Here is a 230,686-nt window from a genome sequence, read left to right as displayed (position 1 = left end):
TCAGCGCAAGCCGGACAACGCTCTGGTGCGGGCGTCGAATATCCGCAATAGTGACATGTCAAACGAAATCCACCTGTTTGTCCCTGCCGATGTAAGGTCAGATGAATACTACAACGCGGACACTCTACACCTTCGCCACAATGCCGACAAAGCAAGAAAGACGCATAACCACGTCGATTCAGAAAAAGAATCGTCTGTTCACGCCGTGCAAGTGTCTCCGTTAGAGCTTCCTGTAAGGCCCGGCTGAGAATACTCGTATGTCCATTGCGCAATTCTTCCCGCATATCGATGATTTGAGCAGTTGGTAATGGCCTTCCATTCGCTCGTTGGGGAAGACTGAGCATTCGTGCTTTGCCGGTTTCCGCCAAATTCATAGCATACAGAGAAGGTGTGGCACTTCCTAACAGGACGATAGCCTGACACAAACGAGCGCGCTCCAGTGCAACTTGGCGTGTATCATAGCGTGGAGATTCTTCTTGCTTATAAGTAGGTTCATGCTCCTCGTCAATAACAACCAAACGCAAGTTGGCGACCGGAGCAAAGATGGCCGATCTCGCTCCAACAGCAATGCATGCCTCGCCGCGGCGCAACCTCATCCACTCGTCTCGGCGTTCGCCATCGGATAAACCAGAATGCAAAAGTGCTACCTTGGAACCAAATCGGCTTACAAATTTTTCTACCATCTGCGGTGTCAAGGCAATTTCTGGAACGAGCACAATCGCACCACCGCCAGCTTTCACAATCTGTTCGATGAATCGCAAATAAACTTCCGTTTTGCCACTCCCAGTGACTCCGTGCAATACAAAAGTTTTTGATTCCTTGACAGCAAGCGCTTGACTCAGTTGAGCGAGCGTCCGTTGCTGAGCGGATGTCAGTTCTGGCAAAGACTTGGTGGACGTTTCTGAACTCAGTGCCAATTCTTCATAGAAAGCTTGCAAACGAGGTTTCTCACGCCATTGCATTTGTGCCAAACCTCGCTCAAGCAGTTGCTGAACACTCGAATGACTAGGGGTGATGGCCCATTTGGCAAGCGCAATTTCTTCATCCACCATTAAATCCGCAAGAATTTTCTTCAGCCAGTGCGCATTTGCCCGTGCACTGGAGAGTGCTTGTTGCAGTTCTGACAGACTAGCGCTGCGCACCAGGACAGGGTATGCTTTGGCACCACTATCCTTACCTTTCTGACGGGGCATTCCTCGCAACAAAGAGGGCAGCATCGTCTCAATCGACTGCAGACGAGTCGCTGCGTAACGGTATGAAATAAATTCTGCCAGCGCCAGCAGGTCTGGTGTCAAAAGCGGCAGACTATCCAGCATCTCAAGCAATGGCTTCAACTCGACAGTCGATACGCCAGGGGGCCTGACATCGACAGGCGTCAAAGACTGAACATATCCCACCAGTTTGCGATTGGCAAAAGGCACTAAAACTCGACTGCCAAGCAGACGATGGATTTCCCAGTCATCTGGCACCGCGTAGGAAAAAGTCTTGTCCACTACGCGCGCCGCTACATTGACTACCACATTGGCTATCCAGCGGCGCACAGTTTAGCCCTCCTTGCGAGCATGCCAAAGCGCTGCTACTCTGTCGAGAATAATCTGGGCGATCTCGTTTTTGCTCGCTTTAGGCAAAGTTTCTACCTGTCCGTGCGCGTGATATAAGGTGACTTCATTTGTATCGCTTTGAAATCCAACACCGGGCAGCAAAATATTATTGTGAACAAGCATGTCCAATCGCTTTTGCTCCAATTTGCGCCGCGCTTCCTCAGGATTCCCTTCTGTTTCTGCTGCAAATCCGATCAAAATTTGATTCGTTTTTTGCTGACCCATAGTGGCAAGCACATCCGGATTGGGAATAAATTTAATTTCTGGAATCCCGTTTTGCTTCTTCCATTTGTTCGACAATCGTTCAGCAGGTCGAAAATCACTTGGCGCGGCTGCCGCAATCAACACATCGGCGTCTGAAAAACGGTGGGAAACCGCCTCCAGCAAATCGTTTGTACTCTCTATCCGTATCAGTTCAGTACCTTCTACCGGTGGTAGTGATACCGGTCCAGACACCAATGTCACCTCTGCACCACGTTCTACAGCCGCGCGCGCCAGCGCATAACCCATTTTGCCAGACGAAGGATTGGTTATGACGCGCACCGGATCGATAGCTTCAACAGTCGGACCAGCAGTAACCAGGATACGGCATCCCTGCAAATCTTTTTCTCGAGAAAGTACAGCGCGAATCACGCTGACAATATCTTCAGGTTCGGGAAGTCGTCCACGCCCCGTATATCCACAGGCTAGCGGTCCTTCTGCAGGATCAACCACCAACACACCACGCGACCGAAGAATTTCCAAATTATGAATAACCGCTGGATGATTCATCATGTGTACATTCATGGCCGGCACTACCATCAATGGACAGGTTACGGCAAGTGCTGTCGTAGTCACCATATCATCTGCCAGTCCGTGAGCTAATTTCGCTATGACATTCGCCGTAGCGGGAGCAATCACGTACAATTTGGCGTGATCGGCCAGATGAATATGTGCGATGCTGTCCGGACTCGGCTCATCAAACGTACTGACAATCACCGGACGTTTGGTCAAAGCTTGAAAAGTCAAGGGCGTGACAAATTCAAGCGCATGTTCAGTCATCAGAACTTGAACCGCATACTTTTCCTTGACCAAAAGACTCGCCAGCGAAGCCGCTTTAAAAGCAGCTATGCCACCTGAAACGCCTAATAAAATATGCTTATCTTCCATAAAATTCATTTCACCTCCAATGCACTATACGCACGAGAAAGAGGGCAGGCCAACCCACTAGCGGGTTGCGCTGCCCCCATGGCAGAGTCAAAGCTCCTTTTTGGCGCTCGTCGCAACTCAGGAAGTCTGTGCCCGCTCATAGCGAATGACACCGTCAGCAATTTCCCAAAGGGCGCGGCTTACATTCATGGTAGTGGATGATCCCGGCACATTCATATTGGCATCCTGTAACTTGCGTGCACGCTTGGCTGTAGCTACAACCAGCGCGTATTTGCTATCCACTTTGGTTAACAATTTGTCAATAGAAGGGTAAAGCATTTACCATTCCACCTCCGAATTACCATTCGTTCAACAGGTAGAGATTGCGTTTCACACGGCAATGTTCCGCTTCCATAATGGAAAGAATGCGAGATACAGCGCGATCCACCTGATCATTCACAATGACGTAATTATACTCGCGCATCATCTGCAATTCTTCTCTGGCCGCACCAAAGCGCAGACGAAATGAATCATCTGTTTCCGTGCCCCGTCCAAGAATACGCAACTGCAGCTCGGCTGCAGACGGCGGAATCAAAAATAAAAACACGCCATCCGGAAAGCGTCGTTTGACCTGCAGCGCACCCTGAATGTCGATCTCCAAGAATACATCATACCCCGCAGCTAACTGTTCTGCAACAAATGTCTTTGGAGTACCGTAATAATTCTCATAAACCTTAGCCCATTCCAACAACTCGTCAGCCTCAATCATGGCTTTGAACTGTTCGACTGAACGAAAAAAATAATTCACACCCTCCCGTTCTCCCTCGCGCGGAGCGCGAGTGGTCACGGAGACAGACAGTTTCATCTCTCGTTCTCTTTGCAATAACGCCTTGCAGACCGTCCCTTTGCCTGCTCCAGAAGGGCCGCTTAACACAAACAACAAACCGGGCCTTTGCACCTGACTGCTCATTCTTCATCCTCAATCATATGTTCTTTGCTCGCCATGCGATGGGCAACTGTTTCCGGTTGCACAGCCGACAGAATTACGTGTCCGCTATCGACAATAATAACAGCGCGCGTTCTTCGGCCGTACGTTGCGTCAATCAGCATACCGCGATCGCGCGCTTCCTGAATAATGCGTTTAATAGGCGCGGATTCGGGAGCAACAATGGCGATGATTCGGTTGGCTGAAACGATATTGCCAAATCCGATATTGATGAGTTTAATACTCATCACGGCTCCCCCTTGCGTACTTACGCCAAATTCCAAGCCTGCCACCAAACGAAAATCATGGAATCTGACGCAACGCTCAGTCTCATACCGACAAATCAAAAGTGCTTCCATTCTACCCTAGGGAGAATCATTGGACAAGAAGCTCAGAGAATCTCAACAAAAAAATCTGGCTAACGCTATATCAGCGTTGCCAGATAACCGGTACTGAACCTGCCTCGCATCATGCAGCAAAACGATGAGAATCATTCTTGTCTTTGGGGCGCAACGCATTTCTGCCTGCCCTGCGAATCGATAAAGCAAACGTGGGAATGGCCGCAAGGACCAAAACAATGGCCCACTGTGTCGGTGAAAGCGCAACGGTATCAAAAGCTCTGGCAATGGAAGGAACATAAAGCGTAATGAGAAACAAGAGCACCGAAGAAACAACCGCCAGAATAAGCCATATATTCCCAAAAAAGTTTCGTTTCAAGATACCGCCTTCCAGTGAACGACAATCAAAGACGAGTATGAGCTGGGCCATGGTAAGAGTTGCGTAGGCCATGGTTTGAGCCAAATGCAAATTGTGTTCGCGCTGCAGCGTATACATGAACACAGCCAGCGTGACAATTCCTATTAAAATGCCACGGCTGAGAATCTTGGTACCCATACCACGTGCGAAAATGCCTTCATGGACATTGCGCGGGCGGCGTTTCATAATGTCTTTTTCCGCCGGATCGACCCCTAAGGCAATCGCAGGTAACCCGTCAGTCACAAGATTGACCCAAAGAATTTGAATAGGTTGCAACGGCAACGGCAATCCAATCAACATGGCTAAAAACATAGTCACGATTTCTCCAACGTTAGATGCTAGCAAATAGCGAATAAATTTTTTGATATTGTCGTATATGCCGCGTCCTTCCTCTACGGCTGCTACAATGGTGGCAAAGTTGTCGTCTGCCAGGACGAGCGAAGAAGCTTCTTTAGCCACATCGGTTCCACTTTGCCCCATGGAAATCCCAATATCCGCCTGTTTGATGGCAGGGGCGTCGTTCACACCATCACCCGTCATGGCAACTATTTCTCCGTTCGCCTGCAAAGCGCGAACTATACGTAACTTATGTTCTGGGGAAACTCGGGCATAGACAAACGTCTGTTTAGCAAGTCGCAATAAGTCTTCATCGCTCAACTTGTCTAACTCTGCACCCGTTAAAACTTTACCGCCTTCCGGTAAAATCGTCAGTTTTTTGGCAATCGCTGTAGCCGTTTGTTGATGATCGCCTGTGATCATGACAGTGCGAATACCTGCCTCTCGGCATTTTAAAATGGCTTCGTAGGCTTCTTCACGTGGTGGATCCATCATCCCGCACAATCCTACAAAGACCAAATCACTTTCCCAATCGCCAGCCATTGCAGCTTCTTGGGAAGGGAACATTTTGTAAGCAAAAGCGAGATTGCGCAACGCTTCGCTGGCAAAACGATCATTCATCTCGACAATAGATTTTTGCAAACCAGCTGAAAGACCGACCTCTCGCCCACCTGAAAACATGCGTGTGGATTTTTTCAACAACACGTCAGGTGCACCTTTGACAAAAGCCATGTATTCATTGCCATGCTGAACAAGTACGGACATCATTTTGCGTTCTGAATCAAATGGCCGTTCGCCAAGCCTTGTATAGACACTGTCTGGTTCAGTAAAACCAGCTTTAGCTGCCATAACTAGCAATGCGCCTTCTGTTGGATCTCCTTGAACTTGCCATTGACTGCCATTCTCTGAGTTCTTTTGCACCATCAACGCATTATTGCATACTGCACCAATTTCAATCAGACTTTTCAGAGCAGCCCGTTTATCCGGATGAACTTTTTGCCCAGCAAGTAAAAATTCACCGGCTGGTTCGTAACCCGTTCCACTGATATCGTAGGTCACACCATCAGCATAAACGTGCAAAGCAGTCATTCTGTTTTGCGTCAATGTACCCGTTTTATCTGAACAAATTACTGTAGCACATCCAAGCGTCTCCACAGATGGTAATTTGCGAACAATCGCATTCCGTTTAATCATTCTCTGTACGCCAAGTGCCAAAGCAATCGTGACAATGGCTGGCAATCCTTCTGGAATAGCAGCCACCGCCAGAGAAACACCAGCCAGAAACATCTGTACCCAAGGATGCCCGTGCAATACGCCAGTCAAAACCACAACCACTGTCAAACCAAGAGCCAACCAAACGAGCACCTTTCCCAGCTCTTCAAGACGTTTCTGCAATGGAGTCAAAGTATCTTCGGATTGTTGCATGAGATGAGCTATTTTTCCCATTTCTGTCTGCATGCCTGTGGCCGTCACAAGAATTTCCGCTTTACCACGTGTCACCATGGTTCCCATATACACCATGTTGCGTCTGTCACCGAGAGGAGCATCTCCTTGTACGGTCAGGTCGGGTTGCTTGTTGACAGGCAACGACTCTCCTGTCAATGCGGATTCTTCTACCGCGAAATGAGTGGCTGTTACAATGCGTGCGTCAGCTGGAACGCGATCGCCATCGGCAAGTAGCACCATATCGCCAGGAACCAAATCACGCGCTGGCAGCGAGAGAACTTGACCTGCACGGCGTACCCGAGCAACAGGTGCAGTAAGTTCCTTGAGCGCTGCAAGGGATTTTTCCGCTCTCACTTCCTGTACAAAACCTAGTACTCCGTTGAGAATGATAATGGCAATGATGGTGATGGCATCGGTATACTCGCCAAGCAATCCTGAGATGAGCGTGGCAGCTAATAGCACTAAAATCATGAAATCGCGAAACTGATTCAAAAATACGGTTAACAGGGAGACTTTATTACCTTCTGCCAACTGGTTGGCACCAAATTGTTGACGGCGCATGGCAGCTTCTGTTTCCGAAAGTCCATCTTGAGAGGACTGTAATTCTGCCATACAGTCAACAACGCTGAGTGAATGCCACTCCTTTTCCACCGGATCCACCCCTTTACTTGCATGTCCCTGCATGTCTATGCTTGTACTGTTTGGCTTATACCGAGAAAGCGAGGAACCGTCATGGATGGATTAACTCTGGCAACACTTGTCAGAGAATGGAAAGAAGAGTGGGTTGGTTGTCGCGTGGATAAAATCCAGCAGCCTACGGCAAGCGAGATTCTATTGTCGCTTCGTCATCGGCAAGGCAGTCGCTGGCTGCTTCTCTCTGCGCATAAAGCCTACGCGCGTGTACACTTTTTAACTGGACAGAAGCCGGTAGCTCCCCCTGAGCCACCTCGCTTTTGCATGCAGTTGCGCCGTCATATAGAGGGTGGTCGCCTGCTTGATGTCAGACAGTTGGAGCTCGATCGCGTTGTACAGTTCTTTTTTTCTGCTCGCAGCGAATTAGGGGACTTGAACTATTCTGTATTGACACTTGAGATTATGGGAAAACACAGTAATCTTATCCTAACGACCGCCCATCCCGACGGACAGCCCGATGAAATTATAGACGCCATCTACTTTGTGGATAGTTCCAAAAGCAGGGTTCGCCAAATATTGCCAGGTATTCCATACGAATTTCCTCCTACACAAAAGAAAATACATCCGTTAGAGATGACAGCAAAAGATTTACCCCTTCTCGACAAGCAAGATTGGCTGGGCAAAGCCAATCAATTGTCATTGATCAAACAGATCGCTGGTTTAGGTCCAACGAGCGCCCGTGAATCTCTTTATCGTTGCAGCGATGTGGCAGAGGAAGCCCAACTGGCGTTGGAAATCCGACGATTAGCCACCTTCTCCTTGCGACACCCAGAACCACACATAGGACTCGATGAAGAAGAAAAAGCAACAGCCTACGCTCCTTTCCCGTTACACAGTTATCCAAAATCCATCGCTGTGTCGAATATGAGCGAGGCTGTAGCACAAGTATTCCATCGTCTAGTGTCAATTCATCAAGAAACCGGTGAATACAAAGCATTAAGTGATGCCATTCGCAAAGCGCAAGATCGCTTGCGTGGAAAGCTTGCTAAAATTTCCGCTTTGCAAGAAGATAGCCACGAACATGATCGATTGCGAATGTTTGGCGAATTGTTGCTCGCCTACGGTTATTCGCTTCCTCGCGGAGCCAAAGAAGCCGTACTGCCAAGTTTTGAAGATGAAGAGAAAATGATTCATATTCCTCTCGATCCGGCTAAAACAGCGATGGAAAACGCTCAGACTTATTTTCGCCAAAGCAGTAAACGTAAGCGCAGTATTGAAATTCTAGAACAAGAAAAGAGATCGGCAGAAGCAGATTTGCTCTATCTGGACAGTGTTTTGGCCCAACTGCGAGACGCTTCTTTGCAGGAATTACCAGAGATTCGTAAAGAATTAGAAAACGAAGGATTCCTCAAAAAAATTGAAATACGCGGCAAAAAACCTGCCAAGCAGAGCCAACGCCCCTCACAGCCCGATCACTATTTGTCCAATGACGGATGGAGCATCTGGGTTGGCCGCAACAATCAACAAAACGATCGTTTAAGTATCAAGAGTGCTCGACCGCACGATCTTTGGCTCCACGTCCAAGACGGCGCCGGCAGCCATGTGTTGATTCGCCGCGAAGGCAACCAAGAAATCCCGCAAAAGACGCTTGAAGAAGCCGCTCTGTTGGCTGCGTATTTTTCCAAAAGCAGAGATTCATCGAACGTGGCAGTTGTCTATACAGAGGCTCGACATGTATGGAAACCCAACGGGGCAAGACCCGGTCATGTCCTTTATGATCATCAACAAACTTTGTTTGTCACGCCGAGGCAAGTCGACATGGAAGCGTTATTAAAGAGAAAAAATCAAGTATAGAGGGAGTGGTTTGTCCCGTGTTGAGACATAACATCAGAAGATTCATCCAGAGTCGGTTGCGGCCAACCGTCAAATAGGAGACGAAAATCCATCCATTGAGCCGTTGCCATTTTTTCTTCTTTCAAGATTGTGGGCGAACACGGCCAAATCGCTGACAATGTGCAAAGCACATCTCCTCGCTGAATATGTTCAGCGAGTTTTTTAGCTAGCTCAACACCGAGCTCACCAGTTCCATGCTCAAGCATGTTTTCTTCCCACCAGTCTGCCCATAATCGAACATCGGAAAGGGTAGCTGTCAAAAAAAACGATTTGACCAAATTGAAGTAAACGGTTAAGAAATCAGCGAGATCGCGATGATTTCCTAGAGAAAAAAATATTTCTTGAATAGCTTTGTGCGTTAGATAATGTGGAGCATCAATTCCCCGTTCGCTAAACACCACATGCGAGATACTCTGGATGACCCGCCATGTGCGCAGCGCAAAAAGACGGCCACGTTTTCCGCTGCCCGCTGCTTGACGGGATAACTCATAAAGATAATGAACTACAGGTTCTACATAAAACGCTTGACTTTCCGGTAAGAGGTGACCCAGCGCCAATTGTTTGTAAGTTCGCACAACACGCTCTGCAATGGTCCAAGACTCCGCGTTAACCGAGTCGCAACCGTGTTGATACATGGCTTCTAGAGAAGCTAGCAAGAGTCCTGTTTCTCGCTCTTTGACGGCAACACCAATGATTTCACTCCACTGATCCAGATAACTTTGATGCACATTGATAATGGCCTCCTCTTCGGTGGCAAGCGGTAATTGCTGAGCAGCCTCGAGCATGCGCTGCAGACAATACGTTCCTGTGACGGAATCGCTGACGGAAGCGGCCCGTTTGGCAATGTCACAAATTTGTTCAATGTTATCAAGAGCCGAACGCCAACGTTGACGCTGCACTGCCCGGCGATAATCGCGTAAAATGAGAGCAACAATTCTTTCAGGCTTTAACAGTTGGACAACCGCATACATATATAAAAGCATAGAAAGAAAGCAAATCAACACCAGCACTAAATCCGCACTCATTTCTTTCTGCAACTGAGGAGAGAGCGGATCGCGCAAAGGTTCATGGATTTGCGCCATTAGAAAAAAACTGTGCATGATGGTAACTAAATAAATCAGAAATAGCGAGCCATTATAAGGCATACGCACGTAAAAATCGAGAACTCGGTGAGTGTAGTTGGATGCCGTCAATTGAATAGCCACCAGGATGATGGAAATGCACAAAGCCAAAATGGTAGACAACGACGAGACTATCGTATTTAAATAATTGCGCGCAGTATCCGTGTCCCCTTGAAACAGCGTGGGCGGATGAAGAAAAACCAAGGAAATGATGATGATAGAAACGAAAACATGAAACAAAAACGAAGACGAAATCGCAGATAAACGCTGCCGATGCGGCCGCTCAATCGAATGATTGCGCAAAATAGGCATCTTCGTCCTCGCTTTCCAAGTTGTCATAGTCAATTCTTCCCTTATTTTTTCAAGATAAAACACAAAAGTCACAGAAATAATGCCTTTTCATCCTGCCCTAACTGATTTATGATAAAACAGGTCATGTCCGAATCTTGAGAGGAGACGACAGTGCATGTCGACAGAGCCAGTCAGTAAACGACTTGCAGCAGGTGCCAGTATGCCTGCACCTTCAGACAACGTTCTTACCAATACGCAAAACGCCGTTCATGAAGCGCTACAGCGCCTCGGTTATGACGATACGGTATATGAACTGTTGAAGGAACCCGTTCGCGTCTTGACCGTTCGCATTCCAGTGCGTATGGACAATGGAGAGACGCAAGTTTTCACCGGTTATCGCGCCCAACACAATGATTCGATTGGGCCAACCAAGGGTGGCATTCGCTTCCACCCAAACGTCACACTTGACGAGGTGAAGGCGCTTTCAATATGGATGAGTATCAAGTGTGGCATTTTTAATCTGCCCTACGGTGGTGCAAAAGGCGGAATTATTTGCGATCCGAGAGAAATGTCCATCGTGGAACAAGAACGTTTGGCAAGGGGCTATGTCCGTGCAGTCAGCCAAATTGTTGGCCCTGCTAAAGATATACCTGCTCCAGACGTATATACGAATCCACAAATTATGGCTTGGATGTATGACGAATATAGCCGTATTCGCGAGTTGGACTCACCTAATTTCATTACCGGTAAACCTCTCGTACTAGGCGGTTCACAAGGAAGAGAAAAAGCCACCGCCCTTGGTGTTGTCATAGCCATGCGTGAAGCTGCCGCCAAGTTGGGTAAAAATATGCAAGACCTTTCTGTTAATATCCAAGGTTTTGGAAATGTAGGAAGTAATGTAGCACTCATTTTGCATGAAATGGGTGTCCGAGTCACTGGAATTAGTGACGCAGGCGGTGGACTCTATAACGAAAAAGGATTGAACATAGCGGAATTGATTGACCAAAAAGATTCGTTTGGCATGGTCACGCCCGCTTACCAAAACGTACTTAGCAACGAAGATTTTTTACTTCAACCTTGTGATGTTTTAATTCCTGCTGCACTTGAAAACCAAATTCACTCAGGTAATGCAGACCAAATCAAAGCTTCGATTATTGTCGAAGCGGCTAACGGACCGACTACTCCGAAAGCTGACGAAATTCTCATGCACAAAGGTGTTTTACTGATTCCAGACGTACTTGCCAATGCGGGTGGTGTGACAGTTTCCTATTTTGAATGGGTACAGAATAACCAAGGATGGTATTGGACAGAAGAAGAGGTTAATCAGCGAATGGAAGATTTGATGGTCAAATCTGTACACAATATCCTCCAGACAGCTGAACGATACCGTGTATCCACTCGTCTAGCAGCGTATATGGTTGGTATGCGTCCCTATGCAGAAGCCATGCGCTGGCGTGGTTGGATGTAATCCGGCTTAATCCGGCTGGTTTTTTGAAACTCAAATTGACTGCTATTTGTTAATATAAAAGTCTGCTGCCGAAACGACGTTCGGACAGCAGGCTTTTGTCATGCTCCTCTACATAGATTTAAACATAGTGTTCAGGAGCTTTACGCCAATGTTCTAATCTGTCTTTATCTTGGCTGGATAAAATCCCTAATTCTACCGCTGCAGAAATCAATTGAGAATAATGAACCAACGCCACATAAGGAATGCGGGTTTCCTGTGACTTTTCCGTGATTTGCTCAAAATCATAAGAAAAGATACTGACAATACCTATCGTCTCCATTTGTTCAACCTGCAAAGCTTTAGCAGCCGAAAAAGCGGATCGGCCAGTAGATAACGTGTCTTCAATCACCACCGCTTTTAAGCCTGGTTGTACACGTCCCTCGACTTGCCGCCCCATCCCATGCTCTTTCGCACTCGAGCGAACATAAGCCATGGGCAGGCGCAAATTGGCTGATAAACGAGCTGCGTGAGGAATTCCCGCAGTCGCTGTACCTGCAATTACATCAACCGCAGGAAAAAACGTGCGAATCATTTTTTCCATAGCCAAAATAACGCTATCCCAAAAAAGGGGATACGCTAGAATTTTTCGGTTGTCACAATAGATAGGAGATTTCCACCCGGATGACCAAGTAAACGGTTGATCGGGACGTAACTGTACAGCTTCAATCTGCAGGAGACCGCGCGCCAATTCATTTGCTTCTTCAGTCGATAACATCATCTGAGATTCTCTCACCGCAAACTCTCCTTTGTTTCATTCTCTTTCGATTTTCAATGAAATGTTGAAACGGTCAGCAAAGATTCCCAAACTTCCTGTAAGGCGCGCGCCGGATGCGGAGCACTCCGAATCGCGCGGCCTATTACCAAATATGAGGCACCTGCTTGGTAAGCAGCGACAGGCGTCATCACACGTACTTGATCTTCCATCTGATTGTGATTCAACCGGATTCCTGGAATTACTGTCAGAAAATCTTTCGGTAAATGTTCATAGATTTTCGTCAGTTCATGCGCAGAAGCTACAACCCCATCCAATCCACAATCATAGCAAGTTTTGGCTAAATGCAAGGTCCAATCGGACACAGTTTGTCTGACCCCAAGCCATTCCACATCTTCTGTTGCGAGACTGGTTAGAGCAGTGACTCCAATGAGTTTGATTTTTGTTTGAGCGGGCAAAGCCTCACGGGCCGCTTCCATCATGCGGCGCCCGCCTGATGCGTGTATATTGATGATGGAAACTGGCAAATGAGCCAGAGCACGAATTGCACCTGCAACCGTATTGGGAATATCATGAAGTTTCACATCGAGAAAGATTTGCTTGCCAAGCTTCCCCATTTGCTCTATCCATTGAGGTCCTTCTGCCATCAATAGTTCAAGACCAACCTTATAATGAGTGACACCCGGTCCCATGCTTTCCACAAAAGATGCCGCTGCCGATCCGTTGGGAAAATCAAGCGCTACGTATACTTTATCGCGCACTCTTTCATACTTTGTATCCTGCAGAATTTCAGCTTCCTGATACAAATACAGAAACCTCCCCTATTTAACGATGTAACTTGTATGCCTCTATTGGATTGGATTGAAAGCGCAATGTCTCCAAAACTTCTAGCAAAGCGCGTACCGTATCTAATGAGGTTAAACAGGGGACACCGTGTTCAACAGCCGTTCTCCGGATGCGAAAACCGTCTCTCTCTGGTTTTAGGCCTCGAGTCAAAGTGTTGAAAACCAATTGTATTTTGCCCTCTTGAATATCATTGGCCAAGTTGGGGGTTCCTTGAGCGAGCTTGTTGACTACGCGTACAGACAAGCCGTTTTCTTTCAGATACCGAGCCGTTCCTTCGGTAGCTGCCAAATGAAAGCCAAGCAGAGAAAATCGTTTCAGCAAAGGATAGGCTTCTTCTTTGTCTTTATCAGCAATCGTAGCCAAAATCGTTCCATGGTCAGGTATTTGCATACCTGTGGCCAGCATTCCTTTATAAAGCGCCTTAGCATACGTTGCCTCGCGTCCCATGACTTCACCCGTCGATTTCATTTCTGGACCAAGACTGATATCTACACCACGCAGTTTGGCAAACGAGAAGACAGGAACTTTTACCGATACCTGATGGGGCTCAGGAAGTAAACCCGATTCATATCCAAGTTGGGTCAAGGGTGCACCCAGTACTGCGTGCATAGCAAGCTCGACCATAGGAACACCCGTAACTTTGGACAAAAACGGCACTGTACGAGAACTGCGTGGATTGACTTCAATGACATACACCTGTCCATTTTGAATGACAAACTGGATATTAACCAATCCCTTGACATGCAATCCGCGGGCTAAGCGTGTTGTATAGTCTACCAACAGCGCCTTAACTTCAGTCGTTAAATGCTGAGGCGGAAAAACAGCCGTGGAATCTCCTGAATGCACGCCAGCTCGCTCAATGTGTTCCATAATGCCGGGAATTACTACCGTATCGCCGTCCGATATAGCATCGACTTCCACTTCCACACCTTGTAGATAGCGGTCAATGAGAACAGGATGGCGCGGCGATACATCGACCGCTTCACGCATGTATAGATGTAAATCCGCATCACTGTCAATGATTTGCATAGCCCGCCCGCCCAAAACATAGGACGGACGCACGACTACAGGATATCCAAGCGTCTTGGCCGCCTCCACAGCCTCTTCCAACGAAGTGACGGTTCGTCCCTCCGGACGATCAATTCCTAATTCATTCAAGAGCGCGTCAAAACGCTCGCGATCTTCAGCGGTGTCGATATCTGCCAGGGCTGTTCCTACAATCCGCACACCCGCTCGCGCCAACCCATCCGCCAAATTGATGGCCGTCTGTCCACCAAATTGAACGATAACTCCCTCAGGCTGCTCTCGTTCAATCACATGCAAAACATCTTCCAAATGAAGCGGTTCGAAATAAAGACGATCGGATGTATTAAAATCTGTGGAAACCGTTTCAGGATTGTTGTTGACAATGACCGCCTCGTAACCTGCTTTTCGAATCGCCCAAACAGCATGAACCGAACAGTAGTCAAACTCAATGCCCTGGCCAATTCGAATAGGTCCTGAGCCGAGCACCAAGAGTTTTTTCTTGCCGCTCTCGACAACTTCATCTTCTTGATCATAACTGCTGTAATAATAAGGCGTACTAGCAGCAAATTCACCAGCGCATGTATCCACCATCTTATAGACAGGCAACAATCCTATGGATTTACGATAAGCAAAGAGTTCTTCCTGAGCCACACCAGTGCACCTGGAAATAGCTGAGTCTGGAAATCCCATTCGTTTGGCATCCGCAAGCAATTCTGCCGACGTAGCGTCTAATTGCGCTAAATCAAGCGGCCCATGTTCTTGAAGACGCCTTTCCATCTTGACCAAATGCTCTACGCGTTCCAAAAACCAACGGTCGATATTAGACCGTTGATGAATGTTCTCTAGCGACATGCCGCGCCGATACGCCTCGGCAATCACAAACAAACGTTCATCATCAGGTACTCTGAGCCGCGTTTCTAGTTCGCTCTCTGTCCACATACTGGCCTGCGGATGTTGAAGAGAATCAAGACCCACTTCTAAAGAGCGAACTGCCTTCATCAAAGACTCTTCAAAAGTTCGGCCAATTGCCATCACTTCGCCAGTCGCTTTCATTTGCGTACCCAGTTTGCGATTTGCACTGTGAAATTTGTCAAACGGCCAACGAGGAATTTTTGTGACTACATAATCAAGCGCTGGTTCAAAAGAAGCGTATGTCTCACCCGTCACAGGATTGAGAATTTCGTCCAAATGATAACCGACTGCAATTTTAGCAGCTACCTTGGCAATGGGATAGCCAGTTGCTTTAGAAGCCAATGCGCTCGATCGCGATACGCGTGGATTGACTTCAATTACGTAATATTGTGAACTGAGCGGATCGAGGGCAAATTGTACATTGCATCCACCTTCAATACCGAGAGCACGAATAATTTTCAAACTGGCACTGCGCAACATCTGATAATCTTCATCTGACAGTGTTTGGCTTGGGGCAGCTACTATAGAATCGCCCGTATGCACTCCGACCGGATCAAAGTTTTCCATATTACAAACGACAATCGCCGTATCATTTGCATCCCGCATTACTTCATATTCAATTTCTTTCATACCTGCAATACTTTGCTCGACAAGAACTTGCGAGATGGGCGACATGGTCAGGCCGAGTTCGACAATTTCCCTATATTCCTGCCAGTTGGAAGCAATGCCGCCCCCTGTGCCGCCAAGTGTATAAGCTGGACGAATAATGATGGGAAAACCTATCTGTTCAGCAAAAACTGCCGCTTCTTCATAAGAGTGCACGATTGCACTCTCGGGAACTGGTTGCTCGAGTCTGCGCATGAGGGATCGAAATTTCTCACGATCTTCCGCTTCCTGGATAGCCGTAAGTTGGGTCCCCAGAAGCATGACCCCTTCTTCTTCAAGAATGCCGGATTCTGCTAGACGTACTGCCATATTGAGACCTGTTTGGCCTCCAAGCGTTGGTAGCAATCCATCTGGCTTTTCCTTACGAATGATTTGCGAGACAAATTCAAGGGTAATCGGTTCCACATAAACTTTATCAGCCATATCCGGATCCGTCATAATGGTAGCTGGATTGGAGTTGACAAGGACTACTTCGTAACCTTCTTCACGCAAAGCCTGGCAAGCTTGAGTACCAGCATAGTCAAATTCAGCTGCCTGGCCAATTACAATAGGACCACTGCCAATGACAAGAATTTTTTTCAAGTCTGCGCGTTTAGGCATGCGCTGTCCACCTTCCTTCTCCAACCTCGTCCATCATGCGCATAAATTCATCAAACAGTTCATCCGAATCATCCGGACCCGGGCGCGCTTCAGGATGGTATTGCACACAGAAGACAGGACGATGACGATGCATCATTCCTTCTACCGTGCGATCATTTACGTTCAAATGTGTCAAAATTAAATCCGTTCCACGCAGAGAATCTTCAGAAACCATATAACCATGGTTTTGAGAAGTGATATAAACCTTTCCTGTGCGCAAATCTTTTACTGGATGATTCGCGCCACGATGACCAAAACGCATTTTTTCAGTACGTGCTCCAGAAGCTAAGCCAATTAACTGATGCCCTAAACAAATACCAAAGACAGGAACTCCATATTGAATCAATTCTTTGACAGTTGCAATGGCGTAAGGAGCGTCTAACGGATCGCCCGGGCCATTGGAAAGCATGACACCTTCTGGCTTCCAGGCAAGAATTTCCTTTGTGCTCGCTGTCGCTGGAACAACAATCACATCACAGCGTCGCGCCAACAGACTGCGAACTACTCCTGATTTCATACCATAGTCGATTGCGACCACTCGCCTGCCTTCACCTGGGCAGCGATACGTCTGTGGTGTTGTGACTCGCAAGATTTGGTCGGTCATCAAGGGTTGAGCCAGTTTGTCAAGCAGAACATTGACGGGTGTATTCTCAGTCGTCAGTACTGCTTTCATCGTACCGTCGCTGCGAATGGCTTTAGTTAACTGGCGCGTGTCGATCTCGCTAATGCCTAAGATACCGTGTTGACGCAGATAGTCATCCAGATTGCCCAGACTTTTGAAATGGCTTGGCTCTGCAGCCAATCTACGTACGACGAAACCATGAACGTACGGCTGACGAGACTCGATATTATCTACATTAACACCGTAATTACCAATGAGTGGATAAGTCATGGTCACAATCTGACCGCAATAGGAAGGATCCGTAAGCACTTCCTGATAACCGGTCATGCCAGTGTTAAATACCACTTCGCCGACCCTTTCACCAGTCGCACCAAAGTGTTGACCTGTGAATTCCAAACCGTTTTCAAGTACGAGACGGGCAGAACGATTGGACATCAGCACTGTACCTCCTTTTGCCTTGCATCAAAGACCATCTTGCCGTCAACCATAGTCATTACTGGCCATCCGCGTACCATCCAGCCTGTAAACGGCGTATTTCGTCCTTTAGAGTAGAAACGATTGGGCTCAATTCGACGCTCTGTCTGTAAATCCACTGCTGTCAAATCAGCAAGTGCGCCGGGACGCAAACCAGATGCGGGCAAGTTGAACGCTTGAGCGGGAACGAGTGACATACGCTTGACCAGTTCAGACAGTGACATCAAGCCACGACTAACCAGATGCGTATAAAGCAGAGGGAAAACAATCTCAATCCCCACCATGCCAAAGGGAGCTGAAAGCCATCCAACTGCTTTTTCCTCTTCGGTATGCGGCGCATGATCGGTGGCTATCATGTCAATTGTGCCGTCAAGAAAAGCCCGTAAACAAGCTTTACGGTCATCTTCCGAACGTAAAGGTGGATTCACTTTGTAAAACGTGTTCTCTTCGTCAATGGATTCCTCAGAGAGGAGCAGGTGATGCGGCGTAACTTCTGCAGTCACTCGAAGTCCACGTGACTTGGCCCAGGCAAGCAAACTGACGGCAGACTCTAAAGAGACATGGCACAGATGTAAACGCGCTCCAGTTTCTTCAGCCAACAACAAGTCACGGGCAATCATGGCGCTTTCTGATGAGCCAGGTTGTTCTGGTACGGAGAATTTTTTGGCGGCCGCCGGATGCAAAACGCCCTTACCGGCAATGGTTTCATCCTCTGCATGAATCGCCACCGTCAGCCCTGAGGCCGCAGCGGCAAACAGTGCCTGGCGCATCAACCCTCCATGCTGAACACCTTTACCATCATCCGAAAGTCCAGCAACCCCTGCTGATTGAAGAGCTGCAAAATCGGTCAATTGCTCTCCCTTTTGCTCACGAGTAATACAACCCATGGGCCAAACTCGACATGCTCCTGCTTCTGCTGATTTTTGCAGCACATATTCCACACGCTCAGGTGTATCTATTGGTGGATTGGTATTCGGCATGCACAGAACGCTACCAAATCCTCCAGCCACAGCAGCTTTAGCTCCACTAGCAATCGTCTCTTTATGTTCAAATCCTGGTTCACGAAAGTGGACATGGGGATCGACAAACGCAGGCAAAAGCGTCAAACCAGCCACGTCTATCGTCTGTTCCGCTTCAGGTAAATCTTTTCCAATCGAAAGAATTCGTCCATGTTCGCTTTCTATTAAAATGTCTGCTTGTTCCTGTGAATTATCTAATAAATCAAGCAGGCAGCCACCTTGCAATTTAATTTTCAGCGCAATACACCTCCAAGTATTTCATCGAGAAGCGCCATGCGAATGAAAAGTCCGTTTTGTACCTGACGAAAATAGGCAGCTCTCTCGTCTGTGTCCACGTCTGGATCTATTTCATTTACACGTGGCAAAGGGTGAAGTATTCTGGAACGAGAAGGCAAGCGTTCCAGTGTTTGAGCAGAAATTCTATAGTCTTCCGTTGCATAGGATAAATGTATTTCCGCCGGCAACCTTTCCCGTTGGATGCGCGTTTGATAAATGACATCGACTTCGCCAATGACATCATCCAACCGTTCTTTCGTTTCTACGGATAGTCCACGTCCCTTGATTTCCTCTAAAAGTGGATCATCGAGCGCCAATTCCGGAGGAGAAACAAGCGTAACCTGAATTCCCTGAAAAAAGCTGAGCACTCGTAACAAGGAGTGAACCGTTCGGCCAAAACGCAAATCACCTACCATACATACGGAGAGTCCATCGACCTCACCAAATTCTTTCCAAAGTGTGTATATATCGAGCAAACTTTGCGTAGGATGTTCGCCGCTTCCCGCGCCCGCATTGATAATCGGCACTGGACTGTATGGAAGGGCCAAGGCCATTTCTTTTTCATCTTGGTGACGGATGACAATGGCGTCTGCATACGCCCCGACAACTCGAAAAACATCAGCCAAACTCTCGCCTTTTTTGGCAGAAGAATTTTCTCGGGCATTTTCTGCTCCCACAATATTTCCACCCAGACGAGTAACCGCTGCCTCAAATGAAAGTCGCGTACGTGTACTCGGTTCATAAAAAAGTGTTGCAACGAGCGTACCCTGTAGCCTAGCACGTAAGATATGGCGAGGGGTTGTCCGAAAAGTTTCTGCCATCTGAATCAGACGTTCTATCAGCGGGCGATTCAAATCGTCCGTGCTCACCGCATGATACATACTCTCTCCCTCTTTCCCAAAACCATCCTAACGAACTGTCGTTTCTCCAAAATCCAGGTAAACTTTTACGGTTTAGCCAACCATATACCGTCTTCGCCGTCGACTTCTTGAAGTTTTACAGATATTCGTTCATCTAACGAGGTTGGTAAATTCTTCCCAACAAAATCAGGCCGAATCGGCAACTCGCGATGACCGCGATCGACCAGAACAGCAAGTTGTACTTGTTGCGCCCGCCCTTTTGTCATTAAAGCATCAAGTGCTGCGCGCACAGTGCGGCCTGTAAACAACACATCATCCACCAGTACAACTTTTTTATCTTGAATTACAGTCTCTGGCGTACTGTGAAGCGTTGCTTGCTGAAATGATAAATGCTCTAAATCGTCACGGAAAGGGCGGACATCCAGAGCAAAGGCATGCGGTCGCTGTTCTTTTTCAATTTCAGCTAACTTATCGGCCAAACGATCGGCCAGCACCCAGCCGCGCGTCAAAATGCCCGCCAAGACCAGTTGACTCAACGTACGATTGCGTTCAAGGATTTCATGAGCAATACGAGTTAAAGAACGATTGACCTGTAGACCGTCCATTAGTTGAATTTGTTGGGCCAAAATTGTCTCTCCTTTCCATAATAAAAGGCTACCCTCCCTGAGGAGGGTAGCCCGGAAATTTTCCACACAGCCGACATTCAAAACTGTGCAGTCCATAAGCTCTCTTGACGAACCCTTCCCAACCTCACAGGATTGGCTTAAAGGCTATAAACATTTCTGCCATCGTATCAATCTATACGTGATTCGTCAAGTATTGGGTTTTACCAAACTCTGCTTCACTTTACAAGTCCGTCTGACTGAAAAAACTGAAAATAAAAGATCTTAGTCTTTATTCAGATTTTTTAACAAACTCAACTTCGATGTTTAATTTAATTGTGTCGCCAATTAATACGCCGCCAGTCTCCAAAGCAGCGTTGTAAGTAAGACCAAAATCTGAACGATTCAGAGAACCGCTACCGACCACACCAATAACTTCATTTCCCCATGGATTTTTAGCTGGGCCGGAAATTTCAACATCCAATGTCAGCGGCTTTGTAACACCAACAATCGTAATTTCACCTTGCAGTTCATGTTTCTCGCCACCCTTATGTTGCAGGTTATGAGCGCGAAATACTATTTCTGGATATTCGTTTACTTTAAAAAAGTCGGCAGAACGCAAATGTTCGTCTCTTTGCGAATTTCTCGTATCAATGCTGTTAGGGTTAATGGTGACAACTATATCTGCGGTTGACAAATCTTCCCCCTCAGTATGGACTGTTGCGTCAAAATCGTTAAATACACCACGTACATTGGATACCATCATATGACGAACACTGAATCCCACATAACTATGTGCTTTATCTAATTCCCAAACTGTTTTTGCCAATCTTCTCTACCTCCTGATCGGAACTTTAATTGAATGGATTTGCATATCTGCATATACACTATAATATTTATAGTAACAAAAAACAAGTTAGAATATAATTTTTTTGCAATTTCTGACCAGAAATGATGAGACAAACCGTTTGCAAGTTTTATTTCTGTCTGTTATGTCTGCAAACCAAGACGTAATTCCATCAATAAACGTTCCATATCCGACGGCAATGGGGATTCAAAACGCATATGTTCACCGCTAGCAGGATGTACAAAGCCTAACTCCTTGGCATGCAGCGCCTGTCCATCAATAGGCAGCGTATGACGCGGACCATAAAGTGGATCTCCCGCTAAGGGATGCCCAATATAAGCCATGTGCACACGAATTTGATGCGTACGCCCGGTTTCCAGACGACAATCCAAGAACGTATACTGTTCGAACCGTTCTTTCACAAAGAAATGCGTAATGGCTGGTTTACCCCCAGCCACTACTGCCAGTCTCTGACGCTGTTTTGGGTCACGACCAATCGGAGCATCAATCGTTCCCTCTTGGTGTGGCAAGACACCGTGCGCAATTGCAGCGTAACTGCGCAACATGGAGTGTGCCTGTAGCTGCAAGGAAAGTTTATGATAAGCCAAATCCGATTTAGCTAAAACCAAAAGACCTGAGGTGTCTTTGTCGATCCGATGAACAACACCTGGCCGCGCTGTACCACCCAGGGCAGAGAGACGAACCCCGAGATAAAGCAAGCCATTGACCAAGGTACCGCTCGGATGCCCGGCTGCTGGGTGGACTACCAATCCACGTTGCTTATTCACAACAACCAGATGTTCATCTTCATAAACTATTTGAATGGATACAGGGTCTGGTTGCAATTCGACTGGTTCCGGCTCTGGCAATTTGATCTGATAGATATGGCCTGTTTCTACAGGATCGCTCGCTTTTACACGACTTTTGCGAGTAGTTTCGATGATGCAGTCATGTTTGATCCACTCCTGAATTTGTGAACGAGAAATATCCATTTCTTCATCTTGCAAAACCTGTACCAGCCACTTGTCCAGACGCAAACCTTCACTCTCTGACTCAACCTGAAAATACAAAACACGATCTTCCATTACTTATCATCCTCGTGGTTAGACAGATTCTCCTTTTTCCCTTGCCAAAAAGTCCGTATAATGAGAAGAATCACACCTGCGTCAATGCAGACATCAGCCAAATTAAAAATAGGAAAATGGATGAACTGCAAATAAACATAGTCGGTTACCTTACCAATAAAAATCCTATCCGACATATTGCCAAGCGCCCCGCCAAGTACGAGGCCCAGCGCAATTCTTATGGAAGGGGAAGGCTTGTACCTAATATCAACATAAATTACGGCTGCAATGACGACAAACGCAACAAGAATAAAAAGCCAAGTGTGATGAGGGAGAATGCTAAAAGCTCCGCCTGGGTTTTGTATATAATCGAGATCGACCCAGGGAGGTAGAACGGGTACCAATTGACCAGGAGTCATATGGGAGCGAACCATCCATTTAATGAGCTGATCGAGGGCAAAAACTAACAAGGCAATTCCGTACAGCATCTGCATCATCCTCTCTGCCGCGCATGTACGGCATCAGCAAGATAGACGCCTCCTTTGGCGAATGTCAAGACCCTTTTTTATGATTTTTGCATAGTTTGAATTATCATGTCGCAGGAGGTCAGTCCACGTGATTTTATCAGAGAAGCGAGCATTTGCTCAAATCATTCAATCCCCCATCCCCAACAGAAAAGAAAAACCTCGCACGGAAGGCCTGACCATGGTCATCGACAAAGGAATGGGCACGCGGGAATTTACCGACTTGATGGAAGTCGCCTCCGCTCATTTAGATATTCTTAAATTTGGCTTTGGTTCCTCCACGCTTTATCCAGAGTCAGTTCTTCGTCAAAAATTGGATATTGCTAAACTCTACAGTGTCTTCACATGTCCAGGCGGCACTCTTGCCGAAATTGCCTATCATCAGAACGCCTTCAAAGAATATCTCCATTACTGTGTAAAACTCGGTTTCACGGCTATGGAAATTTCCGATGGCACGCTTGATATTCCTAGTGAGGACAGGTTGCGCATGATTGAGCAAGCCAAGTCCCAATTGTCGCTCGTTTTGAGCGAGGTAGGAAAAAAACTTACACACGGTGTCGATCCGATTGCACTCGCCAAACAAGTCAAATTAGATCTTTTGGCTGGAGCAGATTATGTGGTTGTTGAAGGACGTGAAAGTGGCGAAAATGCTGGAATGTATGATGGCAGTGGCCATTTGGACGAACTTGTTTTCCAAGAGTTTTTAGCTTGTTTAGATACTTCTGAGCAACAGCGACTGATGTTTGAAGCACCTAAAAAATCACAACAGATCGATTTTATTGAACGGTTTGGAACTCAAGTCAATCTAGGTAACATTGCCCCAGCGGAAACCATTGCTCTGGAATGTCTGCGCCGCGGTCTGCGCAGCGATACATTCGCTTTTGTCAGCTTGCCGAGTGAAGTCAGCGGCTAAGTGTATCACGCCATTCTTCATTAGTTATACCATCTGTCAGCTCTGGACCGATACCTTCCAGCCAGGTCTCGTAGCCAATTGATTCTGGATCGTTGGCGCTTGGCCTGGCATTCATCTGTCCAACTGCTTGCCAACTATCTTCTCCGTCGAATCCCGTTGTGTCTTTATCATCACCTATCAAGCTACCAAAACTATGCGGAAAAACTTCTTCTTCAATTGGACGCGTCCGCCGATGATCGAGATGGTCAATTCGTTCCTGACATTGTATACATGTCAGTGCAAGCGGATACGCTTCTAAACGTTCTTCTGGAATCTCTTGCTGACAAATTGCACATTGGCCATATTCACCATTTTCTATCGCATGTAATGCCCTCTCTATTTGCAACGCATATTCAGAATTGGCTGCCCGCATACCAAGCGCCATTTCTCTATCCAATAGTTCTGTTGCTGCATCAGCTGGATGATTGTCGATCATCGATAATTCAGAAGTTTCATCCCGCTGACTGTCATTCAGACGATTTTGATTTGGATATTCCGCTCGTCCTTCCAGACTTTCTTTCAGAGCTAACAAACGTTGTCTTGCCTTTTCACGATCCATACTGCCTTCCTCCTCCAGAACAGAGTTTACAGCCAAAAGACACCTTACTCCCGCCTTCCATGCTGCCTACAGCGTGTAGTGTGGGATTCTGACGAAGAAGTATACGTAGCCCATAACAGCTTTTTCATGAGCGCCCAGGTTTTTAAATGGATGACCTATAAAAAAGGCTGTCCCTCAGTCATCAACGATGACTTTTGGGACAGCTTTTTTATAGATTGGTTTGATTTCCAGTTCTTCCCGAAAACACAATATAAACGGATACTCTTTAAGACGTAGCTTCGCGAATTTCTAAATCCACCTTCGTCGCGTCTTTGTCAAAATCGCGCCACTCATTGGATTCCAGTAATTCCAACTGAGCTTGAATCAAAGAACGAAATCGAGCTCGAAAAATAGCAGCATGACGTTGAATCTCTTCTACTTCCATGGCCATCTTGCGCGACTTCTGGAGAGCTTCGCTAATGATTCGATCAGCGTTTTTCTCCGACTCTTTAATAATCAACTGCGCCTCTTTTTTAGCGTTGTTTTTTACTTCCTCAGCTGTTTCCTGGGCGATGATAATGGACTTGCTCAAACTTTCCTCAATATTCGTAAAATGCTGCAGACGCTCATTCAATTGCTCTATTTTTTCTTCCAATTCCTTGTTAGTGCGAATCAATCCTTCATAATCTTGTATGATTCGTTCAAGAAAATCGTCTACTTCATCTTCATCATACCCACGAAAAGAACGACTAAACTCTTTATTGTGAATATCTAATGGCGACAACGGCATGATAACACCCCCGAAAACTGCATCTAATCATCAAAACACTGGAAAATTTAGCGAAACAAACATGACAGGTTATCGATTGAGTCCGCTTGTCTGTTTCGACACCAACCCACAATCTCCTTCCAAAAACGACAAATTCAACGATTTAACTTTTTAAGCCTTGTCACGCAATGTAGCAACGGACAGCCAAAGACGATTACTTTTGCTCTTCCCCGTCACCTCTCCTATTTGAATTCTGCCAAAACCTCGCACAGAAACGCGATCGCCCGCTTCCAACAGTTCTTCAGGCTTGTAGGCTACCAAACTATTGACGAATATTTGCTGACTCAAAATGGCTTCTTTTGTCTTGTTTCGTGACCAATGACACACCTCGGACACTACTGCATCGAGACGACAGGAATTGACGCTAATGGATTTCCACTCGTAACTATCGCGCTCGATAAGTGGAGTTTGATACAAAAGCATTACGTCTACATTTTGCGGTCCAACCTTGTGAAGATGTTGATAGGCATACTCTGCCATGGAGGATGTCAACACAGCCGCATATCCAGTATGATCTTTCAACGAAACTACGTCACCTAATACTTTGCGCTCTATACCAAGACCAAGCAAAGAACCCAGCACAGAACGGTGTGTCAAACGTTCCTGCGGAGATATGGGACGGATGGTCAACCAGCGCAAAGAAAAATCCTCTTCCGTAGGATACCAATTTTCCGGCATGATACACGCTCGCTGCCGTTCAGCATCAGGAAAACCTCCTGAAAATTCCACCCATGCAGCTTGGCGATTGACGACACTTTGCAAAAGAAATTGCTCGCGAGGACTGAGGAAATCTGTTAACCACATCATACGCCTGTTCAATGAGCGAGATACCCACTCTTCAGCTTGACGGACAAAAGGGCGTTCACTGGGTCTAGCCCACTCTGTATCCACTTTCCCTTCTGTCATTTAAACAAGTCCTCCTAGCATATTTGACAATGCGGAAAAAATGAGTGACTGAATGACAAAATAGACAATAACAGCTACAATACTCGACCAATCCAGCAGAATACCTCCTACCTGTATAGGTCGCAATAATCTTTGAAAAGGGGCGTAATACGGCTGACTTAATTGCCGCAAAATATTAACGAGTGGATTGGTTTGAAGTTCTGGAAACCAACTGGCTACAGCGCTCGCAATCAGGACGATGAAATAAGCGGAAAATAAAAAATGAACCATTTGAACCAGCAAAGTCACCTGGATTCGCCACCCTCTGGAGTGTCTTCTAGAGAAACCAATTGTCGTCCTATTCTTAAATGTGTAGCTCCTTCTGCAATTGCCAACTCGTAATCATTCGACATGCCCATGGAAAGATATTGTAAATTTCCCCAAGACAATCTTTCTCTTTCCTCCCCTAGAAGATTGGCTAAGCCACGGAAAGTGCGGCGAATTTCAATAGAATCCCTCGTCAACGGGGCCATCGTCATGAGACCCACAACGCGAAGAAATTTATAGTTTTGTAACTTTTGCAGCAAAAGGTGCAAGTTTTCTGGATGCACCCCATGTTTCTGAGGCTCTCCCGATACATTGACTTGCACAAACGCCTCCATATGCTTTCCGAGAGAAGTAAGTATTTGCTCAAATTGTTCTGCATGTTCTGCATCTTCAAGTGCATGTACAACTGAAAACGCTGATGCAATCGATTTGATTTTATTCGATTGAAGAGGACCTATAAAATGCCATCTTACTCTGGCCGCAAAAGGATGGACAAGTTTTTCACGAGCAACTTGCCAACGATTTTCCGCCATATCCTGGATGCCCAACGTTAGCAAGTGTTCAGCGAGAACTGGTGAAGCTGTTTTGGTGACCGCAATTAATCGAATATCTTCTGGATTTCTCCCAGCTGATTCAGCCGTTTTAGCAATGCGTTCACGTATGGCTGTCAAACGATTGTTCAACTCTAGGTGCTGACTTTGAGAGAAATGTAAGCGCTCATGATCGTTTTGCACCAACCGACTGCCACTCCTCAATATCCAGAATATAATTCTCAATGACAGAATAACCACTATTAGGATTATTGAGCTGATTGGATTGCAATAGCAGCCAACATTCGCCCCGTTTGTCCACGTTCTGCCCGATACGAAAAAAGAACATCTGTCCGACATGCTGTACAAACACCTGTATCTTGGATTCTCTCTGCTCGTACACCATATTTCAATAGGCTATAGCGAATGGCATGTTGCAAAGAAAGCATATAGTGACCTGGACGCTGGCTGGGAGAAAAAATTGTATCTGGAAAGGTCGGCGAGAACGCGTTACGTACACGCTCATCCACCTCATAACAGCAACGTCGTATGGAAGGTCCTAGAACAGCGTACACTTGCTGAGCTTGCGTGGCAAAATGTTGTTGCATGACTGCCAGTGTACATTGAACAATTTGTTCTGCAGTGCCTTTCCATCCTGAGTGAACCGCTGCAATCACACGAGAAATCGGATCAAACAGAAGCACAGGAACGCAGTCAGCTACTAATATGGCAAGTGCCAAATCTTTTTCAGCGGTAACTAATGCATCCGCCCCCGTTACTGCTGTATCCTGGCCAAAAGCGCCACTCCCTGCATCTTTTGCCCCCACCACCTCAACACGATGGCCATGTACTTGCTCGGCAAATACAAACTTTTCAAGAGGAATGCCAAACCTTTGCGCTACCAAACGACGATTCTCCACAACGTGATTGGGAGAGTCAGACACATGTAAACCCATATTGAGACTCTCAAAAGGCGGATGGGATACCCCACCTAAGCGAAAAGTAAAGGCAGCTTTCACGATTGCAGGAAAGATATCGGGAAAAATCCAGAACTGATGATTTCGTTGATACCAGTGACGATACATGTCTTGTCCTCCTGACAATATCATAACAAAAAACCGGCGCCTTGACTTCTCAGTCAATAGCCACCGGTTGAACGACGTACTGAATCGTGCGGAAGATAATAAGCTGTCTCATGTGCGGGACGTAAATCCACTAAAATAACGTCAGAGCCGATTTTAACAATTTGATTCCAGGGAATCACATAATCCTGGCCACCACCGACCATTCCAAAAAAGCGGCCAGCTACGGGAATAATGATGCTGTGAATTAATCCACTTTCCGGATCAATATCCAAATCGCCAATCGTCCCAAGACGTTTTCCGTCTCCTACATTGACGACATCTTTCGACTGCAAATCGGAAATACGCATTCCCGGTCGCCGCCTTCCCCTCTCTTCAAACCTTGCTTATTCATATATATGAAGGGGACTGTCAATATTACGACTGGACATGCTTATTCATTCGATGTATTGCGTTTTTTTCCAAACGAGAAACTTGAGCCTGAGAAATCCCTATTTCATCCGCCACTTCCATTTGTGTTTTTCCCTCGTAAAATCGCATGGCGAGAATTTTTTGCTCGCGTTCGGAAAGCTTATTTAACGCTTCACGCACCGCAATTTCCTCTACCCAGGAAGAATCTTTGTTTTTTTCATCATGAATCTGATCCATGACGTATATCGGATCGCCACCATCATGATAAATCGGTTCAAACATAGATACCGGGTCTTGAATAGCGTCTAATGCAAAGACTACGTCTTCTTTCGCCACCTCCATTTTTTCCGCAATTTCCTGAATGGTAGGTTCACGCAAATTCGCGTTCGTGAGAGCATCACGTACTTGCAGAGCCTTATACGCTATGTCTCTGAGCGATCGCGATACACGAATAGGATTATTGTCCCGCAAATAACGCCGAATTTCGCCAACAATCATGGGTACAGCGTAAGTTGAAAAACGCACATTTTGACTGAGATCAAAATTGTCTATCGCTTTCATGAGTCCGATACAACCTACTTGAAACAAATCATCCACATATTCGCCACGGTTGTTGAAGCGTTGAATCACTGAGAGCACCAAACGCAAGTTGCCATTAACCAGTATTTCTCTTGCTGCCAGTTCGCCGTTCTGCAAACGCGTGAACAATTCCCGCATCTCTGCATTACTGAGAACGGGCAACTGTGAAGTGTTGACTCCGCAGATTTCCACTTTGTTGCGCTTCAACCCAGTCTCCCCCTAAGATGCAATCCAAGCTACGTCTGGTTCGGGTTCGTTGATGCTGCCAACGTGATTTCAGTATTTCCCGGACCTGCAAATGTATGCACTGAAGGGTTGGACTGGCAGAACTGTAAGTCTAATTTTCCTTACATCATGCGGTTAAATTCTTTTTGCAATCGTTTTAAAATTCTTTTTTCCAACCGAGAAATATACGACTGCGAAATGCCCAGCAAGTCAGCGACATCTTTTTGAGTCATTTCTTTACCGGTTTTTAAACCAAATCGAAGTTCCATGATTTTCTTTTCGCGTTCATTCAATTTTTCCAAAGCGTCATAAAGTAACTCACGATCAACCTCGTCTTCCAGATTGCGAGTAATGGTATCACTCTCTGTTCCCAGCACATCGGAAAGCAATAATTCATTGCCATCCCAATCCACATTGAGCGGTTCGTCAAAAGAAACTTCTGAACGTAATTTGTTGTTACGACGCAAAAACATTAATATTTCATTTTCGATACAACGAGAAGCGTAAGTTGCGAGTTTGATTTTTTTGAGCGGATCAAACGTATTCACAGCTTTGATGAGACCAATGGTTCCAATCGATACTAAATCTTCAATATTCACGCCTGTATTTTCAAATTTGCGCGCAATGTAAACAACCAGTCGCAAATTTCTTTCAATCAGTAAAGAACGGGCTGCACTGTCACCTGATGGCAAGCGCAAAAGCAAAACTTCTTCTTCTTCGCGTGTGAGCGGCGGTGGTAAAGCTTCACTGCCTCCTACATAGTAAACTTCATCCGCTGTGCCGAGCAGACGGATTTTGATGCGCGTCCACAAAAGACGCAGGCGAATGCGCAAGCGCAGCAGTTCCGAACGTTTTAGAAACCATCTCTTCAATGCGTTCATCTCCTGATAAAATTTGCGGATTCAAAATCGCTTGAAACGTTCCTTCACGGCTGAGTTCTGCAACCGAGAGCGCCAACCACGGAATCTGCGGAACAGATAATTTCTCCCCGTTACAAACGACATACAATGCGTCCGGACGCAGACAAAGTGCAAGATTAGATTGACCACCAGCCACACGATAGGGAACTAACGCAAACGCGAGAGTACCCGCTTCATGGTCGCCAAGCGCTGCTAGCGCGTTGACAGGGTCTTGTCCGGCTTGTAAGGCTGCTGAAAGAGGGGAAGGCAATACAGATTGCAAGAGTTTGTAATCCATAAAACAAACAGGTTGACGAGTAACTGGATCGGACAAGTGATTTCCTGTGTCAAGCAAAGCTTGAAAGGAAAAATCTTGTCCCTGAACAGTAACTTGCATACTCAGCACATGCATGCTTGCCAATTTCCAAGTACGAATTCGTTGAATCGTATGTTGCACAAGTCCAATAGACACTGGCACCGCTACGAGCAAGGCAAGAATGGTTCCACTAGTGCCAAATGCTATTCCACGGTTGGTGATGACGGTACCCGATGCCAGCGAGACACCCGGAACTGCAAAATGCAACGCAAGCGCAGCACCAGCCATCAAAAAAGTGACAAAATACAGTCCCAAACAACTACGAGCTAAGTCAAACCAGTTACGCCTGCCAATTCCAATCCAAACCATCAGCAGTGAAGCTAAAACTTTACCCAACAACGATGTTGTAAACGATAGAGAAGGAATAAACAGGAACAGTGAATAAAATGCGCCAAACAACGCGCCAAGGAGCAGCCGTTTCCAACGCACCGGTCGTCGGATGACAAATAACGTCATCCATAAAAGGACGCCATCCATCACAAAGTTCAATAGCCAAACTATGTCTAGATAAATGACAGGAATGGCCACATCCGTCACCTCGACTTGTGATGTGACCCAGTATACTTTAGGTCTATTAAAAAAAATGTCGGAACATGATTGAAGAAAGAGAGAAAGTTTTGTCGAATGGATGAGGATATTTAGAATTGAAAAAGACCGCCGTTTGGCGGTCATGAGAAGTTGGATAAGAAAACTTACTTAAAGGTAAACAAAATGAGAGTGGACATTGAGGACCCATTAACGGTCCCGACCTATTTTACCTTCACGACGGCGAATAAAAGCTGGTACATCCCAACCGTTGCTCGATGGAGGAATATTGCTGCTAGTAGCAGCAATGTCGGAAAGCGCACTCGAGGGACGGGGAGAATTCTCACGCAGTTGATGAGAGGTTTGAGCACTAGCGTGATTTTCAAAACCTGTGGCAATCACCGTAACAATAATTTCGTCATCTAATTCCGGATCAATAGCCGCTCCAAAAATCATATTGACATCAGGATCAGCTGTTGTAGAAACAATATCTGCCGCTTCATTAACTTCCCAGAGACTGAGATTCGTACCACCAGCTACGTGCATGAGTACTCCTCGAGCACCATCAATTGAGGTTTCTAAAAGCGGACTGGAAATTGCTTTTTTGGCAGCCTCTGTTGCCCGATTTTCCCCAGAAGCAATTCCTATTCCCATCAAAGCAGAACCACGCTCCGTCATAATGGCTTTGACATCGGCAAAGTCGACATTGATGAGCGCAGGAGTAGCAATCAAATCAGAAATACCGGATACACCTTGACGCAACACGTTATCTGCTTCTCGGAAAGCTTCCAAAACCGGCGTATTGCGATCTACGATTTCCAAAAGACGATCGTTCGGAATGACAATAAGCGTATCTACTTTTTCTTTTAACTGCGAAACACCTTGCTCTGCCTGCATCATACGTTTTTTTTGCTCAAAGCGGAAAGGCTTTGTTACCACGCCAACGGTAAGAGCGCCCAGTTCTTTAGCAATCTCGGCAATAACAGGCGCAGCGCCAGTTCCGGTACCGCCTCCCATACCTGCGGTAACAAACACCATATCCGCCCCACGTAAAGCGTTAGCCAAATGCTCTCTGCTTTCTTCTGCAGCTTTCTTTCCAATTTCCGGATTAGCACCCGCACCGAGGCCGCGCGTCAATTTTTCTCCAATCTGCAATCGCGTTTCTGCCTTAGCAAGCTTTAGCGCCTGAGCATCCGTGTTGACGACAATAAATTCTACACCTTTCACACCTGACTCAATCATTCGATTTACAGCATTGCAACCGCCACCGCCAACACCAATGACTTTAATATTGGCAAGCGCATCCGTCTCAAAATCAAATTCCAGCATGCCTGCTCCTCCTCGCTTCGGAGGCCATCTCCTCAGGAGACCAGACCCCTCGCTTCGCGTTGTAGAAAGTCATCTACTTTCTACGCCATAGTTTTGATAATCTTGGTATTTTAAAAAGCATTGAATTGAATGAATAGCTTATTAAATAAAATCGCGCCACCAATCTTTAATACGCGCCATTAAACCACCGCCTGTCCGAACCGGACGGGAAGCAGTGCCCGCTTCCGCAGGTTGTGAACGAAAATGCGAACGCATAGCATAAGAAAGAATACCTACCCCGTTGATAAACGACGGATCGCGCACACCAAGATACTCAGGCACAGCTACACGAACAGGAGCATTCAACTCTTCTGACGCTAATTTTCCCGCACCTGGCATGGCCATAACTCCACCATGGAAAACATACCCGCCTGGCAATTCATGGCTGTATCCTAATTTTTCAACTTCCTTGCGAACCAATGCAAAAATTTCCTGCATACGCGGCTCTATAATGGTTGCCAAATCGTACTGTGTAAACTGCACTTCCTGATTGCTACCCATGCGTGGAACGCGAAATTGTTCATGATCGGAAGCCTCTGCAACCAATGCGCAAGCATGCTGCAATTTGACCTGCTCGGCGGCTGTAGTCTGTGTGCGCAACCCAATGGCAATGTCATGTGTGACATAATCGCCACCCATTGGAATAATGCTGGTTCCTGCCAAAATACCATTATCAAAAATAGACACTGTTGTTGCCCCAGCTCCTACATCTACCAGTGCTACACCGAGCTTTCGCTCATCAGATGTCAGAGCTACATGACTGGCCGCCAAAGGCAGTAGAACAAGATTTGCTACCTCGATACCGGCGCGTTCCACACAGCGAACGACATTATGGATAGCCGTACGGCTGCCTGTAATCAGATAGGCGTCTACCTCCAAACGTACACCAAGCATACCACGCGGATCGACAATTCCTCGCAAACCATCGACAATATATTCTTTAGCTACAACATCGATAATTTCCCGTTCTGGCGGCAATGCAATAACACGCGCCTGTTGCAATACCCGTTCAATATCCTCTTCACCAATTTCTCGATCTACAGAGGACACAGCAACAACGCCATGACTGGATTGCAACTGAATATGATTACCAGAAACTCCAACATACGCCGCTGCAATATGGATGCCAACCATGCGCTCCGCATGTTCGACCGCTTCGCGAATGGACTCAACTGTCAAATCTATATCAACAATGGAACCGTGGCGAATCCCTTCGCCTTCTGCGGAACCGACTCCTATTACATTCAAGCTGTTTCCATTCGACTCTCCTATAATCGCGCGAACTTTTGAAGTGCCAATATCTAAACTAACAATATAATCTCCTTTGGCCAAACGTGGCACCTCCTGAGAGCCGTAGACTGCATCTCATTTCTCATTCAACATATTTTCCGACAATCCTCTATCATTGAAAAACTTTTTCAATGGTTTCTTCAGCAATATTAGGTAATTTACCTAATCATACCATCTTTAAGTTGTACGTTCATGATGTCGTATTGAACCGCCGCCGACGTTTGGCGCGAATTTGCGTAACCACCAAACGGCGAATGACAGCGATATTTTGAAAAAGTCGAACACCAAAAGCTACAACTGCGGCCAGATATAAATCTACGCCCAGTTGCACACCAATGAAAGCAAGCAATGCTGCCACAAAGATATTGGTAAAAAATCCGGTGAGAAAAACAACATCGTCAAACGTTTTCTCTAAGTTCGCACGAATACCTCCGAATACGGTGTCGAGAGCAGCAAGAATGGCAATGGACAAATAACTGGAATACTCTACAGGAATTGTCCAATTGGACACCAGTCCAACCGCGGCTCCAATCAACAAACCTAAAATCGGCAACCAAATCATGAGCCTGTAACCTCCTTCGCCCAAGTTCCTGGGAGCGGTCCGGTATAAGCTGGTACTGTCAAAGCGTTTTTTCCTGTATACGCCTTGACAATAAACGCCTCACCCATCGCCTCCATATATGCCTGCAAATTGTATACAGACAAAGTGGCTTTCATATCGTCCACATTACCAATCGCAGTAATGACATATGGCATAGCAACAGGATGCGTGTTGATTTGCAGACCCCCCAGACCATCAAGTCCAATGACCAAACGAATGGAGGAGGTAGTCACCAGTCTCTGTCCATTAATAGAAATTGCACTAGCACCATTGGAGAAAAGATAGTTGACAATCAACTGAATCCACTGATCGGATTCTTTATAGAAGTCTCCTGCAAACTGTGGATCAAAGGGCAAGTTTGGATCGTTTTCAATCGTAATCGTAATACCTGGACCCGAAAAAGGGGCCGTCCCTGCTTCTTCCGCCAATGTATGGGCGTCTGCCGCCAACGCCGCTTTCATTTCTTGCTTGCTGCCTTCTGCTGCCCTGTATTCAGCAATTTGCGCAGCTTCTTTAGAAATCTCCTCTTCCAAAATCCGATGCTCTTGCGCCTGTTCGGTGAGTTGAGTCTGGACGCTCACATAATTATTCGAAGATGATTTGGACGATCCCGATAGATTTGAAGTAATCTGAACCGTCAGGGCAAATCCCAACAAAGCTGCGACGCCAGTGCTTGTCCAAGTCATGGTAGAAATCTTCACAATTGAAACTCCCTCATGTACCGTTATTGGAAAGGCTGGGAATAGCTTCATTTAGACTATAGGTAGGACTTCCAGGTAAAGAACCTGTGTACGCTGACATGACAATCTTCTGTTTGATTTGCGGAACGGTCACGTTTAACCCTTGCATACGCAGCACATCCAGAATACCGCCTTGAATATCAAGTGCTGATTTAAGCGTCTCCGGATCGCCAATCGCCTCAATCGTGAAAGGCGCTCCTAAGCGATGATTGTTCACACGTACAACAGGCCCGCTGCAAAAAACACCGCTCGTAGCCACCACACGATAACCGTTAATAGAAACGGCTTCCGCACCAGCTGTAAATAACTCATTGATAACACTGCGCACATTCCAATCATGAGTCAAAATTTGCTCGACATCTGAACCATTTGAAGCTCCATCGGAGAGCGTGACACTGATGCCGGGCCCCTCCACTGCTGTAATGCCAGCTAAAATGCGTTCGTCGGTCAGGCGCTGTTGAAAGGCTGTCATGGCTTTGTCCGATCCCGATGAAACCCGTTCAAACTGATTCAATTCGTCATTCAGCTGTGTCAATTCCTGTTCTGCGGCTTGGTTGCTTGCTTTCAGATTCTTGAGTTCCGTCAGCGTGTGTGTATCTACCGTTCCTCGCAAATAACCTAACCCGAGCGCCGCTGTGGCGGACGTTTGGCGATATTGCACACCAATCATCAAACCGAGCACCGTGGAAACGGCTGTCAGAGAAAGAGCTAATTTTGCACGAGTATGCATACTTTCATCCTTTCGGATCGCTCTTTAAGGCTGGTGAAGAGAAAACGGAGTGTATTGATAGGGCGGTGGACCCGTCAAATTCACAATTCCCGGAGCAAATCCTTTACTTGAAAAATAGGCAACAGCCTCGCGAATCTTTGGCAATATCGAAGTGAATTGAGAGATATCCGTCATTGCCACATAACCATTGTCAAAATACACTTGTAATGTGCCGTCAGAAGAAACATGGAGTTCTGAAATGTCCACCAATTGATTTACAGATACACCGGACAGTTGCCGACAAAGCTCTGAAACTTGAGGCGAAATGTATTGCCCGATTTGAGGCAAACGATTCTCTTCCGTTACAAGTGGAAAAGCAGTAGCCTCAGAGGAATTTGTGGATTGGTAAACCACACCATCATTAAGTAAATTATAGAAATGGCCATTTGCCATGTAAACAGCCACCACATGTTTTTCAGTAAGATTGAGTGTTGCTGTACCTGTCCACCAGTCCATATGCAGATTGACATTTTGAACTAAATCCAATTTCCTGATAATGTTCTTTTTTACGCTGGACGCACTTACATTCCACAGCGAAATTCCCTTGGTTAAATCGGAAGCAGCAATGACTTCATGGGTTGGAATCCCACGATTTCCCACAACAACAATCTTACGTAAACGCGTGATGGGGGACTCTAGCACCACAATCAGACCTAAAAAGACAAAGAAAGCAAAAACAATTTTTCGATTGCGAGACTTGCGACGCAACCGCAGCGTTTGATCGGACAATCGAGTATGCGGACGCCCCAAAAGCTTGTCCCTCCATTGGAAAGGCGGCCACAGGCCGCCTGTTGCCTAACAATTGAGCTCAAAACGCTCAATGGACGCTCCCAGTTGCGCCAATTGTTGATGCAAAGATTCATAACCGCGATCGATATGACGAAGACCCCGAATCTCTGTTTCACCTTCCGCTGCCAAAGCAGCTACCACAAGCGCAGCACCACCGCGCAAATCACTTGCTTCCACAGTAGCTCCACTTAATCGGGATACGCCACGAATGACTGCCGTACGCATATCGACACGGATATCCGCGCCCATTCTCAATAGTTCATCCACATGTTTAAATCGAGCTTCAAAAACATTTTCCCGCAAAATACTAGTTCCCTTGGCCAATGTGAGCATACTCATGAATGGCGCCTGTAAATCCGTAGGAAAACCAGGATAGGGTTCAGTGCGCATATCGACAGGACGGATAGCGTCTGCACGCTTGCAGGTTATTATATCATGCTCGGAATACACACGTAACCCAGACTCCTGTAATTTTCCTAAAACAGCCAACAGGTGATTAGCATCCGCATTTCGCAATACAACCTCTCCACCCGTAATGGCGGCAGCCATAAGCAGTGTGCCTGTTACGATTCGATCGGGAATCACCGTATGTTCTCCATCATGCAGATGATGAACGCCAGAAATAACGATCCGATGTTCACCAGCTCCGCGGATTTTCGCTCCACAGGCATTCAAAAAACGAGCGAGATCGACAATTTCTGGTTCTCTGGCAGCATTTTCAATAATGGTTTCTCCATCTGCGAGTGCTGCAGCCATCATAAGATTTTCTGTTGCCCCTACACTAGGAAAATCGAGAGACAATAGATTACCGTATAGGCGATGGGATGTGCAGCGAATAAAACCATGTTGTTCTTCTACTTTGGCTCCAAGCTGGCGAATTCCCCGCAAATGATAATCGATGGGGCGCTGGCCAATGACACATCCCCCGGGCTTGGAAAGTCGAACATCACCAAATCTGGCCAGCAACGGACCCATTAAAAAAATAGAGGAGCGCATGCGTTGCATTAAGTCTTCAGGAACGTCGGTTGAAGAGACATTTGTTGCATCGATTTCCACCGTCCCCGGCTCTATCCATTCAGCGCGCGCACCTAAACGTTGTAAAATTTCCAGCATGACCTGTACATCCTGCAAATTTGGCACATCATGCAGTCTAGTCACACCACGAACCATCAGCGAAGCTGCTAATATGGGCAAGGCGGCGTTTTTGGCGCCGTAAATGCGCGTCTCACCCTGTAATACTCTGCCACCTTGAATACGATACACGTCCATGGCTGTCACCTCCCTGAGGTGTGTTCTCCCATAATGCGCACCTCAGTTTCCAACTGAATTCCATATCTTTTAGCCACAGTCTCTTTTGCATGGTCAATCAGCCAGAGGACATCTACAGCTCGAGCACTGCCGAGATTGACAATAAAGTTGGCGTGTTTCTCAGAAATTTGAGCATCATGGTGGCGTAATCCTTTTAAACCAGCTGCTTCTAAAAGACGTGCCGAGTAGTCACCCTCCGGGTTGCGAAAAACGGACCCACAGTTAGGCTGGGATAATGGCTGGGTGGCAGCGCGCTTTTGCGACCATTTTTTAATGCGTTGGGATATTTCTTCCTTGTCTCCCCTGTTTAACGCAAAACCAGCACGTACTACAATGCCCGGACAGTCTTTCAGAATACTGTATCGGTAGGAAAAACGAAGCGCGTCCTTGTTGTATCGACGCAATTCACCATTTTCGTCAAGCACGTCGGCAAATTCTAAAATATTGGCTACTTCGCTACCATGAGCTCCAGCGTTCATCATGACCGCGCCGCCTACCGTTCCTGGTATTCCAGTGGCAAATTCCAGGCCAGCCAAACCGTGCTTAACAGCAATACCTGCAGCAGAAACAATAGAACGTCCAGCAAGTGCAGTCAGTCGTTCTTCATGTACGGAGATATCACTGAATTTATCGTGCATTTTGATGACCAAACCGCGAATGCCACCATCAAGAACGAGCAAATTTGACCCCCGACCAATCACTGTCACTGGCAATTCAAGACGCCGGGCAGTTCTGACCAGTTCTTGCAGTTCCATCAAGCTTTCTGGTTCCGCAAAAAAATCGGCAGGCCCGCCAATTCTCCATGTCGTATGGCGAATGAGTGGTTCATCCGCACGAATTTGTGAAATCCCAACTTTCTTCAACTCGGCGAGCAACCCTTCTCTGTTCATGACAACCTCCACCTGCTAACGACTATTGCTCATGCAAAAGTTCGTATCGCATCCTATGCAGTCCCTATGAAAGGGTGAAAAAAAACTGCCCAGATATCGGGCAGCCTTGAATGATCCGATTCGCGCCCAATTCATTGCAGAGTATACTCTGCAAAACGGGCATCTGTAAATGAACGAAGAATCGCTAACTGAATCTAGTTATGATTGTGAGTAGGCGGTTTCCTGAACAACCTGCACCAGTTTTTCTACTGCATCTGGAATTGCACAGGAAAGCAACGCCTCATGCGCTCGTTGCCAAGGTTCAGATTTTAGATAAGATTGAATGGCAAGCCACAGCTTGGCAGATGTCAATTCTTTTTCCAACAGAATTGTCCCTCCACCGCGATCTGTCAAAAAACGTGCGTTAACCTCTTGATGATTGGCAGTGACATAGGGAGATGGTATAAACACTGCCGGAATACCGAGAGAAGCAATTTCAGCCACCGTTCCCGCACCAGCGCGAGTGACAACCACATCCATTTGCGGTAATAGGGCCGGCATATCATCGACAAAAGGAACGAGCAACAAGTTATCTGGCTGATTTTCCATTTTCACAAAGTTGTGCTCACCCGTTACCACAATCATTTGCAAATTAGGCTTGCCAGCCAAAAATTCACGCGCCATCTCAAGGACTACACGATTGACCGTTTCAGCACCGCGACTACCGCAAAAAACGAGAATGTGTTTATAGCCAGGTCTTAGTTGGTAGCGCTTGCGGGCTGCTTCTTTGGCTGCTTCATCCGCCTGGCGAATTTCACTGGCTCGTGGATGGCCAGTCCAAACTACCCGTCTGGCTCGAGGAAATTTTTTTATGGTTTCTTCCATGGCCACAGCCACAACATCTGCCCGCCTGGCGCAAAGCAAATTTGTCAATCCCGGAAATGCATTACCTTCCCAAACAACACTTGGCTTACGCAATCGATGAGCGGCAAAAATCACTGGCAGAGTGACATATCCACCAGTGCCCAATACTACATCCGGTTTAAATCGACGTATCACTTGCAGAGATTCTCTATACCCACGCCATGTGATCCAGGCAGTTTGAAGTGCCGCAGCTGAAATTTCTCGTTTGAGACCCGCTGCCTGTATGACAGTAAAGGGTAGCCCCGCATGAGCAACGATGTTTTTCTCCAGCCCTTTTTCGGTACCTATATACAGCACCTCATCCAGTTCACCGCGTCGCTCCAGCTCACGAGCAATAGAAATCGCCGGATAGATATGTCCACCTGTCCCTCCACCTGTCAACAGCAAGCGCAAATCTGACACGCCCCCCACCTTGAAATTCATCGATACTCGTTATACTTATTCATTTGGCATCATTCATCTTAATTTTTGCAGGATAAACAGCTTGTCTGGAAATATTTAATAATATGCCTATTCCGGTCAACATCAGTGTCAATGACGAGCCTCCATAAGAAAGCAGAGGAAGCGTTATGCCTGTTGCCGGAATACTGCCTGTAACTACACCGATGTTAATCAATACTTGTACAGCAACCATACTGGTAATTCCAGTTGCAAGCAAGGTGCCAAATATGTCTGTCGCATATAAAGCGATACGAAATCCTCGCCAAACTAATACACCAAACAAAAACAGCACCGTAAGCGCTCCAAGAAAACCTAACTCTTCACCCAGGATAGAAAAAATAAAATCTGTTTGCGGTTCTGGCAGATAAAGAAATTTTTGATGACTATTCCCGAGTCCAAGTCCCAATAATCCTCCCGAACCAATAGCATAGAGCGACTGAATAATTTGATATCCTTCTTTCAAAGGATATTTCCATGGATCCAAGAAAGCCGTCACCCTGTCCAATCGATACGGAGCGGCAGCCACCAAACCAGCAAACGCTGCTAACCCTGCTCCACCTAGCATGCCTAGATGACGCATACGAGCACCAGCCACAAAAAGCATGAGAATCGCTGTTCCCATAATAACAACCGATTGACCGAGATCAGGCTCTAGCATAATTAATCCTACAGCCATGAGCGCGATTAGCAATGGAGGTAATAATCCACGACGAAACGATGACATCCGATCGCCATAATCCGTCAGCAAATGGGCAAGAAAGAGTATCAAGGCTAGTTTAGCAAACTCAGAAGGCTGAATACCGAACGAACCAATACCCAGCCACGCCCGAGAACCTCCACGTACCGCACCAATCCCGGGGATAAGCACAGCACCAAGAAACACAAAAGAAAGAACGGCAATTTTGGGCGCAAGGGAACGAAGTCGATGATAGTCAAAATCAGATAGCCAAAACATAGCTGCAATTCCTAAAAGCGCCCAGAGAAGCTGTCTCTTGGCATAGAAGAATGGATCGTGAAACTTTGCTGCTGACACGACAGATGAGGCACTATGTACCATCATAATCCCGAGACTCAAAAGAAGCAGCGTGACCAGAACGATGGTACGGTCCAGACTGTCTGATGTACGTTCTACCGAGTGAACTTGAGCTTGCAACACAGGCCATTTCCCCTCACTCCCGACGGGTACAAACACAATGACTCACTTTGTACCTGTCCTTCTGTGAAAGCCGTGCCAGTCAATGAAATACTGGCTGCACAGCTGTCCAAACATGACCCTATAATTTATGCACAAGCTCTTTGAACATGCTTCCCCGTTCTTCGAAAGACGAGAACATATCCCAGGAAGCCGCGGCTGGTGACAACAATACGACTTCACCCGGCTTGGCATGCGTTGCCGCCGTTTCTAATGCCTGCTCCAAATTTTCTACCAAATTGCAGTCTATTTGATGCTCGTGCAAAAAATCGTAAAGTCGTTGTCCGCATTCCCCATAAATGACAGCCATGCGAACTGTGCCTTGCAAAAATGGCTGCAGTGGAGAAAAGTCATCCATTCGCTCTAATCCGCCAGCTATCCAGACTACCGACTTGCCCATACTCTGGAAAGCCATCAAAGACGCTTTAGCGGCTTGCGGATTGGTCGATTTTGAATCGTTATAATAATGGACACCGGAAACATCCCGTACCCATTCCAAGCGATGTTCAACACCTCGAAAACTTCGCAACACGCTAGCCATGACCGTTGGAGTGACACCAAATTGTGCTGCAGCGGCAATGGCTGCCAAGGCATTCTCGCGATTGTGAAGGCCAGGCAGCAAAATATCATCTTCCGGTATAACCTGCGTGACTTGCCCTTCTTTGCGAATACAAATGACACCATGATCGAGATAAACTCCATCCTGTGCAAGCGGTAGTCGCGAAAAGGGGAAAATCTTTGCGGCCAGACGCACTGCTCCCGCACGTAATTCTGGTTGGTCAAAATTTAGAATCGCCACATCGTTTGCGTCCAGATTGCTAAACAATTTCCACTTTGCTGCCGCGTAAGCTTCCCGTGTCCCATGATAATCGAGATGTGCACTGTACAAATTCAGAAAAACTGCCACATGGGGATGAAAGCGTTCCGTTCCAAGCAATTGAAAAGACGAAACTTCAAGTACCAGCGGCTGTTGAGGACATACCGTATCTACTACACTCGCCACAGGAATGCCAATATTTCCTGCAACCACTGGCTGCAAACCTGCTTGCGAGAGCATTTCTCCAATCAGACTCGTGGTTGTTGTTTTTCCGTTGGATCCGGTCACGGCTACTATAGGCGACTGTATATACCATGAAGCGACTTCAATATCGGTGTAAATAGGGATTGACCGCCGTTCAGCTTCCGCTACAATTGGCACATGGTAAGGTATGCCTGGATTTTTCACAATAAAATCATAGTCGTTATCCAACAACGACAGAGGATGGTCGCCACAAACGACGCGACATCCCCTGTCTTCTAATTCTTGCACGATTGAACCACATTCTTCGCGTGACTTTTTTTCATTTAAAGTTACGTCGTAACCGTTATTGAGCAAAAGTCCAGCGACTGCTGCCCCGCTACGTGCCATGCCAAGGACCAGAACCTTGGGTTGGCTGCGCTTGTTTTGGGAGGTCTCCATGATCTGATTCAGCCACCTTTTAAGAATAAACCCGTTACCAGTTTACTTGCTTAAAGACAGTTTATTCCCGCTCTTCATCCAAACAAACCTTATGCGCTTTGAAATGCCAACTCTCCTGTCTGCTTTTTCATATCTCGCATTTAAGACAGATGTGCATAAAGAGCAAGTGTTCCAAAAGCTGTAAGAAAAGTAGCCAACCAAAAAGAGAGCACAACTTCCCACTCTGACCAGCCACTTAACTCAAAATGATGGTGCAATGGACTCATCCGAAAAATTCGTCGTCCGAATAGCTTAAAAGAAGCAACCTGCAAAATGACAGACAACGTTTCCGCAACAAACACTAACCCAAACAGTACAAGTCCCAGTTCTGTATGTGTCAACACACCTACCATCGCCAATGCGCCGCCAATAGCTAAACTGCCTGTATCGCCCATGAACACTTTCGCCGGATGGCGGTTATGAACCAGAAAACCGGCAAGTGCGCCTACCATTGCAGCGCAGAAAATAGCTATATTGTATTCTGTGTGCCACATGGCAAAGACTGCATAAGCCATAAAAACAATCGCCGCACATCCTGCCAAAAGACCATCTAAACCATCCGTCAGATTGACTGCATTGGATGTACCCACTAAAACAAAAAACAAAAAGAGAACATAGAAGACTCCCAGACTAATAGCAATGGAAGTAAACGGAATAGAAACCTGAAAATCATCAAATGAATGTCCGCGCACATACCACATGGCTGCAAATATCACCAAGGTAGCCAGCGTCTGCCAGAAGAGTTTCTGCTTGGCGCGCAAACCGAGATTTCGTTTTTTCACTACTTTAATAAAATCGTCAGCAAAACCTATGAGTCCAAAAGTCACTGTTGCAAAAAGAAGAATCAGCGTATCGATATTAGTCACAGCAAAACGCAATGTGGTCAAGAGAACGGCAACAATAATCAAAATGCCACCCATGGTAGGGGTTCCTGATTTTTTTTGATGATGTTTAGGACCTTCATCGCGAATGCTCTGGCCGAACTTCAGGCGATGCAAAAGCGGGATACAAATGGGTCCGAGCAAAGCTGCTATGGCAAATGCCGCGAGTGCTGTCAAGAGAAGCGCCTGATAGTCCATGCCGAGTTCACTCCCTCGTTTCTAATAGGCGTTGGATAGCCTCTCGCGCAACTTCGCGATCGTCAAAATGGATTTTTTTACGGCCGAGAATTTGGTAGTCTTCATGTCCTTTACCAGCAATTAAGATGACATCGCCCGCTTCTGCCATAGCCACCGCGCGTTCAATTGCCGTCCGTCGATCGACCACGCGTTCATAAGACTGACGCTCTTCTTTTGTAATCCCCCGCTCCATATCATCAAGAATGCTTTCTGGGTCTTCCGTTCGCGGATTGTCGCTGGTCAAGATGGTATAATCGCCTTTTTGTACCGCGATGCCAGCCATCAAAGGGCGTTTTGTACGATCGCGATCACCCCCACAACCCACAACGGTAATGATTCTTTTCTGGGCGAACTCTTGAATGGTAGAAAGTGCATTTTCTAAAGAGTCTGGGGTATGAGCGTAATCTACTAAAACGGTAAACGGCTGCCCAGCTACTACAGGTTCTAACCGGCCAGGAACTCCCGCAACGGAAGAAAGCGCTTGGGCTGCTTCTTCTAGTGACACGCCTTCCACACAAGCAACAGTAAGCGCGGCGAGTGCGTTGTAAACATTAAAACGTCCCGTGATGGAAAGAACGACTTCGGAATGGCCAAAGATGGATGATTCGACACGAAAGCGTGCCCCTTCCGGCAATATACGCAGATGAGTGGCGCGAATGTCGGCATTTTTCTCAATACCGTATGTAATGACTTCTTGCACTGTATCTCGAGCGTATATCTCACTGGAGGCATCGTCAGCGTTTAATATAGCGTAAGCAGATTGCAAACGGGATGAAGAGAAAGTGTTTCCTAAGCGTGAGAACAATTTGCCTTTGGCTGCCCGATAAGCCTCCATCGTCTGATGATAATCAAGATGATCTTGCGTGAGATTGGTAAATACAGCCATGTGATAGGGAATCCCAGCCACGCGCCCTTCTTCAAGAGCGTGCGAAGAAACTTCCATAATGGCATAGCGACAATCTGCCGCGGCCATATCAAAGAGAATTTTTTGCAAACTGACGGCATCCGGGGTAGTGTTGCTGGTCTCCAGTTGCTGATGGCCAATGCGAATACCAATGGTTCCAATAACGCCAACTTTCCAACCAACAGTTTCCAAAATACGAGCAATCAGTTGCGTAGTGGTTGTTTTCCCGTTGGTTCCTGTTACCCCAATCACAGAAATTCGCTCTCCGGGATGATTGTATACCAAGGTCGCCAAAATCGCGCTATACCGTCTTGTATCCGGAACAACAATTTGTGGAACGGATAATTCACCTTGAACTTCCTCAACCAAAACGGCTGCCGCACCACGTTGTATCGCTTGTTCAATAAATTGGTGACCATCTACAGTAAAGCCGCGAATAGCAACAAACAAATCACCCGGTTGTACGCTTCGGGAATCTGCCATGACTCCTAGAATGTCTGGATTCCCTTCGCCAATGATTTGCACATTCACAAGCGGCTGTATCAATTCCAGCAATTTCATGCTAGAGCCTCCTCCAAAGTGCCTCAGTAAAAGCAAACACTTCTCTCATTTTATCCTGTTTTGTCAATGGCGCCAGCAGGAGGTGTATCTCCCAGTATCAGACGCACTGTCGAACCTTCAGCCACCGAAGTACCGCCAGCTGGAGCTTGCGCTACAATATATTGACCTTGACCATTGACTTGTGTACGAATTTGCGCCGTACTCTGCAAAGCTAAATCCCGCGCCTGCTTCATGGTTAATCCCACAAAGTTGGGCAACGTGACTGTGAGCGGATCGCCCCAACGTATCTTTTTGGCCAGACCTTGGTTACTCTTAGGAACACCAAGTTCAGCTAAACTATCCGCTAAAATTCTGCCTACAATAGGGGCCGCAATGACACCACCAAAAACAGGTTGATTTTTCGGACGAGGGTAATCAATCGCAATATAGGCTACAAGCACCGGGTTATTGGCTGGGGCCATTCCAATAAAGGAGACAATATAGTGTCCTGATTCGTAACGTCCATTTTTGGCCACCTGCGCTGTGCCTGTTTTACCCGCTACCCGATAACCTTGAATATAGGCACCTCCGCCCGATCCGTTGGCTACGACACTTTCCAGAGCACTGCGGACCTCAGCCGCGACTGACGGTGAGATGACTTGACGCACAACAGTAGGTTCAGTCGATTCAATGACCTGTCCTGTGACAGGATTGATAATACTCTGTACAACATAAGGTTTCATCAGTTTACCGCCATTGGCTACGGCTGAAAGAGCCATCACCTGCTGAATGGGGGTCACAGATACGCCTTGACCAAAGGCGGTGGTAGCTAACTCCAACGGCCCAACCTTTTTCAGATTAAAAAGAATGCCTGTACCTTCTCCCGGCAAATCAATGCCTGTTTTTTGACCAAAACCAAATTTCTTAATATAGGAGAACAATGTGTTTTTTCCAAGTTTTTCTCCCAATGCAATAAAGCCAGGATTACAAGAATTTTCCACAACATTCAAATAGCTTTGCGAACCATGCCCTCCCGCTTTCCAACATCGAATGCGATGGCCTGCTACTTCATAGTAGCCAGGATCGTAAAAACGATCATTTAAATTGACTTTGTTTTCCTGCAAGGCAGCGGAGAGGGTTACAACCTTAAACGTACTGCCTGGTTCAAACGTCTGCCATATAGCCAAGTTGTGATTGTATGTGGAAGGAGGATAGTTACGCCAATCTGCTGGATTAAATGTGGGATAATTGGCCATAGCCAAGATAGCTCCCGTTTTAGGGTTGGCAACAATAGCCGTAACGTGATCAGGATTATATTCTGCAACTGCCCGCTCTATCTCCCGTTGAACGTACTCCTGTATCGACTTGTTTATGGTTAATTCAACATCGTCTCCATTTACGGGAGGCAAAAAGTCATCTCCCTCTCCTGGCATGCGCTCTCCTTTATTGTTTGCGTAGTAAAGGATGGCTCCCGGCTTTCCAGCCAGCACGCTGTCATACTCTTTTTCCACACCCGTCAGCCCTTGTCCGTCTCCGCCGGTAATCCCAAGCACAGAAGCAGCCAAATCTCCATAAGGATAGACTCTGCGGCCCTCTTCCGTTAAATATATGCCAGCCAAATGTAAAGAACGGATTTTTTCTGCTACTTGTTCACTCAGACGACGCCCGCCGGGGTTTAAATAGGTAGACAATTGCCGACGCTGTAATTTTTTCAGTATGACATTCTCAGGCATCTGTAAGATAGGTGCTAACGCTTTGGCCGTCGCCACCTTATCCTTGATTTGTGATGGAATAGCAAGAATAGAAAGCGCCGTTGCAGTATAGGCAAGTGGCTGACCGCTGCTATCGAGAATACTCCCCCGCACGCCCTGCACAGGAATATTACGACTCCAAAGCTGCTTGGCTTTCCCGCTCAACCACGGCGACTGTACAGTTTGAATATAAAAAACCCGACCTATCAGCCCGGCTATAGCTGCTAACAGACACATCAACAAAATAACCAGTCTGCGCCGGATAAGGCGTGGTGTCACTCGCATTTGGCTTCCATCCCCCCAGCCTGTCTTATCGCAATGATTCTATGCGGACAGGTTGGGGAATATCTCTCACAAACATAAAACCCAGAAAATTCGTCAGGCTTTAAAAATTTTCCAGGTTTTTTACACTGTTAAAATGAGGAGGAAAGTTTAAATTGAGCCAATATTAGCCTTGAGAAGAATTCGCAGAAATTTGAATTGGATTAGCATGTACCATATGCAACTTATTGAGGGCAGTGCTGAGGATACGCGATGGCCGTTCCAAACTGTCCACTTCAGCATTGAGCGAGGCGTTTTCGGCTGCCATTTGACTGATTTCCGTTTGCAGTTGCACATTGCTGTATGTCTGGCTGTATGCGGCTGCCCCTCGATTAGCAAGAAACCACATAGCGCCTACGGCAACGGCTGCACAAAGCGCCATATTGGCCATGTTGCCAATCGCCTCCCGCCAAGGCGCACGAGTTTTAGAAATTGGTTTTGCTTCGCTCTGTCTTGAACGTGAGTGTTCAACTGGTACTGCCATCTGTCGAACTGCTGACATTCTGTAACCTCCTCAACACTCTCAATTTTGCTGATCTCGCTCTTGGATTTCTCAGTAGCTCTTCATCCGACGGAACAAGCGCCTTACGCGTTACCACTTCGGCTTGCGCTTGTCGTCCGCATTGACAAATAGGGAAATCAGGAGGACAGATACACCCCTGCGACATTTTTTGGAAAAATTGTTTGACCATTCGATCTTCTAGAGAATGAAAGGTAATAACCGCTAAACGTCCATCTACTTTCAATAATTGAAACGCCGCCTCTAATCCTTCCTGCAGAGCCTGCAACTCATCGTTGAGAGCAATACGGATGGCTTGAAATGTTCGCTTGGCTGGATGTCCTCCTGTTCTTCTTGCTGCAGCAGGAATCGCTTCACGAACAAGTTCGGCAAGCTGAAGGGTGCTTTGCAATTGGTTAGCTGCTAATGCTTCCACCATTTTTTTAGCAATCCGCCTTGCATAACGCTCTTCCCCGTACTCAAACAGAATTTGAGCAATTTGGCGCTCATCGAGGCGTTGCAGAAACTGCAGAGCTGTTTCTTTCTGGGAGCGATCCATACGCATGTCAAGCGGCGCATCATTTCGATAACTAAATCCTCTCTCCGCATCATCAAATTGTGGCGAAGAAACACCGAGATCGAACAAAATTCCGTCGACCGGATAGAAATTCAGACGCTCGGCAACAGTGTGCAATTGGCGAAAATTACTGTGAATAAGTTGCAATCTGTGTAAATCATTGGCCAATCTTATTTTCGCAGCATTCAATGCGCTCTCATCTTGGTCTAGTCCAAGCACTTGACCATCCGGCTGGGTAAGTTGCAGAAGCCGCTCCGTGTGACCACCGCCGCCCACCGTACAGTCAATATAGCGACCGCCTGCACGAGGATGGAGTGCTCCCACTGTTTCTTCCAGTAGAACGGTTTCGTGAACAAACATGCGCGTACCCTCTTTTCCTGTCTACAAACGAAAAAGGAAAGCAGCTTCTCTTCTTTAGAAGTCGAGATCTACAAGCTTCTCCGCAAGTTCTGCGAATTCTCCTGAAGCATTTGTAGAGTAGTCTGCCCAGCGTTTCTGACTCCAAATCTCCAACCGATTAGAAACTCCAAGCACTACGCAATCTTTTTCCAAATTCGCATGTTCCCGAAGCACGGAAGGCACAAGCACACGTCCCTGCTTGTCCAATTCACATTCACTAGCTCCTGAAAAAAACAGGCGGACAAAAGAACGTGCATCCGCTCTAGTCATGGGAAGCGATTTTAATTTGGACTCCAAGACATTCCATTCGGACATGGGATAGACAAAAATGCATCCATCCAATCCTCGAGTCATGACGAATTGCTCTCCAAGTGGGTCGCGAAATTTACCAGGAATGGTGAGACGGCCTTTGTCATCCAAAGCATGCTGAAATTCACCCATGAACATTCAGCATCACACCCCGCCATCTCGCCCCACTTTTACCCACTTTCCACCACTATAATAGTGCTTTTCTGTTTTCTTTTCCAATCTCCTGCTGACTGAACAAAAAATCAAAAAAAAATATGGCCCAATGGCCATAGAAAATTATTTGCTCAAAAATTAAATTTGCTTTGCAACATAGACTCTGTCCAGGATTATATCTCAATATGATATAAAGGCGACTCATCCTCATACTGCCCCCAGGCAGGAAGTTGCTTTAACAATTCTTTCCCGTACATGGACCAAAGATTCATTAGAGATAAGCGACGTTCCTGCAACTGTCCATCAGGATATAACCAATTCCTGGCCAAACGCCGATGACGTATTTCAATTTCGCCCTGCAATTCGATGAGCCGAGATATTTTCAATTCCAAACGATGCAATTCCGCTTCCTGACGCACAGCCGACCTTTGCAATAGCGTAGGCAACTGCGGACCTAACAGAGGCAACTGTTCCTCTAGACGCAACAATTGCTGACTCCACTCCACCTGCATTTTCGCTATCTGTTCACGCGCCAGAAGTAATCCATTGGATAAGAGATAGTTCCTCTCTAGCTGGTCGATCTCGTTGCGCTCTTGCCAAGTGATTCCCCACGCTTCCAACAAGGATGCAACGGACTGCGGAACCATTTGCATTCGCTGACGCAACAACAGGGGAGGCAATTTCTTCCCAAAAGCATGAAATACGCCGCGCGCCAACGGGTAGTAAGCTATTTCCGAAGGTCCGCCAAGATAGACAAGAGTGGGAAGCAATTCATCTTGAATGAGCGGTCTCAATAATACGTTAGAACTGAAGGCGTTGGGATTGTGGGTGACTAAAACGCGCAAATCATCGAGAGAAAATTCGCGGTTCAAGCCACGCGATCGGAATAAATCGCGATCGACACGTTCTAATACGTAGCGTTTGCCATCTTCGACCCAAAATACATTGCTGTTGCTTTTGTCCTCCATCACCTCAGGTGTAAAACCACGACTGCGAATCTCGTCATAGCAACGATTCAGTTCATGACGTATTTCTTCACTGGCTTCCAGCGCTTTCGAGAAGGCGTTCGCTACCAGAGCACGCAATCTTGGAAGACAAGGATCAAGCAAGACTAAGCCACGCTCACCTAGCAAGTGGGCCATAATTCGCGCAAACCAATGAGACAAACTGTCTCCAGGATGCCAAAACGAGCGAATCTCTTCAATCATCCGCCATTTATACTCAGCCTTCGGCAAAAGTTGCTGCAAACTGTCTAAAGCACTTTCCACTGCAGATACTTCAAGAGGCGTATGATAAACCATGCTGTGCAAATCCGGACGCATAGCCAGTGAAACGCGCTTTGTTCGTCCTTCCTCGGTAAGAATATAAGCATGATTGACTTCATCCCAATCGTGATCTTCCGAAGCCACCCAAAACACGGGGACGACAGGCTGTTGCAAGTCCTGCGATAATTGTTCGGCTACGCCAATGGCTGTCAAAGCCTTGGCCAACGCATAGATTGGTCCTGTAAAAAGTCCGGCTTGCTGACCAGTGACGACGGCTACTGTACGAACGTCAGCTAATCGACGGGCATTATCCACACTAGCCTCAGGAGCGCCCAGTTGGCGCAAATGTTCTACCAATGCAGACGCCAACTCCTGTCTGTGCGCTGCAGAAAATTGCTCGGTTAATTGTTTCGATCGTTGTTGATAGGTTTGTAAATCTCGTGGATTCTGACCATCGTATAAATCAGCAACTTCATGAAAAGATTGTAAAAAGGTATCCGTCAAGCGGTTACCTGTTGCACTGCGATGAAGCTGACACTCCAAGACAAACCGCTCCTTTTCATAGACAACGCGGACAACGCGCAAGCAGAACTTGACCCTTACTCCACTCCAAACATCTAAGGAAACTAAGATAAACCAACTCAAACGTATTCATCATACCGATTTTATGCACTGAAGTAAAATAAGCAAGATGCATAAAGAAATCCCCGCGCCACTTTAAATGGGGCAACGCGGGGAAATAATTCGTGCATTTCATAAGCAACTTCCCTAACTCATGGATTATACCGGATAAACCGCGTGTTTCTTGATGGGTCGATCCCGATGTTTGGAACGATAGACTGCCAGGCGGGACACCAACTCGTCACGCAAATGATTGGGCTCAACAATATCATCCACAATCATCTCCGAGGCCAATTTGAAAATATCAATATCAGAACGGTACTCTTCCCTCTTTTGTTCGACAAAAGCAGCACGTTCTGTTTCTGGAAGTTCGGCAATTTTATTGCTGTAGACTGCATTGACTGCTGCTTCAGGTCCCATAACTGCTATTTGCGCAGTAGGTAACGCGAGACAAACATCCGGCTCAAAAGCGGGTCCTGCCATGGCGTACAAACCAGCACCATAAGCCTTGCGTACGACAACGCTTAGCTTAGGAACCGTCGCTTCTGACATAGCAGCAATCAACTTTGCGCCGTGACGAATAATCCCAGCCCGTTCCACCTTCGTACCAATCATAAATCCAGGTACGTCTGCCAGGAAAATGAGCGGAATTGAAAAGGCGTCACAAAGTGAAATGAAGCGAGCCGCTTTGTCAGCAGAATCGACAAAAAGAACCCCGCCTTTCACCCGCGGTTGGTTGGCAACAATACCAACAGGATGTCCATCCAAACGTGCCAATCCGGTAATGATTTCTTGTGCAAACAGAGCTTTGATTTCAAGCCAGCTATCTTTATCAATTACTCTGCGAATTAAATCATGCATATTGAAGGGAGCATTTTGGTTTTGAGGCAGAATGTCAGCCAGCGTTTTTTCAAACGCTTCCGCTTCTTGTCCCTCCATAACAGGCAGTGCTTTGGACATATGTGATGGCATATAACTTAGATATTGACGGGCAAAAGCCAATGCTTCCTGTTCTGTTTTGACCAATACATCACCGCAGCCACTGACACTGCAATGCATCCGTGCTCCGCCCATCTCTTCCAGAGTCACTTTTTCACCAATGACCATTTCCGCCATGCGTGGTGAGCCAAGATACATACTGGCGTTGCCTTCCACCATCACCACTATGTCACAAAATGCAGGAATATAGGCCCCGCCAGCGGCTGATGGCCCAAAGAGCAAACAAATTTGCGGAATCTGGCCAGAAAGTCGCACTTGATTGTGGAAAATGCGTCCAGCTCCGCGCCGCCCTGGAAACATCTCAACCTGATCGGTAATCCGTGCACCAGCAGAATCCACAAGATAGATGAGGGGGATTTGCATGGTTTCCGCTGTCTCCTGGATACGCAAGATTTTCTCAACCGTACGCGAGCCCCAGCTTCCTGCTTTCACAGTGCTATCATTGGCCATAAACGCAACTGGTCGACCATCAATTTTTCCAACGCCAGTAATGACTCCATCCGCTGGCAAATCTTCAGACAAAGCATTGGCAAACAAACCATCTTCCAATAAAAAATCGCCATCCAACAACAAGCGCAATCTTTCGCGCACAAACAACTTGCCTGTGGATGCGTTTTTCTCATGATATTTGCGCTCGCCACCGCTCATAATCCGTTCTTTTTCCTGCTGCAAACGATTATCCTCCATATGAAGTGCACCTCTTTACTGTCCTGTATATTGGGGTGGACGTTTTTCTGCAAAAGCAGCTAAACCCTCCAGCCTATCCTGACTGCCAAGCACTCGCTCGTAAGCTTGCCACTCAAGATGCAACCCCTCTGCAAGCGATTTATCTATACCTTCCTCTATCGCCCATTTTGCTGATTGTACGGCAATCGGGCCATTTTTAGCGATTTCTTTCGCCAATTGGAGTGTTTGAGTCCAAAGTTCATTAACCTTGACCACTTGGTTGACCAATCCTAAACGATACGCCTCTTGCGCGTCTATTCGACGAGCTGTAAAAATCAGCTCTTTAGCTTTTGCCAAGCCAATCAGTCGTGGTAAACGTTGTGTGCCACCTGCACCAGGTACAATTGCCAAGCCTGTTTCTGTCAGACCCATTTGCACATGTTCTGCAGCTACTCGCAAATCGGCTGCCAAAGCGATTTCCAATCCACCACCAAAGGCTACACCATTCAGCATAGCGATTGTCGGCATCGGCAGTTGAGCCACAGCCTGTGTGACCCGACCAATCCGTTTCACAGCTGCACGCACCTGTTGAATATCCATTCCCTTGCGTTCCTTTAAATCTGCCCCTGCACAAAATGCTTTTTGTCCCGATCCGGTCAACACAACAACGCGAGCCTGACTGCTTGCTAATTCTTCCAATACTTGCAGGAGAGCATCGCATAAATCTTGAGAAAGCGCATTAGCGGCTTCCTCGCGATGCAGCGTAACTACCACTACATCATCTTCCTGTCGCACTTGAACCCATTCGTTGTTCATTGTGGCTCACTCTCCCCTTCTGCCCATGTCATAGCATGGGCGACTTGACTATCATGACTAAAAAGCGTTTTTTGCAAACGTTGCGAGAGCCAGCGAGCAGCATCGCGAAGTTTATCCAGATGAGTATTGGTTGTAACGCCCATACTTTCAAACAGATAGCGCAAGTCTTCCGTTGACACATTGCCAGACGCTCCTGGCGCATAAGGACATCCACCCATACCACCAATCGAGCCATCAAAAATTCGCACCCCTGCTTGGTAGCCTGCATAGGCATTAGCTACAGCAGTACCCCGTGTATCATGAAAATGCAGGGCAATTCTTTCTAGCGGAATTCCTTGTTTCTCCATTTCAGCAAGTAGAGCCTCAACTTGAGTTGGCACAGCTACGCCAATTGTGTCACCTATCGACAATTCATCAATGCCCATCTCAAAAAGGCGCATACTCACTTCTATCACTTCTGTTATGGCTACCTCCCCTTCGTAAGGACAGCCAAAAGCTGTAGAAACATAACCACGCACAGACTTCTTAGCTGCTTTAGCCGCTGTCACAACCGGTGCTAGCACAGGATAGGTGTCTACACGGGTTTTGTTGATGTTTTTCAAATTATGCGTCTCACTGGCTGACATAAAAACGGCTACAGCATCGACTTGGCAGGCAAGCGCCCGCTCCAGCCCTTTTTCATTCGGAACAAGCGCACTCAGTTCTACTCCAGGTCTGCGTTGAACTTGACGAAAGACTTCCTCTGCATCAGCTAACTGTGGAATCCAGCGAGGTGAAACAAACGAACTCACTTCAATACGGGTAAGACCCGCATCCATTAACTGTTCCACCAAAAACACCTTATCTTCACTGCTTAAAAGGACCGATTCATTTTGTAATCCATCACGCGGGCCAACTTCAAACAGGGTTACGCCAGCCATCAGACATCACTCCAAGACCAAGAGCACATCATCTTCATTGACAAACGTGCCCACCTCAACGCGCAATTCTTTCACAACGCCAGAAAATTCACTGGCAATGGGTACCTCCATCTTCATAGATTCAAGAACAACCACGTCATCACCAGCATTAACCTGATCACCAACAGATACGAGTAATTGAAAAACTGTACCTGCCATATTCGAACGAACCTCTGCCATAAATATCCCCCTTATGAGTTCAAACTCAAACCAGTCAAAAAGCTTGTATCGGTTAGACCTTGCAAAAATCGCTCATCTTTTGCAATAGCTTGCAATTGCGGAAGATTTGACTTAATCCCGGTAATCTGACAAGTATTAAGTGCTTTTTGCAAAAGCTGAATAGCTTCAGCGCGCGTTGAAGCCGTCACCACCAATTTGCCGATGAGAGGATCGTAAAATGGCGTAATGGTATCCCCCGACTGAAAACCAAAATCAAGCCGCACGCCTTCCATCTCTTCTGGCAGATCAAGAACTTGCAATTTTCCTGGCGACGGGAATCCACGCACTGGATCTTCAGCATAAACACGTGCTTCGATACTGTGACCGTGGAAATGGACGTCCTGCTGTTGAAAGGTCAGCGACTCTCCTGAAGCAACCCGCAACTGCCACTCCACTAGGTCCAATCCAGTAATCTGTTCGGTCACAGGATGCTCAACTTGGAGTCGCGTATTCATCTCCAGAAAATAATAATTTCCTGATTCATCAGCCAAAAATTCAAAAGTACCCACACCTTCATAACCAAGAGAAAGAGCCGCTTGAACAGCCTTACTCCCCATTTCCTGCCGTAAAGCAGCACTTAATAAAGGTGACGGAGCTTCTTCTACCACTTTTTGATGACGACGCTGAATGGAACATTCGCGATCACCCAAATGGACCCCATTGCCCTGACTGTCTAGAAGAACTTGAATTTCGACATGGTGTGGTTTTTCAATATATTTCTCTAAAAATAAATCTCCATTGCCAAAGTAGGAAGCAGCGCGAGCCTGGCTGCCCGCAAACGCTTTCTTTAACTCTTCAGCATCGCGAATGATTTGCATACCGATTCCACCACCGCCACTCGAAGCTTTGAGCATGACTGGATACCCTATCCGCTCTGCAGCTTCAATGGCCTCTTCTAAACTCGCAAGCGCATTTTCCGTTCCCGGTACAATTGGCAGACCGGTAGCACTCATTCTTCGGCGCGCCTCGACTTTACTGCCCATTGCAGCTATCGCCGCCTCTGGAGGTCCAACAAAAATGAGACCTTGCTGGCGAACTCGCTTGGCAAAATCCGCATGTTCACTTAATAAACCATACCCCGGATGAATTGCATCGGCACCTGTTTGTTGAGCAGCTTCTAAAATAGCATCGATTTTTAGATAACTCTCTGCTACAGGGGGTGGACCAATTCTTACTCGCTCATCGGCCTCCTTGACAAACAAAGCGCTTTCATCCGCATCAGAATAAACTGCTACAGTTGAAATACCCATACGTTTACAGGTACGGATAATGCGTCGGGCAATTTCACCACGGTTGGCGATTAGCAGTTTCGTAATCACAGACCTTCCTCCTCGCTTCGCGGGCTGCTGATATTCCTCTGCAAAAGACTTAGCTCCTCACTTCAATTTTCTACCCGCAACACCAACACCGAGACTAGGTTAACAGGTCAAGCGCGCTATTGCAAAGGTTCAGTGACAACTGTCCTTGATTCGCATAAACTGGTAAGGTAGGACGCGGTTTGGGAGGATATTCATGAAAAAAGCAGAGAGCCTCTCATGCAAAGAAAGATTTTTGCATGAACAGGTAGCGATTGTCTCTGGAGCATCGGGCGGCATCGGCGGCACCATCGCCGTAACATTGGCTTGCCAGGGAGCTCATGTCATTCTGCAATACTATGCCAACAAAAATGCCGCTGAGCAGGTGGCTTTAAGATGTAGAGAACATGGAGTAGAGGCAATTACTTTTCAGGCTGATTTGAGACAAGAAGATGACGCCAATCGTTTCATTGAAAAAGCCGCCGAACTAGGCAGACCTGCTATTCTAGTCAATAACGCCGGCATATCTATGTCACAGTTGCTGATCGATACTCCTATGGAGTCGTACAGAAATCTTATGGATACCAATTTCACCAGCGCTTTTCTTTGTACTCGCGCCGTTTTACCGTATATGCTTTCGTCAGCATACGGCCGTATCGTAAATATAGCCTCTGTTTTTGGCATCACAGGCGCGGCTATGGAAAGTATATATTCCGCAAGCAAAGGCGCCCTCATTACTTTCAGCAAAGCATTAGCCAGAGAAGTCGCAGGCAGCGGTATAACGGTCAATTGTGTTGCACCAGGCGCCATTGAGACCCGCATGTTGGAAAATCTGGATACAGAAGATCGTTCGCAACTGATAGCCGAGATTCCAATGGGGCGAATTGGGCGAACAGAAGATGTGGCTCATGCCTGCCTCTACCTGGTTCATCCCAAATCGGATTATGTGACAGGGCAAGTCTTGACACCAAGTGGGGGATGGATGATTTAAGCGTATTTCTTTTTCCAGGAGGAGGGTTACCCTTGGCCAAAACAAAACAAAAAGGTAGGTTGTCGCCTGGCGTTTCCCAGAGGTTACGCAAAGAAGCGGCACACTACCATTTGACATCCGAACAGTTCATACGTCTCTGCCTGCGTCTATCAGAACTCATGCGCCAGGGTCTTGGCAATCAAACAGTGGATTTGTCTACTCTCATGCCATTTTTGGACTCGCCATTACTTAGCATGATGATGCGTCCATTGCTCCAGTCTTTTCTTGAGAACGACTCTAGCACCGAAAATGACCCATCTACTCCAGAGAAAAACTCTGAACATCCATGGACACAGCAAAATCCGCAATCTGGCGCCCCCGGTGCAACAAATGGACAGCCTTATAGCCAACGTCCTTTGCCACCTATGTATTCACCAGAAGCTCATCTGTACCCATACCCCTTTCCTGAAATGCCACAGCCCGGCGGATGGCCGCATCCTCAGCCAACCCAACCTTTTCCTCTCCAACAGCCACAACAGCATCCCCACCCACTGGCAGGACAAACAGGACTCTTTTTTCCATAATTCGCATACCATCGCTTGACAATAGAATGACTTATCTATTTTCCACAGGCTCCATTTGAATGCCAAATCGTCGTACATGCAATTGACTGTCCACTTGAATACGCGCATGGCGAAGATTTTTTTCCCATGGATACTGATTAAACGCCTGATCCGTCAAAAATTGCGGCCGAATGTATCGTGAAACAGGGATACAGTCACTACCATCCCGAATGAGAAGCCGTTCCAAAAGATTTTGACATTCCGTATCCAATTGTTTATCCAAAAAACTTTCCAAGTGTCTTTGACCGCTATAGCTTAAATAATTCCGTCCACTTTGGATGTTGATGACATCTGCATCCATGGGCAAGGAAACGCGAATGAAAACCGGATTCCCTAGCTTGATATGATAGCTTGGCGGACGTTCAGTATGCAAAGTGATACCGATATCCTGAAATTTTCCCGATTTATCTGTAAAGTCAAATTTCGCGTTGCGCAACCCACCATGCAGTAACTGATAGAGAATCGCTTGGCGAGCGTCCAGAAAATCTACCACTTTGTCACCGCGAAATACTGCTGCTCCAGCAAAATCTACTGGATTTCCACCGGTACGAGCAATTTCTCCAGCCGCAAAACTCATTTTTTTCTTACCTAAAGGCGGAGTTAATTTTTCTTGACTCTTATTGGTCCCTGAAAATGAATCTTTTTCTCCCCCGTTCGATTCCTGGGAAGAGGAAGCATCGGATTTCTCTGTAATTTTGTTCACCCCGTAGAGCGGGGTGAGTATATCTTCATGTGGAGATTGAATAGCGCTGCTCAAATCATGTAGATATGTGACGGGAAATAACCCTGTACGTCGACCGACACCAGCCACACTATCGCCAATACGTCCTGCCGACTGCTCGAGCATGGGTTTAAAGTTTTGAATGACATCGCGGGCAGTTGACTTGCTAACAACAACAGTTACCGTTTGTCGAAATTCTCGAAATCGTAAAAGGGGCTGCAGATAAGGTAAAATCCCATCTTGAGCCAGCGTTTTGCCAAAAATAATGGTGCCAAGATGAGAAAACGTAGCATTTCTTTCGAGAGAAGTATTGGCAATTAACATCGCTTCATTGACAGAACGAGCTCTTATCGTAATAGGTCCATTGGAGCGGTCGTCTTCTTGACCTGGTCCGCTAGCGCTGCTAGGGTTTTTAGGAACTGCCACGCGAAAAGTGCAGTCCACCATTCCATCTGGAGCTTTATCGAGACCCAATGTAGTGATAAATGCTTGTTGTTCTAGCTCTTGTCTATCATAGCAACCAGACATGCTCAAAGAAGCTGCGCACATCCAAAAAACTGCCAAGCCGCGCTTGATCTTATTTTTCCACACATGGCTCACCATCCTGCTTCTTAGGGTGGCAAGTTTGTGCAATCCATATACAAAAAAACCAAGTAAGAGATTACCCCTTACTTGGCCAGGCTGTCGAGAAAGACCACTGCGAGTGGTCTTTTTCAATTCAAGCAATATCTTTGTAGTTCGATTTACACAGGTTTGTATCAATGGGAAATGTGAATCGCTCTTCATCTAGCTCGTTTTGCTAGGTGAAGAGCGATTTTTTTCATGTTCTGACAGGCAGCGGTCATCAGTGCCTGTTCGAGCACCTTGTCCCTGCCTCGGAACCTCGCGTATCTGTATCCATGAAGTTGTTTCGCATCTGCAAAACTTCGCTCAATGGTTTGCTTTCGGAGTCGGTATAGGCGTTTCCCAGATTTACTTAATCGGTTCTCTCGGACCCTCTCTTTGCTATCCTCCCAAACGTGTCGTACCAAAACTTTTTGCTTGTTGCGGGAGCGTGTACACTGAGTCAGAATGGAACATGCCTTGCAAATTTCTGGGTCGGATTTGTACTCCCTGTAGCCTTCACGAGTTGTCGTTCGGTAAGTAAGTGGGTGTTTCTCTGGACATAGGTACGAATCCGTTTTCTTATCGTATCGGAACTTCCATTTGGGCATTAAACCCTTTGTGGGATGAAATCGGCGGTGACCAATCACTGCGAAGATACCACGTTCAGTTAATTCGTTACATATCGGATTTGTTAGGTAACCAGAGTCGAGCGCCACGGCTTCAACATTGAAACCAAAACGTTCAATTTGTCTTTCAAGTCGCCCTACGTATGGAATTGAATCATGGATATTGCCTGGCGTGATATGCACATCTGTAATCAAGTTGTACTTCGCATCAACGGTTCTGTGGTCGAGATAGTAAAATCCTTCCGGCTTGCCTTCGCGGTACATATATCCACTGTCCGCATCTGTGAGGCTGACCTTTACTTCGCGCTCCTTGGACACCTCCTTCCTGGGGCTTAAGGACTTTTTTTGGTGAGCGCTCCGATCTGCAGCGATGGCAAGGTCAAGTTCAGCAAGATAGCCTTTTACTTTTTCCTCAACGACTTTCCGCTCGAACTTGTGCTTATTTGCATTAGCTTTAATGTGTGTGGAGTCTGTCATCAGGACTCGTCCAGAAATGAGTCGGTGCTTCATACCTTGGAGAACGATTTCGTCAAAGATGTCTTGAAAGATGCCGGTGCCTGCAAAGCGAATACACCGATTCCATGACAGGGTGGTATGGTCCGGAACCCGGTCAGTAAGTTTTAATCCCAGGAACCAACGGTACGCAACGTTCGTCTTCACTTCTTGTTCCAACTGGCGCTCAGAACGGATGCCGTAAAGGTACCCCAGAAAGATCATTTTGAAGAGTACAACCGGATCCACCGCAGGTCGTCCGTTGTCTTCGGAGTAATAAGGACGGACCTTCTCTGGAATGAACGAGAAATCGATGTAACGATCAATCTTCCGAAGAAGATGGTCCTCAGGGACAAGTTCTTCAATAGATACAAACTCGAACTCCAACTGACGACCGTCTTTTGACTGGTACACGTCATCACCACCCAACATTGGTTATGAATATTATAACATAAATACATATATTTAGAATAAAAGAGACATAAAGAATGGCTGTCGAAACTTTCTCGACAGCCTGACCAAGTAAGAGATTACCCCTTACTTGGCCTTTTTTTATTCCGCTTGTTCTAAATCTGGGTTGGCCAGCAATCGTTCCAAATTGCCGTTCTCATCTATTCGATATAGAAAACCATCCGCGGAAAGTGGACTGTCTTCATTTTTGAGTGTCGCCTTTCTAGCACGATCGACAATCTGCACCAACACTCGATAGTCATCGGAGATACTGTCGAATTCCTGACGCAAAGAACGATGTTCCTCGTTTAATCGGCGATGTTCTTTTTCTAATTCCAAGAAACGTTGTTTCCACTCATTGCACTGACGCTCAGCAGATCGCCAACGAGATGCCCATTCAGCAGCAGTATTCTTCTCCTGGCGCAAAAAACGCAATACCTGAGCCCAACTCATCAACGTGGCAGTTGGATGATCGACATCGCCACCCTCCAATTGAGCTTGCACACGTTCTGCCTTTCGATCTTTACGTTCTTCCTTGGCAATTTCAATAATATTTTTTTGTTGTTTGCGTACACACGCATTCCAGCGAAAACCACAGGCTGCAGCCGTTCTGCCAAGCTTCCTGCTGGCTTCGTTAAACCCCGCCAACTGAGTGCTACCTTCTCGGATATGACGCAAAACAATTTCTGCTAGTAACGCATCGTCTTCTGAAGTCCATGCGTCCTGACGCATGGTTCGTATCGTTTGTCGCATTGGAAACCCCCCGCGAATGCCTGCCATCTCTCTGAATTTGAGACGCGGCTACATCTAAGTCATCCTAATCTCTTTATGTCCAGATTCTGAAGACTTTAAACGGAGAGTCGATAGTGAAAAGAAAAGATCTCCAAAAAAATTATGGCTTTTTTTCTTGACCCGTTTTTCTCCAACCATAACGTTTCCAAAGAATCGGATCGCCCGCTTTCACAACACGCCATTGAAATCGGTTCCTGATCCCCAAACGACTTTTGATATAACCGCTTATCTTTCTTTCTGCCACAGGCAGGACAAAACGGACAAAAATGGGCGTAACCCACCTGCTTGTCCGCTTCCAAAACCGATAGGTCTTACGTGCTCTCTTCCATATTCCCACGGTTATTCACCTCAAACGTCGGACAGTTGAATCCTGTACCTCAACGTTTAATGTGCATCAAACTTGCCTGTTTTAATCGATAGAACATATGGAACGTTTCTCTGTCGTAGCAAGCGCGTCTTTGAGCAAATCTTCTATGGAAAGATGAGCTTCGGCACGTTGTATTTCAAAAAGACTGGGACGAGTTTTGGGATTTTTGGGCGCAAAGAGCGTACAGCAATCATCATAAGGAAGAATCGAGGTTTCATACGTTCCAATCTTTCGCGCCTCATCAATGATTTGTACTTTATCCATCATGATCAACGGTCTAAATATAGGCATGTGCAACACTTCATCTTGCGCGTAAAGTGCTTCGAGAGTCTGTGAAGCTACTTGCCCAAGTGAATCGCCACTCACCAACGCTAAACATTGTTCCTCACGACAGACGGCCTCGGCCAACCGCAACATCATGCGTCGTAAAAGTATTGTATGTAACATGGACGGACATTCACGGCGAATGGCAGCCTGTATTTCCGTTACAGACAGAGTATAGAGCGTAGTCTCTGCGCCAAAAGCAGCTAATTTACCAGCAAGCGTCCATACTTTCTGCATGGCACGCTCACTTGTAAACGGTTGACTATGAAAGTGGATGGGCAATATCTCAAGTCCACGTTTTAAAGCATACCAGCCAGCCAGCGGACTATCGATACCGCCGGATAAAAGCAATCCTGCTCGTCCGCTCATCCCTGTTGGCAATCCACCCAGTCCTGGAATTGAATGGTGATATAAAAAGGCTTCGTTTTCCCGCAATTCTACATGAAACTCTATATCTGGATGATGCACATCCACTTGAAGTCGAGAGTTGGCTCTGAGCATTTCGCCGCCAATCTGGCGGGCTAACTCTTGACTTTGCACTGGGAATTGTTTATTAGCTCTTTTAACTTCGACTTTAAAAGTCGTAAAACGATCCCCAGACAATTCCTCAATCGCATACTCCCGACTTGCTTGCAAAATGGTTTGATATTGCAATGGTACGGAGATGGCTCTGGCCATCCCCACAATACCAAACACTTTATGAAGTTCTCTTTCGATCTTCGGCAAATCTTGTCTGGAACAACGCACCACCATTCTTCCAGAAAGTCGACTCACTCGCACATTGGCGAATTCAAATAATTGAGTTTGAATTCTTTGCTGTAAAAGTCGCTCAAATTGACTGCGATTATTGCCTTTGTTGGCAATCTCTCCATAACGGATCAGCAACACAACCTCATTCATCGGGGTCCTCCTGCCATTTTTTTTACCCAAGAAGTATGTTCCATGACAATACGAACGAGATCATCCACAGAAAACTCATCTTCTGGCGAGAAGGAAAAACGAATAGCCCCGGCCATTTCAGCTTTGGTCCACCCCATAGCACGTAATACCTGACTGCCTTTTTGAGTGTCTCGCGAAGAACAAGCACTGCTCGTAGAAACAAACAATCCATCCCGTTCAAAGGCATGCACAAGAGCTTCAGCAGGCAGCCCAGGCATTGACGCCATTAAAATATAGGGCGACTTATGTTTTGGCAGAGCTATTTTCCATCCTGCAACTGCTAATGATTCTGCAAGTTGCTGATGCATCTGCCAAGCACGTTTCATACAGTCTTCCCGTGCCAGGCGTTTAGCACGTTTAGCTGCGGCACCAAGCGAAACAATCCCCGGCACATTTTCTGTACCCGAACGCAACCCCTGCTGTTGACCTCCACCCAACACCATAGGGCGAAGCAAACGCTTCCTCGTTACCCACAATCCACCAATTCCTTTAAAAGCTCCTATTTTATGTCCCGATATGGTGAGCAGATGGGCTTGAAACGATTGAAAATGATTATCTGGCAACTTGCCAAAGGATTGGCTTGCGTCCACATGTAAAGTAATTTTCTCCCTCGACCGAATGGCTTCTGCCATCTCAGCCACTGGCAACATTGCTCCTGTTTCGTTATTGACATGCATAAGAGTAACCAGCCTCGTCTGCGGTGTCAGTGCCGCAAGCAACGAATCGATCTCCACATCTCCGTCGGCATTCGGGGGCACAAATGTAATCTGCCATCCAGCCGCTTCTAATTGGCGCAGCGGCTGGATCACAGAGGGATGTTCTATAGCCGTACTGACAATGTGCCCTCCCTTTTCCTGCCATGATTGAACCGTACCAAAAATAGCAAGATTATTGGATTCTGTCCCATTCCCAGTAAAAATCCAATCCCCGGCTGACCAACCCAGCAACTGGCTAACTTCTTTTTTCGATCCGTTAAGTAACTCTTCAGCCTCTAAGCCATATCGATGCAAACTCGAAGGGTTCCCAAATTTATCTAAAGATGTAATGACCGCATCTAATACATCTTTGGCAACTGGCGTAGTGGCCGCTTTGTCCAAATAGAATGTCGACAAAGATGATAACCTCCGTCAAGGTCCTTAGTTTCGCTTCTAAAATTAAGAAGCCAAGCGCAGAAAGGACATGCATTGAAGCATGCCCTTCTATTGTACCATTCCCTGCGATTCTATCCTTGACGCGCAACCTTTCGACCCAGCCATCAAGATAAGACTGGCAACACCTCTGCACCCCTTAAAAAACCATCCCCCCGCCGTACACGCTCGACCTCGGCGCGGGAAGCCCCTCCCATAAACAGAGCCGTTTCAACCATCCTGCAGGCGTATGCCCACTCGTTATCATACCAGGCTAATACCTTGACCATATTACCCGCCAAAATTTTTGTCATTCCTGCATCAACTATAGATGATCGGCTGTCTCCATTAAAATCAATGGAAACCAGCGGATCTTCTGTATAGCCAAGAATACCTCGCAGCGAACCGAGTGACGATTCCTCAAGCACACGATGCACATCATTCTCTGTCACTGCCGAATCGAGCGTAGCAACGAGATCAACCAAAGAAACATTGGGAACTGGTACGCGCACGGAAATTCCATCCATTCGCCCCTGCAGTTCTGGCAGAATCAAACCTATAGCTTTGGCAGCACCTGTTGTTGTTGGAATTAAGGATTCATGACTTGCGCGAGCACGACGCAAATCTTTATGAGGATTATCTAAATTGTTTTGATCGTTCGTTACAGCGTGAATGGTTGTTAAGAGACCGTGGCGAATGCCAAACGCATCATGCAGAACTTTGGCAAGTGGTCCTAAAGCATTGGTTGTGCAAGAAGCACCCGATACAACGCGATGACGGTCAGGGTGATACATATGCTCATTGACTCCAAGAACCAGTGTCATGTCCGCTCCTGGCGTTCCTTTAGCAGGAGCTGTAATCAATACGCGGCGCGCTCCTTGTTCAATATGTTGTACCGCGCCTGCGTAGTGGCGAAAAGCGCCTGTAGCCTCAATGACTATATCTATCCCTAAATCTCCCCAAGGAAGGTCTTGAATCGATCTCGTTGAAAAAATCTGTGTTTTTTTGCCGGCTACTGTCCATCCATCTTCTTGAACTTGAAGCGGTTGCTTCCATGTTCCGTGTACAGAATCGTATTTTAGCAAATGGGCCAAATCTTCCGAATCAGCCGTGCCGTTGACAGCCACCACATGAAATGCTTCGGTTTCCATTGCGCGACGATACACCATTCGCCCAATTCTGCCGAAACCATTGATAGCAACCCGCAAAGTCATGGTTGAAACGCTCCTTTACGCATCAAATTGAGCCCTCAACCTTATTATATATCATATCTCGCTCCTTTTGTGACATATTAAATAGATGATCCATAAAAATTGTGACACGTTTATGTGTATTTTTTTATGGGTTCAATCGTCATCACACTGAATCGTTCGCCCATATCTCCTGGCCAAAGTAATCGCTTAGCTTCATTTCGCATCTGATAAGCACTGAATTCCGACAAATTTTTTTGCTGCATTTCAATAATTTCTAATAATCCGCCCTCTAGAAGAAATTCTGCCTGTGTCTGCATGCGACTGGCAAAACCCAATCTGCGTACCAAATGATTGACATAATCCCAATGAACATCTGCTGTCCAATCTCCCTGGAAAGATGAATCCTTGCTTATATCTACTAATTGATGCTGACGATAGCCGCGCAACGTACCTTCAGGATAAGCACCAGAAGCCCAATCCCTAGAAGTGATACCGTAGTCAAAAAGAAGACAGCGTCCTTGATGCGCCAAGTGACACATTTGCGCAAGCAATGTACACAATTCCGGGCAAAATTCCCCGTAAGCGCCTACCGGGATAGGGAGCCAACGTTCACAAAGTATAGCGAGCCAACCAGGCGCTTTTCGCCAGTCAATATCGACGGCTGGTTGTTCATTGGACAAATTCACATAAGCCCTGTACCATCCATCTGAACTTTTCTTGACTCTCTCAACTGGTAAAGCATCCAGTACTTCATTAGCCAATACCAATGTTGATCGATTTTTTAATACTTCAAAGGGAGTAGAAAATGAAATATAGACATTTCCCCTGCCTTGCAGAGGACGAAGGCGTTCTTCCTGGTGTTGGCGTAAACGTGGCGAAGGTTCAACGCATTGATAGTAAAGAGGAATGTGCTGCAGGCGCTCTGCCCAGTTGGATATGAGGTAATAAGCTAAATATCCCTCGCCGGGACCAAATTCAACTATTTGAAAATCTTTTAACTTTTCTTCAGTTACCCATTGTTCGCAAAAACGGAAAATCACTTCGGCAAACAACACGGAGTGGCTGGCGGTAAAAAAATCCGCCGCCACTCCACCAATTTTGGCATAATGACGATAATATCCGTTAGACCAGCCCAAAAGTTGATGACGCATCCAGGCCGCATAGGACACTTGACTCATTTACGCACAACCACTTCGTCAATCAATCCGTATGCTTTAGCTTCTTCAGCACTTAAAAAATTGTCCCTATCTGTATCTTTCTCAATAACAGACAGAGGTTGACCAGTCCGTTCGGCCAAAATTTGATTGAGACGCTGTCTTGTTTTAAGAATATGTTCTGCGTGAATTTTGATATCCGAAGCTTGACCACGGGCTCCGCCCAGCGGTTGGTGAATCATCACCTCAGAATTGGGCAGGGCGTATCGTTTGCCTTTTGCACCTGCTGCCAAAAGAACTGCACCCATACTGGCCGCCATCCCCACACACATAGTGGAGACGTCCGGTTTAATATGCTGCATGGTATCAAATATAGCTAGTCCAGCCGTCACAGAACCACCTGGGCTGTTAATGTACATATGAATGTCTTTTTCCGGATCGTCCGCCGCTAAAAAGAGCAGTTGAGCGACAATGGAATTAGCAACATCCGCATCAATGGGGCTCCCGAGCAATATAATACGGTCTTTTAGCAGCCGAGAATAAATATCGTAACTTCGCTCACCCCGACTGGTCTGTTCAATAACGTATGGAATTAGGCTCATGACTCGAACCTCCTTAGGTCCTCACTGAATTTTAGCTTCGACTTTTTTCTTGCTCGGCATTCAGTATGACAGGAAAATTGTTTTTCGTCAAGGTCAGTCAAAGTCAAAAAATCTTTAAACGATGACATGCCTATTAGCTATCCAAATCAATCCAATTTTTCAAAACGCTTTATTGATAGATCGTCCACAAAAAGAGCACATTACAAAAGGACAAAATTCAATTGTGTGGAGGGACGACTATGCAGCAGAATCTATCCATACCCAGCCGTTACTCGCGTATGGTGGCTGGAATCATTACTCTGGCCGCAGCATCTGGTGGACGCAAAAGAGGAATGATGAGTACTGTAGCAGCTTCGATTGGGGCAATGAAGGTTGCGGAAGGCGTGCTGGGCTGGTGCCCTTTGATGCACGTTGCCGATCGCTTGTTTCAAGAGCCGTCTCAGTCAGCCAATGCTCAAGCTACAACCTCCAGCCAAGCACAAAATACCGATAAAGGCAACCAACAACATCAAGAAACAAAACAAAATCGCGATCGCACTCAATATCAAAATGCTTCTCATTCTCGGGAAGACCATCAACATCAAGGAACATATAGTGAAACTTGGCTTTCCTAAACTGAATGAGGATTTTGAGGAACATTGACCTGAAAAATCTCCTCCAACCTGATGACCAAAAGTTGGAGGTTTTTTCACGTTCCACAATAGATTATGATTGCCAACTGATATCAAACAAAAGAGCGGGTTAGTTCGAGAGTCATTCGGTTAGACTCTTCGAATACCCGCTCAGTTTTCCAGGAAGGAAATCGTGGTACTGCCATTGCAAAGACAGCCTTAAAAGGTTGCGCCTTCTTCGCGAAATCGGACACCGTATTTACCACGCTTCGTTTGATAAACTTGAACTTCGCCGGGCCGCTTTGTACCACGAATGCGCTCATCGGCTTCTACCCACATCACTGCGCAATACGCTTCAAACTTTGAATCGTAAAGCCCAGCAAAATAGACCCAGTCCCTCACGGCCTCTCCCTCCTGCAGGTAGTATGACCGCCTTAGCGCTACTTTTCTCTGGCGATTCATGGATATGGTGGATATTCCAAACGGAATTCAGAAGAATCTGATTTCCAATTTTTCTTCTCTCTTCTTTATTCCGCGACTTTTTGTTAGAATAAAGACCACCCAATCTACATGCATACGTCGTTTGCCCAGCAATGGGATGAGTCTGAATCATACAATAAAAAAATGTCACAGCGACTTCTGTTGTAAGGAGTGATTGATATGATTCCTCAAGACGAGTTGCTCCAGCTAAAATCAAAATTGTTGCCAAACGGCGCTGAACCCGTGGTGGATATACTCAGTCAATACTTTCAACAGATAGAACCCACACAAATTATTTTACAAAATGTTCCACTCTTGATTTTAGGACGGCATGGCATGATTGCTTGGATTCCAGACAACGGAAAGCTACAAAAGTCAAGCAATCCCGATGATATTTTGAAACATCTGCAAACTTTTTTGCCAAGCAAACAGACACTCTACTTATTTGTCAATCTTCCGGAATTGCCTGTTCCTGAAGAAGTGACACAGGTTTTAAAAGAAATTTCCGAACGTCACAGAAAACGTCTAATGTTGCAAGAAAAAATTGATGCTGCACTGGATGCTCGTGACAGGCAGGCTTTTTTAAAAGCGGTTCAAGAGTTGCAATGGCTGAATGAACAGGAGAATGTGCCAAGTCACGGTCGTTTACCTGACAAATTTTAATACAGGTCATCAACTCCGTTTGCTGAGTGTTCCTAGAAGCGGGCTTAGGATACGACTTATTTCAGTAAAGAATAGTCAATGTTCAAAACTTTTCTGATTTGCCGAGGTTTCATAAGAAATGGCATGAAATCGCTCAAAGATTTCAAAGTCCTATTTTTTGAGAAACCTCATCTAGCCCGCCATACAAGGAGGCTTTCACTTGGTGCAGGATGACGCTTTGATGTATGAAGAACTTGAATCCACTGAAACTCGATACGTTGGATATATAGGGGAAAAAGACCGTCTTGATTTTGTTATCACTCGCACCGCACATTTTTATGGCAAAAAATTAGTGGCTTGTCTTCAAACGCGGAGAATAGCTATTTTAGACGCAAATGAAGCTGAAGACCCTGAACTATTGGTGGAATTGTTTGATATTGACACCCATGAAGCTTATTCCCTCGCGAATTTTCTTTCCGGACGTCTTTCTGTCTAAAAAAAGATTACCGGACAAGCCATTTTTCTGTTACTCTAAGGATGAGACAAAATTCTATTTGTCGCATCCTTTTTTTCACCAAATTTGAATCACACAATCTCTTTTTGATATTGTTCATTAAATGGAAAGTCATTTGCTAGGTCAAAAGCATAAGAGATCTGAAATCAGGGTAGTATGGGAGGCAGCAAATCCTATGCAAAAAACACGCCGTTTGCGATATCTCATTTTTTCAGCAATGTTTGCAGCCGTGCTGGTTGGTCTTCTGGCACATTCTTATATTGTTCTGAGCGTGCTGGTTGTTTTGGCTATATTGCTCGGCATAGTGGGAGATGTTATTGAAAATAAACCTACCGCGCCTTTTAAGCAATATAACGAATTGCACGATCACCATGTAAAGATAGGCGAATAAATGCGATGAACTCTCCAAAACCTGTAGATATGGTGGAACTTCTCAGCTTAACTGAAGAATTAGCAGATGCGATTTTGGAATCTGATGAAGTGAAAGCATATCAAGAAGCAGAAGCCAAGCTGCGGAACAATTCCAAAGCTCGTAAGTTACTTCAACAGTTTCAAGACTTGACGGAACAAATAGCTGAGTTGCAAGCACGTGGAGTTCCAGCCATTCATATGGCAAATATGCTCAAAACATTGGAATCTGTAAAACAGGAGTTGGATAGCGAACCAGAAGCTGTCTTATTACAAAAATCAGCCGAAAATGTGGAAAATCTTCTGGAGCAAATTGGCAAACAGATGGCTCGTCCACTTACAGAGCCGTATACATTTAAGAAAGATTGACGATTTCAGAAAGCAAATGGTATTCTACAGCAGTTAATTGCCTTAAGGCAGAAAGTAGGATGATAATGGCTGACGAACATCAACATGACCATGAACACGAATTGGATGAAGAAATCATTGTCCTTGAAGACGAGGATGGCGTAGAGCACAATTTTATTCTGGGTGAAGTGCTAACCGTAGACGGTAGAGACTACGCGGTATTGCTCCCTGTTGACGAAGATTTGGAAGAAGGCGTTATCTTCCGTATAGATGGCGAAGATGGCGACCAAATGGTCTTGGCAGATATTGAATCCGATGAAGAATGGCAAAAAGTTGTAGATGCCTACAATGAAGATTTGCTTGACGAAAGCGAAGACGACGCAGAATAACATAAGACTTGCATATTTTGACAAAGGGGCTTTTCAGCCCCTTTGTTTTTTTAATTCAATTCACTACGTTCTTTCAGCGTCTTTTGTTTATCAGGGTGATGGAAAAGAAGAACCGCCAATACCGAAGTGAGGGCAAGAATAAAAAGTAACCAGAAAGCATCGGTAAAGTGTCCGGTCGCATGTACGACAACACCTGTAATCCAAGGCGCTACAAAACCAGATATAGCAAAAAAGGTATCCATGACACCCAAAGCCGTACCTGTGCGTTCAGCAGCTACGTCAACATTAATGGCATAAAAAGTGGAATTAGAACTCATACCAAACCCAACCGCCAAAGAGATAAACAAGATGGCTACCCACAGTGTATGTGTGTAAATAATCGGCAAAATACAAATAGCGGCTAGCAACTGAGAAATCCAAATTGGATGGCTGCGAGCCTTGCGCAAACTACCTGTTTTTTTCAGTACTCGGTCGGACAGATAACCTAATCCATAGAGGAGTATTGCAGCCAATGACCATGGCAAAATAGCAAATAGCCCAATACTCCCCAGCTTTAAGTGATACACTCTGCCTAAATATTGTGGCAACCAGGTCATAAAGAAGAAGAGATAATACCCAAAGACAAAAAAGGCCCAATCATTGGCAAGTAGCGTGGGATTGGTTAATAAAAATTTCCAAATCCCCTTGACGCTTTGCCTCTGTTGTTTACGCATTTCTTTTTCCGATCCGCTTTTCACTTGCTCCCCATCACGGATATGTTCTAATTCCAAACGATTCACTCGTCGACTGTGTTCGGGAAAATCACGGAATAAGAGAAACCAGACTGGTACCCAAATCAGACCGACGATACCAAGAATAATAAAAGTCGTACGCCAGGAAGTATGAATCAGCAGCTGCGTAACAATAGGAGCACCAATGGCCAAAGCTATAGGAACAGCCACAAGCGAATTAGACAACGCTATGGCTCGCTCCCGTTTGGAAAGCCAATCTCCGACTGCCCGATTCATGGCTGGAAAATTTGGACCTTCCGCTAACCCAAGCAACCAACGGGCGAGATACAGGGTCGTCAAAGAGGTCGCCAATCCCGTCCATCCCATGGCAATGGACCAAACAATCGATGAGATGGTCAAGACCCAACGGGCTCCCGCCCTATCAACCCAAATTCCGCCAAAAAATGTCGTGATCATATAACCAATAGAAAAGACTCCAAGAACCCCACCAAGAACCGCTGCATTGATATGAAATTCCTTGATGAAATCAGATGCAGCATACGATGCTGCTGAACGGTCAATATAGTTGACCACTGTGATAAAAAATAAAAGAAATATTATGACCCATCGATAACGAGTCCGACGCAACAACCTCACTCTCCTCTCATCTATTTTGAAAGCGTCATCTTAGATTATAAACAATGTTTTTATTTGAGACTAAAAATTTTGTTCTTTCATCGTCATAGCCTCATGGGATTTTTAACTTGACACTAAAAATCTATAGATTTAAACTTAGTTTAAATTCATATAAAGAGGTGTTTGAATTGAGCGAAAATAGACTAACAACTGCAACTGGTTCCCCCGTGGCTGACAATCAAAATTCGCAAACCGCAGGCTACCAAGGTCCTATCCTCATGCAAGACGTTCATCTTATTGAGAAATTGGCTGCTTTTAACCGTGAAAGAATTCCTGAAAGAGTCGTCCACGCAAAAGGGGCAGGTGCTTTTGGATATTTTGAGGTTACTCATGATGTATCAGAGTTTACCCGAGCAAAATTTCTCTCCACAGTTGGCAAACGCACTCCTGTCTTGATTCGTTTCTCCACTGTGGCTGGAGAGAAAGGTTCTGCTGACACTGAACGGGATCCCCGTGGATTTGCCATTAAATTTTATACAGAAGAAGGTAATTATGATCTCGTTGGTAACAACACACCGGTTTTCTTTATTCGAGATCCACTAAAATTCCCAGACTTTATTCATTCACAAAAGCGCCATCCTGTGACGAATTGCAAGAATCCTGATGCTATATGGGATTTTTGGTCACTGTCACCAGAATCCATCCATCAAGTAACCATTCTCTTCAGCAATCGCGGTACTCCTCGAACCTATAGACACATGCATGGATATGGAAGTCATACTTTTCAATGGGTTAATGAGGCTGGACAGGGTGTTTGGGTTAAATATCATATCCGTACAGAACAAGGTATCGAGAATTGGCGACGCCATGAAGCTGTACAATTAGCGGGAGAAGATCCGGATTATTCTACACGCGATTTGTTCGAATCCATTCAACGCAAAGAATACCCTGAATGGTCTGTATGGGTACAAATCATTCCATTCGACGAAGCCAGAAACTATCGCTTTGATGTTTTTGATGTCACTCAAACCATATCCCAAAAAGATTATCCTTTAATCCCTGTGGGACGGATTGTGTTGAACCGCAATCCAGATAATTACTTTGCTCAAATTGAACAAGCAGCTTTCTCACCAGCCAATGTAGTTCCTGGAATTACTTTTTCTCCAGACAAAATGTTACAAGGGCGGCTCTTTGCTTATGCAGATGCCCATCGTTACCGACTCGGCATCAATCATACGCAATTGCCAGTGAATCGTCCTCTGTCACCTGTAACAAACTACCAGCGCGACGGTGCCATGCGTGTAGACGGTAATGGCGGAGATTCTGTTTACTACGAGCCGAACAGTTTTCACGGTCCCAAACAAGACCCAGCAGCTAGCGAACCAGGCTTGTCCTTACAGGGTTTGAGCGGATCGTACGCTTATCCACAAAACCAGTTTTATACTCAAGCTGGAGATTTGTACCGCCTGTTACCAGAAAGCGAAAAAACCGATTTAATCGACAATATTGCCGCATCGCTGGGTCAAGCACAAAAAAACATTCAACTTCGTCAGATTGGACATTTTTACAAGGCTGACCAAGAGTACGGACAACGTATTGCCGAAGCACTTCATCTAGCAGAAGCAGCCCCAACTCATCTTCAAGATTATACTGGCCAAACTCAACGGCAGGTGTCGTTCCTGTCACACTTAGATTGATAACCAGTCACCAGCCTCCAATCGACTCATAAAATGGGAAGGCTGGTGACCTTTCAATTGAGGATGGATGGATGACAAACAAAAGTCTAGCGAAGTCAAATTTCAGGACGTTCAAACACATACTCCGAAACCTGCGAGCGCTCGATTTCAGACCAATCTATCCGCTCTTGAACACCAACTAACGGATCGACAGATAAAAATCCTGGACGTGAAAACACTACAGGCGGATTGATAATATCTCGCTCAAAATAACGGTCACTCGGTGATGTATCGCCCGGCAGAGTGAATCCCGGCAAAGAGGTCAAGGCAATATTATGCAAGCGCCCGATCCCGGTTTCGAACATCCCCCCGCACCAAAGCTCAAGTCCATTATCTACACAGATATTGTGAATCTCTATAGATTCAGCAAATCCACCCACTCGCCCAGGTTTTAAATTGATCACTTTACAGGCACCCATTTCTGCCGCTTTTTTTACATCACTGGCACTCCGAATACTTTCATCCAAACAAATAGGAGTGTCTAATTTTGCCTGCAGTTGCGCATGGTGAAGTATATCATCCGGTTCTAGCGGCTGCTCTATCATGACAAGCCCCAAGGAATCCAATTGCTTCAGTTGTTCTGCATCCTCTAACCGATAGGCACTATTCGCGTCGGCAAGTAACTGTAATCGCGGGAATGCACTTCGAAGCGCATGGAGAGGAACATAATCCCAACCAGGTTGAATTTTCAATTTGACACGCTGATATCCTTGTTCCACATAGTTCCCTACCTGTTTTAACAGGTGAGACAACGAAGTTTCAATCCCCACACTAATCCCTACTGGAATTTCCTTCTTCACACCACCCAGCAATTGGGATATGGGTTGTTGATACTCTGCTGCAAACGCATCCCATATAGCCATTTCCAAAGCAGCCTTGGCCATCTCGTGATGACGAACAGGGCGAAAGGCAAAGCGGGTAGTCCACAAATCTTCGCGGCTTTGCCACTCCATCCGCCATATCAGCGGTATTAGAAATTTACTGATTATATACAAGGCCGTTTCTGTTGTCTCTTCATTGTAATAAGGAGAGGGCATAGCCACACATTCTGCAAAGCCACTCTTCGGTGTTTCCGTTTGAACTTCCAATAGCAGTACATCTTTTTCTTGTTCCACACCATAAGAGGTTACAAATGGCTGACGCAATTTCATCGCCAAACGCCGCACAATGACTTTCATGACACGCAATGCTTTCTCCACCTTTCCAAGCGCACTTTTTTAGCAAAATAGACACCTGAACACAACTTTAGAGCATCTTTTTTCATTTGATATTTCAGCATCATTGATTGTGAAGGGGGCGAATTGAGATGTCATTATATATAGCCTTAGGCGACTCCATCACTGCCGGAGAATGCGCTTCTTCCTGGTCGCTTGCCTATCCAAGTCTCGTAACATCTATGCTTTCTCAACAACGTTCCATCTGGAATGGCGAAGTCTTAGCTGAGCCCGGATGGACCAGCCAGGACTTATTCTATTATGTAACCAACCATTCCCCTGTTTATCTAGAGCAAGCAAAAGTCGTCAGTCTATGGGTAGGCGGAGATAATTTGGTCGACGCCGCCAGGCAAATCCTTGGCGGTGCCCCACGTTCTGCCATCCATAAGGCATTGGTTGGTTATAGCCAAAGTTTAGCTGCTCTTCTTCAAATGATTCGACAAATCAGTAGAGCCCAGATTATTGTTTGCACGCAATACAATCCATTTCCAAACTCTCCAATTGCTAGTGAAACTATTGAAGCTCTAAATACTGCAACACTCTCTGTAGCCAGTCGAATGCAGACGAGTGTAGCACCATGTCATACCTGGTTTGCTGGTCGACAGGCCGAACTCATCTATGGTTATCGAAATGGAAAAATTCAAGATGTGTTAACTAGCCCTATAGCACCAGTTCATCCTAACAACTTGGGACATCGTGTCATCGCCCAAAATTTAGTGCCTCTTGTAAGAAGTCAGCCGATGGGCTGACCTATTTTGATCTCTATATGGATGAGTTCCTGAGGCGAATTTTCCATCATTCAAAGTAACTCTTTTTCTAATTTTTCACTATAGTATACGGCTGTTTGAGAAGAGAGCAAAGGAGCGGGGCGATGACTAACATGACGCTTTTGCATGAAATACCAACGAACCAATGGATACGGAATATGCAGAAGCGTAAACAAAAATCGTCTGTCATAGTTTGAAATAGGTCGAATTTGCTGATAAATTTTGATAGCCTCTATCATCCGTTGAGCATCCCATGTAGCGCTCCGATGCAAAAGGTGGGCAAGATCTATCATTCGATTCTGCATAGATGTATTATCAAAATCAATCAATTGCAGGCTACCTGTTGTTTGGAAAACTAGATTAGGATAATTATAATCTCCATGAATGAATGCTCCCATCTGTTGTTCTTGCTCGATAGCCGTTAAAATTTCGGGATGTTCAACTTGTTCCACCGCTTTGAGCAAAATGCTTCTTAATCCATCTAATGAAAAATCTATCGATGGTTTGGCCTCCAACTTGCACAAAATCTTCTCTGCGCTTTCTATTTTCTGAAAAATATCATGATATCTTATCTTTTCGGCAGGAATACATGGAGATTGAAATTGCTCTGCAGATTGATGAAATTGAGCCAATGTTTGTATCGCATCACGCCATTCAACAAAGCGCTGAAAATTAGGTTGTCTGCCGGAAATCCAGGGAGTGACAAGATAATATTTTTGATGATTGCGAAAGACCCATTCCCCCCGCCGGCTGGAGAAAAGTCGAGGACTTTTAGCAAAACCGCGATCGCGCAAATGTAGAAGTATATCTACCACATGATAGACATGTTCAGTAGGTCCATCGAGAAGTTTCACGCAAAGTGTTCCGTACGTAGTGGTTTTTACGCGATAAACCCCTTTTCTGACCTTCCGAAATGATTGCACAACAAATGGAAAATCCTGTTCAAACACTTGCCAACGACTCACGGTCATGCCTCCGCTTCCATAAGAATCTTTGCGAGCCACTCCCACTGTATATGCGCACACATGAAAGATTGTGGTTGACCTTTTTATTCAGACTCACCAGTGTTTCCCACGGTTCATATGCTGTGAAACAGCCATTGTAAAGGGGGGCATGGTATTGCGCTCATTACCATCAACCCGTGTGCTGGCTAAACGCCGGGCACCTAACCAACGATCTGGATACCAATCCAAAACATTAGCAATCAGTGTCATACTTCCAGTTCGTAATGAGGAAGAACGATTGAGGAAAAATTTAGAAACCCTCAAACAGTGGAAAGCCGTTAAAGAGATTATTGTGATCGCTAATGGCTGTACGGATAATTCTGAACAAATCGCCAATCATGCTGGCGCCTTGGTTGTTTCCTATCCTGAACCACTTGGACCAGACACTGGGCGTGCTATTGGTGCCAAGCTAGCTTCCTGTGAATATATACTTTTTTTAGATGCCGATATCGTATGGAAAATCGAAGAATTACAGCCATTGGTCCAATCTCTGCGTCAGGGTGCTGACATCGCTCTCAATCGCTATCCATTAAAAAGCAGTCGATATTTCCACCATCCAACCGCTGTAGCGAAAAGAGCTTTAAACATAGCACTTGGCATGAGCCATCTTCAGGCAGCTTCCCTAACGGCAGTTCCTCATGCTGTCCGGAAAAGTGCTATTCAAAAAATCGGTGCAAAATTTTTGGCTGTACCGCCTCTCTTTCAAACCAAAGCTGTACTGGCTGGACTCAAAATTACCGCACCTACTTATATCAATGTTAGAATTCGCAATCGCCGCAGAGCAACCAATAGAGATGGTTATCATATGCAAGATGTTATATTGGGCGATCACGTTGAAGCATTTGCAGAAATTATCCGACAAAAAGGTAAACGTGGAGGTTATGCTGACAGACGCCGACGAGATTTCATCGAAGAGTCAAATTCCCATGATTCGCACCAATGGGTTGCCGTCGTGCCAGCAAGCAATGAGGAAAAAACTCTTCCTGAAGTTATTCGAGAACTATTCAAAACTAAAGTCAGCGACATCTACGTCATCGAAAATGGCTCAGACGATCACACTGCAAGGGTGGCTGAACAAAACGGTGCACACGTTCAGTCTTTTACAATGCCCCTTGGCCATGACGTGGGCCGCGCCATTGGTGCATCTTTAGCCCAATCATCTGAAGGCATTCTTTTTGTAGATAGCGATTTTGCTGTTCCTGCAGAAGAATTGGTTCCTTTTCTCGAAGCAATCGAAGCAGGAGCAGATATTGCATTGAACGATCTTTCCAGCGGAATTTCAACGATCGCGAAAAGAGACGCTGTTACTACCATGAAATCATTTCTTAACTTGGTACTCGGTTGTCCTCATCTGGGTGCCTGTTCCATGACGGCCGTACCCCACGCCATCCGTGGTCGGGTTTTAAATGTGATTTCTGTAGAAGACCTTGCTGTTCCACCGAAAGCTCAGGTTCGTGCTATTTTATCCGATTTGAAAATAGAGCCTGTTCGATTTGTAGATGTGATTCAACGCAATCGATATCGTGCCAAGCTTCATTCCGCTCGCCATGGCTCTTTTCTCAAACATTTAATTATTGGCGATCATATAGAGGCGATATCGCTTCTCATTCATTCGCGCGGTGAAAGAGCAGGTTTTGTGCAACCTCGAAGACTCGATCAAATATAAATTCTATGAGGAGAAGCGAATGAAAACATCTATCTCCCAAAAGAACACTGTCTTTGTCTGCTTGAATCATATTAGTCAAACGTATGGTTTCCAGTTGCTGAGTTATCGCGTATGTCCTTCTTTATATAAAAAAAACGCTGCCTATCAAATTCAGACTCAACAAGGCCCTTTCTTGGTAAAACCTTACGGAGGAAATTCTCAACAACTGGAAGCCAAATTAAAGCGAATTCTAAGTATTCAAAATCTCGGTTATCCGCATATGGCAAAATTGATTCAACAACCAGACGGTAAACTCTACACAAGGTACGCTAACCAAATATTTTATGTCAGCGAGTGGGTAGCCGGAAAACAACTTACTGGCCATCCATTTGACTGTCACTTGTTAGGAGAAGCTTTGGGAAAACTGCACCGATTACCTACTCCTGAAAGAAGGTTATCTTGTAAAAATACACTTCTAAAACTACGTAAATTGCAAGCAAAGTTTATCGATCAAAATTTGCCTTATGTACAATCGACGAGATCAGACATACAAATTTGGTTTCAACAACATGCATCCATTCTCAAAAAGCTTAGCAGCGAAACGTTTTCTATCTTGGATAAACGCAGTTTAAGTAATGAACTTGACTTTTCCCTTTCTCATCCCACATGGATCCATGGGGATGTGACAAAACCGAATACCATTCGCCGTGAAGCAGATATTTGTCTCATCGATTGGGAACAGACGAAAATCGATTGGTCACTGTTAGAATTAGTTAAAGCTTTAGCCAATACGACAAATTTTTCTCCAACCTTACTTATATCCATGTTAAATGGTTACGAACAAGAACATCCGCTCAACATGAGTCAAAAACAAATCATTGCGGCTCTCTTTCGACTTCCTAGGGAAGCTTGGTTTGTAGCCAGCCAGCTTAAGAAGATCCAATCCACTTCTCAAAGCTTCTCTATTCTTAAACAATCTTGGGAATCGCGCTTAAAGGCCATCAAGATTCTAGATGACTGGGCATTATTCTGACTGGCTTCAGAATAGAAGTTCTCTTGAAGCCAACAAGCAAAACCGACCACGGACCGCATGTATCGCTCCAGTTCTAAATCGTTCAATATATCTCTACCCGGTCGACCATTGCAGTCATAGACATATTGGGAACCACTTTTGGTCTGACCTATATCCATACCAAGAACACCTAAGTGAGGCAAATTGGTTTGCAATCTTTGCGCCACATGAGAGGCAAATTGTTGAGCACGATAAACATCGTCCAAAGTCATACCTACAGATTGCAACCAAACTTTTGCTTCTGTTGATGGATAGGTCAACGATACTGCTTTGCCTCCTGCATGATAATTCGTAAAAAGTGAGTGGGCACGACTAGTTCTACCAGTGGAAGCCACAACCTCCCAGTCGCCCTGACGATTGCGTACTAAAGTGATACGCAAGTCAGCTGTACATTGATTTTCTGTCTTTAATAAAGGTACATGTGCTTGAGCCAAATATCGACGTTCTTGCACTGCCAAACGAAGCAAACTCTCTAACTGATACCGATTGACCATAGAATCCATTTGTTGCCCGCAAAACTGTTCTGTAACAATGTGAAAGTCGTCATGTCCTAGATACTGCACAAAAACTGAATTTCTTCCCCCTGAACCATGAACGGGTTTTAGCCATAATTCAGGCATATCCTTTAGAAGACGCAAAACTTTTTTGGGCGTAACATCAAAGATGGTCATAGGTAATTGTTCCGATAATGGAGCACTTTCACTTAAAAAACGAAATATTTTTTCTTTACCCGGCATCTCGGGATTAAAAAGGGGGAAATTTCTTGAACGAATATCCTGTAGTAAATCACGGTATGAAGAACGTGCCAAACGCAAGTCAGAAAGATACATAAAATCATAGAAGACAGGGTGCAATGCTTGCAGCGAATGATCATCGATAGCCAGATTCTCCTGCCCAGATAGCATCCAAAACTTAGAACGGTTCTGCCCATTCATCGAATGATCTGGCTTTAAGAAAAATAATTCTTTTTCTTCCCGACTTGCTTCATCAGAAAGAAATTGATAAGCGAGCGCTCGACGAGGATGCATGTAAGGATTAGGCACTTGACCCGTAATGACAATCAACATATTGGCAACCTCCCCCAATCTCGTCGACCTAAAATATGCCTATCCTTCATAGTCTGTATAGGCCAATTGGCCCGGAACCATTTGAAATTGAACGACGACATAGTTACATGGGTTAAAAATGTTTTCTGGAAGTTGATTTATTTTGAGATACAAGGGGGATTTTCGTTGAAAGTGGCGATTGTAGCTCCAGAAGGATTGCCTATTCCTCCATTACGTGGAGGTTCGGTACAAATCTATATCGATTCGTTGAGTCATGCTTTTCAACAAATAGGATTTCAAGACTATGAAATCATTGCGCCAGGAAAAAAACTCGAAGGAATTAAACTTTCCTTGGATCGCGATGCCTACCGAAAACAGACTCTACGCATTCTGCAACAAGTACAACCCGATTGGATTCAAATTGAAAATCGCCCCCTTCTGATTCCCTTGATTCGCCATAAATTCCCTAACAGCAAAATTCTATTAAATTTACATTCAACAACCTTTTTACAACCGCGCCATAAAAGTCAAGCAGAAATGAAAGATATTCTATGCAATGCCGATCATGTAATCGTTAATAGTCTTTACTTGAAAGAAACTATCGCCAAACGATTCGAATTGAAAGAAAAAAATTGGCAAGCCAACGTCATTTATCCGGGTGTTAACCTTGAAAAATTTTTCCCTCGTATGGAGAATGATGCACTTTTCTCCTCCGTTTCACGCAACCCCCATACTTTACGTTTATTATTTGTAGGACGCATCATTCGTCAAAAAGGTTTACACGTATTGCTTCAAGCTCTGCACATCCTTGGCAGTTATAACTTACCTATTCAATTGACGGTAGCTGGACGAACTCCACCCTGGGAAAAAAAATATGGACGTGAGATAGAAGCACTGGCCGAAAACTTACCTGTCCAAAAGTTAGGTTTTGTCTCCCCATCTCAATTACCTGTTCTCTACCGCGAAACAGATATTTTTGTCTGCCCTTCTCAACAGGATGAGGCATTCGGCATGGTTAATTTGGAAGCAATGTCCAGTGGTCTCCCAGTCATAGCAAGTCGTATCGGTGGCATACCTGAACTCGTTACTGAAGAAACTGGAATACTGATTGACAAACCTCAATATCCAGAGGAATTTGTCAGCGCTATTCAATTACTCTACAACCATCCTCGCTTACGTCAAACTTTATCTCACTCAGCACGTGTTCGAGCCGAGCAATTCTCATGGATTCAGACAGCAACCCATTTTTATTCTTTGTATGTACAATCAGGTATGTGACTTTCTTGATGTAGATAATCGGTAGGTTTCCAACACTCACACTTGGCTTCAACTATCTCACCGTGGTTTGCCTGCAATGTTTTTATTAAACAAAGAGAAAAAGAATTGACGTATTCCATCGCTTCCTCTTTATTTCATAGAATTAGGAACTCTATTTTTTCTGGCTCACCCTGATCTTTCTGATTCACAACCTAAAAATCCCAGGTTTTTTTCTTATTGCAGTCGGCGCATCGCTTCATTTCCTGGAAATTATTATCAATCACGGAGCCATGCCCATCTTGTTTTCTGCATTCCATCATTCCCTTGACAACTATAAAAATATTGGAAATCACCACAATATACTAGCACATCCACACTTAGAAATACTTGCTGATAGATTTTATATCGTTCCATTTTTTATGAGCATTGGTGATATGATAGTGGGAGGCGGACTGATTTTGTTTATCTACGGCAATGCGAGAAAGGTTCATTGAAAAGACATGTCTATGGAAACATTGCTCAAAAAATTTTATTTATCAACCTTGTTTGTTTGTGGTTGCGTACTGACAGTCATGTCATTCATCAAACATCCAACTCACTTAGATCTCAATTTAATTGGGATTATTGCCTGTTCAGCCATTGCTGGAGCGTTCCCAATGATTCTTCCAGGCGGAATCGTCTGGGGGACTTCCGTATGGTTTTATATGCTCGCGCTATATGAGTATGGTTTGTACGTCACATGTAGCGCCATTTTCATAAGCACTTTCGCTATGTTTTTGCGGTTTAATCAATGGAACCTAAAAAAAATTCGTTGGTTTCGTTTTTTTTCCACACTTGGAATGTATTTTATCTCTGTTCTGTCTTCATTTGTTTTTATAGAATGGAAATCAGGAATAGAATCCTATATTCGTATAGTCCTTTCCATCTTTATTTTTGAAATGGTCAATTTACTTTTGTTTATACTCGTCACCCTATGCACACAACAATATAAAGGTAAGAAGACGATCAAACCATTGACCAATAGCCTACCGCTTACCATCATCATGGCTTTTTTTCTTTCTTTAATCATAGACAACAAAACTTTGCCCAAATTAAGTGTTATTTTATTATTAATTCTCTCACTGATTTTGCTCTCGCGGCAATATCAATTTTTTAGCAAAAAAGAACAAAGTCTTGAAAAAAAATACGAACTCATTGCCAATCATACAAGCGACTTCATATTCATTATTGATCGTTCATTTCACATTCTCTATGCTTCGCCTTCTTTTCAGCAGTTATTTTTATTAAATAAGAACGATTCTTTGAACTTTACATCCATCATTCACCCAGAAGATTTTTCTCAACTTGAGGAATATTGTCAAAGCAGACCGAACCATCCTCTACAAAAGCGCATAGAGATGCGACTTCTCCATCAATTCAAAGTGATTTATACGGACACCGCGATTACTCCCATTTGGGAGTCTGACCAAAAAGAACCAACTTCTTTTATGATCGTTTCCAGAGATATTTCGGAGACTATTGCCCAAAGAGAATATATGTTAAAAACAGAAAAGTTGGCCGTTATTGGAGAACTTGCGGCGGGAGTAGCTCATGAAATTCGCAATCCATTGACGGCAATCAAGGGATTTTTACAACTATTCAGACAAGATCTTCAACAAGTTTCAGCACGTACCTATGATCTGATCTGGTCTGAATTGGAACGTATTGAAGACATTACAACAGAGATGTTGCTATTGGCCAAACCTCAAAAAAACACACATAAAGTTTTTCATTTATCTAAACAAGTCCATCAATCCATTACCTTTTTGACTGCTCTGGCGAATTCCAAAAGTATCTTAATTGAACAGCATATAGAAGAAAATCTGTATATTAACGGAGATTCTCATCAAATGAGAAAACTTATTATGAATCTAGTAAAAAATTCTATAGAATCTATTCAAGAAGATCCCGGAAATATTCAGATCCGATTGTTTCGTCATTTGCATTGGGCGATTTTGCGAGTGGTCGACAATGGCATAGGAATGAGCGAAGATACTATGAAAAAAATCATGAATCCCTTTTATACGACCAAAGAAAATGGAACTGGGTTAGGAATGACAATCGTGCAGAGAATCGTTGAAGAACACAATGGCATGATAGAAATTCAAAGCTCAATTGGACATGGAACGACTATAGAAATTAGGATTCCTATTTCGACAGAAAATTTCTAAGTAATCATTTCTCAATAAATGATCTTGTTAGGTTGTCGGTTTGAATTCATAAAACCAACAACCTAATAAGATCTTTAACCAGCAAAGATACCTGTTGAAAAAATGTTACATGAAAAAAGTTTCTGCGTATAAACGACTTCTTGCTGTCCAAACTCCGCGTGGCTCGATAAAAATTATCCCCGTTTCCTCAGTTGGAAGAGCGACATTAGGTGCATTGCCTATACAAGTTTGAGGTTCTACACAGAAAATATCACCGGAAGCCTTATTGTTCCATATCATCCAGAAGCGATATTGACGATCTGTCTCATAGATGAAACGAACACCTAGTCGTTGATCCGTTAAAATCGCACGTTGAGAATCTTCCCTTTCTTTCGCAGAATAGAGATTGTCCATGATAGAATCAAACGGATATATTCCATTTTCATCCATTTGCTTTTCCCACGAGTTTAGTGATAAACGCCGGCCTGTTGGCAACATGCGCTCGTTCAATTCCCAACGCTGTTCTATATCTGCCTGAAATCGATAATCTAGAGGAGCACTTTGCGTATGAAACGGTATTTGCAGCGAAGTATGAAATCCTAACATACAGGGCATAGGTTCATCTCCGTGATTCTCCATCCGTGCTTCTTGATGCAAGCCTAATGAATTCAGTTTATATTTTAAAATCAAAGAAAAGTCATACGGCCAAAACTCATAAAATGGATGCCCAGCTTTAATCTCCTGACACAAAATCACATAATTTTCTCCCATATCTAGAACATCCCACGGCAAATGATACAGTATGCCATGTAAATGATTTTGATATTCAGGCTCATTCATGGGTAACTGATACTGTTTTCCTAATAGTTTGAAACGACCGTGATCATACCGATTAGGGGGAAACAAAACGGGTATCCCAAAACGTAGAGGAGAATGTTTAAATGCATCCATTCTATTTTCGGGTTCTCTAAGAAATCTTAATGATTGGGCAGGTTGACGAAGAGCAACCAAATTTCCTCCCCTTTTTGGTAACAAAATGGCTTCATAACCATCTGCCGTAAGCTGAATAGCCTCTTCACCAGCATAAATCGTTTTTTGAACAGTCATGCGCCACCTCCTCAATAGGATGGGTTAAATTGCATTTGCCTGACCACGTTTTCGCAATTCCATTTCAATTTCTTCCAAACTCTTGCCTTTGGTTTCCTTGACCTTCAGAATCACAAAAATAAGTGCAAGCACTCCCATAGCACCGTATATCAAAAATAAATTACTGATGCCTAAACGAGAAAGAAGCCAGGGAAAAGTCAACGAAACGAGAAGATTGGCCACCCAATTCGTTACAGCTCCAATTCCCATACCTGTCCCGCGAATGCCAAGCGGAAAAATTTCCGATAGTAAGACCCACATGACTGGACCCCAACTGATGGAGAAAAAAAGAATATAGATGGCTAGACAAATCAAGGTAATCCATCCTGTCGCAACAGAATGAGCAAAAACTTTATTCATTAAACCAAGAATGAAAAGCGACAAGGCCATACCTATACTCCCACTGATTAAAAGTGGCTTTCTACCCACGCGATCAATCAGGCGAACTGCTATCAGCGTCATAACGACTTGCACAGAACCAATGCCAACTGTACCCAATATGGCTGCAGCAGAGCCAAGTCCAACCTTAGTAAACGTAGTTGGGGCATAATAAATAACCGTATTTGTGCCTATGACCTGTTGAAAAACAGCCAGTCCGATAGCCGTCCAAATAGCTGGTCTTACCCAAGGTTGTTTCATTTCACGCCAACCACCGTTTTCTATTTTGTTGGCTTGTTGAATCTCATGGATTTCCTGCTCCACATGGCTGGTTTTACGCAGATGTTGCAAAATTTCGCGCGCCTTTGTTTCTTGACCTTGTTTAAGTAAAAAACGCGGGCTTTCTGGCAAAAACAACATACCTAAAAAAAGAATAGCTCCCGGTACAAAAGCTAGTCCAAGCATCCAACGCCAAGCCTCACTGGCAGCAAAAATATAATCGACGATATAAGCCAGTAAAATCCCAACCACGATCATAAATTGGTTTAAACTTGACAATCCTCCTCGAATTTCAGTAGGGGCTGTTTCAGCTAAATACATTGGCACCATGGTGGAAGCAGCACCTACAGCTAGACCGAGCACTATACGAAAGCTTACCAGATCTGTTGTATTCCCGGAAAACGCTGAACCAACAGCTCCTAAGCAGAAAATGAGAGCTGCCGCAAGAACAACTATTTTTCTTCCCACTTTATCGGCAAGAGGACCACTGATGGCCGATCCGATAATGGCTCCAATCAAAATTGCGCTGACTACTAATCCTTCCGTTATGGTAGTTAAATGAAGTGATTTTTTGATAAACAATATAGCGCCAGAAATGACACCTGTATCGTAGCCAAAGAGTAATCCGCCTAGGGCACCAAAAAAATAAATCAGTATATGATTCATCTTTCTCACGATATTTCTCTCCTCTCTTTTTCACTAGTCCACCACTTAACTTATGAATTTTCTATATAGAGGTTTGAGCAATTCGTATATTTCCTTATAAACCGCATATTGACGGTTATATAAATTCATTTCGTCTAACTGAGGATGATAAGTGTGTTTGCGCATAATCAGCAAATCGCATGCTGACTCCACATCCACAAAACACCCCGTTCCAACTCCAGCTAATATAGCCGCGCCAAACGCTGGACCTTCATCAGATTCTACAGTGTGCACGCTTCGTCCATATATATTCGTTTGGATGGAACACCAGAGATCGCTTTTGGCTCCACCGCCAGATAGACGAATTTCTTCAATAGGCAATTGTAAATCTTCAATTAAAGAGAGGCTGTCTCGTAAACTAAAAGATACACCCTCCATAATGGCGCGAACAAAATGAGCTCGTTTATGGCGAACTGTCACTCCAAAAAAAACGGCACGAGCATACGGATCTAAATGTGGTGTGCGTTCTCCCAGTAAATAGGGCAGATATACTAGGCATTCACTGCCCGCTGCAACCTGTGCAGCCTCTTTGGCTAACAGATCATAAATATCCTCTGCCAAAGTTTCCGCCAAGGCCTGCTCAAGGGGTGCAAACTGTTTGGCATACCATTGAAGCGATCCACCTGCTGCCTGGGTTACTCCCATCACGTGCCATGCACCTGGAACTGCATGACAAAATGAATGGAGTCGTCCTTGTTCGTCCTGAACAATATTCTTCGCAAATGCAAATACCACACCCGATGTACCAATCGTGCTCGAGACCACACCTGAACGTACAATTCCGTTACCTACTGCACCCGCAGCTTGATCACCTGCACCAGCTACCACTTTTGTACCAATTTGCAGTCCTGTTTTGGCAGCTGCTGTTGGATTGACCTTACCTGTCAATTCTGGCGATTCTAACACCCTCGGAAGCCATTCCATAGGAATCTCGAGACGTTCGCACATCTCCTGAGACCAATGGCGATTTCTCACATCAAATAAAAGGGTTCCAGAAGCATCTGATACATCACTGGCATACTCTCCGGTCAAACAATAGCGAATATAATCTTTGGGGAGCAAAATCTTGGCTATTTTTTTGAAATGATACGGTTCGTGTTGACGTATCCACTGCAATTTTGTAGCGGTAAAGTTAGGTAAAGCAGGATTAGCGGTAAATCGAAGAATATGCGAACTGCCAATATGTTCATTCATCCAATCACATTCTGGTTGAGTTCTCTGATCGCTCCAGAGTATAGCCGGTCGAATGACTTTCCCATCACTATCGAGTACAACCAAGCTATGCATTTGACCTGTCAAACCAATTCCTTGAATGGAGTCAGAAGAACATCCAGAAATTTCTATAACTTTTCGTATTGCTAAGCATGTCTTTTCCCACCAAACTTCAGGATCTTGTTCAGCGAATAGCGGCCTTTCGTGCAACACTTCATACCTCTCAGTAGAGACGGCCAAAATATGGCCGTCTATGTCCATCAGCAGCACTTTCACTCCGGAAGTTCCAACATCGATACCTAACAAACATGACTTGCTCAAGCTTGTCATAAACTTTACTTCACTTCCAATAAATATTGATTTAATCGCGACAAAAGCAACTCTTGATAACCAGACTCAAATGAGTCGACGGGTTCGTCCAATATTTTCTCTTCCAAAGAAGCCAGTGTGGCACGTCCCTGGATAATGTCCTGACCCATACCGGATTGATAGCTTTGATATCGTTTCGCTATTGCTTCTTCAAATACTTTATCTTTGATTAAACTAGCGGCTACTTTCAGACCTCTTGCAAAACTATCCATACCCGCAATATGCCCATAAAAAAGATCAAGAGGGGTCATGGAAGTTCTCCGGACTTTTGCGTCAAAGTTTAATCCACCTGTTTGGAAACCACCGTTTTTAAGAATTTCATACATAGCTAACGTAGTGCTGTAAAGATTCGTAGGAAACTCATCTGTATCCCAACCAAGCAGCGGATCGCCCTGATTCGCATCTACAGACCCCAGCATGCCGTGGACTCGGCTGTAACGCAGCTCATGTTCAAATGTGTGACCCGCTAATGTTGCATGGTTGGCTTCAATATTAAGCTTAAAACGCAAATCTAATCCGTATGTTTTAAGAAAGGCTAATGTACTGGCTGCATCAAAATCATACTGGTGTTTAGTGGGTTCCTTCGGTTTGGGTTCAATTAAAAATTGTCCTCGATAACCAATTTCATCTGCATAATCGCAAGCCATCTGTAACAATCGAGCGTAGTTGTCCATTTCAAATTTCAAATCCGTATTAAGAAGTGTTTCATAGCCTTCCCTTCCTCCCCAAAATACATAATTTTCAGCACCAAGTTCCTTAGCGATTTCCAAGCTCTTTTTCACTTGTCCTGCCGCATAAGCAAATACTCGTGCATCTGGTGAAGTTGCCGCACCATGGGCAAAACGGGGATGAGAGAAGAGATTCTGCGTATTCCAGAGTAATTTAACACCTGTAGATTGCATGTATTCTTTTATCATGGTAACGATTACATCTAAATTGCGATTGCTTTCACGTAAAGTTGCTCCTTCGGGGGCAATGTCGCGATCGTGAAAACAAAAATACCCTACATGCATTTTTTGAAAGAATTCAAATGCTGCTTCAACTCTTTTTTTAGCCAAATCAAGCCCACTAAATGAATTCCAGGAACGTTGCATGTTGCCTATTCCGAATGGATCATTACCCGCTAGTGTAAAAGTGTGCCAATAAGAAACTGCAAAGCGCAAGTGATCCTTCATTGTTTTCCCGAAAACGATTTCATCGGGATGATAATACTTAAAGGCTAACGGATTTGTCGATATAGCATCTTCAAAAGAAATTTCTTTAACTTCAGGAAAAAATTCCATCTCAAAACCTCCAGCATTAGATATTGTGTGCTGCATATCACTTCAACTCAGAACAGAAAACGGGTTTAGACAACAAAGAATCATTCTCAATTTAGTTTGTTTAAGAAACAAACTAATAGTAGCGCAAGATATATTTTTTTTCAATTGCCTCTTCAAAAGGTTTTTAGTTTTAAAGTATCGTTGGTTTAGCAAAACGATGATCGATGACTAAAGAAGCTGCTCCAAGTGAAAGCGCATTTTGACCGAGTGTAGACCATTCTAATTTCGTGTGAAAAAAAGAATCGACCATGGATTTAGAAAGAACAGGTTGCATCGCTTCCCAAAGCAAGGATTGAAAACGGGTAATTCTCCCTCCCACGATAACACTTTCCGGATTACAAGTATGGATTAAGTTATTCATTCCTGTGGCCAAATACCTACCAACCGAAGAAATCGCTGCTTTAGCCAAAACGTCTCCATTCTCTGCCCGTTGAAAGATTTCTTCCACCGTCGATACCTCTTTACCTGATTTTTGTTGAAAGATTTCTATTAAAGATTTCTCTGAGGCATACATTTCCAAACAGCCCCTGTTCCCGCAAGAACATAGCAATCCATCCACCACTACCACCATATGACCAACTTCTCCTGCTATGCCTCCACTTCCCCGCATCAACTGTCGATTCACAACAATACCGCTACCAAGTCCTGTGGTTACACTTAAATAAACAAAATTTGAATAATTTTGTCCTTTACCTAACCATTGTTCAGCAATGGCTCCCATATTAGACTCATTATCAATAAAAACAGGCAAATCTAAATGTGCTTCAAGCATTTTACGTAAAGGAATATTCATCCAATGCAAATTAGGCGCGTTCCATACCACACCTTTCTTAAAATCCACCAGTCCTGGAACAGCTATTCCCACACCAATCACACCTAACGGGGATGAAGGTGCTGATTGAACTATTTGTTGAACCACATCGACTACTTGATACACCGTTTGCTCAACTTCCATACCCACAGGAGATGCAATCACCAGAGATTTTTCTAATTTGCCAAGTAAATCTATCAATAAAAAACGAACTTCATGAAGATCAATAGCCACGCCTACAGCATAGCCAGCTCTACCATTAAAACCGAGCATACGTGGCCTCCGTCCCACAGCAGAAGGACCTGTACCGAGTTCAATGACAAGTCCTTCGTGGATGAGTTCATCAATCAAACTGGATACAGTTGCTTTATTTAAACCTGTTATTTCAGAAATACGCGCACGTGAAACGGGATGTTGACTACGTATGATATCGGTGACAATTGATTTATTAATTTCTTTCATCAAAGTTTGATCTCCAGTTCTCATAACCCACTACCTATCATTTTAGAATTTGAAAAATCATATCACAGGACCGTTCTAAACCAAAAAAACCGAGATTTTCGAATTGCTCGATCGCGGTTTCCAGAAAATTTTCGCTTAAAAACATACGTAATGATGAGAAATTCAAAGATTGGTTAAGAAAGAAAAAGAGATAGGAATATCTTATTAAATTTTCTTCTCTTTTTCGTCTAATTCGATTAAAACCAACCTTGAAGAGTTCATGGATAAGTTTTAATTTACTTTATGTAAACCAAATCTTTTAGGAGGTGTGGTTATATGAAGTGGAGAAATGGATTACTTGCCCTAATTGGTATTTGGTTTATCATTTCACCGTGGGTCTTCCACTACACCAATCACACATCTGCTCTTTGGTCAAGCATTATTCTAGGCGCAATTCAACTGATTGCATCTGGATGGGCAACATTTATGCAGAATAGTTCCGGTTGGAAAGTTTGGCAAACATGGGTTTCCCTGATTATGGGTATTGGGTTCATCATTCAACCTTTCGTACTATCCATGGATACTAAAGAAACATGGACAAGCGTCATTTTAGGAGCTATAACCATTCTGCTCAATCTTTGGACGATGGCTGGCAAAGATACAGAACTAAAGATAAACTCCAAATCAACTCCAGGTAAACATGCCCATGCGTAAAAAATTTCAATGAACAGGTCGATCTTTTGACTAGATCGACCTGTTCTGATTTGCATCACATTATTCTGGAAGAGAATCCCCTCTTGTTTCTTTTGCTGCTGGTATGATGAGTATACCAATTAAAAATGCAATTGACGTCAATGCTACCGGTATTCCAAGTGTTCCCATTTGGTGAACCAGTGAACCAATGATAAACGTTACAATCGCACCAACAAACCGACCAATCGAAGTAGTAAATGCAAAAGCACTAGCTCTCCTATCTGTAGGATATTGTTCAGGTAGCCATAAACTAAACATTGCAAAATTCCCTCCACCAAATCCAAGAAAGAACAGGATGACCATAAATGGCGCAAGCCCATGTGGTAAATAGAATGCCCACCCAAAAGAGAGAATGATGCTGACAATCATCACTGCAAAATAGACTGCTAAAGCTTTTTTCCGACCTATTTTCTCCGCCAGAGGAACTAGCAAAATACATCCTAGAATTGTTCCAATTGATAAAATAGCTGTTCCATAAGATGACATGTGTACAGGCGCGAGTCCTTTCATTCCAGTTTTTGTTGCTAGTTGGATAATAGCTGTTGGTTCATAAACTGACCCTGCCCAGAGTCCAATGATAGCTACAGTTAGTAGTAGAGAATTAATAAGCGTACGTTTACGATACTCAGGTGTAAAAATTTTAGATAAAGGCTGATGATTCTTCGTCTTTTGAATTACTTTTGTAAATTTTTCCGGTTCTTTTACACTTGCTAGTACCCAAAAAGATACTAGAGCAGGAACAATACCTACAAAAAACATGGCTCTCCAGCCGAATGATGCTCCAATTGTATAGTTCAAAGCGGCAGCCACAAAAAATCCAGCATAGTAACCTGTTTGTAAATATCCTGCCCCCATTTTTCTTCTATCCTCAGGCCAAGATTCTGCAACAAAAGTACCAGCCATTGACCATTCACCACCAATACCAATACCCGCCAAAGTCCGAAAAATAGCCAATTCCCAAATATTATGTGCAAACCCGCTTAAACAGGTAAATACAGCATAGACAAGAATCGTTAACATCAATGACTTGGAACGTCCAAAACGATCTGCTATGGGTCCCCATAAAAACGATAGACCCCAACCAACCAAAAATAGCGCAAACAAGATAGAACCGTACAGAGCAATATTACTAGCAGTAGACTGAATACCAGACATAGGAAGCAATTGTTTCATAGCTGGAGTCAATACGAGTGCATAGATGACTGAATCCATGCCATCCATCAACCACCCACTCCAGGCTGCCCAAAATCCATTTATTTGTTGACGATTTAATTTAGTTTTTATGGATAAAGGAGCACTTGCAACTTGAACTGACGAACCCATCCTTCCTACCTCCCTTATTCTTCAACAAATCGCATCGTATATCAGATAAAAATAAATTTATATAGATTAGAATATTCAGATTTATTTTGCGTTACTTTCTCTTTCATCTCCTCTCTGTTGTAAACTTGTTTTACTAGGAAGAAAAAATGACCCTACATGATTTGGATAGCTTGCAAGATGGTTTCAGTATGTTCGCCAAGAAGCGGTGGCGGATTATCTTTAATTTTATTTTCTGTCTCATTCAAAAACTTAACGGGTGTGGCCACTTGTTTAATTTCTCCTGCCACAGGGTGGTTTACAGTAAAGAGCATGTTTCTCTCTATAACGTAATTATCAGCATATAAATCTGATAATTTGTAAATAGGCCCACATGGAATCCCATGTTGACGAAGAATTTGAATCCACTCAGAAACCGTTTTAGTTTTAAATATTTCCTGCAACAACGGAATAAGAATATCTCTTCTTGTAACACGGTCTGGATTAGTCTTAAATCGTTCATCGTTACCTAACGCACCTATTGCGAGACAAAATTTTTCCCACAATTTATCATTTCCAACCGCTAAATTAAAATAACCGTCGCTTGCTGAAAACGCCTGATAAGGGCATATATTTGGATGCGCATTTCCCATCGGTTTAGGGTCATAACCACTCGCAAAAAAATTACCTGCAGCATAGGTTTGAAAAGCCATCATGGATTCTAGTAGTGAGACATCTATCCACTGCGCTTCAGAAATATAACGTCTTTTTTCTAAAGCTGTTAAAATACCAATAATCGCCCACATGCCTGCACTAATATCTGCCAAAGAAAATCCAGGCTTAACTGGCTCACCATCTGGATATCCTGTCACAGCCATTAAACCGCCCATACCTTGAGCAATCACATCATAACCTGGTTCATCTCTATAACGACCCGTTTGTCCAAAACCAGATATAGATGCAAGTATGATGGTTGGGTTCCATTTCTTTAAGTTTTCAAATCCAAATCCAAGTTTCTCTAAAGTACCTGGTCGAAAATTTTCAACTATGATATCTGCATTTTTTACTAATTCAATAAGCCTTTGTTTACCAACTTCAGACTTTAAATCAAGAACCACACTTTTTTTATTTCTGTTTACGCTCATAAAGTATGCGCTTTCACCTTGAATAAAAGGAGGTCCCCAAGTTCGTGTATCGTCTCCATTTGGTGGCTCGATTTTAATTACTTCCGCACCGAGATCAGCAAAATACATTGTACAAAAAGGGCCACTTAATATTCTTGTCAGATCCACAATACGGATATTTGAAAACGCATACATACGCTACCCTCCCATTGTGTCTATCTAACAAGTTTTTTGATTTACATCTAGAAATGTGCTGGTCGTTTTTCAGTAAACGCGCGTACTCCCTCTTTAAAATCATTGTTATCAACCCAATAACCTGTTTCCATCTGCATACCCGATAGGACAAGATTCACATTTTTCTTTACCGCAAGCAAAGATGCTCTTGACTGTAATAGCATTCTTCTGGCTAATGAAATCGTTTCACTATCTAATTTTTCGCTTGGTACAAGATAATTCAGAATTCCTAGTTCCATTGCCTGGTTTGCTTTATAACTGCGCGCGGTATAAATCAAATCTTTAGTTCGACTAGGCCCCAGTGTTTGTATCATTCTGCGTAGAAAAGGAGGCTGCAAAGTAATTCCAAGTTTTCCAACAGGCATTCCAAACATTGCATTTTCTGTACCTATCCTAACATCGCATGCTAACGCTAATATGAAACCAGCTCCAAAAGCAGGCCCGTTAATTGAAGCAATCGTAGGAATCGATACATTCTCAATAGCGGAGATAGTCTCTTCCATTGTTTCAAAAGCAATATTTGCCTGATCTACCGTTAAAACAGAAAATTCCTTAATATCGCTTCCTGCAGTAAAATCACTTCCAGCACCACGAATTACAAGTAACCTCGTTTTAGATGGCAGACTCACTACCCAGTTTTTCATAGTTTTCCACATATCTTGAGTTAATGCATTACGTTGACTAGATCTGTCAATTGTAATCACACCAATGGGTCCGGCAAGTTGAAATCTCAAGGTCCCCTGTTCATTAAATCTCTCCACTACAACCTTCACAGTTTCCCCCCATCCCTAATTGTCGATTGTCGACAATATATCATTGAACAACGATTGATGTCAAACTATTTAAAGAATATTGATTATTATTTTTTTTATGTCATATGTGTTGGAGGACTGATTGAAACAATTTCTATAACGATATTGGGATAAGGAAACCCAAGTTTTTCTTGTAGAAAGTTGAATATATGTTGTTGAAGCCTCATGGATTCTTTACGTAAATCACTTTGCCATTTGGCATGTAATTTAATATGAAAATGACTCAAGTCATGATTCAATACAACCATTCGAGTCATATGAAAAGGATATTGATGAAATTCGATAAGATAATGAATGGATTGACTAACCACTTGAGGATGAATGTAAACTCCCCCTTCCGCAAAAATAGGACGAACAACCGTAAATTCTTCATCCGTTTTTTTTAAATGGTGACTAACTTTTATACGATTAAGCATTTTTATCGCATAAGAGGCGATACGACTTTCCGCTTGAAGCTTCGACTGAAAAATCGGAACCGCATGCAAACCCTTTTGCCGCATTTCTAAAGCTAATAATTTTTCTTCAATATTTACAATTTCATCGATAGATATCCATTCAATTTCATTTATATTTAAATCCAAACGAAAACATATTCTTTCAATCATTCTTTGTGAAGTTCCTAGAATAAGACATTTTGAGGGGTTATATTTTAGCAACGCACTGCGGACTTCTTGACAATGCAAAGTATCCATAAAAATTGCTCGACGTACAGCGTCCATCATAGTTTTCTCTAGTTTTGCAGAGTACCCGGCTTTGAGCACACCTTTATAAATCATAACCCCATCATCCAATATACATTCTATATTCATTTTTTGGGCAATCCATTGAGCATGATGGCTTTTGCCAGTCCCACTTCTACCATATAATCCATACAGTTTCATTACACACCTCTAGGTTTCTGTAGTTCTTTGCAGGAATTGAACCTATTCTGTACAATACCTCTTTATAAAGTGATGTTTCTATTTAAAAACAAGGTTGTGAATGAATTGGAACGTACCTATTTCACTGACAATAAATCCGAAGTATCACTTACAAATCCACTTCCTATGCAAATTGCTGACTGGTTGGCAGAACGTATCTTCAATGGCGAATTGCCAAGAGGACATCGTCTTAAAGAAGAAGAGTTAGCTTCTATGTTTAAAACGAGTCGAGCTCCGATACGCGAAGCTCTCTATTTATTACAATTGGATGGGTTAGTAGAACGGTTACCTAGGCGTGGTACAGTTGTACGAGAATATTCAGATGATGATATTCGTGATTTATACGAAGTGAGATCTATTTTAGAACTTTCTACCATCGATAGACTAATGACACGCTGGAACCATGAGATTTACAGTTCATTTCAAGATATTTTACATCAAATGCAGACTTCTGTAGTGGATGGAGACAATCAAGCCTATTCTCAATATAATTCCATGTTTCATGAGAGTCTATTTCAATTTTCCGGCAGTCAAATCCTCTTTAGACTTTATCAACAGCTTGGATACCCTCTCAAATATCTCTTGCAATTTTCAACACAAACAAAGGAGCAGATGGAAAAGTCCTATCTTGAACATGCTTCGATTATAGAAATGTTGCATCAGGGACGTTTTCAAGAAGCTAAAGAGATACTTGCTAGTAATGTAAAAAATGGCTTATGTCGTGTCATTGAATCCCGGCATTCTTTGAAGGAGAAGTAACTTTAGGAAGAGCAATTTCCTTTTTATTCATTGCAGACTCAGTTCTTCTAAGTGGCTTGCCATTGCTCTTGAAATTGAGTACGATACAGATTTTGATATAAGCTATTTTCTTGCAGTAATTCTTGATGCGTTCCCATAGCGACTACCTTTCCCTGATTCATAACAATGATATGATCGGCATTTAAAATAGTCGACAATCTATGGGCGATCACGATGGCTGTACGGCCAGCCAGCAATACGGAGAGCGCCTCTTGAATTTTCCGTTCGGTGATACTGTCAAGAGCACTCGTTGCTTCGTCTAATAAGACAATTTTAGGTTCTTGCAAAAGCACTCGTGCAATGGCCAGACGCTGTCTTTCGCCACCTGATAACCGATAGCCGCGTTCTCCTACTACTGTGTGAAATCCATCAGGTAGTTGTTCAATCGTATCTAAAATTTGCGCAGCTCGGCATGCTCGTCGCATTTCTTCCAAAGTAGCTTCTTCTTTTGCCATTTTTAAATTATGAAAAACCGTGTCATGAAAGAAAAATGGATCTTGGGGCACCAAACCAATTTGCGCTCGCAACGACTGCAACTTCAATTCACGAATATTCCATTCATCAAGATAGACAGTACCTTGAGTCGGATCCATAAAACGCGGTATGAGCTGCAGAAGAGTTGTTTTACCTGCCCCGCTTGGGCCTACAAGGGCTACTGTTTCACCAGATTTCACATGGAATGCAATATCTTGCAAGGCAAACTGATGCGATTGGGTAAGCGAATCTTCTTCATGTGAATCATTGACGTCCTCTTTCACAGATATTGCAGATAACTGTTTTTCGCGAAGCGGGTAACGATAGGATACGGCTTGCAGAGTCAGATTACCTTCAATAGCATCAGCAGGAATGGTCAATGGACCATCAACAACTTCTGGAGCTTGATCGAGCAAAGAAAAAATGCGGCGAAATAAAGCAATGGACGAAAGCAGATTGACATGAATTTGCGCTAATTGACTAAACGGACCATAAAGACGCCCCAACAAGGTAGTAAATGCAACAATTGCGCCAAGTTGCAAACGATGGTGAATAACCAGCCACCCACCATATCCCCATAGGGCGGCAGGCCCAATAGCAGAAAACATATTGATCCACATAAAAAGCCATCGACCAACAAGAGATTGACGAACCTGCAAATCACGCAAGACATGATTAGTTTCAGCGAATTGTTTTTCTTCAGCCTCTTGTCTATTTAAAATACGAATTAAAAGAGCACCACTAACACCGAGTGTTTCACTTAATTGGACAGTTAATTTGGCAAGCCACTGTTGAATTTCTCCCTGTAATTTCTGACGAGTCATACCTACGCGTTGGGTGGGAATAACAAAAGCTGGAACGACAATCAGCGAAAGAATAGCCAACTGCCAATTCATACTGAACATAAAGACGAGTGTTGAGGCAATGGTTAAAGCACTACTTACAAAACCAACCAGTGTATTGGTTACGACGTTTTGAATGGCTGTTACATCGTTGGTTACACGGGAAACTAATTCTCCCGCTTGACGAGAAGCAAAAAAATGGACACTTTGCAGTTGAAGATGCCGAAATAAATCCATTCGATAGTCAGCCATTACATTTTGCGCAATGAGATTGCTCAGCCAAGTCTGAACCACGCCTAGCAATCCGGTAACTACAGCGGTTAATACAAGAGCTACAGTGTACTCCATGACAACTTTCAAATTGCCTTTAAGTATACCGAGATCGATAATGCGTTGAGTCAAAGATGCGGGCAACACCCCACCTATGGAAGTGGCAAGAATCACGAAAATCACAACAATAGAAAGTGGCCAATAGGGTAGAAATGCTCGCAAGGCTCTGCTTAATATTTTCCAATCAAAATGTTCTTGTTTGGCCAACTCGCGCATTTTCCATCGATCAGCGCCATGACCACCCCCGCCAAGTCCCAAACCGCGAAATTCAGCATGCATAAGAGAAGAATCACTCCTGTTAAAACAAAGCTTTTTCAGTTTGCCATATTTATTCTAGAATCAATCTTGCTATATATCCAGTCTACAGCCCTATCAAACCGAAGCGTTGTTGAGTACAGATTGACCATAGACATTTTGCCCAACAAGCGTTTGTCGCCCCTACATGATATGATGGATAAGCTGGATGGAGGGATAGCATATGGCAAATTTCAAACGGGTTACCATTGAAGATGTTGCACGTGAGGCGCAGGTATCGATTACTACAGTATCTCGCTATTTAAATGGACATTATGAATATATGAGCGAGAAAACCAGAATGAAAATTGCCAATATCATACAGCGTCTCGAGTATCGTCCCAACATCATGGCGCAAGGACTTAAAGCCAATCGGACAAAACAAATAGCCGTTGTTGTGGTCAACATCAGTTACCCGTTTTGTGCCTCTGTCATCCGTTCACTTTCAGAGGTCATGGCACCAGCCGGATATGGATTGCTGGTTTTTGATAGCAACGGAGATAAGCAAAGAGAACGAGATTTCTTATTATCTTTGCGCAGTCAAAATGTCGATGGTATCGTTATTCAAACAAATGGAGCAAATGCAGATTTGTTGCAAAATATTTCTAAAGAATTGGCGTTGGTCATGATCGATCGACGCATAGATATTGCAAATGCTGCCAACGTAGTTACCAACAATGAGCAGGTTTCTTATGATGTAACCCATTATTTGTTTACCACAGGCTACGAAAATGTAATTTATGTTACAGAGATGGAAAACGGAGTGAGTACTCGTGAAGAAAGACTACGTGGATATCGAAATGCCTGCCTGAAAGCGAAGCGTCAAGAATGGATAGAACGTCTGGATAAATCTAATGAAGAAAGTTACTTTCATACCGCGGAACGCATTCGTAAAAATATGAACGGTCAATCTTTTGCTATTTATACTGCCAATGGACTTCTTATGCTGCGACTCTACCCGTGGTTACAGAAATTAGGAATACAAACTCCAAATCCCATGGGACTGGCTACTTTTGACGATCCCGATTGGGCAAGCGTTACCACCCCTCCATTGACAAGTATACGTCAACCTACGGAAGAAATGGGACGCTTAGCAGCCAAACTTATATTAGAGAAAGTGGAAACGGGATCGACAGAAAATATGCCTGTATTACAGATACTTCCTTCCGAACTGATTATACGCGACTCGACGATGCTGAAAGATTAGATTCTAAAAGTTGACAATACGAACGAAATCGCTCATATTTCTCTGCGTATTCAACTTGCTTTTTTTTATTTGGAAAAGTGAATTCGAAAGGCAACCCCTCACTTATTTGATGATATTGAATGTCACCTGCAGCTAACATAGCCAGCTTGGCTGCTCCTCTGGCTGAGGCATCCCCAACATGACAACTGATTACGGGAAGTTGAAATATATCTGCGCACAATTGCGACATGAACGCGTTCTGCAACAACTTCCCTGATAAAATGAGTCGTTTCGGTTGTGCTCCAGCTTTCCGCAATCCTCCCGCAATCCAAAAAGCATTAAATACTATTCCTTCCAGAGCAGCGCGCAACAAATGAGAACGTTGATGTTCCAGACGCAAGCCAAGCCAAGCACCGCTCCAATCAGCATTCCATAAGGGTGCTCGCTCACCTGCCACATAAGGTAAAAATGTCAGATTGCCAGAATCCACTTGAGACGCTTCCTGTAATAAAATTTTCCACATATCGTTATCTTCCGATACTGAACTTCCTAAAAACTGTTGCAGAATCCAATCTACAATCACACCTCCACTGTTACTCGGTCCACCAACCACATAACGTTCATCGTCCAACACGTAAGTAAACGGTTGGTGCTGAAAATCAAAGATTGGTTTGTGAGCGGTCAACCGAACTGCACAACTTGTTCCCATTGTAATAACCATAGACTCATCGTCTAAAGCACCCACGCCTAAATTAGCCAAAACTCCATCCGAAGCGCCAATATTAAATAGTGTATCGGACAAACCGGCCAACTTTAATTCAGAGTTTATCACTCCTTGATAAAGCTTCTTCGTTGGAACAATGCTTGATAACTGATCGCGCTGAATGCCAGCAAGTGAAAGAGCCAATGGGTCCCAATCGCGGATATGCAAATTGTACATACCAGACGCTCCCGCCATAGATTCATCTACCACCCACTCGCCAAACCATTGATACCAGACAAACTCCTTCAAAGATACATAACGATTATGTTGATTTAAGAATGGGCTGGATTGGCGGCGCATCCATAACAATTTGGCTAAAGGAGACATTGCATGCAACGGTGTGCCTGTTGCTTCGTATAGTGTTTTACCAATAGGTTGTCTACGAAGCTGCATTGCCTCTTCGTTTGGTCGAGCATCCATCCAAATGGAAGCATACGTTAAAGGCTCACCCGCTTGATTGACTACAAGCAGGCTGTGCATAGCAGCACTGATACCTACTAAACGGACGGAAAAACCAGATTTTTTAGCGAATTGGGCCGCCTCAACCAATACCTTCCCTGTCGCTCTGGCCACTTCCTGAGGACATTGTTTAGCCGAACCATCCTCTTCGTGATGCGTTTTTACGGTATGACTAAACAACTGCAACATCTGGCCATTTTCATGAAACAAATTGGCTTTCACCGATGTTGTACCGAGATCGACACCGATCACACAATGCGTCATGGTATTCACTCCCATTCAATAAAGACCGCCGACCTATACAAGCAGGCCGGCGGCAATTCCAGCTTCATCCCAAACCACACTTAAAGACGAGATATTTGAGAACATTCCATTGGTTCAATCCGCCCAAGCAAAAAGACATAGGACAAAATACCAATGAGAAGCACTACAGCAGCTACTAAAAATCCTAGCGCAAAAGAACCTGTGCCTCCAGCAATAAATCCCGTGATGATGGGTGCCAAAATACCCATAATATTATTGACAAAGTTCATAATACTTCCGACTGTCCCAACTGTGCCTTTAGGCGCAATCAGAGCAGGGATACTCCAGCCGATGGGCGCTGAAAAGGCAAGGCCTCCAAGTGCAATAGAAATCCAGACAATAGCCACACTTGCATGAGATGTGAACGCAGCGCCTGCTACAGCTAGTCCAAATATCATCCCTATAACTAACAAAGTTTTGCGGACACGAGATCCATCACGACCAGAAGCAACCAGTTTATCTACAAGCCAACCTCCAATCCATAAATCCGTCAATGTGGCTACCACCCAAGGAATAATGGCAAATCCACTACTTTTTAAGACGGACATATGCATCTGTGTTTCTAAGTACCCTGGCAGCCAGGTAAGAAAAAGGTAAAATGCGTAGCCATAAGCAGCAAAACCAATGGTCAGGCCCCATACTTTACGTCGCCCCAAAAGATAGCCCAAATTGCGCATACTGCCACCTGATGCTTCTCCTTCTTCTTGAGCTCCTCCTTCACGAATATAGCGTAACTCTGCCTCATTGATCGATTTAGATTCCTCGGGATCGCGATACCAAATCCAATAAGCTAGAAAATATAGCAGACTGAGAATGCCTGTCAGTATAAAACCGCCTCGCCAGCCCCATGCCGTCACGGCAAAAGCAACAATCGGTACGCCAATGACATTAGATAGCTTGGCTGCTGCATCGAACATTGAAGTTGCTCTGCCGCGCTCGATTATTGGAAACCAATATCCAGTCGCTTTGGATGCACCGGGAAAAGCAGGTCCTTCAGCAATACCTAGTAAAATCCTCGAAAAAATAATGAGTCCCATTCCACTGACAACAGCGGTCAAAAAAGTTGCCAAAGACCAAAGCAGCGTGCCAATACGCATAAGCCATTTCACACCCACTTGGTCTAGCAAAGCACCAACAGGAATTTGCACCAAAGCATAAGACCATGCAAATGAAGATAAAAGAATACCCATTTCTCCCTTGGTTAAATGATAACTGGACATCAAGGGTTTAGTGGCCACGGAGATATTGGTTCGATCAAAATAATTGATAACAATTCCTATTCCTATGAGAACCGCTATTCCCCATCTTACATTGCTTCTCTTACTGCTCATAGTCAGACCTCCTTTTAGCTTGGAATTGAAGGACGCAATAGCCATGGGTTCGACATGTTTTGAATGCGCTTACCTCCATTAATTTTTAGAAAACGTTTTAGTTAAACGTTTTCTATATCATATCCTATATATTCGAAATTTCAAGAGAGAATACCTACAACATGTTGCAAATGGAACAAAATTCGATACTTTTGGAACAATCGATCTTTCTAAAATGAAGGCATAAATAATGAAGACTTTGAAACGGTGAACAGGAAACCCATCGAGTAGTTCAATTTTAGGAGGCAGTTTATTTTGAAAATCATTATTTGGAAAAAAATATTTCATTTCAATGAGTTAGGTTTTCAAAAATTGATGGAAAAAGGCTGGGTCATTAAAGAGACTCTTTCATATATTCGTCTGCTTAGCGAAGAAGATCGTATAAATCCCATTTATATTGTGCAAAGAATTTTTTACAGTCCTCATGAAGAATTAGAGTTTGGGATGATTCCGATGGGAGAATATCGATTTATTCGAACATTTTTTGATACAAAAGATTTGGATATATGGAAAAAACTCATGACTCATCCCGTATTAATTGAACTTTTAGAGACTTATGGGGATCAAATTACACACCCTATGAGTACTATGAAAATCATAGAAGTTCCTAACGATATAGATTGGGAAATTGTCCCTCTTCAAGACCAAGAAATTGCTATTGTCGATAAACAACGAATCTGGAGCGCTTAATTAACCTACGCAATATCTATAGCCATTGAAATCAAGGGGAATACCACATCCCCTTTATGATTTTGTTTACCTTAATATCATTACTTTTACCTACACTTCACAAAATTCCTCATCCAAAATCAATCACTTGAAATCAGAGCGGAATAGTATATGATGTATTTTGGTTCTTCGAGATCGATATTTTTTGAAGAACGCAGTTTCTCCCCCCAATATATTTCGTTTTACGAAATATATTGGGATTAATCACCACTTTATCCTCTATTTTAGCAAAAAGGAGTCGATTCAGTTGTCTTCTCACCTTGAAGATTTATCTGACACACGGCAGCCACTTTGGCATCAACCACTTGCTGTTTGGTCAGTAGCATTTGCATGTATCATTGCATTTATGGGTCTTGGTCTCGTCGATCCGATACTTCCAGACATTGCTTCTAAACTGCATGCATCCCCTGCTGAAGTTGAACTTCTTTTTACTTCCTATAACTTAGTAATGGCTTTAGCCATGGTCATTACCAGCGGGATCAGCAGCAGAATTGGCTACAAAGGAACGCTGATAGCTGGTTTATTACTGATTATTCTTTTTAGTGCGCTGGCTGGACACGCAGCCAATGTTGGACAAATCGTCTGGTTCAGAGCAGGTTGGGGACTGGGCAATGCACTTTTTATTTCCACTGCTCTGGCAGTCATTGTTAGCGTTGCAAACGGCGGTCCCGCGGGAGCCATTATTTTATACGAAGCCGCACTCGGACTAGGAATTTCTGTAGGTCCCTTGCTCGGTGGAGAATTAGGCGCTATCTCCTGGCGTGGTCCTTTTTATGGGGTAGCAGTATTGATGTGTATCGGTTTCTTGTTGACCTTAATTTTACTGAAGGGAAATCAACGTCCAGCTGCTCGACATAGCCTTATTGAACCTTTTTTTGCCTTACGTCACCGTGGGCTTCTTACTATGGGCTTGACTGCATTCTTTTATAATTTCGGATTTTTTACATTGCTTGCATACACACCCTTTGTCTTGCGGCTCAGTATTCATCAGCTAGGATACGTCTTTTTTGGCTGGGGCATTTGTCTAGCGATTACATCTGTTTGGATTGCTCCTCATTTACAAAAAAAGTTTGGTACCAGTTCGGTCATGATGACTGTACTCACACTGTTTGCTCTTGATTTGATTATCATGGCCGTATTTACGAATACTACAATGATTGTCTCTATAGCCGTTATTCTGGCGGGAGCTCTTTTGGGAATCAACAATACGCTGATAACTACAGCAGTTATGGTAGTTTCCCCATTTGAGCGTCCTATAGCTTCATCAGCTTACAGTTTTGTACGTTTTTTAGGAGGCGCTATTGCTCCTTGGCTAGCTGGAAAATTAGCATCATGGTACAACCCTCATATACCTTTTTATTCAGGTGCACTGGGCGTTATCCTTAGTGTTGTGATTCTTGCGATTGGCCGTAAACATTTAGCCAGCATTCCGCGTGGTCATTAATTCCTTTCTGCTCTATCATCAACTGACAATAAAGTAGCGTCAAGCAAGTTGGTGATAGAGCCTCCTTATTCATATGCCACTTTCGAACAGCCCTCATTTTGAACGTCCATGACCCATTCATCGTTAAGCATTTTCTGATCAATTTTTAGATGTTCAATCCCATTCCATCTGTCTTTAAATAAACCCTGCGATAGCAATCCAGAAAATAAGATCAATTACGATTTACAAAACAGCATATCTGTGTTAATTTGAGAATAAATCAGAACCATTCTTATTTATAACAAAAGAGTTTTCACATGTATGTTTTCACAATCAGTTTGAGGAGGTTAAAAGAGACGTGAGTCAACATAACCACTTGCAAACAGAATCGGTCGGCTTTTGGGGATTAGTAAGTCAAAGTATCAGCGGTATGGCGCCTACCTGTGACGTGGTAGCTTTTATGACTGCAGGCGCGGCGTTTGCATTAGCCGCACTTCCTCTTTCTTATCTATTGGCATTTTTGGTTATGTTCATTGAAGTCAATACTATCTACCACCTTTCAAAACACCGCACATCGGCTGGTGGTTACTACAGTTACGTAGCCGCTGGAATTGGTCCAAAGTCAGCCGTGTTCACCGCATTTATGGTCATCTTTTATCAAATCGTCAGCGTAGCTGGAATACCTGTTTACATAGGTGGCGTATTTTTACCAGGAATCCTAACGCAACTTCACATTACATTACCCCCCTGGTTTTGGATAGCAACCGTTATCTTTTTTATTGGAGTTCCTCTTGCTCTTGGATTGGCAGGAATACGACCAACCATTCGCTTTATTGCTCTCTCCAGTCTTATAGAAATTGTATTTCTAATTATTTCTTCAATTTTAATTATTGTGCATGTTCATCCTTCTGCTCCATTTGTTCCATTCGAAATTCCAAATAGAGGTATACAAGGTGTCGCTTTAGGAATGATTTTTGGCATAACTAGTTTTATTGGTGTAGGTAGTCATACACCACTCGGAGAGGAAGCCAAGAATCGACGCAATAACCGAGGACGTATCGTCGGTCGTGCTGCTCTGATTTCTCTATCTTTAGTAGGCGCCGCCTTAACATTATCGGCCTACGCTCTGACAGTGGGATGGGGTATTCAAAACATGGCTACTTTTGCAACCAATGGAGCGCCTGGCGTAGTGGTTTTTGAACATTATTTAGGACCAGTGGGAGCAATTGCACTCGTTATTTTAGCACTTAACAGCGCATTAGCAGACGGTATTGCACTGATTACAAGTTCAGCGCGCATCCTCTATGCAATCGGCAGAGATGAGTTAATGCATGCTTCCTTCGCCCAAGTCAACGGACGCTCTGCTCCACGAATTGCAGTAATATTACTCTCATTACTTGCCTTTACTATCGCTATCGTCTCAGGATTATTACTGGGTCCCTCCAATGCGTTTAATATGTTGACAACCGCTGTACTCTTCGGCTTGGTTGCTGCCCATACCTTACTCAATATTTCTGTCATGCGACTGTATCACAAACTGAAAACTTTACATCTTATTCGCCACTTTGTATTGCCTATATTGTCAACTCTGATACTTTTTGTCGTTCTATACTACTCTATCTGGCCGCCAGTTTATCCACTCTGGATTTCTCCGCTCGTATTCCTTGCAGTAGGCATCTCTGTCAATTGGTACATCCTGCGTCTGCGCAGGAAAAAACCTGATAAACTCAAAATAGCAGACGGGTTGCCTCATCATATGGAAAATTTAATGGATGAATTTGCTTGAAATGATTCAACATGCCTTCTTGGATGAAAATTTATTGACTGGTTGTCGGCATTTAACCCATAGAGAAGGTACCAGATTTCAAAAAAAGATATATCGCAATGTGTCACTGATGTTCAGGCGTTTGCCAACGGTGTGTTAGTTATTGGGTTAACAAAATGAAATGTAATCTCACGAATTCCATAATTTTCTTAACCACATAAGATACTCACTTCTCTTGCCTACTGAGTGGGACGCTGTTCAAACCATTGCCTGGAATGAATTGCAGGAATTTCTGAATGACCCTGAGCATCATCATCCATTCCTGGTCATGTAAACATGAATGGCTCGACCTCAGCAGTTTCAAACTTGGATAGCAGACCCATCGACCTGACGCCGGTCGACCCAGAAAAAGTAGGCTGGATTGAAGTTGTCACAATTAACGGTTTGGCCGCCTATTACCCTTTATTAGGCGGCGGATCCTGACGTTTTCATTTCATACAAAAAGACATCGACAAAGCTAACGCAGGCTACCCTTGGCGTACATTTTCATTTGGCACACAATCACACAAAAAAAGGCCACCCATCTCTGAGCGACCTATCCGAAACCCTTACTATTCCGGGCTTTGTTTGGAGCCACCTGTCGGATTCGAACCGACGACCTGCTCATTACGAGTGAGCCGCTCTACCCCTGAGCCAAGGTGGCAGACTTCACTGGTAGCGGCGGAGGGATTCGAACCCCCGACACCACGGGTATGAACCGTGTGCTCTAACCAACTGAGCTACGCCGCCAAATGGCGGAGAGAGAGGGATTCGAACCCTCGAGACGGGTTTAAACCGCCTACACGATTTCCAATCGTGCTCCTTCGACCAACTCGGACATCTCTCCGTAAGTCTCGAAGCTATTGAATAAATGCTTCAAACAGACAAGTGGTATATTACCATGAGAATACGTGGTTTGCAACCTCCAAGATACACTTATTTTTAGAGATGTTTTTACAAAATTTTCTGTCCTTCTTTCATCAAGAGATCGATATTCACAAAGATGAACGGAAACATTCAAAATACTATCGCAAAATCTGCAAATACCTTTAGAATAAAACATACAGAATAATGAAAGACAAGACCAACCGGCAGGGAGTGTTATTCAATTGGATAACATCGGTAATCAAGTGCAGTTTTCTATCTATCAAACCAGTCTTACGGATATTCCCTACCCCCATCTCATATCTATTGAAGAATGGGAAAAGAAAGCGCAATCTAAACTGAGCCCACCTGCTTTTGATTATATACATGGAGGAGCGGGTTGCGGTGAAACCATGCAAAAAAATCGAGATGCTTTTACAAAGTGGTCAATCATACCAAGAATGTGGCGAAACGTAGAACAGCGCTCTCTGCAAATCAATCTCTTTCAAAATAATCTTCCTGCCCCCCTACTTTTGGCTCCCATAGGCGTGCAATCTATTGTACATGATGAAGGAGAGTTAGCATCCGCAAGGGCTGCAGCTTCTTTACATATCCCATATATAGCAAGCACAGCATCTTCTTATACTCTAGAAGAAATTGCAAATGTCATGGGTAATAGCGTTCGATGGTTTCAGTTATATTGGAGTAAAGACGAGGAGTTAGTCAAAAGTTTTATCTCTCGCGCCGAAAAGTCCGGCTATAGCGCCATTGTTATCACGTTGGATACTCCCATGATGGCTTGGAGAGAAAAAGATTTACAACACGCTCATTTACCATTTTTACACGGAAAAGGAATTGCTAACTATTTGGCCGATCCGATTTTTCTCAGCCACTTAAAGAAGCCTCCCAAAGAAGATATGCCGTCGGCCATAGCCCTTTGGACCAGGTTGTTTGGGGACGCCACTCTCACCTTTGAACGCTTAAAACTTATCAGGGAATCTACTCGATTGCCTATCCTCTTAAAAGGGATTCTACATCCTGATGACGCAGAGCTTGCAATTCAAAACGGAGCCAATGGCATTATTGTCTCTAATCATGGAGGAAGGCAGGTAGATGGCACCATAGCTACCCTTGACGCCTTGCCCCCAGTACTTGCTGCTGTCAATCATCGTGTCCCAGTATTATTGGATAGTGGTATTCGTCGCGGCTCGGATATCCTAAAGGCTATTGCTTTGGGTGCGAGCGCAGTGCTACTTGGCCGACCTTATATTTATGGACTAGCTGTAAGCGGCGAAGAAGGCGTACGCGCTGTGGTACGCCACCTTTTGGCCGATCTCGATTTGACTATGGGATTAGCCGGATACAGAGCGATACAAGAAATTTCCAATGATTGTTTATTGGTAAAAAATTAATGATTTATTGGTTTACTTTAAAATTCTATCCATCGAAGTTCATACAAGAGCAATGCTGCTACTTTGCGAATAAACTGAATAACTCAAGAACATCTTTAAAAATATAGTTAGCCCCAAGAGCCTCAAATTCAGCACGAGCCGCTTCTCCAGAAGGTCCTGTAAGAACAGCGGCAAAATCACAGCCTATTTTTTGTGCGCATATTGCATCTGCTACTGAATCACCCACAATCAGAACCTGTCGGGCAATATGATCAGATAGCGGCAGTGATGTATGAAGTACTTGTTCAACATCTTCTGTGGCAAGTAAACTTCGCAAATAACTGAAAGGATGGGGTTTTGATAAAGGGGCAAATTCAGGATATTGCCGCTCTGTATGCAAAACATCTGACGCGGTCGAAATTCTCTTTTTATCAAACAAGGAAAGAAGTCCCAGATGACTAAGTGGCACTCTTGTTTCTACATCGGGACGACCTGTAGCTATTCCGAGTGCGATACCAGACGACTGTAAATGAATGAGAAGCGCTCGGAAACGCTCTATATCTACAATGGCCTCCTCATCATGAAGAAAACCTCGTTTCTCATGAGAAAGTGGGCTGTCTGACTGCTGTCCCAAATACCAAGTTTGAAAAACTTGGCAGCCCAGTTCCCATAGTTTTTGGAAAAATATTTTTTCTTCATTCGCAGACACTAAACGACGAAGTTTTTCATTGACTTTGTTCATTAAATCAGCTTTATCTGAAGCCGATTCTGCTAGACATACAAATTTTTGAAAATCAGGAAGATTACGATGACCCTCCCGACTTTGCAAAACATGACCCACCCGGCATAAATATTCTGCCATATCCTCTGACGGTTGATATTTAGAGATTGTCACAGTTGCTGTCTCATCCAACAAACGACCTAATGCAAAAGCAAATAGTAAATATACCATATCCCAATTGGCATTAATGCCCTTGCTTTTCATAGCGAATAGAGCACGATCGTCCGCAAAAACGTACTGCCGAGCATTTCGAATGTAGGTTTCTGTAGGATTATCCTGAATGGAATCCAACGGCTGTGCTGAAAGCCCCAGATAACAAGAGCGGTTCCAAAGTTCAATGACTGTTAAAGCTGTGGCGTCAAAATATCTTTCTTCACTCAGCATGACACCATCCACATCAAACAATAGGGTACGGTACACCATTTTGCCTCCTTTACTTTTCACTTTGGGCAAAATCCCGCATAAATTCTGCCAATCGAGCTGCAGATTCTTCTGAAACTGCATTGTAAAGTGAGGCACGAATACCGCCAACCGAACGATGCCCAGACAAACCAATAAATGAATAATCGTTGGCTACAGTCAGGAATTGTTTCGTCCTCTCCGGATTGACCAGTCGAAAAGTTACATTCATTCGTGAACGTGCTTCCTGACAAGCATGACCTTCATATACATCTGGAAACTCGTCAATCACTCGATAAAGATAACCAGATTTTCTCAGACTTTTCTCCATCATCGCTGGTACTCCACCTTGTGCTTCCGTCCACTCCAAGACAAGATTTAACAAGTAAACAGCAAAAGTCGGTGGAGTATTGTAACGAGAGTCATGTTGAAGATGAGTTTGATAAGAGAGCATGGTAGGAACTGTCTTGCTCGCTTGCTCAGCCCAAGACTTTTTGACAATCACTACTGTTAAACCAGAGGGGCCAAGATTCTTTTGAGCACCTGCATATAAAAGAGAAAAAGATTGAACGTCCAGCGGACGAGACAGTATATCGCTGGACACGTCAGCAACGAGAGGACTGTCCAAATGACTAGGAAGCACATGCCATTGCGTTCCATAAATCGTATTATTTGTCGTGATGTGCAAATAGGCATCATTGCTTTCACTGTATATCGCGTTCATTGCAGGAATACTGCGATAGCCATCCTCCTTGCTACTCGCCGCAATACGTGTCTCTCCTAGTTTTTTTGCCTCTGCCAATGCTTTCTCAGACCAACTTCCTGTCAAAACATATGCAGCCGTTTGACCTTTCTGCAAAAAGTTCATGGGAATCATACTAAACTGTAAGCTAGCGCCACCTTGTAAAAAGAGGATTTCATACTCCTCTGGAATATTCATGAGTCGACGTAATCGGTTTTTGGCAGAAAGATGAATTTCATCAAACATCTCACTGCGATGAGACATCTCTAGAACAGAGATACCTTTATTTTGATATGATAATAGTTCGTCTCTCGCTTTTTCGAGGACTGCTGTAGGCAGCGCGCCAGGGCCAGCTCCAAAATTATCCACTCTTTTCATTCTGCATTCCCCCTCAAAGTTGAATAGCACGCGCTACCCGAACACCACTGACAGAACCGATCTGTTGGATCACAGAATCTGGAACAATTTTGTCTACACTAAGAATCATGATAGCTTCTCCACCACTCTCACGTCGGCCAACTTGCATACCGGCAATATTAATGCCAACGTCGCCCAATAGAGTACCCATTTTTCCAATCATACCTGGTTGATCAACATGACGCGTAAACACCATATTGCCTTCTACTGGCGCATCTACTGCGTAACCATCCACTTCCACAATACGAGGCCCAAAACCGTTATATAAAGTTCCCGCGACTTTGATTTGAGCACCCGAAAAATACAGATGCAGCGAGATGAGGTTTTGGAACACCTTACTCTTCGGTTCACGGACATCACGAACTTGAATGTGCAATTGTTCAGCAACTATTGGAGCGTTGACATAATTTACTTCATCTTGGTAATGGTAAGCCAAAAGACCTTTTAGGAGAGTTCGTGTTAGAAATGACACATCTAATTGAGCAAGTCCACCACTGTACGTTATTTCAATAGATTGAGGCGCTTCAGGAACCAACTGTGTGGCAAAGAGACCAATCTTTTCTGCCAATTCGAGATAAGGTGACAGTTCTCTGTTTTGCTCCGCTGTCAATGAAGGTAAATTGACAGCATTTCGAAAAGGCAACCCTGACAACACACGTCCAACCTCTTCTGCAACATCAATGGCCACATTAACTTGAGCTTCTACTGTCGAGGCTCCAAGATGAGGTGTCAAGACTACGTCCGATCGCGATAACAAAGGATGATGCGCATCCAGAGGCTCTCTTTCAAATACATCGAGGGCGGCTCCGGCTACAATACCTTCTTCTATAGCTCGCAATAACGCTTGTTCATCAATAATTCCGCCTCGTGCACAATTCACAATACGAACTCCTCGCTTCATTCGATAAAAAGCCGCATCGTTTAACAAATGATGAGTTTCTTTCGTAAGTGGCGTATGAACGGTAATAAAATCCGCCTCTGCAATGGCCTCTTCGAGCGGTTTCGCTTCCACTCCCAACACTTTGGCCCTTTCCTGGGTAAGAAACGGATCGTATCCTATGACTCGCATTTGAAAAGCAAGGGCTCGTTTGGCAACTTCTGAACCAATACGTCCCATGCCAAGAACAGCAAGCGTTTTTCCAGCCAATTCAACGCCAATAAATTTTTTTCTGTCCCAGCGGCCGCTGCGAATAGAAGCATCAGCTTGGGGAATATGGCGAGAAAGGGAAATCAACATGGCAAAAGTATGTTCGGCAGCTGAAATGGTATTGCCATCAGGGGCATTCAACACAACGATTCCTCGACGAGTAGCGGCTGTGACGTCAATATTATCGACTCCAACACCAGCTCTTCCAATCACTTTTAATTGAACTGCAGCTTGCAGGACTTTTTCTGTAATTTTAGATTGAGAACGTAACAGCAAGGCGTCTACATCTGCAATTTCTTCAAGCAATTCATCTGGAGTCAATTCCGGACGGACTATAACTTCTATATTAGGGAAAGACTGCAATTTTTCTACTCCAAGCTCAGAAATGCCGTCTGTAACGAGAACTTTCATGGGTCCACTCTCCACTCTCTTTAGGTTATCTGCTGAAGGGTAAAGCAAAGGCCACCTGAACAGACTCTTGAACAAGAGGCGCCCAGGCGGCCGGCATACATCCTTTCGCACTCCCTTGTGGTAATCCCACTTCCGCCAGTTATGCGAAGGTTACAATATACTTTTCTATTGCCTATCTGTATTGATATTTAATTCAGAATATAGACAAGAAATGGCGCAGCGTCAAGACATCTGCACCCTCCAATCATGTGTATATACATTAAATGATGAATTTCTGACAAATCCTATGACGGTAATATTCAAATCACGCGCTAAATCTAATGCCAATTGGGTTGGCGCACTGTGAGATATGACAACGCCAACACCCATTTTTGATACTTTCAATAATACTTCTGATGAAATACGTCCACTGAATGCCATTCTGGCACCAATTGTAGACAATCCACAACGTAAAAGATATCCAAAGACTTTATCAAGAGCGTTGTGACGACCAATATCTGAACGCGCGATGAAACACTGACCTGGAATTTCTAGAAAGGCCATATGCACACCGCCCGTTTGCTTAAACAAAAAAGATTCCTCGTCCATTTTAGCCATGACATTCAAAATATCGCCCGCACTTAAACGTGTTGAATCTTCAATTTTATGAGCCGTCTGGGCATCATTAAAAAAATAAAATGATTGTCTGCTTTTCCCACAACAGGAAGTAATGTAGCGTTTCCGATAAACTTCTGGACGCATCTGAAATTTCTCTTTCAAATGTACCCAAGCCATCCCACGATAGAGGCTCACTTCCAGATTATCCACATCTGAAGCTTGACGTATCACACCCTCTGACGCCAGAAAGCCTATAACAAAATCCTCCAGGCAATCTGGCGTACAGACGACAGTAGCAAATTCCTGACGGTCCACTTCAATCGTTAGAACAAATTCGTTAGCTACCGAATCTTCAATAACCGTCCACTGTCCTTCATGATAACGTTGAATAACTGTTTTGGCTTGCAAAGGAGCACGGCGTTGCCTTCCCTCGCCTCGTTGTGCTACTTTATCCAGCATGGTTATTGACCATCCGTTTTCCGCAAAGCCTGCCCCATTCCCTTCAAAAAGGCAAATCCACTTTGTAGCGCTGCACTTACATCTGGATCTTTCATCATACGAAGCAATTCGAAAATACCCATAGGCCGTCCATTGGGTTCAGATTCAGCCATTTTTGAAAGCCCAGCAGTGACTCCTTTGAGTGTACGTCCCAGGGCTTCTCCATCAAGATTGGAAACTTCAGAAGCAAGCGAGATGATGGACTGTAAAGATTTTGACTGCGCTGTTTGGGCAGCAAAATCCACCAGAACTTTAGCAATGTTTTGTCCTTGTTCCAGTAAACCAACCAAAAAATCAAGCAATCCTTTATCCGAAAGCTCTTGAAGTAATTTCAGTAATGATTTCATGGCTGCTGTAAGACTGTCTCCATCCAGTTCTGAAAAGCCTTCAACAGCCGACATAACTTTTTGAATTCCTTTCATATACTGCTCACGAGTCACCAATTCAACCAGAATTCGAACCACATCATTACCTTGTTTAATCAGTGCTACGAGAAAATCGAGCAGCCCTTTCTCATGCAGCTCTTGCAACAATTCTGCTCCGCTTTTTAGACCATCAGCATTTTCAGCCAGTACCTGTTGCAACTCTTGCAACATTTTTTCCTTTTGTTCAGACTCATTATCTTGCCGGACAATTGCGGTTGTAGCTTGTGCCATATGTGAGCACCCCTCCACTAAAAATCAACCGACGGCAAGCTCAAAAAGCCTGCCGCAGTTCAGCCGTATCTAGTGTACATGAAAAACTACCCGAATACATCCTTAACTCAGCACGGATTTTTACTTAGTCTTAGCTAATTACCAAAAATATATAGAGTAAAAGACCTTAAAGAACGAGCGGGGTTTATTCAACCCCGCAGCCCCCTTCATTTACCCACTTTAAGTAAGTCATGATAATCTTTACGCTGCCATTTTTGTTCCACATTGACACCTGGTTGCGGATTTGGATGTCCCAAACGGAAATTGCCACGTTTGATAGGAGAATCGCCATCTTTTTCGATGATTTCCATACGTACACTGGTTTCCTTGTAAGCTGGAGTATGGGTAATCGTATCGTGATAGCTGCTGGTAAGGTAATTTACCGCTTCTTCGGCTTTTGGTGTATTCATAGGGAGATACAATTCTTTACCTTTTACTCTATCTGTTACTACTGCTCGTACTTTGACTTTTCCATAAGGAGAAATCAGTCGAACCAAAGTTCCCGTCTGAATACCTCGTTCTGCCGCTAATTCTGGAGAAATTTCCACAAAAGTAGTAGGTACCTTTTCTTCAATTCCCGGCACACGATAAGTCATATTACCCTCATGGAAATGCTCCAACAAGCGCCCATTGTTTAAATGGAGATCGAACTCTTCATTTTCTACCATAGGCCGCTGCCATTCGACCGGATAAAGCTGTGCTTTGCCGCCTGGTTTTTGAAAACCATCCAAGTAAAGGACTGGTGAATCCGTGCCATCTTCTGCAACGGGCCATTGCAAACTCTTGAACCCTTCTAACCTTTCGTAGTTGGCACCTTTCATCAAATCGGTCAAAGCTACAGCTTCCTCAAAAATTTCCTGTGGATGCGTGTAGTTCCAGTTAGCACCTAAACGGTTAGCCAATTCTTGAATAATGATCCAATCTGGTTTTGACTCTCCAAGAGGTTCTAATGCTTGATAGAGGCGCTGAATTCGACGTTCTGTGTTGGTGAAAGTTCCTTCTTTTTCTAAACTAGGACTGGCTGGAAATATAACATCTGCATACTGACAGGTTTTGCTAAAAAATATATCCTGAACAATAAAGAGTTCCAGCTTTTCAAACGCTTCGTGTACATAATTGGCATTGGAATCCACCAGTGCCATATCTTCACCAAATAGATACATAGCTTTGAGTTGCCCATCATGAATCGCTTCAACCATCTGATGGTTATCTAACCCTTTGCTGCGTGGAAGTTTAACACCCCAGGCTTTTTCATACTTCTGCAACACTTCTTCGCTGTTGGACGGCTCATAACCAGGCATAAACGCAGGAGCGCAGCCAAAGTCTCCTGCACCTTGTACGTTATTATGTCCGCGCAACGGATAAGCACCTGTTCCAGGACGGCCCGCATTCCCGGTCACAAGCAATAAGTTACAGATTGCAGTTGAAGTGTCACTACCACCCAGATGTTGTGTGACTCCCATTGCCCAAGCAATACAGACGCTTTTTGCGTCACGAATCATCTCAGCCGTGCGAATTAATTCTTCTTTACTCAGCCCTGTCTGTTCAACAGCAAATTCGAGGGTATAGGCTTCCAAAGAACGCTTGTACTCTTCCAGTCCGGTAACTTTTTCGGCTAAAAATGCTGCGTCAGCATAATTGTGATCGAGCAAATATTTAGTGACCGCCTGCAACCAAACAAAATCCGTGCCCGGGCGAGGGTGCAAGAAAAGGTCTGCCCGATTGGCCATATCATTCTTTCGCAAATCAGCAACAATTAGCTTTTGTCCATATTTCTTCTTAGCACGACGCAAACGCGTAGAGAGTACAGGATGAGATTCTGCAGGATTGGCACCAACTATAATCACCAGATCCGCACTAGCTAAATCTTTGATCGATCCGGTATCCCCGCCAAGCCCCATGGTTCTACGAAGTCCTTCGGTAGCAGGTGCTTGACAGTAACGGGAACAATTGTCAATATTATTCGTTCCCATAACAGCACGAGCAAACTTCTGCATTAGATAATTTTCTTCATTCGTGCACTTTGAAGAAGATATATAGCCAATGCTGTCAGGACCATGTGCCTCTTTGATTTCACGGAGACGTTTTGCAGCAAACTCTAACGCTTCTTCCCATGTAGCTTCCCGGAATTCATTGCCGTGGCGAATCAGCGGTTTGGTAAGACGCTCTTTAGAGTTGACAAAATCCCAGCCAAATTTACCTTTGACACAAGTGGAAATTTGGTTGGCTGGCGCTTCCATTTGCGGTTCTACTTTCAATACTTTGCGGCCTTTGGTCCAAATTTCAAAAGAACAACCAACTCCACAGTAAGTACAGACCGTCTTTGTTTTCTTAATGCGTTCCTCACGAAGAGTCGCTTCGATTTCGGAAATAGCAAAAATTGCCGAATAGCCCGGCTCAACTGCCTTCGTGAGATCAATCATGCGGCCTAGCGTATCATCGTCAATGCCTGTTAAATAACCCGCTTCACCTAACATGTTTTTTTCCATGAGTGCGTTACAGGGGCAAACGGTCACACAATGCCCACAACTCACACAAGAAGATTCGTTAATAGGTACATCATTATCCCATATCACACGTGGATTTTCTCGTGACCAGTCAATGGAAAGCACTTCACTGACCTGCAGGTTCTGACACGCTTCCACACAACGGCCGCAAAGAATACATTGATTTGGATCGTAGCGATAAAACGGATTCGACATATCTTTTTCGTATGGTTTTGGCTCAAAAGGAATGCCTTGATGATCAATACCCATTTCCATCGTGGTATTGTGGACAACACAATTTTTATTGTTGTTGTCGCAAACAGTGCAATATAATTCATGATTGTGCAAAATACGATCCATTGCTTCTTTACGCGCAAACCTGGCAGCAACCGCTTTGGTTCTGACGTTCATGCCTTCAGTTGCCAAGGTCGAGCAAGCGCGCACCAGTTGCCCGTCCACTTCAACGATACACGTATCGCATGTTTGGATAGGACCAAGCGCTTCATGGTAACAAATGTGGGGCAATTCTAAACCTGATGAAAGAATGGCGTGAAGCAGGGGCTCACCAGCATCTACTGAAACTTGTTGACCATCAATAGATAAAGTGATTGCCGTTTTCTCGGTCATGCGAACACCTCCATGCAGCAATTTCCTATTGGCTAAATCATCTACAGACTCTTACAAAAAGAACTTCACTATTTTATTGTAATGCCTTCATAGAGGAGATTCCAACATGATTCGCCAAAATTTTCATCACTCATAAAATCGGATCGCAAAAAAGAGCGTTTTATGCAAACTCCACATGAGTATTTACGGTTGGAGATTCCTCTAAAAATTGACGATGCAGGGCAGTAACTGCAGTGTCCACTTGTTGCCCACGAATCATACAGGAAATTTTCATCTCAGAAGTAGATACCATACTAACGGGTATCCCGGATTCTGCCAAACAAGAAAACATTTCTGCCGCAACGCCTGGATGAGTAATCATTCCCGCGCCTACGATGGAAACTTTACCGAGCCCTGTCTCCATTTGAATATCCGAAAATTGCAGTTCCGACTGTAAACTTTTTAAAGCATCCAGTGAACGCAAAGCATCAGACTCAGATACTGTAAATGAAACGTCTACAGTTTCTTCTTGAACTACACTTTGAACGATCACGTCAACATTGACACCAATGTCTGCAAGCTTGCCAAAAACAACAGCTAGTCCATGTTTTTGCAAGGGCACACCAATCAGAGCAAGACGCGCCACTTCTCGTTCAAAAGCGATCCCCGTCACAGACTTTTGTCTTTCTACCATCTCCACGGTCTCCACAACCATCGTCCCTTCTTCATGTTGAAACGTTGAACGCACAGTTAGAGGTACGCCAAACGCCTTGGCCGTTTCTACAGCACGCGGATGCAAAACCTGAGCACCAAGGCCAGCTAACTCCAGCATTTCATCATAAGATACCTGACTTAATTTTTGAGCTTGCGGCACTACGCGAGGATCTGTGGTAAAAACTCCCGTCACATCTGTATAAATATCACAACGTTTAGCTTTCAGAGCTGCTGCTAAAGCCACCGCTGTTGTGTCTGAACCTCCTCTGCCCAGCGTGGTGATGTTGCCATCCACTACCCCTTGAAATCCACAAACTACTGGAACCTTGCCTGCATCCAGCAACATTTGCAAACGGTCAGTGCGAATTCGCAACATACGCGCAGATCCATAAATGTGATTCGTCTCGATTCCAACTTGCCATCCTGTCAAAGAACAAGCTGGCTGACCCAGTTCAATAAGCGCCATAGCCAAGAGAGCGGCGGATACTTGCTCACCAGTGGCAAGAAGCGCGTCCATTTCTCTGCCATGCGGTCGAGAAGAAATTGTCTTGGCCAATTCTATCAATTCATCCGTGCTGTGTCCCATAGCTGAGACAACCACAACAACGCGATTCCCTTTGTCTATCTCTTCCATAACTCGACGTGCGACATGGCGGATACGCTCTGGATTACCGACAGATGTACCGCCAAACTTCTGGACAATACATGGGGCCGTCTGCAACTTCTCTCACACCCATCTCTGTTTTTTATTCAATATACAGCATTCTAAAATTTTATACAGCAACGTGAAGAGTGTTTCCCTTATAAGAACGATTGAAGCGTCGCTTTAGCTTCTAATAACTGCTGTTTGACGGCAACAGTAGCTGTTCCACCGTAGGAAGTTCTTGCTTCTACCACGCGCCGTATGTCCAACCACTCAAAAACGCGATCATCCAATTCAGGACAATCTTTCTGATATTCTTCAAGTGGCAATGTAGCTAATGTCAATCCCTGTTCTAAAGCACGCTGCACCCATTTTCCAACCAATGCATGAGCTTGGCGGAAGGGAATTCCCATGCGCACCAGTTCGTCGGCAACATCGGTAGCGGCAGAAAAATCTCTGGACAGTGCTTTTTGAAGTCGATCTCGACGCACTGAAAGCGTTGAAATTATTCCTGTAAAAAGTTGCAAAGCAGGAATTAATGTATCTATCGTATCAAATATACCTTCCTTGTCTTCCTGTAAGTCCTTGTTATAGGCCAGTGGCAGTCCTTTGAGCACGGTGAGTAATCCTATCAAATGGCCATAAACCCGCCCAGTTTTACCACGCACTAATTCTGGAACGTCTGGATTCTTTTTCTGGGGCATCATACTCGAACCTGTGCAATAGCGATCGGCCAATTCAATATAACCAAATTCCTCACTGGTCCAAAGAATCATTTCTTCAGCAAGACGAGATAAATGCATCATACAAATGCTTGCATGAGAAAGAAATTCCAAAAGATAATCGCGATCGGACACAGCATCCATAGAATTAGGATAAACCGTTGAAAAACCAAGAATCTCTGCTACTTGCTGGCGATTGACAGGAAACGTAGTACCAGCCAGAGCTCCTGCACCAAGCGGTAAACAATCCGTACGTTTCAGAGTATCGCGAAAACGATGCGCATCGCGTTGAAACATCCAGAAATACGCTAACAAGTGATGAGCGAAAAGAACTGGCTGAGCTCTCTGCAAATGCGTATAACCGGGAAAAATCACATCGAGGTACTCTTCTGCTGTAGTTACAAGCGCCTGCATAAGTAGGTGAAGTTCATTAAGAATGGTTTGAAGCACCTCACGCATGTACAGATGCATATCAAGAGCTACTTGATCATTGCGACTGCGCGCTGTATGCAGTTTTCCAGCTAAAGGACCTATTTTTTCCGTCAATCTTCGTTCAATATTCATATGAATGTCTTCATCTTCAATTCGATAAGGAAAATTGTCTGTTTTGATTTCTTCGACAATCTCGTGCAACCCGGATTGAATGGTTTCTGCTTCTGAGTTTGTCAGAACACCAACACTGGCCAGCATCTGAACATGGGCGAGGCTGCCCGTCACATCAGCGACGGCCAGCCTCTTATCGAATGAAATACTAGCTGTGTAAGTTTCAACTAAATGATGGGTTGCTTCTGTAAATCTGCCTCCCCAAAGTTTCATAACTGTACCGTCTCCCCCTCGACTTCACCTGTAAAAGTTGGTGAAGCACTCTCATCTGAAGCTACTTGTATATGTTCGATTATGTCATCCGCACTAACACCTGGAACTTGACTGCCTTGAATGCTGGCTTGAACTTTCGTGGGCATGCCCCACAATTGAATAAATCCTACCGCATCCTGATGATGGAACATATCTCCTTCTGAATAGGTGGCCAATTGATGCGAATAGAGTGAATAGGGTGATTTTCTGCCAGTTACTTGCAAGTGACCTTTGTATAACACAACTCGCACTTCACCAGTCACGTAACGTTGAGTTTCTGTCACAAAAGCATCAAGAGCTGATTTCAGCGGAGAAAACCAAAGTCCATTGTAAATTAATTTGTGATATTGGAGTTCTACCTGAGCTTTATATTCGGCCACTTCACGAGGCAGCGTTAAAGCTTCCAATTCTTTGTGAGCTTGAATTAATGTCACAGCTGCTGGCGCTTCATAAACCTCACGCGACTTGATCCCTACAAGTCGATTTTCCACACAGTCAATACGTCCCACACCAGCTTGCCCTGCTATTTGATTGAGCTTTGAAATCAGTGTAGCTAAAGGCATCTCTTCACCATTTAAGGAAACAGGACAACCAGCGACGAAACCAATGGTCAATTCCACAGGATGTTCTGGGGCATTTACGGGATGTATGGTCCAAGCAAAAGCATCTTCAGGCGCTTCTGCCCAAGGATCTTCCAGCACGCCACACTCAATAGCCCGTCCCCACAGGTTAGCATCAATCGAGAATGGATTTTCTTTGGTAATCGGCAATGGAATATTTCGTTCAGCAGCAAACTGAATTTCTTCGTCACGCGTAAATCCCCATTCACGAACAGGCGCGATAACTTTTAGTTGCGGATTGAGTGCTTGAATAGAAACTTCAAAACGCACCTGGTCATTCCCTTTTCCCGTGCAACCATGAGCCACAGCAACAGCTCCTTCTTTGGCAGCCACATCCACCAGAAGTTGAGAAATCAGTGGTCGCGAAAGAGCTGAAGCTAAAGGATATTTACCTTCGTAGAGTGCGCCTGCTTTGAGCGCTGGCAAAATGAACTGCTCGGCAAACAATTTGACACCATCGATGCGATACGATTTGACCGCCCCGACTTGTAAAGCTTTTTGCTGCACAGCTTCTAAATTTTCTCCTTCACCTACGTCGACGCACATGGCAACCACATCGTAGCCATATTTCTCTTTCAACCAGGCAATAGCAACCGATGTATCTAATCCCCCGGAGTAGGCTAATACTACTTTTTCACTCATTTCAATTCCTCCCCAAATGAACCTGCATCAGCCATTAAAGCGGCCAAAACTGCTTTTTGAGCGTGAAGACGATTTTCTGCCTGATCAAAAACTTTAGAATGCGGACCATCTATAATTTCTGCGCTTACCTCTTCACCACGATGTGCAGGTAGACAATGTAAAAACAGATAATTGGGATTCGCTTTGGATACGAGATTAGCATTGACCTGATAAGGGGCAAATACCTGCAAACGCTCTTCGTATTCCTCTTCATCCCCCATGCTGGTCCAGACATCTGTGTAAATCACATCTGCTCCTGTGACAGCTCGTTCAGCATCGGTAGTTACTAAAACTTGGGATCTTTGCATAACAGCATGCATCTTGGCTTCGTCAACCACCGATTGTAGAGGGCTATAACCAGGAGGCGTTGCCACTCTAATATGAATACCAAGCTTCGGCGCTATTTGCAGCCAAGAATGAGCCAAATTATTACCATCACCTACATAAGCGACCGTTAGTCCAGCAAGTGATCCAAAATGCTCTTCTAGCGTCAAAACATCTGCAAGTAACTGACAGGGATGATGTTCATCCGTCAATCCGTTAATGACGGGCACCGTAGCGTAAGAAGCTAATTCCTGTAAAGAAGCATGGGCAAATGTGCGTACCATGATGCCATCCACATAACGTGAAAGTACACGGGCTGTGTCTGGCAAAGGTTCCCCACGGGATAGTTGTGTCTGTTCACTCGAGAGGAAGAGCGCTGACCCTCCAAGTTGTGACATACCGACCTCAAATGAAACTCGCGTGCGAGTCGACGCTTTGTCAAATATCATGGCTAGTGTTTTTCCTTGCAGAAGATGGTGAGTAAAACCACTCTTTTGAGCTTCTTTCAACACATGAGCCAACTGTAGCAAACGTTTTAATTCCTCACTGGTTATATCGGAAAAATCGAGCAGATGGCGGCCTCGTAAACTGCGGTGCGCTTCAAACAACGCGGTTTGTAAACGCACAGACAGATACCCCTTACCAAGCGCCACTACTGAAGATTGGATAGATTGTACAGGCTGCCATTTTCTGATGCTCATGATTAGCACTCCTCCTCACCATGCTGATCAAACAATTTTGCATGGGGAATCACTCTTGAAGCGATCCATCGTCACTGAATTATTATACACCAATATGTATATTTATCAAGATAAAATTCATGCCGATGAATAGCCGTTTTTTTTTTTACATTTCCTTTGATTCGTTCTCTTATATGCATTTCGTCAATTTCTCTATCAAAATAAAAAAAAAGAGCCTCTCTTTAGTAAAAGAGTTTGGCTCGAAACAATAACTGCCCATCATCTTTTGTTCATTTCTTATTCGGTCGCAATATCTTGATCGGTAATATCTTGGCCCGGTTTGACCATCATAAAATGATCACTTGGCTGATTCGCCAATTTTTGAATCTTGGCCGCCTCTTCCCATTGGCCACTCAAGCGCAATACCTTCATATATTGTCCCAGCAATTCGCGCACATCATGATTTCCATCCGCATCCAAGTAACGTAAAGAGACTTTTGCGCCTTTTGCCAAACGCATGCGCAATGTTTGCTCCGTCAATCCCCAACTTGGGTTCCAGCGCAAATAAACCGTTCCGCCTGTCATACCTGCGCAAATCCAAGAACCGGGATCGCCAAGAACCAGAGCACGTCCGTTGGTCATATATTCAAAAGCAAAACCTTTAATATTGGCGTTAGCTGCCAGAAACGCACCGTTATCCACCGGTCCCTCAGGTTCACCAGCAATAATCACGTCTGCACCTGACAAGCGAATACCTGCGCGAGCGTCTGCGTTACCTTGAATGATAAACAAACCACTTTGTGCCCCGTAGGCCAAACTCTTACCTACGCTGCCACCCAGCCAACGTCCGTTTTTAGCACGCTGTTTGAGAATCAGGACACGCCCGCCAAAAGCGCCTTTACCTACACCGTCTTGTGCTCCACCCCACGCTGTATGCACCATTCCCGCTGTACTGTATGCGGCAAATCCACTACCGGCTACTTCATGCCACTCCACATGTTCATTGGCAACTATCCGTGAACGTACCGCCTGACCACTTTGCTCTGTACCGAGCGCTCTGACAAGACGCGGAACTCGAACGTTATCAGACGATGGTGCCGTTATTTCCGTCCCTTTATAACTCGAATGCGCTGTTACACTATCCGTTCCCGTTGCCTCGACCGCTAATAGATTCTCTTCAGCAAGCGATACCGATTCACGATAGATGATCTGACTGCCTACTCCTCTGGTTTTTTCATCCACTTTCAACCAATCTGCAAGATGAACCGTTTGCTGATGGGAAATTTGTTTCAATAAATCACGTCGTCCCACTAAATCCTGTGTCCGAGTGGCACCAAGCGCAGCAGTTAATTCTGCAACATGCTCACCGATAGCCCCAAAGAAACGAACCAGTTGATCTACAGCTTGCTCAAAATCACGAGGTTGAAATGTGGTTAGACCCTTTTCTCGAGCTTCCTCCATATCCTGCATTTGAGTGGCAATACCCACGTGACAAGTATCTTTATGGCACGCACGGCAAGAAGTACAACCAATAGCTACCATTGCCATAGTACCAAAGCCAACTCGATTAGCTCCAAGCAAAACGGCTTTCATAACATCGGCACCAGATTTGATGCCTCCATCCGCCCAGATTTCGGCTACTTCACGCAATCCTGCCGCTACAAGCGCATCATGTGCTGCCTTGATTCCAATTTCCATTGGCAATCCAACGTGACGAATAGCATGGGCACGAGCAGCACCAGTTCCACCATCAAATCCGGAAAGCGTTACAATATCTGCTCCAGCTTTTACAATACCCACAGCTATTGTACCAATATTAGGAACAACAGGAACTTTTACACCCACTTTTGCATGTGGATTCACTTGCTTTAATTCAAAAATCACCTGCGCCAAGTCTTCAATAGAATAAATATCATGGTTATTTGAGGGTGAGATAAGATCCGTCCCCATAGTTGCATTACGAGCTTTCGCCACCTGTTCCGTCACTTTGGAACCAGGCAAATGTCCGCCTTCGCCAGGTTTTGCACCTTGACCTATTTTAATTTCCAGCATATAGGCATCATTACAAAGTTCAGCATTGACACCAAAACGGCCAGAGGCGATTTGACGACCGCGATGATGGGGATAGCGGTGCAGTAAATCTTTAATTTCACCACCTTCACCATTGACACAAACAATGTTTAGGCGCTTTGCCGCTTCAATATAAGCCCTGTACGCCACTTCACTTTGCGAACCAAAGGACATAGAAGAAATCAAAATTGGATAGTCATGAATGTCGATCGCGGTATCTACATCCTTTTTATCTATCTTTGTCTCTGTAGTCCGAAAATCCATCACATGACGCAAGGAAAGTGGATTTTCTTTCTCAAACGCATCCAATTTGCTGAAAAATTGCTGATAGCTGGTTTGTCCTTCAGCCACTTGGCCCGCGCTTTTCCATATACGTGGATAAAGTTGAAAATTCTTTTGGCGGGGCAATAGTTTCTCCGATGCTACTTGATAAAGTTGCCTGCGCTTCTGGGAATCTTCTTCAAGCACATCAAAGGTCAATCCTATGCTTTTACCACCACAAAAATTAGGTACCCCAAGCCATTGAGCTATTTCTTCCGAAAGTCCGATTCCACCAAACAAACGCTCATAGCCCCTCAATTCATGAATGCCTAGAGTTGAGAGAACTTTTTCTAAGCCTTTGCATAGTGCCTTATAGAGATTTTCCAAAGCGGGTAATGAACCTTTGCGAGCTGCATATTCCCACATCATATATGGAACAACCGCATCTGCGCCAAGTCCAAGAGCACAAACAACATCATGCAAATTGCGAAGCGCTCCGCTACGCAGAAGAATGCTCGTATGCCGACGCAACATTTCTCCATCATCGGCATGATTCTCCCATAGAACACGCTGAACTGCAGATAAGGCAAGCAGCGGATCGACAAACTCGCCCCGTCGAAATTGCAACCGATCGTCCAACACAAGACAAACGGCTCCCTGTTCCACTGCCCGCTTCGCATCTTGCCCCAAGCGCTGCAAAAAGTTTTCTAGAGACTCATCCGACTGGCGTACCAGCATCAACTCCGCTGTAGCTTCAGGGCGAGTATGCAAAGAATCGAGCGCATCTTCATAAAGCATGGTTCCTAATCGATGGGCCAGAGATTGCAGAGATGCACTATCGAGATCAACATCATCTGGCTGTTCTTCAAGCAAAAGAGGTGCCTGTATTTCTATACGCATTGCATGATCTTCGCGTTCCGTAAAACTTGGCCGACGTCCCAATACCGCTCTTGTGCTAAAATGTTCAATTTCACGTTCCCGATCGATAGCTGGATTAGTCACAACAGCTACCGATTCTTGCAAATAATCACTGACCAGTTTCAATCCATCGGCAAAAGGAGCCAATGGGCTATCATAACCCAGTGAACGAATAGGTTCGGCACCTGTATGGATATGGGCTTCCAGCAATTTCAAATCTTCTTCACGAAAACCTAAGGCAGCTGCACGAACAGCAAACGCCTGAGTATCGCGTTGTGGATGAGAAGCATGGTGTTCACGAACAAATAATCCGGAAAAACGCAGTGTTTTAGCCGACGTATGAAAGTCAAAACGCAAACTGGCTCGAGAGTATACGGTTTCCTGTACTTCTTTATAAGTTAGAAGCTTGCGTTCTTTGAGCAGAAAAGCAATTTTCTCTCCAGGAGAAAGCGGTTTGGGAGAAGAAACCCACTCTTGCGCAGGTACCAAACCTTGTTCCGACCCCAAAGTCCAAGCGTCTTCTGTTTCCATTAACCACATAGGACGCAAACCCAGCGCGTCCACTGAGGCAACCAATTCATCTCCATAGCGCGAAATAACTCCAGCCGGTCCTTGAGCAAACGGGCCCCACAGGGCACGATAAAACATGTAGAGATTGATCAGCGTTTTAGGCATACGCTTAATTTCAAATAGAATGGGAGGGAAGATAAGCTCCATACTTTCCATTAAACTCCAGTTGCGCATAGCCATTAACCCATGCATAAACCTATCCACCATTTGGGAATCACTGGCATCTGCCGACAGAGAAAATCCCGCCATCTTTGCTTCGGAATAGAAACGGCTAATGGTGTTAATTTCCCCATTATGCCCTAAGGTTGCAAAAGGTTGAACACGAGCAAAGGCAGTTGCAGTATTCGTGGAATAACGAGTATGTGCAAGCACTACACTGCTCTCTATAGAATGATCTTGCAAATCTTTATGATAACGATAAAGAGTTTGTTCGTCACCGACTACTTTATAGACCACTGTATCCGTATCGAGTGAAACCACATGTATTTGTCGATCTTCCTCTAACTGTAGAGCGAGCGTAAACAATTTTTCTCGCAACGAATGCTCTTCTGAATAACCTGCTATTTGCAAAAAGATTGGATTCTCACGACTTGCCGACTCACCTAAAGCCGTTTCATCCACCTCTTGATGACTCTCAAGCAAAATGTTGATGCCAGCTTCCTTGAAAGCTAGGTGAATTTTTTCCAACGCTTTCGAGCTTTGTGCACGTTGCAAATAGAAATGACCTACAAAAAAACCTTTTTCCCACACTGCTTCAGCATTCTGACCAGCCAACGCCAATTTTTTCTGCCAAAGCGCACGCGGGATGTCCAATTGCAAGCCACATCCATCACCTTCTTGGCGCACATAGCCGGCACGATGACGCATAGCTGCTAATGCTCGGATACCAGCAAGAACTGTTTCTCGCCTTTGTTTGCCATCTTTCTCAATCCTGGCAAAGAGACCACATGCATCGTGTTCACGGTCAATATTCTGGGTCAGTTGACCCATCCATTCTTTATTCTTCTCCACTTCTTCTCACCTTTTCTCTAAATATTTCAATAAATAGTGATAGACCACATTGAACGATCCCGCTGTTTACTGTATTACTGTAGACGCCTGACACGGGTTGGATATGAAATAATATACGATATATTGCATATAAATACTACAACATGTTATAACTATTCTCAACACTGAAAGGAGGCCATTGCATGGAAATCCGCCAAGCAACGGTTCACGACGTCCCGCAAATGCAACATCTCATTCAGACATTTGCCAACGAGGGTTTAATGTTACCGAGATCTGAAAAGTCTTTGTACGAAAACCTTCATGCTTTTACAGTTGTATCTGAAGGCAACCGTATTCTCGGTGTGGCTGGATTGCACATTCTTTGGAAAGATTTGGCTGAAATTCGTTCCTTGGCGGTTGATGCTGCCTCTCACGGTAGAGGCATTGGCCGAATGATTGTGGAACATCTCGCTGCGGAGGCTGAACAGTTAGGAATCCCGCAAGTCTTGTCACTAACTTATCAGACGACATTTTTCAAGAAATTGAATTTTCAGATTGTAGAAAAAGAAACATTGCCTCGCAAGGTATGGAAAGATTGCATTTATTGTAAAAAATTCCACAACTGCGACGAGATAGCCATGGTTTATTATACAGCATGTTATGAACAATTTAAAGAAACAAAATTGGCTGAAAACGCTTAATAAAAGAAAAAAGTGCCGTAAAATGGCGCTTTTTCTCTTATCAAGCGATTGAAAGCGATTACCTAGGGAAGAAACAACGCGTCTATACGACGCAAAATTATTCATAAGATAGTATAGATTCTTTTTGCAAACTCATCTACATCTTCCTCTTCTAAGATTAAAGGAGGAACCACGCGAATACGGTTTTCTCCAACAGCTGTCATCAATACACCAGCTACTTCTTGTGCATTTTTGACAAAATTCCGGGCATCTTCTGAGATGGTAAACCCCCACATTAATCCTTGACCGCTCACCTGCGTAAAATGTTCTTCTAAAAATTGTCTCACTTTATCTCCTACTCGCCTAACTTGCTCTAAAAGATTTCCTTTTTCTATTTCTTCGAGGACTGTTTTTGCCGCTGACATAGCTAATGGATTTCCACCAAATGTCGTTCCGTGCGATCCGGCTGTAAAAGTTTTGGCCACTTCTTGCTTGGCAAGAACAGCGCCAACCGGTACGCCACCACCCAACCCTTTAGCCAGAGTTACAATATCAGGATCTAGACCTGCACTTCTAAAAGCAAACCAGTCACCGGTTCTACCTATCCCTGTCTGCACCTCATCGACAATCAGGAGTGCATGGACAGCCTTGAGACGCTTTTGGAGTTCCTGCAGAAATTCATGAGGTACGGGTTGAACACCACCTTCACCTTGAATGACCTCAACTATACAAGCGGCTGTATCACTGTTTACAGAGGACAGGACTTCTTCAAATGAAGTAGGAGTATGACAATCCGGCAAAAGCGGTCCAAAGCCCTCCTGATACGCTGGCTTTGGCGTTACGGACAGAGCACCATAAGTACGGCCATGAAACGCCCCTGGCAAAGAAAGCAATATCGTTTTTTCAGCATGTTGAGTGGACGCATAACGCCGCGCTAATTTTAATGCTGCTTCATTTGCCTCTGCTCCAGAATTGCAGAAAAACGCAGCATCCAAACCTGAAAATTCAATCAGTTTTTTAGCCACTTCTTCTTGCTGAGGAATTTGATATAAATTTGAACAGTGCAGTAATGTGGCTGCTTGATGGGAAATAGCTTCCACCAGACGCGGATGAGCATGCCCCAGACTTGTAACTGCAATGCCAGCAGTCATATCCAAGTAGTCCCTGCCCTGTTCGTCGTACAACCAAACTCCCTGTCCTCGCACTATCGTAAGTTCGCGCGAGCCATAATTTTGAAACAACATGAGCGGCACTTCCTCTCTACTATTCATTTAAATATCGGGTTATGCGAGTGCCCAATGCTCCAGACACCGGCTCTTCAGGATGGTTGGCAAAAGCCCATTCAATAGCAGCTTCATTTTCCCCATCAACTACATAAACCGCATTTACCTTATACCTAAGCGCATTCAATACAGCCTCCACTTTGGGCCGCATACCACCTTCAAACATCCCCTGCTGATATAACTTTTCTAATTTTTTGTCTGTGATGGAATCTATCCGATCTCCATATGGAAAATTTAGATAGATCCCAGACACATTTGTGCAAAAAACAAGTTTTTCAACTTGCAGCGAACCAGCCAAAGCTGCTGCTGCTGCATCTGCATTGATATTCATGCGTTGCCCTCGGGAGTTGTGACCAATCGGCGCGACTACTGGGATTTCATGACGCACAAAGGCTGCTTCAAGTGGTCCAGCGTAGGCTTCCACCCAATCCGCAGTGTGATCGCCCTCATAAGATTCGGCGAGGAAAAGTCCCGATTTTGCTCCATGCACAGGAACTGCCGCAATGCCGTTGGCACGTAATAAAGAAACCCATTCACTGTTAACTGAAAATCCGAGCACAGCGTCCACAATGACCATGGCTTGACTATGGGTACGACGCAATCCATTATGGAAAGGCAATTTCATACCAGCCGCTTCTAAAGCTGCACTGATACGGGGACCACCACCATGAACAATCACAAATGAACGAGATTGATTTTGTAAATTCTGTAAAGGACGAATTAATGGTGCGGCCTGTTCGCCCAGCGAACCGCCAACTTTAATGAGTACACTCAAGCTATCATCCCCTTGCCCATCAAGGCGCACTTCCTATCAGTGAAAGCCCTGTCTCCATGGGCCAACCCAACATTAAATTCATATTTTGTACCGCCTGTCCTGCAGCGCCCTTTTGTAAGTTATCTATCACAGCAAATATTTGCAGCATTTGGGTACGATTATCAACATGCAGCGCAATATGACAAGTGTTAGCTCCTAAAACACTTTGAATTTGCGGCCATTCGCCACATGGCAGTATGCTAACAAAAGGTGTATCATGGTATGCATTTTGATAAATTTCATATAAATCCGTAAAACTGACCGTTGAACAAAGCGGTATATAAGCAGATACAAGGATTCCTCGTGGAATAGGCAGCAACTGTGTAGTCAATTGAATTTGCAGGTCAGCTTGTTTGGATTCTTCCTGGAGTTTTTGTTCAATTTCAGGTGTATGTTGATGGCACCCCACACGGTAAGGATAAAAATTATTGGACAATTCACTGAGCAATAAATGAGGCTGCGGACTTTTGCCTGCTCCGGTTGATCCTGATTTTGCATCGACAACCCATACGCTCTGACTTTCCACAAGTTTTGTTTGACAAAGCGGCAAAAGAGAGAGCAGCGCCGCTGTAGCGTAGCAACCAGGATTAGAAATCAATGATTGATTAGCAATTTGCTCAGCTTGCCAGTCAGATAATCCATACACTGCGTGTGTGTCTTTTTGCGTGAGAGGTGAAGCTAGTCCATACCAACTTTCATACACCTCTTTGGGCAAGCGAAGATCGCCTGAGAGATCAATCACTTTTTTGCCAGCATGATGAATTTGCAAAGCCAAACGGCCAGATATGCCAGATGGTAGGGCAAGAAAAACGAGATCGCACAAATCCAGGCAGCGTTCTAAATCAAATGGTTCCAAAGCAGGCAGTTCTCCAAACTGGCGAAAAGCGCTGATTTTATGACCATACGTCTCTGACTGTTCTAGCTTTTGAGCTGCTAAGTACGTTATTTTCAGCAAAGGGTGGCGACTGAGAATACGTATTAACTCCACTCCGGCATAACCCGTTGCTCCAACAACGCCAATACGCGGTTGGTTCATAACCCATGCCACCTCCTCATTGCGTATCTCTTCATAAAGAGCTGTACATATCCAGCCTCTTTGATAAATTTTTATTCATTATAACGTATATTTATTATTATCACCAGTAAATGACCCATAAATCTTTTTTCGAATCTCCGCTTTTGCCTGTGCCCGGCGGCGTTTGTCCCAGCATCTTCTGAACTATCTCACGAAGGAGGAATGACAGACATGGGAGCATTTGGAGTTTACACACGTTGGGCAGTTGTATTTCTTATCATCTTCGTACTCTTCTTCTTACTTTGTCCGACCGTTGAGGTTATCAAAACAGGTAAACACGTCACAATAGCGCATTACGACTCTTTGACCATGACACCTGTTTACACCCATATGCCACATATGAGCATGGGTGGCATGCATGGCATGCATGGTATTTACGGGTCTTCACCTTCCTCACTTAGCTAACACAGCTCATACAAGTTTTCATCCTATGTAAGAAGAGTTGATAAAGCGGGAAAAGCGCTTTATCAACTCTTGCATTCATTTTGTAATGTGAATATTCGGGAATTTTACGCAAAAGAAAAACTGTCCCTTTTGGCATTTCTGCTATTTGAGGACAGTTCCTAATTTTTATGGCGCGTCCGGAGGGATTCGAACCCCCGACCTCTGGCTCCGGAGGCCAGCGCTCTATCCACTAAGCTACGGACGCATTGTTTTTACTGTATGCCCGAACATTATACTTTAGGCGTTACCAAGACGCAAGCACGAGCCCATTCGTTGGGTCAGAAATGCAAAGGGCCCGTGCTGCACAAATAGAATTTTCAACTTGCCAATTTATGATTTCTTTTCGGCCATTTCTGCTTTGAGGCGCTCCAATTCATCAGAAACAGATGCGTCTTTGCGAATTTTATCCAATTCTTTCTGCACAGCATCTCGGTTATCTAATGGATCGTCCAAAATCCCTTCATCTGCAAGGGACTGCATCGCTTCTGCGCGAGCCACCATACGTTCCGTTTTATCGTTGGCACGACGCAAGGTATCCCCCACGTTGCCTAATTCTTTACTGATGCCTGACAATGATTCACCCATACGAACTTCAGCCTGTGCGGCGGTATAAGTTGCTTTGGTAACTTCTTTCTCAGTTTTGAAATTTGAGATACGTTCTTGAAACTTTTGTTCAGCTTCCTTAAGACGATTGACTTGAGTTTCGATTTTAGTTAGGGAATCTTGGAGAGTTGCTAATTTGGCCATAGCAGACTGTTTGAGCTCAAGTGCTTTTTTGGCCAAATCCTCGCGTCCCACCTTAAGCGCCGCCCGCGCTTCTTCCTCTCTGTCGGCAATTTCTTTTTCAGTGGAATGAATTTGATTTTCGAGCGCTTTTTGCTCTGTGACTACATCTGCCAGATGACGTTTAACTTGTTGCAAGCCAGAAACCATTTTTTCATAAGAGAGATCGAGAGTAGCATTGGGATCTTCTAATTTATCCAATAGCTTATTGACTTGAGATTCCACAATTTCTGATGCTCTTTTAAATAATCCCATTTTTATTCCCTCCAACCATTTGTAATAAATTTACAATCTATTTCAAAGAAAAATTCAGCTTATGGTCAATCGTTGAGAGAAAGTATCAACTGTGGTTTGCTGATATTGTGATCAGCCCGGATAGGCGTAACAGCCGTTCCTACAGCGAAAAATTCAATCACATGTGAACCCCATCCGTGTGATCGCTCTTCTAAGCGGACACCCACAATCCCTTCCGCTTTTTCTTCGTGAGCTTCAGTCTGCATTCGCTCCATGGCCAATTCACGAGCATCATAGAGTGCTTGCGTAAAGTTGGTCAGTTCAACATTCTGACCTACATTTTTTAAAGATTGAAACATACCTTGGTGGGCCACATGATAGACGCAACTGCCCATAACGAGCGAAAGCGGCCTGTAACCTGCTTGAAGCAAGGTCCAAAAATCCTGCCCAGACAAATCTGAAGTAAAGGGTTTCCCCGAATGAGACTTGTACGAATGGCCGCCTTCTCTAGCTGCAACTGCCGTGCCAATCGCCAAAAACTCTGCCATATCGGCTCCCCACTCATAGCGCGTCACTTCCAGACGAACGCCTACTACGCCATCCGCTCCTAGCTCCGCTGCCTCTTCCTCCATTCGAGACATGGCAAGTTCACGAGCGTGATACATGGCTTGTGTCAAAACATCCATTTCCATACTTTGACGCCACATAGCCTGCTGATAACCAATATGATATATGGACGATCCGACAACTAAACCAATGGGCTCAAATCCAGCATCTCGTACGAGCAAAAATTCGTTGACTGACAAATCCGACGTGAATACGCCGCCAGGGTGACCCTGACTTCGCAATCCTCGCAAACGTTCAAGCGCGTGCTCGGGTAAATCATTGTTCACAGGCAAACAGATCAACTCCTTATATCCCTTTACAGAGCTTATCAGGTATTGAGCGATACTACCGACTGAGGTCGTTCATCCAGATGGGTCTTGCGATAAGAAATCACTGTGCCCATTGCGAAAAATTCCACCACATGATTGAGACGGATATCGCCTTCCCCATACTCTACCTCTACTTCCTCTACCCGCAATCCAGTTTCATGAGCCAACACACCATTTCCGCCACTTTCTGCTGCGTGTCGGCGCATCTCCTGTACAGCCCGATGTCGGGCTTGATAAACCGCATCAGTATAACTATACATTTCCTGATTGCTATAACTTCCAGATTGCCAAACATCATTCCATTGGCTGACCTGATAATAGATTCCGACCCCAAGGGCTAAGCCAACCGGAATACTCCCTGCATGAAGAAGTCGAACAAAATCTTGTGCACTGACCGTACAAAGAAGAGGCTCATCCACACTTGGCAAATCGAGAGTTATTGCCGTTCCCATAGCCGTCATTTCCAAACTACTTTCCACCGTGCCTGGAACCAGCTTGACTTTGACCCCAACCACTGCGTGCGCTCCAAGCAACGCCGCCTCTGCTCTCAATCTTTGCAAAGCAAGCCAACGCGCTTCATACATCCCTTGTTCTAATTCATTCAAAAAACAACTTCCGGAATATAAATTCACATACATCCCGTTAAAACCTGTATTCCATCCGCCTGCGTAACGATTCTGTCGACCTAAAACCATTTTCCATTCTGCCTGATGATACACTGTTGCTCCCATAACCTGACCTAAGGGTCGCAAACCATAGCGGGCTAACAGCGCCCATTCAGCAACCGATAAATTACTCGTCCAGGGGAGTTCATGCTGAACTTGCTTCCTCGCTCGCGCTTCGACATATTCAGGCAACTGCCCACGTTCAAAGGCTGCTATCGCGCGTTCCGAACGATAGAGAGCGGCATTTTCTTTTGCCAATCGTTCACTTTTGGACAAACCACCTTGGTTTTTCCTGGAAAACCACACGCTTGGCATTCCCCCTTTATCATTTCGTTAGCAACGGATGAGGTGAAGGGTCAAATACGTTGTTGTTGACCATGAAATGTCAAAACGACCCTTGGAAAAGGATCGTCAAGACATTAAAAATTGATAGAGTTTTTGTTGCACATCTTCGTGTTCAGCCGCCATCCGAGACAGTTCTACAGAAAGAGCGTCAAGCCATTCTCCAAATGACATCTCCTCTGTTTTTAAGCGGATACCGCGAACTACCTTTGCACGTTCTGCCAACAAACCGTGTGTTTTCGTCATGGTCAACTGAAAATGGTACATCTCAAACAGCACTCGTATTTGAGTCACACGCGGATGGCGGACAAAAAGACCATGTTCCCGAATTACCTCTGTTTGCTGAGGTAAGGCGGAACAAAGCCGCTCTGCCAACCCTTCCAAGAGCGCCTGCTCGTCAGCCGCATTTCGACGCCATTCTGCTGCCGACAAATCAAATTGTAAACTGTCTCCCATGACGGTTCCTCCTCAAACCTCTCCACAGATGTGACGTCTGCAGGTTTCGAGCTGGATGCCATTTTTAGTATATCACTTTTGCGTTGCCATGGGTTGCGACAAAATATCTAATATTGCGCCCGCTTTGCGATTACACTCTTGCCATTCTTGCTCGGCAACGCTATCCATCACGATACCCGCCCCGACTTGCACATAGTATGCTTGGTTTTTCTCTACCACTGAGCGGATGATAATAGCCGTATTGGCGTTTGCATCGAGATCGACCATACCTAACAGACCACCGTAAGGTCCTCGACGCAATGTCTCCAATTCATCAATAATTTCCATAGCACGAATTTTTGGAGCTCCCGATAGTGTACCCGCCGGAAATGTGGCCAAGAGAGCTGTGAAAACACTCACATCCTCTCGCAATTGACCACGCACTGTGGATACCAGGTGAAAAAGGTGAGAATACGGCTCGACTACCATGAAGTCCGGAACATGAACCGATCCTATGGTACAAACTCTGCCCAAATCATTCCGGCATAAATCAACAAGCATCAAGTGTTCAGCCCGTTCTTTCTCATCATTCAACAATTGTTCAGCCAACGCCCGATCTTCAGCTGCAGATTTGCCTCTGCCTTTGGAGGTGCCAGCTATCGGCTTCATTTCGGCCAATCCATCAACCACACGCAACTGAACTTCCGGACTTGCACCAAAGAGTCGCATATCGGGATATTCACTCATGAACATGTAAGGCGACGGATTCAATTTGCGCAATCGATCATACGCAATGTAAGGATGTAACGTAGCGCTCGCTTTCATGCGCTTGGATAACACGACCTGAAAAATATCCCCTGCGCGAATATATTCTCGTGCACGTTCGACATTACCCATAAAAGTTTCAGCCGAGACTTCATCCTTAATATCGACTGTATCCTGACTAGCCGCTGCTGCCTCTTTCAGTCTTCGGGGTTCTTCCGATGTGCCTTGGTCCAACAAGTTCAAAACTTTCATTTGAACGCTTTCTAGCAGGAGCATATTTTCTTTAGAAAGATAGCCTCTCAGTTCAGGCAACAAACTGAACATTTGCAATCGATTCACTTGCAAATGAATCGTAAAAGCATGGAGTTGTAAGCGAATGTCAGGCAAAGCGCGATCGTCCAATGTGGTTTTAGGCAGCTTTTCTAAATAATGCACACTGTCATAGCCAATATAGCCCAAGAAACCAGCCGAAAAGGGGATAGGTTGGTTTTCGGTAAAAATCTTTTGCCGCAACAAAAGGCGCAAACGTTCTAATACCTCCAGAGGATTATCCGTAAATACTGCACAAGGTTTCTCAGCAACAGCAGAAACAAAGCTTCCTTCGAATTCAATCACATTGGGCTGGAGTTCTTGAGCCAGCCATTCGGCGAGACCTGTTTTGGCATAAATAAACGTTTTTCCATCTTTCACAATTACTTCAATCAACGGCATTAAACCAAGAATCGAACGGGAAAAACGTGTATCAGCCTGTTTATCGTACGCCGCATCCAGCAAATACGCGTGAAAAGGTGGTACAATTTCCAAGCTGTGTAGATAAAAATAAAACGGATCGATCTCAAGAGTTTCTTCATATTTAAAGTTTTGCATCATTCCAACTTCTCCTCTCGCTCATCGCGTTGTATAACCTTTCTTTAGCTCGCCAAAAAATTAGCAAGAATTTGTTTCCCATGTTCTGTAAGAATGGATTCAGGATGAAACTGAACACCCACAGCACCGCTTGGTTGATGGCGCATAGCCATGATTAGCCCATCCGCGGTTGCCGTAACAGAAAAGGAATCCGGTAAAGTGTCGCGGCGAACGACCAAAGAATGGTATCGCGTAGCAAGAAAAGGACTAGGAATTTGAGCAAAAAGATGGTCTTGTTGATGATGGATAGGAGACGTTTTTCCATGCATACATAGCGGGGCACGCACCACTTCTGCACCAAAGGCTTGCCCTAATGCTTGATGTCCCAGACAAACTCCCAGAACAGGAATGCGTCCTGAAAAATATTGAATAGCTTCTACTGAAATACCTGCTTCTGTTGGGGTACAAGGTCCTGGAGAGATGATGATTTGTGAAGGCGAGAGATTCTTTAGCTCATGAAGTGGTGTATCGTTGCGGCGCACAATGATATCAGCACCCAGTTCACCACAATAATGGACAAGATTGTAGGTAAAAGAATCAAAATTATCAATGACTAAAAGCATAAGATTACCCTCCTATGACAGAGGGGCCGAAGACAGAAAATACACAGACTCGATGCCCATGCATGGAATGAAACGCTCAACTCGGCCCAGCTCAACTCTGCTCACTCGTCTCAACTAAACAAAACAATACCGGAAGAACATCATGACGTCAATCGATGAACGCCTCTTTCTCCATTGAAATATTGAATATTACTGAATGAAGAAATTTGGACATGAAAAAACCCACCATACTCTGGTGGGCCTAAGAGGACTTGAACCTCTGACCTCACGATTATCAGTCGTGCGCTCTAGCCAGCTGAGCTATAGGCCCGCGGTAGAGAAATTTGGCGGAGCTGACGGGATTCGAACCCGCGGTCTCCTGCGTGACAGGCAGGCATGTTAGGCCTCTACACCACAGCTCCATTTGGTTGCGGGGGCAGGACTCGAACCTGCGACCTTCGGGTTATGAGCCCGACGAGCTGCCAACTGCTCCACCCCGCGATATAGACTTTTCAGGCAATGCCAGCGACTCGTCCGCTGGTGGGCGGTGGCAGGATCGAACTGCCGACCCCTCGCGTGTGAAGCGAGTGCTCTCCCGCTGAGCTAACCGCCCATGGTGACCCCAGCGGGACTCGAACCCGCGTTACCGCCGTGAAAGGGCGGTGTCTTAACCGCTTGACCATGGGGCCATATATATGGCTCCCCGAGTAGGATTCGAACCTACGACCCTCCGGTTAACAGCCGGATGCTCTACCGCTGAGCTATCGAGGAATATACACATCCTGGTTGAGGCACAGGCGACCGTCTGGTGGAGCTAACCGGATTTGAACCGGTGACCTCTTGAGTGCGATTCAAGCGCTCTCCCAGCTGAGCTATAGCCCCACTGTGGTGCCGAAGGCCGGACTCGAACCGGCACGGTTTCCCGCACGATTTTGAGTCGTGTGCGTCTGCCAATTCCGCCACTTCGGCATGGCGTGCCCGGAGAGATTCGAACTCCCGACCTCTTGATTCGTAGTCAAGCGCTCTATCCAGCTGAGCTACGGGCACATCAGATTCAGCGCTGACCGTGGAACTATACCACACTTTACGATTCCTTGCAAGTCGAGTTTTTAAAAGCTTGGTGGGCCTAAGAGGACTTGAACCTCTGACCTCACGATTATCAGTCGTGCGCTCTAGCCAGCTGAGCTATAGGCCCAAGCAAATTTGCTTTTCTCTCGGCTCACTCTTCATCCGCCTCGTCCGAAGCGACGTTTTTGATAATAACAAGTCTGCAGAGAGATGTCAACGGCTTTTTTCAACTTTTCTTTTTTAATTCTTATGGACGAGTCTGATGAACGTACTCCGTTTTATAAACCTATGTATTGCGCGTAGATTCTCTTCGCTTCCCAAATATCATCCACACCATGAATTAAAGCGCGTCCATCAGCAAACAAACTGATGGTGCAGTCTGACGTTTCAAAGCGGAGCAAGTTGCGATTCGCTTGCACACGTCCCAATGCTTTCAAGCGCTCTGCAAGTATCGCCAGGGAAACGTTCAACTTTCCTTGTGGTTTAATTTGAATGGTTTGTCGACCGCAAAAAGAAACCACCAATCCCTCGTCCTTGTGTTGAAGAGAAAGAAATTGTCTTTTTTGGCAGCATATACACTCTTCTTTAGGCGTTCCGAGACGTAAAGACCGAAATTCATTCTGCCAAATATCCACATAAGTTATCTCACGTTTGAGCGCTTGCCTATTCCCCGTTAAAAATTTTATGATCTCCGCCACCTGCATCGACGCAATCATACTCACTATCGGTGCTAGAACACCTACTGTGTCACAAGTATCGTGTCCGGCCGATCCGTCATCTGCACCAAACAAGCAAACTAAACAAGGTGTCTGCCCAGGTTCTATAAATACCGTGGTTCCATAAGAACTCACAGCTCCTCCATAACTCCATGGAATTCCGTGTTTCACTGCTACATCATTGATAAGATATCGCACTTGTAAATTGTCCGTACCATCTACAATCACATCCACATCGCCAAGCAATTCTTCTGCATTCACAGCCGTTACGTCCGTCAAGACAGGTTCAATCTGAATCTGACTGTTAGCTTTGGCAAGGGCCTCCGCTGCAGCTTCCGCCTTCGCTCGCCCCGCTTCAGCATCTTGCTCAGTGTAAAGAAGTTGTCTTTGCAAATTTGAGACTTCAATCACATCGCGGTCAATGAGCCGTAAATAACCCACACCAGCTCGAGCTAATTGACTGGACAATACGGTACCGAGCGCTCCAAGCCCAACAATGGCGACACGAGCAGCGGACAGCATTTGTTGCCCTTCTTTGCCAATGGGTTGAAAACGAATCTGGCGAGAATACCGTTCTGTAAAGTCCACCATTCCTCACTCCCCAACCTTACTTTTTTCATCATAGCATGGACCTCAGGACGAAGAGCATCCCTTCACCTTCTTGACGCAAAGTTGTGTGAATGAGATACTTGAAGCAGAACAATTTATGGCAAGGTGGCGTTTGCTGGGTTAAGAATGGAATCCCGCCGTACCTGTTTCTTCAGGTGCGGCTTTTTTATGTGAGGTGCATGATGACTCCAGTTTTACATATGATTAGCGATCGCGATCGTCACCAATTGCCGTTAATTGAAGCTCTTTCGGAAGCTGCTGAAGGTGGAGCGGATGTTATTCAAATTCGCGATAAAAAAATGCCTGTACTTCGTACACTTGAGTTAGTAAAAAACCTAAAAGAAAATTTAAACAGACTCCATCTCGCCACAAAAATTTTTGTCAACGACAGAATGGATTTGGCTTTAGCTGAGAAACTCGATGGTGTACATTTAGCGGCTCAATCATTGCCTGTTGCCACGGCGCATGCATTGCGCAATCAACTCAAATGGCAAGGAATGCTTGGCTGTTCCGTACATTCTTTGGAGGAGGCAATGTTTGCTGAGAACGCAGGAGCGGATTACGTTACGTTTGGTCACGTTTTCCCAAGTGCATCCCACCCTCAGCTGGCACCTCGCGGACTTGCCGCCTTATCACTTGTGGTCGAAAAACTCTCCATTCCGGTTTTAGCAATTGGCGGCATTGACGAGAAAAATGTTGAGTCGGTGCTTGCGACAGGATGCAGTGGTGTGGCTGTGATTGGCGCTGTGCTGGATGCCGAGAATCCAAAAGAGGCGGCATACAGACTCAAGCAAACGATGCTTGCTTGTCATATCGCTCCAAAAACCCCCTTTTTCAAGGAGGAGAATGAACGATGAGGCGCATCTATGATGTTATTGTCGTTGGCGGTGGTGCGATTGGGTCATCCATAGCCTGGCAAGCTGCCAAAAAAGGATTGAATGTACTACTCGTGGAACGCGGTAGAATAGGTCAAGAAGCTTCAAGCGCTGCGGCTGGAATGCTTGGCGCTCAACTAGAAGCGGATCGGCCCGGGCCTATGCTTGATCTCTGTGTATCGAGCCGCTCCATTTTCCCTGAATTTGCTGCAGAACTAAGAAAAGACAGCGGCATAGACATTGAACTCACTCAAAATGGGATTTTACAACTCGCTTTTAATGATGAAGAGAAATCCTTTTTGGAGAAAGAAGCTCAATGGCAAGAAGCCGCTGGACTTCGTTGCGAATGGTGGTCTGGCGAGAAAGTTGCCCGTCGTGAACCTTCACTTGCCCCTTGCCTGGGGGGTCTATATTTGCCGGATGACGGAAATTTGCATGCTCACCGTTTCATGGATGCCCTGCGCATAGCTGTTTACCATTTTGCTTCGGTTTTAGAACAGACTGAAATTTTACGTGTGGAGAAGACTGCCGATTGTTTTCGTGTTTACACTCATCAAGATACCAGTTTTGAAGCTGAACGACTGGTTTTAGCTGCTGGAGCTTTTGCTACATCACTGTTACGGTCTCTTGAACTTTCCATTGACATTCATCCTGTGAAGGGGCAAATGATGGCTATTCGCCCCCGCGATTTACAACTTCAACATACAGTGTTTTCACAACACGCCTACCTGGTTCCCAAACGCGATGGAAAAATTGTAGTGGGAGCAACGGAAGAACGTGAATCTGGATATGATAAATCTCCCAGTAGCGATTCACTTGCGTGGCTTTTATATTCTCTGAAGCGGATTGCCCCCAGTCTTGGCCATTCTGAATTCATTCATACATGGACAGGTTTGCGACCTGAAGGGAGCGGTCCGCCACTTATTGGTCCCGTGCCCACAATTCCTGGACTGTTTCTCTCACTCGGACATTTTCGAAACGGAATTTTACTTTCAGCCATCACATCTGAAATTCTTGCTCATCTGCTCACAGGTCGTGATGTTGAAGAAAACTGGAAATCATTCTTCCCTACTGATATAAGACAAAGGCAACTGGAGAGAAGGAGATAACTATGCAGATCCGTGTCAACGGCAAAGATATGAGCATTGAAGATAACTGGACGCTGCTCGATTTTTTAAATAGCTTACATTTACAAGAAGAACGCATAGCAGTAGAACGAAACCAAGAAATTGTTCCTCGCGAAAATTGGTCCATGATTCATTTGTCAAATGGTGATGAACTGGAAATTGTACGATTTGTAGGTGGAGGTTGAAAATCGCTAATCATTTCCAAACTTACACTGTATAAAGAAAAGGAGCATGATTATGACAGACTTACTACATATTGCTGGACAGAAGTTTCATTCTAGATTAATGGTAGGAACTGGAAAGTACGCATCGAATGAATTGATGAAGGAATCTTTAGCAGCATCAGGAACTGAAATCGTTACGGTAGCGGTTCGACGTGTGAATTTAGAGCAACCAGAGGAATCTCTGCTACATTACATTGATATCCATCGCTATACTTTGCTTCCAAACACAGCAGGTTGCCACACCGCGGAAGAAGCGGTACGTACTGCGCGCTTGGCACGTGCTGCCGGTCTCTCTAACTGGATTAAATTAGAGGTTATTCCCAATGATGGAACACTTTTGCCCGATCCGATTGCTACTGTAGAAGCTGCACACCAATTGGTTTCTGAAGGCTTTATTGTACTTCCTTACACAACTGACGATCATATTGTTGCTCGAAGACTAATTGAAATAGGATGTGCTGCGGTTATGCCACTCGGTTCGGCTATTGGAACCGGTCAAGGACTGCCTAATCCAGAACGTATTTTGCGTATTATTGAAGAAGCTAACGGACGTGTTCCGGTGATTGTAGACGCTGGAATTGGATCGCCATCAGATGCTTCATTGGCTTTAGAGCTTGGTGCGGATGCTGTGCTTGTCAACACGGCAATCGCCAAAGCACAAAATCCGATACAGATGGCTGCTGCAATGGCCAAAGGAGTGGAAGCAGGCCGACAAGCCTACTTAGCTGGACGCATACCCAAATCGCCTGTTGCATCACCGAGTAGTCCAGAAGAACAGAAAATTGGCAACTAATTCTGGAAAAATGCGGACACTTCAGTTCTTGGATACAGTGAGTTGACAAGCTGGGTGTCTGCGAATATAATTTCTCTTGCAGTCTTGCCCATCAGAGGCGTGGATGTATGCGGAAGTGGCTCAGGGGTAGAGCATCGCCTTGCCAAGGCGAGGGTCGCGGGTTCGAATCCCGTCTTCCGCTCCAAAAATGGGGCTGGGCTTTTTGCCCGGCCTCCCGTATGTTCTCCAATATGGAGAGGTGGTCGAGTGGTTTAAGGCAGCGGTCTTGAAAACCGCCGTGTTCGCAAGGGCACCGTGGGTTCGAATCCCACCCTCTCCGCCATCATAATCGTTCTGTAAAGGTGCGGCTTCTCTGTATTCTAGGGAAGCCGCATTTGCTTTATCTCAACTCAGTTTAACAATCTTTTTTGGAATGAATATAAAGAAAACTCAGGCAAAAGGTTGCCCATAGGCTACCTTATGAAAGGTGCTTATATTGTTCGAAAACTACGCCGAGACAATAACAGCAATCCGAGTACAACCACCGCGAAACCTGTAGCCCCGATGACACTTGACGAAGGAAACCATTGTCCAAACGCACCCCCCAAAAAAGAACCAAGAGGCATGCCTAAAGCAATAATTGAACCACGAATACCCAAAATTCGTCCCATAAACTCTTTGGGGACCAATTTCTGAACGGTTGTTCTGGCTAGTGGTGGATAACCTCCGAAGAGAAGTCCTGCCAAAGCCATGGAGATATACGTGTTCCATAAAGAGTGAACCCAAAGCATGGGTACAAAACTCAATCCCCATCCCATCGCCATGACTGCCATAATGACCCCACTTCGGTTACCTTTGAGTGTTAGTCCACTGAAAGCCGAACCGATGAGTGAACCCACGAAATACGTTGTCCAAAAGCTTCCGAGAACGACTGCACTGCTTGCCAATTCGTTGTGCGTAAACAACGGCAGGGACACTTCCAATTGACCGTATGCAAGATGAAAACCCACCGCACCGAGTGTAATCCACAAAACTGGGGTTAACCCGTACAAAGTCTTAACACCTTCCCAAGTATCATGGAGGAACGAATTTCGTTGACTCGGTTCTTCTGACTCTCGGGATTCAAAGTGTTGTTTTGACCCTTTGACAACAAATACACACAAGGCAGCTCCCCAAAACGACACGCCATCAGCAAACACTGCGACCGTTGCACCAAATCGTGCAATCAACAATCCACCGAGAAGGGGACCAAGTAATGAAGCACCGTTCCAAATCGTTTCAACAATTGAGTTAGCAGGACCAAGCTCATCTTCTTTGACAAGGTTCGGGATAACCACCATCCAGCCAACACTTGTATATGGAGTTAAACAACCCGCAACCAGGACCAGTGCAAACAGCACTAACATCGGCAATGCGTGTACTTGGTAAAGTAGCGGAATAGCCATAAACACGATACCAAGCAACACATTCGCAGTGACCAATACTTTCTTATGGGATGTGCGGTCAAGTACGTTTCCAACAACTGCACCGAGAAAGACACCCGGGAGTCCGAATGCAAGACCTAGCAATCCCATATATCCAGCATGTTTGGTCGTGACCATTGCGAACCAAAGAAGTGCGACCCAGCCGATCTGATCACCAAGCACCGAAATAGCGTCGGCCAATGTCATAAAGGCAAAATTTCGTTGTCGAAATAAGCCTAAATAAATTAACATTTAACTTCCACCTCGTTAGGAGCCCCCTTGACAGAAGCTCATATGTTCAGTACATGGGGATACCCCCAACGAGATGTATTAAATTGGGAATTTTCTAAACATCGGCTATACCTCCATGAACTACATGACTAGGATTTATTGTACTGCGATTCTAATGATTCTGTCGTTATGCCCCCAATAGTTCAAGAATGATGTCCCAAATTCAATAGTCAAAATTGTACTTTTGGCATGATCCACTTTTCATCTTGGACGGAAGTTTTAAAATACTTTCACCAAACATTTTCTTACTGTGGACGCATTGAAATTAGAAGGAGAGAGCTAGAGGATGAATGATTTATGATTTGACAACACAAAAATGTTACTTCTTATACCACTCAAGTGCCCAAAAAAGATTGGCTAACTGACGTTCCTGCTCCATAAGAGCGCTTCTTGCTTCTTCTAAAGAACAAAGTTGAAAACGTAACTTGTCTCCGGGACGAACTTGAGCCAATACGGGCAAATCTGCAGTAATGATTTGGGCTAGGCGAGGATAACCACCCGTAGTCTGACGGTCCGCCATGAGGATAATCGGTTGCCCATCAGAGGGTACTTGAACAGTTCCCATAGTAACAGCACTAGAGAGCATTTCTTCAGCCTTGGTTAATTGAATAGGCGGTCCTTGTAATCGATAACCCATCCTATCTGATTGTGGCATGACTAAAAAGCTCTGTTCCTGCCATTGTTTTTGAGCATCGTGATTGAATAAATGCCACTCTGGACCTGGTAGAAAGCGAATGGAGCGGTAGGTTTGATAACTAGGATTCAAAGTTTGACTGACTAAAGGATATCTTTTCGTTTGCGAGAACTGAAAAAAATTACAGAGCTGATCCATTCCTTCATGAGTCCCAGTTTGCAATCGATCTCCCTCTTGTAATTTTCGCCCTTTATAACCTCCCATAGCAGAGCGTAAATATGTACTCTTACTGCCTAGAACTTCCGTCACAACAAATCCTCCAGATACCGCTAAATAGGTGCGGCATCCGATATTTGGATAATTAAAAGATAACTCATCTCCTGGATGGACTGGAAACGGACGATACAAGGTAATGGTTTGGCAGTTTAAACGAGGAGACAAATCCGCACCCGTCAATACACAATACGTAAACTCTTCAAATTGGATGGTTGGTCCTTGCAGTGTAATTTCCAAAACAGCTAAACCTTCAGGATTTCCAAGCAAACGATTTGCAATCCGAAAAGAAAGACTGTCCATAACGCCACCGACGACAACACCATAACGTTGCCATCCGTTCCGTCCAGCATCTTGAATAGTTGTAAGTAAACCAGGTTTAATGATTTTCATTTATTTCATCATTTCCATATATGACATAAACTCATCTAGCGATATCGGACGCCATTGAACACGGTCACCTAATTGTAAAAGAGAAGGAGGATTACGTTGTGTATCAAAGAGTACCCATGGTGTTCTGCCAATTATTTGCCATCCTCCAGGTGTTTCATACGTATAAATTCCTGTCATAGTTCCCGCAATACCAACAGAACCAGGTGAAATTCTTAATCGTGGCGTTGCACGCCGAGGGGTGGCAAGCTGTCCCGGAAGCCCAGATAAATAAGGAAAACCAGGTGCAAATCCAATCATTTGCACCTCATACACGGATGAGGAGTGCAAAGCAATAACCTGATCTGTTGAAAGGTGATGACTAGCTGCAACAAAATCGAGATCGGGCGCTAGAGAAGAATGATAACATATGGGTATCTCAATAAATCGTACATCCTCTTCTGTTATGACTGGCGTTTCTGCAAGCCACCTCAATAACTCCTTCCGTGCTGAAAAAAAGGAGTACTGAAGCGGCTGATAATAAAAGGTTAAATCGGTCATGCCTGGTACGCACTCCAGAAAACCTGTCGGTAGAGAACGTTCAATACACCGTCTGAAAAAACGCACTCTATTTTGCGAATGAAGAAAGTCGCTTGAAAATTTAACCAGAAGTGCGGAATCTCCATACGCTTCAATCTTGACTTCCATTTTAGTTCCTCTCTTTACTTGATGGCTAGATACGCGCAACAGAATACATGAGAGCAATATTTACTGCTAAAAGAATGACAGCGGTTGGCCATTGTACTTTAATCACGTGATATTTATTTTTTAAATCCAGTAAGGTAGCAGGGACGATATTAAAATTAGCAGCCATGGGTGTCATCAAAGTTCCGCAATATCCAGCAAACATGCCAATAGCAGCAATCCGGTCAGCTTGAATGCCAAAATGTTGAATAATAAACGGAATAGCAATCCCAGCAGTCATCACCGGAAAAGCAGCAAAAGCATTTCCCATAATCATGGTAAACAGTGCCATACTCACACAATAAGCAAAAACTGCCCAAAAAAGCGAATTAGATGGGATCACGTGATGCAAAAGTTTAGCAACCACATCTCCAACTCCCGCACTGTTAAATAGAGTACCTAAAGTTGCCAGCATTTGTGGAAGAACGGCAGCCCACCCAATCGACTCAAGTAGACGACGAGACTCTCTCAATGAAGTGATAGAATTGCTCCGTGTTATGCCAAGTCCTACCAACAGAGCAATAAACGTCGCTACTGCTAGCGCAACCATCGTCACATTGGATGGATCGTAAAATATTGTATAAGGACTGATGTGCAAGAAATCCCGTGACAATTCCAGCAATTGTCACTACCAGAAGCGGATTAAGCCGAATGAAGAATCCCACCATGACAACGGCTACTCCAATCAATACCATCCTATTTCCCCCTCGCAAGTTGTCAGAAAACACCATACATCCTACTGAGGCAACGCTTTACCCATTTAAACGTTCTAGCTGGCTCTCTCTTTCTGGATAGCCAAGTAAGCACGAACATTCTTTGGCAGCTTGACGTACACTCATCGTTAGATTAGGTAAGCGTTCGTCAGAAAAATGACTTGTCAGTCCTGCTATACTTAATCCAGCTACCACTTCTCCCAAATGATTAAAAATTGGGGCAGCAACCGCTGAGGTATCATCTACCAGTTCAGCGTGGCTGATGGTATAGCCGACTCGTCGGGATTCTATAATGGTCATTTGCAAGTCTTGAATTTTTGTGATAGTGCCACTAGCAAATGGGCGAAGTTCAACATGCCTCAAGTATTCTGCCACTTCTTCATCCGGTAAAAAGGATAATAGAACCCGTGGGCAAGCACCTGCGTAAAGTGGAACGCGATCGCCCGGACGTTGATGATAAATTCGGACTGGATGAACTGCTTCCACTTTCTCTATGTAGACACCCTCTAATCCTTCTCGAACAATTAAATTAACCGTCTCCCCTAACTGATGACTCAATTGACGCATAACTGGCAATACCAAATCGCGAATATTCAGTCTCTCCAAGACAAGCTGCCCATAGTGCACAAAAAGCAAGCCAAGTTCATAACGACTGTCTTTACGTCGGGATATCCATCCCATACTTTGCAACGAACTTACCATACGATAGACAGTTGTTTTTGGTTGTCCCAACATTTCTACGATTTCTGTCAGAGTAAGACTTTCGTACTGTTCAAAGAGTCGCAATACCTCCATGGATTTGATAAGCGTTTGATTTTGATGCAAGCCCCTCCCTCCAATCGTTCCGAAATAGGGAACACAAATTCCGGTATTCGGTTCTGATATCAGAAATATTAGAATTCATAAAAAAGATTGTCAAGTAGAGCTTGTCAATCCATCAAAAACGCCTGGACTCTACTGTCCAGGCATTTTTATCGAGTATGGATTCCTATGCATAGTTCTATCTGTGTTAAACTGAACTTGGTACTTGCCAGAACTCTTGCAATTGACTTGAATCTGCAGATAAGGAAGACTTTGACCAACCTGCCCGTTTCCCTGTACTCGTTATTCCTCGACTACCTTCACTCGCGCAAATTGTGCCGCCCAACAGTATGACACCTGGTTCAATTTTTGTCCCATCTCCGAGCATAGAACCGGAGATAACGGACGAATCACCAATTTCTACTTTATTCCATACGATGCTATTTGCAATTTGAACACTCTTTCCAATCATTGTGTTATGTCCGATCACGGTATATGGTCCAATTTGCCCTTTTGACTGAATGATCGTACCATCACCAATAAATGCTGGACCATTCAACTTGACATCAGTATGCAATTGAACATTCTGACCCATCCAAACACCGTTTCCCAAATATTCTCCACCTACTCGAAGTGAAGTTTTGCCGCTTAACATGTCAATCTGAGTTTGTCTGTATTGATGAAGGCTACCAACATCTGACCAATATCCGTCTAAAGAATATCCATAAAAAGGTACATTTTCTGCAACGAGACGAGGAAATAATTCTTTTCCAAAGTCGTAAGAAACATTGTTCGGTATCCAATTCAGAATTTCTTTTTCAAACACATAAATTCCAGTATTTACGGTATTGGTGAATATTTCGTTTGATTTTGGTTTTTCAAGAAAACGCAAAATTTTCCCATCGCTTTGTGTTAAAACAACACCGAAATCACAAGGTGATTCGACTTGCGTCAAAATTATAGTTGCCAGTGCCCTCTTATTCTCATGAAAAGCCATAGCTTCGCTTAGATTGAAGTCTGTCAAAGCATCCCCGCTGATAACAAGAAATCGTTCGTCGAGAAATTCTTTGGCATTCAGCACGCCACCAGCTGTTCCCATAGGTTTATGCTCTTCAAAATAGTGCAGGCGTACGCCGTACTTCGAACCGTCCCCCAAATAATCCCGAATTACACTTGACAGATATTGAATTGTTATAGCAATCTCAGTAATTCCATGCTCTTTCAACAACTGAAGTGTATATTCAATACAGGGACGTCCCAATAATTGCACCATTGGTTTGGGAAATCGCGCCGTCAACGGACGTAATCTCGTTCCTTTGCCACCAGCCATGATTACTGCTTTCATCAGCAACCCAACCTTTCCACTCACGCAATACTTCGCAATATATATCTGAGGTGCTCTTCGCAATTTGATCCCAGTTAAACTTTTGTATTTGAAGACTAGCGTTCATACTCAGTTGCTCCGCTAATTCTGGATTGGACCAAAGGAAAGCGATTTGATCGTGCAGTGAATCTACATTATCAGGGAATACTGTTAATCCATTTATCTCGTGTTGGACAACATCGCGCAGTCCTCCTACTGAGGCTGCAATCACTGGTGTACCCGCTGCCATAGCTTCTAACGCTACAATGCCAAATGGCTCATAGAGACTTGGGAAAACAGCAACTTTTGATTTTGCGTACATTTGATTGCGTTCTTCGTCTGAGATAAATCCAAGAAAAGACACTCGATTGATAATTTTAAGTTGAATGCCCAGTTGTTCTAATTCTTCGCGCATTGGTCCCTGTCCAGCTATGACCAAGCGCATCTTAGGAAATTGAACAAACAATCGTGAAGCTGCGTGAAGCAACAAGTGCACACCTTTCTCACGCACCAGTCTTCCTACAAAAAACACAACGTCTTCCCTTTCACAAAACTTCTTTCGATGCATATCCCATTGAATCAATGATGGATCGATTCCATTAGGAAGAACTTGCACCCTATTTTCTTCCAGGCCAAAAAGCGACCTGACCTCTGAACGCATTGCATCGCTACATACAATGACTTTCTCTGCTTCATTGACAAGCCGCAGTTCAAGTTGATGGATATGTCGCTGGACATCATTGTGAATTCCCTGGTTGCGCCCGTGTTCAGTGGCATGTATCGTGACAATGAGTGGCAGATTGTAAAGTGATTTGATTGCTGAGGCAGTTCGACAAACCAGCCAGTCATGAGCATGAACGAGATCAAACGACAAACCTTTTTGAACAAGGTGAGAGACCGTATCAAGCATCGCTAGATTAAGTTGGAAAACCCAGTGTAAAAATGAACCTCCATCCGGTTTTTGCACTCGTACACGGTGAACATAAACATCGTCTACTTTTTCCTCATTGGGACAAGAGTCAACTTCTGTAGTTACCACGTGAACTTCCCAACCTGTTTGAACCAAGTGACGCGTTAAATCGTAAACGTGTCTGGATAGTCCACCAATAGTCAATGGTGGAAACTCCCACGACAAGACTAATACTCTGAGTCGTTTGACTTCCAACTTCTCTTTTGCCAAAAATTTGTTTTTAGACTGAAAATGACGATAGTCTATATTGGGAAAAATGGCATCCAACTTTTCCAATGGAAGTACCTCGTCAGATGAGAAAGTGCCTGAGGCAAGCATGTCACAAAGTTGGTGAAATCGTGATACATGCTGCTTTGTGCGGCGAACCGCGTAATCCACTACGGTTTTGTTGTCCATAATGAATGCCCAATCACTGCTTTGTGCCAGCATCAATTCCCGGGCAGCCTGCTGTAAGACGCGCCTCTCCTCTGCTGTAGGTTGCCAAAACCGATTGGCCATCTGTACCATTCTTTCCTCAGCAAAATGGAGTGCGGGATAAATCCAATCATTTTCCCCACGTAACCAAACATCTGCGTATCCCCCACGACCCCAAGAAGACATGGACAATCGACATTCTTGAAAGTCATCATAAAAATCTAGATATTGTGAGGGTGTAACAGTTTCCAACACATCTTGATCAAAATGTATCTTACGAAGCAAAAAATCGATCCATTGCGGCCCTTCATACCACCAATGGCCAAACAACTCTGCATCAAACGGGGCAACAATCATTGGCTTTCGTCCCATATGGTATAACGCGTTCTCAACCTGTTTTTGTCGATTCATTATAAAATCCTTGGCATGTAGGGCTGCCTTTTCTCTTGCCCAATCGAGACGATAAGGCGCTTTTTCTGCTCCATTTCCGGTTATGCGATAATACTTAAAACCCGTATCGACACGAATACCTTCAGGATGAATGTAAGGTTTCACAGTTTCTAAATCGAGATCGAACCCTATATCCCGATAGAATTCTCGATAATCGAAATCTCCTGGATACCCGTCTATAGAACTCCAAACTTGCTGAGATGAGGAACGGTCACGGGCAAAAACCGCTACACCGCTCGGTGTTAAAACCGGAGAGAGCGTTCCCAAGACCGGAACCGGCTCTGCATTTATTAGTCCGTGTGTATCAGTGATAAAATATCGGATACCCAAATCACTCAAGATATTCTCTAACTTTTCAAAATAACCACATTCGGGTAGCCAAATACCCGGCGGTTTACAGCCGAAATAATGCTCATAGACCTCAATTCCCGTTACTACCTGTGCTCTTACCGCTTCTTCTGTCGCTAGCAGAGGTAAAAAAGCATGTGTTGCGGCCGAAGTAATCAGTTCAAGATATCCACCATTTTGCAGCGATCGAAACACAGAAATTAAATCTTTTTTGCATTTGTGATAAAACTGGTAGATATCGTAAAGTTTTTGACGATAATGCAAGGCGAGTGGATAAAAATCTGTGTCGCCCTGTGTGCGTTTTACTTCTTTTTCGGCCAACTCCATCATATTTAGCAAATATTGGTTATAACGATTCTGTAAAAGCGAATCATCCAACATAGTTAGAAGGGTAGGCGAGAGCGAAAAGGTAATTCGATAAGAAACCCTTTCAGAAGCTAATTTCAGAAGCACTTGTAACAGCGGGATATAGGTTTCGGAAATGGCTTCAAATAACCATCGCTCTTCTAAATAAGTCTCACTTTCAGGATGACGAACAAATGGCAAGTGAGCATGCAATACAAGGGCCACATATCCTTTACTCATGTATGCACCCCCGGCTTGCGAAATTGACAGTATATCCATCAAATTCCCCAAAATACGGAAAGGAATATGGGCCAACATCTGTAACAGCATTCTCTTGAACTGTTCTCTCTTGCCTTATCGGTCGCCGGAAACAGACTGAGGGTTTGTCGCTTACTGAAGCAACACGTGGTGTGGTAACAGAATTCGATTGAAGTATAGAAAAAAATTCTCCTTCCTTAGTCGCAGTACATAACTGTATCAAGTAAGAACGATTCGCAAGGACAGGATGGATATACCAGTTTTCTGAGTCGGGTTGAACGGCAATCACTTGAGTAGAATGCGGAACATTTTTTTCAAAAAGCATATCGGTGACATCGTGAAGTAGTAAGTAAAAAGGAAGCTGATCCCATCGGGATTCGAAATGTTCTGAGATAATTTGTTTACGCAGTGAACTAACTTCCCAATAAACAAATAATGTCGAAGCATCTTTACACATCAAGCGAATACGATCGACGTTCCAAAATCGCCTCCATTGTTCTTCTTTACATCCTCTTTGATCCTTAAGCACTCGTTTCACTCCTACATCAACTATGAATTGGTCACGGGATTATATATGCAGATGCATGTTTATTTACTCTCGTTTAGAGGTGCATAGCAGATATTTTTTAATGGATGAGGCTGATCTATCTCCCGACCGTTTGGTCAAAAACCTTGTAAGAAAAGCATTTTTAGACATTATGTCATGAATGCGTTTTCATATTATTGGGTGTTCAAGCATAAACTTCATTATGAATATTTTTCAGATATTATGAATAATTATTCTATTAACACAAAAAAATATTCAGATGTAATTAAGAGATAAAGAGGGCAGCCCTCTGGTTATCCTTGTTGCCGAAGGCTGCTTGCTTCTTTTCAAGATTTCCTGGTTTCATCCAATACGCAACATAGGCAAGGCAGAAAAGGTTGACCCAGAGAAGGAATTCGTCGGTACGAGCCAATCAACAAATTGAGGACCCCAAACCTCATCTTTCCCACCGCCAAAATGCCAATCTCCTGGCACTTTGCGCACAGGTCGAATCCTTCCATATTCTTCACCGGCTATGAAAACCATGAAGCCCCATCCCTTATTGGGAACTCCACCTAGTTTTTCTAATGGAATGGCTATATGAATTGTGCGACTTGTATCTTCTACCCAAATATCAACCTTGCAAGAATATGACCAATCGCAATTGTAAAGACCACTATCCGCATGCCAATTCCCAGTGACGCGGATCATTTTTTCCCAACCGCATTCTGGCGCAAAACATACTTGCAAATCCTTCGTCCATATTTGTCCTGAGCCGTTCTGACCGTCCATATCGATGTAGATATCTATAACTTGTTTACTGATTCCACTTGGACCCAACCAAGGATTATCAAGATGCCCAAGTTCTACATCGAAATACGCTCTTTGCTTATCTGCCCCAACAGCCACACTGAGTAATTGAAAATCACCGGAGTGAAATACTGGCTGAGTAGGATAAAGAATAGGTACTTCTAAGCGAGAGTCAGGATTGGTCCATGTATAGTAATGCGTAGGTCGATACCAGGCAGTCATACGTTGACTTGCTAACGAGTAAGACCGATTGCAAGCCATAATGTCCATTTGGTGTTGCCCCATCATACGCACAGGGACATGAAAACTAAAGTTTCCCTCCGTATCTGCTACTGTTGAAAATCGTTCATCATGATGTAATACAACAACCGTAACACCTGCCTCAGTTCTACCTTGAATCAAAAATATACTTTCCGTTTCACTATCTATTATGGAGATGGGGTGCAGACTGAGTGGAATCTGAGAGGCTGGATATTGACGGTCAATATAACGTTTTTTAACAGCCTCAGGCATCTCTACTACCCGTTCCTCTTCTATACAAACTGCAAGTCGAAGATATTGCGCCATAGCCCAAATCAGTGGTGTAGCTGAACCTGTGCCAGCATTTCTTCGTAATCCGCGTAATGGCAATTCATCCTGATCCCAAATTTGTTCTGGTATCAGATTACCTTCATTCGCAGAGTTCTCCATAACTCGCAGTAATTTCATTGGGGTGTAGAAATTTGGAGGTGAATGACGTCGTTGAGACGACAGCCATGCTATTTCATACTCGCCACGTTCTCCGCAAAGAAGTGGCCATGGCCTGCCTTTGCCAGCTCCATCATAAGGGCGGCCATCTTCATATTCTCCGTAACCATCCCCATTATAGCGTCGCCATAATGGACCAGAAGGCGAATGATAGATAAGTTTTTGGTCGATCACGTTGAGCGATTGAACGATAGAAAGATCGTCGGCAGGGCGAATCCCTAATCTCACCAATTCAAGAAAACCAGCATCTACTACAGCCGTTTTTTCATGCCATCCACCACCATTTTTCAATTCAATCCAATGACCATCATCTGGATTTGGTGAATCACTGATGCGAATATAATAGGGATGATTGGCCAACGTTCCCTTTCGGGAAAGTGTCCATGATTCTATATGATTCTCCCACTCATCTGCTTTTTTCAGACAGATAATCGCTAACTCTTTATCATCAGCTTGATAGGCCATTTCTGCTGCAACCACCAAAGCAGCAATCAGCGTAGCTAAAGTAGAAGGCGAATATCCACTATTTTCTTCCCAACGTTCTTGTTCTGTTATCGGTCCATGTTTTAGTAGATATTCGACAGCCGGTTTCACAAGCGATTCGTAACGATGCATCGCTTGCAGTTGATAGGCTAGAAGAATGGGGAAAGCTGTTTCATCTAACTGTTGACCAGTCCAGTAAGGACTCCCGTCCAACCAGGCATTCTGTGGAAAAGAACCGTCTTGCCTTTGCAAAACTTCATCCAAATAAGCCAGAACTCGTTGAGCTGTTGGATAATCACCAATTAAAACCAGTGCAGACGCCACTTCACACAAATCACGCGGCCAAATCAGATGATAGCCTCCTATGGGTCGATCTGCCGGTAAATGTGTACCCCACGGAATGCTTAATGAAGCGACAATAGCACCCGGTTGCTGCTTATCTTCATGCGCCCGTATGACCATGGCAGCCGCATAATACTGTTGACGATGAGCGACGATTGGCGGTCGTAAATTCTTAACGTATGCACGCCAGCCTTGTTCGTATTGGTTCTTCAAGTCCGAAAAGGAATATGACAACGATTCGTCTAACATTTGTTTGGCAATATCCATTTGCTGAGCAAAACTAAGAGCAAGTGTAAGACTAGAAAAAGAACCGTCCCCATCCCATTGAATCATACCAAGATGTACAACATTACCACCTATCAAACCGCATTGAGATGGAAACTCAAATAATCTCCGCGAAGAAGCAAAAGTATCCCATGCTCTACCATCCATGACTGTCACACGTTGAAAAGAGGGTGTCGCACCAATGGTAAGGGAAAAGTTACAGTCCCAAGCTGCAAGAATAGACCCACACTTTGCTAACTGTACAGTAGCAACATCATCCAGACTATTCCCGCCTAAAATAGGTTTGGCGCAAACCCAGAGCTGATAGTCCCGAACTGTTCCTACTAAAGCCTCAAATTGAATGTGCACCAACACAGTATCTCGACCGGGATCGGCAATCCATTCTTTCCTTATCTTATACTTTCCGTTTTTTGCCGTGTTGATTTGCTCATAAAGAAGTGCGTCTTCTTTCACGAGACGTGTTTCATGATACATATCTTCAAGTTCTCGATCGATAAATGAGGAACCGTCCGTTACCCATAGTTCAAGCTGCTGTAACTGTGGATGGGCTACATCTGGATAATATACTTCAGTTAAAACTCCATCCGTTAATGTAAACCATACATGAGATGGACATTGACCGTCTTCGGGCTGGTGAATAGCCGTTCCAATTCCGTTTTTGGCCGCTGAAGTCCAATTGAACGCTGTTCTCTGAACATTTCGGTCGTTGAATATAAAAGAATTTGACAGTCCTTCACTGCACATGCCGCCATCACCCCTCATCATCATTCACATCAAACCCGTTCTTTTGGAGTGGCGATTTCCTTTCATCTTTTGCGTTTAGTCATCCATATTCAACTCCGCTCTATTCTGCGAAGTCTGGCTTGTACCATTTATCATTCCATTCTCCCCTGCTTGATGGCTTCAAATAAAAAAAGAGCGAATCTATCGCTCTTCAACAGACTTTAATAAAACTTAGCGCCACAATGAATTAGACTGTAAATTTCCCAGCTTTAGCAATTTGGTCTGGCGATTGACGCACAATAAAAATCCAGCCAAGGATGAGCCAAACGAGAGTGACGATTGGAGCCAAGATGACAGGATAAACCATTGGTACGAGCGTGAAATAAATACCAAATAAAACGAGTATGCTCGCCAAGCTAGGGATAATGCCGTGCCAAATCAAACGAAATTCACGTAATCGCAGATAATACATTGTAACCGCCAAATTTGCTAGTAAATGCCCTACATAGAGTGCTACACTCGAAATCGTAACCATTACTAAAAATCCGTTGAAAGGACCAAAAATAGCCGCAAAAACAATTGTGACGAGTGTGGCAACCAACATCATCCAATGAACTGCAACATATGGAGAGCGATTTCTTTGATGAATTCGTGAAAACGAAGACGGAAAAATCACTCCATCACGAGCATAAGCATACAGCATCCGTACGGCAGAATTTGCTGGTGCCAAAGCTCCCGCAAGAAAACTGTTAATCACAAAAAGAGCCAGGATAACAGCCCAAATAATTCCAAAATGATCCATAACTAATTCCACGCCCGGTACGGAAGCATTGGCAAACGAAGTCATCTTATCAGGACCCCAAGAAACCGTTTGTGCATAAGCAAGAAGTACAAAAAGTACCCCTACAAACGCAAAACTTGTCAGTACCGCGCGAGTAATGGTACGCTGCGGTGATTGAGTTTCTTCTCCAAGAGCGACGGCACCACTCGAACCCGACATGGAAAAAAGGGCAAGAATCATACCAATACCCACACCACTCCAACCATTTTTAGCTAGATGTGGCGTGATAAAGACCGTTCCTGTGTTATGTGAGCCTGCTACAATTATCAATCCTATGCCAATCACGAGCAAATAGATAATTTCCAATGTGCCGGTGGATAAACTGTACTTGAGTGAAGGTTTAATACCGGCCCATGCAAAATAATAAGTAAAACCGATAAAACCTAGTGTGATAAGATAGCCAATCCATTGTGGCATAACTATATGAAAGAGAAGCTGAATCAGCCCCGGGATAAAAACAGCACCAGCAAACAGCGATCCATTCGTCACAACTGTAAAATAAGAAAGTATGAAGAGCCAACCTGTCAAAATACCGTAGCGTGGCCCTACTCCATGACTGGCGTAGGCATAAAATCCACCTGCACTAGCCAATTTCCTAGAAAATTGTACAGTTGTGTTAATAGAAAAAGCAGCTGCTATAAATCCAATAATGTAAGTCAGGGGTAAGGCTCCTTGTGCATATACGGCTGCACCTGTCATTGTAGCAGCCATAGCTCCAGCCGGAGAAACGAGCGAGATAGATTGGTAGGCTAATTGCCAAAAACCAACTGCACTTCTATCTAATTCATGTTTTTCCATTCTACTCCTCCCCTTAATCCACTGGCATGAAAGATTTTGAAATGACTACACCTCCTCTTTTTGGATATATATGCTGAAGAAAAAAACTAAGGACAAAATTCATATACCCTTTATCCTAGACAGGAAAATTCATTTTCTCGATCCGTTTCAAAGCGAAACCAGCGGTGGATAACATCTCTTCAAACAATTCTGCAACTGTGGGCACGTTATGAATTAACCCCATAGATTGTCCTGCCCATGCATATCCCTCATTCAATCGACCTTCAATAATGGCTTTACGATTTCTTTCCCCTGAAATCAGCGGATAAATATCTTCTTGTGTAGTTCCCTTTCTTTCTTCTTCCAATATTTTTTCTACCCATAATGAAGGCAGTACACGTCCAGGCATATTCAATGAACGTTTGATAATCACAGTATCTTCCTCGCCACCCTGCACAATAGCTTCCTTGTACGCATGATGAGCTATGCATTCTTGGGTGGCAATAAATCGAGTTCCCATTTCAATACCGTCCGCTCCAAGCGCAAGTGCAGCCAGAAAACCACGTCCGTCAGCAATACCACCGCTAGCGATAACTGGAATACGAACTGATTCTACTACACGAGGAATAAGCACAAAGGTTCCCGTGTCAACACGGCCAATGTGTCCTCCTCCTTCTTGCCCAACCGCCATCACAGCATCTGCACCAAGTGCTTCTGCTTTTTGAGCTTGACGAACTGAGCTAACCAAAACCAATCTTTTAATGGACGTATCTGCCAATCTTTTTAATATGGGTTCTGGATTTCCTGCTGTAAGAGAAACTGCAGCTACTTGTTCCTCAATCACAACCTCAACCATGGCATCGATTGACTTGTGCTGACTAATGGCAAGATTTACGCCAAAAGGTCGTTCCGTGGCAGACTTCGTTTTGCGTATTTCTCTCCTCAAATCTTCTGCGGAAGACAAGGAGGTTGCGGTAATCTGTCCCAGACCTCCAGCCTTCGAAACTGCAACAGCCAATTCGGAATAGGCTAAATTGGCAAGCCCTCCTTGAATAATGGGAATTTGAATGCCAAGCAATTCTGTCACTCGCGTTTTCAACCGTCTCATCCTTTTTGAATAGAATTGGTTCTAAAGTTATCAATTGATTTCCAAGCTATCATTAACATAGATTAAGAAAAAATGTTATTCCATCTCAGCAAAGAGTCATTCTGCAATGAAACTCTGAACCACTTTTTACTCTATTCCACTCTCAACCTGGTCTTGAGGATTGGACAACCACTTCTGAGGCAAGTGCCAGCCAAAACGCAGCGAAACAATGCGCAAAACAGCTACTATAACAAATAATACATATTGTAAGGCAGCATTCGGTACAAGTCCCAAGCCTACACAAGCTCCGGCTGCCAAAGCCCACAAAGCATAAATTTCCGATTGAAATACCAGTGGTTTGCGACGGGCAAGGACATCTCGCAAGATTCCTCCACCAATTCCTGTCATGACTGCTGCAATCAATGTTGTCGTCAAAGTGCTGTGTGCGTCATGCGCATAGATTGCTCCTTCTATAGCAAAAGCAGATAGACCCAAAGCGTCAAAAAAGCCGCCCATCCTTTTCCAGTGGCGTAACCAGTGATAAGGCAGAAAAAAAATCAACAAAATAGTCAGAGTAGCCGTAAGAAACAGTCCTGGTTGATGCCATATATTCGCTACAGGCAAACCTATAATAAGATTTCGTATCATGCCACCGCCAAAGGCGGTCACAAAACCGAGTACAAACACACCCAGTAGATCAAATTGTTCTTCTATTGCTACTACTGAACCACTGATCGCAAATGAGATAGTACCTATGATATTCAAAACTTCCCAGACGATATAAATCCCCCCACAATAAAAGAGAAGCAGCACTTTTCATGCCGCCTCAACTATCATTTGATTCAGCCGCCTGTTCGCAACAACTTCTTCATCCATTGGTGAACATCCCTATCGAATTTTAACTCTTCAATCGATCCATCATAAACCGACTGACAAATATTTGATGTCTAAATATTCTTCAATTCCATATTTACTTCCTTCTCTTCCAAGTCCTGATTCCTTGACACCACCAAACGGAGCTTGCGCAGTAGACGGCATGCCGTCATTTGCTCCCATAATCCCATATTCCAATTGCTCAGCCATTCTAAACAGGCGGCCAACATCACGAGTAAAGAAGTAAGCTGCCAGTCCATAGCGACTATCATTGGCACGAGCTATAACCTCTTCTTCGGTCGCAAAAGAAGTAATCGCGGCTACAGGTCCAAAGGTTTCCTCCTGCATAATGAGCATATCTTCTTTTACCTCTGATAAAACCGTTGGAGGATAAAAATACCCAGTAGTATTTTCTAAAGGCTTCCCACCAAGCCATAAACGTGCACCTTTCTGAACAGCGTTTTGAACATGCCGTTCCACTTTCTCCACTGCAGCAGGTTCGATGAGCGGCCCCACAGATATTCCTTCCTGCAAGCCATTGCCCACTTTCATCTGACTCATTTTCTCTACCATTTTTTTGACAAACTGCTCAAGAATGTCCTGATGAACGTAAAATCGATTTGCTGAAACACATGTTTCTCCCATACCGCGCATTTTACAAAGTACCGCGTTTTCCACTGCAGCGTCGAGATCGGCATCGGGAAAAACAATGAACGGCGCATGTCCACCTAATTCAAGTGAAATCCGTTTCATGGTATCGGCTGCTTGGCGCATTAAAATTTTCCCGACTTCTGTTGACCCTGTGAATGAAATTTTTCGTACTCGAAAATCACTCATGATGGCTTCACCTAGCTGAGAAGCGTCGCTGCCAACAACTACAGAAAGTACCCCTTTGGGTAATCCGGCTTCCTCAAAAATGCTAGCCATTTCTAGAGCAGTCAATGGGGTCAGTTCGGAAGGTTTCACAATCATCGTACAACCAGCAGCAAGCGCAGGTCCAAGTTTCCGTGTAATCATAGCAGCAGGAAAATTCCATGGTGTAATGGCGGCAGAAATACCGACAGGACGTTTGATTACCAAAATCCGTTTGCTAGCCGAACTGGACGGAACGAGATCGCCATAAATTCTTTTTGCTTCTTCAGAAAACCATTCTAAAAATGATGCGGCATAAGCAATTTCTCCGCGCGCTTCAGCCAGCGGCTTACCTTCCTCACTGGTTAAAATTTTAGCCAACTTGTCTATCCGCTGCCGCATCAAATGAGCCGCCTCCAGAAGGATTTTGGAGCGTTCAGAAGCCACAGTATTTCCCCATTCAGGCTGCACTTTCTCGGCAGCGTTGACAGCTAATGCAATATCTTCAGCAACCGCATCTGGAACTTGTGCAATCACTTCCTCTGTTGCAGGGTCGATTACGTTCATCCAACGCTTCGAAACAGATTCTTTCCACTCGCCACCAATAAATAATGAATAGGTAGATTTCATGAGTTAGCACCTCGCCTTGTAAAAAAATAGAAAGTTGATTTTATGTTTTTCCTGGGCTCAAATGAAAGAATACATTGATGATGTTATATAGTGCTTATGTCTCTCATTCCATGATAACGCAATTATCGGGCTTGTAAAAATTGAGCAGTTTGATGTGCATTGAAAGATTCCCATTCTTTCTAAGCTTCAGCATTCGATATAATAAAAATTCAAATATTTGCATAATTATATTAAAATAAAAAAATTCAAACAGCTGAAGTACGGAGATACAGACAAAAATCCTATGTTTTTATTAGATTTTTAAAGCCTTAATACGTGATAGTGCTTTCATATCCATTGATTTTGATTTCATATATATGCATAATTATTCAATCGGAAAGGAGTGAAAACATTGTCCAAACCATCATCTAAAACATTGTATCAAGGACTGGGAATTGTCTTAGCAACAGCATTAGTGACGGGCAACATGATGGGTTCAGGGATTTTTATGTTACCAGCGACACTGGCACAAAAATCCAGCCCTGGTGCTATTCTTTTGGCTTGGATATTGACAGGAGCAGGTTCTCTATTGCTTGCTTTGTCTTTTGCAAAATTAGGCACTCGGTATCCACGCAGCGGCGGTCCATACGAGTTTTCTCGACAGGCTTTTGGTGGATTTACAGGCTTTCTTAATGCCTGGCTTTATTGGAATGGATCCTGGATTGGCAATGTTGCAGTCATTTTGGCCATTGCCAGTTATACAAGCAGTTTCTGGCCAGCTTTACAAACGTCTCATTGGTTAGGTTTTCTATTCACAAGTTCTATACTATGGATTTTCACTATCATTAATTTGCTTGGTGTACGTCTAGCCGGCAAAGTACAGACGGTGATTACCATTTTCGAGGTCCTATTGTTCCTAGGTTTTATTGCCGTTGCATCAATTCATTTCAACGCTAACAATCTTTTACCTTTGTTCCCTGTTCACAAAGGACTCAGTACCACATCTAACGCGGCATCCTATACTTTATGGGCATTTATAGGTTTAGAGAGCGCTACTGTTGCAGCAGGTGAAATTCGCAATCCGAAAAAGAATGTAGCTCGAAGCACAATCGCTGGCATTGCCATTGCAACTTTACTTTATATGGCTATTAATCTATTTGCTATGGGTGCTATGAATGAAACACAATTAGCCAATAGTAGCGCTCCCATTGCAGATATTATGGAAAAATTTCTTGGTCATACAGTGGGTGAAATCATTACATTTGGGGCTATCATCAGTGTACTCGGGACCACTGTAGGATGGCTGCTTTCCACAGCAAGAGTAGCCTATGCTGCTGGCGAAGATGGTGTTTTTCCAAAGATTTTTGCCAAAGTGCACCCTACTTTCCATACACCTTATATGGCCCTCATCATTGGTTCTCTGCTGGCCAACTTGCTATTATTGATGAATTATACCAAAAGTCTCAGCTCAGCTTTTAATTTTGTAACCTTACTAGCCACACTTTCATATTTGCCTGTTTACGCCTTTACAGCAGCATCTGAAATTATGCTGGCACAGAGAACACAACAGAAAATAAAAATAGGAGGTTTCATACTGCGTTTTGCTGCACCTCTATTAGCCTTCATTTATACGATTTGGGCTATTTACGGATCGGGAGCACAAACTGTCATGTATGGTTTTCTGCTTATGCTCTCAGGAGTACCTTTTTATCTATATATGAATCGCAAACAAGCTTCCTTTAACCAAGAAAATACAAATCCTCTAGCTGATTTGTAAACTTTCATCCATCTGATTCATGTTTAATCCCCCCATTCCACTTTCCACATGGATTGGGGGTTTTTTGTTGTCCTGTCGGCTTTCTTCTCCTAACACTTATCTATGATAAAAGAGGTGGATTGACAAAAATCGATTTGACAACCCGTCTGTACATCCTTGTATTGCATTCTTACTTTTACAATGTTATCCTTCAGTCATCAGATGACTAAATGACCGGATTTGTAGTTCGCCTTTTACCTGACTGAATCCATTCATGAAAGGAGTTCTTCGCCTTGACACTCACTCCTGTTCAACAATCGAAAGCTTATGATTTGGTGACCGAACAGATAAAAAACGCTATTCTGGATGGAACCTTTCCTCCAGGTAGCCGTTTGCCTTCTTTAAAAACTCTTGCCCAATCACTTGGTGTTGGTCAAGCAGCCGTTCGGGAAGCCATCAGTGCTCTGCGTGCCATTCGATTGGTAGAAGTTCGCCAAGGAGATGGAACTTTTGTAGCTACGCTTGATACAAATGAGATTTCTAGAAGTGTTGAGCAGTTAGAAGAAAGTACGGCAAAAGATATTCAATCCTTGCTTGAACTTCGCATTTGGATTGAAACGGGCGCCGCCCATTACGCTGCTTTACGTCGAACTCGTCAACACTTGCTGGAAATGGAGCGCATCTTAGAGCAGATGGAGCAAGATGCTGGTCATGCAGAATTAGGAGAAACTTCAGACTGGGAGTTTCATTATGCAGTTAGTAAGGCTTCGCATAATCCCTACATGCAATCTCTAATGGAAACTATTGCAGAACGAGTTCAGTCAGCGCTATTGAAAAGCCGTCTAGCACTGTATCGAATTCCCGGCGAAGAACGGCGACTGATTGAGCAGCATCAAGCTATTTTCGAAGCGATTCAAGACGGCGATGGAGAGAAGGCAATGTTTGCCATGCAGCAACATCTTTTGCACGTGTCCATTCAACTGTCAGGAGGCGAAGTAGTTTGAAGGTCAGCTTATTCATTACTTGTATGGTTGACAGTATTTTTCCACAAGTAGGCGTATCTATGACGAAAATGCTTCAATCCCTAGGTTGTGAGGTTCTTTTTCCTTCTTCGCAAACCTGTTGTGGTCAACCCGCCTTTAACAGTGGATATAGTAAAGAAGCACGCAGTGTTGCCATCAACATGATAAACGCGTTCCAAGAATCTGATGTCATCGTCAGTCCGTCAGGTTCGTGCGTAGGTATGATAAGACACTTTTATCCAGAGTTATTTTCCGATTCTCCAGAATGGCATGAAAAAGCGTTATCTCTTGCGAATCGAACCTACGAATTCTCACAATTTCTCATTCAGATATTGAAAGTGGAAACATTAGGCGCTCGCTTCCCTTACACTGTAACCTACCACCCTTCTTGCCACGGATCACGCCTGCTTGGCATCGAAGACGAACCTATCCGTCTTTTAAAACAGGTCGAGGAACTGCAATTGATAGAATTGCCTTACGCTCAAGATTGCTGCGGATTTGGCGGAACGTTTGCCGTCAAAATGAGCGAAATTTCAGGTGCTATGGTAGAGGAAAAAACATCACATGTATTAGAAAGCGGAGCATCTGTTCTGGTGGGAACAGATATGGGTTGTCTTATGAATATTGGCGGTCGACTAAGCCGCAAGGGAGCGAATGTGCGAGTTATGCATTTAGCCGAATTGTTATATGAAGGTAGGCAACTTGCCAAGGGAGTGGACGCACAGTGAAACATGCAAACTCTACTTCTCATCTGTCAGTGAAGGAACGAGCCAAAAACGCCGTGCAGGACGAATTTTTACGCAATGCTGTTCGATTTACGACTGATAGATTGCGTAACAGAAAGCAGGCTGTCACTGAGTCTTTTGGGCAATGGGAGGTATGGCGAGAACGCGGAGAGCAAATTCGTGCCCATACGATTGCCAATTTAGATGCTTACCTGGCTCAATTTATTGAACGTTTAGAAGCTGTCGGAGTACATGTCCATTTTGCAGTTGACAGCAGTGAAGCAACAGATGCAGTTCTTAGCATTATTCAATCCAAAAAAGCCCGCAAAGTTGTCAAATCCAAATCCATGGTTTCGGAAGAAATTCATATCAATCAACACCTTGAGGCCAATGGTATTACTGTAGTGGAAACTGATCTTGGTGAATATATCATTCAACTAGCAAAAGAAACACCTTCGCATATCATTATTCCTTCTATACACAAAAGCCGTGAACAAATTCGAGATTTATTTGAAAATGCTGGAGCAACTCAGTTGACTACAGAAACACGCGATTTGACAGCATTTGCTCGTCGCACACTGCGCTCCGAATTTCTCTCAGCCGAGATCGGCATTACTGGATGCAATTTTGGTATTGCCGAAACAGGTTCAGTTGTACTTTTTACTAACGAAGGCAATGCCGATATGGTCATGAATTTACCACCCACACATATTGTGCTCATGGGAATGGAGCGAATTTTGCCCACTCTAGCCGACTTAGAAGTCATGGCTCATCTGTTACCGAAAAGCGCTACAGGCCAAAATGTGATTACATACATGTCCATGTTGACAGGACCTAAACGTTCGGCCGATCGCGATGGTGCGACAGAGATGCACGTAGTCATCTTGGATAATGGCCGATCTCGTCAACTTGGAGACGAACAATTTCAGGCTGTCCTTCACTGTATCCGCTGTGGAGCCTGCTTAAATGTCTGCCCCGTATATCGACATATGGGTGGTCATGCCTACGGTTCTGTCTATCCCGGACCAATTGGAGCGGTGCTTTCACCCCTTCTGGAAAAAGGAGTACAATACAGCGATTTACCCTATGCATCAAGCCTTTGTGGTGCTTGTTTTGAAGCATGTCCTGTACGAATTCCATTGCATGATATGTTGGTTCAACACCGTCAAAAACTTGTTGCCTCAGGTCACGGAAACCCCTCAGAACGTATGGCGTTTAAGGGATACGAAAATATATTTGCAAAACCTGGAAGATATCGACTCTCTATTAAAATGGCTCGGAAGTTTCTCTCACCACTTGCGAAAGAAGGAAAAATCCGTTCCTCTTTTGGCCCTTTAGCAGGCTGGACAAAAAGTCGTGACTTCCCTATGCTTCCCAAACAATCTTTTCGTGAAATATGGCCCTCTCTGAAAAGAGAATAGGATTCTAACGATCTCAATAAATTACGAAAGGAAGGTAAGCTTGGACAAAAATCATTTTCTTGAGAATATAGCCCAACGACTGGGCCGCTCGCTCGGACAACCGCCGCATATTCGCAAAGAAATGGCGGGAGTCCCAGAATTTTGGGCAGAGCGTTCCTTAACGCCTAGAGAATGTTTAGAGAAATGGATAGAAAATTTCACATCGCAAGGCGGCGAAGCTAAACGATTCGATTCCAAACAAGATTTAACCGAAAGTTTAGATTGTCTACTTACAGAACTATCTGTACAAAGTGTGGGAGCCTGGGGAAAAACGGCAGCTTGGCCTATTGATATCGAAAATATATTAGATAAATGGAAAGCCTTGCGTTGGGATGAGACTTGGCCCGAAAAATTTTCTCATGTTCAGGTTGGCATTACGGGATGTTCCTGGGCAATTGCTGATACTGGGACTTTGGTCATGAAAAGCGGGAAAGCAGAAGGTCGTGGCACTCATCTGATGCCCCAAGTGCATATTGTTATACTCCGTAGTCGACAAATTTGTTTGCGTCTTGGAGAAGTATTCTCAGCATTGCAACAGGAAGCCATGCTACCTGCCGCTGTGCATTTTATCAGTGGACCAAGCCGTTCTTCGGATATTGAAAACGATTTAAGTATTGGTGTACATGGACCAGCAAGAGTTATTGCATTTATTTTACAAGAAGATTAAAAAGCTGCCCTTCTATACAGGCAGCCCTGACTAGACTTGAAATACTTCAACACCAAACTTGCGAATGTCTTCTATCTGTTCTTCAGGAACTTGTAAATCTGTAATCAGTACATCTACTTCATCAAGACTAGCAATACTTGTGAAATCGCGCACTTGAATTTTACTGTGATCGGCAAGAATATAAACACGCTCGGCAATTTCAATCATTTTGCGCTTAACCAATGCTTGCAAAGCAGCGGCAGCCAAATGCCAAGCTAATGTACATCTGGAAATAAATTTTCCAATTTTAACTTCCATTTTCTTCAAAAAAAGATTGAGAAACTGCTCGTGCAGCAGATTCACCACTTCGGACGGCACCCTCAAGGCAAGCTGGCCAACCTGTGTCTGTCCAATCACCGGCGAGCCATAAACCTTTCACAGGTGTCTGACTTGAGCGACGAAACGCTCCTGTTCCAACAGACTGCAAAAAGGTTGCCTGGGGCTGCCAAACAACTTTTGCCGAGATTAAAGTGGCGTCTCTTGCCTCAGGCACTGCTGAACAAAGCTCATGTATGACCATTTCTATTAAATTGTCAGCAGTTACTTGTCGTAAATGGTCAGCTGCACTAATGGATACTCCAATGAGTTTTCCATCTTCTTCTGCTATTCCTAACAACCGTCCTCGATTAAATAGAAATTGGCAGACGCCTTCAGCAAAAGCTATCACATCTCCCTTGATAATGGGACGATTAAAATGTAAATAAACGTTAACGATTGGACTCCAGGATAGTTGGTGAAGTTCATGAAAATATGAAATTGAACGTATATTTTCTGGTAATACACGCAACAATGCGTCAGGTGGTAGAGCAGCAATGATATCATCAGCCTGTTGATGGCTGCCATCCTTAAATTTGACACCCTCAACTATGTCATTCCGTACAATGAGTGATTGAACCGGGCAGTTTAAACGAATAGTCACATCTCGTTTACGTAAAGCACAGACTGCCTGTCTGCCAATATCGCCAAGTGGTACCTGAAAAAAACCGAGCCTTGCAGCCTTCCATCCATTAATAATGCCAGTTTGAAAAGCGCGTATCGCCTGCCGAGCACTCGCATGCTCTGCTCTAGTATTGAGAACCGACACACCAACCAGATCCCATAGCCGATGGATGGACCGTTCACTTTGACCGTGCATCCGTAACCATTCAAAAAATGAAATGTCTTCCATTTCGTTCGGATTTTCTTCTAGAGCACGTATCATATTGATCATTTGCAAACGTTCACGAAAGGAAAGATGGCGATAGTTGGTGAGGGTAGGCAGCAAATGAAATATACCAGGCAATGAAAGACTAGAAATGGTAGACCAGCGTCCCTGACAGTAAACAGGTACGCGCAACAAGGGTTGGAATCGAACGGCTTCTGGCATACCCATGGCCGCAAGGAATTCTAAGAAACGGTTACAACAACCTAGCAAGATGTGCTGTCCATTGTCAAGATGATGCAGACCATTTGAATCAATGAATGAAAATGCCCGCCCACCTGCGTAAGGCCTGCTGTCTACCAATGTAATGGAGACATCTTGGTCTACAGTTTCGCTGAGTTGCCAAGCAGCTGCCAACCCAGAAAAGCCTGCTCCAATAATGAGGATATGGCGGTTTATACCATTTTGGGTCGCCATAACGTTTCTCCTACCAACCATAATTTACGTGGCGTTGAAATGCGAATTCTACGCGCTAACACATTATAGCCATCTTCCTCAATTCGTTTCAGCAAATTAAAATAGACCATATACAAAACACGCATACAACGCAGGGAATCAGGTTCAACCATAGAGAAAAGAGGACGTACACGATGATAAAATTGGTATGCTCGCGAAACCTGAAAAGACATCAATTCAATAAACGTTGGTGTATGACGCAATGCTTTAAGATCTCCCATCGAGTACCCAAACCGTTCAAAGTCTTCCTGGGGAAGATAGATACGACCACGTTCCACATCTTCTTTCAGATCGCGTAGGATATTGGTAAGTTGCAATGCAATACCCATATCAACAGCCATTTCTGAAGCGTCTCCTTCACGAATTCCAAAAATTCCGATGCACATCTCGCCAATCGTTCCAGCCACTCGTTTGAGATATTCTTTTAATTCATCAAACGTTCTATATATTTGTGGTTGAATGTCCATTCGCATGCCTTCCAGCAATCCATAAAAAGGTGCGATAGGTAATTGAAATCGACGAATTGAATCTCCAAGCGCATAGACGATAGCATCTGTTTGCTGTTCATAATCGTCTGCAAGCGCGCGTTCCAATACCTCTTGAATACGATTTAACTGGCTCATCGCTTCTTCACCGCTAAATTCATCAACGGCATCGTCACACAATCGGCTCCAAGCATAAACAGCGTACATGGAACGACGTTTGACAACCGGTAGCAATTGAAGACCATAGTAAAAACTGGTGCCTGACTGGCGAGCAATGCTTTTGCATACAGAATAGGCTTCATCCAGCGTCAATGAGATTCACCTCCAATGTGCCGAGGACTAATGAACAGTTTCACAATAAGCATCGCCTTCGCCAGCGCACTGACAGTAGGTCTGGGAAAAGGGTTGCCACCTCTGCGACGCAAAGCTTCCAAGATGGCCTGTCCCCCGAGCCGATAAAGACGCAATTGCTTTCCAAGTCGAGTCGGAACCATATGTTCAAGTGGCTGCCCAGAACGAAAAAACTGTTCGGTTCTCTGTATTTCAAAATCCATCAAGCAAGAAATTTGACGATTAAAACGCCCCGCTTGTAAATCAGTCAGGTCAACGTCAAACTGCCGCAAATCTTCAAGCGGAATATACAGTCTGCCACGTGGAATATCAACACTGAGATCCTGAAGAAAATTAGCCAATTGAAGAGCTGTACAAATATCATCAGAAAGCTTCTGACGTCTGTCATCTCGATAACCAAAAAGTTGCAATACCAGACGTCCTACAGGATTAGCCGAACAAGCACAGTAAGCGGCCAGATCCGAAAAAGTTTCATAGCTGGAGATACTTTGATCCATGCGATTGGCTTCAATCAACGCCAGAAAATCACGCTTTTCAAGATGATAGGTTTGAATGCTTATCTGCAAAGCGCGAAAAATTGGATGGGTTGGCCTTCCATTGTAGCAAAGATCGAGCTGTTGCTCCCATTGATCCAGCGCCTCCAGCCTATTCCCCGTCCATTCATCACCGAGATCGTCCACACCTCTACAGTAAGCATAGAGAGCACAGAAATGGGGTCGCAAATCTTTAGGAATGAACCAGGAAATGACTGAAAAATTTTCGTAATGTTGTGCAGTCACATCTGCGCAATAAGCAAATTCCTTTTCCAATCCTGCTGTCAACGCCTGCATGGTGCACAACTCCTAACGCTTTTCTAACGCCTGCTTGTAACGGCCAAGTGCAATGAGCGGAAAAACATGCGCATACAGCCGGTAACCAATGAAAAAATCTTGTGGGAAACCGGTACCTGTGTATAATGTCTCATCCCATCCGCCATCCTCTGTGTATTTCGAAGATAAGCTACAGCCCGCGTTGCTGCTGGAGTATTAGCCCGCCCTCCTGCCACAAGCCCGATGAGCGCCCAAGCTGTCTGTGATGGCGTACTTTCGCCGCGTCCAATCCAGGCCGGATCTGCATAAGAGAGACAGGACTCTCCCCAACCGCCATCTTCATTCTGATGCGCTGTCAACCAATCCAGTGCCCTTTGTACCCATGGTTCTTTCATATTCACTCCAACAGACGCTAACGCGGGCAATACAGCACCTGTACCATAGATGTAATTGACACCCCAACGCCCAAACCAGGAACCATCTGTCTGTTGCGTCCGTTTTAAATAGTCTACGCCTCGTCGAACGACATGCCAAGCTTCATCGTAACCGAACATGCCGTAGCACTCCAGGACATGCGCAGTCACATCTTCTGAAGGCGGATCGGTTACAGCGCCAAAATCGCAAAACGGTATACGACAAGGCAAACTCGTTATATTATCAGCGTCAAACGCTGCCCAACCGCCATTTTTGCTTTGCATAGCAGTCATCCACTGAAAACCGGCCGTGAGGGACTTTTTGCGGCGTTCCTCATCCGGCAGACGAAGCTTACTCAGCGCCATCAAAATAACAGCCGTATCGTCCAAATCGGGATAGCAATCATTAATAAACTCGAAGGCCCAACCGCCTCCCTGCGCTTTGGGGCGTCGTATTTTCCAATCCCCATGCACGAAAATTTGTTGCTGAAGCAGCCAATTTCCAGCCTTTAGCAGAGATGGATGATTGCTAGGTAGTCCAGCAGATGTCAGCGCCAGTACGGACAATCCTGTATCCCAGGTTGGGGAAATACAGGCATGAAACCACCAGCGACCATCATCCGTTTCCACCCCAAAAGTCTCCAAAGCCTCCCAACCTTTGCGAAACGCTTCACTTTTCTCCATACCAACAACTTTTAAAGCCAGTAAAGAATAAAACCATGCTGGTTGAATTCCCGCCCAGTTTCCATCCCGTTCTTGATGACGGAGAATCCAGTCGATGGCTTTTTGTTCAGCCGCCTTTCGACCTATATGAAAAGGAAACTTTTGATAAAGGTGCAATAACTCATCGATTCCACGAAAAAATCTTTCCCATCCGTCCTCCCCTCTCAATGGAGGTGATGGTTGTTCCCTGACAAACAATTCATCAATAGAAAGCCCGTTCTCCAATGGAAAGACAGGGCGTCGTGACATGACAATCGAAAGCGGGACCATTGTGGAACGAGCCCAACTGGCAAAATCGTATATATTTAATGGTGCCCAACGCGGAAGAAACATCATTTCTACGGGCACAACAGGAATGGATTTCCAAGGATACAACCCAAGCAAAGCTAACCACATACGTGTAAAAACTCTTGTACACTCTACGCCACCGTGATTTTGAATAAAATTACGTGCCTTGGCAAGGGGTTCATGTTGCTCCTGCATACCCAACATTTTTAAAGCGAGATAAGCTTCCACTGTACAATTCAAATCCCCTGGTCCACCAGGAAATAACGTCCAAGCCCCTTCCTCTGTCTGACCAGCCAGGATATGACGAACCAGTTTTTGTTCCCGATCGCGATTGCACCGTCCCATACAGTGTAATAAAAATACATATTCAGCTTCCATCGTCACGTTGGTTTCAAGCCACGCCATCCAGTATCCTTCTGCATGTTGCAGATGGAGTAAATAACGAGTGGCGGCCTGTATCACTTCTTCGGCAAGCAGCGAATCTGACAGTTGAACGTTCAAAGGTTCATCATCCTTTCCGGAATATCCTGTAATACTTCGCTACGGAACCATTCCACTGCATTTTTCAGTGCTATATCAATCGATGTCTGCGGCAACCCCAATTCTCGAACAGCTTTTTGCGCTGTAAAATACATTGGACGTCTGGCGAGTTGTACGCCAGCAAGCGGCACACGCGGCGTGTGTCCCGACAAAGCTGATAGGACAAACTCATCCATGACTGCCGCCGTCCATGCCACCCACAACGGAATGCGCAAGCGCGGAGCAGCGCAACCAGCAATTCGAGCGATACGCCCAACGAGATCGCCAAATGTTAGATTTTCATTGCCCAGTATGTAACGTTCTCCCGTCTTACCTCGTTTCCAGGCTAAGAGATGCCCTTCTGCAACATCCTCCACAGCCACTAGATTCAGACCTGTTTCCACATAAGCTGGCATTTTCCCAGTCATGGTATCAAGGACGATGCGGCCCGTCGGAGTCGGCTTGATATCCCCCGGACCGACATAGGAAGAGTAGCGACAGCTACAATATGGGCGCGATGAAGACGATCGGAAAGTGAACCGACAACGAATGATGAGAGTGCAGCGCCAACAAGGGCCAACAGGGAAAGCTCGGCTGTACTAACGGTTTATCCCAAAGTTATCATCTGCACACACCCGCTTCCGATGGCAGTTCTCTCTACGATGCGACGCCAAAATGAGAAGGTGCCGCCGGTCTTTGGTGTCGTTACAGACTATGTTCTACATGGAGAATGGATCCAATCGGATTTAGACCGCTACTACGTTCCTACACGCCGGATGCAACAACAACTATCGGAACATGGAATCGACAGCAAACGAATCATTGTCAGCGGTATTCCTGTACGGGAGGCATTTTCTGAAACCATCGATACACATGCTGCTCGAGCCGCGCTCAACTGGCCAGACGTACCCACTGTGCTTTTTCTGTCGAGTGCCCTCGGAACTTTGGGAGGAGTGGTAGAAGCTTGTCAAGAACTTCTTCTCTCACGCGAGTATTTTCGCCTTGTGGTCATCTGCGGTCGAGACACGACATTAGCCGAGAAACTTCGTCAATTAATTGCAAAAGACACATTCCACCCCATTGAAGTTTTAGGCTATGTCCACAATATTGCTGACTATATGCGTGCCTCCGACATCATTGTCACCAAAGCCGGCGGCATCACATTGTCGGAAGCCTTATCTTTACAGCGAACCATCGTCATATATCGTCCGATTCCAGGGCAAGAATCCGGCAATTCTCGCTGGGCTGCCCAGCGTGGCGCAGTGGTGATAGCCAAAACACCAGAGTCGCTTTGCGAGCAAATAGAAACATTACTTGCCAATGATGCTCTACGGATAACTTTATCCACACGCGCTGGACATTTGGCAAAACCTCATGCAGCCAGACGCATTGCCAGCGACGCTTGTGAAGCAGCGGGAAAAATAAATCGTATGACTCGTAACTAGGATGGTGGGGCAAAGATGTGGACGATCGCTATAGGAGCGCTTACATGCCTAGCCTGGTTTTGGCTGCTGTTCTTTCGCGGACGATTTTGGCAAACCCATTTACAGTTGACCGCGCAGCCATTGTCAAAAAAGCATCAGACGTTTAATTGGCCCAGCGTATGTGCGATTGTACCTGCACGAAATGAGGCTGACATGATTCCTCAAACGTTAGGTGCTCTGCTCAATCAATCCTATCAAGGACACTTTTCAGTCATTTTAGTGGACGACCAAAGTCATGATGAGACTGTTCAGGAAGCAAAAAAGACGGCCGTTTTGTCAAAACATCCAGAGCGACTGACGATTGTATCGGCTCCCCCTTTACCAGAAGGTTGGGCAGGAAAAGTGTAGGCTATGCAAACAGGACTGCTGCATGTGCCCGTGGACACTGATTTTCTATGGTTTACAGACGCCGATATTTTTCACCCTCCTCACTCCCTGGAACGTCTAGTGGATAAAGCATGTCGCGATTCGTTTGATCTCGTTTCCATCATGGTTCGCCTCCACTTTACTGGGTTTTGGGGCTCCCTTATGATTCCAGCCTTCGTGTACTTTTTTGCTAAACTATATCCTTTTCGTTGGGTGTCTCGTGATCATCACCCCAAAGCGGCGGCGGCAGCAGGTGGCAGTATTTTGGTCCGACATTCGTTCATTGGAACAGAAGACGGATTGACTCCCATAGCCGGAGCACTGATTGATGATTGCTCACTAGCGCGACTCGTTCAATCTCGAAGAGGAAAACTTTGGCTTGGATTGGGTAATGAGGTAACAAGTCTACGCGCCTACCCTGGGCTTGGTGCTGTTTGGAAAATGGTAACCCGTTCAGCCTTTGTCCAATTGCGTTATTCACTCTGGCTTTTATTGGGTACGGTGCTTGGTATGCTGCTACTCTATGTTTGTCCGGTTGTGTTAGCTTGTACGTCATTGTTTCGCATAGTAGAAAAGCTGATATCACCAGCAACAGAAAAATTTTTTACATATTCTAGGAACACAACTGTTGCTTAGCGCCGCTCTAAATGTAAGCGCATGGGTATTGATGTCCATCAGTTTTATTCCCATTTTACGCTGGTATCGAGTCCAAACATGGCGGGCGGCTCTATTACCTCTGTAAATTATAAGCCCTTACGTCAGCGATTGAATCTCATCCTGGAGTTGGAATCACGCCTTTCCGAAGTAATACTGAGTTCCACAGAACCATCCCACTTACACCTTTCATGGCTTGTTCTATATTAAAATTAAAACATATAGGATGAATGATGCATCCACCCTTTCTCTGAACAGAGTAATTAAAAAAGAAAATTTTTCTTTTCAACTATGGGCAAAAACCACTTGCAACCATTCAACATTCATGATATGATACATCTCGTTGTCCCGATACGAGCCATTAGCTCAGTTGGCAGAGCACCTGACTTTTAATCAGGGTGTCCCGCGTTCGAGTCGCGGATGGCTCACCAAAAAGCCGCACAGTTGATGCGGCTTTTTATTTTCATAAAAATACTTCAGAATTTGATGAAGGTGAGAAACTCGGCTTACCGTAATAGTATCCCTGTTGCCAATCGTATCCGATTTCCCTTAAAATTCGAGCCTCTTCAGCAGATTCAATCCCTTCCGCCAGAGCTATAGCATTCATAGAAGAAGTCAGTCGATAAATTTTCTCTGCTCGATCGCGTTTTTCTTTATCCAAATGTATATTTTTAACAAATTTTCGATCCAATTTGACAACATCTGGCTCTAAGGCGAGTAAGGTAGATAGATCATTAAAACCCTCACCCACATCGTCTAGCGCATATCGAAAACCTTCTCTTCTATAATAAAGGAGAATACGTTTCAGGTGTTCCAAATTGTCTACTCTTTCTGTCTCCACAACTTCAAATACGATGCGTGAATTATCAATTCCGTTCTCGTAAGCCGCTTTCATTGTTGTTTGTAAGCAGTGTTCTGGTATGTAAATAGACGTAGGTATAAAATTTACAAAAATCAACTGTTCTTGACTCAGTTGTTGCCCTGCTTGAATACCCTTGATGCGGCATGTTCGATCTAAACGAAAAAGCTCACTTTGATTGCGGGCAGATTCAAATAAGAGTGCTGGTGAAATCAAAGACCCATCTGGCTTCAGAGCTCGAGCAAGCATTTCATAGCCAATCGTTTGCTTATGCTGAACATGAACAATCGGTTGATACATCATATGAATTTGATCGCGTTGGATAATCTCATCAACCCACAGCACCGGTCTTCTGGCTACCACCTCATGGAAAGTCACATGATTCATTTTTTCTATTTCACTGCCTAATTTCACGGCTTCGTAAAAATCCCAATTTTCTAAGGAGTAATATTCACTCCAAAACGACAAACAGTCGAAAAATAATCGATTTCCTACCCATAATTGCGAATGATTAACAGGCTGCCATTCTTTTTGCGAGTGCTGAGAGAGCGATTGAATCACTTCTTGCAAGACGGACGGACGATCTACCTCAATCATATATCCCTTTACAGTTCCCATACATAACGGACAATTATCTAGCATGAACTTCCCCCCAAATAAGCAGAATTTCATTCATGTCGATCATTCGTCACTTGTCTCCATTTTCCTCATTCATTCCGATTAAAATCAATTTATTTCATACCATGTATAAACTTCATCTAATTTTGGCAAGGTACAAGCATGATTATTTCTCATAAAATGCATTCCATCATTGCATGTATCATCAGTTTGTGCAGTGGATTGGCTTGTCCTGCTTCGCTTGAAACCCATCCACTTCATGAAGCTGGAAAACTGAAGCAGGAGAAACAAGCAACGAGTTTAAAAGCAACTCCAGATGTCAATTTACAAAGTACAGTTCCTAAACATCCTGCATTACAAAAGGAAAAAATTTTATTGAAAGAAGAAGGGCAGGGAGATTTTACACTCACCGCTTACGCTCTAGATGCAGGGTGTACGGGCAAAGCTCCTGGCATGCCAGGGTTTGGAGTAACCTCAACAGGAGCTAGGGCAACCGTAGGCAGAACCATCGCTGTTGATCCGCGCTATATTCCTTATGGAACCCTTGTCTATATTGAAGGACTTGGTTGGCGTATTGCGGAGGATACAGGTGGCGCTATCCGCGGCAGACATATCGATGTCCTGTTGCCCTCCCATCAAGCGGCTATTGAGTTTGGAGTTAAACATCATCAAAAAGTAAGATGGTTTCATATTGCAACCGAACCATCGAAAGAAAATGTTTCTTCAATAAGGATGCTCCATATAGCTCCGGAGTTGTTTGCAAAAGTTTCGCAAATATCCACGCTGACTCTGCAAAGCGAAAAAGATATCCGCATTGGGAATACGCGCGAGCTCTCTGAGCAAACGAGTTCTCAAATCGATAAGAGGGAGGAGTTGTTCAAATAACGATTGACTCAAAATTTTTTCCTCAACCAGCACAAGCAAAATATCTGAGTATCCTCCAGGATCACGCATAACCATAGCATCAATAATGTCTGAAGCTGCGTTGGTCATTAATTCTACTGCGATATAGAGGGCTCGCTCGGCAGCAAGTTTCTGTGTCCAATCCTCCTCCTTCTCGCCTTGCTCGACTTGCGAGTCCATCCACTCAATCATTTGTTCTAAATCATCCAATTGAGCTTCGATTTTTTTCTTCATTACATCCGTCAAATACATTCATTCCAGCCTCCCGTTTCTCGGTTCACTCGCGTAAAGTATAATGAAACCCAATAAAATCGACAAATGGAAAGGAGGACACAGACTTATTTTTGTAGAATAGTCTAAATCTATCGACTGTATGATGATTTAGATAAGTTTTAAGACCTTTCCTTTCAAACTTTGTATTTGACAACCTCATTAAGGAAGTGAAGCTGCTTGCTAACTGAACTGTCCTGGAAAGTTGGCGGTCAACAAGGTGAAGGTGTTGAGAGTACTGGTGAAACGTTTGCCGTAGCACTCAATCGTCAAGGGTATTATATCTATTCTTTTCGTCATTTTTCTTCAAGAATTAAAGGCGGGCATTCTAACGACAAAGTGCGCGTAAGTCTTATCCCTCATCGAGCTATTGCTAGTTACACGGATATTTTATTGGCATTTGACCAAGAAACCATTGATCTGAACGCTTCTGATGTAAGAGAAGGCGGCATAGTGATTGCCGATGCTAAATTTAAGCCCACTGCTCCCCAACATGTTCAACTTGTCAGTATTCCGCTGACACAGCTTGCTGAAGAAAACGGATCGGCCATTATGAAAAATATGGTGTCACTCGGTGCCTCCTGTTATCTACTCGGATTGTCTCTCGATGTATTTCGATCCGTGATAGAAGAAAAGTTTTCCCGCAAAGGTGCAGCGGTTGTTGAGCAAAACATGCGGGCGCTACAAAGCGGATACGATGCCATCAAAGAGCAAGCCACACCTGATATGCTCATGCCACTAGCTCCCGCTGATGGTGTGCCACGACTTTTTATGATGGGCAATGATGCTCTTGGTCTTGGCGCCTTAGCTGCTGGTGCTAGAGTGATGGCTGCTTATCCTATCACTCCTGCTTCTGACGTGATGGAATACCTCATTAAAAAGATGCCTAAAGTGGGCGGCGCAGTGGTTCAAACAGAGGATGAAATTGCAGCTATGACCATGACTATAGGCGCAAACTATGGCGGAGCGCGAGCTTTCACTTGCACATCTGGTCCGGGGTTAGCATTGATGATGGAAGCTATTGGACTTTCTGGAATGACTGAAACGCCAACTGTGATTATTGATACACAACGCGGCGGCCCTTCTACTGGTCTACCTACTAAACAAGAACAATCTGATTTTCTCGCAGCGCTCTTTGGCACTCACGGCGAAATTCCTAAAATTGTGCTAACCCCAGCCACTCCTGAAGAGTGTTTTCAAGCGATGGGTGAAGCGTTTAATTTAGCTGAACAATACCAGTGTCCGGTCATTGTCATGACTGATTTGCAACTTTCATTAAGCAAACAAACAACAGAACCGCTCAAGTTGTCCGATATTTCCATACAAAGAGGTTCCACCTTGATGAACGACATACCTTCTGAAAACATCCATGACCAATTCAAGCGGTATGAACTGACTGCCAATGGCGTGTCACCTCGAGTTTTGCCTGGCACGAAAGGTGGATTACATCACGTAACGGGTGTAGAACACAGTGAAATTGGGCGCCCTAACGAAACCTCGCTGAATCGGCAAAAAATGATGGAAAAACGCATGCGAAAACTGCAGGGTGTTGAACTCAATCACAGTGTATCCTGTCACGGCAATCCAAACGCAAAGACTGTGTTGCTTGGAATTGGTTCTAATTTTGGCGCTCTGGAAGAAGCGGTTGAAATATTAGAAAAACAAGGTATCTCCTCCACTCATGTTCATATTCATAAACTTTTACCCTTTCCTGTTCAAGCCCTTCAAGAAGCATTTGCTCATAAAGAAGAAATTTTTGTGGTAGAAAACAACGCAACTGGACAAATTCGTCATTTACTCGGATTTTTTAACGTTTCGACGAATGGCGCCCTACACTCAATTTTAAAATTCGATGGTAGCCCTTTTTTACCAAAAGAGATCGCCGAAGAAGTCGCGAGGAAGGTGAGCGTATGGCAAGCATGAAAGATTTTCGAAACGAAGTCAGACCCAACTGGTGCCCCGGTTGCGGAGATTTTTCTGTACAAGCAGCTATTCAACGCGCCCTTGGGCAATTGGATAAAGAACCGCATGAGGTCGCTGTTATCTCTGGCATTGGATGCTCTGGGAGAATCTCAGGCTACATCAATGCTTACGGATTTCATGCCGTTCATGGTCGAGCTTTACCAACAGCTCAAGGAGTCAAGCTAGCTAACCGTAATTTAACAGTCATAGCCGCTGGGGGAGATGGAGATGGATTTGGCATTGGGCTCAACCACTTCATCCATGCGGCTAGACGCAATATGGATATTACTTATATTGTTATGGATAACCAGATTTATGGTCTGACGAAAGGGCAACATTCTCCAACATCTGCGCATGGTTTTCAAGTCAAAACAACACCGCATGGAAATATTGAATACCCACTGATGCCAGCACAATTGGCTTTGGCAGCAGGCATCTCCTTTTTAGCGCAAGGATTTTCGAGTGAGGTAGGCAAACTGGTAGATCTGATTGCTGCAGGTATTCAACATAGAGGTTTTGCGTTGATTAATGTCTTCAGTCCATGCGTCACTTATAATAAGGTGAATACTTATGAGTGGTATAAAGAAAATTTGATATCTGTAGACGATCTCCCTGACTATGATGCTGCTGATTATGGTCGCGCCATGAATCTTGTACGTGAACACCATGGACTGGTAACGGGTCTCATTTATCGTGATGCGACTCGACCAGCATATGAAGATATGATTCACAACTATGCCACGACACCTCTGGCCGCAAGTGAACTGCAACTAGATGCATCCTTGTTTGAAGAAGCTGTTAAGGAATTTGCCTAAACTTTAATTTTTTTCAAAAAAATTCTTCGCCAATTTTCTGTAAAGTTCAGTATACACGCCATCTTTGACTACAAAAGACATATCAGGCCGATCCTTTACCGTATCCGGTGAAGGAGTCGGCCGAAAACAGCGTACATCAACAATTTCACTGCTGGCAGGTCTTTTTTGTATATCTTCCAGTTCACAGAGATAAACCCATTTCACATGAAAAGAATCTTTCTCCACAGGTACTAAATACTGCATGATTAATTGTGGATTCGTAATAAGCGCACCCGCTTCTTCAAAAACTTCGCGGCGTAAGGCTTGTTCTGGTGGCTCATTGGATTCTCTTTTTCCCCCAGGCAATTCCCAGCCACGCTGAGGATGCTTCACCCAAATCCAGCCTCCGGAAAAAGGGATAACAGCCAATATTGCCGCAGGTTCTCTAGCTGCACTAAACGGGAACCATTCCCATTCAATGGCTCTACTGAACATATCCGATGCTCCATTCATTAAGGAAAGGATGAAAGAATTTGCGAGATAAAAAAACAGAAGATGAACTACTCAAATCATTACCAGATGGGCACAGATTAACTCATAAAGAATTTTTTGTGTACACTACAGAAAAAACATCTTATGAGATTGAGTTGTATTCAGAAATAAACGGACCCTATTATGCTGTGGGTATTCCTCAAGACGGACCCGTGGTGATTTACGGCTCTTCACGTACAGATAGCGCTTATAATGCCATTCAGATGGTTTTAGATAAAATTCAGCGTGAAGAACATCACTTTTTACCAGATCCACCATTTTCCAAAGACGATGCCAATGAGTAATCCAATCACAGCTCCCAGTATGACTTCCTGCGGCTCATGACCTAAGATCTCTTTTAATCTTTCCCCTTCTTGTTCAACAGAAGAAGATGAACTGTCTGATTCTGAATTAAGAGAAAGCTCCATGGCAATGCGATTCAATAAAACGGCATGCTCTCCCGCATGACGACGAATCCCCCCCGCGTCATACATAACAATCGCGGTAAAAACTACAGACGTAGCAAATATGGGAGATTGTGGACCGACCACATAAGCCAGCGCGGTTGTCAAAGCCATTACGCCAGCGGCATGCGAGCTCGGCATGCCACCAGCGTCTATAATTTTATGCAATTCCCATTGGCGAGTACGAAAATAATGAATCGGTATTTTCAGTATTTGGCCAACACATATGCCAACCAAAGCAGCCATTAAGGGGGCATTTCTCCATAGGCCCTCCAAAAAACTGACCAAATCATGGTGTATCATGAAACTCCCCCACTCTGCTCGTCAGCTTTACAACATCCATCCCATTTTAATACTGGTTTCGAATTCGTTCTACTGTCTCTTTATCTAACCTTTTGACCAGTTCTGTACAAAGTTTGACACCCTGCTCAAAATCATCGTGGCAGTAAATTGACGTATGACTATGAATATATCGGGTTGGATAGCCAATGGCCACAGACGGAACTCCGCTGCCGCTGATATGGAAACGCCCAGCATCTGTTCCACCTCCTGATATAGATTCCACTTGGCAAGGAATCCCCACTTCTGCTGCCGTATCTAAAACAAAATCTCGGAATACCGGATTGGGAATCATGGAAGCATCAAAGATAACTAGCAAAGGTCCTTGACCACATTTGGACAAAGCATCCGACTTCGTCAATCCTGGTGTATCACCGGCTATTCCAACATCTAGCGCAATTGCGATATCCGGCTGAATTTCATTCGCCAATGTGACAGCGCCGCGCAAACCAACCTCTTCTTGAACAGTCGCACCAGCATACAGAATATTGGGATGTTCCGTATTTTGCAAAGCATCCAATACACCAACCGCGGTGGCACAGCCAAGTCGATTATCCAAAGCTTTAGCGCAATAGAAATGACCATTTCCCAAACGAGTAAACGGACTCCAAGGAACAATGGCATCTCCAGGACGAACGCCCAGTTCTTCCGCTTCCGCTTTGTTCTTGACACCGAGATCGATAAACAAATCTTTGATATCCACTGCTTGTTTGCGTTCTTCAGGTTTCAAAATATGTGGCGGCTTAGAACCGATGACTCCTGTCAGTTTGCCTTTTCTCGTATGTATCGTCACTCTCTGAGACAGCATGACTTGAGACCACCAGCCACCGAGTGTCTGAAATTTAACAAAACCTTCGTCCGTCAAGTATGTAACCATCATGCCGATCTCGTCCAAATGCCCTGCAAGCAGAACGCGTGGTCCATCTGCTTGTCCGACTTTCTCGCCAACCACCCCACCCATACCATCTTTAATTAACCGATTGGACAGTGGGTTAAGATATTGCTCCATTAAAGACCGAACCTCTTTTTCAAACCCAGGGACACCATCAGCTTCTGTCAGCGATTGAACAACTTTCAACATATCAAGCGACATTCTTTTTCCTCCTCACCATACGATCTTAAGGAAGTGAATTTCTGATTCTTGCCCCACTCTTCTGCTTTTGTTCCCTATCGTACCACATCCTCCATACAGAATGCCTTGTGCAGGCAAATCACCTACAAGGATTTTGTGCATTTGTCATACTATGAATAGGCAGAAACAAAGTTAGGCAACTCAACAAGGAGGAGAAAACCTTGGTACGACTGTATCCGATTCAAATTGACGAACAAACATTTACAGCCGTTGAAGTTCATTTACCCAAAACCACACTCCTGTCCATATCCAATGAAGTTGGCTATGTCATGTGTGGAGCACTCGATGTAGAGTTGCTGCGAACACGTTTAGCTGCACGAGAAATCGTGGCTGCACGAGCTGTAGGTGTAAAAACCATCGAAGAATTATTGATGGGACAGGTGGAAAGTTGCACACAATCAGCGGAAGCACTGGGTATCTTTCCTGGAATGTCTATTCGAGAAGCTCTACAACGTATGAGTACTGTCAAAAGTCAAGCATGAGCCTGTTACAGTTCATCCATACGTATACTGCGTTTATGTTCTGTATGACTCCATCGTTGATCAGAACAGGATAAAAACGCATAGAGTGTAATTGGCCCCCAGGTCCAAAGAAATATAGGCAACAAAGGAAGCGCAAAATATGCACGCCAATTTACTTTCTCAAGAAACAATGCAAAGGGTATCTGCAAATAGAGAATAGCGCTTATCAGAATCCAAAAATAAGTTGGCAATAAGCCAGACAGATGGTTTATACCCATATCGCTAGAGATGGAGATATGAAAAAACACCATAAGAGATATGAGAAAAAGGATCATAAAGCGTATGGGTTGAAAAAGATAGAGCGCCGCATCCAATTGACGAACGTCACGTTTTTGCAATGCTTTGCTAAGAAGAGGAAAAAAATTTCGCTTTGCACAATAAAAATGACCTCGCATCCATCGTATCCGCTGACGTAGAGAAGAAACAAGGTCTATTGGTTTTTCGTCATATACCCTAGCTTCATGCGCCCACACAGGATAAATACCACGCCTAATACAACGCACGCCAAACTCCAGATCTTCCGCCAATCCAGTGGCGTGCCAGCCCATTTCTGCTAAAAGGTTGAAATCCACACATACACCCGTACCACCGAGTGAACAAGCAAGCCCCAGATTATTCCTGGCTTTTTGCCACATGCAATTACTAAACCAATATGAAACAGCCTGTGATACCGTAACCCAACTGTCAAACGGATTTTTCACTCCTAGATAACCCTGAATAACTCGATGGCCTGTACATAAATGATGATTCATTGCTTGTAAAAAATCGGCTTCTACCAAATTATCTGCGTCAAAAATAAGTACAGCATCATAAGAGACAGACATCTCTTGGAGTCGTTTCAACATCCATTCAATAGCATAACCTTTGCTGCGTTGTGTCGATTGTTCCCGGCAGTGCACCTTAGCACCGTGGGCTAAAGCTACCTCCGCTGTATGGTCAGAACAGTGATCAGCAATCACATGAATGTCATAGAGATGGCTGGGATAGTCCTGAGCAAACAAACTATCCAGCAAAAAGCCAATCACTCGTTCTTCATTATGAGCTGGAATCAGAATGGCGAATTTTTTTTCCGGAGAATGGGTATGCGGTTTTTTGGCAGGGAAATAACCAGGGAAGGAAAGTAAAGTTTGATATATTCCTAGTAGGCTGGCAAAGATTTGTATTCCTAAACCCATCGTGTGGACAAAAAAGCGCCAAATATCCATACGTCACTCAACCCGTCTTTCAGATTGTCAGTCATACTCTCATCGTTTACGATAGTAGAGGTATCACAAAAAGGAGGAAGACTGTGTCTAATCATTTTAACCTATGGATTGCCCACGATGGCTATTTCGGCTTATTTCTGCTCATGCTTTTAGAAAGCGCCTGTATCCCTATACCCTCAGAAGTCGTTGTTCCATATGCCGGCTATCTTTCACACCAGGGTACCCTTTCCATTGTTCCTGTCATTCTAGTCGCAACTTTAGCTAATGTGGTTGGCGGTTATATCGCCTATATGATTGGCTATTATGGCGGTCGACCCTTTGTGCTTAAATATGGACGATTTATTCTCCTGAATCCCCATCACCTCGAGAAAGCCGAACAGTGGTTTGCAAAATATGGGGAAATCACCGTATTTCTAGGCAGACTAGTTCCTGCGGTGCGCACCTTTGTTTCCCTGCCTGCAGGTATGGCGAAAATGCGTTTAGGAAAATTTTTATTTTATTCGTTTCTCGGTTCCTTACCCTGGAATATCGCTTTAACCATCGCCGGTTATCAGTTGGCCGCACATTTTGATATCATTGACAAACATTTGAAACCATTGAGTACCATAGGCGCCGTTATTCTAGGATTAGCAGTTTTATGGTTTTGGTTTGGGCAACGTTCAAGACGGATAAACAGAAACTTGTAAGAGGCGGCGGATTCGTTCCGCTGTCTCTCCATTCTCCAAAAAAATCTCACGCGGCAAGAATAGACAAAATTCCTCTGAGGTTGAGAGCTCACGCACCAGTTTGGAAAGTCGGCTTAGTTCTACTTTGTCACCTTTTTTCGTAGCAATTGAAATACCTTCCCCATGATAGATATAAGCAGTAATTCCAGAAGTTCTCCCGGCAAAGTAATACTCTGGATCGTAGCCGTTGGCCCGTATCAAGGTGCGCAACTGAGCCCTGATCTCCAAAGAAGGTTCACTGCAGACAATCGGATAGAGTAATCTTCTGTACAGAAAACGCTTGGATAAATCCGCCAAAACCTCATCTTTACTTCCACTCCATAAATGAAACGCATAGGTAAGCGTAGACTCATCCAACGCAAGGTATTCTTTTACGGAAAGCGGGCGAGAATCTTCATGAAGTATAGCCGTTAACGCTTTTGGAAGGTACAAAGCTGCTGTCTCCTGCTGCTCGCGAGCGCGTTTGAGAATATTCGCCACAAGTACATCGCTGCCAATTGTAACGGGATGCAAATAGACTTGTGCATACATGAAATACCGCGCAAGAATATATTGCTCGACTGTATGAATGGCATTTTCCGAGATCGCGACCTGACCATCACTAATCACTATAGAACGAAGAATTCTTGCCAATTCAAAACTTCCGTAAGATACACCCGTATGTAAACCATCTCGCAGCAGATAGTCCATCCGATCAACATCCAATTGACTGGATATTAACTGTTGTATTATTGGAAACTTCCCTCTTTTTTCTAAAACACCCACTAAATCTTGCGCAAAATCTGTGTCTATTTCGTCCAGCCTGCGACGAATCTCTTCATCTTCCAAGAGAATTCTCCGAGTCCAGTCCTCGTGGTGATAAGCGTACACCTTTTCAAAAGTATGCGAAAAGGGGCCATGTCCCACATCATGCAAAAGCGCAACAGCTAAGGCAAGTTTCCGATCGCGATCGGAATACGGCCAGCCAAAGCGCTTCTGCAAATGCTGCAAAAGTCGTCGCATCGTCTCATATGCGCCTAGAGAATGACTGAAACGGCTGTGCTCAGCACCATGAAAAGTGAGATAGGAAGTGCCCAACTGACGAATTCTGCGCAATCGTTGCACAGCAGCCGTATTGACGAGTGACCAAATCCAGGCATCGTCCACCACAATTTCATCATGTACTGGATCTTTCAACACTCGCTCAAACACAGGCATCGTCCTCTCAAACGTCAAAGAGGGCTTACGGAAAACCCGCAAGACCCTCTGGTGTACGCTAATTTTTCAATCACAAGAACCAGGCTGGCCTGCTTCAGTGGCAGTACGAAAACTGCTTCCACAGCCGCACATGGAAGTTGCGTTGGGATTGTTAATTTTAAAACCTTGTCCTGTTAAATCGTCCACATAGTCAACCTCTGAACCATCTATCAAATGAAGACTTTCTTGATCCACCAAAACTGAAACACCATTGAGGGTAAAACGTAAATCGCCTGGTTTTTCAGAGTCAAGCGCCATACCATAAGAGAAACCAGTGCAACCCCCAGGCTTGACAAAAAGACGCAGAGCGTTTTCATCGGGGCGATTTCGTTCCTCAATCAACTGCTGGATTTTTTCAGCCGCCGCTTCTGTCAGCGTGACCATATCCATCCCTCCCGCATACAGTTTACTCCTGAGCCAATGACCTGACAACTTCCAGAACTTTGTCAGCGTGACCATCCACGCGAACGCGCCGAAAAACTTTCGCTATTTTGCCTTCCGAGTCGATGACAAACGTTGTCCTTTCTAAACCAATGGTCTTTTTCCCATACATGTTTTTCTCACGAATTACACCATATGCATTGCAAACTGTTTCATCAGGATCGGACAAAATCGGAAAATTAAGTTGATATTTCTCACTGAATTTTTCATGAGATTGCACATTATCACGAGAAATACCGTAGATTTTAGCCCCAATTGCAGAGAATTGGCCTGCTAAATCGCGAAAAGCACACGCTTCCTTTGTACAACCTGGTGTATCGTCTTTGGGGTAGAAGTAGAGCACCACCGGTTGTCCCTTCAATTCAGACAGATGGACTGTCTCTCCATATTGATTCGGCAAAGAAAAATCAGGAGCATCCATGCCAGGTTTTAAATCGACAACGTCCATACACTCACTTCTCCTTTACAACTTTTAAAGTGCGAATTTCCGGATCATCAGGTCCTTGAACAGGAAGACCGGCTCTCAGATTGGCTTCAATATATTGGAGGCTTTCCCGGGTAATCGACTCACCCGGCATCAGTATTGGAATACCCGGCGGGTAAACCATAATCATTTCAGCAATAATTCTGCCTTCCGACGCTTCAATGGGCACCACTTCTGTCGCAGCATAAAAAGCTGAACGCGGTGGCATACAGAGTGTTGTCTCAGGTGGTGTGCGAACTTCTAACGCTCGAGTTTGGCGACGCTCTTCATAGGTTGCGGAAATATCCTCAAGGGCCAGAACCAGGCGCTCTACATCTTCTTCTGAATCTCCCCAAGAGAGAATGCAGAGGATGTTATAAAGATCGCTTAATTCTACCTCAATGTTGTATTCTTCACGCAAAATACGTTCTACATCGTAACCTGACAACCCCAAATCTTTCACAGAAACGGTTAGTTTTGTAGGGTCAAAGGCAAATACCGCGCTATTGCCCGTCAGCGGACGAAGACAAGTGAGGCCGGGAATTTGATCGATTTTCTCACGGGCGTGATTGGCTAATTCGATGGCTCGTCCAATCGCTTCGTGTCCGTGAAGAAAAAGTTCACGGCGCGCCACATCCAATGAAGCGAGTAACAAATACGATGTAGAAGTTGTGGTGAGCATACTCAACACCACCTGGGCGTGACGTGCATCCACCATGCCTTCACGAATATTTAAGACACTTGACCCAATGAGACTGCCGCCTAACTTGTGTACACTTGTCGCCGCCATATCTGCTCCTGCCTGCATCGCGGAAATGGGTAACGCCTCATGAAAGGCGGTATGCACACCGTGCGCTTCATCCACCAATACTGCAACACCGTATTGATGCGCCAGCGATACAATGCTTTCCAAATCTGCTGCCACACCGAAATAGGTGGGATTGATGACCACCAGAGCTTTGGCCTGCGGGTGCTGTTCTAAAGCAGAAGCGACTGTCTCCAGTGAAACGCCATGAGCTATGCCAAAATCGCGATCGACCACTGGTTGCAAAAAAACGGGACGAGCATCAGCTAGAATAATGGCCGTCAAGACAGATTTATGAACATTGCGCGGAACTAAAATGGTATCACCTGGTCCCACGACGCTCAGAACCATAGTCATAATAGCTGTGCTTGTCCCTTGTACTGAAAAGAGCGTCACATCCGCACCAAAAGCTTGTGCGGCTAATTCCTGAGCCTGCTTGATTGCGCCTGTAGGTTGGTGCAAGTCATCCAAAGGGGCAATATTGACCAAATCTATACTGAGTGCATTCTCACCAATAAACTCTCGAAATCGGCCTGCCATTCCCCTGCCACGCTTGTGACTGGGAATGTGAAATTGCGTAGGTTGACGCGATGCATGATTGAGCAGCATATCAAAAAGCGGCGTATTGTCTTGGTTCAATGAAAAGAAAGCCTCCTAATGATTCTAATCACCGAGAGAAGTCATGGCCTCAAGAAAAGCAGGTTGTGCATGCTGCCACAAATCTGGGCGTACTTTTTGAAGATATTCAACAATTTTTTGCCGCGCTGCTTGTGGAACACCTGCCAAATTGACTTCACCGCGCACAGCTTTTTCCATACCTTTGACTTGCTCAACAAGATTTTTGTACCCTACTTGAGCTTCTTTGTCCAGAAACAATTCAAATGGTTGGACACCGTAAAATCCTTGTCCTTCCGGAAAACGATGGAGCGTTATCCAAAGACCCAAGACTGTCCTGCCATTGGGGACCTCGGCACGATTCTGGACAAATTTAACTCCTGTTTCCAGACGGCTTTTTCCATGAATAGCGCCGTTGTCTATAAAAACTTCATCACCATCAAGAAAGAGTACGGACAATCCTCGCAATTGATCATCCGCAGCATGTTTGGTCGATCCGGTTAAGGAGAGCTTTTGCACACCCATCACCCTTCAAAAATTGACGTTGTTCTCTACAGCTTTATTTTACATGCATACAAACAGCCTGTCACATGATGGAGAATGCGCCCAAAACCTGCATAGCCAAAAAGAAGTTGGGCAATGTAACTTTATCAGTCTGAACAAAGGATGGTTCAGCCCATGTATAAGCCAAAACTTTATATTTCCTTAATGTCGTTGGTTGGCAGTCTATTCTTCGGCACTTTTGCAAAGCCCGCCGTTCACGCGCAAGTTACGTATACCATTACCAATACTGCAAAACCGAGTGTCATACGAGTAGCTATCCGCGAAAACAACCCTTGGGGAGAGCCTGACCCGCGAGGGCGAATACTTTATGTTCAGACCGTCCCCTTTGATCAGTATTGTCGGGATGTGCTGCCCAACGAATGGATTCCATCATGGAGTCCAGAAGCCTTAAAAGCAGGCGCCATGGCAGTCAAAATGTTTGCCTGGTACCATCATCTCCACCCAATTACATTGGATGGCTTTACATTTGACGTAGATAACACTGTCAATTTCCAAACTTTTCGATACTTGTCCAATCAGCCAGAAACTGATGCCGCGTTAAACGCCATTAAAAATTTAGCCTATGTGCAGCCGGACGGAACCATTATTGAACTAAATTATCGCGCAGGCATTCCCAACAACCCCAACTGGCAATACCGCAATGCACAAAAGATGGCGCAATGGGGCTCAGAGTATTGGGCAGCCAAAGGACAAACTTATTTGCAAATTCTGCAATTTTATTACATGAACCGCGCGTTACGAGGCTATTGAGGAGGTGTGAACATTGTTTCGAAAAAAAACGTTTCAATATCAATTTTATCGCTTATTGATGAGCATGAGCATGATAACGGCAGGCACTTTTTCAGCTAGCCCAACGGTAGCAGCAAACGAATTGCCTTCTTCCTTCCATAGTATAGAACAGGAAGTCAATAAGCTATGGGATGAAGACACACTTCCATGGTTGAAACAAATCGAACAATTAGGGACACCGAACAAGGAACAATCGTCCCTTCCATCCTCACAGTTGCCGAAACAACAGTTCACACCATCACAAAAAAGTACAGGCTCTGCTAAGTTAGCCAAATTGCGTGTGAGGGTTATTGACGGTCGAACATTGTCACCCATTTCAGGAGCGGAAGTGGTTTTAATTGAAACTGGAACACGCACCGTGACAGATAAAATGGGTTATACACCCTATTTCGACGCGCCTATCATTCGAAATCCAAAGTATTTCCCTCTCGTTGCTGAACTTCACGGTCAATTAGGTGTGATTGTTTACAAAAATGGTTATCACGATTCTGTGCATCTAGGCATTCGTATGCATGATGGTATAGATGCACAAACCACCGTCTGGATGTACAAAATTTTACCTGGCGAAAGAATAGAACCTGTGTTGTATGAAGTACCCTACCATCATTTGTGGGTTCTGGAACTCGCAAATCGTTTTCGGAGCAAAACTCAGCCTGGTGAAGGACCTGAGCGACCTTGAATCTTGTTTGCTGAAAGTATTCTGCTTTCAAAATAAATTTTTTAAAACGGCGCTCTAGAACTAAAGTCCTCTAAGCGCCGTTCAAAATGTATGCTTAAAGATTATCAATACATTTTTACATGAAGAATGGAATATTCGTTTACTCTACCCTCATCAATCAACCATTTTGATTCTGTATCATCCAATCCGCAATCCTGTGAGCTGCTTCCATTAAACGTTCTTCCCGATCAAGGAAACCGATTCGAACATAGCCTTCTCCATGTTGTCCGAACCCAACACCTGCTGCTACTGCTACTCCTTTTTCCTGCAATAGCCGCGATGCAAAATCAAGTGAAGAAATCCCTTCTGGGAGAGGAAGCCATCCAAAAAAAGTACCTTGGGGCGGCTTAGCGGAAATCCCTTTTTGGTGAAGCGCTAGGTAAAATGCATCACGACGCTTTTGATAAATCTCGGTACGTTGATGCACTTCATCTTGAGGACCCAGTAAAGCGGATTCCGCAGCCTTCTGAATAGCAGGGAATAGGGAAACGTATGCGTGATTATGATATAGCTTCAGTGCCGCAATCGCTTCTTTTTGTCCGACTGCAAATGCGACACGCCAACCTGCCATGTTATACGTTTTACTCAAGGTATAAATTTCAATACCACAATCCCGTGCACCTTCGACTTCCAAAAAGGACATTGGGCGTATACTGTCAAAACCTATGGAAGCATAAGCAAAATCATGTACAACAAGCATCTTTCTGGACTGAGCCATGCGCACAACTTGCTCGAAAAGCGAACTATCTACCACAGCACCCGTAGGATTGGAAGGATAGTTCAAAAACATCAATTTTGCATCAGGTTCAGAAGCAAGAGCAGCCTCCAAATCGGGCATAAAATGTTGTTCAGGCACAAGTGGCATCGTAGCCATTCTGGCGCCCGCTATTTTTATACCACTTTCATAATCTGGATATCCTGGATCAGGAACTAAAGCTACATCTCCTTCATTTAAGTATATTTGACTGATTTCTATTAGCCCTGCTTTACCTCCAAAGAGTATGGCAACTTCAGAATCCGGATCGAGTACAACTCCGTATTCACGACGGTAAAATTCAGCACAAGCACTGCGTAAGGAGGCTAATCCGTGAAATGGTCCATATCGATGCGTGGCCGGATCTTGAACAGAATCACGCAAGGCTTCCACAATGTGGGCAGGAGTTGGAAGATCAGGATTACCCTGACCAAGATTAATAACATCCCGACCTTGTTCTATAAAAGCTTGTACCTGCTGAGTCAGTCCTGCAAAAAATTGACTGGGTAAACGCTGCATGCGATTGGATAAGGGTAAAATGGGTCGCAACAAATATCCACCTCAATGTTTGATAAACTGATATTCATTCCAAAATCTAGCTGTACTTAATTAAAGCGAAGTTTTTTCCTGCGCAGTGCGACCGAAAGCGCCAATCCCACACCCATATAGTCAATGACTAGCGAGCTACCTCCGTAAGATATAAACGGAAGTGTAATCCCAGTTGATGGACTTAGATACATATCTGCGCCAATGTTTTCAAATACCTGAAAAGCTATTAAAGCTACAATACCTGTAACAATATAGGTTCCAAAACTGTCTTGCGATGTGCCAGCAATACGAATCAGTCTATAACAGAGAATCAGAAAAAGTAACACCAAAAGACTCGAACCTACAAATCCAAATTCTTCAGCAATGGCAGTAAATATATAGTCCGTCCACTGATTGGGAATCCAGTTGCCACGAGTTTCTATGCCGTTGAAAAGTCCTTCACCAAAAACTTGCCCTGAACCTACAGCAATCTGCGAAATGCGGATATTATAGCCGTAGGAAAGCGGATATTCTTGAGGGTTGAGCCATGTTATGATTCGATACGCTTGATAAGAATGTAAAAGATGATGTTTAATCAGCACATTTTCAATGAGTTTAGTTGACTCTTGGGGATACATGACAGCTACAACACCTATCCCCGCTACCAGTGCAATAGTGAAGAAAATCAACATAACAAAATGCCAACGTTTGGCGAACACGCAATACATGGTTACAAATATCGCCAACAAAACCAAAGCTTGCCCGAGAGCAGGTTCCTTAAAGGTTAGGACAAACGGAACAATAAACATAATAAGAAGCGGCCACACTCTTCGGAATGAATAATCCGGCACTTCCGATTCATCAATATCCGCCATAAACACAGCCATACCAATAATCATGGCCAACTTAGCGACTTCAGAAGGCTGAAAAGAAAAGGGGCCGAGTGGAATCCAACTATGCGCACCATTTCGTCGAGGCATAACAAACACAACGAGCAGTAAAAATCCTGCGCCCCCAATAATCCACCAGTAATTCTTGCGCAAGGAACGGTAGTCATAAAGCGTAATAGCAGTCATGGCTATCCAGCCTATCATTTCAAATAATATCTGACGATATATAATGTGCTTAGGCAAACCCACATCGGTCTTACCATAAGTGGCTGCCAATATGGCAACACAGCTGTATACAGCAAGCAAGACAAGCACTCCAAGCACAGTAAAATCCATATCGCGTATGTTTCGACGCAACGTTTCCACAAAACATCGTCCTTCCATTTCATCAAGACAAGCCAAAACCACTGTTTTCCCTAAAACAAATAGACCAACCTTAGCTTAACCGATTCTCTCAAGAAACTTCCGGCGTACTTGGTTGGCTATGTCAACCCGGTTTGTGACAATACCACGAATCCCCAATTGAAAAAGTCGCATGATATCGGAAGGTTGATCGACGGTCCAGACATCAACTGATATTCTTTCGCGACTTGCATATTGTATCATCTTTTCCGTAGCAATTGTCCATTTCAAAAAACGGTAAGGAATTTGTAAAGCACAAAACGGCCAATCTTGACGAACTCCCAATCCGCGTGCAAAAAGCCAAAATTGCGCTACTTCCCATGTTGAAGCGCTAGTTGGTAAATCTTTTTGCAAACTGCGTACACGCTGCAAATGGTTTGTATGAAAGGAAGCTACAATCACTCGCTTCATCGCATTTGCATCATCAAGCACACGCAAAAAAGACTGGATTGAAATACCATTCTTCGGTTTTAAATCAATATTAAATAAAGTTTGAGGAAACTGCTGAAGAGCCTCCTCCAATGTCGGAATGCGTATCCCTTTACTACGAAAAGGGTGAGTTTTTCCCCCATCCGTTGTGAAGCGATAACCAAAATCAAGACGTTTCAACTCACTCAACGTCAAATCAGAGATTTTTCCAGTGCCATTACTAACTGTCTCGACAACCGGATCGTGCGCAATGACAATCTGAGCATCTCTCGTCCAATGCACATCGGTCTCAAGAATGTCAGCACCTAAATCAACGGCCATTTGAAACGCTGTAAGCGTATTGCCTGGTGCAGCCGCAGAAGCTCCCCGATGGGCGAAAATCAACGGCATGGTTGGCTGGAAAATTCCATATCTCCTCAAAAATTATACCCCCATCTGCTTATCCTTCTGTGCATTCGCCCTCTCTCCCTGTGCAAAAGACCCATAAACTATGGCGAAAAGGAGGCAAAAACCCATGCACTATAAGCTTATTCGAAAAATGTTAGGGCAACCTGTGGCATGCCACACCCATTTTGGTATTTTTCACGGAGTCATTGTTCATTGCACGAAACATCACGTTATTCTAATGCGACAAACACGAGCTGAAGACTGGAATGCTATTCCAGCCGAATTCCATGCTTATCCTTCTCAAGAACATAGACCTTTTGGTATGCCCCCGTATGGTGGCGGGCCTGGAACACCACCTGGTTGGGGAGGCGGTGGATGGCATTTTGCAATTCCGTTAGCAGCCATCATCGGGATTGCTGCTGTAGGCATGCATTGGTAATGAGGAAGCTTAAATCTGCGTAAAACTTGCAGGGAATAGCCAAACGCTGTCGAATCCTTAAGGCGACCCTTATTAGGCCATTGCTTTGGGAAGGTGGCAGACGTGCAAAAACAGTCCCATCAGCCAGACTTTTTGCTTTACTTTGCGGTGCTCGCACTGACTGCCATTGGCATTGTTACAGTCTATTCAGCGAGCACCGTCATTGCTTTGGAACAGGGTATGTCGGCAGCTCATTTTGCCTTGCGCCAGTTGATTTTTGGCGGCATAGGTGTAGTTTTAATGACTGTTGTTACCTTTATTCCCTACCAAATTTTTTATCGATATGCAGCTAAGTTGATGATTGTTTCCCTCTTTTTGCTTTTTTTGGTTTTAATTCCGGGTATAGGACATCGCGCAGATGGTTCCAGACGCTGGCTTGGACCTGCAAGCCTGCATATACAACCATCAGAATTAGCGCTTATCGCTTTAATTCTATATCTAGCTTTTTTCTTCACAAAAAAAGTGACTATCATCCATTCTACAATGCGTGTACTTCGTCCAGCACTTTTGGTAACCGTAGCCACCGCCTCGCTTATTTTCCTTGAACCAGATATGGGCACAGCCTTTACCGTCGCGGCGACTGGTTTTATTATGTTGTTTATCTCAGGCATCCGTCTCAAGCCTGTTATCATAACCTTTATCGCGAGCATTCCCGTATTGTATGGATTAATTGAAATGGCGAAATATCGCTCAAGCCGTTTAGAAGTTTATTTCCATCCATTTCAGCATCCCGCTCATGCGTATCAACTGATCAGCGGTTTAACAGGAATAGCTAGAGGTGGACTCATTGGCACTGGGTTTGACGCCAGCATTGAAAAAGCTGGTTATCTACCAATTCCCCAGGCGGATTTTATTTTCGCAGTTTTTGTAGAAGAATGGGGATTACTTGGAGCTATAGCATTACTGGCCATCTTTGCTCTTTTGGTATGGCGAGGATTTCGAATTGCTCGATTTGCTAAAGATCGCTTTGGGTCTCTGTTAGCAGTGGGTATTACTGGAATGATGATTGTGCAAGCTTTTGTCAACTTGGCTGCCGTAACTTGGCTGCTGCCCATCACGGGAATTCCACTTCCCTTCATTTCTTACGGTGGTACTTCCTTAATGATGATGCTGCTCGCTTCTGGCATTCTACTCAGCATTTCTCGGCAAACATTGGATGTGGCTCCGGAGGCGGACGAGTTGGCTGATGTCTATGATGTCAGTGAAGTACTCCGAGAACGTAAAAGATTGCCGATTGATCCAATGTATCAACAGCAAAAGAAAAAGAAGCCAGCTACGGTAGCACCGCTTAAACGCAATAAATCAACAGCCAAATCTGCAATTCATTATGAAAAGACCCGCAAAAATAGAGACGGTAGAGCTTCCACTATGCAAGTCACTACTTGGCGAGAGCGATCCATGAGATATGATAATCGCTTACCCAACAACCGAAAACAAGGCAGCAACAAGAATGATCGAACTTAATATAATGGATTTCTGGGTAACCCTACATGAAAGGATGTAATTTTTATGAAGCCACTGTTAGTCCGAGAACCGGAAGCATTTGGTAATGAAGTCTACGCTATCGATCTGTTTGAACAAGGCCAAGCTTACCGCACCGCTTCCTATCTCGTTTTAGATGAAAAACCAACACTGATTGATACCGGTTCGGCAGCTTCTCACGAGACTTTGTTAGAAAGTTTGAAATTACTAGGAGTTAAACCGGAAGATTTAGCTTATGTAGTCGTTACGCATGTCCATCTCGATCACGCTGGCGGAGCTGGGCAAATGATGAGACTTGCCAAAAATGCAACTCTGGTAGCTCATCCTCGTGCTGCCCGTCATATGGCGGATCCCAGTAAGCTTTGGGCAGGTGCAAAACTTGTTTACCAAGATCAGACGGAGCAGCTTTTTGGAAGTGTTGAACCAGTAGATGAACAGCGCATTCTCATTCGACAACACGGGGAAACGTTGAATATCGGGCAACGAACATTTACGTTCTTTGATTCACCCGGACACGCCAAACATCACTTCACACTTCTCGATGAATTATCCAATGCTCTCTTTGCCGGTGATGCTGTAGGTTTACGGTATCGTACAGGATTGACTGGCTGGGATTTTGAATTTATTATGCCTTCCTCCTCACCAGTTGATTTTGATCCTATAGCGCTTCACAAAACACTTGATTTTTTGCGAGATCAGCCGTTTCGTTGGGTCTACCATTCACATTTTGGACGATCTGAAAAAGAAGAAGCCATTTCAGAAACTTTACGAGTTGGAGATGCTTTTGATAAATTAATTCGTGAAATTTACTATCCAAATTTGACACTTCAGGAAACCATGGATGCTTTGCGCCAATGGCTTTTGAACGATTTACACAGTAGAGGGCTGCAACCAGGCTCTATGGAACGACTGAACATCGATCTTACGCTGGATTCACTCGGTTTAATGCACTATATCCAACAAATCAAAAAAACGGAGACGCAAGCATAATGGCTTGGCGTCCTCCGTTTACGTTTTCCTGCAGAGTGGGTCTTTTCAAAGACAACTCTCTGCGATTTTTGCAAATTGTTCTAAACCCTTTTCATCATCTTCATCAAAGCGTGACAAAATGGGACTGTCAATATCAAGGACACCTATCACTTGACCATTTTTACAAAGCGGAACAACGATTTCACTCTGACTTGCACCATCACAGGCTATATGTCCTGGAAATTGGTTAACATCATTGACACGCAAAGTCTCATTCTTTGCTGCTGCGGTACCGCAGACTCCTTTACCTATGGGAATACGTAAACAAGCTGGCAAACCCTGAAAGGGACCAAGAACCAGTTCGTTAGAAACGGGATCGAGCAAATAAAATCCAGCCCAATTGACATCTTGCAAGTAAAATTTTAATAGAGCCGAGAGGTTACTGAGATTGGCAATCCAGTTTGGCTCCCCTTCAACCAAATGTTTTGCCTGCTCAACCAAAGATGTATAAAATTCTTGCCTGGATAAACTATCCAACTGCTCGGCAACAAACATCATTCTTCTCCCTTTCTGCACTTCAACTGTGTACCTGCACATCAATCATAGTATAATCCGTGAAGAAGTACTTGACAAAAATAAACCCCGTAACGGAAGAACAGGAGTTACAGATGATTGGACTGTGGATTGCCAAATGTATCAGCTTTATATTACGTTGGATGGGAAAATCAGCCACAAGTTTCCCTGGTAAAATAGCGCTTCGTCTCTCACCTCATCTACTTGATAAACTTGGCAGCCAACTCTCCCGAGCTATTGTCATTACGGGTACAAACGGTAAGACGACAACGACTCGTTTGCTCGCCAGCATGCTGAAGCAAGAAGAACCCATTGCCACGAACGCAGAAGGCGCTAATTTAAAACAAGGTATTCTTTCTGCACTGATGGAAAAAACAAGCTGGCGTGGAAGACTTTTGGTTACCACCGCTCTACTGGAGATTGACGAAGCGACTTTGCCGCAAGTCGCTTCCAGCTTACCGATTCAACTGCTTGTTATAACCAACATCTTTCGCGATCAACTTGATCGATACGGGGAGTTGGATACCACTTTGCAAAAAATCCGTGAAGGCGCAGAGCAAATCCAAGGTACATTATTGGTCAATGCGGATGATCCCTTGGCTCGTTTTATAGGACTTCATCACAAGGGACAAACTCTCACATACGGATTTGACAACAGCATGGCCAGAGAAGAAGACCGCCAAGTGATGAAAGATGGCGCCTTCTGCTTAGAATGTGGACATTTACTCAACTACTCGGGTTATTTCTATGGCCAACTTGGTGTCTATAACTGTCCATCTTGTAGCTTCGGACGTCCTGACCCGGATTTTGTAGGCTCTCTCGACCATCATCACTTGCAAATATACAACAGTCAAGACCAAAATAAGTGGACCGTACCTTTACCAGTGAAAGGCTTATTTAACGTCGACAATGTACTGGCAGCAGTAGCGGCAGCCCATGTCTGTAAACTTCGTATAGAATCTATGCTTAAAGGATTGGCTACTTATCAAGCTCCAACAGGCCGGATGCAGGTTTTCCAAACAACACCTGTTTCTATTTTAAATCTGATTAAGAATCCAGCAGGCTGTAATGGCGTGCTTGAAACTATATGTAGAGAAGGAGACGCTAAAGTTATCTGCCTCGCCATTAATGACGAAGCTGCTGATGGTCGAGACGTCTCTTGGCTGTGGGATGCTGATTTTGAACTTTTGGCAAACGACGAGTCCATTGTCTCTATTGTCACTTCAGGATTGCGCGCAAGAGATATGGCAGTTCGTTTAAAATACGCAGGATACCCTGTCAAACAATTGTATGTTGAGACGGATTTTGCCACAGCTCTTGACAAGACTCTCGAATTGGCCAATAACATGTCCATTCCTTCGGCCTTCGTAATGACCACTTATACACTCGTTCACCTTGCTGCCGAATTGCTCAAAGAAAGGAGCGATACCAATGTCGAGGGCGCTTATCATCGCGCATCTGTATCCTGATTTACTGAATCTTTATGCCGATCGCGGCAATATTCAAACTTTACTCCAGCGCCTGCGTTGGAGAGGCATTGAAGCTCGTGTGGTCAGTGTAAAGAAAGGCGAACCAGTTCGTTTACATGAGTATGATTTCGTTCTTTTGGGCGGCGGATCGGATAGGGAACAGAAACTTGTAGCAGAATCCCTGCGTCAGCAGAAGGAAGATTGGCATCATGCAATGCAAGCAGGTCTACCTATCTTGGCGGTTTGTGGTGGCTACCAATTATTGGGCAGCTACTATGAGTTGGCAAACAGTGAAAAAGTAGCTGGCCTGGAACTGCTTGAAATGACGACCCAAGCATCCAATCAACGTTTGATTGGCAATATTGCCATAGAATCCGAATGGTGCGGTACGGTAGTCGGATTTGAAAATCACGCTGGCCGAACGGTTCACCATCACACTCCACTCGGCAAAGTAGTGGCTGGACATGGCAACAATGGTCGTGACGGCTGGGAAGGTGTACAACACCATCATGTCATCGGGACATATATACACGGCCCTCTTTTACCTAAAAACCCTAAATTAGCTGATTTATTACTCTTATCAGCGCTCGAATATGCGAATATGACCGTAGATTTTTACGATCTCGATGATGAATTGGAATGGTCTGCTCATCACTCCGAATGGTCACGCTGGACAAAAGTGAAGTGAGAACATAAAAAAACGCCCCGCCCCGTATGGGGCGAAGATCGATAAAAGGATGTCGATTATTTTATTTTTACAATTTTTCTTTTCACTCAAACGTATGCCAAACCATCTAAAACCCGTAAATCGTCATGCCGCCATCCACAAATAATGTCTGTCCAGTAACGTAACTAGAAGCTTCCGACAAGAGAAATACTGTTGGGCCTATCAACTCATGCAGCTCTCCCACCCTACGCATAGGTGTACGAGCAATAATTTCCGAGTAATAATTTTCATCATTGAGCAAGTGTTCAGTAAGAGGTGTTCGAAAATACCAAGGACCAATACCATTGACACGAACACCTTGTCCAGACCATTCAAGCGCAAGTACTTTGGTCATTTGAATAACCCCTGCTTTAGCAGCCGCATATGCAACGCCAGTACGTAAAGCGACATGTCCTCCCACTGATGAGATATTGACTATAGAGCCACCACCCTGACGAAGCATGGCCCGTCCTACAGACTGTGCTACAAAAAAAGCGCCGCTCAAATCAGTATCCAATACAGCTTGCCACGTTTCTGGCGTTACATCAAGCGCAGGCTTACGAATATTCATACCAGCATTATTAACCAGTCCATGAATCTGGCCTGTTTGACAAATTTGATCCAATTGCAGAGATAACTGTTCCAAATCACGTATATCACAGATGATTTTCTCAACTTCAGCATGGGGTGCACTCTGTCTAATCAACGTTTCCGTTTCGGACAGAGCGTTTGAATCCCTTCCCATTAACACTAAATTTGCACCAAATTCACTAAGTCCAACAGCAAGTGCACGGCCAATGCCTCGACTCGCTCCTGTGACCAAAATCCTTTTATTTTGCAAAGAAAAACAGGTTTGATCCATTCTTTTCACCTTCTATGGAAACAAGGATATCTCACACAAAACTTATTAAGATTCGTGCAGCGAAGGAGCATCTATGGGTGCATCGAGATGTTCCTGAAGGTGACGCCGAACATCTTCCGGTATGCGCATAGCTGCTTTTTTCGAATAATCATAATGTAGCAAGGTTGCTTGTCCTCTCGCGACCCAGATCTGATTCGCAGATTGTAAAGCGTGTTCTAGTACAAAACTACTATTGCCAAGTTTGCCCACCCATGTATAGACATGAATGGTTTCACCATAAGTCATCTGAGCTAGAAAATCACATCTTGCCGAAGCGACAATCAGATTCCATGAGTCCAATGAAAGAGATGGATTAAACCAAGCAAATACTTCCCGACGGGCTTCTTCCATCATGGTAAAATAGACCGCGTTGTTGACATGTCCTAATCCGTCACAATCACTAAAGCGAATAACATGTTCATAATGCAGCATGGATTTGCCCCTTTCCAACCCTTTAACTCATGAATCATGAGGTTCTTCTTTCATGTCGGCGTTGAATAATACCCACCGTGCAACGAGATATGCAAATTAAAGTTCCGTTGTCGTCATATAATCGGACATCCCAAACCATGGTCGTTCTACCCCGATGCAAAGGTATACCAACTGCCGTTACAGAACCTTCGTGTACCGATTTCATATGATTCGCATTAATTTCGATACCTACAGCTTGCTGTGTTTCACTATCCACATTCTCCTGTGTACCAATGGAAGCTACAGTTTCTGCCAGAGCAACAGAAGCTCCTCCATGAAGAATACCATACGGCTGATGGGTGCGCTCATCGACTGGCATGCGCATGACCACTTTCTCTTTTGATAACTCAATCAACTCCATACCTAAATGAGACATGAGTGTATGTTCCGGAATATGCATGTATGGATCCCCTTTGTTTACTGAGTGTGATTTATCCTGCCTGTTTGGCCAAATGAGCAGCATGTTGTATCAAAAATGCAACTGCGGCACCAAAAGAACGAAACCGTTCATCTCGAGTTGCTCCTTTTTTGTACCGAGCATAAATCTGCTGAAGGATGACGGCAAGTTTAAAATAGGAAAAAATTTGGTAATAAGGAAGATTAGCTACATTTCTGCCACTCTTTTTGGCATAGGCCTCTATAAGTTGTTGACGTGAAAAAAATCCCTTCTGAGTAGTGACAGTTGGAAGCCACTGTTGCATTTCAATTGGATCGTCAGCATCTACCCAATAACTGAGAGCTACTGCCAAATCTAAAAGTGGATCACCAATAGTGGCCATTTCCCAATCAACAATACCCGTTACTCGAATCAAACCATCGTTATAAGACACCAATAAATTATTTAATTTGTAATCATTGTGAATCATTGTGAAAGACTCCGAAGCGGGCAGCGAATGGCTCAGCCAGTCCATTAATGCAGAAGCATCGCTATAATCATCTGTCTTTGCTCTCTCATATCGTTCAATCCAACCTTTGACCTGTCTCTCCAAAAATCCCTGGGGATGTCCAAAATGTGCGAGACTCTCATCACTAGCATCAATACTATGTAAATCAACAAGTGCATCCACAAGCGATTTGGACAATTGCTGTCCAATCTCTTCATGGGTTGGCCAATCAACAGGAAATTTTCTATCAATGGTAACACCTTTACGAAATTCCATCACATAGAAAGGAACACCCAGTACTTCTCCACTATGTTCAAGCCAATACGGCTGTGGAGCCAACGGGAAATGCGGGTGTAACGCGCGCAAAAATTCAAATTCACGAACCATATCATGCGCTTTCGGCGGAAGAGGTCCAAATGGCGGCCTGCGCAAAACCGCAAACCAATCGTCGTTTTGCAGTAGATAGGTTAGATTAGAAGCGCCCGATGGAAATTGATAAATTTGAAGATGAGCATACGACTGCTTACCGTCTTGTTGAATGAGCCAGTTACGGATACGTTGAACATCCAATTCTTCACCTGGACGCATAGCTATTGTACCTGGCACTGGAGATGACAATTTATCCAAAAGAAACATCCCCCTCACTTTTCGGACCTGGTCTTGATTAAGACCAGGTCCAACAGCTAGGTACGCACCATCCTTAACTCGATTTGGGATTTGGCGCACAAATATGAGTTTATTTGAGTTGCGACCTTTTATTTAATTCGCTGCAGCAATTAACTGACCTGCTTCAAACAGTTCTCGCAACGTCTTTTTTGAAAATTTACCGACACTTGTTTTGGGTATCTCACTAATGAAAACGAGATCGTCCGGAATCCACCATTTTGCAACTCGTTCCGAAAGATATTGAAGCAACTCTTCTTTGCTCACTTCCATACCTTCCCGTTTCACTACACAGGCAAGTGGTCTCTCTTGCCATTTTTCATGCGGTATGGCAATTACAGCAGCTTCCGAGACTGCAGGATGACTCATCAATGCATTCTCTAAATCAACAGAAGAAATCCATTCACCACCAGATTTAATTAAATCTCGGGTACGATCAACCACTTGCAGATATCCACGTTCATCTATTGTAGCAATATCCCCAGTGCGAAACCATCCATCTAGAAACGCCTCTCGACTACGTTCTTCATCTTTATAATATCGACCTAAAATCCAGGGCCCACGCAACAATAATTCTCCCATTTGCTTACCGTCACGCGCAACATCGTTGCCCATTTCATCTACCAAACGCATTTCCAAGCAAGGCAACAGTAAACCGGTTTTCGCACGATAACGATATTTCTCACTACCCGTCAGTTCTCTCTCTGCTTTCTTTGGATAACCTGAAAAAGTGACGGGTGATGTTTCCGTTTGCCCATAACCTTGATAAACCATGATACCAAACTCTTCTTCAAAAGTCTGAGCTAACGAAGAAGGTAAAGCCGACCCACCTGAGATGAGAAAACGAATACTACTCATATCATATTTATTTGGATTCGCGCGCAAAACACCAAGAACTCCCATCCAAACTGTTGGTACACCAAAACTCATGGTCACGCGTTCATGATGCATGAGCTCTACCAAATCCTGTGGAGTTGGTCGCACGCCAGGATATACCTGTTTAGCCCCAGCCCAAGCATCCGTATACGGTCGACACCATGCATTGACGTGAAACATTGGCACTACTGGCATAACAACATCTGATTCATCTGTACCTATCCAGCCTGCCAAATTGGTTAGACAATGCAAAAACAAGCCACGATGCGAATATTCCACTCCTTTCGGCATGCCGGTCGTCGCTGACGTATATCCGAGAATCGCTGTTTCTTGTTCGGAAAAATCAGGAAATTCATATTGCGTGGATTGACCTTTCAAAAGTGACTCGTATTCTAAAGCACCACGTAATTTTGTTTGTGGCAAATGATCTTTATCAGTCATGACAATAAACGCTTTAACGGTTGGCAATTCATCTTGAATATCTTCCATGGTGGGAATTAAGTCTTCATCGACGAAAATATACTCATCTTCAGCGTGGTTAATGACATGTATTAACTGGTCCCGAAAAAGTCGAATATTGATGGTGTGCAAAACACGTTGGGAACATGGTACTGCATAGTAAAGTTCAAGATGTCGATAATGATTCCAAGCAAAACTACCGACTTTAGCCCCAGTTTCAATACCTAACTGATCTAAAGCATTAGCTAACTGGCAAATACGGTGATGTAAATCTCGGTAAGTATATCGAAAAATTCCATCCGCAGTTCTGGACACAATTTCTTTTTCAGGAAAAATCGTATAAGTACGATAAAGAATAGATTTTAATAAAAGCGGATAGTCCATCATAAAACGTTTGACCTCCCTATGATCGAGATTATCAGTAAGCGCTTTCTTCTTATCCTATCATGATTCCTACGAAAAATGATCAAAAATTCAGCCGAATCAAAATGACAATCTGGCAACTTTAACTTTCATCAGACTCTTTTTGTGCTTCTTTCGGAATAAGATTGAAACGTACTGCCCAATCGTGTGAATTGACGGCAACGTATATGAGAAAAGCTGTAACCAACATGACACCATACATACCGTAGCCTATTGCTAAACCTGCAGCAGCAGTTACCCACAAATTGGCAGCTGTCGTGAGGCCACGTTTAACATTTTGCCGATCCATCCAAATGACACCGGCACCAAGAAAACCAATGCCACTCACCACTTGTGCAGCTAGACGCATCATGTCTTTATTGGGCCCATTCGGCTGAGCACTGGAGATGACCATAACCAACGCTGACCCTAGGGCCACCAGCGAATGGGTACGAATTCCAGCCGTTTTTCCGCGCCTTGCCCGCTCCAAACCAACAAAAAAACCGAAAAGTAGTGCAATTACCAACCGCAAATAAAGTTCCCAGTGGAAAACAAACATCTTTATTCCCCTTTCTCCATTTGCACAACCGGAGCTTCTAATTCTGGGTAAAGAATATGTGCGACACAGGAGATACCGAGATTTTGCCACGTCATTGTCATTTGATCGGCTACTTCCTGAGCATCTGCCGAGGTTAAGCACCAAGCTAGAAGAGTTGGGCCTGCGCCACTCAGTGTTGTGGTCAAGGCACCTGCCTGCAACGCTGCTTTTTTAACCTCAGCGTAACCTGGAATCAACTTTTGACGATAGGGCTCGTGTATTTTGTCAGCAAATCCACCACGCAGAAACTCCAGTCGATTCGTTGAAAGAGAAAGAATGAGACGAGCTGTCTGGGCCACATTAAAAATGACATCCTGACGACTGTAAGTTAGAGGAACAACCTGTCTTGCTTTTTCTGTTAACAAAGGAAAATATGGGATAGCCGCTACAAATCGTAACGTATCAGGCACAGGTACACGCAAATGTCGCAAACCGAGATCGTCCCACCAACTAAGAATCGAACCCCCAAACAGTGCAGGCGCCACATTGTCTGGGTGTCCTTCCATTTCTGTTGCAAGTTCTAGCAACTTTTGCTTCGACAAAGGTTCGACACTATGTCTCTCCAGCCATGCGTTGGCTAAAAGCAAACCAGACACAACTGCAGCCGCACTACTGCCAAGACCAGAAGCAATAGGAATACTGCAATCAATATGCAAAGAAAATCCTTCAGCGAGATGAGCGTAACCGGCATACCTAAACAGCTTGTCCATAGCTTGAACTACTACGTTCTCCCGGCTGTTTGGCAAGGCCTGACGAACCTCTCCACCTATCGTGATGGAAAAACTGTCCGATTCACTTAAGATAACTTGATTATACATTTGAAACGCTAACCCAAGACAATCAAAACCTGGCCCAAGATTGGCAGTAGTAGCCGGTACACAAACCGTCCAACGCCTCATCACACCGACTCTCCTTTTAGGGCCTTTAGTACTTCTTGTGTATTGTTCTCCACCACAATGGGTTTGGAAGCCGTCAACTCAATAGCTGTATTCGGATCTTTAAGTCCATTGCCCGTCAATACACAGACAACGGTCTGCCCCTTTTCTAAATTCCCTATTTTCGTTTGTTGCAATAGCCCGGCCACAGATGCGGCGCTGCCCGGTTCAGCAAAAATACCTTCTCTGGCAATCAAACGATAGGCTATACGAATTTCTTCATCACTTACTGCGAAGATACCTCCGTGAGACTCTTGACTTGCCTGCACAGCAAGATGCGCAGAAGCTGGATTACCGATGCGAATAGCTGTGGCAAATGTTTCGGGATTGGGGATAGGATGTCCTTGAACAATCGCTGCCGCTCCCTCAGCTTCAAAACCTAGCATGCGAGGTAAATGGTGAATTCGTTGATGGTCATGGTAAGTCTTAAAACCTTTCCAATAAGCAGAAATATTTCCTGCATTCCCAACCGGAACACATAGAATATCCGGCGCTTTTTGAAGAGCGTCGCAAATTTCAAACGCAGCAGTTTGCTGACCTTCTAAGCGAAATGGATTCACAGAGTTTACTACAGTCATGCCAGCTTCATCAGCCAAATGACGAACGATTTCCAATGCTTCATCAAAATTTCCTCGTATTGCCACAATTCGAGCGCCATACATCATGGCTTGGGCCAATTTCCCTAGGGCCACGTATTTATCGGGTATAACAATGACAGCTTTCATACCAGCTCTAGCTGCATAGGCGGCAGCAGAAGCAGACGTGTTGCCTGTTGATGCACAAATGACTGTGTCGGCGCCGGCTTCTTTAGCTTTAGCGACTGCTAGAACCATTCCCCGATCTTTAAAAGAACCCGTAGGATTCGCACCTTCATATTTCAAATAGACTTGCATTCCAGTATATTCACTCAATTGATTCGAATAAATTAACGGGGTATTGCCTTCATTCAGTGAAAGCTGAGGAGTTTTCTCATTAATAGGGAGCCACTCACTATACGCCTGCAAAAGACCTGGCCAAAATACGTGTGGAAAGGTTCCTTGCGACATGTTCTATTCTCTCCTTTATTTATTTTGAACAGCCAGTAAACTTACAATTCCACTACTTTAGTTTGATTCCGGATTGACATGCATTGTAACAGAAAATAAAATCCTATGACCAGCTAAATTCTTCACCAATATTACGAATGACAATTCGTCCTTCTTCCGATCCCGCTTCTTGTAAGAGACGAGTCATAGGTTCATCAACCGGCTCCTGTGAAAGAACAAAAGTTCCCCAATGAATAGGAACCATATATCGAGCGCCTGTTTGCAAAAACATATCCCAAGCTTGCTCAGGTGTGCAGTGTGCCCCCTGAAAATGAGCAGGATTATAGGCTCCAATGGGTATGCAGGCAACATCAAGTTTGCCGACATCACGTAATGCCGAAAAAGTTGAGACATGTGCAGTATCACCTGCAAAAAACACTGAACGATCTTTCAGCCGAATCAAGTAACCACAAAATCCATAATGACGATTCCAAGGATACCGATTGCCCCAGTGTTTTACAGGAATCGCTGTAATTTGTAAACCTTCTTCTAAGGAGACCGTCTCTTGTACAGCTAATTCAATGACTTTTCCTTTTCCAATTCGACGAATCAATTGAGCTGTCCCTTGTGGTACAACCACTGTGGTGTCTGGTGAAAGTACAGCACGCAAACTGCGGACATCCCAGTGATCCAAATGAGCATGTGAGAGAAGTACAAGATCGGGTTTAGGCAAACGGGAGAGCGGCAACGCAAGTGGTGTGTAACGTTTTGGGCCGATAACCCAAGGACCAATTCGCACACCCACTCGTTCATAGAGAACGGGATCCGTCAAAATTGTGGATTTATGGAGACGTAAGAGTAAAGTGGAATGTCCAAGCCAAGCCAAATGGGCTGTATGATTCCATAATTCTGGTTGAGGTGATTTGTCTAAATTTCGATAATCCGGGCTGGGCAAGCGACGTCTCCAAGAAATATATTGCCAGAAAATCCAACTCACTAAGAGAAGCGCCACAATGAAAATCGCTAAAAAAAGGAACAGCATGAAGATCATTCAGCTCCAAAACAGGTTCCGACTTACCGTATCAGGTTCAACACACATTACCACTATGACATGAGCGCCGCATCCTTTACAAGAGGCGCGGCGCTCTCACAATCCAATATACAAAACAAGATTTCTATTCGAGCAACAGCTGATTTCCTGAGTTTTCAGCAGGTTTTAGTTTTTGTGCTTGCCTGCGCCCAAGGCGAATTTCACGTTCTTTCTTACTTCCATAGAATAGAACAAGCACCCATGAAATGGCAAGTAAAATTGTGGATATGAAGAACGTATCATTAAGTCCTGCAACAAAAGCCTGTCTTTGAATCAGTTCATTCATCATTTGTACTGCCGCACTTTTGGCAGCAGCTAAGGACATACCATGTAACTGCATCATCTGCTGAATTTGATACAGCATATTTCCAGCTGGAGAATTACTCGTTACCTGTGCAGCCATATGATATTGATGCATTTTAGAGCGATTCGTCATGTAACTCGTTAGAATGGCAATTCCCAGTGATGAACTGACTTGACGAACTGTGTTGCTCATGGCTGATGCTTGCGAGACCAGTCGAACATTTACTGTATTCATGCCGGCCGTCATGACAGGCATCATGGTCAATGACATGCCAAGAGATCGGAAGATATAGAGCCACTGGATAGTCGTCTGCGTAGAATCGGTGGTTAATGAACTGAATCCGTAAGTGGCTATGGTTACAATCGCAATGCCAATAATACCAAGTGGACGCGCTCCAATGCGATCCATTAATCTACCGCTGATGGGCATAAAAGCTGCTGATACCAACGCAGCAGGCGTCATGAATAATCCTGTCTTGAGAGCTGAAAATCCCATGATATTCTGCAAATAAAGAGGCAAAAGAAAAATACCAGAAAACAGCGCAATACCGATAATGGAAGAAATCACAAGACTCATACTGAACATATAACTGTTTAAAACCCGCAAATTTATTACTGGATTTTCAACATTTAATTCTACAAAAACAAGCGCGATCAAACTGATAACACCAAACAGCAAGCAGAGAATAACGGTTTTAGAACCCCATCCGTCATTAGGGACTTCATTAAATCCATACAACAAGAGAAAAAAACCGACTGTTGATAAAGCAAATCCTAAAACATCCAACTTTCCTTTAGCCTCATGCGGAAACTCATGCATGAAGATAACTCCTAATATGGTACCAACTATACCAATGGGGACGTTGATATAAAATATCCAGCGCCAGCTTGCGTATTCAACCAGATAACCTGATAGTGCGGGTCCAAATGCTGGTGCAGCCATCATAGCAATACCGAGTGTTCCCATAACGACTCCGCGTCTGTCGGGAGGGAAAATCCGATAGACCATAGCCATGGAAACCGGCATCATAAATCCTCCACCAACAGCTTGAATAACCCGGAAAAAAATAATACTGCTTAAATTCCAAGCGGCTCCCGAAAGTGCCGAACCGATTGTGAATGCAATCAGCGAGAATATAAACAGCTTTTTAGGGCCAAATTTATCTGTCAGCCAACCAGAAATAGGCACCAAAACGCCGAGAACTAGCATATAAGCCGTCAGCACCCATTGAATTTGTGCCGTGGACGCGCTCAATTCTGTCTCCATGGTCGGAATGGCGACATTGACGACACTCGTGTCCAAAACCGCCATAAAGACCCCAAGAATAATAATGGCCATTTGTAACCATGGAGCCTTTATCCGATGGATCTCATAATCGGAGTACTGCGCTTTTTGCAACTCTGTTCCCTCCTGCCAATATCCGGCTCAACCATCATACTTTGACGTTCCTAAGCGTACTTCAAGTTCCTCAATATTTCAATGTCTGAACTAAAATTTTTACCTGAAGTTCACGGTTCTGTCATAACCACCATCGACCCTTTTCTTTTTGCTTCCCAATTAGATACAAATTATACTGAACAGAAGGTAAATGTGAGTCAGGCAATGTATGGAGGAGGTATTTTGTGCTTACGCAGTTTTCTAGAACAGAACTAGTCTTTGGACCTGAAGGTGTCGAACGCCTGCGCAATAGTTCCGTAGCTGTACTCGGAGCTGGCGGGGTTGGATCCTTTGCGATGGAAGCTCTCGCACGCATAGGTATTGGACAATTGATCTTGATCGATCGCGATGAAGTAGATGTGACCAACATTAATCGCCAGATCCCTGCCCTTCATTCGACCATTGGACAGGCCAAAGTTGAGATTATGAAGAAAAGGATTGCAGATATTCAGCCTGATTGTCGTGTCATCGCACATCGCATTTTTTTCTTAGAAGAAACAAAGGATACGCTTTTTCAATATCCACTAGACTACGTCATTGACGCCATTGATACTGTCTCGGCAAAGATACTCTTAATTAAAGAATGCTATGAACGCAAGATACCTATTGTTTCCTCAATGGGAGCTGCCAATAAAATTGATCCGACGCAATTCCGCGTTATGGATCTTTCCAAAACACGCGTGGATCCGATAGCCAAAGTCCTGCGACGAGAATTAAGGAAATATGGAATTGAACGCGGTATCAAGACCGTCTGCTCCCTGGAATCGCCGAGAACACCGCGTGAAGATGTGCGAAAAAACATTGTATCTCCCGAGACAGAAGAAAATGCGCCCGCTCGTAAAATGAAAATGCCTCCCGCTTCTGTTTCTTATGTTCCTTCCGTCGCAGGACTGATATTGGCAAGCGTCGTAGTTCATGATTTGCTTGGCATTGGAACCTGTGAATAATAGTCCATTCCTTTTGGTCTATATAAGCATCTCACAGGGACTTGACAATAGAACAAGAAACTCGTTCTTTTGAATAAAGTTCCTTGAGGCGTTGCTCAGCTTGTTCACAAGTAAATGAAGAACATACATCAATAGCATGGAACGGAAGAATAGATTGTAGGCCATAGGAAGTCATATCTCTGGCTAGACTGGCGAGACTGTCATATGAGGTATAGATTCTGCCAAGAAGTTTCTTTCTGCTTCGTTCAAACGTTTCTGCCTCAATACCGTCACTCAAGGCACGTTCAATGGTTTCTACAATCGCTTTTTGTAGTTCTTGCGGACTTTCAGTGTTTCCACCAATCATAGCGTGTGCGTAATTCTTTGTAACTTCATACTCCCAAGAAAAAGTTTGGTCAATTAAACCTGATTGAGAAAACGTTTCATAAAATACACTGGCTTTTCCAAACAATCCGTCCAAAACTATACCTGTCAACCAATCTTGTCTGAGCATATTTTCTCCGTCTGTGACAGGAAAATCTTTTAACCCGAGAAGACATTTTGGACGGACGACATCTAGAGAATGGAGAACCTGTTGCTGATAAACAGTTTCAGGTTCTTTCGGGTACTGACGAACAATAGGTGAAAATGCAGGAAAACTCTTCTTTTGCTGATTTTGATCTACCCAATCGAGTGTTTGCTGTGGATCAATCCCCCCCACAACAACGAGTAGCATATTTTCTGGATGATAGAAGGTATGATAACAATCGTAAAGCGTATCCTTAGTGATTTCTTGAATGGATTCCACTGTTCCAGCGATATCAATACGAACAGGATTTTTTTCGTACATTGCTTTCATTAATTCACTATAGCAACGCCAATCCGGATGATCATCATACATGCGAATTTCTTCTGAGATAATACCCTTTTCTTTCTCTACATTGGCATCCGTAAAATACGGATGTTGGACAAAATCCAAAAGCACATTAAGATTTTCTTGAACAGAATCCGTACAAGAAAAGAGATAGGAAGTTTGCAAATACGTGGTAAATGCATTGGCAGAAGCACCGTATTTCGCAAAGCGAGAAAACACATCCTCATCTGGCTCTTCAAACATTTTGTGTTCTAGAAAATGGGCTATGCCATCGGGAACCTTGCGAATCTCCGACTCACTTTCTGTTCGAAAACTGTTATCACATGAGCCATAGGCAGTGGAAAAAAGGGCATACACCTGTTGAAATCCAGGGCGCGGAATACAAACCAAACGCAATCCGTTGGAAAGCTGATGTGAATATATTTCAAGATTCAGCGACTTTACTTCTGTACGCTTCATACTTGTTCCCTCCTGGCGGTTAGCAAAAACTCCTGTTGAAACGCCAAATGCTCAGCTACCTTTTTAATATCTTCCACTGTCACATCAGAAATTTTCTTTTGTAAATCCTCCATGGTGAGTTTCTGCCCCGTCAATTGTCCATTAAAATCAATTTCTGTCCAACTGGCTGGCTGATCTTCCAGTTGTTTATATTGGTTCAGCAGTCCCGATTTTGTGAATTGAATTTCTTGTTCAGAAATTTTCCCTTTTTGTATCGCCTCTACCTGTTCTTCCATGACCAGGCGAGCCTCCTCCACTTTACCGGGTTGAACACCTGCATACAAAACAACAAAACCAGTCATGCTGTCATACTGACTGGATGCATAGTAAGCTAGAGAACGCTTTTCACGGACCTCTACAAACAACTTGGAATGTGGAAATTTACCGAGTATGCCGTTCATAACAAGTGCCGCAGGATAAAGAGGATGCGCGTATCCTATGCCCGAACAATAAACTAAATTGAGTTTGGCTTGATTTACACGCTGATATTCAATATCCCTCAATTCTGCTCTATTTTCCATATGACTTTTTTGAATGGGCTCGACCAAAGGATTTAAAAAATTCGTCATGGACAATTGACTTTCTAGTTTCTGTTGAAAATCTATCCACATATCTTCGACTTGATATAATTTCCCTGATACATAAATATCGATTTTTGCATTTTCAAGCAAGCGACGATAGGCTGTATACAGCAATGGCGCCATATCATTCTCAAGTTCATCTAAATAACCAAGACGAGGCAAGGAAGCAGGCAGTGGTCGACTTGCTCTTTCCATCGCTTGCTCAAAAGCATAAGTGGTTTTATCGTCATGAAGATTGCGAATTCTATTTTTTTGAAGTTCAATGACTTTGCTCACATGTGTGGATAAAAAACTTCCATCTTCATTGGTTGCCGGAGCCATCAACAATTCCATTAGAAGTTTTTCCAGTTGGTTCATGGCTGCACGATTTTCTTGATTACCATGAATATAGGGCATTGCAGCTGATATCTCCACAACCTGCAATCCGCCTCGTTTACTGACGGAACTATGAAGAACAGTTCCATATAGCGAATCTGTCAACTGCATAATTTTTCTGGCACTGGGATAGCTTTTACTACCTTCTAACCACAGATAAGGCAAAACAGCAGTAGAAGTTATAAATTTTGCGTCGAGTGGTATGGTCAATTTTATGCTGTAATGACGAGTGTAAAACTTTTCCGTATGTAGGGCATGCATTCGAAGTCTTTTATCTCCAAAATGCTGCACTGTAGGCATCTGTTTTCCCCCTCAAAACCTGACTTCAAAATCAGTATGTTCTTTAATCCGTTTACTTATCAATATATAGAGAGAGAAAACTTTTACTTTGAGAAGAGTTTACGCGAAAAATTTTCTAAAGATTGACGAACCGTGGTTGTTTCCTGCAGCCAATGCTCAAGTTCTTTTGAAGGAAAATGGAATATATATTGAATTCGACCATACTTTGCTATAAATTCTGAACGATTCATTCCATGATGAGACAGACAATGAAATTTCGTTAGAGCCTCCATATATTCACCACAAGCAGGGCAACGAAACATGGCTGTTCATCCTTTCGCTCAAGGATTGTTTTAGATAGTCAACAATTGCTTTATAACACGTTCTATGGTTTACACTTTCAAGATAGACCTGGTTTAAAAGATATATTGAAAAGCCTGAATCTCTCAGGTATCATTGTAGCGAATACCAAATCAGTTCTTGGACTGTATACTCGGAAAGAGTTCATTCATGAGCATTCTTTCCAGTCACCCATCTTTAAGGAGGAGTACGCGTGGCCTTTGTTATCACGTCGCCCTGTATTGATGAAAAAGCTGCGGACTGTGTGGAAACCTGTCCAGTAGATTGCATTCATGAGGGAGAAGACCAATACTATATCGATCCAGACACTTGTATTGACTGTGGCGCGTGTGAGGCCGTGTGCCCCGTTTCAGCCATTTACCAAGAAGACTTTGTACCAGAAGAAGAAAAAACATTTATTGAAAAGAATCGCGCCTTTTTCCAAAAATAATCTTATTTTCCGCTTTGATTCACTTACCATGGAACTTATCCCGGGCACTTTGCTACAAGTGGCAAGTGCCCGGATCATTTTGTAACTCATATTTTTCTTACGGCTGTCGATATTTTGATTTGGTAAAACCTCTAATGGAAGCTAGTTTATGATCGGAAACATGCTTGACTCGTACCGGCTCACTCCACTTAAAGAGTATCCAGGTTCCTAACTGCACACATCCTAATCCAAAGGCTAGCATGGCAATTCGATGAACTTGGTGACCCCCTATGAGGAGAAGTAAAAAACTCACAATTCCTAGTACCCTACCTGCATTTTCAAAAATTTCCCTGGTGATAATGTGTTGATGTCGAAATAGTTTCTCTTTCTCCTCCATCTCATCCATTTCTGCATAGATGAGCGATTGCATTGGAACGAGAAAAAATGGTAATGTGGCAGACAGTAATGCTCCATATATCCATAAATGCATGGCATTGACAGGCAAAAGAAAAATCGTTGCGGCCGCAAACATGCCTAATGCACCACTACCCATCAAGAGAATACGACGACGTTTTTGTGCAAGCTTTCCGGAAACAAAATTAGCTACAAAGGCAAGACCCGATTGCAAAAACAAGAATTCTCCTAAAGTGAATTCGCTTCCCGTGGCTATAAAGAACAATAACCCAATTAAAAACAAAAACAATCCTTCACGCATTCCATAAAATAAGCAGCCGAAGACTTTCATCCGCCAAGAGCGTATTTTAAGACTTTGCAAGGCTTGATTGAACATAAAAGAATTTTCCAAGCACTCCGTATTTATTTTCCAACTTATTACTGTTCCTGCCGCAAATAAAGCAATAGATAAACCAAATACCAGATGAAATCCTGTCAGTCCTCCCCACAAGAGATCTTCACGACTAATTAAAAAACCAGCTACTGGTGGGGCAATCATCCCTGCAATTGCTGCAAACACTCCATTCATTCCCATAAAATTCGATCGATGAGCATCTGAGGTAAAGTGGATGGAGAGGACGTTAAATGAAAACCAGTAAAATCCTGCGGCTAAACCCATCCCAATACCAAGTACAATGGGATATCGAGCTAACTGTTGTCCCCCAAAAAGCACCAAACAGTAAAAAAGCGCATGTCCTGCAATACCTATTCGTAAAGGAATGACCACACGGAATTTTTTAGCTAACCAAGACGCTGCTACAAACGCAATTGGAATACACACATACATCCATAAGTTGTACCAAGCTGTACTGGTATAATTTCGATCGATCTTCCAAATAAAGATATTCACAAATGTGTTGGAAAGCCCAACAGCCAAGCCAAAAAGACCGCCGATGGCCAAAAGCCACCATGCGGCGGGCTGCAATTGAAATGTCAATTTTCGAGTCCAGTTGAACACAGGCAAAACCTCCAGACAGCATACCGAATACCATTGGCACGCTGACTAGAGTACCCTTTTTTATTGAATTACATGTTTCTTCGATAACGTCCTCCCACTTCATACAAAGCCTGTGTAATTTGTCCTAAACTCGCAACGCGTACGGTTTCCATCAGCTCCGCAAAGATGTTGCCACCACTTCTCGCAACCTCTTTCAAACGCTCCAATGCCAAAACACAATCATCACGATGTTCTTCCTGAAACTGCTTCAGCCGTTCAATCTGTTCCCGTTTCTCTTCTGCTGTTGCGCGAGCCAATTCAATTTCCGGAATTTGATAAGACTCTTTCAGAGCATTCGGATTGAGGAATGTATTAACCCCAATAATCGGTAGTTTTCCAGAATGCTTGAGATGTTCGTAGTACATAGATTCTTCTTGTATTTTGCTTCTTTGATACTGTGTTTCCATAGCCCCCAAAACGCCACCGCGATCGTTCAACCGTTCAAATTCTTCTAATACTGCGGACTCCACTAAATCAGTGAGTTCTTCAACAATGAATGAACCTTGAAGTGGATTTTCATTTTTAGTAAGTCCGAACTCACGAGAAATGATCAATTGAATGGCCATGGCTCGACGAACCGATTCTTCTGTGGGAGTCGTAATGGCCTCGTCGTAAGCGTTGGTATGCAACGAATTACAATTATCGTAAATCGCCAACAATGCTTGCAACGTCGTACGAATATCATTAAAATCAATCTCTTGGGCGTGCAGCGATCGGCCTGAGGTTTGAATATGATACTTCAATTTTTGACTGCGATCGTTGGCTCTATAGCGTTCCCGCATAACAATTGACCAAATGCGCCTTGCAACACGGCCAATGACCGTATATTCCGGATCCATTCCATTCGAGAAGAAAAACGATAGGTTGGGTGCAAAATCGTCAATCTTCATACCGCGACTTAAATAATACTCCACATACGTAAAAGCATTTGAAAGTGTCAACGCTAATTGTGTAATCGGATTGGCTCCAGCTTCTGCAATGTGATAACCACTGATTGAGACAGAGTAATAGTTACGAACCTGATGCTCAATAAAATACTCCTGAATATCACCCATCATTTTTAAAGCAAATTCAGTTGAGAAAATGCAAGTATTCTGTCCCTGGTCTTCTTTTAATATGTCAGCCTGTACCGTACCTCGGACTGTCTGCAACGTCTTTTCCCGAATCTGGCAAATTTCTTCCTGGCTAGGTTCGCGACACTCGCGATTTCTGAAAATATCTATTTGTTGATCGATCGCGGTGTTCATATACATCGCAAGTAAAATGGGAGCAGGACCATTAATGGTCATAGAGACACTCGTCATGGGATGACAGAGATCAAATCCGTCATACAATTGCTTCATATCATCCAACGTGCAGACACTTACGCCACTCTCGCCAATTTTGCCATATATATCTGGCCTTTCCGCCGGATCTTCACCATATAGCGTGACTGAATCAAAAGCTGTCGAAAGCCTTTTGGCTGCATCATTCTTAGACAAATAATGAAACCTTCGATTGGTGCGGCTGGGCGTACCTTCACCTGCAAATTGTCGTTTCGGATCTTCCTCTGTACGCTTCAATGGAAAGACGCCAGCCGTAAAAGGAAATTCTCCTGGAACATTTTCCATCAGTGACCAGCGAACAATTTCTCCCCAATCTTCATAACGCGGCAAACAAACTTTAGGAACCCGCGTACCGGAGAGAGAAACTGTCACTAAAGGTGTCCGTATTTCACGGTCTCTTATCTTGCTGACCAGCTCATCCGCTTGATATTTTTGCTTTTTCTCTTCCCACTGTTCAAGAATTTGTCTCGTTTGAGGATGCAACGAGTGATAAATACGCTGAAAAGCCACATCCAAATGGGCCACAGTCTGCTGCTCCATATCCGTTTGTGAATTTTCCATCACACGTTTAGCACCCTGTAATTGATAGGCTTTTCGAGCCAAATCCACTTGATTTTCAACAAACTTTCGGTATTCCTTAACCGTCCGCGATATTTCGAGCAAATAATGAGCTCGATCATTAGCGATCAGACTTTTCTTCTGTATCTGAGCGGGATTTTTAAAAAGCCGCGATTCCCATTGAACACCCATCTTTTTACGCAAATGATCTAAAATAGCCAGGTAGAGCCGATCCGTTCCTGGATCTCGAAATTGACTTGCAATTGTTCCGTACACAGGCATCTCATCCAGGGATTGATCAAACAGATTGCGATTCCGTTGTATTTGTTTACGAACATGTCGAAGAGCGTCTTCTGATCCTCGGCGTTCAAACTTATTGATAGCAACGAGATCGGCATAATCAAGCATTTCGATTTTTTCTAGCTGTGAAGGAGCCCCAAACTCACTGGTCATAACGTAGAGTGACAGATCGGCAACATCTACAATTTGCGCGTCGCCTTGGCCAATACCGCTTGTTTCCACAATAATAAAATCGTAACCAGCAGCACGCGCAACCAAAATGGCATCTTGAATGGCCGACGACAATTCTGACTGCGAAGAACGAGTGGCTAAGGAACGCATGAAGACGCGCGGATGATCGATACTATTCATGCGAATCCGATCGCCAAGCAACGCCCCGCCAGTGCGTTGTTTGGACGGATCGATGGAGAAAATTGCAATTGTTTGATTCGGAAAGTCGGCAAGATAGCGAAGAACGAGTTCATCGGTGAGTGACGATTTTCCTGCGCCACCAGTACCCGTGATACCAAGTACAGGTGCATGATTCGAACGTTGTAGAAGACGTTCCCGAACTTCACTGGAAAAACCACTGGCAACGTCTGACTCCGCGAGTGTCACCCATTCAGCCACCACTTTCGGTTGTGAAGGATTGGGTTGACTTTCTAAAATTTTCTGCACATTCCGTACCGGTGGTTTATCACACTCACGAAGCATCAGATTGATCATGCCTTGTAAGCCCATGCGCCGACCGTCTTCGGGAGAAAAGATTTTCGCTACGCCATACGCTTCAAGAGCCTCGATTTCTTGTGGCACAATTACACCGCCGCCACCGCCATACACACGAATATGACCAGCATCTTTCTCACGCAGAAGATCAATGATGTAGCGAAAAAATTCCATGTGTCCGCCTTGATATGAAGAGACGGCAATTCCCTGCGCATCCTCCTGGATAGCAGCATTGACAATTTCCAAAGCAGAACGGTTATGGCCAAGATGAATGACCTCTGCTCCAGAGGATTGAAGAATTCTACGCATAATATTGATGGAAGCATCATGCCCATCAAACAGGCTTGATGCAGTAACAAATCGCACAGGATTGTGCGGCCGATAGGGCTCCGTTTCCTGTTTGGCAACAGCAGCCTGATCGATATCCTCCTGACGCATACTTTCCTTCAGTTGAGTTGAATCCATTACCACAGTCAACACCCTTTCCAAAGCGTAAGCTGTTTACTGATGCTGTCCACATTACGAAAAGAACGGAAAATGATACCATTTGATAAACTCCCGCCTACGGAGATACACCTGCAGCACGCAATATAAGATCGACTTGCGTTGCCAACAAAGTTGGTCCTTCAAACGCTCGCAACGCCCATCGGCGAAAGGCAATCATCTCACCCATAGCAACGGCATCTTGCGCCAGAATCGAAACGCGATCAGCCGGAAGTTGAATCGAACCGTCTTCAATTCCTTCGTACAGTAACTTTTCAAAAATACCTACAACCATTTGTTCTTCAGCGAGTACTTCACGCAGATAAACCTTTGGCAAGGCTTTAGATTCTTGATAGATCAACAAGATTTCATCCTGCATAGCAACCATCACTTCACAAAAACTGTAGAGAGCTTGACGTAATTTCTCCGCACCACAACCAGGAAGACGCAAACAATCTGCTAATCTATTGCGCACCTCCTGATGAATATGGCGGCAGACAAGAAAGAGAATATCTTCTTTGGTTTCCACGTATTCGTAAAGGGCTCCATTGGATAAACCGCTTGCTTTGGCAATTTCACGAGTAGTCGTACGATGAAATCCTTTTTGAATAAACAACTCTACAGCTGCATGAACAATTTGTTCACGGCGCAGCCTCACTCTTTCTGGATCTTTGACTTGTGTACCAATTTGTAAGGCCAGCGTAGTCACCTCCGACTGAGCGCTCGCTCATCAATCTAATTGTAAGCCTTTTCGTGAAGTATCGGCAACTTTTAATTCGCCTCTTCTGTTGTTCGATATGCAAAACTTTGCAACCATTCCGTTGCATCGTTCGCTAACGAATGGTTTGAGCCATGAGGAGCAGAGAGACAGAAGTATGCATCCAACAATTTTTTGGCAAGCGGTACAGCAGCATCACTGGTTCCTGCCGAACCCGGTACCATCACAGCAATCGCTACTTGTGGATGGATAGCAGGGGCGTAACCTATGAACAGTGAAATATCTGTTTTTTTTCCAAACTGACTGATTTCTGCTGTTCCTGTTTTTCCTGCAACCTTATAAGCCAAACCAACAAAGAAACGAGTAGCTGTACCTTCTTTATGGGTTGTCGCAGCCTCCATGCCTTCCTGCACAACACGCATATACGCTTTTGGGATATGCAAAGAATGTCGCTGTACTGCTACGGTTTGAACCACTTTCTTACCGTCTGGCGTGAGAATTGCATCAACTATGTGAGGCGTGATAAATTCACCGCCATTTGCAATCATCATAGCGCTCACAGCTAACTGTAAAGGTGTGAACTCCTGCATTTGACCAATGGCCGCAAAAGCATTATCGTAGAGCAGACCGTGATTCGGCAAAAATTTCCCCTTGGCAATTGCCTTATCCATACCCACCACATCATAGGGTGCTATATCGTGATGAATCACATCATCTGTATAAAATCGGCCAGTTACTTCCCCAGGTAAATCTATGCCCGTTTTAGGTCCGAGTCCGAACTTCCACTCCCAATCAAACAGTTTCTGGAGTCCAAGAATTCGCTCATGTGTGTACCAATAAGAAAACTTCTCCCCTGCTGGTTGATGATCATGCCATTCTGCAAGCCACATACCTAAATCGTACATAAACGTATCACAAGACACTTCGATTGCCCTTTTAGCATCAACTAAGCCATGACCATTCCACTTCCAGTCATGTGCATTATAAGTCCCCACCATTTCATGACCTTCATCAAAAATGGTGGTTGAAGGTGTAATGACGTGATTCATCAGTCCGGCTATAATATTGACAGGCTTGACGGTCGAACCTGGATAACGTGGACTCGATAGACTGTGATTAATAGCCGGTGTGAGAATAGGATTATTCAGATAATGGCTATGTTTTTTATAGAGTATTGGATTGACAAACCAATTTGGATCGATATACGGATAGGAAATCATCATCTTCACAGCGCCAGTGTGAACATCTAACATCACTGCCTCAGCATCGACCAAATGTTGACCTTGTTGTTGACGAACACGCTGTACTTCCTGAGCCACCAAGTTTTGTCCTTCCGCTTGTAGACGACTGTCAAACGTCAATCGTAGAGATTGACCAGCCTGAGGTTGCGGATCTACCCCCATTAAACGGGTAGGAATACCGAAAGGGTTTATTTTCCATACTTCGTATCCTACACTTCCCTGCAATAGAGCTTCATAAGATTCCTCAACACCTGTTAATCCGACACGCTGACTGGAAAGATAATGTTTTTTTTGATAATAAGCTACTTCTTCCGGTGACTGAGGATGAACATAGCCGAGCAAATGTCCTGCTAGAGGTCCATAGGGATAACAGCGACGCGTGCTTTCCACGATTCTCAAACCAGGATATTGCGACTGATGCTCTGACACGTATGCAATTTGTTTCTCATTGAGAGCTTCCAGAAGTATAGCCGGATCGTCACAAGTATGTTCAGTTTCTGCTGCGGCTTGGAGAGGTTTGGCTGCCACGCCCAATCCTTTTGCCAATTGGGAAATCTGTTTTTGAGTCAATGGCGGCATTTTGGCAACACGCATATATACCAAGTTATAAACAGGTTGATTATATGCGAGCAACCGCATGTGAGCGTCATAAAGATAGCCCCGTCTTGGTAATAATGGAATTTTTGTGTACTGAACCTGATTGGCAGCTTCCTTGTATTCCTGGCGATGGACAATTTGTAAGACGCCAAGTCGAATCACAAGCCCTAACATCGCTAGAAACACGAGCAGGTAGATGAACGGAAGTCTCTTTAGACGAAGATTGTCTTCCTGTTCCAACATCTGCTCCTCCTCCCAATGAGACACTTGCAAGCAAAGGATACCCACGCTGGACCAAGTTCATGAGTAGACCGCAGAAAAGATGTAGGACTTTTGACGCGACTCAATTTCAGCTATGCTTAGAGAAAGATAAGTTACGAGAGGAGCAGAACTTTTGGACAAGCCGATATTGCTTGGCGCCAATGTTTCCGTTGCCAAAACGGGACTACTGGCTGCTGTCAATGAAACCATTCATTACGATGCGAATACTTATATGATTTACACACGTAGCAACCGAGGAGGAAAAGCAAGACCAATCACTGATTTTCATCGCGATCAAGCCCTGGAAATCATGCGTGAGCATCATATTGTCGATCCTGTAGTCCACCTTTCATATTTGGTCAACCTAGCAAGCCCAAAGGAGGATACCTGGGAGTACGGATTGAACGTTCTCAAAGAGGAGATTGAGCGAGTTGAATATCTCGGTTTTCAATACATCGTTATGCATCCGGGATCACATGTCGGTGAGGGCGTCGATTTCGCACTCAATCGCATTGCTGAGGGACTAAACAGTATACTGAGCGGCTCGGAAAATCTATATATCTGCTTGGAGACTATGGCCGGCGACGGCTCCAAAGTAGGTAATTCACTAGAAGAAATCTCAGAAATCATTAGCCGTGTTAAACACCATGAACGGCTCGGGGTATGTATAGATACTTGTCACAACTATAGTTTTGGATATGATATTGTCAATGATTTCGATGGTTTCCTGAAAAAATTTGATCAAGTTATCGGATTGTCGCGTCTTAAAGTGGCTCACATCAATGATTCCAAAAATCCGTTTGGTTCTCACAAGGACAGACATGCTAACATTGGGGAAGGTTCGATTGGCTTGGAAGCACTTTATCGAATTGTTCATCATGAAGTCTTACGCGGTATCCCACAAATTCTTGAAACACCAAACGGACTTTACCGTACCGAAATAGATATGTTACTTGATAGACCTCGAGGACCAGAAGAATTTTATCAAGCTTCTGGTAACTTAAATTCTGGTGAAGGCGAGAATTAAATCGGATCGAGAATAAAGTTTTTTTATATAGAAATCCCCGCCTCTTGGTTGGCAAACTGAGACAAAGCCTCCCCGTTGTCTATATCATTGAACAGGGAGGCTTACATTTGGGTTTAAGCAAGATACCCTTTACGCCGCAATTTATCGACATGCTTGTAAACCTCATCTTCCATATCGATACCGTACATATCTTCAATTACAAACATCATAGATGTTGCAGTCTGAGCAACATCTAAAAGTTCAGAAACAATGGCTCGCGCAATCTGCGCTTCTTCTAAAACTGCTCGTTCTCCAGACAGGCCGCGGAATTTGCCAATTACCTGCGCCAACTCGCCTACTTCCTCCATGATTTTTAACATTGTGGATTCAAGCGTAGGCGATAATCCATTCAGCCTGGGCAACGATACTGTCTTGGTTTCCAACGTGAGCACCTCACTGCCTCGCCAAGTGAATAATCAGGTATCTCTTGCATTGTAACATGGCTCTCTTTTCATATGTAAGCTGGACTGACTGAACCTATTAGGAGAATAGGCTGGACATATCATTTGCCAAGCGAAACAACATGACCCGTTCTCCCGTCCGCGTGCTAATATCCGTATGAAAACACACTACCTCTTGTCCTGTAATTCTTAAGATAATTTCTTTCAGTTCCTCTATGCCCGACTCCACCAAGCTGGTGCGTATACGTTTAATAGATAAAATACCTTCCTTATCGCTGCATAAAGTATATTCTGCAGGTGTGAGTATGCCACGCAAGGTCACAATGACCATATCCCTTAAGATGTCTGACTTAACCGTCAATGATCCACGACCTAGATAATCTTTTTCCCACTGTGTCAAAGCTCTACTGATTTCTGACTCCACCATACCTTTTGATTTATTCATATAGTCCTTCCTTTGCTGCAAATTCTGCGCTGGCTTGATGAATAGAATTAAACCAATTTATCCAATGTCCTTTTTCATCTATAGACGCAAGTCGAATCCATCCGTTTTCAATTTTTTGACGAAATGTAACATCTTGAATCAATAAGTTTTCAACATAGTGATAAGGTGCTTCTATGACAACCAATAGCCGCAAGGGAGCGTGATATGGATCATAATCGGATTTCATGACGGATTGCCAGGGCAAACCGGTCAATAAATCACTCGCATTACCTTGCATAACTCCAAAATTAGCTGTCACTGTTTGTGTAGCTTTATTGCCGCTCCCGTAATAATGAGGTGCGACTGTCGAGGCGTAGTATTGGAGATTGATCCATTGAGCCACAGTAGCCGGTCCGGCAATAATGTTGGACAGGATAGTTCCATCTTTATCTTGTTGCCAATCATAAGTATGCAAAAATACTCTTCCACCAAAATTACCTGCTTTAGTCAATTTTCTGGTTCCAATGATAAAAGCAGCATTTTGAGCTAGCCCCCATTCTGGCCGCACTTCACTCCAGTCTTCCGAGAAACGTTGTATCATTTTTTGGCTATTGGCAGAATAAAAATTTAGATTCGGCAAACGGGCGATCTGTTCTTTATTTACGATTTCACTAACTTTCGGAAGGACTTCCTGAATTCGATGAAATGCCCGCTTAGCTTCATCTGTTAATTCAGGAACGTACAACCAGCGTATTTCATTGAATGTAGTGATGTGTTCTGCGGCAACAAACACAGTATGCTCCGGAATGCAGATACCTTCAGTGGCCAATCTTTCCCTTACGTTGGATTGATTACAAAGCATGGCCAATACACGAGCGTTAAAACTTCCCGAAGCCCCCCCACATGCGCCACAATCTAAAGCGGAAGCATAAGGATTGTTTGTACTCCGGCTTCCATGTCCACAAATAACAATCAGTGGAGAAAAATTATCTGTCAGACTCATGAGTTGTAGGGATTGTCTGACATAATTAACCTTTTCTTTATCTGTTAATCCCATCGGCAATTTTGACTCGTCTTGCATAAAGTCCAATGAAAGTCGAGTCGAAGGTTTGGACATCCAATGATGATGAACTTTTTTCCATAAACGTCCTGCCCCGTTTGGAAAAAAACTGCGTGCTAACATATTGACACTAAGCCACGGACCACTCAATTCCGGAAGCAATAAACTAGCTAACATATTTTGTTTCATATTTTTAAAGATCCGCGCAAACAGTTGCTTTGCTTGTTTACGGCTTTTATAACGAGCCCATTCATCTGGAGAAGCCATTTCCATAATTCGATGTTTTGGTTTCAGTATGACCGGTAATGAAGCGTGGCCGTGATGACAGTCAAGTTCGTAAGTTTCAATAGGCAATCCAAAAAAGCCAGCAACACCTATCGTTTCAAATGGACCCGCTTTTTCCAAAGCTCGGCGAAACGGTTCTGAGCGTGTATCGATGCAAAATGCCCATTGCGCCATACTTTTCTCCTCTATAATCGCTTCATCAGACATAGGCAAGATATTCATTTTTAAACGTTCTTCGTATGTTTTCTCCCACGCCTGTAAGCCCATTTGTCTGCGCACTAAATCATTAAAGCAATAGGCGAGTTTCATATATTCACGTTGTTCTGAGATAGACAGTGATTTCCAGGCTTGAATAGGAAAATTCGCCCACATGTACCAAGCTGCCATACAATAAGCAAGATCAAAATATTCTTCCGTAGTTTCCAAAGATAGAGGCAGATAAGGTTGCAATAAAATTCGTTCCAGAGAAATTCGGATAGCTAAATAATCGATAAGCAGTAAGTTTGTTTCAGGGAATTCCTGTGATTTCCAAAGCAACATACCCGCCCATCCTGGCAACGAAAGTAAATGAGCTTCAAGATATTCCTGTACTTGATGACTAGGAATTTTCAATGCTAGAAGAGCCTCTTGTAAAGCCTCTGTTGCTTCTTGAGGACAATTTTTAACAAGCTGTCGCTGTGAACGGGTCAGTTCAGGGTCATATGGTGCAAGACGACGCCATGCTTGATAAAACCCATTTTGAGAATGCGGCATAGCCCACTTGGCTTCATCCTTGCCCAAATAAAGTTTGCACCATTTCATCATCTGGCGATTCAATTCTTCTGCAATTTGGACACCCAATTTTTCTGTAACTTGAAAACTGAGTGACTGTACTCTCCGATTCATCTTCACAGGCCAACGAAGATATGATAGATCTTCAGCCAATATCTTGATATCAGGATCGTCCAAAATATGAGGCGGTAACTCGTCGAATTCCAATGCAGAATTACAAAAATTCCTAACCAACTCATTAGGTAAGTGAAAAGATTGATGATCTAACCATTTCTCTAATGTATTTTTGAGTATTGATGCATGGATTTCTCCACGATTTTTTGCATCCTTTAATAAGGCTGCACTGGGTAATATGTCAACATGGTGGGTTTCTTTCAACCACTTGGCAACGGCTGTAAATGAATGATTTTCAAGTCCCTGCCAAGGATTGCGTGCTGCAAATTCAGTTATAGGTCCAAGCGGTGCTATAACACGGCTAGCCATTTCCACGTAGTGTTGAATCTCCTGAATTGAAGTCACGCTATATAAATTCTCACTGCACTTTTCTGTTTGCAAATTTTCTTTTTCTAACCATGCCACAGTCCCATCCATGTAACGTCACCCCCTTGATTTCAACAGATTGGTAAGATATTTGGGATGGCTTTCAACGGAATCTCGATGAGGTTCACTCCATTGAACCAGCCACAGATAAATCATTACATAAAATCTGGATTGCGGATGACGAGCCAACCATGCACCTACTCCACTGCTTAGCAATAGAACAAGCAAAATCATAAAATTCACCATGGACGGCGGTTGAATACCTTGAGGAACAACCCCATGCAGAAGTGCGAAGAAAACCGCAAACACCAAAGCAAATACCGATAATGTTATGAACAGGAAAGTTAAACCTAATATGCGAGTTATTCTCGGACTCCCTGGCTTCGGTATTTGTGACCACGCAAAGGCGACTGACCATCCGAGCAGCAGGGCACTCATCCAATCGTAACCTCGATGATGAACGAAGAACCAAAAACCAAGTCCCGCAAGGACTCCAATGATTCCTCCAATAACACGCCATCTCCATACATTTTGATTGCTAATCTGCTCTTCTGCTTCATCTTTGTGATGAGCTGCTGAACCGGCTTGCAAGAAAAGGGCTGATTTAAACAATCCATGCAGTACAGCATGAATAATGGCTGCTAAATAAGCACCCAATGCACATTGAATGAACATAAATCCCATTTGGGCAATGGTTGAACCCACGAGTTGTCGTTTGTAATCCACTTGTACCAACATGGTTCCTGTTCCCATAAGCACAGATACGCTAGAAACCGCAATGAGTAGTATCGAAGACCATTCTCCCATGAAAACAGGCGAAAAACGCGTAAGAATGATTGCACCAGCATTGACTACGCCAGCATGCATCACAGCAGAAATGGGAGTAGGAGCTACTACAGAATCCAATAACCAGCGTTGAAAGGGCACTTGGGCTGCCGGAATAATAACTGCCAAAATTAACAAGAGCGCAAGCATGTTTTTTTGCCAAGCTATCAGATGGATTAAATGGTTTGAACTGAGTTGAAGTGAAATCTGCCATTCTCCAGTCAAAAACGTCAGCCAAGATAGCGCAAGCAAGAATAGAAACCAACTGCAGGCAAATAATCGACTCGTATGCAAAGCAGCGTTTTTGGCTGCAACCCATTCCTGATTAAGTCGAATGAGCCAAGTTAGACCAAGAAGAGTGATTCCCCAAAATAAGAGCAGAAGAAGAATGTCATTACTGAGCCAAGCTAAAGCGGCTGAACTAGTGATCAGAGTTAAGTACGTAAAGTACTTCCTGTAATTTCTATCTCCTAACATTTGACGAACCGAGAAACGTTGAACCACTGAGCCAATCATTAAAACAAATACAGCGATCAGCCAGGTGAGTGCATTCAATTCCCAAAATCCCCATACTCGATTCGTGGAATTAATCAGCAAATTTAACAGTGCAATAAATGGAGGAAGCACGCTTAACCCTACATGAAAACGCACAAATTTTATTGGAATACGAGGATGTAAGATGAATAGCCCGCTGCAGATTAGCAAAAGAAGAGAAACAAAAAATAAGATTGGACATATGTGTAAAATCATGGGTGTCAGCATTCTCTGCCCCTTTCGCAAATCGTTCAACCACGCGAATTTTTGATATTCAAATAAAAAACCGACAATCCAAAAGATAATGACCTTAAAAGACCATTACCTTTTGAAAATTGTCGGTTTACTATCAACTAACCTTATTGGTTTTTTGAAAAGTCTACCAAGTAGCACTCAAAACGATATTCAATTGTGCAGTATCATTCTATGCATGATCCTACTTCTCGTCAAGAGCAAAAACAATCATTAAGCTAGATATTTCTCCGCATCAATGACGCGCTGAGCAATGCGGCGCTTAATATCACGCGTATTTACAGGTTGAACGCGCGTCAATTTGCGCAAAAGTGTGAGTTGCGTCCGCAGCATATCTCCCTCTTCCATAGAAGCGAGAATATTGCGTGCTGACTGTTCTACACGGGCAAATGATTCTTGGGCAAAAATGGTGGTCATATCCACTTTTTGCTCTGCCGATGCGCCTTTATCCAATTCTTTTTGAGTTCTGAGCAAAGCGCTCTCTGTAGCATAGATTTCAATAACAATATCCGCCAACCAAGCCAGTATTTCTTGTTCATCTTTCAGGGACTGCATATATTTCTGAACAGACACCCCGCCTACAAATAGGAAGATTTTCTTCATCATAGCCAACTGGTGCTGAATAGGACCTAATTCTGATACCTCGTCAGAGATAGGCATCATTCCCATCAGTTCAGACTGCAAAGCTGTAGCAGCTTGAAGAAGCGCCAATTCACCTTTCATAGCTTTGCGCAGTAAAGTGTTCGGGATAATCATGCGGTTAACTTCATTGGTTCCTTCAAAAATTCGGTTGATGCGCGAATCGCGATACATACGTTCAATCGGATAGTCCTGAATAAAACCAGCTCCACCGTGAATTTGCACACCTTCATCCACAACTTTATCCAATGCTTCCGATGCAAAAACTTTATTTACCGAGCATTCAAGAGCATATTCTTCAATCGCCTGAGCAATTTGTCGACCATCTGATGTCTTCCCAAGTTTCTCTAACTGCCGATCGATATCACCAGTTGTTCGATAGGCCATACTTTCCGTGACAAAGGTCAAGATGTTCATATCGGCAAGTTTTTGCTGAATGAGCGGAAAACTCGAAATGGAGGTACCAAATTGTTTGCGTTCTTTTGCGTACTTCACAGAAACTTGAAGAGCCGATTTCATAGCTCCCACTGCACCCACAGCCAGCTTGTGACGACCAATATTCAAAATATTGAAGGCAATCACATGACCACGACCAGGTTCTCCCAATAAATTCTCTACAGGTACATGGACATCCTCTAGAATCAACTGTCTCGTCGAGGAAGCTTTGATACCCATTTTTTTCTCTTCCGGCCCTGTAGAAACTCCTGAATAATCTCGCTCTACAATAAAGGCTGAGAACTTCTCGCCATCAATTTTGGCATAGACAACAAAAACATTGGCAAAACCAGAGTTGGTAATATATTGTTTCGTACCATTCAACACATAGTGTTTGCCATCTGCAGAAAGCGTAGCTGTTGTTTTGGCGCCGAGTGCATCTGAGCCTGATCCCGGTTCTGTCAACGCATAGGCAGCAATCCATTCACCGCTCGCCAACTTAGGCAAATACCTGCGTTTCTGATCTTCATTTCCAAAGAACACAATCGGTAACGTACCAATGCCGACATGTGCCCCATGACTTAAGGCAAAAGAACCACCGCGGGTAATTTCTTCTGTTATTAAGGCTGAAGTCACTTTGTCAGCTCCAAGACCCTCATACTCTTCAGGTATATCGGCTGCCAAAAGTCCAAGTTCACCTGCTTTGTGCAACAGTTTTACGGTTAAATCCCAATCCTGGTGCTCTAACTGCTCACTGTGCGGGAGAATTTCTCCCTCTACAAACGAACGTGTCGTTTCTGCAATCATTTGATGTTCTTGAGTAAAATCTTCAGGTGTAAAAATTTTCTCCGCTTGAGTTTCTTCTATCAAAAAAGCAGCACCTTTTGCCAATTTTTCTTCCGTAGCCACGTTCCATGCCTCCTTATATTATTTCATATGGTTTTATACGCGCTCTATGACTGCAGCCGCACCCATACCGCCGCCGATACACATCGTTACCAATCCATAGCGACCCTTACGGCGCTTGAGCTCATTCAAAATAGTTACTGTCAAACGAGCTCCTGTGCAGCCCATTGGGTGACCGAGCGCTATAGCTCCTCCATTGACGTTGACACGTTCTTCGTCCATTCCCAGATGGCGAATCACCTGTATAGCTTGCGAAGCAAACGCTTCGTTAAGCTCAATCAAATCGATATCCTGCAGTGAAAGCCCCGCTTTCGCGAGCGCTTTAGGAACAGCTGCAATAGGTCCAATCCCCATGACATCAGGATCAACACCAGCGACAGCAAATGAACGGAATATACCTAAAGGCTGCAAACCGAGTTCAGCAGCACGAGTATCTGACATCATAAGGACAGCTGCTGCGCCATCACTCGTCTGCGAGGCATTACCTGCAGTAACTGTACCCCTGACACTAAACGCTGGGCGCAATTTTCCAAGAGCTTCAAGTGAAGTATCACGCCGCGGACCTTCATCGGTATTAAAAACAAATTCTTCTGTAATCAACTTATTTTCATCATTGACACGAGAAGTCTTTACTGAAATAGGCACAATTTCATCTCGAAACTTGCCGCTGTCTATAGCAGCAATGGCTCGTTGATGACTGCGCAGCGCAAAAGCGTCCTGATCTTCTCGCGATATACCAAACCGCTCCGCAACACGCTCAGCTGTATGTCCCATCGGCATATAAATTTCTGGAAATTCTTGAACCAACCGAGGGTTAGGCGAAATATTATATCCACCCATGGGCACTAAACTCATACTCTCGACGCCGCCAGCAATCACGACATCATTCATACCACTCATAATCGACTGGGCTGCCATAGCTATTGTCTGAACACCTGAAGAACAGAATCGGTTGACAGTCGCGCCTGGTACACTTGTT

At 44.3% G+C, this 230,686-nt stretch carries 203 protein-coding genes, 17 tRNA genes, 6 pseudogenes and 1 riboswitch (2 of these 227 cut by a window edge); of the genes and pseudogenes, 58 read left to right on the top strand and 168 right to left on the bottom strand.

Annotated features, from left to right (window positions below):
* From priA to ACOJUR_RS07095, 6 genes are all read right to left on the bottom strand, one after another.
* Positions 1-1,541, bottom strand: the 5' portion of a protein-coding gene (priA, locus tag ACOJUR_RS07120; protein ID WP_420949600.1) for a replication restart helicase PriA. 757 nt of this gene lie to the left of the window's left edge; only the first 1,541 of its 2,298 coding nucleotides appear in the window; it begins with the start codon at positions 1,539-1,541; its stop codon lies beyond the left edge, outside the window.
* 3 nt (positions 1,542-1,544) lie between these two features.
* Positions 1,545-2,750 carry a bifunctional phosphopantothenoylcysteine decarboxylase/phosphopantothenate--cysteine ligase CoaBC gene (coaBC, locus tag ACOJUR_RS07115; RefSeq protein ID WP_420949599.1) on the bottom strand — a complete coding sequence of 402 codons (1,206 nt, stop codon included), beginning with the start codon at positions 2,748-2,750 and terminating at the stop codon, positions 1,545-1,547.
* Positions 2,751-2,867: 117 nt separating this feature from the next.
* Positions 2,868-3,068 (bottom strand): DNA-directed RNA polymerase subunit omega, encoded by a 201-nt coding sequence (gene rpoZ, locus ACOJUR_RS07110; RefSeq protein ID WP_072873801.1) that lies wholly within the window; start codon positions 3,066-3,068, stop codon positions 2,868-2,870.
* 19 nt (positions 3,069-3,087) lie between these two features.
* Positions 3,088-3,699: a guanylate kinase gene (gene gmk / locus ACOJUR_RS07105; protein WP_420949598.1), complete on the bottom strand. Its 612-nt coding sequence runs from the start codon at positions 3,697-3,699 to the stop codon at positions 3,088-3,090.
* Positions 3,696-3,962 carry an extracellular matrix/biofilm regulator RemA gene (gene remA / locus ACOJUR_RS07100; RefSeq protein WP_072873799.1) on the bottom strand — a complete coding sequence of 89 codons (267 nt, stop codon included), beginning with the start codon at positions 3,960-3,962 and terminating at the stop codon, positions 3,696-3,698. Before remA ends, gmk begins: the two co-directional genes overlap by 4 nt.
* Before the next feature lie 220 nt (positions 3,963-4,182).
* Positions 4,183-6,936 carry a calcium-translocating P-type ATPase, SERCA-type gene (locus ACOJUR_RS07095; protein WP_072873798.1) on the bottom strand — a complete coding sequence of 918 codons (2,754 nt, stop codon included), beginning with the start codon at positions 6,934-6,936 and terminating at the stop codon, positions 4,183-4,185.
* Positions 6,937-6,984: 48 nt separating this feature from the next.
* Between ACOJUR_RS07095 and ACOJUR_RS07090 the strand changes: the two genes are divergently transcribed.
* Entirely contained in the window at positions 6,985-8,739 is a 1,755-nt protein-coding gene (locus ACOJUR_RS07090; RefSeq protein WP_420949597.1) for an Rqc2 family fibronectin-binding protein, read from the top strand.
* Here ACOJUR_RS07090 and ACOJUR_RS07085 read toward each other — a convergent pair.
* On the bottom strand, positions 8,730-10,238 hold the full coding sequence (locus ACOJUR_RS07085; protein WP_072873796.1) for a DUF2254 family protein: 1,509 nt from the start codon (positions 10,236-10,238) through the stop codon (positions 8,730-8,732). The two genes, ACOJUR_RS07090 and ACOJUR_RS07085, sit on opposite strands and share 10 nt — an antisense overlap.
* Positions 10,239-10,410: 172 nt before the next feature.
* On the opposite strand from ACOJUR_RS07085, the gene ACOJUR_RS07080 reads away from it, so the two are divergent.
* Positions 10,411-11,658 (top strand): Glu/Leu/Phe/Val family dehydrogenase, encoded by a 1,248-nt coding sequence (locus ACOJUR_RS07080; protein ID WP_238413750.1) that lies wholly within the window; start codon positions 10,411-10,413, stop codon positions 11,656-11,658.
* Between the two features lie 118 nt (positions 11,659-11,776).
* Here the strand turns inward: ACOJUR_RS07080 and pyrE are convergent, their stop codons facing one another.
* The 10 genes from pyrE to lspA form a co-directional block, all read right to left on the bottom strand.
* Positions 11,777-12,430, bottom strand: coding sequence for an orotate phosphoribosyltransferase (gene pyrE, locus ACOJUR_RS07075; protein ID WP_370541890.1), 654 nt, complete (start codon positions 12,428-12,430; stop codon positions 11,777-11,779).
* Between the two features lie 35 nt (positions 12,431-12,465).
* Positions 12,466-13,215 carry an orotidine-5'-phosphate decarboxylase gene (pyrF, locus tag ACOJUR_RS07070; protein ID WP_420949596.1) on the bottom strand — a complete coding sequence of 250 codons (750 nt, stop codon included), beginning with the start codon at positions 13,213-13,215 and terminating at the stop codon, positions 12,466-12,468.
* 19 nt (positions 13,216-13,234) lie between these two features.
* A complete protein-coding gene (gene carB / locus ACOJUR_RS07065) occupies positions 13,235-16,459 on the bottom strand; it encodes a carbamoyl-phosphate synthase large subunit (RefSeq protein WP_306954021.1) in 3,225 nt (1,074 codons plus the stop codon).
* Positions 16,452-17,555 (bottom strand): carbamoyl phosphate synthase small subunit, encoded by a 1,104-nt coding sequence (locus tag ACOJUR_RS07060; RefSeq protein ID WP_420949595.1) that lies wholly within the window; start codon positions 17,553-17,555, stop codon positions 16,452-16,454. Before ACOJUR_RS07060 ends, carB begins: the two co-directional genes overlap by 8 nt.
* The gene (locus ACOJUR_RS07055; RefSeq protein ID WP_129583541.1) at positions 17,555-18,838 is read right to left on the bottom strand and encodes a dihydroorotase; all 1,284 of its coding nucleotides are present in this window, start codon (positions 18,836-18,838) and stop codon (positions 17,555-17,557) included. Before ACOJUR_RS07055 ends, ACOJUR_RS07060 begins: the two co-directional genes overlap by 1 nt.
* 8 nt (positions 18,839-18,846) lie before the next feature.
* On the bottom strand, positions 18,847-19,770 hold the full coding sequence (gene pyrB, locus ACOJUR_RS07050; RefSeq protein ID WP_072873792.1) for an aspartate carbamoyltransferase: 924 nt from the start codon (positions 19,768-19,770) through the stop codon (positions 18,847-18,849).
* Between the two features lie 65 nt (positions 19,771-19,835).
* Positions 19,836-20,375, bottom strand: coding sequence for a bifunctional pyr operon transcriptional regulator/uracil phosphoribosyltransferase PyrR (gene pyrR / locus ACOJUR_RS07045; protein ID WP_072873791.1), 540 nt, complete (start codon positions 20,373-20,375; stop codon positions 19,836-19,838).
* A 268-nt stretch (positions 20,376-20,643) separates the two neighbouring features.
* Complete coding sequence (locus tag ACOJUR_RS07040) at positions 20,644-21,180, bottom strand: YceI family protein (RefSeq protein WP_072873790.1); 537 nt, start codon at positions 21,178-21,180, stop codon at positions 20,644-20,646.
* 161 nt (positions 21,181-21,341) lie between these two features.
* Positions 21,342-22,283: an RluA family pseudouridine synthase gene (locus ACOJUR_RS07035; protein ID WP_420949594.1), complete on the bottom strand. Its 942-nt coding sequence runs from the start codon at positions 22,281-22,283 to the stop codon at positions 21,342-21,344.
* Complete coding sequence (gene lspA / locus ACOJUR_RS07030) at positions 22,283-22,750, bottom strand: signal peptidase II (RefSeq protein ID WP_072873788.1); 468 nt, start codon at positions 22,748-22,750, stop codon at positions 22,283-22,285. Before lspA ends, ACOJUR_RS07035 begins: the two co-directional genes overlap by 1 nt.
* Before the next feature lie 127 nt (positions 22,751-22,877).
* Here lspA and comA point away from each other — a divergent pair, with 127 nt between their 5' ends.
* Entirely contained in the window at positions 22,878-23,699 is an 822-nt protein-coding gene (comA, locus tag ACOJUR_RS07025) for a phosphosulfolactate synthase (protein WP_203114373.1), read from the top strand.
* Here the strand turns inward: comA and ACOJUR_RS07020 are convergent.
* The 33 genes from ACOJUR_RS07020 to ACOJUR_RS06860 all read right to left on the bottom strand — a co-directional run bounded on the left by ACOJUR_RS07020 (position 23,689) and on the right by ACOJUR_RS06860 (position 56,168).
* Positions 23,689-24,297, bottom strand: a complete 609-nt coding sequence (locus ACOJUR_RS07020) for a TraR/DksA C4-type zinc finger protein (RefSeq protein ID WP_072873786.1) — start codon at positions 24,295-24,297, stop codon at positions 23,689-23,691. The genes comA and ACOJUR_RS07020 overlap by 11 nt on opposite strands.
* Before the next feature lie 265 nt (positions 24,298-24,562).
* Positions 24,563-25,066, bottom strand: a complete 504-nt coding sequence (locus ACOJUR_RS07015; protein ID WP_203114375.1) for a DivIVA domain-containing protein — start codon at positions 25,064-25,066, stop codon at positions 24,563-24,565.
* A 150-nt stretch (positions 25,067-25,216) separates the two neighbouring features.
* The gene (locus ACOJUR_RS07010; protein ID WP_203114376.1) at positions 25,217-26,011 is read right to left on the bottom strand and encodes a YlmH family RNA-binding protein; all 795 of its coding nucleotides are present in this window, start codon (positions 26,009-26,011) and stop codon (positions 25,217-25,219) included.
* Positions 26,012-26,299 carry a YggT family protein gene (locus ACOJUR_RS07005; protein WP_420949593.1) on the bottom strand — a complete coding sequence of 96 codons (288 nt, stop codon included), beginning with the start codon at positions 26,297-26,299 and terminating at the stop codon, positions 26,012-26,014.
* Positions 26,296-27,051: a YggS family pyridoxal phosphate-dependent enzyme gene (locus ACOJUR_RS07000; protein WP_238413751.1), complete on the bottom strand. Its 756-nt coding sequence runs from the start codon at positions 27,049-27,051 to the stop codon at positions 26,296-26,298. The genes ACOJUR_RS07005 and ACOJUR_RS07000 overlap by 4 nt, the downstream gene beginning before the upstream one ends.
* 65 nt (positions 27,052-27,116) lie before the next feature.
* Positions 27,117-27,932, bottom strand: coding sequence for a peptidoglycan editing factor PgeF (gene pgeF, locus ACOJUR_RS06995; protein WP_420949592.1), 816 nt, complete (start codon positions 27,930-27,932; stop codon positions 27,117-27,119).
* Between the two features lie 53 nt (positions 27,933-27,985).
* Positions 27,986-28,279, bottom strand: coding sequence for a YlmC/YmxH family sporulation protein (locus ACOJUR_RS06990; RefSeq protein ID WP_072873781.1), 294 nt, complete (start codon positions 28,277-28,279; stop codon positions 27,986-27,988).
* Between the two features lie 67 nt (positions 28,280-28,346).
* On the bottom strand, positions 28,347-29,126 hold the full coding sequence (sigG, locus tag ACOJUR_RS06985; protein ID WP_072873780.1) for an RNA polymerase sporulation sigma factor SigG: 780 nt from the start codon (positions 29,124-29,126) through the stop codon (positions 28,347-28,349).
* 140 nt (positions 29,127-29,266) lie between these two features.
* Positions 29,267-30,025 (bottom strand): RNA polymerase sporulation sigma factor SigE, encoded by a 759-nt coding sequence (gene sigE / locus ACOJUR_RS06980; RefSeq protein ID WP_420949591.1) that lies wholly within the window; start codon positions 30,023-30,025, stop codon positions 29,267-29,269.
* Complete coding sequence (gene spoIIGA / locus ACOJUR_RS06975) at positions 29,913-30,956, bottom strand: sigma-E processing peptidase SpoIIGA (protein WP_420949590.1); 1,044 nt, start codon at positions 30,954-30,956, stop codon at positions 29,913-29,915. Before spoIIGA ends, sigE begins: the two co-directional genes overlap by 113 nt.
* Positions 30,957-31,154: 198 nt before the next feature.
* On the bottom strand, positions 31,155-32,273 hold the full coding sequence (gene ftsZ / locus ACOJUR_RS06970; RefSeq protein ID WP_072873777.1) for a cell division protein FtsZ: 1,119 nt from the start codon (positions 32,271-32,273) through the stop codon (positions 31,155-31,157).
* Between the two features lie 141 nt (positions 32,274-32,414).
* Positions 32,415-33,644, bottom strand: coding sequence for a cell division protein FtsA (gene ftsA, locus ACOJUR_RS06965; RefSeq protein ID WP_072873776.1), 1,230 nt, complete (start codon positions 33,642-33,644; stop codon positions 32,415-32,417).
* A gap of 148 nt (positions 33,645-33,792) precedes the next feature.
* A complete protein-coding gene (locus ACOJUR_RS06960; RefSeq protein WP_072873850.1) occupies positions 33,793-34,161 on the bottom strand; it encodes a small basic family protein in 369 nt (122 codons plus the stop codon).
* On the bottom strand, positions 34,161-34,904 hold the full coding sequence (locus ACOJUR_RS06955) for a DUF881 domain-containing protein (RefSeq protein WP_238413477.1): 744 nt from the start codon (positions 34,902-34,904) through the stop codon (positions 34,161-34,163). The genes ACOJUR_RS06960 and ACOJUR_RS06955 overlap by 1 nt, the downstream gene beginning before the upstream one ends.
* 13 nt (positions 34,905-34,917) lie before the next feature.
* Positions 34,918-35,673, bottom strand: coding sequence for a DUF881 domain-containing protein (locus ACOJUR_RS06950; protein WP_072873775.1), 756 nt, complete (start codon positions 35,671-35,673; stop codon positions 34,918-34,920).
* Between the two features lie 24 nt (positions 35,674-35,697).
* The gene (locus tag ACOJUR_RS06945; RefSeq protein ID WP_072873774.1) at positions 35,698-36,462 is read right to left on the bottom strand and encodes a cell division protein FtsQ/DivIB; all 765 of its coding nucleotides are present in this window, start codon (positions 36,460-36,462) and stop codon (positions 35,698-35,700) included.
* A 45-nt stretch (positions 36,463-36,507) separates the two neighbouring features.
* On the bottom strand, positions 36,508-37,770 hold the full coding sequence (murA, locus tag ACOJUR_RS06940) for a UDP-N-acetylglucosamine 1-carboxyvinyltransferase (RefSeq protein ID WP_420949589.1): 1,263 nt from the start codon (positions 37,768-37,770) through the stop codon (positions 36,508-36,510).
* 5 nt (positions 37,771-37,775) lie between these two features.
* Positions 37,776-38,699: a UDP-N-acetylmuramate dehydrogenase gene (murB, locus tag ACOJUR_RS06935; RefSeq protein ID WP_203114384.1), complete on the bottom strand. Its 924-nt coding sequence runs from the start codon at positions 38,697-38,699 to the stop codon at positions 37,776-37,778.
* A 198-nt stretch (positions 38,700-38,897) separates the two neighbouring features.
* Entirely contained in the window at positions 38,898-40,004 is a 1,107-nt protein-coding gene (gene murG, locus ACOJUR_RS06930; RefSeq protein ID WP_238413478.1) for an undecaprenyldiphospho-muramoylpentapeptide beta-N-acetylglucosaminyltransferase, read from the bottom strand.
* A gap of 40 nt (positions 40,005-40,044) precedes the next feature.
* A complete protein-coding gene (gene spoVE, locus ACOJUR_RS06925; RefSeq protein ID WP_072873771.1) occupies positions 40,045-41,199 on the bottom strand; it encodes a stage V sporulation protein E in 1,155 nt (384 codons plus the stop codon).
* Between the two features lie 118 nt (positions 41,200-41,317).
* Complete coding sequence (gene murD, locus ACOJUR_RS06920; RefSeq protein ID WP_420949588.1) at positions 41,318-42,694, bottom strand: UDP-N-acetylmuramoyl-L-alanine--D-glutamate ligase; 1,377 nt, start codon at positions 42,692-42,694, stop codon at positions 41,318-41,320.
* Between the two features lie 140 nt (positions 42,695-42,834).
* Positions 42,835-43,812: a phospho-N-acetylmuramoyl-pentapeptide-transferase gene (gene mraY, locus ACOJUR_RS06915; RefSeq protein ID WP_072873769.1), complete on the bottom strand. Its 978-nt coding sequence runs from the start codon at positions 43,810-43,812 to the stop codon at positions 42,835-42,837.
* Positions 43,813-43,819: 7 nt separating this feature from the next.
* Positions 43,820-45,316 carry a UDP-N-acetylmuramoyl-L-alanyl-D-glutamate--2,6-diaminopimelate ligase gene (locus ACOJUR_RS06910; RefSeq protein ID WP_420949587.1) on the bottom strand — a complete coding sequence of 499 codons (1,497 nt, stop codon included), beginning with the start codon at positions 45,314-45,316 and terminating at the stop codon, positions 43,820-43,822.
* A 50-nt stretch (positions 45,317-45,366) separates the two neighbouring features.
* Positions 45,367-47,331, bottom strand: a complete 1,965-nt coding sequence (locus ACOJUR_RS06905; RefSeq protein WP_306953996.1) for a stage V sporulation protein D — start codon at positions 47,329-47,331, stop codon at positions 45,367-45,369.
* 163 nt (positions 47,332-47,494) lie between these two features.
* Complete coding sequence (locus tag ACOJUR_RS06900) at positions 47,495-47,869, bottom strand: septum formation initiator family protein (RefSeq protein ID WP_072873767.1); 375 nt, start codon at positions 47,867-47,869, stop codon at positions 47,495-47,497.
* The gene (gene rsmH, locus ACOJUR_RS06895) at positions 47,835-48,803 is read right to left on the bottom strand and encodes a 16S rRNA (cytosine(1402)-N(4))-methyltransferase RsmH (protein WP_072873766.1); all 969 of its coding nucleotides are present in this window, start codon (positions 48,801-48,803) and stop codon (positions 47,835-47,837) included. Before rsmH ends, ACOJUR_RS06900 begins: the two co-directional genes overlap by 35 nt.
* Before the next feature lie 54 nt (positions 48,804-48,857).
* On the bottom strand, positions 48,858-49,289 hold the full coding sequence (mraZ, locus tag ACOJUR_RS06890; protein WP_072873765.1) for a division/cell wall cluster transcriptional repressor MraZ: 432 nt from the start codon (positions 49,287-49,289) through the stop codon (positions 48,858-48,860).
* Positions 49,290-49,477: 188 nt separating this feature from the next.
* Positions 49,478-51,154 carry a bacillithiol biosynthesis cysteine-adding enzyme BshC gene (gene bshC, locus ACOJUR_RS06885; RefSeq protein WP_420949586.1) on the bottom strand — a complete coding sequence of 559 codons (1,677 nt, stop codon included), beginning with the start codon at positions 51,152-51,154 and terminating at the stop codon, positions 49,478-49,480.
* Positions 51,155-51,349: 195 nt separating this feature from the next.
* Positions 51,350-52,876, bottom strand: a complete 1,527-nt coding sequence (locus tag ACOJUR_RS06880) for an acyl-CoA carboxylase subunit beta (RefSeq protein ID WP_072873764.1) — start codon at positions 52,874-52,876, stop codon at positions 51,350-51,352.
* A gap of 15 nt (positions 52,877-52,891) precedes the next feature.
* Positions 52,892-53,671 (bottom strand): enoyl-CoA hydratase-related protein, encoded by a 780-nt coding sequence (locus ACOJUR_RS06875; RefSeq protein WP_072873763.1) that lies wholly within the window; start codon positions 53,669-53,671, stop codon positions 52,892-52,894.
* Positions 53,668-54,591 carry a hydroxymethylglutaryl-CoA lyase gene (locus ACOJUR_RS06870; protein WP_072873762.1) on the bottom strand — a complete coding sequence of 308 codons (924 nt, stop codon included), beginning with the start codon at positions 54,589-54,591 and terminating at the stop codon, positions 53,668-53,670. Before ACOJUR_RS06870 ends, ACOJUR_RS06875 begins: the two co-directional genes overlap by 4 nt.
* Before the next feature lie 6 nt (positions 54,592-54,597).
* On the bottom strand, positions 54,598-54,810 hold the full coding sequence (locus ACOJUR_RS06865) for an acetyl-CoA carboxylase biotin carboxyl carrier protein subunit (RefSeq protein ID WP_072873761.1): 213 nt from the start codon (positions 54,808-54,810) through the stop codon (positions 54,598-54,600).
* A gap of 11 nt (positions 54,811-54,821) precedes the next feature.
* Positions 54,822-56,168 carry an acetyl-CoA carboxylase biotin carboxylase subunit gene (locus ACOJUR_RS06860; RefSeq protein ID WP_420949585.1) on the bottom strand — a complete coding sequence of 449 codons (1,347 nt, stop codon included), beginning with the start codon at positions 56,166-56,168 and terminating at the stop codon, positions 54,822-54,824.
* Between the two features lie 193 nt (positions 56,169-56,361).
* On the opposite strand from ACOJUR_RS06860, the gene ymfI reads away from it, so the two are divergent.
* Complete coding sequence (gene ymfI, locus ACOJUR_RS06855) at positions 56,362-57,135, top strand: elongation factor P 5-aminopentanone reductase (protein WP_072873760.1); 774 nt, start codon at positions 56,362-56,364, stop codon at positions 57,133-57,135.
* A gap of 32 nt (positions 57,136-57,167) precedes the next feature.
* Entirely contained in the window at positions 57,168-57,698 is a 531-nt protein-coding gene (locus tag ACOJUR_RS06850) for a hypothetical protein (RefSeq protein ID WP_420949584.1), read from the top strand.
* Positions 57,699-57,729: 31 nt separating this feature from the next.
* Here ACOJUR_RS06850 and ACOJUR_RS06845 read toward each other — a convergent pair whose 3' ends face one another.
* The 9 genes from ACOJUR_RS06845 to clpP form a co-directional block, all read right to left on the bottom strand.
* On the bottom strand, positions 57,730-59,049 hold the full coding sequence (locus tag ACOJUR_RS06845) for a Ger(x)C family spore germination protein (protein WP_420949583.1): 1,320 nt from the start codon (positions 59,047-59,049) through the stop codon (positions 57,730-57,732).
* A gap of 191 nt (positions 59,050-59,240) precedes the next feature.
* Positions 59,241-60,614: an IS1182 family transposase gene (locus ACOJUR_RS06840; protein ID WP_420949092.1), complete on the bottom strand. Its 1,374-nt coding sequence runs from the start codon at positions 60,612-60,614 to the stop codon at positions 59,241-59,243.
* Positions 60,615-60,734: 120 nt separating this feature from the next.
* On the bottom strand, positions 60,735-61,385 hold the full coding sequence (locus ACOJUR_RS06835; RefSeq protein ID WP_238413479.1) for an RsfA family transcriptional regulator: 651 nt from the start codon (positions 61,383-61,385) through the stop codon (positions 60,735-60,737).
* 139 nt (positions 61,386-61,524) lie between these two features.
* On the bottom strand, positions 61,525-61,761 hold the full coding sequence (locus tag ACOJUR_RS06830; protein ID WP_203114397.1) for a hypothetical protein: 237 nt from the start codon (positions 61,759-61,761) through the stop codon (positions 61,525-61,527).
* Between the two features lie 72 nt (positions 61,762-61,833).
* Positions 61,834-63,015 carry a tRNA uracil 4-sulfurtransferase ThiI gene (gene thiI / locus ACOJUR_RS06825; protein WP_072873756.1) on the bottom strand — a complete coding sequence of 394 codons (1,182 nt, stop codon included), beginning with the start codon at positions 63,013-63,015 and terminating at the stop codon, positions 61,834-61,836.
* On the bottom strand, positions 63,012-64,166 hold the full coding sequence (locus ACOJUR_RS06820; RefSeq protein ID WP_072873755.1) for a cysteine desulfurase family protein: 1,155 nt from the start codon (positions 64,164-64,166) through the stop codon (positions 63,012-63,014). The genes thiI and ACOJUR_RS06820 overlap by 4 nt, the downstream gene beginning before the upstream one ends.
* 143 nt (positions 64,167-64,309) lie before the next feature.
* Positions 64,310-65,395 (bottom strand): type I glyceraldehyde-3-phosphate dehydrogenase, encoded by a 1,086-nt coding sequence (gap, locus tag ACOJUR_RS06815; protein ID WP_420949582.1) that lies wholly within the window; start codon positions 65,393-65,395, stop codon positions 64,310-64,312.
* A 110-nt stretch (positions 65,396-65,505) separates the two neighbouring features.
* Complete coding sequence (locus ACOJUR_RS06810) at positions 65,506-66,552, bottom strand: SAM-dependent methyltransferase (protein ID WP_072873753.1); 1,047 nt, start codon at positions 66,550-66,552, stop codon at positions 65,506-65,508.
* Positions 66,549-67,130, bottom strand: a complete 582-nt coding sequence (gene clpP / locus ACOJUR_RS06805) for an ATP-dependent Clp endopeptidase proteolytic subunit ClpP (protein WP_072873752.1) — start codon at positions 67,128-67,130, stop codon at positions 66,549-66,551. The genes ACOJUR_RS06810 and clpP overlap by 4 nt, the downstream gene beginning before the upstream one ends.
* A 239-nt stretch (positions 67,131-67,369) precedes the next feature.
* Here clpP and ACOJUR_RS06800 point away from each other — a divergent pair, with 239 nt between their 5' ends.
* The gene (locus ACOJUR_RS06800) at positions 67,370-67,744 is read left to right on the top strand and encodes a YgaP family membrane protein (RefSeq protein ID WP_072873751.1); all 375 of its coding nucleotides are present in this window, start codon (positions 67,370-67,372) and stop codon (positions 67,742-67,744) included.
* A 216-nt stretch (positions 67,745-67,960) separates the two neighbouring features.
* On the opposite strand, the gene ACOJUR_RS06795 is transcribed toward ACOJUR_RS06800, so the two are convergent.
* On the bottom strand, positions 67,961-68,143 hold the full coding sequence (locus tag ACOJUR_RS06795; RefSeq protein WP_072873750.1) for a hypothetical protein: 183 nt from the start codon (positions 68,141-68,143) through the stop codon (positions 67,961-67,963).
* 258 nt (positions 68,144-68,401) lie between these two features.
* On the opposite strand from ACOJUR_RS06795, the gene ACOJUR_RS06790 reads away from it, so the two are divergent.
* The 5 genes from ACOJUR_RS06790 to ACOJUR_RS06770 all read left to right on the top strand — a co-directional run bounded on the left by ACOJUR_RS06790 (position 68,402) and on the right by ACOJUR_RS06770 (position 70,522).
* Positions 68,402-68,884, top strand: a complete 483-nt coding sequence (locus tag ACOJUR_RS06790) for an IDEAL domain-containing protein (protein ID WP_072873749.1) — start codon at positions 68,402-68,404, stop codon at positions 68,882-68,884.
* A gap of 202 nt (positions 68,885-69,086) precedes the next feature.
* Complete coding sequence (locus tag ACOJUR_RS06785; RefSeq protein WP_203114404.1) at positions 69,087-69,359, top strand: SAV0927 family protein; 273 nt, start codon at positions 69,087-69,089, stop codon at positions 69,357-69,359.
* 193 nt (positions 69,360-69,552) lie between these two features.
* Complete coding sequence (locus tag ACOJUR_RS06780; protein WP_072873748.1) at positions 69,553-69,768, top strand: hypothetical protein; 216 nt, start codon at positions 69,553-69,555, stop codon at positions 69,766-69,768.
* 5 nt (positions 69,769-69,773) lie between these two features.
* Positions 69,774-70,154: a YlbF/YmcA family competence regulator gene (locus tag ACOJUR_RS06775; protein ID WP_420949581.1), complete on the top strand. Its 381-nt coding sequence runs from the start codon at positions 69,774-69,776 to the stop codon at positions 70,152-70,154.
* Between the two features lie 65 nt (positions 70,155-70,219).
* The gene (locus ACOJUR_RS06770) at positions 70,220-70,522 is read left to right on the top strand and encodes a DUF1292 domain-containing protein (RefSeq protein WP_072873747.1); all 303 of its coding nucleotides are present in this window, start codon (positions 70,220-70,222) and stop codon (positions 70,520-70,522) included.
* 50 nt (positions 70,523-70,572) lie between these two features.
* Here ACOJUR_RS06770 and ACOJUR_RS06765 read toward each other — a convergent pair whose 3' ends face one another.
* On the bottom strand, positions 70,573-71,883 hold the full coding sequence (locus ACOJUR_RS06765; protein WP_420949580.1) for an MFS transporter: 1,311 nt from the start codon (positions 71,881-71,883) through the stop codon (positions 70,573-70,575).
* Positions 71,884-72,056: 173 nt separating this feature from the next.
* Between ACOJUR_RS06765 and ACOJUR_RS06760 the strand changes: the two genes are divergently transcribed.
* The gene (locus tag ACOJUR_RS06760; RefSeq protein WP_420949579.1) at positions 72,057-73,565 is read left to right on the top strand and encodes a catalase; all 1,509 of its coding nucleotides are present in this window, start codon (positions 72,057-72,059) and stop codon (positions 73,563-73,565) included.
* Between the two features lie 95 nt (positions 73,566-73,660).
* Here the strand turns inward: ACOJUR_RS06760 and menC are convergent, their stop codons facing one another.
* The gene (menC, locus tag ACOJUR_RS06755; RefSeq protein ID WP_420950518.1) at positions 73,661-74,782 is read right to left on the bottom strand and encodes an o-succinylbenzoate synthase; all 1,122 of its coding nucleotides are present in this window, start codon (positions 74,780-74,782) and stop codon (positions 73,661-73,663) included.
* A 128-nt stretch (positions 74,783-74,910) separates the two neighbouring features.
* Here menC and ACOJUR_RS06750 point away from each other — a divergent pair, with 128 nt between their 5' ends.
* Positions 74,911-75,567 (top strand): SGNH/GDSL hydrolase family protein, encoded by a 657-nt coding sequence (locus tag ACOJUR_RS06750; RefSeq protein ID WP_203114406.1) that lies wholly within the window; start codon positions 74,911-74,913, stop codon positions 75,565-75,567.
* Between the two features lie 50 nt (positions 75,568-75,617).
* Here ACOJUR_RS06750 and ACOJUR_RS06745 read toward each other — a convergent pair whose 3' ends face one another.
* Positions 75,618-76,550 carry a phosphotransferase gene (locus ACOJUR_RS06745; protein ID WP_420949578.1) on the bottom strand — a complete coding sequence of 311 codons (933 nt, stop codon included), beginning with the start codon at positions 76,548-76,550 and terminating at the stop codon, positions 75,618-75,620.
* Between the two features lie 154 nt (positions 76,551-76,704).
* Between ACOJUR_RS06745 and ACOJUR_RS06740 the strand changes: the two genes are divergently transcribed.
* Positions 76,705-78,255, top strand: coding sequence for a glycosyltransferase family 2 protein (locus ACOJUR_RS06740; RefSeq protein WP_420949577.1), 1,551 nt, complete (start codon positions 76,705-76,707; stop codon positions 78,253-78,255).
* A gap of 19 nt (positions 78,256-78,274) precedes the next feature.
* Entirely contained in the window at positions 78,275-79,267 is a 993-nt protein-coding gene (locus ACOJUR_RS06735) for an aminoglycoside phosphotransferase family protein (RefSeq protein WP_420949576.1), read from the top strand.
* Here ACOJUR_RS06735 and ACOJUR_RS06730 read toward each other — a convergent pair.
* Positions 79,186-80,373, bottom strand: coding sequence for a YheC/YheD family protein (locus ACOJUR_RS06730; RefSeq protein ID WP_420949575.1), 1,188 nt, complete (start codon positions 80,371-80,373; stop codon positions 79,186-79,188). The two genes, ACOJUR_RS06735 and ACOJUR_RS06730, sit on opposite strands and share 82 nt — an antisense overlap.
* 171 nt (positions 80,374-80,544) lie before the next feature.
* Between ACOJUR_RS06730 and ACOJUR_RS06725 the strand changes: the two genes are divergently transcribed.
* The 3 genes and pseudogenes from ACOJUR_RS06725 (at position 80,545) to ACOJUR_RS06715 (ending at position 83,819) form a co-directional block, all read left to right on the top strand.
* Positions 80,545-81,630 (top strand): glycosyltransferase family 4 protein, encoded by a 1,086-nt coding sequence (locus tag ACOJUR_RS06725; protein WP_242650260.1) that lies wholly within the window; start codon positions 80,545-80,547, stop codon positions 81,628-81,630.
* A gap of 164 nt (positions 81,631-81,794) precedes the next feature.
* Positions 81,795-82,103 (top strand): annotated as a pseudogene (locus ACOJUR_RS06720) (DUF5317 family protein); the annotation flags it as partial.
* 6 nt (positions 82,104-82,109) lie between these two features.
* Positions 82,110-83,819: an ATP-binding protein gene (locus ACOJUR_RS06715; RefSeq protein WP_420949574.1), complete on the top strand. Its 1,710-nt coding sequence runs from the start codon at positions 82,110-82,112 to the stop codon at positions 83,817-83,819.
* Between the two features lie 105 nt (positions 83,820-83,924).
* Here ACOJUR_RS06715 and ACOJUR_RS06710 read toward each other — a convergent pair whose 3' ends face one another.
* The 5 genes from ACOJUR_RS06710 to ACOJUR_RS06690 form a co-directional block, all read right to left on the bottom strand.
* A complete protein-coding gene (locus ACOJUR_RS06710; protein ID WP_420949573.1) occupies positions 83,925-84,905 on the bottom strand; it encodes an aldose 1-epimerase in 981 nt (326 codons plus the stop codon).
* Between the two features lie 24 nt (positions 84,906-84,929).
* Positions 84,930-86,276: a sugar porter family MFS transporter gene (locus ACOJUR_RS06705; RefSeq protein ID WP_072873372.1), complete on the bottom strand. Its 1,347-nt coding sequence runs from the start codon at positions 86,274-86,276 to the stop codon at positions 84,930-84,932.
* Between the two features lie 36 nt (positions 86,277-86,312).
* Positions 86,313-87,824, bottom strand: a complete 1,512-nt coding sequence (xylB, locus tag ACOJUR_RS06700; protein ID WP_420949572.1) for a xylulokinase — start codon at positions 87,822-87,824, stop codon at positions 86,313-86,315.
* Positions 87,825-87,853: 29 nt separating this feature from the next.
* Positions 87,854-89,170: a xylose isomerase gene (xylA, locus tag ACOJUR_RS06695; protein WP_420949571.1), complete on the bottom strand. Its 1,317-nt coding sequence runs from the start codon at positions 89,168-89,170 to the stop codon at positions 87,854-87,856.
* Positions 89,171-89,339: 169 nt separating this feature from the next.
* Complete coding sequence (locus ACOJUR_RS06690; protein ID WP_420950517.1) at positions 89,340-90,482, bottom strand: ROK family transcriptional regulator; 1,143 nt, start codon at positions 90,480-90,482, stop codon at positions 89,340-89,342.
* A gap of 315 nt (positions 90,483-90,797) precedes the next feature.
* Here ACOJUR_RS06690 and ACOJUR_RS06685 point away from each other — a divergent pair, with 315 nt between their 5' ends.
* On the top strand, positions 90,798-91,175 hold the full coding sequence (locus tag ACOJUR_RS06685; RefSeq protein ID WP_072873376.1) for an SPW repeat protein: 378 nt from the start codon (positions 90,798-90,800) through the stop codon (positions 91,173-91,175).
* Between the two features lie 60 nt (positions 91,176-91,235).
* Here the strand turns inward: ACOJUR_RS06685 and ACOJUR_RS06680 are convergent, their stop codons facing one another.
* The 4 genes from ACOJUR_RS06680 to ACOJUR_RS06665 form a co-directional block, all read right to left on the bottom strand.
* Positions 91,236-92,537, bottom strand: coding sequence for an MFS transporter (locus ACOJUR_RS06680; RefSeq protein ID WP_420949570.1), 1,302 nt, complete (start codon positions 92,535-92,537; stop codon positions 91,236-91,238).
* A gap of 152 nt (positions 92,538-92,689) precedes the next feature.
* On the bottom strand, positions 92,690-93,832 hold the full coding sequence (locus ACOJUR_RS06675) for a CaiB/BaiF CoA transferase family protein (RefSeq protein WP_072873378.1): 1,143 nt from the start codon (positions 93,830-93,832) through the stop codon (positions 92,690-92,692).
* Between the two features lie 47 nt (positions 93,833-93,879).
* Positions 93,880-94,644, bottom strand: a complete 765-nt coding sequence (locus tag ACOJUR_RS06670) for an enoyl-CoA hydratase/isomerase family protein (RefSeq protein WP_306953947.1) — start codon at positions 94,642-94,644, stop codon at positions 93,880-93,882.
* Positions 94,645-94,739: 95 nt separating this feature from the next.
* On the bottom strand, positions 94,740-95,564 hold the full coding sequence (locus ACOJUR_RS06665) for a hypothetical protein (protein ID WP_420949569.1): 825 nt from the start codon (positions 95,562-95,564) through the stop codon (positions 94,740-94,742).
* A 96-nt stretch (positions 95,565-95,660) separates the two neighbouring features.
* On the opposite strand from ACOJUR_RS06665, the gene ACOJUR_RS06660 reads away from it, so the two are divergent.
* Entirely contained in the window at positions 95,661-96,362 is a 702-nt protein-coding gene (locus ACOJUR_RS06660) for a GntR family transcriptional regulator (RefSeq protein ID WP_129583517.1), read from the top strand.
* A gap of 47 nt (positions 96,363-96,409) precedes the next feature.
* Here ACOJUR_RS06660 and ACOJUR_RS06655 read toward each other — a convergent pair whose 3' ends face one another.
* Positions 96,410-98,326 carry an ABC transporter ATP-binding protein gene (locus ACOJUR_RS06655; protein ID WP_420949568.1) on the bottom strand — a complete coding sequence of 639 codons (1,917 nt, stop codon included), beginning with the start codon at positions 98,324-98,326 and terminating at the stop codon, positions 96,410-96,412.
* Positions 98,327-98,525: 199 nt separating this feature from the next.
* On the opposite strand from ACOJUR_RS06655, the gene ACOJUR_RS06650 reads away from it, so the two are divergent.
* On the top strand, positions 98,526-99,548 hold the full coding sequence (locus ACOJUR_RS06650; RefSeq protein WP_420949567.1) for a LacI family DNA-binding transcriptional regulator: 1,023 nt from the start codon (positions 98,526-98,528) through the stop codon (positions 99,546-99,548).
* On the opposite strand, the gene ACOJUR_RS06645 is transcribed toward ACOJUR_RS06650, so the two are convergent.
* Positions 99,517-101,013 carry a gluconokinase gene (locus tag ACOJUR_RS06645; protein WP_306953939.1) on the bottom strand — a complete coding sequence of 499 codons (1,497 nt, stop codon included), beginning with the start codon at positions 101,011-101,013 and terminating at the stop codon, positions 99,517-99,519. The two genes, ACOJUR_RS06650 and ACOJUR_RS06645, sit on opposite strands and share 32 nt — an antisense overlap.
* 80 nt (positions 101,014-101,093) lie before the next feature.
* Entirely contained in the window at positions 101,094-102,383 is a 1,290-nt protein-coding gene (locus ACOJUR_RS06640) for an MFS transporter (protein WP_420949566.1), read from the bottom strand.
* Between the two features lie 294 nt (positions 102,384-102,677).
* On the opposite strand from ACOJUR_RS06640, the gene ACOJUR_RS06635 reads away from it, so the two are divergent.
* From ACOJUR_RS06635 to ACOJUR_RS06625, 3 genes are all read left to right on the top strand, one after another.
* Positions 102,678-103,112 carry a hypothetical protein gene (locus ACOJUR_RS06635; protein WP_420949565.1) on the top strand — a complete coding sequence of 145 codons (435 nt, stop codon included), beginning with the start codon at positions 102,678-102,680 and terminating at the stop codon, positions 103,110-103,112.
* Between the two features lie 280 nt (positions 103,113-103,392).
* Positions 103,393-104,595, top strand: coding sequence for an MFS transporter (locus ACOJUR_RS06630; protein WP_370541570.1), 1,203 nt, complete (start codon positions 103,393-103,395; stop codon positions 104,593-104,595).
* A 337-nt stretch (positions 104,596-104,932) separates the two neighbouring features.
* Complete coding sequence (locus tag ACOJUR_RS06625) at positions 104,933-106,360, top strand: APC family permease (RefSeq protein ID WP_420949564.1); 1,428 nt, start codon at positions 104,933-104,935, stop codon at positions 106,358-106,360.
* Between the two features lie 607 nt (positions 106,361-106,967).
* On the opposite strand, the gene ACOJUR_RS06620 is transcribed toward ACOJUR_RS06625, so the two are convergent.
* The 3 genes from ACOJUR_RS06620 to ACOJUR_RS06610 all read right to left on the bottom strand — a co-directional run bounded on the left by ACOJUR_RS06620 (position 106,968) and on the right by ACOJUR_RS06610 (position 107,225).
* Positions 106,968-107,042 (bottom strand) — tRNA-Thr (locus tag ACOJUR_RS06620).
* Positions 107,043-107,051: 9 nt separating this feature from the next.
* Positions 107,052-107,128 (bottom strand) — tRNA-Met (locus ACOJUR_RS06615).
* A 3-nt stretch (positions 107,129-107,131) separates the two neighbouring features.
* Positions 107,132-107,225, bottom strand: a tRNA-Ser gene (locus ACOJUR_RS06610).
* A gap of 262 nt (positions 107,226-107,487) precedes the next feature.
* Between ACOJUR_RS06610 and ACOJUR_RS06605 the strand changes: the two genes are divergently transcribed.
* On the top strand, positions 107,488-108,654 hold the full coding sequence (locus ACOJUR_RS06605) for an alpha-hydroxy-acid oxidizing protein (RefSeq protein WP_420949563.1): 1,167 nt from the start codon (positions 107,488-107,490) through the stop codon (positions 108,652-108,654).
* A gap of 58 nt (positions 108,655-108,712) precedes the next feature.
* Here the strand turns inward: ACOJUR_RS06605 and ACOJUR_RS06600 are convergent, their stop codons facing one another.
* The 10 genes from ACOJUR_RS06600 to argF form a co-directional block, all read right to left on the bottom strand.
* Positions 108,713-109,834 (bottom strand): HAD family hydrolase, encoded by a 1,122-nt coding sequence (locus ACOJUR_RS06600; protein ID WP_072873389.1) that lies wholly within the window; start codon positions 109,832-109,834, stop codon positions 108,713-108,715.
* A 13-nt stretch (positions 109,835-109,847) separates the two neighbouring features.
* A complete protein-coding gene (gene serC / locus ACOJUR_RS06595) occupies positions 109,848-110,933 on the bottom strand; it encodes a 3-phosphoserine/phosphohydroxythreonine transaminase (RefSeq protein WP_072873390.1) in 1,086 nt (361 codons plus the stop codon).
* Between the two features lie 13 nt (positions 110,934-110,946).
* Entirely contained in the window at positions 110,947-112,530 is a 1,584-nt protein-coding gene (gene serA / locus ACOJUR_RS06590) for a phosphoglycerate dehydrogenase (RefSeq protein WP_072873391.1), read from the bottom strand.
* 73 nt (positions 112,531-112,603) lie between these two features.
* Positions 112,604-112,683, bottom strand: a riboswitch (ZMP/ZTP riboswitch).
* A gap of 69 nt (positions 112,684-112,752) precedes the next feature.
* Entirely contained in the window at positions 112,753-113,586 is an 834-nt protein-coding gene (fdhD, locus tag ACOJUR_RS06585; RefSeq protein ID WP_072873392.1) for a formate dehydrogenase accessory sulfurtransferase FdhD, read from the bottom strand.
* A 2-nt stretch (positions 113,587-113,588) separates the two neighbouring features.
* Entirely contained in the window at positions 113,589-114,281 is a 693-nt protein-coding gene (locus ACOJUR_RS06580; protein ID WP_072873393.1) for a helical membrane plugin domain-containing protein, read from the bottom strand.
* 206 nt (positions 114,282-114,487) lie between these two features.
* On the bottom strand, positions 114,488-117,433 hold the full coding sequence (gene fdhF / locus ACOJUR_RS06575; RefSeq protein ID WP_420949562.1) for a formate dehydrogenase subunit alpha: 2,946 nt from the start codon (positions 117,431-117,433) through the stop codon (positions 114,488-114,490).
* Between the two features lie 160 nt (positions 117,434-117,593).
* Entirely contained in the window at positions 117,594-118,847 is a 1,254-nt protein-coding gene (locus ACOJUR_RS06570; RefSeq protein ID WP_238413487.1) for an aspartate kinase, read from the bottom strand.
* 80 nt (positions 118,848-118,927) lie between these two features.
* Positions 118,928-120,307 (bottom strand): argininosuccinate lyase, encoded by a 1,380-nt coding sequence (gene argH, locus ACOJUR_RS06565; RefSeq protein WP_420949561.1) that lies wholly within the window; start codon positions 120,305-120,307, stop codon positions 118,928-118,930.
* On the bottom strand, positions 120,304-121,608 hold the full coding sequence (locus ACOJUR_RS06560) for an argininosuccinate synthase (protein ID WP_306953922.1): 1,305 nt from the start codon (positions 121,606-121,608) through the stop codon (positions 120,304-120,306). Before ACOJUR_RS06560 ends, argH begins: the two co-directional genes overlap by 4 nt.
* Complete coding sequence (argF, locus tag ACOJUR_RS06555; protein ID WP_420949560.1) at positions 121,605-122,672, bottom strand: ornithine carbamoyltransferase; 1,068 nt, start codon at positions 122,670-122,672, stop codon at positions 121,605-121,607. Before argF ends, ACOJUR_RS06560 begins: the two co-directional genes overlap by 4 nt.
* Between argF and ACOJUR_RS06550 the strand changes: the two genes are divergently transcribed.
* Positions 122,665-122,805, top strand: coding sequence for a hypothetical protein (locus ACOJUR_RS06550; protein ID WP_420949559.1), 141 nt, complete (start codon positions 122,665-122,667; stop codon positions 122,803-122,805). The genes argF and ACOJUR_RS06550 overlap by 8 nt on opposite strands.
* 143 nt (positions 122,806-122,948) lie before the next feature.
* On the opposite strand, the gene ACOJUR_RS06545 is transcribed toward ACOJUR_RS06550, so the two are convergent.
* Positions 122,949-127,460, bottom strand: a complete 4,512-nt coding sequence (locus tag ACOJUR_RS06545; protein ID WP_420950516.1) for a glutamate synthase-related protein — start codon at positions 127,458-127,460, stop codon at positions 122,949-122,951.
* 203 nt (positions 127,461-127,663) lie between these two features.
* Here ACOJUR_RS06545 and ACOJUR_RS06540 point away from each other — a divergent pair, with 203 nt between their 5' ends.
* On the top strand, positions 127,664-128,161 hold the full coding sequence (locus tag ACOJUR_RS06540; protein WP_072873398.1) for an N-acetyltransferase: 498 nt from the start codon (positions 127,664-127,666) through the stop codon (positions 128,159-128,161).
* A gap of 101 nt (positions 128,162-128,262) precedes the next feature.
* Here ACOJUR_RS06540 and ACOJUR_RS06535 read toward each other — a convergent pair whose 3' ends face one another.
* Genes ACOJUR_RS06535 through argC form a run of 3 tightly spaced genes read right to left on the bottom strand, consistent with a single transcriptional unit; the run spans position 128,263 to position 131,273 of the window.
* Entirely contained in the window at positions 128,263-129,411 is a 1,149-nt protein-coding gene (locus ACOJUR_RS06535) for an aspartate aminotransferase family protein (protein WP_072873399.1), read from the bottom strand.
* Positions 129,404-130,198 (bottom strand): acetylglutamate kinase, encoded by a 795-nt coding sequence (argB, locus tag ACOJUR_RS06530; RefSeq protein ID WP_072873400.1) that lies wholly within the window; start codon positions 130,196-130,198, stop codon positions 129,404-129,406. Before argB ends, ACOJUR_RS06535 begins: the two co-directional genes overlap by 8 nt.
* A 19-nt stretch (positions 130,199-130,217) precedes the next feature.
* Positions 130,218-131,273, bottom strand: a complete 1,056-nt coding sequence (argC, locus tag ACOJUR_RS06525; RefSeq protein WP_420949558.1) for an N-acetyl-gamma-glutamyl-phosphate reductase — start codon at positions 131,271-131,273, stop codon at positions 130,218-130,220.
* Positions 131,274-131,483: 210 nt separating this feature from the next.
* Between argC and ACOJUR_RS06520 the strand changes: the two genes are divergently transcribed.
* Complete coding sequence (locus ACOJUR_RS06520; RefSeq protein WP_129583518.1) at positions 131,484-131,717, top strand: hypothetical protein; 234 nt, start codon at positions 131,484-131,486, stop codon at positions 131,715-131,717.
* Between the two features lie 168 nt (positions 131,718-131,885).
* Here the strand turns inward: ACOJUR_RS06520 and ACOJUR_RS06515 are convergent.
* The 18 genes from ACOJUR_RS06515 to ACOJUR_RS06430 all read right to left on the bottom strand — a co-directional run bounded on the left by ACOJUR_RS06515 (position 131,886) and on the right by ACOJUR_RS06430 (position 139,738).
* Positions 131,886-131,961, bottom strand: a tRNA-Arg gene (locus tag ACOJUR_RS06515).
* Between the two features lie 125 nt (positions 131,962-132,086).
* Positions 132,087-132,794 carry a PspA/IM30 family protein gene (locus ACOJUR_RS06510; protein WP_420949557.1) on the bottom strand — a complete coding sequence of 236 codons (708 nt, stop codon included), beginning with the start codon at positions 132,792-132,794 and terminating at the stop codon, positions 132,087-132,089.
* Positions 132,795-132,859: 65 nt separating this feature from the next.
* The gene (locus ACOJUR_RS06505; protein WP_129583520.1) at positions 132,860-133,666 is read right to left on the bottom strand and encodes a heavy metal-binding domain-containing protein; all 807 of its coding nucleotides are present in this window, start codon (positions 133,664-133,666) and stop codon (positions 132,860-132,862) included.
* Between the two features lie 41 nt (positions 133,667-133,707).
* Positions 133,708-134,679 carry a heavy metal-binding domain-containing protein gene (locus ACOJUR_RS06500; RefSeq protein WP_420949556.1) on the bottom strand — a complete coding sequence of 324 codons (972 nt, stop codon included), beginning with the start codon at positions 134,677-134,679 and terminating at the stop codon, positions 133,708-133,710.
* Positions 134,680-134,784: 105 nt separating this feature from the next.
* Positions 134,785-135,171, bottom strand: coding sequence for a hypothetical protein (locus ACOJUR_RS06495; RefSeq protein WP_072873406.1), 387 nt, complete (start codon positions 135,169-135,171; stop codon positions 134,785-134,787).
* Positions 135,172-135,243: 72 nt separating this feature from the next.
* Positions 135,244-136,785 (bottom strand): anthranilate synthase component I family protein, encoded by a 1,542-nt coding sequence (locus tag ACOJUR_RS06490; RefSeq protein WP_420949555.1) that lies wholly within the window; start codon positions 136,783-136,785, stop codon positions 135,244-135,246.
* A gap of 41 nt (positions 136,786-136,826) precedes the next feature.
* Positions 136,827-137,384: an anthranilate synthase component II gene (locus ACOJUR_RS06485; RefSeq protein ID WP_072873407.1), complete on the bottom strand. Its 558-nt coding sequence runs from the start codon at positions 137,382-137,384 to the stop codon at positions 136,827-136,829.
* Positions 137,385-137,617: 233 nt separating this feature from the next.
* A tRNA-Ile gene (locus tag ACOJUR_RS06480) sits at positions 137,618-137,694 on the bottom strand.
* Between the two features lie 14 nt (positions 137,695-137,708).
* Positions 137,709-137,785, bottom strand: a tRNA-Asp gene (locus ACOJUR_RS06475).
* Between the two features lie 3 nt (positions 137,786-137,788).
* Positions 137,789-137,864 (bottom strand) — tRNA-Met (locus tag ACOJUR_RS06470).
* A 37-nt stretch (positions 137,865-137,901) separates the two neighbouring features.
* Positions 137,902-137,976: transfer RNA gene (locus tag ACOJUR_RS06465), tRNA-Val, on the bottom strand.
* Position 137,977: 1 nt separating this feature from the next.
* Positions 137,978-138,052: transfer RNA gene (locus ACOJUR_RS06460), tRNA-Glu, on the bottom strand.
* 7 nt (positions 138,053-138,059) lie between these two features.
* A tRNA-Asn gene (locus ACOJUR_RS06455) sits at positions 138,060-138,134 on the bottom strand.
* Between the two features lie 35 nt (positions 138,135-138,169).
* Positions 138,170-138,245: transfer RNA gene (locus ACOJUR_RS06450), tRNA-Ala, on the bottom strand.
* A 4-nt stretch (positions 138,246-138,249) separates the two neighbouring features.
* A tRNA-Leu gene (locus ACOJUR_RS06445) sits at positions 138,250-138,332 on the bottom strand.
* 1 nt (position 138,333) lies between these two features.
* A tRNA-Arg gene (locus ACOJUR_RS06440) sits at positions 138,334-138,410 on the bottom strand.
* Between the two features lie 71 nt (positions 138,411-138,481).
* Positions 138,482-138,558 (bottom strand) — tRNA-Ile (locus ACOJUR_RS06435).
* A 151-nt stretch (positions 138,559-138,709) separates the two neighbouring features.
* On the bottom strand, positions 138,710-139,738 hold the full coding sequence (locus tag ACOJUR_RS06430) for a ThiF family adenylyltransferase (protein ID WP_420949554.1): 1,029 nt from the start codon (positions 139,736-139,738) through the stop codon (positions 138,710-138,712).
* A gap of 200 nt (positions 139,739-139,938) precedes the next feature.
* On the opposite strand from ACOJUR_RS06430, the gene ACOJUR_RS06425 reads away from it, so the two are divergent.
* From ACOJUR_RS06425 to ACOJUR_RS06400, 6 genes are all read left to right on the top strand, one after another.
* Complete coding sequence (locus tag ACOJUR_RS06425; protein ID WP_072873409.1) at positions 139,939-140,613, top strand: thiamine phosphate synthase; 675 nt, start codon at positions 139,939-139,941, stop codon at positions 140,611-140,613.
* A complete protein-coding gene (gene thiO / locus ACOJUR_RS06420) occupies positions 140,610-141,740 on the top strand; it encodes a glycine oxidase ThiO (RefSeq protein WP_420949553.1) in 1,131 nt (376 codons plus the stop codon). The genes ACOJUR_RS06425 and thiO overlap by 4 nt, the downstream gene beginning before the upstream one ends.
* A 2-nt stretch (positions 141,741-141,742) precedes the next feature.
* Positions 141,743-141,943 (top strand): sulfur carrier protein ThiS, encoded by a 201-nt coding sequence (thiS, locus tag ACOJUR_RS06415; RefSeq protein WP_420949552.1) that lies wholly within the window; start codon positions 141,743-141,745, stop codon positions 141,941-141,943.
* Between the two features lie 52 nt (positions 141,944-141,995).
* Positions 141,996-142,775: a thiazole synthase gene (locus ACOJUR_RS06410; RefSeq protein ID WP_420949551.1), complete on the top strand. Its 780-nt coding sequence runs from the start codon at positions 141,996-141,998 to the stop codon at positions 142,773-142,775.
* 109 nt (positions 142,776-142,884) lie between these two features.
* Positions 142,885-142,959 (top strand) — tRNA-Gly (locus ACOJUR_RS06405).
* Positions 142,960-143,007: 48 nt separating this feature from the next.
* Positions 143,008-143,097 (top strand) — tRNA-Ser (locus ACOJUR_RS06400).
* A gap of 148 nt (positions 143,098-143,245) precedes the next feature.
* On the opposite strand, the gene ACOJUR_RS06395 is transcribed toward ACOJUR_RS06400, so the two are convergent.
* The 14 genes and pseudogenes from ACOJUR_RS06395 to ACOJUR_RS06330 all read right to left on the bottom strand — a co-directional run bounded on the left by ACOJUR_RS06395 (position 143,246) and on the right by ACOJUR_RS06330 (position 161,166).
* Complete coding sequence (locus ACOJUR_RS06395; RefSeq protein WP_420949550.1) at positions 143,246-144,469, bottom strand: MFS transporter; 1,224 nt, start codon at positions 144,467-144,469, stop codon at positions 143,246-143,248.
* Between the two features lie 358 nt (positions 144,470-144,827).
* Entirely contained in the window at positions 144,828-145,808 is a 981-nt protein-coding gene (locus ACOJUR_RS06390) for a 5-oxoprolinase subunit C family protein (protein WP_306952939.1), read from the bottom strand.
* The gene (gene pxpB, locus ACOJUR_RS06385) at positions 145,809-146,492 is read right to left on the bottom strand and encodes a 5-oxoprolinase subunit PxpB (protein ID WP_072873415.1); all 684 of its coding nucleotides are present in this window, start codon (positions 146,490-146,492) and stop codon (positions 145,809-145,811) included. It abuts the gene before it with no gap.
* 25 nt (positions 146,493-146,517) lie between these two features.
* A pseudogene (locus ACOJUR_RS06380) lies at positions 146,518-147,096 on the bottom strand (5-oxoproline transporter, DUF979 family subunit); the annotation flags it as partial.
* Between the two features lie 55 nt (positions 147,097-147,151).
* A pseudogene (locus ACOJUR_RS06375) lies at positions 147,152-147,196 on the bottom strand (hypothetical protein); the annotation flags it as partial.
* Between the two features lie 84 nt (positions 147,197-147,280).
* The gene (locus ACOJUR_RS06370; RefSeq protein WP_420949549.1) at positions 147,281-148,066 is read right to left on the bottom strand and encodes an IclR family transcriptional regulator; all 786 of its coding nucleotides are present in this window, start codon (positions 148,064-148,066) and stop codon (positions 147,281-147,283) included.
* Positions 148,067-148,250: 184 nt separating this feature from the next.
* The gene (locus tag ACOJUR_RS06365; RefSeq protein WP_420949548.1) at positions 148,251-149,387 is read right to left on the bottom strand and encodes a nucleotidyltransferase family protein; all 1,137 of its coding nucleotides are present in this window, start codon (positions 149,385-149,387) and stop codon (positions 148,251-148,253) included.
* On the bottom strand, positions 149,284-152,172 hold the full coding sequence (locus ACOJUR_RS06360; RefSeq protein ID WP_420949547.1) for a 1,4-alpha-glucan branching protein domain-containing protein: 2,889 nt from the start codon (positions 152,170-152,172) through the stop codon (positions 149,284-149,286). The genes ACOJUR_RS06365 and ACOJUR_RS06360 overlap by 104 nt, the downstream gene beginning before the upstream one ends.
* Entirely contained in the window at positions 152,165-152,719 is a 555-nt protein-coding gene (locus tag ACOJUR_RS06355; protein ID WP_420949546.1) for a DUF4912 domain-containing protein, read from the bottom strand. The genes ACOJUR_RS06360 and ACOJUR_RS06355 overlap by 8 nt, the downstream gene beginning before the upstream one ends.
* Before the next feature lie 360 nt (positions 152,720-153,079).
* Positions 153,080-156,127: a glucodextranase DOMON-like domain-containing protein gene (locus tag ACOJUR_RS06350; RefSeq protein ID WP_420949545.1), complete on the bottom strand. Its 3,048-nt coding sequence runs from the start codon at positions 156,125-156,127 to the stop codon at positions 153,080-153,082.
* Positions 156,128-156,353: 226 nt separating this feature from the next.
* Entirely contained in the window at positions 156,354-157,745 is a 1,392-nt protein-coding gene (locus ACOJUR_RS06345) for an APC family permease (RefSeq protein ID WP_420949544.1), read from the bottom strand.
* A gap of 115 nt (positions 157,746-157,860) precedes the next feature.
* On the bottom strand, positions 157,861-158,823 hold the full coding sequence (locus tag ACOJUR_RS06340) for an NAD(P)H-dependent flavin oxidoreductase (protein WP_370541529.1): 963 nt from the start codon (positions 158,821-158,823) through the stop codon (positions 157,861-157,863).
* A gap of 135 nt (positions 158,824-158,958) precedes the next feature.
* Positions 158,959-159,591 carry a trimeric intracellular cation channel family protein gene (locus ACOJUR_RS06335; protein ID WP_306953231.1) on the bottom strand — a complete coding sequence of 211 codons (633 nt, stop codon included), beginning with the start codon at positions 159,589-159,591 and terminating at the stop codon, positions 158,959-158,961.
* A gap of 138 nt (positions 159,592-159,729) precedes the next feature.
* A complete protein-coding gene (locus tag ACOJUR_RS06330; protein WP_072873424.1) occupies positions 159,730-161,166 on the bottom strand; it encodes an NAD-dependent succinate-semialdehyde dehydrogenase in 1,437 nt (478 codons plus the stop codon).
* A gap of 391 nt (positions 161,167-161,557) precedes the next feature.
* Between ACOJUR_RS06330 and ACOJUR_RS06325 the strand changes: the two genes are divergently transcribed.
* From ACOJUR_RS06325 to ACOJUR_RS06305, 5 genes are all read left to right on the top strand, one after another.
* Positions 161,558-162,922, top strand: coding sequence for an APC family permease (locus ACOJUR_RS06325; protein ID WP_072873425.1), 1,365 nt, complete (start codon positions 161,558-161,560; stop codon positions 162,920-162,922).
* Between the two features lie 272 nt (positions 162,923-163,194).
* Positions 163,195-163,905 carry a FadR/GntR family transcriptional regulator gene (locus tag ACOJUR_RS06320; protein ID WP_072873426.1) on the top strand — a complete coding sequence of 237 codons (711 nt, stop codon included), beginning with the start codon at positions 163,195-163,197 and terminating at the stop codon, positions 163,903-163,905.
* Positions 163,902-164,651, top strand: coding sequence for a (Fe-S)-binding protein (locus ACOJUR_RS06315; RefSeq protein ID WP_420949543.1), 750 nt, complete (start codon positions 163,902-163,904; stop codon positions 164,649-164,651). Before ACOJUR_RS06320 ends, ACOJUR_RS06315 begins: the two co-directional genes overlap by 4 nt.
* Positions 164,648-166,069 carry a LutB/LldF family L-lactate oxidation iron-sulfur protein gene (locus tag ACOJUR_RS06310; protein ID WP_420949542.1) on the top strand — a complete coding sequence of 474 codons (1,422 nt, stop codon included), beginning with the start codon at positions 164,648-164,650 and terminating at the stop codon, positions 166,067-166,069. Before ACOJUR_RS06315 ends, ACOJUR_RS06310 begins: the two co-directional genes overlap by 4 nt.
* 40 nt (positions 166,070-166,109) lie before the next feature.
* Entirely contained in the window at positions 166,110-166,775 is a 666-nt protein-coding gene (locus ACOJUR_RS06305; protein WP_420949541.1) for a LutC/YkgG family protein, read from the top strand.
* Positions 166,776-166,805: 30 nt separating this feature from the next.
* On the opposite strand, the gene ACOJUR_RS06300 is transcribed toward ACOJUR_RS06305, so the two are convergent.
* The 6 genes and pseudogenes from ACOJUR_RS06300 to ACOJUR_RS06275 form a co-directional block, all read right to left on the bottom strand.
* A complete protein-coding gene (locus ACOJUR_RS06300; protein ID WP_420950515.1) occupies positions 166,806-167,072 on the bottom strand; it encodes a DeoR/GlpR family DNA-binding transcription regulator in 267 nt (88 codons plus the stop codon).
* Positions 167,062-168,432 carry a hydroxysqualene dehydroxylase HpnE gene (hpnE, locus tag ACOJUR_RS06295; protein WP_420949540.1) on the bottom strand — a complete coding sequence of 457 codons (1,371 nt, stop codon included), beginning with the start codon at positions 168,430-168,432 and terminating at the stop codon, positions 167,062-167,064. Before hpnE ends, ACOJUR_RS06300 begins: the two co-directional genes overlap by 11 nt.
* The gene (locus tag ACOJUR_RS06290) at positions 168,411-169,268 is read right to left on the bottom strand and encodes a phytoene/squalene synthase family protein (RefSeq protein WP_420949539.1); all 858 of its coding nucleotides are present in this window, start codon (positions 169,266-169,268) and stop codon (positions 168,411-168,413) included. Before ACOJUR_RS06290 ends, hpnE begins: the two co-directional genes overlap by 22 nt.
* Entirely contained in the window at positions 169,265-170,137 is an 873-nt protein-coding gene (hpnC, locus tag ACOJUR_RS06285; protein ID WP_072873438.1) for a squalene synthase HpnC, read from the bottom strand. Before hpnC ends, ACOJUR_RS06290 begins: the two co-directional genes overlap by 4 nt.
* 12 nt (positions 170,138-170,149) lie before the next feature.
* A pseudogene (shc, locus tag ACOJUR_RS06280) lies at positions 170,150-172,002 on the bottom strand (squalene--hopene cyclase).
* A 35-nt stretch (positions 172,003-172,037) separates the two neighbouring features.
* The gene (locus tag ACOJUR_RS06275; protein WP_420949538.1) at positions 172,038-172,487 is read right to left on the bottom strand and encodes a Rossmann-fold NAD(P)-binding domain-containing protein; all 450 of its coding nucleotides are present in this window, start codon (positions 172,485-172,487) and stop codon (positions 172,038-172,040) included.
* 192 nt (positions 172,488-172,679) lie between these two features.
* On the opposite strand from ACOJUR_RS06275, the gene ACOJUR_RS06270 reads away from it, so the two are divergent.
* The 3 genes and pseudogenes from ACOJUR_RS06270 (at position 172,680) to ACOJUR_RS06260 (ending at position 174,994) form a co-directional block, all read left to right on the top strand.
* The gene (locus tag ACOJUR_RS06270) at positions 172,680-173,504 is read left to right on the top strand and encodes an MGDG synthase family glycosyltransferase (protein WP_420950514.1); all 825 of its coding nucleotides are present in this window, start codon (positions 172,680-172,682) and stop codon (positions 173,502-173,504) included.
* Positions 173,505-173,519: 15 nt separating this feature from the next.
* Positions 173,520-174,545: pseudogene (locus ACOJUR_RS06265) on the top strand (glycosyltransferase).
* A 373-nt stretch (positions 174,546-174,918) separates the two neighbouring features.
* A tRNA-Lys gene (locus ACOJUR_RS06260) sits at positions 174,919-174,994 on the top strand.
* Positions 174,995-175,026: 32 nt separating this feature from the next.
* On the opposite strand, the gene ACOJUR_RS06255 is transcribed toward ACOJUR_RS06260, so the two are convergent.
* Positions 175,027-176,064: an EAL domain-containing protein gene (locus ACOJUR_RS06255; protein WP_420949537.1), complete on the bottom strand. Its 1,038-nt coding sequence runs from the start codon at positions 176,062-176,064 to the stop codon at positions 175,027-175,029.
* A 138-nt stretch (positions 176,065-176,202) separates the two neighbouring features.
* On the opposite strand from ACOJUR_RS06255, the pseudogene ACOJUR_RS06250 reads away from it, so the two are divergent.
* Positions 176,203-176,706 (top strand): annotated as a pseudogene (locus ACOJUR_RS06250) (3D domain-containing protein); the annotation flags it as partial.
* A 57-nt stretch (positions 176,707-176,763) separates the two neighbouring features.
* On the opposite strand, the gene ACOJUR_RS06245 reads toward ACOJUR_RS06250, so the two are convergent.
* Complete coding sequence (locus tag ACOJUR_RS06245) at positions 176,764-177,123, bottom strand: DUF86 domain-containing protein (RefSeq protein ID WP_420950513.1); 360 nt, start codon at positions 177,121-177,123, stop codon at positions 176,764-176,766.
* 270 nt (positions 177,124-177,393) lie between these two features.
* Here ACOJUR_RS06245 and ACOJUR_RS06240 point away from each other — a divergent pair, with 270 nt between their 5' ends.
* Both ACOJUR_RS06240 and ACOJUR_RS06235 read left to right on the top strand, forming a co-directional pair.
* On the top strand, positions 177,394-179,136 hold the full coding sequence (locus ACOJUR_RS06240) for a 2-oxoacid:acceptor oxidoreductase subunit alpha (protein ID WP_420949536.1): 1,743 nt from the start codon (positions 177,394-177,396) through the stop codon (positions 179,134-179,136).
* Complete coding sequence (locus ACOJUR_RS06235) at positions 179,124-179,990, top strand: 2-oxoacid:ferredoxin oxidoreductase subunit beta (protein WP_072873450.1); 867 nt, start codon at positions 179,124-179,126, stop codon at positions 179,988-179,990. The genes ACOJUR_RS06240 and ACOJUR_RS06235 overlap by 13 nt, the downstream gene beginning before the upstream one ends.
* Positions 179,991-179,993: 3 nt before the next feature.
* On the opposite strand, the gene ACOJUR_RS06230 is transcribed toward ACOJUR_RS06235, so the two are convergent.
* Positions 179,994-180,464: an NUDIX domain-containing protein gene (locus tag ACOJUR_RS06230; protein ID WP_420949535.1), complete on the bottom strand. Its 471-nt coding sequence runs from the start codon at positions 180,462-180,464 to the stop codon at positions 179,994-179,996.
* 38 nt (positions 180,465-180,502) lie between these two features.
* On the opposite strand from ACOJUR_RS06230, the gene ACOJUR_RS06225 reads away from it, so the two are divergent.
* The gene (locus ACOJUR_RS06225; protein ID WP_420949534.1) at positions 180,503-180,805 is read left to right on the top strand and encodes a hypothetical protein; all 303 of its coding nucleotides are present in this window, start codon (positions 180,503-180,505) and stop codon (positions 180,803-180,805) included.
* Here the strand turns inward: ACOJUR_RS06225 and ACOJUR_RS06220 are convergent.
* Positions 180,764-181,267 carry a divergent PAP2 family protein gene (locus tag ACOJUR_RS06220; RefSeq protein ID WP_203114477.1) on the bottom strand — a complete coding sequence of 168 codons (504 nt, stop codon included), beginning with the start codon at positions 181,265-181,267 and terminating at the stop codon, positions 180,764-180,766. The genes ACOJUR_RS06225 and ACOJUR_RS06220 overlap by 42 nt on opposite strands.
* A 46-nt stretch (positions 181,268-181,313) precedes the next feature.
* Entirely contained in the window at positions 181,314-182,396 is a 1,083-nt protein-coding gene (locus tag ACOJUR_RS06215) for a M42 family metallopeptidase (RefSeq protein WP_072873454.1), read from the bottom strand.
* Between the two features lie 200 nt (positions 182,397-182,596).
* On the opposite strand from ACOJUR_RS06215, the gene ACOJUR_RS06210 reads away from it, so the two are divergent.
* On the top strand, positions 182,597-182,917 hold the full coding sequence (locus tag ACOJUR_RS06210; RefSeq protein WP_072873455.1) for a YunC family protein: 321 nt from the start codon (positions 182,597-182,599) through the stop codon (positions 182,915-182,917).
* A gap of 5 nt (positions 182,918-182,922) precedes the next feature.
* Here ACOJUR_RS06210 and ACOJUR_RS06205 read toward each other — a convergent pair whose 3' ends face one another.
* Positions 182,923-184,161, bottom strand: a complete 1,239-nt coding sequence (locus ACOJUR_RS06205) for a glycosyltransferase family 2 protein (protein WP_072873456.1) — start codon at positions 184,159-184,161, stop codon at positions 182,923-182,925.
* Positions 184,162-184,244: 83 nt separating this feature from the next.
* Between ACOJUR_RS06205 and ACOJUR_RS06200 the strand changes: the two genes are divergently transcribed.
* On the top strand, positions 184,245-184,847 hold the full coding sequence (locus ACOJUR_RS06200) for a DedA family protein (protein WP_242650247.1): 603 nt from the start codon (positions 184,245-184,247) through the stop codon (positions 184,845-184,847).
* Here the strand turns inward: ACOJUR_RS06200 and ACOJUR_RS06195 are convergent.
* The 5 genes from ACOJUR_RS06195 to ACOJUR_RS06175 form a co-directional block, all read right to left on the bottom strand.
* Positions 184,821-186,077 carry an HD domain-containing protein gene (locus tag ACOJUR_RS06195; protein WP_306953018.1) on the bottom strand — a complete coding sequence of 419 codons (1,257 nt, stop codon included), beginning with the start codon at positions 186,075-186,077 and terminating at the stop codon, positions 184,821-184,823. The two genes, ACOJUR_RS06200 and ACOJUR_RS06195, sit on opposite strands and share 27 nt — an antisense overlap.
* A gap of 72 nt (positions 186,078-186,149) precedes the next feature.
* A complete protein-coding gene (locus ACOJUR_RS06190; protein ID WP_072873459.1) occupies positions 186,150-186,506 on the bottom strand; it encodes a HesB/IscA family protein in 357 nt (118 codons plus the stop codon).
* Between the two features lie 22 nt (positions 186,507-186,528).
* The gene (gene bcp, locus ACOJUR_RS06185; RefSeq protein WP_203114479.1) at positions 186,529-187,011 is read right to left on the bottom strand and encodes a thioredoxin-dependent thiol peroxidase; all 483 of its coding nucleotides are present in this window, start codon (positions 187,009-187,011) and stop codon (positions 186,529-186,531) included.
* A 4-nt stretch (positions 187,012-187,015) separates the two neighbouring features.
* The gene (locus tag ACOJUR_RS06180) at positions 187,016-188,470 is read right to left on the bottom strand and encodes an aminotransferase class I/II-fold pyridoxal phosphate-dependent enzyme (RefSeq protein WP_072873461.1); all 1,455 of its coding nucleotides are present in this window, start codon (positions 188,468-188,470) and stop codon (positions 187,016-187,018) included.
* Between the two features lie 24 nt (positions 188,471-188,494).
* Entirely contained in the window at positions 188,495-188,971 is a 477-nt protein-coding gene (locus tag ACOJUR_RS06175) for a YwhD family protein (protein ID WP_420950512.1), read from the bottom strand.
* A gap of 153 nt (positions 188,972-189,124) precedes the next feature.
* On the opposite strand from ACOJUR_RS06175, the gene ACOJUR_RS06170 reads away from it, so the two are divergent.
* Both ACOJUR_RS06170 and ACOJUR_RS06165 read left to right on the top strand, forming a co-directional pair.
* Positions 189,125-189,760, top strand: coding sequence for a SpoIID/LytB domain-containing protein (locus ACOJUR_RS06170; protein WP_238413501.1), 636 nt, complete (start codon positions 189,125-189,127; stop codon positions 189,758-189,760).
* Between the two features lie 13 nt (positions 189,761-189,773).
* On the top strand, positions 189,774-190,478 hold the full coding sequence (locus tag ACOJUR_RS06165; RefSeq protein WP_420949533.1) for a peptidase associated/transthyretin-like domain-containing protein: 705 nt from the start codon (positions 189,774-189,776) through the stop codon (positions 190,476-190,478).
* A gap of 157 nt (positions 190,479-190,635) precedes the next feature.
* Here ACOJUR_RS06165 and ACOJUR_RS06160 read toward each other — a convergent pair whose 3' ends face one another.
* The 3 genes from ACOJUR_RS06160 to ACOJUR_RS06150 all read right to left on the bottom strand — a co-directional run bounded on the left by ACOJUR_RS06160 (position 190,636) and on the right by ACOJUR_RS06150 (position 193,910).
* Positions 190,636-191,790, bottom strand: a complete 1,155-nt coding sequence (locus tag ACOJUR_RS06160) for an aminotransferase class I/II-fold pyridoxal phosphate-dependent enzyme (RefSeq protein ID WP_420950511.1) — start codon at positions 191,788-191,790, stop codon at positions 190,636-190,638.
* A gap of 86 nt (positions 191,791-191,876) precedes the next feature.
* On the bottom strand, positions 191,877-193,055 hold the full coding sequence (locus tag ACOJUR_RS06155; RefSeq protein WP_072873481.1) for an FtsW/RodA/SpoVE family cell cycle protein: 1,179 nt from the start codon (positions 193,053-193,055) through the stop codon (positions 191,877-191,879).
* A gap of 75 nt (positions 193,056-193,130) precedes the next feature.
* A complete protein-coding gene (locus tag ACOJUR_RS06150; RefSeq protein ID WP_420949532.1) occupies positions 193,131-193,910 on the bottom strand; it encodes a glycerophosphodiester phosphodiesterase family protein in 780 nt (259 codons plus the stop codon).
* 124 nt (positions 193,911-194,034) lie between these two features.
* On the opposite strand from ACOJUR_RS06150, the gene ACOJUR_RS06145 reads away from it, so the two are divergent.
* The 3 genes from ACOJUR_RS06145 to ACOJUR_RS06135 all read left to right on the top strand — a co-directional run bounded on the left by ACOJUR_RS06145 (position 194,035) and on the right by ACOJUR_RS06135 (position 196,857).
* A complete protein-coding gene (locus ACOJUR_RS06145; RefSeq protein ID WP_203114480.1) occupies positions 194,035-194,346 on the top strand; it encodes a hypothetical protein in 312 nt (103 codons plus the stop codon).
* A gap of 102 nt (positions 194,347-194,448) precedes the next feature.
* Complete coding sequence (locus ACOJUR_RS06140) at positions 194,449-195,849, top strand: FtsW/RodA/SpoVE family cell cycle protein (RefSeq protein ID WP_420949531.1); 1,401 nt, start codon at positions 194,449-194,451, stop codon at positions 195,847-195,849.
* Positions 195,850-195,894: 45 nt separating this feature from the next.
* A complete protein-coding gene (locus tag ACOJUR_RS06135; RefSeq protein WP_420949530.1) occupies positions 195,895-196,857 on the top strand; it encodes an MBL fold metallo-hydrolase in 963 nt (320 codons plus the stop codon).
* 45 nt (positions 196,858-196,902) lie between these two features.
* Here the strand turns inward: ACOJUR_RS06135 and ACOJUR_RS06130 are convergent, their stop codons facing one another.
* A complete protein-coding gene (locus ACOJUR_RS06130) occupies positions 196,903-197,391 on the bottom strand; it encodes a GAF domain-containing protein (protein WP_072873469.1) in 489 nt (162 codons plus the stop codon).
* A gap of 59 nt (positions 197,392-197,450) precedes the next feature.
* On the opposite strand from ACOJUR_RS06130, the gene ACOJUR_RS06125 reads away from it, so the two are divergent.
* Positions 197,451-198,878, top strand: coding sequence for a MurT ligase domain-containing protein (locus ACOJUR_RS06125; RefSeq protein ID WP_420949529.1), 1,428 nt, complete (start codon positions 197,451-197,453; stop codon positions 198,876-198,878).
* A complete protein-coding gene (locus tag ACOJUR_RS06120) occupies positions 198,841-199,566 on the top strand; it encodes a type 1 glutamine amidotransferase (RefSeq protein WP_072873471.1) in 726 nt (241 codons plus the stop codon). Before ACOJUR_RS06125 ends, ACOJUR_RS06120 begins: the two co-directional genes overlap by 38 nt.
* 106 nt (positions 199,567-199,672) lie before the next feature.
* Here ACOJUR_RS06120 and ACOJUR_RS06115 read toward each other — a convergent pair whose 3' ends face one another.
* The 10 genes from ACOJUR_RS06115 to ACOJUR_RS06070 all read right to left on the bottom strand — a co-directional run bounded on the left by ACOJUR_RS06115 (position 199,673) and on the right by ACOJUR_RS06070 (position 209,590).
* Entirely contained in the window at positions 199,673-200,446 is a 774-nt protein-coding gene (locus tag ACOJUR_RS06115; protein ID WP_072872904.1) for an SDR family NAD(P)-dependent oxidoreductase, read from the bottom strand.
* A 45-nt stretch (positions 200,447-200,491) separates the two neighbouring features.
* The gene (locus ACOJUR_RS06110; RefSeq protein ID WP_072872903.1) at positions 200,492-200,917 is read right to left on the bottom strand and encodes an acyl-CoA thioesterase; all 426 of its coding nucleotides are present in this window, start codon (positions 200,915-200,917) and stop codon (positions 200,492-200,494) included.
* A gap of 34 nt (positions 200,918-200,951) precedes the next feature.
* Positions 200,952-201,356, bottom strand: coding sequence for a hotdog fold thioesterase (locus tag ACOJUR_RS06105; RefSeq protein ID WP_072872902.1), 405 nt, complete (start codon positions 201,354-201,356; stop codon positions 200,952-200,954).
* 31 nt (positions 201,357-201,387) lie between these two features.
* A complete protein-coding gene (locus ACOJUR_RS06100; protein WP_420950510.1) occupies positions 201,388-202,476 on the bottom strand; it encodes a phosphotransferase family protein in 1,089 nt (362 codons plus the stop codon).
* 123 nt (positions 202,477-202,599) lie between these two features.
* A complete protein-coding gene (locus ACOJUR_RS06095) occupies positions 202,600-204,225 on the bottom strand; it encodes a long-chain fatty acid--CoA ligase (protein WP_420949528.1) in 1,626 nt (541 codons plus the stop codon).
* A 118-nt stretch (positions 204,226-204,343) separates the two neighbouring features.
* Positions 204,344-204,799, bottom strand: a complete 456-nt coding sequence (locus ACOJUR_RS06090) for an MgtC/SapB family protein (RefSeq protein ID WP_072872899.1) — start codon at positions 204,797-204,799, stop codon at positions 204,344-204,346.
* 2 nt (positions 204,800-204,801) lie between these two features.
* A complete protein-coding gene (gene thrB, locus ACOJUR_RS06085) occupies positions 204,802-205,737 on the bottom strand; it encodes a homoserine kinase (protein ID WP_203114486.1) in 936 nt (311 codons plus the stop codon).
* Positions 205,737-206,819, bottom strand: coding sequence for a threonine synthase (thrC, locus tag ACOJUR_RS06080; RefSeq protein WP_072872897.1), 1,083 nt, complete (start codon positions 206,817-206,819; stop codon positions 205,737-205,739). The genes thrB and thrC overlap by 1 nt, the downstream gene beginning before the upstream one ends.
* A 103-nt stretch (positions 206,820-206,922) precedes the next feature.
* Positions 206,923-207,840, bottom strand: coding sequence for an MBL fold metallo-hydrolase (locus tag ACOJUR_RS06075; protein WP_420949527.1), 918 nt, complete (start codon positions 207,838-207,840; stop codon positions 206,923-206,925).
* Positions 207,841-207,973: 133 nt separating this feature from the next.
* The gene (locus ACOJUR_RS06070; protein WP_420949526.1) at positions 207,974-209,590 is read right to left on the bottom strand and encodes a DHA2 family efflux MFS transporter permease subunit; all 1,617 of its coding nucleotides are present in this window, start codon (positions 209,588-209,590) and stop codon (positions 207,974-207,976) included.
* Positions 209,591-209,814: 224 nt separating this feature from the next.
* Between ACOJUR_RS06070 and ACOJUR_RS06065 the strand changes: the two genes are divergently transcribed.
* A complete protein-coding gene (locus ACOJUR_RS06065) occupies positions 209,815-210,576 on the top strand; it encodes a tRNA threonylcarbamoyladenosine dehydratase (RefSeq protein WP_306953038.1) in 762 nt (253 codons plus the stop codon).
* Positions 210,577-210,607: 31 nt separating this feature from the next.
* On the opposite strand, the gene yfmH is transcribed toward ACOJUR_RS06065, so the two are convergent.
* Together yfmH and yfmF are read right to left on the bottom strand one after the other, a co-directional pair.
* Entirely contained in the window at positions 210,608-211,888 is a 1,281-nt protein-coding gene (gene yfmH / locus ACOJUR_RS06060; RefSeq protein ID WP_420949525.1) for an EF-P 5-aminopentanol modification-associated protein YfmH, read from the bottom strand.
* On the bottom strand, positions 211,885-213,183 hold the full coding sequence (gene yfmF, locus ACOJUR_RS06055; RefSeq protein WP_420949524.1) for an EF-P 5-aminopentanol modification-associated protein YfmF: 1,299 nt from the start codon (positions 213,181-213,183) through the stop codon (positions 211,885-211,887). Before yfmF ends, yfmH begins: the two co-directional genes overlap by 4 nt.
* Before the next feature lie 532 nt (positions 213,184-213,715).
* Between yfmF and ACOJUR_RS06050 the strand changes: the two genes are divergently transcribed.
* Complete coding sequence (locus ACOJUR_RS06050) at positions 213,716-213,952, top strand: indolepyruvate ferredoxin oxidoreductase subunit alpha (protein WP_072872891.1); 237 nt, start codon at positions 213,716-213,718, stop codon at positions 213,950-213,952.
* Between the two features lie 97 nt (positions 213,953-214,049).
* On the opposite strand, the gene ACOJUR_RS06045 is transcribed toward ACOJUR_RS06050, so the two are convergent.
* From ACOJUR_RS06045 to ACOJUR_RS06030, 4 genes are all read right to left on the bottom strand, one after another.
* Entirely contained in the window at positions 214,050-215,342 is a 1,293-nt protein-coding gene (locus ACOJUR_RS06045) for an MFS transporter (RefSeq protein WP_420949523.1), read from the bottom strand.
* Between the two features lie 68 nt (positions 215,343-215,410).
* A complete protein-coding gene (gene icmF, locus ACOJUR_RS06040; protein WP_420950509.1) occupies positions 215,411-218,707 on the bottom strand; it encodes a fused isobutyryl-CoA mutase/GTPase IcmF in 3,297 nt (1,098 codons plus the stop codon).
* A 124-nt stretch (positions 218,708-218,831) separates the two neighbouring features.
* On the bottom strand, positions 218,832-219,461 hold the full coding sequence (locus tag ACOJUR_RS06035) for a TetR/AcrR family transcriptional regulator (protein ID WP_072872889.1): 630 nt from the start codon (positions 219,459-219,461) through the stop codon (positions 218,832-218,834).
* A gap of 62 nt (positions 219,462-219,523) precedes the next feature.
* On the bottom strand, positions 219,524-221,551 hold the full coding sequence (locus ACOJUR_RS06030; protein WP_420949522.1) for a peptidoglycan D,D-transpeptidase FtsI family protein: 2,028 nt from the start codon (positions 221,549-221,551) through the stop codon (positions 219,524-219,526).
* Positions 221,552-221,702: 151 nt separating this feature from the next.
* Between ACOJUR_RS06030 and ACOJUR_RS06025 the strand changes: the two genes are divergently transcribed.
* On the top strand, positions 221,703-222,596 hold the full coding sequence (locus tag ACOJUR_RS06025; RefSeq protein WP_238413505.1) for a deoxyribonuclease IV: 894 nt from the start codon (positions 221,703-221,705) through the stop codon (positions 222,594-222,596).
* 113 nt (positions 222,597-222,709) lie between these two features.
* Here ACOJUR_RS06025 and ACOJUR_RS06020 read toward each other — a convergent pair whose 3' ends face one another.
* The 6 genes from ACOJUR_RS06020 to ACOJUR_RS05995 form a co-directional block, all read right to left on the bottom strand.
* Positions 222,710-223,027: a MazG-like family protein gene (locus ACOJUR_RS06020; protein ID WP_238413506.1), complete on the bottom strand. Its 318-nt coding sequence runs from the start codon at positions 223,025-223,027 to the stop codon at positions 222,710-222,712.
* Between the two features lie 88 nt (positions 223,028-223,115).
* The gene (locus ACOJUR_RS06015) at positions 223,116-223,481 is read right to left on the bottom strand and encodes a Na-translocating system protein MpsC family protein (RefSeq protein WP_072872886.1); all 366 of its coding nucleotides are present in this window, start codon (positions 223,479-223,481) and stop codon (positions 223,116-223,118) included.
* Positions 223,474-226,167, bottom strand: a complete 2,694-nt coding sequence (locus ACOJUR_RS06010; protein WP_420949521.1) for a DUF2309 domain-containing protein — start codon at positions 226,165-226,167, stop codon at positions 223,474-223,476. The genes ACOJUR_RS06015 and ACOJUR_RS06010 overlap by 8 nt, the downstream gene beginning before the upstream one ends.
* A 6-nt stretch (positions 226,168-226,173) precedes the next feature.
* Positions 226,174-227,703 carry an NADH dehydrogenase subunit 5 gene (locus ACOJUR_RS06005; protein ID WP_420949520.1) on the bottom strand — a complete coding sequence of 510 codons (1,530 nt, stop codon included), beginning with the start codon at positions 227,701-227,703 and terminating at the stop codon, positions 226,174-226,176.
* A 237-nt stretch (positions 227,704-227,940) separates the two neighbouring features.
* The gene (locus ACOJUR_RS06000; protein WP_072872883.1) at positions 227,941-229,710 is read right to left on the bottom strand and encodes an acyl-CoA dehydrogenase family protein; all 1,770 of its coding nucleotides are present in this window, start codon (positions 229,708-229,710) and stop codon (positions 227,941-227,943) included.
* Positions 229,711-229,743: 33 nt separating this feature from the next.
* Positions 229,744-230,686, bottom strand: partial view of an acetyl-CoA C-acetyltransferase gene (locus ACOJUR_RS05995; RefSeq protein ID WP_072872882.1) — the 3' portion only. It continues 236 nt past the right edge of the window; only the last 943 of its 1,179 coding nucleotides appear in the window; its start codon lies off the right edge, out of view; the stop codon is at positions 229,744-229,746.

The organism is Alicyclobacillus tolerans (genome assembly GCF_048984885.1).
Lineage (GTDB): Bacteria > Bacillota > Bacilli > Alicyclobacillales > Alicyclobacillaceae > Alicyclobacillus_I > Alicyclobacillus_I tolerans.
This window is presented reverse-complemented; position numbering and strand designations above follow the sequence as displayed.

Bases quoted from the DNA above. Each gene is read 5' to 3' on its own strand.
- ACOJUR_RS06150 (WP_420949532.1), bottom strand. From the start codon at position 193,910: ATGCCGTTGATTTTCGCCCATCGGGGAGCTTCTGCGGCTGCACCAGGC.
- serA (WP_072873391.1), bottom strand. From the start codon at position 112,530: ATGAAAGTTCTCGTTACAGACGGCATTTCTGAGCTTGGAGTAGAAAAA.
- ACOJUR_RS06535 (WP_072873399.1), bottom strand. From the start codon at position 129,411: ATGAATAGTAGAGAGGAAGTGCCGCTCATGTTGTTTCAAAATTATGGC.
- ACOJUR_RS06835 (WP_238413479.1), bottom strand. From the start codon at position 61,385: ATGCGACAAACGATACGAACCATGCGTCAGGACGCATGGACTTCAGAA.
- ACOJUR_RS06255 (WP_420949537.1), bottom strand. From the start codon at position 176,064: ATGCTAGATAATTGTCCGTTATGTATGGGAACTGTAAAGGGATATATG.
- ACOJUR_RS06580 (WP_072873393.1), bottom strand. From the start codon at position 114,281: ATGGCACAAGCTACAACCGCAATTGTCCGGCAAGATAATGAGTCTGAA.
- ACOJUR_RS06910 (WP_420949587.1), bottom strand. From the start codon at position 45,316: ATGAAATTGCTGGAATTGATACAGCCGCTTGTGAATGTGCAAATCATT.
- ACOJUR_RS06735 (WP_420949576.1), top strand. From the start codon at position 78,275: ATGAAAACATCTATCTCCCAAAAGAACACTGTCTTTGTCTGCTTGAAT.
- gap (WP_420949582.1), bottom strand. From the start codon at position 65,395: ATGACTTTGCGGGTTGCTATCAATGGTTTCGGCAGAATTGGGCGAATG.
- ACOJUR_RS06865 (WP_072873761.1), bottom strand. From the start codon at position 54,810: ATGGCAGAGGTTCGTTCGAATATGGCAGGTACAGTTTTTCAATTACTC.
- ACOJUR_RS06750 (WP_203114406.1), top strand. From the start codon at position 74,911: ATGTCATTATATATAGCCTTAGGCGACTCCATCACTGCCGGAGAATGC.
- ACOJUR_RS06520 (WP_129583518.1), top strand. From the start codon at position 131,484: ATGGGAGCATTTGGAGTTTACACACGTTGGGCAGTTGTATTTCTTATC.
- rsmH (WP_072873766.1), bottom strand. From the start codon at position 48,803: ATGTTTGTTCACGAAACCGTTCTACTGGAAGAAACAGTGGGAGCACTC.
- ACOJUR_RS06095 (WP_420949528.1), bottom strand. From the start codon at position 204,225: ATGATGGACTATCCGCTTTTATTAAAATCTATTCTTTATCGTACTTAT.
- ACOJUR_RS06170 (WP_238413501.1), top strand. From the start codon at position 189,125: ATGTATAAGCCAAAACTTTATATTTCCTTAATGTCGTTGGTTGGCAGT.
- ACOJUR_RS06950 (WP_072873775.1), bottom strand. From the start codon at position 35,673: ATGCATACTCGTGCAAAATTAGCTCTTTCTCTGACAGCCGTTTCCACG.
- ACOJUR_RS06030 (WP_420949522.1), bottom strand. From the start codon at position 221,551: ATGTTGGAACAGGAAGACAATCTTCGTCTAAAGAGACTTCCGTTCATC.
- ACOJUR_RS07010 (WP_203114376.1), bottom strand. From the start codon at position 26,011: ATGACAGAAGGGAAAGTGGATACAGAGTGGGCTAGACCCAGTGAACGC.
- ACOJUR_RS06275 (WP_420949538.1), bottom strand. From the start codon at position 172,487: ATGACTGGGAAAATGCCAGCTTATGTGGAAACAGGTCTGAATCTAGTG.
- ACOJUR_RS07085 (WP_072873796.1), bottom strand. From the start codon at position 10,238: ATGACAACTTGGAAAGCGAGGACGAAGATGCCTATTTTGCGCAATCAT.
- ACOJUR_RS06880 (WP_072873764.1), bottom strand. From the start codon at position 52,876: ATGGAGGATAATCGTTTGCAGCAGGAAAAAGAACGGATTATGAGCGGT.
- ACOJUR_RS06015 (WP_072872886.1), bottom strand. From the start codon at position 223,481: ATGAATAAATCAAAAGGTATGGTGGAGTCAGAAATCAGTAGAGCTTTG.
- ACOJUR_RS06655 (WP_420949568.1), bottom strand. From the start codon at position 98,326: ATGCATGCTGAATTTCGCGGTTTGGGACTTGGCGGGGGTGGTCATGGC.
- ACOJUR_RS06510 (WP_420949557.1), bottom strand. From the start codon at position 132,794: ATGGGATTATTTAAAAGAGCATCAGAAATTGTGGAATCTCAAGTCAAT.
- pyrB (WP_072873792.1), bottom strand. From the start codon at position 19,770: ATGTATCATGCGGTGAGCACGGACGATTTGAATCGCCCGCTGATAGAA.
- ACOJUR_RS06905 (WP_306953996.1), bottom strand. From the start codon at position 47,331: ATGCGAGTGACACCACGCCTTATCCGGCGCAGACTGGTTATTTTGTTG.
- ACOJUR_RS06245 (WP_420950513.1), bottom strand. From the start codon at position 177,123: ATGGACTCGCAAGTCGAGCAAGGCGAGAAGGAGGAGGATTGGACACAG.
- murD (WP_420949588.1), bottom strand. From the start codon at position 42,694: ATGGAGACCTCCCAAAACAAGCGCAGCCAACCCAAGGTTCTGGTCCTT.
- ACOJUR_RS06300 (WP_420950515.1), bottom strand. From the start codon at position 167,072: ATGGAAGTTAAAATTGGAAAATTTATTTCCAGATGTACATTAGCTTGG.
- ACOJUR_RS06840 (WP_420949092.1), bottom strand. From the start codon at position 60,614: ATGTTGGGTGGTGATGACGTGTACCAGTCAAAAGACGGTCGTCAGTTG.
- thrB (WP_203114486.1), bottom strand. From the start codon at position 205,737: ATGAGGCGTTGGACGGTTTGTGTACCGGCTACTACTGCCAATCTTGGG.
- ACOJUR_RS06175 (WP_420950512.1), bottom strand. From the start codon at position 188,971: ATGGGTGTGCAAAAGCTCTCCTTAACCGGATCGACCAAACATGCTGCG.
- ACOJUR_RS06495 (WP_072873406.1), bottom strand. From the start codon at position 135,171: ATGGGAGACAGTTTACAATTTGATTTGTCGGCAGCAGAATGGCGTCGA.
- ACOJUR_RS06115 (WP_072872904.1), bottom strand. From the start codon at position 200,446: ATGGATCAAACCTGTTTTTCTTTGCAAAATAAAAGGATTTTGGTCACA.
- murA (WP_420949589.1), bottom strand. From the start codon at position 37,770: ATGGACGTGTATCGTATTCAAGGTGGCAGAGTATTACAGGGTGAGACG.
- ACOJUR_RS06365 (WP_420949548.1), bottom strand. From the start codon at position 149,387: ATGAAAGCAGTAATCATGGCTGGTGGCAAAGGAACGAGATTACGTCCG.
- ACOJUR_RS07080 (WP_238413750.1), top strand. From the start codon at position 10,411: ATGCCTGCACCTTCAGACAACGTTCTTACCAATACGCAAAACGCCGTT.
- ACOJUR_RS06075 (WP_420949527.1), bottom strand. From the start codon at position 207,840: ATGCTGTTCCTTTTTTTAGCGATTTTCATTGTGGCGCTTCTCTTAGTG.
- ACOJUR_RS06330 (WP_072873424.1), bottom strand. From the start codon at position 161,166: ATGAAATCTACCTATTCATTATTTATTGGTGGCGAGTGGAAAGAATCT.
- ACOJUR_RS06390 (WP_306952939.1), bottom strand. From the start codon at position 145,808: ATGAAAATCATTAAACCTGGTTTACTTACAACTATTCAAGATGCTGGA.
- ACOJUR_RS06685 (WP_072873376.1), top strand. From the start codon at position 90,798: ATGAAGTGGAGAAATGGATTACTTGCCCTAATTGGTATTTGGTTTATC.
- ACOJUR_RS06360 (WP_420949547.1), bottom strand. From the start codon at position 152,172: ATGAGTAAAGGATATGTGGCCCTTGTATTGCATGCTCACTTGCCATTT.
- ACOJUR_RS06490 (WP_420949555.1), bottom strand. From the start codon at position 136,785: ATGATGCAAAACTTTAAATATGAAGAAACTCTTGAGATCGATCCGTTT.
- icmF (WP_420950509.1), bottom strand. From the start codon at position 218,707: ATGCGTCAGGAGGATATCGATCAGGCTGCTGTTGCCAAACAGGAAACG.
- ACOJUR_RS06810 (WP_072873753.1), bottom strand. From the start codon at position 66,552: ATGAGTCAAGTGTCCTATGCGGCCTGGATGCGTCATCAACTTTTGGGC.
- ACOJUR_RS06680 (WP_420949570.1), bottom strand. From the start codon at position 92,537: ATGGGTTCGTCAGTTCAAGTTGCAAGTGCTCCTTTATCCATAAAAACT.
- ACOJUR_RS06990 (WP_072873781.1), bottom strand. From the start codon at position 28,279: ATGCGTATTTCCGATTTGCAGTCGAAAGATGTCGTCAATGTAGGAGAC.
- carB (WP_306954021.1), bottom strand. From the start codon at position 16,459: ATGCCTAAACGCGCAGACTTGAAAAAAATTCTTGTCATTGGCAGTGGT.
- ACOJUR_RS06010 (WP_420949521.1), bottom strand. From the start codon at position 226,167: ATGGATGGGACTGTGGCATGGTTAGAAAAAGAAAATTTGCAAACAGAA.
- ACOJUR_RS06540 (WP_072873398.1), top strand. From the start codon at position 127,664: ATGGAAATCCGCCAAGCAACGGTTCACGACGTCCCGCAAATGCAACAT.
- ACOJUR_RS06350 (WP_420949545.1), bottom strand. From the start codon at position 156,127: ATGTGCAGTGAAGGACTGTCAAATTCTTTTATATTCAACGACCGAAAT.
- pxpB (WP_072873415.1), bottom strand. From the start codon at position 146,492: ATGGAAGTCAAGATTGAAGCGTATGGAGATTCCGCACTTCTGGTTAAA.
- ACOJUR_RS06770 (WP_072873747.1), top strand. From the start codon at position 70,220: ATGGCTGACGAACATCAACATGACCATGAACACGAATTGGATGAAGAA.
- ACOJUR_RS06090 (WP_072872899.1), bottom strand. From the start codon at position 204,799: ATGTTTGTTTTCCACTGGGAACTTTATTTGCGGTTGGTAATTGCACTA.
- yfmF (WP_420949524.1), bottom strand. From the start codon at position 213,183: ATGCCTACAGTGCAGCATTTTGGAGATAAAAGACTTCGAATGCATGCC.
- ACOJUR_RS06220 (WP_203114477.1), bottom strand. From the start codon at position 181,267: ATGATACACCATGATTTGGTCAGTTTTTTGGAGGGCCTATGGAGAAAT.
- ACOJUR_RS06675 (WP_072873378.1), bottom strand. From the start codon at position 93,832: ATGTATGCGTTTTCAAATATCCGTATTGTGGATCTGACAAGAATATTA.
- thiO (WP_420949553.1), top strand. From the start codon at position 140,610: ATGAGGCGCATCTATGATGTTATTGTCGTTGGCGGTGGTGCGATTGGG.
- coaBC (WP_420949599.1), bottom strand. From the start codon at position 2,750: ATGGAAGATAAGCATATTTTATTAGGCGTTTCAGGTGGCATAGCTGCT.
- menC (WP_420950518.1), bottom strand. From the start codon at position 74,782: ATGAAAGTCATTGTGCGGCGTTTGGCGATGAAATTGCGTCAGCCATTT.
- fdhD (WP_072873392.1), bottom strand. From the start codon at position 113,586: ATGCTGGATAAAGTAGCACAACGAGGCGAGGGAAGGCAACGCCGTGCT.
- ACOJUR_RS06485 (WP_072873407.1), bottom strand. From the start codon at position 137,384: ATGCTTTTAGTCATTGATAATTTTGATTCTTTTACCTACAATCTTGTC.
- clpP (WP_072873752.1), bottom strand. From the start codon at position 67,130: ATGAGCCTAATTCCATACGTTATTGAACAGACCAGTCGGGGTGAGCGA.
- ftsZ (WP_072873777.1), bottom strand. From the start codon at position 32,273: ATGCTGGAATTTGATTTTGAGACGGATGCGCTTGCCAATATTAAAGTC.
- yfmH (WP_420949525.1), bottom strand. From the start codon at position 211,888: ATGAAGCGTACAGAAGTAAAGTCGCTGAATCTTGAAATATATTCACAT.
- argC (WP_420949558.1), bottom strand. From the start codon at position 131,273: ATGAACCAACCGCGTATTGGCGTTGTTGGAGCAACGGGTTATGCCGGA.
- remA (WP_072873799.1), bottom strand. From the start codon at position 3,962: ATGAGTATTAAACTCATCAATATCGGATTTGGCAATATCGTTTCAGCC.
- argH (WP_420949561.1), bottom strand. From the start codon at position 120,307: ATGAAACTTTGGGGAGGCAGATTTACAGAAGCAACCCATCATTTAGTT.
- ACOJUR_RS06430 (WP_420949554.1), bottom strand. From the start codon at position 139,738: ATGGTGGACTTTACAGAACGGTATTCTCGCCAGATTCGTTTTCAACCC.
- ACOJUR_RS06875 (WP_072873763.1), bottom strand. From the start codon at position 53,671: ATGAACAACGAATGGGTTCAAGTGCGACAGGAAGATGATGTAGTGGTA.
- ACOJUR_RS06690 (WP_420950517.1), bottom strand. From the start codon at position 90,482: ATGAAAGAAATTAATAAATCAATTGTCACCGATATCATACGTAGTCAA.
- ACOJUR_RS06900 (WP_072873767.1), bottom strand. From the start codon at position 47,869: ATGTCAGCAGTTCGACAGATGGCAGTACCAGTTGAACACTCACGTTCA.
- ACOJUR_RS06775 (WP_420949581.1), top strand. From the start codon at position 69,774: ATGAACTCTCCAAAACCTGTAGATATGGTGGAACTTCTCAGCTTAACT.
- mraY (WP_072873769.1), bottom strand. From the start codon at position 43,812: ATGGACTATCAGGCGCTTCTCTTGACAGCACTCGCGGCATTTGCCATA.
- mraZ (WP_072873765.1), bottom strand. From the start codon at position 49,289: ATGTTCATGGGTGAATTTCAGCATGCTTTGGATGACAAAGGCCGTCTC.
- ACOJUR_RS06235 (WP_072873450.1), top strand. From the start codon at position 179,124: ATGGCAAGCATGAAAGATTTTCGAAACGAAGTCAGACCCAACTGGTGC.
- ACOJUR_RS06640 (WP_420949566.1), bottom strand. From the start codon at position 102,383: ATGAGCAGTAAGAGAAGCAATGTAAGATGGGGAATAGCGGTTCTCATA.
- bcp (WP_203114479.1), bottom strand. From the start codon at position 187,011: ATGGACGTTGTCGATTTAAAACCTGGCATGGATGCTCCTGATTTTTCT.
- ACOJUR_RS06160 (WP_420950511.1), bottom strand. From the start codon at position 191,790: ATGCAGCGTTTACCCAGTCAATTTTTTGCAGGACTGACTCAGCAGGTA.
- ACOJUR_RS07090 (WP_420949597.1), top strand. From the start codon at position 6,985: ATGGATGGATTAACTCTGGCAACACTTGTCAGAGAATGGAAAGAAGAG.
- ACOJUR_RS07095 (WP_072873798.1), bottom strand. From the start codon at position 6,936: ATGCAGGGACATGCAAGTAAAGGGGTGGATCCGGTGGAAAAGGAGTGG.
- murB (WP_203114384.1), bottom strand. From the start codon at position 38,699: ATGAACAGAGAAGGGTTGCTCGCCGAGTTGAAGAAAGTTGGGATTTCA.
- ACOJUR_RS06870 (WP_072873762.1), bottom strand. From the start codon at position 54,591: ATGGCTGGCGTAACCCTGTTTGAAGTTGGCCCGCGTGATGGATTACAA.
- hpnE (WP_420949540.1), bottom strand. From the start codon at position 168,432: ATGGCGACCCAAAATGGTATAAACCGCCATATCCTCATTATTGGAGCA.
- fdhF (WP_420949562.1), bottom strand. From the start codon at position 117,433: ATGACCGAGAAAACGGCAATCACTTTATCTATTGATGGTCAACAAGTT.
- ACOJUR_RS06425 (WP_072873409.1), top strand. From the start codon at position 139,939: ATGACTCCAGTTTTACATATGATTAGCGATCGCGATCGTCACCAATTG.
- argF (WP_420949560.1), bottom strand. From the start codon at position 122,672: ATGAGCATCAGAAAATGGCAGCCTGTACAATCTATCCAATCTTCAGTA.
- thiS (WP_420949552.1), top strand. From the start codon at position 141,743: ATGCAGATCCGTGTCAACGGCAAAGATATGAGCATTGAAGATAACTGG.
- rpoZ (WP_072873801.1), bottom strand. From the start codon at position 3,068: ATGCTTTACCCTTCTATTGACAAATTGTTAACCAAAGTGGATAGCAAA.
- hpnC (WP_072873438.1), bottom strand. From the start codon at position 170,137: ATGCAGGCGTTGACAGCAGGATTGGAAAAGGAATTTGCTTATTGCGCA.
- ACOJUR_RS06395 (WP_420949550.1), bottom strand. From the start codon at position 144,469: ATGTTAATTTATTTAGGCTTATTTCGACAACGAAATTTTGCCTTTATG.
- ACOJUR_RS06710 (WP_420949573.1), bottom strand. From the start codon at position 84,905: ATGACTGTTCAAAAAACGATTTATGCTGGTGAAGAGGCTATTCAGCTT.
- ACOJUR_RS06105 (WP_072872902.1), bottom strand. From the start codon at position 201,356: ATGCATATTCCGGAACATACACTCATGTCTCATTTAGGTATGGAGTTG.
- ACOJUR_RS07015 (WP_203114375.1), bottom strand. From the start codon at position 25,066: ATGCCGTTGTCGCCATTAGATATTCACAATAAAGAGTTTAGTCGTTCT.
- ACOJUR_RS06715 (WP_420949574.1), top strand. From the start codon at position 82,110: ATGTCTATGGAAACATTGCTCAAAAAATTTTATTTATCAACCTTGTTT.
- ACOJUR_RS06545 (WP_420950516.1), bottom strand. From the start codon at position 127,460: ATGGGTCAACTGACCCAGAATATTGACCGTGAACACGATGCATGTGGT.
- sigE (WP_420949591.1), bottom strand. From the start codon at position 30,025: ATGAACGCATTGAAGAGATGGTTTCTAAAACGTTCGGAACTGCTGCGC.
- ACOJUR_RS06780 (WP_072873748.1), top strand. From the start codon at position 69,553: ATGCAAAAAACACGCCGTTTGCGATATCTCATTTTTTCAGCAATGTTT.
- ACOJUR_RS06650 (WP_420949567.1), top strand. From the start codon at position 98,526: ATGGCAAATTTCAAACGGGTTACCATTGAAGATGTTGCACGTGAGGCG.
- ACOJUR_RS06410 (WP_420949551.1), top strand. From the start codon at position 141,996: ATGACAGACTTACTACATATTGCTGGACAGAAGTTTCATTCTAGATTA.
- ACOJUR_RS06560 (WP_306953922.1), bottom strand. From the start codon at position 121,608: ATGAGTGAAAAAGTAGTATTAGCCTACTCCGGGGGATTAGATACATCG.
- ACOJUR_RS07060 (WP_420949595.1), bottom strand. From the start codon at position 17,555: ATGTCCAATCGTTCTGCCCGTCTCGTACTTGAAAACGGTTTGGAATTC.
- ymfI (WP_072873760.1), top strand. From the start codon at position 56,362: ATGAAAAAAGCAGAGAGCCTCTCATGCAAAGAAAGATTTTTGCATGAA.
- ACOJUR_RS06120 (WP_072873471.1), top strand. From the start codon at position 198,841: ATGTCGAGGGCGCTTATCATCGCGCATCTGTATCCTGATTTACTGAAT.
- ACOJUR_RS07035 (WP_420949594.1), bottom strand. From the start codon at position 22,283: ATGGAAGATCGTGTTTTGTATTTTCAGGTTGAGTCAGAGAGTGAAGGT.
- thrC (WP_072872897.1), bottom strand. From the start codon at position 206,819: ATGTCGCAAGGAACCTTTCCACACGTATTTTGGCCAGGTCTTTTGCAG.
- pgeF (WP_420949592.1), bottom strand. From the start codon at position 27,932: ATGTATCGTCACTGGTATCAACGAAATCATCAGTTCTGGATTTTTCCC.
- ACOJUR_RS06730 (WP_420949575.1), bottom strand. From the start codon at position 80,373: ATGTTGATTGTCATTACGGGTCAAGTGCCTAATCCTTACATGCATCCT.
- ACOJUR_RS06130 (WP_072873469.1), bottom strand. From the start codon at position 197,391: ATGTTTGTTGCCGAGCAGTTGGATAGTTTATCCAGGCAAGAATTTTAT.
- ACOJUR_RS06205 (WP_072873456.1), bottom strand. From the start codon at position 184,161: ATGGATATTTGGCGCTTTTTTGTCCACACGATGGGTTTAGGAATACAA.
- ACOJUR_RS06145 (WP_203114480.1), top strand. From the start codon at position 194,035: ATGCACTATAAGCTTATTCGAAAAATGTTAGGGCAACCTGTGGCATGC.
- ACOJUR_RS06645 (WP_306953939.1), bottom strand. From the start codon at position 101,013: ATGACGCATTGTGTGATCGGTGTCGATCTCGGTACAACATCGGTGAAA.
- ACOJUR_RS06190 (WP_072873459.1), bottom strand. From the start codon at position 186,506: ATGGTCACGCTGACAGAAGCGGCGGCTGAAAAAATCCAGCAGTTGATT.
- ACOJUR_RS06790 (WP_072873749.1), top strand. From the start codon at position 68,402: ATGATTCCTCAAGACGAGTTGCTCCAGCTAAAATCAAAATTGTTGCCA.
- xylA (WP_420949571.1), bottom strand. From the start codon at position 89,170: ATGGAATTTTTTCCTGAAGTTAAAGAAATTTCTTTTGAAGATGCTATA.
- ACOJUR_RS06100 (WP_420950510.1), bottom strand. From the start codon at position 202,476: ATGTTTCTTTTGGATAAATTGTCATCTCCAGTGCCAGGTACAATAGCT.
- thiI (WP_072873756.1), bottom strand. From the start codon at position 63,015: ATGAATGAGGTTGTGTTGCTGATCCGTTATGGAGAGATTGCCAACAAA.
- ACOJUR_RS06230 (WP_420949535.1), bottom strand. From the start codon at position 180,464: ATGTTCAGTAGAGCCATTGAATGGGAATGGTTCCCGTTTAGTGCAGCT.
- ACOJUR_RS06345 (WP_420949544.1), bottom strand. From the start codon at position 157,745: ATGGAAAAACATGAATTAGATAGAAGTGCAGTTGGTTTTTGGCAATTA.
- ACOJUR_RS06135 (WP_420949530.1), top strand. From the start codon at position 195,895: ATGAAGCCACTGTTAGTCCGAGAACCGGAAGCATTTGGTAATGAAGTC.
- ACOJUR_RS06110 (WP_072872903.1), bottom strand. From the start codon at position 200,917: ATGCTGCATTATGAACATGTTATTCGCTTTAGTGATTGTGACGGATTA.
- ACOJUR_RS07020 (WP_072873786.1), bottom strand. From the start codon at position 24,297: ATGGATCGTGAAAAGGCAAGACAACGTTTGTTAGCTCTGAAAGAAAGT.
- ACOJUR_RS06005 (WP_420949520.1), bottom strand. From the start codon at position 227,703: ATGCTGACACCCATGATTTTACACATATGTCCAATCTTATTTTTTGTT.
- serC (WP_072873390.1), bottom strand. From the start codon at position 110,933: ATGAAAAGAGTGGATAATTTTGGAGCTGGCCCTGGCGCGCTGCCTACA.
- lspA (WP_072873788.1), bottom strand. From the start codon at position 22,750: ATGCTGTACGGAATTGCCTTGTTAGTTTTTGCCCTCGATCAGCTCATT.
- ACOJUR_RS06800 (WP_072873751.1), top strand. From the start codon at position 67,370: ATGCAGCAGAATCTATCCATACCCAGCCGTTACTCGCGTATGGTGGCT.
- ACOJUR_RS06550 (WP_420949559.1), top strand. From the start codon at position 122,665: ATGCTCATGATTAGCACTCCTCCTCACCATGCTGATCAAACAATTTTG.
- ACOJUR_RS06215 (WP_072873454.1), bottom strand. From the start codon at position 182,396: ATGTCGCTTGATATGTTGAAAGTTGTTCAATCGCTGACAGAAGCTGAT.
- gmk (WP_420949598.1), bottom strand. From the start codon at position 3,699: ATGAGCAGTCAGGTGCAAAGGCCCGGTTTGTTGTTTGTGTTAAGCGGC.
- ACOJUR_RS06665 (WP_420949569.1), bottom strand. From the start codon at position 95,564: ATGAAACTGTATGGATTATATGGTAGAAGTGGGACTGGCAAAAGCCAT.